Origin of the sequence: Paenibacillus sp. S28, assembly GCF_016624415.1 — a bacterium.
Classification (GTDB): domain Bacteria; phylum Bacillota; class Bacilli; order Paenibacillales; family Paenibacillaceae; genus Paenibacillus_AQ; species Paenibacillus_AQ favisporus.
Genome location: NZ_JACVTM010000006.1, coordinates 230,687 through 435,767 on the forward strand (window position 1 = coordinate 230,687; position 205,081 = coordinate 435,767).

The 205,081-nt window shown below is 54.0% G+C and carries 190 protein-coding genes and 1 riboswitch (1 of these 191 only partly in view); of the genes, 131 read left to right on the forward strand and 59 right to left on the reverse strand.

The genetic code is table 11. From position 1 onward, the window contains the following. On the forward strand, positions 1-43 hold the final stretch of the coding sequence (locus IAE55_RS16795; RefSeq protein WP_076169519.1) for a helix-turn-helix transcriptional regulator. 320 nt of this gene lie to the left of the window's left edge; the window shows 43 of its 363 coding nt (coding positions 321-363); its start codon lies beyond the left edge, outside the window; its stop codon occupies positions 41-43. Between the two features lie 27 nt (positions 44-70). Then, positions 71-1,075, forward strand: a complete 1,005-nt coding sequence (locus tag IAE55_RS16800; protein WP_145156817.1) for a Gfo/Idh/MocA family protein — start codon at positions 71-73, stop codon at positions 1,073-1,075. A 107-nt stretch (positions 1,076-1,182) separates the two neighbouring features. Here IAE55_RS16800 and IAE55_RS16805 read toward each other — a convergent pair whose 3' ends face one another. Together IAE55_RS16805 and IAE55_RS16810 are read right to left on the reverse strand one after the other, a co-directional pair. Further along, entirely contained in the window at positions 1,183-1,752 is a 570-nt protein-coding gene (locus IAE55_RS16805) for a TraR/DksA C4-type zinc finger protein (RefSeq protein ID WP_076167840.1), read from the reverse strand. A 105-nt stretch (positions 1,753-1,857) separates the two neighbouring features. Then, complete coding sequence (locus IAE55_RS16810; protein WP_200633300.1) at positions 1,858-2,832, reverse strand: cation diffusion facilitator family transporter; 975 nt, start codon at positions 2,830-2,832, stop codon at positions 1,858-1,860. 269 nt (positions 2,833-3,101) lie between these two features. Between IAE55_RS16810 and IAE55_RS16815 the strand changes: the two genes are divergently transcribed. The 7 genes from IAE55_RS16815 to IAE55_RS16845 all read left to right on the forward strand — a co-directional run bounded on the left by IAE55_RS16815 (position 3,102) and on the right by IAE55_RS16845 (position 10,479). After that, positions 3,102-3,479, forward strand: a complete 378-nt coding sequence (locus tag IAE55_RS16815) for a DivIVA domain-containing protein (RefSeq protein WP_076167836.1) — start codon at positions 3,102-3,104, stop codon at positions 3,477-3,479. Positions 3,480-3,611: 132 nt separating this feature from the next. Further along, positions 3,612-4,172: an AAA family ATPase gene (locus IAE55_RS16820; protein WP_145156819.1), complete on the forward strand. Its 561-nt coding sequence runs from the start codon at positions 3,612-3,614 to the stop codon at positions 4,170-4,172. A 196-nt stretch (positions 4,173-4,368) separates the two neighbouring features. Continuing rightward, a complete protein-coding gene (locus IAE55_RS16825) occupies positions 4,369-4,770 on the forward strand; it encodes an RDD family protein (RefSeq protein WP_105443556.1) in 402 nt (133 codons plus the stop codon). 273 nt (positions 4,771-5,043) lie between these two features. Further along, positions 5,044-8,223 (forward strand): bifunctional cytochrome P450/NADPH--P450 reductase, encoded by a 3,180-nt coding sequence (locus tag IAE55_RS16830; protein ID WP_200633301.1) that lies wholly within the window; start codon positions 5,044-5,046, stop codon positions 8,221-8,223. Between the two features lie 111 nt (positions 8,224-8,334). Next, complete coding sequence (locus tag IAE55_RS34270; protein ID WP_145156821.1) at positions 8,335-9,153, forward strand: GNAT family N-acetyltransferase; 819 nt, start codon at positions 8,335-8,337, stop codon at positions 9,151-9,153. Between the two features lie 75 nt (positions 9,154-9,228). Continuing rightward, positions 9,229-9,681 carry a GNAT family N-acetyltransferase gene (locus IAE55_RS16840; RefSeq protein WP_145023129.1) on the forward strand — a complete coding sequence of 151 codons (453 nt, stop codon included), beginning with the start codon at positions 9,229-9,231 and terminating at the stop codon, positions 9,679-9,681. An 18-nt stretch (positions 9,682-9,699) separates the two neighbouring features. Next, positions 9,700-10,479 (forward strand): class I SAM-dependent methyltransferase, encoded by a 780-nt coding sequence (locus IAE55_RS16845; protein WP_200633302.1) that lies wholly within the window; start codon positions 9,700-9,702, stop codon positions 10,477-10,479. Between the two features lie 15 nt (positions 10,480-10,494). On the opposite strand, the gene IAE55_RS16850 is transcribed toward IAE55_RS16845, so the two are convergent. From IAE55_RS16850 to IAE55_RS16860, 3 genes are read right to left on the reverse strand one after another with little or no spacing between them, the layout of a single operon-like run. Continuing rightward, positions 10,495-11,580 (reverse strand): GerAB/ArcD/ProY family transporter, encoded by a 1,086-nt coding sequence (locus IAE55_RS16850; protein ID WP_145156823.1) that lies wholly within the window; start codon positions 11,578-11,580, stop codon positions 10,495-10,497. 55 nt (positions 11,581-11,635) lie between these two features. Beyond that, positions 11,636-12,772, reverse strand: a complete 1,137-nt coding sequence (locus IAE55_RS16855) for a Ger(x)C family spore germination protein (protein ID WP_145156824.1) — start codon at positions 12,770-12,772, stop codon at positions 11,636-11,638. A 17-nt stretch (positions 12,773-12,789) separates the two neighbouring features. Continuing rightward, positions 12,790-14,265, reverse strand: a complete 1,476-nt coding sequence (locus IAE55_RS16860; RefSeq protein ID WP_200633303.1) for a spore germination protein — start codon at positions 14,263-14,265, stop codon at positions 12,790-12,792. 153 nt (positions 14,266-14,418) lie between these two features. Here IAE55_RS16860 and IAE55_RS16865 point away from each other — a divergent pair, with 153 nt between their 5' ends. The 3 genes from IAE55_RS16865 to IAE55_RS16875 all read left to right on the forward strand — a co-directional run bounded on the left by IAE55_RS16865 (position 14,419) and on the right by IAE55_RS16875 (position 16,745). Further along, the gene (locus IAE55_RS16865; RefSeq protein WP_234489614.1) at positions 14,419-15,276 is read left to right on the forward strand and encodes a CAP domain-containing protein; all 858 of its coding nucleotides are present in this window, start codon (positions 14,419-14,421) and stop codon (positions 15,274-15,276) included. Positions 15,277-15,447: 171 nt separating this feature from the next. Next, on the forward strand, positions 15,448-16,044 hold the full coding sequence (locus IAE55_RS16870) for an AAA family ATPase (protein WP_200633304.1): 597 nt from the start codon (positions 15,448-15,450) through the stop codon (positions 16,042-16,044). A 14-nt stretch (positions 16,045-16,058) separates the two neighbouring features. Beyond that, positions 16,059-16,745: an HAD family hydrolase gene (locus IAE55_RS16875; protein WP_200633305.1), complete on the forward strand. Its 687-nt coding sequence runs from the start codon at positions 16,059-16,061 to the stop codon at positions 16,743-16,745. A gap of 50 nt (positions 16,746-16,795) precedes the next feature. Here the strand turns inward: IAE55_RS16875 and IAE55_RS16880 are convergent, their stop codons facing one another. Beyond that, positions 16,796-18,241 carry an MFS transporter gene (locus IAE55_RS16880; RefSeq protein WP_325168651.1) on the reverse strand — a complete coding sequence of 482 codons (1,446 nt, stop codon included), beginning with the start codon at positions 18,239-18,241 and terminating at the stop codon, positions 16,796-16,798. On the opposite strand from IAE55_RS16880, the gene IAE55_RS16885 reads away from it, so the two are divergent. From IAE55_RS16885 to IAE55_RS16905, 5 genes are all read left to right on the forward strand, one after another. Beyond that, positions 18,228-18,689 carry a GNAT family N-acetyltransferase gene (locus tag IAE55_RS16885; protein WP_076167814.1) on the forward strand — a complete coding sequence of 154 codons (462 nt, stop codon included), beginning with the start codon at positions 18,228-18,230 and terminating at the stop codon, positions 18,687-18,689. The genes IAE55_RS16880 and IAE55_RS16885 overlap by 14 nt on opposite strands. A 146-nt stretch (positions 18,690-18,835) precedes the next feature. After that, entirely contained in the window at positions 18,836-19,123 is a 288-nt protein-coding gene (locus IAE55_RS16890) for a hypothetical protein (RefSeq protein WP_076167812.1), read from the forward strand. A gap of 204 nt (positions 19,124-19,327) precedes the next feature. Further along, entirely contained in the window at positions 19,328-20,089 is a 762-nt protein-coding gene (locus tag IAE55_RS16895; RefSeq protein WP_145156828.1) for a DUF3891 family protein, read from the forward strand. Positions 20,090-20,189: 100 nt separating this feature from the next. Beyond that, positions 20,190-20,636, forward strand: a complete 447-nt coding sequence (locus IAE55_RS16900) for a GNAT family N-acetyltransferase (RefSeq protein ID WP_145156829.1) — start codon at positions 20,190-20,192, stop codon at positions 20,634-20,636. A gap of 111 nt (positions 20,637-20,747) precedes the next feature. Continuing rightward, positions 20,748-21,074: an antibiotic biosynthesis monooxygenase family protein gene (locus tag IAE55_RS16905; RefSeq protein ID WP_200633306.1), complete on the forward strand. Its 327-nt coding sequence runs from the start codon at positions 20,748-20,750 to the stop codon at positions 21,072-21,074. Positions 21,075-21,123: 49 nt separating this feature from the next. Here the strand turns inward: IAE55_RS16905 and IAE55_RS16910 are convergent, their stop codons facing one another. Next, positions 21,124-21,594 carry a DinB family protein gene (locus IAE55_RS16910; protein ID WP_200633307.1) on the reverse strand — a complete coding sequence of 157 codons (471 nt, stop codon included), beginning with the start codon at positions 21,592-21,594 and terminating at the stop codon, positions 21,124-21,126. 188 nt (positions 21,595-21,782) lie between these two features. Between IAE55_RS16910 and IAE55_RS16915 the strand changes: the two genes are divergently transcribed. The 4 genes from IAE55_RS16915 to IAE55_RS16930 all read left to right on the forward strand — a co-directional run bounded on the left by IAE55_RS16915 (position 21,783) and on the right by IAE55_RS16930 (position 24,486). Further along, on the forward strand, positions 21,783-22,289 hold the full coding sequence (locus tag IAE55_RS16915) for a GNAT family N-acetyltransferase (protein ID WP_200633308.1): 507 nt from the start codon (positions 21,783-21,785) through the stop codon (positions 22,287-22,289). Between the two features lie 43 nt (positions 22,290-22,332). Then, on the forward strand, positions 22,333-23,148 hold the full coding sequence (locus tag IAE55_RS16920) for a class I SAM-dependent methyltransferase (protein ID WP_200633309.1): 816 nt from the start codon (positions 22,333-22,335) through the stop codon (positions 23,146-23,148). 129 nt (positions 23,149-23,277) lie between these two features. After that, positions 23,278-24,036 carry a threonine/serine exporter family protein gene (locus IAE55_RS16925; protein WP_200633310.1) on the forward strand — a complete coding sequence of 253 codons (759 nt, stop codon included), beginning with the start codon at positions 23,278-23,280 and terminating at the stop codon, positions 24,034-24,036. A gap of 12 nt (positions 24,037-24,048) precedes the next feature. After that, positions 24,049-24,486, forward strand: coding sequence for a threonine/serine exporter family protein (locus tag IAE55_RS16930; protein WP_200633311.1), 438 nt, complete (start codon positions 24,049-24,051; stop codon positions 24,484-24,486). Between the two features lie 95 nt (positions 24,487-24,581). Here IAE55_RS16930 and IAE55_RS16935 read toward each other — a convergent pair whose 3' ends face one another. Together IAE55_RS16935 and pepT are read right to left on the reverse strand one after the other, a co-directional pair. Continuing rightward, positions 24,582-25,415, reverse strand: coding sequence for a class I SAM-dependent methyltransferase (locus IAE55_RS16935; RefSeq protein ID WP_200633312.1), 834 nt, complete (start codon positions 25,413-25,415; stop codon positions 24,582-24,584). Continuing rightward, positions 25,412-26,650, reverse strand: a complete 1,239-nt coding sequence (gene pepT, locus IAE55_RS16940) for a peptidase T (RefSeq protein ID WP_105444102.1) — start codon at positions 26,648-26,650, stop codon at positions 25,412-25,414. The genes IAE55_RS16935 and pepT overlap by 4 nt, the downstream gene beginning before the upstream one ends. Before the next feature lie 163 nt (positions 26,651-26,813). On the opposite strand from pepT, the gene IAE55_RS16945 reads away from it, so the two are divergent. The 6 genes from IAE55_RS16945 (at position 26,814) to murI (ending at position 30,096) form a co-directional block, all read left to right on the forward strand. Further along, positions 26,814-27,011: a hypothetical protein gene (locus IAE55_RS16945; protein ID WP_076167781.1), complete on the forward strand. Its 198-nt coding sequence runs from the start codon at positions 26,814-26,816 to the stop codon at positions 27,009-27,011. Continuing rightward, a complete protein-coding gene (locus IAE55_RS16950) occupies positions 27,008-27,643 on the forward strand; it encodes a pyridoxamine 5'-phosphate oxidase family protein (protein ID WP_200633313.1) in 636 nt (211 codons plus the stop codon). Before IAE55_RS16945 ends, IAE55_RS16950 begins: the two co-directional genes overlap by 4 nt. Before the next feature lie 36 nt (positions 27,644-27,679). Continuing rightward, a complete protein-coding gene (locus tag IAE55_RS16955) occupies positions 27,680-28,075 on the forward strand; it encodes a VOC family protein (protein ID WP_200633314.1) in 396 nt (131 codons plus the stop codon). A 113-nt stretch (positions 28,076-28,188) separates the two neighbouring features. Next, a complete protein-coding gene (locus tag IAE55_RS16960; protein ID WP_105443537.1) occupies positions 28,189-28,656 on the forward strand; it encodes a DinB family protein in 468 nt (155 codons plus the stop codon). A gap of 26 nt (positions 28,657-28,682) precedes the next feature. Next, positions 28,683-29,192, forward strand: coding sequence for a GNAT family N-acetyltransferase (locus IAE55_RS16965; RefSeq protein ID WP_200633315.1), 510 nt, complete (start codon positions 28,683-28,685; stop codon positions 29,190-29,192). A 97-nt stretch (positions 29,193-29,289) separates the two neighbouring features. Continuing rightward, positions 29,290-30,096, forward strand: a complete 807-nt coding sequence (murI, locus tag IAE55_RS16970; protein WP_145021631.1) for a glutamate racemase — start codon at positions 29,290-29,292, stop codon at positions 30,094-30,096. Here the strand turns inward: murI and IAE55_RS16975 are convergent. Next, complete coding sequence (locus IAE55_RS16975; RefSeq protein ID WP_200633316.1) at positions 30,093-30,863, reverse strand: MBL fold metallo-hydrolase; 771 nt, start codon at positions 30,861-30,863, stop codon at positions 30,093-30,095. The two genes, murI and IAE55_RS16975, sit on opposite strands and share 4 nt — an antisense overlap. A gap of 196 nt (positions 30,864-31,059) precedes the next feature. Between IAE55_RS16975 and IAE55_RS34275 the strand changes: the two genes are divergently transcribed. Genes IAE55_RS34275 through IAE55_RS16995 form a run of 3 tightly spaced genes read left to right on the forward strand, consistent with a single transcriptional unit; the run spans position 31,060 to position 33,127 of the window. Beyond that, positions 31,060-32,055, forward strand: coding sequence for a tetratricopeptide repeat protein (locus IAE55_RS34275; protein WP_325168652.1), 996 nt, complete (start codon positions 31,060-31,062; stop codon positions 32,053-32,055). Positions 32,056-32,108: 53 nt separating this feature from the next. Next, on the forward strand, positions 32,109-32,546 hold the full coding sequence (fosB, locus tag IAE55_RS16990) for a metallothiol transferase FosB (RefSeq protein WP_145949033.1): 438 nt from the start codon (positions 32,109-32,111) through the stop codon (positions 32,544-32,546). Next, complete coding sequence (locus IAE55_RS16995) at positions 32,543-33,127, forward strand: histidine phosphatase family protein (RefSeq protein WP_145021629.1); 585 nt, start codon at positions 32,543-32,545, stop codon at positions 33,125-33,127. Before fosB ends, IAE55_RS16995 begins: the two co-directional genes overlap by 4 nt. Before the next feature lie 27 nt (positions 33,128-33,154). Here the strand turns inward: IAE55_RS16995 and IAE55_RS17000 are convergent, their stop codons facing one another. After that, positions 33,155-33,487 (reverse strand): DUF3889 domain-containing protein, encoded by a 333-nt coding sequence (locus IAE55_RS17000; protein WP_076167758.1) that lies wholly within the window; start codon positions 33,485-33,487, stop codon positions 33,155-33,157. Between the two features lie 311 nt (positions 33,488-33,798). On the opposite strand from IAE55_RS17000, the gene IAE55_RS17005 reads away from it, so the two are divergent. The 10 genes from IAE55_RS17005 (at position 33,799) to IAE55_RS17050 (ending at position 46,095) form a co-directional block, all read left to right on the forward strand. After that, on the forward strand, positions 33,799-34,731 hold the full coding sequence (locus IAE55_RS17005; protein WP_145949034.1) for a 1-phosphofructokinase family hexose kinase: 933 nt from the start codon (positions 33,799-33,801) through the stop codon (positions 34,729-34,731). Positions 34,732-34,890: 159 nt separating this feature from the next. Then, a complete protein-coding gene (locus tag IAE55_RS17010) occupies positions 34,891-35,550 on the forward strand; it encodes an HAD family hydrolase (protein WP_105443530.1) in 660 nt (219 codons plus the stop codon). 235 nt (positions 35,551-35,785) lie between these two features. Continuing rightward, positions 35,786-36,838: an ABC transporter substrate-binding protein gene (locus IAE55_RS17015; RefSeq protein WP_200633317.1), complete on the forward strand. Its 1,053-nt coding sequence runs from the start codon at positions 35,786-35,788 to the stop codon at positions 36,836-36,838. 63 nt (positions 36,839-36,901) lie between these two features. Next, positions 36,902-37,825, forward strand: coding sequence for an ABC transporter permease (locus IAE55_RS17020; RefSeq protein ID WP_105443529.1), 924 nt, complete (start codon positions 36,902-36,904; stop codon positions 37,823-37,825). Continuing rightward, positions 37,825-38,619 (forward strand): ABC transporter ATP-binding protein, encoded by a 795-nt coding sequence (locus IAE55_RS17025; RefSeq protein WP_145156843.1) that lies wholly within the window; start codon positions 37,825-37,827, stop codon positions 38,617-38,619. Before IAE55_RS17020 ends, IAE55_RS17025 begins: the two co-directional genes overlap by 1 nt. Before the next feature lie 361 nt (positions 38,620-38,980). Further along, complete coding sequence (locus IAE55_RS17030) at positions 38,981-41,755, forward strand: CHASE3 domain-containing protein (protein WP_200633318.1); 2,775 nt, start codon at positions 38,981-38,983, stop codon at positions 41,753-41,755. A 133-nt stretch (positions 41,756-41,888) separates the two neighbouring features. Further along, the gene (locus IAE55_RS17035; RefSeq protein ID WP_145156845.1) at positions 41,889-42,962 is read left to right on the forward strand and encodes a LacI family DNA-binding transcriptional regulator; all 1,074 of its coding nucleotides are present in this window, start codon (positions 41,889-41,891) and stop codon (positions 42,960-42,962) included. 49 nt (positions 42,963-43,011) lie between these two features. Then, positions 43,012-44,175 (forward strand): Gfo/Idh/MocA family protein, encoded by a 1,164-nt coding sequence (locus IAE55_RS17040; protein ID WP_076169501.1) that lies wholly within the window; start codon positions 43,012-43,014, stop codon positions 44,173-44,175. A 76-nt stretch (positions 44,176-44,251) separates the two neighbouring features. Then, positions 44,252-44,974: a ThuA domain-containing protein gene (locus IAE55_RS17045; protein ID WP_145156846.1), complete on the forward strand. Its 723-nt coding sequence runs from the start codon at positions 44,252-44,254 to the stop codon at positions 44,972-44,974. A 14-nt stretch (positions 44,975-44,988) separates the two neighbouring features. Next, a complete protein-coding gene (locus IAE55_RS17050; protein WP_105443524.1) occupies positions 44,989-46,095 on the forward strand; it encodes a Gfo/Idh/MocA family protein in 1,107 nt (368 codons plus the stop codon). 77 nt (positions 46,096-46,172) lie between these two features. Here the strand turns inward: IAE55_RS17050 and IAE55_RS17055 are convergent, their stop codons facing one another. From IAE55_RS17055 to IAE55_RS17065, 3 genes are all read right to left on the reverse strand, one after another. Continuing rightward, positions 46,173-48,326, reverse strand: a complete 2,154-nt coding sequence (locus IAE55_RS17055) for a YhgE/Pip domain-containing protein (protein WP_200633319.1) — start codon at positions 48,324-48,326, stop codon at positions 46,173-46,175. An 82-nt stretch (positions 48,327-48,408) separates the two neighbouring features. Further along, positions 48,409-48,936, reverse strand: a complete 528-nt coding sequence (locus tag IAE55_RS17060) for a YfiT family bacillithiol transferase (RefSeq protein ID WP_200633320.1) — start codon at positions 48,934-48,936, stop codon at positions 48,409-48,411. Positions 48,937-49,058: 122 nt separating this feature from the next. Then, positions 49,059-49,322 (reverse strand): YolD-like family protein, encoded by a 264-nt coding sequence (locus IAE55_RS17065; RefSeq protein WP_200633321.1) that lies wholly within the window; start codon positions 49,320-49,322, stop codon positions 49,059-49,061. A gap of 104 nt (positions 49,323-49,426) precedes the next feature. Here IAE55_RS17065 and IAE55_RS17070 point away from each other — a divergent pair, with 104 nt between their 5' ends. After that, complete coding sequence (locus IAE55_RS17070) at positions 49,427-50,095, forward strand: HD domain-containing protein (protein WP_200633322.1); 669 nt, start codon at positions 49,427-49,429, stop codon at positions 50,093-50,095. A 7-nt stretch (positions 50,096-50,102) separates the two neighbouring features. On the opposite strand, the gene IAE55_RS17075 is transcribed toward IAE55_RS17070, so the two are convergent. Next, positions 50,103-50,840 carry a polysaccharide deacetylase family protein gene (locus IAE55_RS17075; RefSeq protein WP_145021597.1) on the reverse strand — a complete coding sequence of 246 codons (738 nt, stop codon included), beginning with the start codon at positions 50,838-50,840 and terminating at the stop codon, positions 50,103-50,105. Positions 50,841-51,012: 172 nt separating this feature from the next. Between IAE55_RS17075 and IAE55_RS17080 the strand changes: the two genes are divergently transcribed. From IAE55_RS17080 to nagE, 8 genes are all read left to right on the forward strand, one after another. Continuing rightward, positions 51,013-51,849 carry a sensor histidine kinase gene (locus IAE55_RS17080; protein ID WP_200633323.1) on the forward strand — a complete coding sequence of 279 codons (837 nt, stop codon included), beginning with the start codon at positions 51,013-51,015 and terminating at the stop codon, positions 51,847-51,849. Then, a complete protein-coding gene (locus tag IAE55_RS17085; protein ID WP_200633324.1) occupies positions 51,846-52,523 on the forward strand; it encodes a response regulator in 678 nt (225 codons plus the stop codon). The genes IAE55_RS17080 and IAE55_RS17085 overlap by 4 nt, the downstream gene beginning before the upstream one ends. 127 nt (positions 52,524-52,650) lie before the next feature. Then, a complete protein-coding gene (locus IAE55_RS17090) occupies positions 52,651-54,435 on the forward strand; it encodes a spore germination protein (protein ID WP_234489615.1) in 1,785 nt (594 codons plus the stop codon). Between the two features lie 66 nt (positions 54,436-54,501). After that, complete coding sequence (locus IAE55_RS17095; RefSeq protein ID WP_200633325.1) at positions 54,502-55,719, forward strand: Ger(x)C family spore germination protein; 1,218 nt, start codon at positions 54,502-54,504, stop codon at positions 55,717-55,719. Between the two features lie 10 nt (positions 55,720-55,729). After that, a complete protein-coding gene (locus tag IAE55_RS17100) occupies positions 55,730-55,984 on the forward strand; it encodes a hypothetical protein (RefSeq protein ID WP_145021590.1) in 255 nt (84 codons plus the stop codon). Further along, positions 55,977-57,146 (forward strand): GerAB/ArcD/ProY family transporter, encoded by a 1,170-nt coding sequence (locus IAE55_RS17105; protein WP_200633326.1) that lies wholly within the window; start codon positions 55,977-55,979, stop codon positions 57,144-57,146. The genes IAE55_RS17100 and IAE55_RS17105 overlap by 8 nt, the downstream gene beginning before the upstream one ends. Before the next feature lie 407 nt (positions 57,147-57,553). Next, positions 57,554-58,048 (forward strand): PTS sugar transporter subunit IIA, encoded by a 495-nt coding sequence (locus tag IAE55_RS17110; protein ID WP_145021585.1) that lies wholly within the window; start codon positions 57,554-57,556, stop codon positions 58,046-58,048. 32 nt (positions 58,049-58,080) lie between these two features. Continuing rightward, positions 58,081-59,547 carry an N-acetylglucosamine-specific PTS transporter subunit IIBC gene (nagE, locus tag IAE55_RS17115; protein ID WP_145021583.1) on the forward strand — a complete coding sequence of 489 codons (1,467 nt, stop codon included), beginning with the start codon at positions 58,081-58,083 and terminating at the stop codon, positions 59,545-59,547. Between the two features lie 66 nt (positions 59,548-59,613). Here nagE and IAE55_RS17120 read toward each other — a convergent pair whose 3' ends face one another. The 3 genes from IAE55_RS17120 to IAE55_RS17130 are packed head-to-tail and all read right to left on the reverse strand — an operon-like array spanning position 59,614 to position 62,503. Next, the gene (locus IAE55_RS17120) at positions 59,614-60,039 is read right to left on the reverse strand and encodes a cytidine deaminase (RefSeq protein WP_105443516.1); all 426 of its coding nucleotides are present in this window, start codon (positions 60,037-60,039) and stop codon (positions 59,614-59,616) included. A gap of 60 nt (positions 60,040-60,099) precedes the next feature. After that, on the reverse strand, positions 60,100-61,461 hold the full coding sequence (locus tag IAE55_RS17125) for a TrkH family potassium uptake protein (protein WP_200633390.1): 1,362 nt from the start codon (positions 61,459-61,461) through the stop codon (positions 60,100-60,102). 37 nt (positions 61,462-61,498) lie between these two features. Further along, entirely contained in the window at positions 61,499-62,503 is a 1,005-nt protein-coding gene (locus tag IAE55_RS17130) for a LacI family DNA-binding transcriptional regulator (protein ID WP_076167698.1), read from the reverse strand. 367 nt (positions 62,504-62,870) lie between these two features. On the opposite strand from IAE55_RS17130, the gene IAE55_RS17135 reads away from it, so the two are divergent. The 5 genes from IAE55_RS17135 (at position 62,871) to IAE55_RS17155 (ending at position 69,652) form a co-directional block, all read left to right on the forward strand. Further along, a complete protein-coding gene (locus IAE55_RS17135; RefSeq protein WP_145156857.1) occupies positions 62,871-64,661 on the forward strand; it encodes an L-fucose isomerase in 1,791 nt (596 codons plus the stop codon). A 27-nt stretch (positions 64,662-64,688) separates the two neighbouring features. Then, the gene (locus IAE55_RS17140; protein WP_200633327.1) at positions 64,689-66,185 is read left to right on the forward strand and encodes a rhamnulokinase; all 1,497 of its coding nucleotides are present in this window, start codon (positions 64,689-64,691) and stop codon (positions 66,183-66,185) included. A gap of 31 nt (positions 66,186-66,216) precedes the next feature. Continuing rightward, a complete protein-coding gene (locus IAE55_RS17145) occupies positions 66,217-66,885 on the forward strand; it encodes a class II aldolase/adducin family protein (RefSeq protein ID WP_145021565.1) in 669 nt (222 codons plus the stop codon). A gap of 400 nt (positions 66,886-67,285) precedes the next feature. After that, entirely contained in the window at positions 67,286-69,010 is a 1,725-nt protein-coding gene (locus tag IAE55_RS17150) for a proline--tRNA ligase (RefSeq protein WP_200633391.1), read from the forward strand. Positions 69,011-69,088: 78 nt separating this feature from the next. Then, the gene (locus IAE55_RS17155; protein WP_145156859.1) at positions 69,089-69,652 is read left to right on the forward strand and encodes a GNAT family N-acetyltransferase; all 564 of its coding nucleotides are present in this window, start codon (positions 69,089-69,091) and stop codon (positions 69,650-69,652) included. Positions 69,653-69,742: 90 nt separating this feature from the next. Here the strand turns inward: IAE55_RS17155 and IAE55_RS17160 are convergent, their stop codons facing one another. Both IAE55_RS17160 and IAE55_RS17165 read right to left on the reverse strand, forming a co-directional pair. Beyond that, positions 69,743-70,489: a hypothetical protein gene (locus tag IAE55_RS17160; protein ID WP_145156860.1), complete on the reverse strand. Its 747-nt coding sequence runs from the start codon at positions 70,487-70,489 to the stop codon at positions 69,743-69,745. A 311-nt stretch (positions 70,490-70,800) separates the two neighbouring features. Beyond that, a complete protein-coding gene (locus IAE55_RS17165; RefSeq protein ID WP_145156861.1) occupies positions 70,801-71,370 on the reverse strand; it encodes a GNAT family N-acetyltransferase in 570 nt (189 codons plus the stop codon). Positions 71,371-71,657: 287 nt separating this feature from the next. Between IAE55_RS17165 and IAE55_RS17170 the strand changes: the two genes are divergently transcribed. The 16 genes from IAE55_RS17170 to IAE55_RS17245 all read left to right on the forward strand — a co-directional run bounded on the left by IAE55_RS17170 (position 71,658) and on the right by IAE55_RS17245 (position 88,651). Further along, a complete protein-coding gene (locus IAE55_RS17170) occupies positions 71,658-73,259 on the forward strand; it encodes an S-layer homology domain-containing protein (RefSeq protein ID WP_234489617.1) in 1,602 nt (533 codons plus the stop codon). A 196-nt stretch (positions 73,260-73,455) separates the two neighbouring features. Beyond that, positions 73,456-74,508 carry an ArsR/SmtB family transcription factor gene (locus tag IAE55_RS17175; protein ID WP_145156862.1) on the forward strand — a complete coding sequence of 351 codons (1,053 nt, stop codon included), beginning with the start codon at positions 73,456-73,458 and terminating at the stop codon, positions 74,506-74,508. Next, a complete protein-coding gene (locus IAE55_RS17180) occupies positions 74,498-75,781 on the forward strand; it encodes an MFS transporter (RefSeq protein ID WP_200633328.1) in 1,284 nt (427 codons plus the stop codon). Before IAE55_RS17175 ends, IAE55_RS17180 begins: the two co-directional genes overlap by 11 nt. 45 nt (positions 75,782-75,826) lie before the next feature. Further along, on the forward strand, positions 75,827-76,696 hold the full coding sequence (locus IAE55_RS17185) for an MBL fold metallo-hydrolase (RefSeq protein WP_234489618.1): 870 nt from the start codon (positions 75,827-75,829) through the stop codon (positions 76,694-76,696). A 102-nt stretch (positions 76,697-76,798) separates the two neighbouring features. Then, the gene (locus IAE55_RS17190; protein ID WP_186381839.1) at positions 76,799-77,281 is read left to right on the forward strand and encodes a hypothetical protein; all 483 of its coding nucleotides are present in this window, start codon (positions 76,799-76,801) and stop codon (positions 77,279-77,281) included. Positions 77,282-77,361: 80 nt separating this feature from the next. Then, positions 77,362-78,288 (forward strand): DMT family transporter, encoded by a 927-nt coding sequence (locus tag IAE55_RS17195; RefSeq protein ID WP_145156866.1) that lies wholly within the window; start codon positions 77,362-77,364, stop codon positions 78,286-78,288. 386 nt (positions 78,289-78,674) lie between these two features. After that, complete coding sequence (locus IAE55_RS17200; protein WP_145156867.1) at positions 78,675-79,382, forward strand: metal ABC transporter ATP-binding protein; 708 nt, start codon at positions 78,675-78,677, stop codon at positions 79,380-79,382. Further along, positions 79,319-80,221, forward strand: a complete 903-nt coding sequence (locus IAE55_RS17205) for a metal ABC transporter permease (RefSeq protein WP_145156868.1) — start codon at positions 79,319-79,321, stop codon at positions 80,219-80,221. The genes IAE55_RS17200 and IAE55_RS17205 overlap by 64 nt, the downstream gene beginning before the upstream one ends. After that, the gene (locus tag IAE55_RS17210; RefSeq protein WP_145156869.1) at positions 80,218-81,279 is read left to right on the forward strand and encodes a metal ABC transporter substrate-binding protein; all 1,062 of its coding nucleotides are present in this window, start codon (positions 80,218-80,220) and stop codon (positions 81,277-81,279) included. The genes IAE55_RS17205 and IAE55_RS17210 overlap by 4 nt, the downstream gene beginning before the upstream one ends. A 25-nt stretch (positions 81,280-81,304) precedes the next feature. Beyond that, positions 81,305-82,501, forward strand: a complete 1,197-nt coding sequence (locus IAE55_RS17215; protein ID WP_145156870.1) for a GTP-binding protein — start codon at positions 81,305-81,307, stop codon at positions 82,499-82,501. 230 nt (positions 82,502-82,731) lie between these two features. After that, a complete protein-coding gene (locus IAE55_RS17220; RefSeq protein WP_200633329.1) occupies positions 82,732-83,868 on the forward strand; it encodes a zinc-dependent alcohol dehydrogenase in 1,137 nt (378 codons plus the stop codon). A gap of 240 nt (positions 83,869-84,108) precedes the next feature. Next, entirely contained in the window at positions 84,109-84,846 is a 738-nt protein-coding gene (locus IAE55_RS17225; RefSeq protein WP_200633392.1) for an ABC transporter ATP-binding protein, read from the forward strand. Then, positions 84,843-85,688, forward strand: coding sequence for an ABC transporter permease (locus IAE55_RS17230; RefSeq protein ID WP_200633330.1), 846 nt, complete (start codon positions 84,843-84,845; stop codon positions 85,686-85,688). The genes IAE55_RS17225 and IAE55_RS17230 overlap by 4 nt, the downstream gene beginning before the upstream one ends. Positions 85,689-85,700: 12 nt before the next feature. Continuing rightward, positions 85,701-86,471, forward strand: coding sequence for a hypothetical protein (locus IAE55_RS17235; RefSeq protein WP_145021527.1), 771 nt, complete (start codon positions 85,701-85,703; stop codon positions 86,469-86,471). 24 nt (positions 86,472-86,495) lie between these two features. Then, positions 86,496-87,191: a response regulator transcription factor gene (locus IAE55_RS17240; protein ID WP_145156873.1), complete on the forward strand. Its 696-nt coding sequence runs from the start codon at positions 86,496-86,498 to the stop codon at positions 87,189-87,191. Continuing rightward, positions 87,170-88,651, forward strand: a complete 1,482-nt coding sequence (locus IAE55_RS17245) for a sensor histidine kinase (RefSeq protein ID WP_145156874.1) — start codon at positions 87,170-87,172, stop codon at positions 88,649-88,651. The genes IAE55_RS17240 and IAE55_RS17245 overlap by 22 nt, the downstream gene beginning before the upstream one ends. A 112-nt stretch (positions 88,652-88,763) precedes the next feature. On the opposite strand, the gene IAE55_RS17250 is transcribed toward IAE55_RS17245, so the two are convergent. Then, positions 88,764-88,964, reverse strand: coding sequence for a hypothetical protein (locus IAE55_RS17250; protein ID WP_105443499.1), 201 nt, complete (start codon positions 88,962-88,964; stop codon positions 88,764-88,766). Positions 88,965-89,119: 155 nt separating this feature from the next. Between IAE55_RS17250 and IAE55_RS17255 the strand changes: the two genes are divergently transcribed. Further along, on the forward strand, positions 89,120-90,889 hold the full coding sequence (locus IAE55_RS17255; protein ID WP_200633331.1) for an SgrR family transcriptional regulator: 1,770 nt from the start codon (positions 89,120-89,122) through the stop codon (positions 90,887-90,889). 139 nt (positions 90,890-91,028) lie between these two features. Here IAE55_RS17255 and IAE55_RS17260 read toward each other — a convergent pair whose 3' ends face one another. Further along, on the reverse strand, positions 91,029-92,279 hold the full coding sequence (locus IAE55_RS17260) for a methyl-accepting chemotaxis protein (protein WP_145156876.1): 1,251 nt from the start codon (positions 92,277-92,279) through the stop codon (positions 91,029-91,031). Positions 92,280-92,440: 161 nt separating this feature from the next. Here IAE55_RS17260 and IAE55_RS17265 point away from each other — a divergent pair, with 161 nt between their 5' ends. Continuing rightward, the gene (locus tag IAE55_RS17265) at positions 92,441-92,929 is read left to right on the forward strand and encodes a DUF1259 domain-containing protein (RefSeq protein ID WP_200633332.1); all 489 of its coding nucleotides are present in this window, start codon (positions 92,441-92,443) and stop codon (positions 92,927-92,929) included. A gap of 10 nt (positions 92,930-92,939) precedes the next feature. On the opposite strand, the gene IAE55_RS17270 is transcribed toward IAE55_RS17265, so the two are convergent. The 5 genes from IAE55_RS17270 to IAE55_RS17290 form a co-directional block, all read right to left on the reverse strand. Beyond that, positions 92,940-93,839 (reverse strand): hypothetical protein, encoded by a 900-nt coding sequence (locus tag IAE55_RS17270; protein ID WP_200633333.1) that lies wholly within the window; start codon positions 93,837-93,839, stop codon positions 92,940-92,942. A gap of 170 nt (positions 93,840-94,009) precedes the next feature. Then, positions 94,010-94,522 (reverse strand): TetR/AcrR family transcriptional regulator, encoded by a 513-nt coding sequence (locus tag IAE55_RS17275; RefSeq protein WP_105443494.1) that lies wholly within the window; start codon positions 94,520-94,522, stop codon positions 94,010-94,012. A gap of 246 nt (positions 94,523-94,768) precedes the next feature. Then, complete coding sequence (locus IAE55_RS17280; RefSeq protein ID WP_076169481.1) at positions 94,769-96,103, reverse strand: uracil-xanthine permease family protein; 1,335 nt, start codon at positions 96,101-96,103, stop codon at positions 94,769-94,771. Positions 96,104-96,229: 126 nt separating this feature from the next. After that, complete coding sequence (guaD, locus tag IAE55_RS17285) at positions 96,230-97,594, reverse strand: guanine deaminase (RefSeq protein WP_200633334.1); 1,365 nt, start codon at positions 97,592-97,594, stop codon at positions 96,230-96,232. 209 nt (positions 97,595-97,803) lie between these two features. After that, complete coding sequence (locus tag IAE55_RS17290; protein ID WP_244364329.1) at positions 97,804-98,634, reverse strand: protein-glutamine gamma-glutamyltransferase; 831 nt, start codon at positions 98,632-98,634, stop codon at positions 97,804-97,806. Between the two features lie 216 nt (positions 98,635-98,850). On the opposite strand from IAE55_RS17290, the gene IAE55_RS17295 reads away from it, so the two are divergent. From IAE55_RS17295 to IAE55_RS17310, 4 genes are all read left to right on the forward strand, one after another. After that, positions 98,851-99,798: a radical SAM/SPASM domain-containing protein gene (locus tag IAE55_RS17295; RefSeq protein WP_200633335.1), complete on the forward strand. Its 948-nt coding sequence runs from the start codon at positions 98,851-98,853 to the stop codon at positions 99,796-99,798. Then, the gene (locus IAE55_RS17300) at positions 99,795-100,244 is read left to right on the forward strand and encodes an OsmC family protein (RefSeq protein ID WP_105443491.1); all 450 of its coding nucleotides are present in this window, start codon (positions 99,795-99,797) and stop codon (positions 100,242-100,244) included. The genes IAE55_RS17295 and IAE55_RS17300 overlap by 4 nt, the downstream gene beginning before the upstream one ends. A gap of 318 nt (positions 100,245-100,562) precedes the next feature. Next, a complete protein-coding gene (gene pdxR, locus IAE55_RS17305) occupies positions 100,563-102,020 on the forward strand; it encodes a MocR-like pyridoxine biosynthesis transcription factor PdxR (protein ID WP_200633336.1) in 1,458 nt (485 codons plus the stop codon). Next, a complete protein-coding gene (locus IAE55_RS17310; protein WP_145156884.1) occupies positions 102,014-102,940 on the forward strand; it encodes a D-alanine--D-alanine ligase in 927 nt (308 codons plus the stop codon). The genes pdxR and IAE55_RS17310 overlap by 7 nt, the downstream gene beginning before the upstream one ends. 151 nt (positions 102,941-103,091) lie before the next feature. Here IAE55_RS17310 and IAE55_RS17315 read toward each other — a convergent pair whose 3' ends face one another. Together IAE55_RS17315 and IAE55_RS17320 are read right to left on the reverse strand one after the other, a co-directional pair. Further along, a complete protein-coding gene (locus IAE55_RS17315; RefSeq protein WP_200633337.1) occupies positions 103,092-104,018 on the reverse strand; it encodes an aldo/keto reductase in 927 nt (308 codons plus the stop codon). Between the two features lie 266 nt (positions 104,019-104,284). After that, positions 104,285-106,396 carry an acyltransferase family protein gene (locus IAE55_RS17320; protein WP_200633338.1) on the reverse strand — a complete coding sequence of 704 codons (2,112 nt, stop codon included), beginning with the start codon at positions 106,394-106,396 and terminating at the stop codon, positions 104,285-104,287. A 268-nt stretch (positions 106,397-106,664) separates the two neighbouring features. On the opposite strand from IAE55_RS17320, the gene IAE55_RS17325 reads away from it, so the two are divergent. The 9 genes from IAE55_RS17325 (at position 106,665) to IAE55_RS17365 (ending at position 119,506) form a co-directional block, all read left to right on the forward strand. After that, positions 106,665-107,555 carry a GNAT family N-acetyltransferase gene (locus IAE55_RS17325; protein ID WP_200633339.1) on the forward strand — a complete coding sequence of 297 codons (891 nt, stop codon included), beginning with the start codon at positions 106,665-106,667 and terminating at the stop codon, positions 107,553-107,555. A gap of 298 nt (positions 107,556-107,853) precedes the next feature. After that, positions 107,854-109,257 (forward strand): NAD-dependent malic enzyme, encoded by a 1,404-nt coding sequence (locus tag IAE55_RS17330; protein ID WP_076167619.1) that lies wholly within the window; start codon positions 107,854-107,856, stop codon positions 109,255-109,257. 261 nt (positions 109,258-109,518) lie between these two features. Beyond that, entirely contained in the window at positions 109,519-110,538 is a 1,020-nt protein-coding gene (locus tag IAE55_RS17335; protein WP_200633340.1) for a glycosidase, read from the forward strand. A 52-nt stretch (positions 110,539-110,590) separates the two neighbouring features. Continuing rightward, positions 110,591-111,895, forward strand: coding sequence for an extracellular solute-binding protein (locus tag IAE55_RS17340; protein ID WP_200633341.1), 1,305 nt, complete (start codon positions 110,591-110,593; stop codon positions 111,893-111,895). Positions 111,896-112,013: 118 nt separating this feature from the next. Then, entirely contained in the window at positions 112,014-112,889 is an 876-nt protein-coding gene (locus IAE55_RS17345; protein WP_145156891.1) for a carbohydrate ABC transporter permease, read from the forward strand. A 17-nt stretch (positions 112,890-112,906) separates the two neighbouring features. Continuing rightward, positions 112,907-113,737, forward strand: coding sequence for a carbohydrate ABC transporter permease (locus IAE55_RS17350; protein WP_076167609.1), 831 nt, complete (start codon positions 112,907-112,909; stop codon positions 113,735-113,737). A 30-nt stretch (positions 113,738-113,767) separates the two neighbouring features. Next, positions 113,768-115,576 carry a cache domain-containing sensor histidine kinase gene (locus tag IAE55_RS17355; RefSeq protein WP_200633342.1) on the forward strand — a complete coding sequence of 603 codons (1,809 nt, stop codon included), beginning with the start codon at positions 113,768-113,770 and terminating at the stop codon, positions 115,574-115,576. Next, positions 115,566-117,158 (forward strand): response regulator transcription factor, encoded by a 1,593-nt coding sequence (locus IAE55_RS17360; RefSeq protein ID WP_200633343.1) that lies wholly within the window; start codon positions 115,566-115,568, stop codon positions 117,156-117,158. The genes IAE55_RS17355 and IAE55_RS17360 overlap by 11 nt, the downstream gene beginning before the upstream one ends. Positions 117,159-117,187: 29 nt before the next feature. Next, a complete protein-coding gene (locus tag IAE55_RS17365) occupies positions 117,188-119,506 on the forward strand; it encodes a glycoside hydrolase family 3 N-terminal domain-containing protein (protein WP_200633344.1) in 2,319 nt (772 codons plus the stop codon). A gap of 104 nt (positions 119,507-119,610) precedes the next feature. On the opposite strand, the gene IAE55_RS17370 is transcribed toward IAE55_RS17365, so the two are convergent. The 5 genes from IAE55_RS17370 to IAE55_RS17390 all read right to left on the reverse strand — a co-directional run bounded on the left by IAE55_RS17370 (position 119,611) and on the right by IAE55_RS17390 (position 125,001). Further along, entirely contained in the window at positions 119,611-120,447 is an 837-nt protein-coding gene (locus IAE55_RS17370; RefSeq protein WP_200633345.1) for a 1,4-dihydroxy-6-naphthoate synthase, read from the reverse strand. Beyond that, a complete protein-coding gene (locus IAE55_RS17375) occupies positions 120,444-121,112 on the reverse strand; it encodes a futalosine hydrolase (protein ID WP_200633346.1) in 669 nt (222 codons plus the stop codon). Before IAE55_RS17375 ends, IAE55_RS17370 begins: the two co-directional genes overlap by 4 nt. Positions 121,113-121,289: 177 nt before the next feature. Beyond that, on the reverse strand, positions 121,290-122,426 hold the full coding sequence (locus tag IAE55_RS17380) for a Ger(x)C family spore germination protein (protein WP_200633347.1): 1,137 nt from the start codon (positions 122,424-122,426) through the stop codon (positions 121,290-121,292). A gap of 3 nt (positions 122,427-122,429) precedes the next feature. Then, positions 122,430-123,914, reverse strand: a complete 1,485-nt coding sequence (locus IAE55_RS17385) for a spore germination protein (RefSeq protein ID WP_200633348.1) — start codon at positions 123,912-123,914, stop codon at positions 122,430-122,432. Beyond that, entirely contained in the window at positions 123,904-125,001 is a 1,098-nt protein-coding gene (locus IAE55_RS17390) for a GerAB/ArcD/ProY family transporter (protein ID WP_200633349.1), read from the reverse strand. Before IAE55_RS17390 ends, IAE55_RS17385 begins: the two co-directional genes overlap by 11 nt. Positions 125,002-125,217: 216 nt before the next feature. Here IAE55_RS17390 and IAE55_RS17395 point away from each other — a divergent pair, with 216 nt between their 5' ends. Both IAE55_RS17395 and IAE55_RS17400 read left to right on the forward strand, forming a co-directional pair. Then, complete coding sequence (locus IAE55_RS17395; RefSeq protein WP_234489619.1) at positions 125,218-126,240, forward strand: UDP-N-acetylmuramate dehydrogenase; 1,023 nt, start codon at positions 125,218-125,220, stop codon at positions 126,238-126,240. Between the two features lie 196 nt (positions 126,241-126,436). Next, on the forward strand, positions 126,437-127,036 hold the full coding sequence (locus IAE55_RS17400) for a nitroreductase family protein (RefSeq protein WP_076167585.1): 600 nt from the start codon (positions 126,437-126,439) through the stop codon (positions 127,034-127,036). A gap of 77 nt (positions 127,037-127,113) precedes the next feature. Here the strand turns inward: IAE55_RS17400 and IAE55_RS17405 are convergent, their stop codons facing one another. After that, on the reverse strand, positions 127,114-127,551 hold the full coding sequence (locus IAE55_RS17405; protein WP_116231741.1) for a MarR family winged helix-turn-helix transcriptional regulator: 438 nt from the start codon (positions 127,549-127,551) through the stop codon (positions 127,114-127,116). 173 nt (positions 127,552-127,724) lie between these two features. Between IAE55_RS17405 and IAE55_RS17410 the strand changes: the two genes are divergently transcribed. Both IAE55_RS17410 and IAE55_RS17415 read left to right on the forward strand, forming a co-directional pair. Next, positions 127,725-129,269: an MDR family MFS transporter gene (locus tag IAE55_RS17410; RefSeq protein ID WP_200633350.1), complete on the forward strand. Its 1,545-nt coding sequence runs from the start codon at positions 127,725-127,727 to the stop codon at positions 129,267-129,269. Between the two features lie 219 nt (positions 129,270-129,488). Then, positions 129,489-130,925 (forward strand): MDR family MFS transporter, encoded by a 1,437-nt coding sequence (locus tag IAE55_RS17415; protein ID WP_200633351.1) that lies wholly within the window; start codon positions 129,489-129,491, stop codon positions 130,923-130,925. Between the two features lie 385 nt (positions 130,926-131,310). Here IAE55_RS17415 and IAE55_RS17420 read toward each other — a convergent pair whose 3' ends face one another. Further along, a complete protein-coding gene (locus IAE55_RS17420) occupies positions 131,311-132,096 on the reverse strand; it encodes an alpha/beta hydrolase (RefSeq protein WP_200633352.1) in 786 nt (261 codons plus the stop codon). A 237-nt stretch (positions 132,097-132,333) separates the two neighbouring features. Between IAE55_RS17420 and IAE55_RS17425 the strand changes: the two genes are divergently transcribed. The 6 genes from IAE55_RS17425 to map all read left to right on the forward strand — a co-directional run bounded on the left by IAE55_RS17425 (position 132,334) and on the right by map (position 143,744). After that, the gene (locus IAE55_RS17425; protein ID WP_325168653.1) at positions 132,334-133,311 is read left to right on the forward strand and encodes a helix-turn-helix transcriptional regulator; all 978 of its coding nucleotides are present in this window, start codon (positions 132,334-132,336) and stop codon (positions 133,309-133,311) included. A gap of 264 nt (positions 133,312-133,575) precedes the next feature. Further along, positions 133,576-139,041: a HAMP domain-containing protein gene (locus tag IAE55_RS17430; protein ID WP_200633353.1), complete on the forward strand. Its 5,466-nt coding sequence runs from the start codon at positions 133,576-133,578 to the stop codon at positions 139,039-139,041. 255 nt (positions 139,042-139,296) lie between these two features. Then, complete coding sequence (locus IAE55_RS17435; RefSeq protein WP_145156906.1) at positions 139,297-139,635, forward strand: hypothetical protein; 339 nt, start codon at positions 139,297-139,299, stop codon at positions 139,633-139,635. A 122-nt stretch (positions 139,636-139,757) separates the two neighbouring features. Then, positions 139,758-140,339 carry a TetR/AcrR family transcriptional regulator gene (locus IAE55_RS17440; protein WP_089546695.1) on the forward strand — a complete coding sequence of 194 codons (582 nt, stop codon included), beginning with the start codon at positions 139,758-139,760 and terminating at the stop codon, positions 140,337-140,339. Positions 140,340-140,565: 226 nt separating this feature from the next. After that, complete coding sequence (locus IAE55_RS17445; protein ID WP_200633354.1) at positions 140,566-142,830, forward strand: YhgE/Pip domain-containing protein; 2,265 nt, start codon at positions 140,566-140,568, stop codon at positions 142,828-142,830. Positions 142,831-142,997: 167 nt separating this feature from the next. Then, the gene (map, locus tag IAE55_RS17450; protein WP_076169476.1) at positions 142,998-143,744 is read left to right on the forward strand and encodes a type I methionyl aminopeptidase; all 747 of its coding nucleotides are present in this window, start codon (positions 142,998-143,000) and stop codon (positions 143,742-143,744) included. A gap of 126 nt (positions 143,745-143,870) precedes the next feature. Here the strand turns inward: map and IAE55_RS17455 are convergent, their stop codons facing one another. The 5 genes from IAE55_RS17455 to aspA form a co-directional block, all read right to left on the reverse strand. Then, a complete protein-coding gene (locus IAE55_RS17455) occupies positions 143,871-144,071 on the reverse strand; it encodes a hypothetical protein (protein WP_105443470.1) in 201 nt (66 codons plus the stop codon). An 80-nt stretch (positions 144,072-144,151) separates the two neighbouring features. Beyond that, positions 144,152-145,297: a Ger(x)C family spore germination protein gene (locus IAE55_RS17460; protein WP_145156908.1), complete on the reverse strand. Its 1,146-nt coding sequence runs from the start codon at positions 145,295-145,297 to the stop codon at positions 144,152-144,154. Then, the gene (locus tag IAE55_RS17465; RefSeq protein WP_145156909.1) at positions 145,294-147,114 is read right to left on the reverse strand and encodes a spore germination protein; all 1,821 of its coding nucleotides are present in this window, start codon (positions 147,112-147,114) and stop codon (positions 145,294-145,296) included. The genes IAE55_RS17460 and IAE55_RS17465 overlap by 4 nt, the downstream gene beginning before the upstream one ends. Continuing rightward, on the reverse strand, positions 147,111-148,184 hold the full coding sequence (locus tag IAE55_RS17470; RefSeq protein ID WP_234489621.1) for a GerAB/ArcD/ProY family transporter: 1,074 nt from the start codon (positions 148,182-148,184) through the stop codon (positions 147,111-147,113). Before IAE55_RS17470 ends, IAE55_RS17465 begins: the two co-directional genes overlap by 4 nt. A gap of 199 nt (positions 148,185-148,383) precedes the next feature. Beyond that, entirely contained in the window at positions 148,384-149,793 is a 1,410-nt protein-coding gene (gene aspA, locus IAE55_RS17475) for an aspartate ammonia-lyase (RefSeq protein WP_076167538.1), read from the reverse strand. A 286-nt stretch (positions 149,794-150,079) separates the two neighbouring features. Here aspA and IAE55_RS17480 point away from each other — a divergent pair, with 286 nt between their 5' ends. Further along, positions 150,080-150,304: a hypothetical protein gene (locus tag IAE55_RS17480; RefSeq protein WP_200633355.1), complete on the forward strand. Its 225-nt coding sequence runs from the start codon at positions 150,080-150,082 to the stop codon at positions 150,302-150,304. A gap of 119 nt (positions 150,305-150,423) precedes the next feature. On the opposite strand, the gene fabV is transcribed toward IAE55_RS17480, so the two are convergent. Continuing rightward, positions 150,424-151,614, reverse strand: a complete 1,191-nt coding sequence (gene fabV / locus IAE55_RS17485) for an enoyl-ACP reductase FabV (RefSeq protein ID WP_200633356.1) — start codon at positions 151,612-151,614, stop codon at positions 150,424-150,426. Between the two features lie 294 nt (positions 151,615-151,908). Here fabV and IAE55_RS17490 point away from each other — a divergent pair, with 294 nt between their 5' ends. Next, on the forward strand, positions 151,909-152,244 hold the full coding sequence (locus IAE55_RS17490) for an antibiotic biosynthesis monooxygenase (protein WP_076167530.1): 336 nt from the start codon (positions 151,909-151,911) through the stop codon (positions 152,242-152,244). A gap of 56 nt (positions 152,245-152,300) precedes the next feature. On the opposite strand, the gene IAE55_RS17495 is transcribed toward IAE55_RS17490, so the two are convergent. Beyond that, positions 152,301-153,485: an MFS transporter gene (locus tag IAE55_RS17495; protein WP_145021286.1), complete on the reverse strand. Its 1,185-nt coding sequence runs from the start codon at positions 153,483-153,485 to the stop codon at positions 152,301-152,303. Positions 153,486-153,648: 163 nt separating this feature from the next. Between IAE55_RS17495 and IAE55_RS17500 the strand changes: the two genes are divergently transcribed. The 3 genes from IAE55_RS17500 (at position 153,649) to IAE55_RS17510 (ending at position 156,133) form a co-directional block, all read left to right on the forward strand. Beyond that, positions 153,649-154,413 carry an exodeoxyribonuclease III gene (locus IAE55_RS17500; protein ID WP_200633395.1) on the forward strand — a complete coding sequence of 255 codons (765 nt, stop codon included), beginning with the start codon at positions 153,649-153,651 and terminating at the stop codon, positions 154,411-154,413. A 201-nt stretch (positions 154,414-154,614) separates the two neighbouring features. Next, a complete protein-coding gene (locus IAE55_RS17505; RefSeq protein ID WP_105443464.1) occupies positions 154,615-154,893 on the forward strand; it encodes an ArsR/SmtB family transcription factor in 279 nt (92 codons plus the stop codon). Positions 154,894-154,963: 70 nt separating this feature from the next. Beyond that, on the forward strand, positions 154,964-156,133 hold the full coding sequence (locus IAE55_RS17510) for an MFS transporter (RefSeq protein ID WP_200633357.1): 1,170 nt from the start codon (positions 154,964-154,966) through the stop codon (positions 156,131-156,133). A 100-nt stretch (positions 156,134-156,233) separates the two neighbouring features. Here IAE55_RS17510 and IAE55_RS17515 read toward each other — a convergent pair whose 3' ends face one another. Further along, on the reverse strand, positions 156,234-157,463 hold the full coding sequence (locus tag IAE55_RS17515; RefSeq protein ID WP_200633358.1) for an aminopeptidase: 1,230 nt from the start codon (positions 157,461-157,463) through the stop codon (positions 156,234-156,236). A gap of 209 nt (positions 157,464-157,672) precedes the next feature. Between IAE55_RS17515 and IAE55_RS17520 the strand changes: the two genes are divergently transcribed. The 3 genes from IAE55_RS17520 to IAE55_RS17530 are packed head-to-tail and all read left to right on the forward strand — an operon-like array spanning position 157,673 to position 161,174. Beyond that, complete coding sequence (locus IAE55_RS17520; protein WP_200633359.1) at positions 157,673-159,256, forward strand: efflux RND transporter periplasmic adaptor subunit; 1,584 nt, start codon at positions 157,673-157,675, stop codon at positions 159,254-159,256. Next, positions 159,253-159,945, forward strand: coding sequence for an ABC transporter ATP-binding protein (locus IAE55_RS17525; protein ID WP_145021275.1), 693 nt, complete (start codon positions 159,253-159,255; stop codon positions 159,943-159,945). The genes IAE55_RS17520 and IAE55_RS17525 overlap by 4 nt, the downstream gene beginning before the upstream one ends. Then, on the forward strand, positions 159,942-161,174 hold the full coding sequence (locus IAE55_RS17530) for an ABC transporter permease (RefSeq protein WP_145156915.1): 1,233 nt from the start codon (positions 159,942-159,944) through the stop codon (positions 161,172-161,174). Before IAE55_RS17525 ends, IAE55_RS17530 begins: the two co-directional genes overlap by 4 nt. A gap of 212 nt (positions 161,175-161,386) precedes the next feature. Here IAE55_RS17530 and IAE55_RS17535 read toward each other — a convergent pair whose 3' ends face one another. After that, the gene (locus IAE55_RS17535) at positions 161,387-162,232 is read right to left on the reverse strand and encodes a bifunctional 5,10-methylenetetrahydrofolate dehydrogenase/5,10-methenyltetrahydrofolate cyclohydrolase (RefSeq protein WP_200633360.1); all 846 of its coding nucleotides are present in this window, start codon (positions 162,230-162,232) and stop codon (positions 161,387-161,389) included. A 66-nt stretch (positions 162,233-162,298) separates the two neighbouring features. After that, positions 162,299-162,382: riboswitch (ZMP/ZTP riboswitch) on the reverse strand. 61 nt (positions 162,383-162,443) lie between these two features. After that, positions 162,444-163,052, reverse strand: a complete 609-nt coding sequence (locus IAE55_RS17540) for a TetR/AcrR family transcriptional regulator (protein ID WP_200633361.1) — start codon at positions 163,050-163,052, stop codon at positions 162,444-162,446. A gap of 274 nt (positions 163,053-163,326) precedes the next feature. Between IAE55_RS17540 and IAE55_RS17545 the strand changes: the two genes are divergently transcribed. Then, complete coding sequence (locus IAE55_RS17545) at positions 163,327-164,094, forward strand: SDR family NAD(P)-dependent oxidoreductase (protein WP_200633362.1); 768 nt, start codon at positions 163,327-163,329, stop codon at positions 164,092-164,094. A 205-nt stretch (positions 164,095-164,299) separates the two neighbouring features. Continuing rightward, a complete protein-coding gene (locus tag IAE55_RS17550; RefSeq protein ID WP_105443458.1) occupies positions 164,300-165,091 on the forward strand; it encodes a hypothetical protein in 792 nt (263 codons plus the stop codon). Positions 165,092-165,138: 47 nt separating this feature from the next. Here IAE55_RS17550 and IAE55_RS17555 read toward each other — a convergent pair whose 3' ends face one another. Beyond that, positions 165,139-166,254 (reverse strand): VanZ family protein, encoded by a 1,116-nt coding sequence (locus IAE55_RS17555; RefSeq protein ID WP_200633363.1) that lies wholly within the window; start codon positions 166,252-166,254, stop codon positions 165,139-165,141. 249 nt (positions 166,255-166,503) lie between these two features. Between IAE55_RS17555 and IAE55_RS17560 the strand changes: the two genes are divergently transcribed. Beyond that, a complete protein-coding gene (locus IAE55_RS17560) occupies positions 166,504-167,859 on the forward strand; it encodes an amino acid permease (protein WP_145156921.1) in 1,356 nt (451 codons plus the stop codon). A gap of 145 nt (positions 167,860-168,004) precedes the next feature. After that, the gene (locus IAE55_RS17565) at positions 168,005-168,985 is read left to right on the forward strand and encodes a hypothetical protein (RefSeq protein ID WP_200633364.1); all 981 of its coding nucleotides are present in this window, start codon (positions 168,005-168,007) and stop codon (positions 168,983-168,985) included. 83 nt (positions 168,986-169,068) lie between these two features. Here the strand turns inward: IAE55_RS17565 and IAE55_RS17570 are convergent, their stop codons facing one another. Next, entirely contained in the window at positions 169,069-169,734 is a 666-nt protein-coding gene (locus IAE55_RS17570; RefSeq protein WP_200633365.1) for a DUF2306 domain-containing protein, read from the reverse strand. A 234-nt stretch (positions 169,735-169,968) separates the two neighbouring features. On the opposite strand from IAE55_RS17570, the gene IAE55_RS17575 reads away from it, so the two are divergent. The 4 genes from IAE55_RS17575 (at position 169,969) to IAE55_RS17590 (ending at position 173,400) form a co-directional block, all read left to right on the forward strand. Beyond that, on the forward strand, positions 169,969-170,556 hold the full coding sequence (locus IAE55_RS17575; RefSeq protein WP_145156924.1) for a TetR/AcrR family transcriptional regulator: 588 nt from the start codon (positions 169,969-169,971) through the stop codon (positions 170,554-170,556). Between the two features lie 507 nt (positions 170,557-171,063). Next, entirely contained in the window at positions 171,064-172,248 is a 1,185-nt protein-coding gene (locus IAE55_RS17580) for an MFS transporter (protein WP_200633366.1), read from the forward strand. Positions 172,249-172,413: 165 nt separating this feature from the next. Beyond that, entirely contained in the window at positions 172,414-172,626 is a 213-nt protein-coding gene (locus IAE55_RS17585) for a hypothetical protein (protein WP_105443454.1), read from the forward strand. A 225-nt stretch (positions 172,627-172,851) separates the two neighbouring features. Next, positions 172,852-173,400 (forward strand): NADPH-dependent FMN reductase, encoded by a 549-nt coding sequence (locus tag IAE55_RS17590; RefSeq protein ID WP_105443453.1) that lies wholly within the window; start codon positions 172,852-172,854, stop codon positions 173,398-173,400. A gap of 201 nt (positions 173,401-173,601) precedes the next feature. Here IAE55_RS17590 and IAE55_RS17595 read toward each other — a convergent pair whose 3' ends face one another. Continuing rightward, the gene (locus IAE55_RS17595) at positions 173,602-174,477 is read right to left on the reverse strand and encodes a LysR family transcriptional regulator (protein ID WP_145156926.1); all 876 of its coding nucleotides are present in this window, start codon (positions 174,475-174,477) and stop codon (positions 173,602-173,604) included. A 116-nt stretch (positions 174,478-174,593) separates the two neighbouring features. Between IAE55_RS17595 and dapA the strand changes: the two genes are divergently transcribed. Continuing rightward, positions 174,594-175,493, forward strand: coding sequence for a 4-hydroxy-tetrahydrodipicolinate synthase (gene dapA / locus IAE55_RS17600; RefSeq protein ID WP_145156927.1), 900 nt, complete (start codon positions 174,594-174,596; stop codon positions 175,491-175,493). Positions 175,494-175,567: 74 nt separating this feature from the next. Here the strand turns inward: dapA and IAE55_RS17605 are convergent, their stop codons facing one another. Further along, positions 175,568-176,101 (reverse strand): GNAT family N-acetyltransferase, encoded by a 534-nt coding sequence (locus IAE55_RS17605; protein ID WP_234489623.1) that lies wholly within the window; start codon positions 176,099-176,101, stop codon positions 175,568-175,570. 456 nt (positions 176,102-176,557) lie between these two features. On the opposite strand from IAE55_RS17605, the gene IAE55_RS17610 reads away from it, so the two are divergent. The 4 genes from IAE55_RS17610 (at position 176,558) to IAE55_RS17625 (ending at position 180,564) form a co-directional block, all read left to right on the forward strand. Next, positions 176,558-177,517: an AAA family ATPase gene (locus tag IAE55_RS17610; RefSeq protein ID WP_145156928.1), complete on the forward strand. Its 960-nt coding sequence runs from the start codon at positions 176,558-176,560 to the stop codon at positions 177,515-177,517. 12 nt (positions 177,518-177,529) lie between these two features. Next, on the forward strand, positions 177,530-178,162 hold the full coding sequence (locus IAE55_RS17615; RefSeq protein WP_105443449.1) for an RNA ligase family protein: 633 nt from the start codon (positions 177,530-177,532) through the stop codon (positions 178,160-178,162). A gap of 296 nt (positions 178,163-178,458) precedes the next feature. Then, entirely contained in the window at positions 178,459-179,265 is an 807-nt protein-coding gene (locus IAE55_RS17620) for a hypothetical protein (protein ID WP_145156929.1), read from the forward strand. Between the two features lie 48 nt (positions 179,266-179,313). Further along, positions 179,314-180,564, forward strand: a complete 1,251-nt coding sequence (locus IAE55_RS17625) for an MFS transporter (protein ID WP_200633367.1) — start codon at positions 179,314-179,316, stop codon at positions 180,562-180,564. Between the two features lie 209 nt (positions 180,565-180,773). Here IAE55_RS17625 and IAE55_RS17630 read toward each other — a convergent pair whose 3' ends face one another. Continuing rightward, positions 180,774-181,832 (reverse strand): 2,3-butanediol dehydrogenase, encoded by a 1,059-nt coding sequence (locus IAE55_RS17630; RefSeq protein WP_200633368.1) that lies wholly within the window; start codon positions 181,830-181,832, stop codon positions 180,774-180,776. Between the two features lie 322 nt (positions 181,833-182,154). Between IAE55_RS17630 and IAE55_RS17635 the strand changes: the two genes are divergently transcribed. From IAE55_RS17635 to IAE55_RS17660, 6 genes are all read left to right on the forward strand, one after another. Beyond that, entirely contained in the window at positions 182,155-183,180 is a 1,026-nt protein-coding gene (locus IAE55_RS17635; RefSeq protein WP_076167468.1) for a LacI family DNA-binding transcriptional regulator, read from the forward strand. Between the two features lie 42 nt (positions 183,181-183,222). Next, entirely contained in the window at positions 183,223-184,284 is a 1,062-nt protein-coding gene (locus IAE55_RS17640) for a suppressor of fused domain protein (protein ID WP_200633396.1), read from the forward strand. A gap of 64 nt (positions 184,285-184,348) precedes the next feature. Next, on the forward strand, positions 184,349-186,019 hold the full coding sequence (locus tag IAE55_RS17645; RefSeq protein WP_145021210.1) for a DUF6138 family protein: 1,671 nt from the start codon (positions 184,349-184,351) through the stop codon (positions 186,017-186,019). A 34-nt stretch (positions 186,020-186,053) separates the two neighbouring features. Continuing rightward, positions 186,054-186,758: a DUF4274 domain-containing protein gene (locus IAE55_RS17650; protein WP_145021207.1), complete on the forward strand. Its 705-nt coding sequence runs from the start codon at positions 186,054-186,056 to the stop codon at positions 186,756-186,758. A gap of 68 nt (positions 186,759-186,826) precedes the next feature. Beyond that, positions 186,827-187,483: a DUF2625 family protein gene (locus IAE55_RS17655; protein WP_145021204.1), complete on the forward strand. Its 657-nt coding sequence runs from the start codon at positions 186,827-186,829 to the stop codon at positions 187,481-187,483. Positions 187,484-187,516: 33 nt separating this feature from the next. Further along, positions 187,517-188,317: a hypothetical protein gene (locus IAE55_RS17660; protein ID WP_200633369.1), complete on the forward strand. Its 801-nt coding sequence runs from the start codon at positions 187,517-187,519 to the stop codon at positions 188,315-188,317. 53 nt (positions 188,318-188,370) lie between these two features. Here IAE55_RS17660 and IAE55_RS17665 read toward each other — a convergent pair whose 3' ends face one another. From IAE55_RS17665 to IAE55_RS17695, 7 genes are all read right to left on the reverse strand, one after another. Then, positions 188,371-188,910 (reverse strand): hypothetical protein, encoded by a 540-nt coding sequence (locus tag IAE55_RS17665; protein WP_200633370.1) that lies wholly within the window; start codon positions 188,908-188,910, stop codon positions 188,371-188,373. 70 nt (positions 188,911-188,980) lie between these two features. Then, on the reverse strand, positions 188,981-189,712 hold the full coding sequence (locus IAE55_RS17670) for a hypothetical protein (protein ID WP_200633371.1): 732 nt from the start codon (positions 189,710-189,712) through the stop codon (positions 188,981-188,983). A gap of 119 nt (positions 189,713-189,831) precedes the next feature. Next, complete coding sequence (locus IAE55_RS17675; protein WP_234489624.1) at positions 189,832-190,032, reverse strand: hypothetical protein; 201 nt, start codon at positions 190,030-190,032, stop codon at positions 189,832-189,834. A 181-nt stretch (positions 190,033-190,213) separates the two neighbouring features. Then, a complete protein-coding gene (locus IAE55_RS17680; protein ID WP_200633397.1) occupies positions 190,214-190,714 on the reverse strand; it encodes a DinB family protein in 501 nt (166 codons plus the stop codon). Positions 190,715-190,725: 11 nt separating this feature from the next. Then, a complete protein-coding gene (locus IAE55_RS17685; protein WP_200633372.1) occupies positions 190,726-191,499 on the reverse strand; it encodes an RNA polymerase sigma factor in 774 nt (257 codons plus the stop codon). After that, on the reverse strand, positions 191,499-191,921 hold the full coding sequence (locus IAE55_RS17690) for a VOC family protein (protein WP_200633373.1): 423 nt from the start codon (positions 191,919-191,921) through the stop codon (positions 191,499-191,501). Before IAE55_RS17690 ends, IAE55_RS17685 begins: the two co-directional genes overlap by 1 nt. 211 nt (positions 191,922-192,132) lie before the next feature. Beyond that, a complete protein-coding gene (locus IAE55_RS17695) occupies positions 192,133-192,969 on the reverse strand; it encodes a sulfurtransferase (protein WP_200633374.1) in 837 nt (278 codons plus the stop codon). A 514-nt stretch (positions 192,970-193,483) separates the two neighbouring features. Here IAE55_RS17695 and IAE55_RS17700 point away from each other — a divergent pair. The 3 genes from IAE55_RS17700 (at position 193,484) to IAE55_RS17710 (ending at position 196,331) form a co-directional block, all read left to right on the forward strand. Beyond that, positions 193,484-194,290, forward strand: coding sequence for a sulfite exporter TauE/SafE family protein (locus IAE55_RS17700; RefSeq protein ID WP_200633375.1), 807 nt, complete (start codon positions 193,484-193,486; stop codon positions 194,288-194,290). A gap of 42 nt (positions 194,291-194,332) precedes the next feature. Next, the gene (gene nagZ / locus IAE55_RS17705) at positions 194,333-195,775 is read left to right on the forward strand and encodes a beta-N-acetylhexosaminidase (protein ID WP_234489625.1); all 1,443 of its coding nucleotides are present in this window, start codon (positions 194,333-194,335) and stop codon (positions 195,773-195,775) included. A gap of 139 nt (positions 195,776-195,914) precedes the next feature. Beyond that, positions 195,915-196,331: a hypothetical protein gene (locus tag IAE55_RS17710; RefSeq protein ID WP_200633376.1), complete on the forward strand. Its 417-nt coding sequence runs from the start codon at positions 195,915-195,917 to the stop codon at positions 196,329-196,331. A 176-nt stretch (positions 196,332-196,507) separates the two neighbouring features. On the opposite strand, the gene IAE55_RS17715 is transcribed toward IAE55_RS17710, so the two are convergent. Next, positions 196,508-197,407, reverse strand: a complete 900-nt coding sequence (locus IAE55_RS17715; RefSeq protein WP_200633377.1) for a DMT family transporter — start codon at positions 197,405-197,407, stop codon at positions 196,508-196,510. Positions 197,408-197,549: 142 nt separating this feature from the next. On the opposite strand from IAE55_RS17715, the gene IAE55_RS17720 reads away from it, so the two are divergent. The 6 genes from IAE55_RS17720 to IAE55_RS17745 all read left to right on the forward strand — a co-directional run bounded on the left by IAE55_RS17720 (position 197,550) and on the right by IAE55_RS17745 (position 204,999). After that, the gene (locus IAE55_RS17720; RefSeq protein WP_200633399.1) at positions 197,550-198,458 is read left to right on the forward strand and encodes a LysR family transcriptional regulator; all 909 of its coding nucleotides are present in this window, start codon (positions 197,550-197,552) and stop codon (positions 198,456-198,458) included. A gap of 103 nt (positions 198,459-198,561) precedes the next feature. Further along, positions 198,562-200,418 (forward strand): ABC transporter ATP-binding protein, encoded by a 1,857-nt coding sequence (locus tag IAE55_RS17725; protein WP_200633378.1) that lies wholly within the window; start codon positions 198,562-198,564, stop codon positions 200,416-200,418. Between the two features lie 9 nt (positions 200,419-200,427). Beyond that, entirely contained in the window at positions 200,428-201,132 is a 705-nt protein-coding gene (locus tag IAE55_RS17730; protein ID WP_105443436.1) for a response regulator transcription factor, read from the forward strand. Beyond that, on the forward strand, positions 201,129-202,136 hold the full coding sequence (locus IAE55_RS17735; protein ID WP_145156945.1) for a sensor histidine kinase: 1,008 nt from the start codon (positions 201,129-201,131) through the stop codon (positions 202,134-202,136). Before IAE55_RS17730 ends, IAE55_RS17735 begins: the two co-directional genes overlap by 4 nt. Positions 202,137-202,319: 183 nt before the next feature. After that, positions 202,320-203,093, forward strand: coding sequence for an ABC transporter ATP-binding protein (locus IAE55_RS17740; protein ID WP_374954648.1), 774 nt, complete (start codon positions 202,320-202,322; stop codon positions 203,091-203,093). Further along, positions 203,068-204,999 carry an FtsX-like permease family protein gene (locus tag IAE55_RS17745; protein WP_145156946.1) on the forward strand — a complete coding sequence of 644 codons (1,932 nt, stop codon included), beginning with the start codon at positions 203,068-203,070 and terminating at the stop codon, positions 204,997-204,999. The genes IAE55_RS17740 and IAE55_RS17745 overlap by 26 nt, the downstream gene beginning before the upstream one ends. Positions 205,000-205,081 lie beyond the last annotated feature (82 nt).

Consider the following 205,081-nt stretch of genomic DNA (forward strand, 5'->3'; position numbering starts at 1 on the left):
TCTTGGCATTCTGCACAAGGCGGTTAACGACAATTACCAATAAGACCCGGAAGGGAAGGAGGCGTAGGGGATGCAGGAAAAGCTGCGTTTTGGGGTTTTAAGCACGGCCAGCATCGCGAGAAGCGCTTTTATTCCCGGCGTCCAGAACGCCAGACGCGCCGAGATTGCGGCGGTGGCCAGCCGGAATTACGGCAAAGCCAAAGATACAGCGGAACAGTTTGATATACCGAAGGCGTATGGAACCTATGAAGACCTGCTGAAGGATCCCGACATTGATGCGGTCTATATTCCACTTCCCAACCATTTGCATAAAGAGTGGACGATCAAGGCGGCAAAAGCCGGCAAGCACGTGCTGTGCGAGAAGCCGTCTGCGCTCAGCCCCGAAGAAGCTTCCGAAATGGTCGAAGCATGCAGGGAAGCGGGGGTGATTTTCTCCGAAGCATTTATGTACCGGTATCATCCGAAGCATCGCAGGGTCCGGGAAATCATCGAGGAAGGCGAGATCGGCCAGATCCGGGCCATTCACGGGTGCTTCACGTACAACCACATCGAAAATAAGGAGAACGTGCGGTACAAAAAAACGATGGGCGGCGGGGCCATCTATGATGTTGGCGGCTACCCGATTTCGGCGGCTCGCATGATTCTAGGCGAGGAGCCGCTGGCCGTGTCGGTTCAGGCGCTGTTTTCGGAGGAACACGATCATGTGGACGTCATGGCAACCGGGTTGGTGGAGTTTCCGAACGGCGTCGGGCTGACCTTTGACTGCGGCATGTGGGCCGCGCCCCGGTGCTCGCTGGAGATCGTCGGCTCGCAAGGACGGATCGAGCTGCCGGTTGCATTTGGCTGGGAGCAGAGCGAGGAGCCGGCCCAGATTATCGTCCATGTTGGGGATCAGCGGCGGGAGGAACGCTTCGGTGTGCTGAGCCATTTCATGCTGGAGGCCGACGCCTTTGCCGCAGCAGTATTGGACGGAACGCCGCTCCCTTATCCTCCGGAAGATGCGGTACGGAACATGAAGGTTGTGGAAGCGTGCCTGAAGTCAGCCGAGACGAAACAGAAGGTCTTCCTGCAGTAAGTGTTCATCTGCAAGCGCTCAGGGAGGCGAGACACAAGTCACAGGACAATAAAAGCCCCGGGTTCTCTGGTGGAGATCCCCGGGGCTTCGGTTCGTGTGTACAGGCTTTACATGCCTTCATCATAATCGGTGACGTCACGCTTGGCTGCCATGGCCGGCGTGTTAGACGTGCCGTACTCTTCGACGGACTCCCATGCGTCCGCATCATCAAAACGGCCGTCATAGCGCTGCCGGTTCTCCCCTGCGCCGGATGGCGGCGGAGTGATCACCTCTTCTTCGACCGGCCGGTCGCTGCTGACGTCCCGATTCGGCGTATGCTCCACGCAATAAGCGGTGTACGGGATCGCCTGCAGACGCTCGAACGGAATGTCCCGGCCGCATTCAACGCATTGGCCGTACTCCCCGCGGTCCATGCGCCCAAGGGCGCTGTCGACCTGTTCCAGTTCATCCTGCAGCGTGTCGTTGACGGCCAGGTCCCGGCCACGTTCGAACACCTCCGTGCCGACATCGGCGGGGTGATTATCGTAAGAGGACAGCTCGCCTGTGGAATCGGCGAGCGAGTCGCCCAGCAGGGCATTGTCCTCACCATTCGCGTGAAAGTGGTGTTCCAGCTCCTTTTTGCGTTCCAGCAGTGCTGATTTGAGCTCCTGCTGCTGATCATGGGTTAAATGACTCATGGATAAGACTCCCTTCTGACAGTAGAATAAGGTATCTGTACTCTTTCCTTACCCCAAAGGCGTCGGGAGCAATCATGCCGTGTCCGTCAGCTCCAGCTGAACAGTCTAGACGGTATCCGTTCCGTCCAGTGCGCAGGGCAGATCGCCGATCTCGAGCTGTAAGGTGGTATGGCCGATGCCGAATTGCTCGCGCAGCTCGGCGGCTGCCTGCTGCAGAAGTTCATCGCCATTGCAGGGCTCCGTCACCACGAGATGTGCCGTGAGCGCCGTTTCCGTGGTGCTCATGCCCCAGATGTGCAGATCATGCATGCTTTTGACCCAGGGCAGGGAAGTCAAGTAGTTTCGGATGGCCGCAATGTCTGTGCCCGGAGGCACGCTGTCGAGAGCCATGTTAAGCGAATCCTTCAGCAGCCCCCAGGTGCTGATGCCGATCACAAGCACAATCATCAGACTGACGACTGGGTCGACCCACAGCCAGCCCGTTGCGGAAATGACGATCCCTGCGATGACTACGCCGAGCGATACGCCGGCGTCCGCAGCCATATGCAGAAACGCCCCCCGGACGTTCAGATCACCCCGGCGGCCGGAAACGAACAGCAGCGCCGTCAAGGCGTTGATGAGGATGCCGACAGCCGCCACCCAGATGACGTCCACGCCGTCGACCGGCTGCGGGTGGATGAGGCGGCTGATCGCGCCCCAAGCGATGAGGGCGATCGCCGCGAGCAGGAACAGGGCATTGAAGAGGGCGGCGAGGATGGAGGAACGGCGGTAACCGTACGTGCGCAGCTCCGTCGCTTTCTTTCGGACGAGGAGGCTGGCGCCCCAGGCCAGCACGAGTGCGAGGACGTCGCTTAAATTATGTCCGGCATCGGCTACGAGCGAAAGGGAATGGCTGATCAGGCCATAAGCCGCCTCCAAAATGACGAAGGCCGTGTTGAGCACGATGCCGATCAGAAAGGCGCGGTTATAATCTGCCGGTTCGTGTGCATGCGAATGCGAGTGTGAGTGTGAGTGTGAGTGTGAGTGTGAATGTTGGTGAGTGGTTGAGTGGGAATGATGGTGATGATGACCGTGTGCCATAAGCGGCTCCTCCTTTTGAATACAAAGCAAATTGCATCCATGTCTTAATTAACATTAACATATGAGCATCTATTCATATAATAACATATTTCACGCTTGTGTCAATTTGTGCCATCCTTTAGGATGGCCATTTTTCTTTGGAACATTCTCCAAAAAAGCGGGGAACGGTTTTCATCCTTAGCAAGGATGTGATATAAAAAATATAGGGTGTGGGAGTAATACAGGACATCCTCCCTTTGCGGGGCTAGAGATTTGGAGGTATTCGTCAAATGGATGAACATATGCAGCGCCGATTGGATAAACAGAAGAAGCTGTTCAAGCAGCTGGGCATTCATCTGGATGCACTTTCCATCCATGAAAAGGTGTTCAGCAACAAGCTTCGGGGTTACGATCCGGAAGAGGTGGATGCCTACCTGGATGAAGTCATAAGCGATTACGAGCGGTTTTATGCGATCATTTCCGATCTGATGGATAAATGGCAGGAGCAGCAAATCACGCTGCGCGACTTGAAAGCAGGCTCACGGCCGGAACCGGACCGTTTTGCCATCGATCCGAAGGTGATAGAGGATATCGTATTGAAAATGGAGTACAACCTTAGACAGCTCAAAAGCAAAATCAGGCCGGATCCTGACTTTTTCGTCGATTAATCCATTACATACAGACATACTGCGAGAGCCCTACCGAATAACATGGACAGAAATCCTGGTTCGGAGGGCTTTTTATGTTTGCGTTCCTGTTGAATTCATCCAACCACGCGAAATGTAAAGGAGAGGGACCGTATGAAATTCATCCTTATTTTTGGCCCGCAGGCCGTAGGCAAAATGACCGTAGGACAGGAGCTCGAAAAAATAACGGAGCTGAAGCTTTTTCACAACCATATGACGATTGAGCTGGTATCGCCGTTTTTCAGCTACGGTTCGGAAGCCGGGAAACGGCTGGTTGGATTGTTCCGGAGGGAGATCTTTGAAGAGGTTGCCAAGAGCGACCTGGCCGGCCTTATTTTCACGTTTGTTTGGGCGCTGGACATGAAGGCGGATTGGGATTATGTGGAGGAGGTCTGCGGTATATTCGAATCGAGGGGCGCGGAAGTTTTTCTCGTGGAGCTGGAGGCTGATCTAGATGAACGGCTCTCCCGCAATCTTAGTCCAAACCGCCTGCAGCATAAGCCAACGAAACGGAACACGGAGTGGTCCGAAAATGAGCTGAAGACATCGATGGAAAAATACCGGCTAAATTCATATGATGGCGAGATCGAGCGGGAGAACTATTTGAGAATCAACAATACGGATTTGAGCGCAGAAGAAGTGGCGCGCCAGATTAAGCATGAATTCGGGCTATAGTTTTTCACTACGGCCACAAGCTGACGCAATCCAGTAAACTTTTTCTTCTCCGTGACGTTCTTTAAATATAAGCAGCATATTGCTGGAAGGGCGCATGGAAGAAACAATGGTCATGCCGTCGCATAAGTAAAGAATGTACCGCCAAAGCGCCAGAGTACTATGAATAAAACTTGGGGTACGAGAAGGAGGAGGCGGAATGAATCGGAATGCTGGTTTTTGGATCAGGGTTGGGGCATCGCTGGTGGATGGGCTGCTCGTCGGCTTGCCGATCATGATTGTGGTGTGGATGATTACGGGAAAATGGGGAAACGAGGATTGGATTTCCGATACGATCAGCGGTTTGTATTCACTGCTCGTGCCCGTATTCTGGAACGGTTATACAGTGGGCAAAAGGATATGCAACATCCGGATCCGCAAGGTGAGCGATCACCAGCCCCCTGGAATCGGGACCATGCTGCTGCGGAACGTCGTTGCCGGCCTCGTGTATGGTCTTAGCTTAGGCATCTGCGTGATCATCAGTGCTTTTATGGTGGGGCTGCGTGAAGACAAACGGTCGATTCATGACTTTATTGCCGGGACGGAAGTCGTATATGACTGAACAATGTCCTGGCTGAAAAGTAACAGGAAGCACGCCGCATTGCCGGTGAATTCCGGACCTCTGGCTGATGTGCGGGACAATCATATCATGATAGGGTAAAAGGTAGGATAGGACAGCGTTGTCAGGCGTAAGCAGCCGCAGCCGTCAAATCCTCCTTTTTTCTTATGAAATGACCGGATTACTATTTTGGTCAGTCGGTATTCTCGGGACGGTTAACGGTCCGCTGCGCGGGCTGGATTAAAGAGAAAAAACAGGATGATGGAGGGAATAACCATGACGCAAACCATTCAGGTGCCACAACCTAAAACCTACGGACCTTTAGGCAATCTGCCTTTGCTGGATTCCGCCGCACCGGTGCAATCGTTGGTGAAGGTCGCCGCGGAGCTCGGACCGATCTTTCAGTTCCAATATCCCGGCGGCCGCAGGGAGCTGTATGTGTCCGGCCATGAATATGTGAAGGACGCCTGCGACGAAAAGCGTTTTGACAAAAGGATCTGGGCTCCGCTGCAGAACGTGCGCGCATTTGCCGGTGACGGCCTTTTTACGAGCGCAACCCAGGAACCCAATTGGAAAAAAGCCCATAACATTCTGCTGTCCAGCTTCAGCCAGCGGGCCATGCAGGGTTATCATACGAAAATGCTGGATATCGCCATGCAGTTGATTCAAAAATGGGGAAGGCTGAACCCGGACGAAACGGTGGACGTTCCTGCCGATATGACCCGGCTGACGCTCGACACGATCGGGCTGTGCGGGTTTAGTTACCGCTTTAACAGCTTTTACCGGGAAAACAATCACCCTTTTATCGATGCGATGGTACGGGCGCTAGACGAAGGGATGAACCAGCTTCACCGGCTGGGCATCCAGGATATGTTTATGATCCGGAAGAAGCGGCAGTTTCAAGAGGATATCCAGACGATGTTTTCACTCGTCGATGAACTGATCCGGGAACGCAAGGCGCATGGCGGGGATGAGGATGACCTGCTTGCACATATGCTGGACGGTGTTGATGCAAATACGGGGGAGCGGCTGGATCATGAAAATATCCGCTACCAGATGATCACGTTCCTGATCGCTGGGCATGAAACGACCAGCGGTTTGCTCTCCTTTGCGATCTATTTTCTGATGAAAAACCCCGATAAGCTGCGCAAGGCCGTGGAAGAAGTTGACCGTGTTTTGAAAGATCCCGTACCGACGTATCAACAGGTAAGGGATCTGAAATATGTCCGGATGGTTCTTAGCGAATCCCTGCGGTTATGGCCGACAGCACCGGCTTTCTCGCTGTACGCTAAAGAAGATACGATGATTGGGGGAACCTATCCAATCCAACAGGGCAACAGCGTGACGGTGCTCATTCCGGGACTTCACCGAGACGTGCGCGTCTGGGGCGATGACGTGGAGGTATTCAAACCCGAGCGGTTCGAGGATCCTAGCAAGGTTCCGCATGATGCGTATAAGCCGTTCGGCAACGGCCAGCGGGCGTGCATCGGCCAGCAGTTCGCCCTGCAGGAAGCCACGCTGGTGCTGGGGTTGGTGCTGAAGTATTTTGACCTGGCGGACGCCGGCCACTACGAACTCAAGGTTAAAGAGACGCTTACGCTAAAACCGGAAGGATTCCGGATCCGTGTCCGCAGCCGAAAAGGCGCATTGATCCCGGTGGGTTACGGCAGCGCCGAGACCGTAGAAGCCGCTGTCAGCGAATCCAACAAGCCGGCTTCACTGGCTGCAAATGAACATCATACGCCGCTGCTTGTCCTGTACGGCTCCAATTTGGGCACCGCGGAAGGCATCGCCCGGGAGGTGGCTGACCGCGCGAGGTACCAGGGATTCGACAGCCAGGTCGGTCCCCTGGACGACTATGCCGGCGCGCTTCCGAAGGAGGGGGCAGTAATTATCGTAACGGCGTCCTATAACGGCCAGCCCCCTTCCAACGCCAAGTCGTTTATGGAATGGCTGGAAACCGCCGATCCTTCCGCCTTCCGGGACGTCCGCTACGCCGTATTCGGCTGCGGGGATCACAATTGGGCCAGCACGTACCAGCGGATCCCGCGCCTGATTGATGAGCAGCTGGCCGCCAAAGGGGGAAATCGGCTCCTTCCGCGCGGGGAGAGCGATGCCAGCGGCGATTTTGAACGGGAAGTGGACGACTGGACGGAGCGCTTATGGCCGGATTTGATGCCTGCGCTGGGACTCCCGGTCTCGCACGTCCGCGACACCAAGCGGAGCACGCTGTCGCTGCGCTTTGTCCAGGGCGTGGCAGCCGTGCCGCTTGCGGAGACCTACCACGCCGTATCCGGGCGGATCGTGCGCAGCTGCAATCTTCAGCACGCAGACAGCGGAAGGGTCACGCAGCACATCGAAATTGCTCTACCGGAGGGTACGGCTTATCGCGAAGGGGATCATCTGGGCGTGCTCCCGGTCAATTCTGAGCCATTGGTGCGACGGGTGCTCCGCCGATTCCAGCTGGACGGCTCGGCGCACCTGATTCTGACGGCAGACGGAAAACACAGCGCTCACCTGAAGACAGGAGTGCCGATCCGGCTGGACGAACTGCTGGCACGCAGCGTCGAGCTGCAGGAACCGGCCACCCGTGCCCAAATTCGGGAGCTGGCATCGTACACGGTATGTCCGCCGCATGCTAAGGAACTGGAGGCCATGCTTGAGGAAGGCGCGTTCCAAACCAACATTCGGGCGAAGCGGGTTACGATGCTTGACCTGCTTGAGCAGTATGAAGCCTGCGAGCTGCCGTTTGCGCGTTTTCTGGAGCTGCTGCCGGCGCTCAAGCCGAGATATTACTCCATCTCCAGCTCGCCCAAAGTCAGCCCAGGTACAGCCAGCATTACAGTCGGTGTCGTTCGGGGTGAGGCATGGAGCGGTAAGGGAGAGTACTGCGGTATCGCCTCCAACTACCTGGCCGTACAGGACCCTGGGGCCGAAGTGCTGATGTTCGTCCGATCTCCTGAATCCGGCTTTGTGCTGCCGGAGGATCCCGCTACACCGATGATCATGGTAGGGCCGGGCACAGGCGTGGCTCCGTTCAGAGGCTTTATCCAGGCGAGACGGGTCCTGCAAGCGGAAGGAAAGGCGCTGGGCGAGGCTCATCTATACTTTGGCTGCAGACATCCGGAGCATGATTACTTGTACCGCGGGGAGTTTGAGCAGGCGGAAAAGGACGGCGTAGTGACGCTTCATACGGCTTTCTCCAGAGTGGAGGGCACGGATAAATGCTATGTCCAGCATCTGATGAAACAGGACGGCGAGCTGCTGCTGAAGCTGCTCGAGGCTGGGGCTAAGCTGTACATTTGCGGCGACGGCTCCCGGATGGCACTCCAAGTAGAAGAGACGCTGATGGGCTCCTATAGGGACAAACACAGGGCGAGCCCTGAAGAAGCAGCCGGGTGGCTTGCCGGGCTCGAATCGGCAGGAAACTATGTGAAGGACGTATGGGCAGGTTGAACTCCCGGCGGTCGGATTTCGGGGCATGCCTCATTTTACTGATTGCTTCCTTGCTGTCCGCAAATATATGATGAAAGCGAAGGTAAGGACGATCAGGAAGGGGCAAACCAGGTGAATTATGAAATCAGAATCGCGAGCACGGATGAAATAGAGCTCGTTCACCAGACGATGATGCTGGCTTTTGAAGAATATCGGGGCCGGCTCCATCCGCCCTCAGGTGCCTTGTCGGAGAATACCGAAACGATCCTGAACAAAATCAGCGAACATGGGGGCGGGGCCCTTCTTATTTGGTCCGGTGACAAGCCTGTAGGCTCGGCGCAGTATTTCTTCCGAGAATCCTTTTTGTACGTCGGGAGGCTATCTGTCATTCCCGAGGCCCGCGGCCGGGGATTGGGCAAGGCCATCATGAAGCATTTCGAGAAACTCGCTGCACAGCTTCGTTATTCCGAGATCCGGCTGGGGGTCAGGTTGTCGCTTCCAGAAAACCTCCGGTTCTACCGGAAGCTGGGCTATGAAATCGCTGAGGAGCATGAATATCCTGAACGAACGGATGGCTGGTACATCATGAGCAAACAAGTGGGGAGTGAACACGGTATGATCAGCAAAGACAACGCGGAGCATTACGTATGGGGGAACGATTGTGACGGATGGCGGCTGGTTGATGAAGAGACGGTTAGCATCATTCACGAGCGAATGCCGCCGGGGACAAGTGAGCAAAGGCATTATCACGCCAGAGCGGGGCAGTTTTTCTTCGTGTTGTTTGGCACACTCGATATTGAAATCGAAGGTACGGTGCATACGTTATCTGCCCATCAGGGAATGAGGGTGCAGCCGGGAGCGGTGCACCAGGTCATGAACCGATCGGCGGAGCCGGTCGAATTTATGGTCTACTCCCAGCCTAATTCGCGGGGGGACCGCACGCTTGCTTAGGATTACGAATGGATCGGCCATATCACAGACAAGTAATACACGATGAGGAGGAAGCATACGATGTCCCAAAGAAGCATTACGATCCGGGAGGCGGGACTCGAGGACCTGCACGAGCTTGCCGCCATTTTTGACTTATACCGGATATTTTATGGTCAGGAGACGGACGTTGAAGGGGCGGCCGCCTTCTTGTTCGAACGAATGGAGCATAGGGAATCGGTCATCCTGATCGCCGAGGATGTGGAGCAGGGCCGGATCGCCGGGTTTACCCAGCTGTATCCGGCGTTTTCCTCCATCTCCATGAAACGTTCCTATATTTTGAATGACTTGTATGTTCGGGAGGAATACCGCAGGCAGGGAATCGCCCGGCTGCTGCTTGAAGCGGCCAAGGGGTACGCCAAGCTGGCCAGGGCGAAGGGGCTGTCCTTGTCCACGGCGGTTACGAATGTACGTGCCCAGCAGCTGTACGAACAAAGCGGATATGTTCGGGACGAACAGTTTATCCATTATGATTTAACAACCCTGGATTAATTAAGGGAGGGGATATCGATGGAACCGTCTACGCAGGATTTCTATGACGGTATGGCAGAGTCATACCATTTGATTTACGAAGATTGGAAACGTACGGTGACTAATCAAGGGAAATTCTGGGGCCAGTGGGTCCGCTCCCGTTTTCAATCTCTCGGAAATGGCCGAATTCGGCTGCTGGATGCCTCATGCGGCATCGGAACGCAGAGCCTGGGGCTTGCCCAGTATGGATTCGACGTGACGGCGACGGATCTTAGTCCGAATTCTGTGGAGCGGGCCCGTCAGGAAGCGGAAGCCATGGGACTGTCGATCCGATTCGGAACGGCGGACTTCAGGACGCTCGAGCAGGATGTTGCCGGCACCTTTGACGTCGTCTTTACCGCAGACAATGCGGTACCTCATTTACTTACGGACGAGGACCTGCTGAGCGCATGCCGGCAATTTTACAACAAATGCGCTCCGGGCGGGATGGTCATTATCACGATCCGCGACTATGACAGCCTGATCCGGGAACGGCCCCGCGCTACACCCCCTAGAATTTTCGATGATGGAAAGCGAATCGTGTTTCAGGTGTGGGATTGGTCGGATGACGGAACGACATATACGACCCGGCAGTTCATTGTGCAGGATCATCTGGGGACGTGGAAGACGGAAAGCTATACAGCCGTGTACCGGGCAGTTCAGCGAAGCGAGCTGAGCAACTTTTTGCAGCTGGCTGGATTCCAGCGTGTGGAGTGGTTTATGCCCGAGCAGTCCGGTTTTTACCAGCCGATCGTAACTGCGACCAAAATCGAGGCGTGAACGGAGCGAACTGACTCAGTTTTTCGCCATTTTTCTCTTCATGACCGTTATCATCCACAGAAGCAGCGGAATGGCAATCGCGCAGACCGGGATGACAATCCGCTCCCATAGCATCTGGAGCGTGACGATGGTCGCTTCATTCTGAATCAACAGCGCGATGATGAAGATGGCCGGTGCACTAAACCACATAAGTTTTTTCCAATTTTTGATCGGAAGCCACTGAGCCATCTCATAGCTTGTGATAAACAAGTAAAGGGATATTTTGGCGAACACGCCAAAGATCCAAATGAAGATCACGAATACATCAAGATTCTGAATAAAGTTCAGGATGTTAATGGAGCGGACCAGCATAAAATACGAAAACCTCAGCTCTTTTGACACATGAGGTCCAAATACAAGCAGCACCATGATCGTGGCCAACATGACCATGATGGCGGCGAATGCAACGCTGGACAGTGCTTTGGCATAAGCTTTTTTATAGCTGGATATAAACGCTAGGAGGACCAGCAGCATAAATGATTCCCCGAAAAAAGAAGCGGGCGGCAGCGACGCCTTGAAAATCTCCTGCAAGCTTGAATCCCCGACCACCGGCAGGATATGGAGCAGCTTTACGTTGGTGACGTTCAGCAGGAAGCTGATGATTAAAATAACAAACGTCACGGGCCCTGCCATTTCGCAAAATCGGCCGATACCGGTTATCCCGCTGATACCGGTCAGATAAATGGCCAAAGTCAGCATCATGACCATAAGAACCCAGACGGGAGTCCGGTCCAGGATCGTCAGATGGATGAAATCCGCAAAGGCGCGGAGCACATCCCCGGATAACAGAAGCCAGGCAGCGAAATATGGGAGGATGACGATTCTTCCGATCCAGCCGCCAAGCAGTTTCCGGCTGAATTGTGTCAAGGTTTGTCCGGGATGGAGAAGGCTGACATGGGTGACCAGATAAGTGATGGCCAACCCGATACCGCACGCAACGATGATGGATATCCAGGCGTCCTGTTTGGCTGTTTCGATGGCAGGCGACACTCTTAACCAGACGGCCATGACGACTTCCACTGTGCTTAAGGTCCAAAAGATTTGCGATCCGGTCAGCTTCATAGCTTCTCCTCCTTTCTGCGAATGTGACTTCAGCTTTCTTATTGATTCTAATACCCTACAGTGAAGAATTGGTTTGACCCGGATCCCTGTACCGGAGATGAACCGAAACGGTGATCGGCAGCTCGGGGAACGACTCGTGCCAATGCGGTCTGATCGATTTCCATTCCCGAGGGTGCTGCTTGTGTATTTGTTCCCCGATTCCAAAAATATCGAGTTTATATTGGTGCTGCGCCTTATCGACCAGTTTGCGGACCGTATCCTCTGCTTTCTGGCTGAATTTATTCTGTATTTTTATGAGATCTTCGTCCTTCGAAGGATCTAACGAAGAATTGTTTTCGACTATACTTCCGACGCCATGAAGCGAGATATAAATTTGAGGCATGTGCTTAACCATTTTTATCTGCGTTCGGTGCTTTAGGGATTGTAATTCTAAACTGATGGTGTCGTTTCCCTTTCCGATGGAAGTGGTGACCATGAGTTTTTTTTGCTTACCCATCATCCAGTTATCATACATCGATTCTTCCGGATCTAGGTAACCGATGAGCTTGAGTCCATGATCTTTGTCCAGAATAGCCGAGCCGGCGTATACATACCCTCGGGAAGGATCGGCTTTGATGGAAGGCACGATCGGCTGGGTTCCTTCGCTGAGGGCATCGCATAAAAACATCCGATAGTAGTAGGGCTTTATGCCAAGGGAGTACTCCTGGCTGCCAAGTGTCGTACTAATGAAAGGGTCAAACGTAGGCTCGGCACGGATGACTTCTTTTGCCGTTCCATCCTTAACAACGAGTATAACGGAACGAATTTCCGATTTCGGGTTGCGAATGATCATATCGAGATATTTATCCAATCCCTGTTCGGCCATACGATGACCGATTAGAATTGTTTGTCGATGAGCATAAAATAAGGATCGCGACAGCTCAGCCTGCATATGCTGCCCGGCATCCATAAAATTCTTTCCTTTCGCGCTTACGACCGTAAATGTGCTTTTCTTGCCCGCACCCGTAACCTGGCTGCTGCCCAAACCCGCGGGTACAGCGATTTCGGAACTTATCTCCAACTCCTTGTCCTCGGTCATGTCCATTCCGACGCCGATAATAAAAGCACGCTGGTTGGGTTCCTTCAGGTTCCAGCAGCCCGTGGTTGCAGCCACGAGGAACAATAAGCAGAAAATAATCAAGATTTTTTTCATAGGTATCTTCCGCCTTATCAATCAAGTTTACGCTTACTCGTGCGTTTTCTAGGCCAACGTAAAAATACATTTTTCACCCTGCTTATCCTGGTTGGAGCAACGGGCTGAAGATACGGCATCCCTAACGGACTGAGATGGATCAGATGGGACAAGATGGCGATCATGCCAACCGCCGTGCCGAAGAGTCCGAAGATGCCGGATAATACAAGCAGCGGGAAGCGAAGCATCCTCATCGGGTAGCCGAAGCGGTAACGGGGGATCACAAATGACGATATACCGGCAGCCGATACGACGATGACGATCGGCGCCGAGATGATCCCGGCCTGTACCGCAGCCTGTCCGATGACCAAAGCCCCGACGATGCTGACGAGCGGACCGATTTGCTGGGGTAACCGAATCCCTGCTTCCCGCAGTCCTTCAAACATAAATTCCATAATAAATACTTCGATGACGGTTGGAAATGGAGCCTGTTCCCTAAGTCCCGTAATGCTTAGCATCAGCTTGGGGGGGACCATCTCCGGGTGATAGGTGGTCAACGCAATGTACACCGACGGAAACAGGATGGCAAACAGGGCAAACAAATAACGAATCCACCGATTCAATGTGACATACATAAACCGTTCGTAATAATCGTCGGGTGCTTGCAGTCCGTCCCAGAACGTCATCGGCACGATCAGGACGATCGGAGATCCATTAACCAATATAGCCACCCGTCCCTCCATCAGCCCTGCGGAAACGACATCCGGCCGCTCGGTGCTCAGCATTTGCGGAAACGCAGAGAAATGGGTGTCCTCAATGGATTCCTCGATGTACCCAGACTCCAGCACGCTTTGAAGATCGATCTTCTCGACCCTTAAGCGAACCTCGTCCAGCATGGAAGTAGATACAATTCCCTCGATATAGGCAAGTACGACCTCGGTTTGGGTCAGCTTGCCGATTTGAAAGGATTCCATCTTCAGGCTCGGCGTGACGATGATTCTTCGCAGCATCGTTGTGTTCGTCCGCAGCGATTCGGTGAAGCTCTCCCGGGTTCCGCGCAGGGCTGCTTCTGTGGATGGTTCCTCGATGGATCTTGTTTCATACTGTGAGACTTCAGCCAGCAGAACGGAATCCTCACCGTCTGCCAAAATGGCCAAGTTACCTTTTAAAATATCATCTGCCGCATCGCGGAACGTATTGATCTTCTTCGTTTGCAGTACCGCGAACAGCTGTTGATCACACATTTGCGCAATGCTGTCAATGGGGCCGACCCCCTGGGGGATTCCTTCGTATATTAACGGCTTCAGGATGACCGACTGGATGATATCCTTGTCAATCATACCGTCTACGTAAATAAACAGCAGTTTGGTGTCTCCTTGCAGGGTAACGTCCCGGAATATGACGTCCGAGCAGCGCTCGAACATCGTTTTTAGCATGTGCTCATTGTCTACCAGATGACGGCTTAGCGGTAGATTCGGATCGATGTTTGTCGGTTTCTGGTTCGTTGAATTCATGTCAGGTTCTTCTCCGTTGGAATCATCATTATATTTTAGTTACTATACCCATACGCCGGATAAGCATACTTTGCCGGTATAAATCCTCTTTGATTCGGAAAAATTAAGCTGGTATCTTACATTCAACCGTATTAGGGAGGCAGCACTCGTCATATGAAAAAAATCGTTATGATCGCCGTTCTGATATTGATTACAGGCTGCGCGGATCACGGCGCTTCAACGGCGCGCCAGCAGGTGACCACCAAGCAGACGAACCGTACAAGCCATATCAATCAAGCGGCTCCGACCCGAAAAATCGTCACTTCAGCCTCATCAACGTCCACGGACAGAGGCGGCAAGTCTCATTTGACCGTCAAACAAGTAAAACAAAACGATCTGACCTCGGATTTGCTTAATCTGATTCAGCAGCCAGGAGCGGCACCCGGAACTTCGCCGCAGCAGCCTGCGGGAACGCCATCCGGTACGCGGACCGGAGCTCCAACCACCCCAGGGGGAACACCAACGGGAACGCCAACCGGTACACCAACGGGAACGCCGACCGGTACGCCAACGGGAACGCCAGCCAATCAGGTTCCTGCAGGTACCCCCAAAAACCAGGCTCCTTCGGGTACGAACAATCAACAGACCTCTGCAAGTGGTGATGCCTCAGCATATGCTCAACAAGTGCTCGATCTGGTGAATCAGGAACGCTCCAAAGCAGGTTTGGGTGCACTCAGCATGGATTCCAAACTGTCCAACATGGCAATGGCCAAAGCCAAAGACATGTATGACAACAAGTATTTTGACCATAACTCCCCGACTCACGGATCTCCCTTCGACATGATGAAGGAATACGGGATTACGTACAACTCGGCCGGAGAGAATATCGCCAACGGGCAGACATCCCCTCAGCAGGTGATGCAGGATTGGATGAACAGCCCAGGACACAAAGCCAACATCCTGAACAAAAGCTACTCCCATATCGGAATCGCCTTTTATAATAACGAGTGGGTACAGGAATTTACGGGATGAGCAGCGGAAGTGCAGCATAGTACATCATCAGCCTCTTCGGGATTAGCCGGGGAGGCTGCTGCATGTGGAGTGGGAAAAACCGGCGGGGCGCTCCGCCGGTTTTTTTGGTGTATAATGGAACGGATGTGAGAAGCAAATCTCCAAAATATCGTCAAAGTTGAGGGATGATGGATGATCCTATGGATAAACGGCGCGTTTGGCGCAGGAAAAACGCAGACCGCCTTCGAGCTTCACCACCGGATACCGCATTCTTTCGTGTACGATCCAGAGAATGCAGGGTATTTTATCCGCAAAAATATTCCGCCCAGCATCAAGAAGCCCGATTTTCAGGAATATCCGTTATGGCGGGAATTCAACCATGCCATGCTGAAGCACATCGCTTGTGAATACGACGGAGTCATCATCGCTCCAATGACCGTGGTCGATCCGGTATATTTTGAAGAAATCGTCGGCCGGCTGCGCTCGGACGGCATGACCGTGAAGCATTTTGCTTTATGCGCTCCGCGCGAAGTCATCCTGCAGCGCTTGAAAAGCCGGGGGGAACGATCAAACTCATGGGGTGCTCAGCAGGCCGAACGCTGTATTGAAAGTCTATCCCAAGACATCTTCCGGGAGCATATCGATACCGTTGAGCTGTCGGTAAGCCAGGTAGCGGAGCGGATTGCGGACATGGCCCATATTCCCCTGCTGCCCGATCACAGGGGTGCGGTGCGGAAGAAATTCGACCAAATCAAAACCCAGTTGGATCATTTCCGTTTTTTTAACTAGGGGGAGTAGAGGTTATGGAAGCCGTTCTGTTCGACTTGGATAATACGCTGGTAAACCGTAAACAGGCGTTCGAGCAGTTTTCACGAAAATTTATCGACAGGTTTGCCGCCGTGCACAACCCTGAGCATCGCCTGAGGCTGGTGGAACAGCTGCGTGCCGCAGACCGGAATGGCTATCGGGAAAAAAGGGAGCTGTATGAGGAAATGAGGCGGGCACTGCCAATGAGTGAGGAGGCGACGACAGCAGAAGACCTGCTCGCTTATTGGTTCGCTGAGTTTCCCTCCTGCACCGTAGCAATGGACGGAGCGGAACTGGTGCTGCGGGAACTGAAAAGCAGGGGAGTCCGGATCGGGTGCGTCACGAACGGCTCGGCCAGAAACCAGTATGCCAAGCTTGACCAGGTGCAGTTCAGAGGCTATTTCGATGCGGTTATCGTTTCGGAAGAGGCGGGGGTCAAGAAGCCGGACCGGCGAATTTACGAAATGGCGCTGAGCAGGCTGCAGGCCCGTCCGGAGAATTGCTGGTTTGTGGGTGACCATCCCGAAAAGGACGCGCAGGGCGCCGCTGCAGCAGGTCTGCGTCCCGTACTGCTGCTCACTACGCCTGCTGAATCGGGTCCGCTCCTGCCGGAAGGGACGCTGACTATAAACAAACTGCAGGAGCTCCTTCCGCTATGCACCGGCCCATTCTTGCGGTTTTGAGGGGACGGTGATGCAGCTGGAAGGTTCCTGCAGGTAGTGGTGCATGGCATTCAGGCTGGAGCGTTCTGGTTAGCCGCCTGCGGAGAAGCGGATTTCTGCTTGCGCTCGTTAAACATAAAGTAATAGATGGCCGATGCGCTGATATATAGGATGCCGGTCATGCTGAAAGTCAGCGCATAGCCCCAGTACGTCCCAAATGCGGTAAGCAAATGGGACTGGACAGGTCCCATTGTAGCCCAGCCGAGCATGAATGCAGTTTGCGTCATCGAGTTGGCGATCCCTCTGCGGGCATCGGATACCCGGTCAACCGTGATCGAGGACTGGATGGGATTGGCCGCATTCATCAGTGCCTGCCTGAAGAGGAAGCTGAAGCAAGCGACTGCGAACAGGTTGGTGAAACCGGTCAGCAGCAAAAAAGGCAGGGACATCATCTGAAACAGCACCACGGCCTTGACCGGTCCGACGCGGCTTGCCAGCGACGGGCCGATCAGCATCGACACGATCGTCATGATCTGGCCGAGTGAAATCAGGATGCCGACAGCCGTAAGGGATACGGCAAAGCGGTTTGTAAAGTACAGATTGAGATAAGGCACGACCAGTCCCGAGCCAAGGCCGACAATCAGCTGGGCCAGCGTAAATTTGGCGATGGCGCTCCAGTCCTCCCGCGCTGAAGATGGGAGCGGATGGGACAGGGCAGGCCAGAGCGGAACGGCCGAAGCGTCTTTTTGGACAGCCGGCTTCTGCCGGACCAGCAGCAAGGGCACAAAGGCAAGCACGCTGGCGGCTCCCCCTGTGAACAGCACAGCCTGCAGGCTCTGAATTTTGCTCCAGCCGGCGGACTGGAGCACATCGGCCAGGTAACCGCCGCCGCTGCTGCCGATGACCTGGGCGGCCAGCACGAGGGAGAAGTGGTAGCTGAACAGCTTCAGCCGCTGCTTCTTGTCCGAATTCCCGGCCAGAAACGGGACGGCGATCACCTGGAAGAAGGCCGCAAACAGGCCGGCTGCAGCGGACAGGACGATCAGAGCGGATTCACCGCTGGCCAGCGACCTGCCCATGAAGCTCAGACCTGTAAACAATGCGCCGGTCATTAAGAGCAGCTTGTGGCTCGTACGGTCCCCCAGCAGTCCGATCGGTATGAAAATAAGCGCCGTCGCAAACGACTGGACGCTCACCAAGGTGCCGTTCATCGTATCGGGGTAACCCAGCGTTTGCACGTAAAGATTGTAAAGCACCGAGAACATGCCTGTCCCGATCTGATACAGCAAATTGGCAAGAAAAAAAAGCCGGATATTCCGGTTGAGGCGATTCCATTCTGACGAGACCTGATGCAGTAACCGCATGGTTTGATTAATCCTCCGTCCTGATGCATTAGCTTCTCTATTGTAGCAAGCGGCCCCCAGGGTGGAAAGGAAAACTTTACATATGGCATATGCCAACTCAGAAGCTTGGCTCATGAGAATGAAAGAGGTGATTTGCAAGATGGAAATAACCATTCAACCGTGGGGAATCGGCGAGGATATCCCCTATGACCTGCTGCTGCTTGCTGATCCATCCAAAGAGATGGTTGAGGATTACGTCGCCAGGGGCAGGGGGTATGGAGCTTACCTCAACGGCGAATTGGCGGGAGAGTATGTGCTGATCGATACGCATCCGAAAACGGTTGAAATCGTCAATATTGCTGTGCGGGAAGACCTGCAGGGCAAAGGGATCGGCAAAATGCTGATCGAAAACGCGGTCGAAGAAGCCAGGAGGCAGGGAGCGCATGCGGTGGAAATCGGCACAGCCAACTCCAGCTTTCCTCAATTGAAACTCTATCAACGCTGCGGTTTCCGGATCGTGGGCGTGGACCCGGGGTTTTTTATACGACACTACGAGGAAGTATTCTATGAAGACGGAATCCAAGTGCAGGATATGGTCCGGCTCCGTCTGGATTTGATATAAAGAATAGACCTGCAGAAAGCGGTCAGTATCGTCATTGCAGGGCTGGGCGTCTATTAAAATGTGTTTCAATCTAGCGGCAAGTATCGTTGCATTGATAGATTTCAAGCATAGGATAATCTATCAAATGGTAAAGGAGGTCATGTCACATGGCTATTTTGTTACCAGAGCAGTTCTACTCGCTAGCCGCTGGTGTCGGCAAGTCGTTCTATGAGAATCTTGCCGGCGGAATCAATGCTGCCGTCACGGTGAACAACACGTCGGCTTTTCCGGTTGACCTTGTCATCACCCGCGTCAACGCCCCTGTTGTCACTTATACGATCCCGGCGGCAAACAGCTTGACGCTGTCAGTGGAACGTCTGCTTGTCGCCGCTCTGCTGGCTTCAGCTGCCGGTCCGGTGTTCGGTACGATTCAAATCGCTACCTCTGATTTCTAATTGGCAATACCAACATCTGCACCAGCTCTTCCCCTTCCCCATGTGATATTGAGCCTCCAGCCGGAATGTTCCGGTTGGAGGTTTTTTTCTGCTGGTGGTGCAAGGCCGGGGAAGGTTGTCGATCCACAAGTGAATTTTTGCTGGGAAAATGGGCTGAAAAAAGTTAATATTAGTAAAAACATCAACCGATGGAGGGTGAATGTGATGATTGTCCGAGAACAACCGGAAGGCTTCGTCCTGATTCGCCAGCATGATCATGCCAAGTTATCGGGACAGATCGCAGAGCATTTGTTGCCGGAGTGGATGCCGACAGGATCGGATCGTGAAGCTGCGGTGCTGGCCATTACCCAGCACGATCGCGGCTGGAGATATTTGGACGAGAATCCGTTATGGGATTCAGAAAGCAGCAGCCCGTTTTCCTTTATCAACTATCCGCTTGAGCCTAAGCTGTCTTCGTACCGAGCCGGCCTGGATGAGGCGGAAGCGATGGATCCGTATGCAGGTCTGCTCTGCAGCATGCACTATGCGTCGTTCCAGCAGATCCGTTATGCGGAAGAACCGGAAGCCGCCCGGTTTTACAAGGAAGAGCTCCTTCGGCAGGAACGGATTCAAAGTCAGCTCAGCGGATTGGACGCCAGCCGGGTGGAGCGCCATTTTAACCTGCTGAAGCTGTGCGATAGCCTGTCGCTGTACGTATGTCTCAATGAGCCAGGAGTGTCCGGAGATGAGGAGCATCCATGGTACCGTGAAGGGATCGAGACAGAGATCGCCGGGCTCAAGCATTTGCAGGCCCGATGGGTGGACGAAGGCTGCGTGGCGGTCAGCCTGCCCTTATTCCGATCGGAGTTTACCGGGTCGATTACGCTAAAGCGGGTATCGAGACAAGCTATTGAGGAAAAGGGATTGGGTGCAGCCTACGACATGGCCCCGGAAATCACGCAGGATGTTATATTCCGGAATAAATGAGGAAGAGAACATAACCTTTGAAATCCATGATGTGTGGGATCAGGAAAAACAGATCACGATCGCGGAATCCGTCAAGAAGCTGTAGATAGGAGGTGGCTGTATGGATCCTGTCTATTTAAAACCCGTTACCGACGATATCCGCCAGCAGTGCATCGAGCTTCGTCCCAGGGATGACCAGTTGAGATTTGTGGCTTCAAATCTAAATTCATTGCAAAAGGCGGCCGAGGAGAAAACCTGCTATCCCTACGCGATTTATGCAGGTGATTTCATGGTAGGATTCGCGCTGTTCGATGAGGAGCCGTATCCGGAAGACGGCTGCTTCTGGATCGTCAGGTTCATGATCGACCGTAATTATCAAGGCAGAGGTTACGGCAAAGCGGGATTATCCGCCGTCCTTCGCAAGCAAAAAGAGCATCCGGCCTGTACTGTTATCAGAATCTCGCATGTTCCCGACAATACAGCCGCAAACCGACTGTACAAAGGGCTGGGTTTTAAAGAGACCGGTCAATTTATAAATGGAGAGCTTGTGCTTGACCTCGAAGTGTAGGCGCGTCTCAGGACGCGTGATGAAGTTGGCAAAGAGCAGTCTTTATTTGATCCGTTTGGAGCTGACGCAAAACCTCTATTTCAACCATATGATCAGTCAGGAGGAAATGATATGATTTTGGAAGCCGCGATGCTGCAGGTGAAGCCGGGGCAGGGCGAAGCATTTGAGCAAGCCTTCCGGGAGGCTTCGGGTATTATATCTTCCATGAAAGGGTACATCGGTCATGAGCTTCAGCGCTGTATGGAGGTTCCAAACAAATACCTCCTCCTCGTGAAGTGGGAAACCCTTGAGGACCATACGGATGGATTCAGGCAGTCCGAATCTTATGCTCGGTGGAAAGGGCTGCTGCATCACTATTACGACCCTTTCCCGGTCGTTGAACATTTTGAGGAAGTAACCTTACCGGGCACTTCCTCAAGGGACCGTCCTAGAACGTAACGTGAGGAGCCCTATGGTCCAACGCCGCAGCCGAATGAAAAGTTATGTATTACTCAAATAAAGAAACGCGCGGGTCATGTCCCAAATCATGCACGAGCATGGAATGAAGCTGACCCCGGTGATGGTATAAATGCGCCAAAATTTCCAGCAGCCAGCCGAACCGAGTATATGATGCCCCCCAGTAGGAGGAAACCTCTTCCTGAAGCTGGGCTTCCGTCAGCGAGCCGTATTTTTGAACAAGGGATTCATAGTTATCTTGAAAGGCTTGGCGGATGCGCGCGCTCGTCGAATACAATGTCCGGCTGTAAAATGCAGCCATCTCTTCCTGAGTGGCGCCGTCTGAAATGATCGAATCGGCGAGCGGCAGCATGGCGAGATGCTCCAGCAGCTCGCCTACGGAAAATTTGCCGGGGGTCGGCCGCTTCGGCAGATCGCATTCATCCAGACCGTCCATGATCTCGAGAATGGAACGGATTGCCACGTCTATATGATGCAGCGCGCTTTGGCAGCAGGGATTCATGGTTTTATCTCCTCCATTATTACAGGTATGTATGTACATAGCGAAGATCGAAGAATTCCGAACAAGAACATTTGTTCTTGTTTTTTTATTATAATGGCAAGTCAGACGGTGATCAAGTTTTTTCGAGGCTGATCAACGCTAGGAGAATGGATGCATTGGAATGTACTGTGCGAAAGGAGATTTTCCGTATGAGCATCAGACAGGCTGTTTATGATGATTACCCGGTGCTGGCCAAGGTCCACGTGGAAAGCTGGAAAACGACCTACAGAGGCATGATCGCAGACGCCTATCTGGATCAGCTGACGGTGGAGAGCCGGATGGAGCGGTGGAAGCAGCTTCTAAGCCGGGGGGATAAGGACTTGTGGACATTCGTTTCCGAGGATGAAGCCGGACGGGTGTCCGGGTTTATACAAGGGGGAAAATGCCCGGAGGAAGAGGCCGGGTATGATGCGGAAATCTACGCCTTATATTTGCTTCAGGAACATCAGGGAAGCGGACACGGGAGATTGCTGGTGAACACGCTGATCCAAGCCTTCCGGGAGAACGGCTTCGGTTCCATGTACGTATGGGTGCTCAAGGAAAATCCGGCGCGTCAATTTTATATAAAAATGGGTGGAAGTCCCGTCTCTGAAAAAACGCTGGATATCGCCGGCCAGGCGGTTCTGGAAACCGGTTTGGCTTGGGATAAGCTCTGAAATAGGAAGGACGGGAATCCGTCTATGGAAAGGAAGCGGAAAGATGGGCAGCATAATCGATTACTATAATCAGTTTGATGAATGGGGGAGACTGGAACGGGAGCCGGTCGAATTTATGGTCAACCTCCATTTCATTAAACGGTATTTGAAGCCGGGAACACATGTCCTCGACAACGGGGCGGGGCCGGGCAAATATGCGGTTGCGCTGGCGCAGGAAGGCTATGACGTGACCTTGACCGACCTGTCTCCGCGCCTCGTCGGCCTCGCGGCCGGCAAGGTGAAGGAATGCAAGCTGGAGGAACGGTTCCAGGGGATCCACGTGGCCGATGCAAGAGATCTTGGAAGATTTGAAGACGGGCGGTTTGACGCTGTTTTGATGCTTGGGCCGCTGTACCATCTTCAACAGGAGGAAGACCGGAACCAGGTGGCCCGGGAGCTCTTTCGGGTGGTCAAGCCCGGCGGCCATGTATTTGTCGCCTTTATGTCCCGGACGAGGCATTTGATCAATTCGCTGCTGCATCCGCAGTCCTGGAAGCCGAATGATACGATGGACGGCATTGATGAGTTTATGAGAACGGGTGTATTCAACCACAGCGATGATGGCCGGTTTACGGGAGCTTATTATTTTCCGATTGATGAAATTCGTCCCTTCATGGAGCAGCATGGCTTCGACAGCGTGAAGTTAATCGCATCCGGCAGCGTGGTGCAGTCTATGAACGAGGAACAGTGGGCATACTGGCGGGGCCGCGGTCCAGAGCAATATCAGCGGTTTCTGAACCGTGTTATGGAGGCTGCAGAAGACCCGTATATCCTAGGTGCTTCCTCTCATCTGCTGTTTATCGGAGTCAAGCCACAATAACCGAAGGGTACTTCTTACTCCGGAGGATTCCGCTCTATGACGAGGAAGTGACGCTTGTCCGTGTTTTTGTCCGGCAAACCGATTATACTGTAACTAACATAGGGTTTTGCGCATACGGGAGGAAGAGCTTTGGAAGACTTGGTGCAGAGGGAGCACGAAATCATGAAGGTATGCCTGCTGGCCGGGCAAATCATGCTGCAGAGCGGAGCGGAGACGTACCGGGTGGAAGATACCATGGTACGGATTGCCGCTTCTTTTGGCGTGGATAAAACGCATAGCTACATGACCCCTACGGGACTCATTTTTTCTATGGATGATCCGCAGCCGATCACGAGGCTGAACCGGATTTCGGACCGGACGACGAATTTGCATAAAATCGACCGCGTGAACAGCGTATCCCGCCGCATCAGCAAAGGGGAGCTGACCATCGCTGAAGCGCGCCGGGAGCTGGAAAACATCCAGCGGACAGGTGATATTTACCCGCTGTGGCTGCGGTTGCTGATGGCAGCGCTGGCCAGCGGCTGTTTCCTGATCATGTTCCGCGGGATTTGGCCCGATTTCCTGCCCGCGGCTGTGGCCGGAGGTCTCGGATATTACTGCACGCTGATGCTGCAGCGGATGATTCCCGTCAAGTTCTTCGCCGAGTTTTCGGGAGCGCTGGCGATCGGCCTCTGCTCGATCCTGTTCGTCAAATTCGGCTTCGGGCGGGACCTGGACATTATCGTCATCAGCTCGGTCATGCCGCTCGTACCGGGGCTGCTGATTACCAACGCGATCCGCGATTTGATGGCAGGCCACCTGGTTTCCGGCTTGTCGAAGGGGGCGGAGGCGTTCATCACCTCTTTTGCGATCGGGGCGGGCATCGCATTTATGCTGTCATTTCAATGAGGAGGATGCCGTATGTACATTGAACAACTCGTCACGAGCTTCGTCGCATCGGCTGCGTTTGGCATGCTCTTCAACACCCCGAAAAAGGCGCTGCTGCAGTGCGGATTTGCCGGGATGGTCGGCTGGCTGCTGTATATATGGCTTCAGGATATGCACGTGCTGCGGATTACGGCCACCGTGGTCGCCAGTTACTGCGTCACGATGATCAGCCATTTGTTCGCCAAAAGGTACCGCACGCCGATCATCGTGTTCAGCGTATCGGGCATCATTCCGCTGGTCCCCGGCGGAACGGCCTATGACGCGATGCGCAACGCGGTCGAGAACCAATATGACCAGGCCGTCCAGCTGGGAGCTGAAGCCTTTATGATTTCGGGCGCGATCGCCCTTGGCCTGCTATTGTCGGAAGTGACCAATCAGCTCATCCGGAAATGGAAGCCCGCACAACGATAGAAATGCAAAAAAATCAGGCGTCAGCCATTCGATTTGCTTCTCCTTCACTGAGGAGGAATGTCAAACCGCTGCTTGGCCTGATTTTTTTGTCGTCTTCAGGTTTTTCTCACGCCGAGCCTCATCCGGTAGCTGAACAAAACCTGCAGCGTACTATCCTGGAAGAAGTCATCGACGATCTGTTTGAAACGCTTAATGTCTTCATCAAGCTCCTTCGGGTTTAGCCGGAGGACCGTTTGAACTCCGCCCTGGCTCATTGCGATGCCGAAATACCTGTCAGCATCGCAATCCTCCGCATGATGGAACACAATTTCCTTGGCGAAACTGAAATGGCCGCTGTCCTTAATGGCCGCGAGATGCTTTTCCTTATCCCTTTTGACAGCCTGCTTCTCTTGGCTGAGATGTTCGCGGATGATGCTGTCGGCCCGGTTGATCACTTCTTCGTAGGCTTGCTCCACCTGCCAATACAGCGTTGGCGGCCAGTCGCAATCGTAGACGGCGAAGATGCCGCCGGGCTTCAGCACCCGGGCAGCCTCAAGCAGCGTGCTTGCCGGCTCCATCCAGTGAAAAGACTGCGAGCACGTAATAATATCGGCGGTTTCGCAGCCGACGGCAAGCTGGTTGGAGTAACCTGCCATAAAGCGGATGTGGGCTGCATCCGTCATCTGCTCCAGCTTGGACTCCGCGACGCTGCGCATGTCGTCATTCGGCTCGATGCCAATAATCCGGTCTGCGTGCTTTTTCCAGACAAGCGTGGACAGCCCGGTGCCGCAGCCCAGATCGAGCACCAGTTCCGGCTTGCGCTGAAGGTACCCAGTCAGGAGGGACGTCACCAGAGGAGGCGCTGCGGGCCGGTAGCGGTCGTAGGAATCCCCGTATCCGGAGAAACGTTCTATATTGCGCTGGTTGTTTCCCTCCGGAACGACGCTCATACGCCTCTTGCTTCAAAGCGCTTCAGAATTTCGATGATGACCTGTACCGACTTCAGCATATTGTCGACAGAAATGTATTCGAACTTGCCGTGGAAGTTTTCACCGCCCGTAAAAATATTCGGCGTCGGCAGCCCCATATAGGAGAGCTGGGAACCGTCCGTTCCGCCGCGGATCGGCTTGACAATCGGCGTGATGCCCAGGCTTTCCATCGCTTCGTAGGCTACGTCGACGATCTCTTTTACCGGCTCGATTTTTTCCCTCATGTTGTAGTACTGATCGCGCATTTCCAGGATGACGCGCTCCTCGCCGTATTTAGCCTGAAGCTGCTTCACGACCTGGGTCAGATGCTCCTTCTTGGCGGCAAATTCCGTCCGGTCAAAATCGCGGATGATGTACTCCATTTTTGTGCGTTCGGTATCTCCGTTCTGCGAGAGCAGATGATAGAACCCTTCGTAGCCTTCCGTATGCTCGGGCGCCTGCTCCGGAGGAAGCATGGAGTTCAGCTCCATGGCGATTTTGATCGAGTTTACCATCTTGTTCTTCGCCGTGCCCGGATGAACGTTGGTGCCTTGGATCGTGATGCTTGCCTTGGCTGCGTTAAAGCTCTCGTATTCCAGCTCGCCAAGAGGTCCGCCGTCCACGGTATAGGCAAAATCGGCGTTGAAAGCCGCAACATCGAATTTCTCGGGGCCGCGGCCGATTTCCTCGTCGGGGGTAAACGCGACTCTGACCGTCCCGTGCTTGATTTCCGGATGGCCGATCAGGTAAGCCATCGCCGTCATGATTTCGGCTATGCCGGCTTTGTTATCCGCGCCAAGCAGGGTCGTTCCGTCCGTCGTGATCAGCGTGTGCCCTTTGTACTGAGGCAGTTCAGGAAACAGCTTTGGGGAAAGGACGACGCCTAGTCCCGCGTTCAGAACGATATCGCCTCCGTCATAGTTGTCGACGATTTGCGGATTGACACCTTTGCCGGTAAAATCCGTTGCGGTATCCACATGGGCGAGGAAGCCGATCGTCGGCACGCCATCCTTGTCCGTATTGGAAGGAAGCGTGGCCATGACATAGCCGTTTTCATCCATCGTGACGTCCTTCATGCCGATGGAATTCAGCTCTTCCACCAGCATGCGCGCGAGGGTAAGTTGCCCCGGGGTCGAAGGCGTGGTGCTGCTTTCTTCATTCGATTGGGTCTCCACCCTGGCGTAAGAGATTAACCGTTCCGTGAGTTCCTGTTTCAACATCCTTCATCTCCCTTTATGTAAATGGTGTACTACTTGATATGATATCATGGGCAAGGGGCAAAATCACAAGCTTGATCCGAAAAGCCGAAGTGATTAGCGCCCGTCCGGCTGTCTTCCCTGTCCAAAACGATTATAATAGGTTCATGGAGGTGCGTTGGAAGTGTCGGTTAACGTGTTCAGCCTTGTATTTTCGCTTGTCGTGATCGGCTTGATCCTTTTATTTTTCTTCGGCCTGTTCAAATACGTATCCAACGGCAGCAGGCATGTCAGAAATTCCGATGCCGCCTTGAGGAGAGTTGAGGAGAAGCTGGATTACATTATATACAAAATGAATGAGAAACAGGGGGATGAGCGATGACGGCAAGTCCTTTTAAGGCAATCATTCAATCGGAGGAGGAGCTTCGATTACTGAACAGTCCTCCCAGCGAACTGGTCAGGAACAAGGTTATCACGCGTTTGGATTCCCACTGCCGCGAATTTATTTCCAAGTCTCCGCTGCTGTTCCTGTCCACGAGTGACGCGGAGGGCAGCTGCGACGTATCACCCCGCGGCGATGCACCGGGCTTTGTATACATATTGGACGATACGCGGCTGGTCATTCCGGAAAGACCAGGTAACCGGAGGTATGATTCGCTGCTAAATATTTTGCAGAACCCGAGTGCCGGGCTGATCTTTATCATTCCAGGTCTGGAGGAGACGCTCCGGATTAACGGAAAGGCCTGCATTACTGCGGATCCTGAGCTGATGGAGAAACTATCCGCCCAGGGGAAAATCCCGCAAATAGGCATCGGCGTGGAGGTCGAGGAGTGCTATATTCACTGTGCCAAAGCCTTCAAGCGCTCCAAGCTGTGGGATCCGGAACAATGGCCGAAGCGGGAGAACCTGCCAAATCCTGCCGCCATCATTGCGGATCATGTGCGCGGATTAAAGGTTACGGAGGAGCAGGTCGCACGGTCGCTGGCGGAAAGCTACGAAAAGCGATTATATTAATAGAACTGATATGATCTTTAATAGGGGGCGCTGGCTTTGAGTATCATTCCGATGTTGGCCGTTCATGATGCTGCCGCTGCAATTTCTTTTTACCGATCGGTGTTTGGCGCGACGGAAGCGAACCGGATGGTTACGGAAGACGGGAAAACATCGCATGCTGAAATCCGGGTCGGTGATGCGCGGTTCATGGTCGCGGACGAATTTCCGGAGCATAATACCGCAGCGGAAACACTCGGTGGGACGCCGGTGATTTTGTATATCACCGTCGAGGATGCATTGGAAACAGTGAACAACGCTCTTGCGGCTGGAGCGGCCATGCTTAGGGAGGTTGCCGCACAGCCACACGGGGACTTGGTTGGGAAGATCAAGGATCCGTTCGGCCATGTCTGGATGGTTGCCGAGCCCTTGAAGACCGTACCGCAGGAAAAATAATTTAAGGAAATTGAAACTGCCGAACAATTTTCCCGGGGACCCGCCCGGTCGGGGCAAGCGTCGGGTTCATAACATGAACAATGAGCGCAGGAACACTGCGCCAGGAGGAAATGATGAAATCCCTTTTTCTATATAATTGGCAGGTACGCGATGAATGGTTTGATGTCTGCGCACAGTTAAGTCATGAAGAATTACTGAAGGAGCGAACGGGCGGAGTTGGCTCCATCCTGAAAACCTTGTTCCACATCGCTGACGTCGAGTACAGTTGGATGCTGGCTGCCGAAGGCAAGGAGGCTGCAGAACCAAAATTCGAGGATTTCGCGACCCTGAGCAAAGTCAGAGCCTTGTCCGACAGCTACGTGACAGAGCTTCGTCCGCTGATTCTGAGCCGAAGTCCTGAGCGGGACGGGGAAATCGTCAAGGCCGCCTGGCATGCCGAACCCTTGCGTTACGGGGAGGTCGCAAAGCACGTCATCACCCATGAAATTCATCATATGGGCCAGCTGTCCGTTTGGGCCAAAGAGCTTCATGTGCCAAGGGTTTCGGCCAATTTTATCGGCCGTGGACTTGGTGAGCAGTAAAACTTGAAGGAAGGTAACCATTAGGCATGGAAATACAGATTCAACCGATGACCCAGGAAGCTGCCGCCCGGATATCTACATGGCGCTATCCGGCTCCGTATGACTTCTATAGTATGGCAGCAGATGAAGAAGATATATTGGAGCTGATGAACGGGGATTATGCAGCAGCGTCGGACTCCGCCGGAAATTTGGTCGGTTTTTACTGCACAGGCAATTCAGCCCGTGTTGCCGGAGGTTATGGGGCCGGTCTATACGAAGATGATACCTGCGTTGATTACGGATTGGGCATGAATCCCGAGCTGACGGGGCAGGGTGCCGGCCTGGATTTTGTAAAAGCAGGCATGGCTTATGTTTCCGATAAGTTTCCCGGGAAGGGAATCCGCCTAGCGGTGGCCAAATTCAATCAGCGTGCCGCAAAGGTATACAGCAGGGCAGGATTCAGGGAGACCTGCGAGTTCTCCTCGATGGTGGGTGGGCGGAACGTGCTCTTTATCGGCATGGTTTACAGATTTCCCGAAGATGCCCGGACAACATGATATAATAACTCCGGGGCTGACGGCCCCGGATGGAACATCGCCGGGCAGCCATTGATATGCGCCCGGAGCAATTATTAAGAAAAATCAGGTGAACAACATGCGAATTGCGCTTTTTGATTCAGGCCTCGGCGGACTGACCGTGCTGTCTGAAGCCGTAAAGCAGCTGCCCAACGAAGACTTTTTATTTTTTGCAGACACGCTTCACGTTCCTTACGGAACCAAGACAAAGGATCAGGTTCTGGATTATGTCCGCCAGTCCGTGGACATGATTCTGCAGGACGAGATCAAAGCGCTTGTCATTGCCTGCAATACGGCGACAAGCGCCGCGGCGGAGGAGCTTCGCCGGGAATACGACATTCCGATCATCGGGATGGAGCCTGCGGTTAAGCCCGCAGTTGAAATGAACCGGCTGACCGGGAAAAGGGTGCTGGTGGCGGCAACCCCGCTGACCCTGCACCAGTCTAAATACACCCAGCTCGTTTCCAGGGTGGATGACCACAGCATCGTAGACTCCCTGCCGCTCCCCGAGCTGGTCGGATACTGCGAATCGCTGGAGTTCGACCCGGACCGGATGACACGGTATTTTCTGGATAAATTTGCCGATTACCGGCTGGAAGAATACGGAACCCTGGTGCTCGGATGCACGCATTATCCCTTCTACACCCGGATCTTGAGGCAGATTCTGCCGCCGCATATTGAGATCATTGACGGGAGTGCCGGGACGGTACGGAGGCTGGATTATATTCTTAAGAAAACGGCAACGTCCGGAACGCAGCGCGGAGGAGATATCCGCTTTGCCTGTTCCAGCGGGGATCCGGAATATATGGCAAAAATGCATAGAGCTTACGACTACTACAGCACTCAGGTTGCGGGCTGCGAACGGGCCGTTGATCCTTCTTTCTAAAGGGAACGCTGCGTTCCGCTTAGCTCTAGTAGCCGCTGTACAACGGATCCTTCAAGTTTTCCGCCGTGGTAGCAAATAACGAATGATATGTCGTAGGCGGCCAGTTGGGCGATGGACTGCGTCGCAAGCGGCATATCGACGGTCGTGTCGGGATCCGGCCCATGCAGCTCTCCGTCAACGACCCGGAGGGCGTCGGCCGCAATCAGAGTCCGGGTCGGCCGATGGTATAAACTGATATGCCCGGGAGTGTGCCCCGGTGTGCCAATCACGACGATGCCGCCACAGATGGGGAGCTCTTCCCCTTCATGGATGATTGTATCGACAGGCGACCGGGGTGGATTCTCCAGCGTAGAAATAAAGGCATTACGCCATTCTGCAGGTACTTCCGGAGGCAGAGACGCTTTGGCCCGTTCGATCGCCTCCGGGGTTACCTTGATCAAACGCTTTTCACCCTGAATATAGGGCCTTTCTTCTTGACTGGACATGACTTCGACCGGACGAGGGGCGTGCTGGCGTATGGCTGGCAGGCTGCCGATATGATCCAGATCCTGATGCGTAATGATAACATGGGTAATCGAATCGATCGATAGGCCATGGGACTTCATCGCTTCCCGCAAGAGGGGATACTGACCGGGGTAGCCGGTGTCAATCAGGAGCGTATCGTTTCCATCCGTAATGACCGCAGGGTGAACGGTGTTAACGCTGCCCATCATGACGGCGGATACGTCCAGTATGAACACGTTTGCGGCAGTTTGGTTCGTACTCATCCTTCGATTCCTCCCTAATTCCAACTCATGGATTTCAAGACAGAGTCTATATTACGGACAGGAAAGTTGGATGTCAAAGTAAATATTTAATTGTAACACATAACTGTTGGTTTGTCAATATTTATTTTTAGTGCTATATGCAATATGGTAATCCGATGTTTTTTGTTAAAAAATTCAACATGAAGGAGGCCCAGCGATGCGTGATGTACAGTACCCTGTCCTGCATACGGAGAGGCTGAGGTTGAGGCCGCTTGAGCCGGAGGACCGGGAAGACGTCTTACGGCTGTTCTCCAACCCGGTAGTCACCCGGTTCATGGATATCGAGCCTTTGGTGAGCATGGAGGAAGCGGACGAAATTATTGCGCTCACCCGCAGCTCCGGCTGCAGATATGCCATATTAGACCGTGAGAACGATATGTTTATGGGCACCTGCGGATTCCACTGTTGGGTCCGGGACGGGGAAAGGGAAAGGGCGGAAATGGGCTATGATCTGTCTCCGGAGTATTGGGGCAGCGGTTATATGCCTGAGGCGCTCGAAGAATTGATGAAGGTCGGCTTTGAAGTGATGAAGCTGGATGAGATCGAAGCCCATGTGGAGCGGGATCATCCTCGATCACAAAAGGTTCTGAGGAGGCTCGGTTTTCGGGAAAACCACCTGCGGGACGGCCACTTGATCGTTTTCAGGGCCGGAAGTGAGGATTTTGCCGTGCGCCGCACCTTCAGGAACGCCGTAATGCTCCGGCAGTCAGGGAATGCCGAGCAGTCCAGGGAAATATGGCTTTCCCTGCTGGCGGAACAGCCCGAGCATCCGGTGATCTTGTATCAGACTGCATGGACCCACGACGTACTGGGCTTGGAGAAGGAAGCCGTGCCCTATTATGAAAAGGCTATTTCGCTCGGACTGCAGGACGAAGAGCTGGCGGGGGCGATGCTTGGGCTCGGCAGTACATACCGTACGCTGGGACGATATGAGGACGCAAAGTCGCTGTTGAAGCAGGCGATGGAGAAGTTTCCCGAACGCAGGGAGTTTTCTGTTTTTTACGCCATGGCTCTGTACAATTTGGGGGAGCATGCCGCTGCAATGGAGGAGCTTCTCGGACAGCTTGCGGAAACCAGCGCGGACAGCGGGATCCAAGCGTACCGGAAGGCGATTGCCTTTTATGCCGATAAGCTGGATCAGGTGTGGGATTAGCCTTGTTAACGGCCAGCTGTGTGGGTACGAAAAGGCTGAATGCAGGAGGAATCATGAACATACAGGGTGTGAATCATTTTTGTTTTTCCGTTTCGGATATGGATCGGTCCATCGCTTTTTACAGGGACGTTCTGGGCGCCCAGCTGCTCGTGCAGGGCCGGAAGCTGGCTTACTTTGATCTTGCCGGACTCTGGATTGCGCTGAATCAGGAGGATGCGGAGCGGGGGGATACACCATCGACTTATACGCATATCGCCTTTACGGTGAAAGATCAGGATTTCGAAGCCTGGCTGTCCCGGCTACAGCGTTACGGCGTTCGCGTACTAGAGGGCAGGCAGCGGGATGAGCGGGACAAGCTCTCGGTATATTTCCTGGACCCGGACGGGCACCGGTTTGAGCTTCATACCGGCACGCTTGCGGATCGGCTCGCCTATTATCGGGAGACGAAGGGCCATATGAAGTTTTACGACAAGGAGGATGTTGGCAAATGACGACGATCGGATTTGTAAGGCACGGCATCACGGATTGGAACATTGAGCGCAGGGCGCAAGGCCAGACGGATATCCCTTTGAACGAAACCGGGCGGGCCCAGGCAAGAGCCTTGGCTGCACGGCTCAAGAACGAGCGGTGGGACGCCGTCTATGCCAGCGATTTGTCGCGGGCGCGGGAAACCGCCGAAACGATTGCGGCTGCGCTGGGGCTCACCGTCCGGGTCGATCCGCGGCTGCGGGAAATCCACTGCGGGCAGATCGAAGGAACGGTCGAGGAAGACCGGGTGCTTCGATGGGGTTATGATTGGGCTTCGCTGGATCTCGGGATCGAGACCGACGACTCGATGATTGCCAGAGGAATGGAGGCGGTCATGGACATTTGCGCCAGCCATCCTGAAGATCGCGTCCTCGTGGTGAGCCACGGGGCGCTGATCGGCACGCTGCTTCCCGTTCTGATTCCGCACACGGACACGTCCGAGCATCTGCATAACACATCCATCACTGTCATCCGAAAGATCGAGGAAAGCTGGGAATGCGGGCTTTTCAACTGCGTCAAGCATTTGGAGCAGCTGGCGATCTGAACGAGCCTGCCTGTTAAGGATCGGGTTTTAAGGCTGTGTGTCTCTGAACTTAATGGATATCAGTCTTTCGGTCACCGTGTTAAACCGGACGGTAGCCAGCACAGCTGCCGGCATGCCCTGCCGGCTCAGCAGCAGCTTGAACGTTTCTTCCGCTTCCGTCGGCGACAGATTGATGCGTCCGATATGCAGGTAATCCGTAATTTCCGAGTTGTATTTTTTCTGGGCTTCCTTCACGGCGATCAGGCCCCACTTGGCGTAGGGAGGATCAACGGAAGGGTCCGGTTCGGCAACGAGCAGCGAGAGAGACAGCGCGAGGGACAAGGCGACGGATTTGACGAATACGGCGGACATCCACTTCATAGCTCTATAGCCTCCTGAGTATAAATCTGACCGTTCACGTGCAGCGAAGTGCCGGCATACATAGAATTCCCATGTTTTGCAGGTCTATGAGGAATGCAGCCATGGTTTATCCGTAATGAAATCGGCAGGTCGTGCTACATAGAGGAATCGTGCTCGTGGTTTCGGGCTCGTCCGGAAACCTGCATTCGTCACCCCAAAGCTGGGACAAAGCTTTCCAAACATTGCAACATGAAGGCAGATGGCACCACACGGCGGAGATACAGGCATCGGAGCTGCCTTGCGAAATCAAGCCATAGATGGGATGGGATCTTATGATAACGACCGTAACGATGAACGCAGCCATTGACAAAACATACTACTTGCCTGCATTTCCGCACGGGAAGGTATCCCGGGTCAGACAATATCTGGCGGCCCCCGGGGGCAAAGGCATTAATGTGGCGAAAGTCGCCGCACAGCTTGGGGCGGAGGTTACCGCTTCGGGCATCGTCGGCGGGATGAACGGGGAAATCATCAAGAAGCAGCTGGACGGTATGAGCATCGCGCATCAATTTGTCGCTGTGGAAGGGGAGTCGAGACTATGCCTCAACATCATCGATGAGGAGACCGGGTCGTCGACAGAGCTTCTGGAGCCCGGTCCGGTGGTGGATAACCGGGCACTTGACGAGATGGAGCAGACGATGGCTGCCCTGGCACGCACATCGAAAGTCGTCTGCATCAGCGGCAGCCTGCCGGCCGGGGCCCCGGCCGATTATTACATCCGTCTTGTCGGCGCGGCCAAGAAAGAAGGGGCATATGTGATTCTTGACGCCAGCGGTGACGCCCTCCGATTCGGACTGCAGGCGAATCCCGATATGATCAAGCCCAACGAAGAAGAGGTCGCCGCTCTGCTTGGCACGGGCATCCGGGATGAGCAGGAGCTGCTCCGGGCGATGGAAGACTTGCTCCGCGAATACCGGATGGAGCGCGTCTGCGTTTCGCTCGGAGGTGCCGGATCGGTGACCGTCACATCGCAGAGACGTTATCGTGCCGTAACCCCTCCGATTCAGGTGGTCAATACGGTAGGCTGCGGTGATTCCTTTGTGGCGGGCATGGCCGTGTCGCTGCTGAAGCAGCTCCCCGCCGTGGAGGGCATCGCTATGGCCGCTGCTGCGGGGACGGCGAACGCCTTATCGGCCATGGCCGGCAGCGTCGATCCGGACACCTTCCGCCGGCTGCTTGGCCAAGTGGAGATCAGCAGAATTTAAGCTACGAATGACAGCATTATATTTGTGCACAGGCTGCGGTTCCTGAATCGCGGCCTGTTTGACTACATGGTGATATCAGGGAGGAATAGCCCTGCCGCAAGGCGAATCTATTAATGCGGCTTTACAGCCCATTGACAAGATAAAGAAGGGGTGAACGGCTTGATTCAAGCATTGATTTTTGATTTTGACGGTCTCATCGTCGATACCGAAACGCCGGCCTATCACGCTTTCTGCGAGATTTACCGGGAGCATGGCACCGAACTACCGCTGGAGACGTACGCGAAGTGCGTCGGCACCAATTTCGACGTATTTAATCCGTATACGTATTTGTCCGAGTGCCTGGGCAGGGAAGTGGATCCAGCCCTCGTCAAGGAACAGGTCAATGTCATCTACCGGGAGCTGCTTAAGGATGTTGAAGTCAGACCGGGGGTTGAGGACTATTTGGTGGAGGCCAAGCGGCTCGGGCTGAAGATCGCGCTGGCATCAAGCTCTTATTACAACTGGATTGAGCCATATTTCAACAAATTCGAACTGGAATCTTACTTCGACGTTATTTGTACTGCGGACCTCGTGTCCAAGGTCAAACCGGATCCCGAGCTGTACCTGCTGGCATTGCAGAAGCTGGAGGTAACCCCGGATCAGGCGGTGTCTTTTGAGGATTCGCTTAACGGCTTTATTGCAGCCAAAGGAGCAGGCGTACATACGGTGATCGTGCCTAATTCGATGACCCAGACCTTCCCTTTTGAAGGCTATGATATGATGATTTCCAGCATGTCGGAGATGAAGCTGCAGGATCTTGTCCGGGAGCTGGAAGCGTAAGGCCGCAAAAGCCCGGAATAACCTGTACTTTTTTGCAACTTATTGATTGACGTATATTGGCAGTGCCCCTTATGATAATGAATAATCCAGTGGTTATTTAATTCTATGAAAAATATCCGGGCAGGCAGTTCATGTACCTGTGTGCTCCGCTTGATACGGTATTTTTCGCACTTATTTACTTTAATGCTTTCGTATATGACAGCGTTAAAGAAGAGAATCGGAAGGGGTTATGAACATGAAAAAGAGAAATTTGCTATTATCCGTCGTGATGTCCGCGCTCCTCGTAACCATGGCGGCCGGCTGCGGAAACTCGGGCACCAAGTCCAGTGAAGCCGGGTCCGGTGGCGGGACCGATGCAGGAAGCACAGACAAAAAAACCTACACCGTAGCCATTTCGCAATTCGTCGAGCATCCTTCCCTGGATGCCACGCGCGAGGGCTTCATCGCCGCCCTGAAGGACGCGGGGATTACGGAGGGGGATAATTTGAAGCTCGACTACAACAACGCCCAGGGAGACCCGTCAAACAACCTTTCCGTTGCACAGAAGATCTCCTCCGGCAAAAATGACCTCGTGCTCGGCATTTCTACCGGCTCGGCACAGGCGCTCGTTAAGCAAGTGAAGGATACGCCGGTACTGTTCGCAGCGGTTACCGATCCGGTGGATGCCAAGATCGTCTCGAACCTCGATCAACCAGGGGGCAACGTAACCGGCGGCTCGGACACGAATCCGGTAGCGGTTCAACGTCTGATGGACTTCATCGCTGAGAGCTTCCCGAACGTGAAGAACGTCGGTGTTGTCATTAACGAAGGCGAGCCTAACGCGATCGTGATGGCCAAAAATGCCGAGGAAACGCTGAAAAAGCATAACATCAAGCTGGTGCGCGCGGCGGTAACCAACACATCGGAAGTGAAGCAGGCCGCTGAGTCCTTGGTGGGACGGGTGGATGCGCTGTTCATTACGCTGGACAACACCGTCGTTGACGGCGTCGATTCCATTATCCAGCTGGCGAACGAGAAGCACATTCCGTTCTTTTCCAGCGACCGGGATACGGTCGAGAAAGGTGCCTTCGCTACGGTCGGTTTTAAATACTACGACCATGGCTACCAGGTGGGCCAAATGGCGGTCGATATTTTGAAGAACGGCAAGAAGCCGGGCGACATGAAGGTGACGGTGCAGGAGAAGCTGGACCTGATTCTGAACCTGAAGGCGGCTGAAGCGCAAGGAATCACGGTAACTGACGCCATGAAAGACAAAGTAACGGACAAAGAAAACGATATTATTCAGTAATCGAGCGATGGGGAGTGGCCGGAATCTTCGTCCACTCCCTTCGTCATAAGGGAGGCTGACACCATGCTGGATTCACTACTGGGAGCACTTGAGCTCGGGCTGCTGTACTCGCTGATGGCGCTCGGCGTATATATCACGTATCGCATTCTTGATTTTCCGGATTTGACGGTGGATGGCAGCTTCACCACCGGCGGCGGAATCGCCGCCGTGATGATTACCCACGGCTACAATCCGTGGCTGGCAAGCCTGGCGGCGTTCGGCGGCGGGCTTCTCGCGGGAATTTGTACCGGACTTCTCCATACCAAGGGGAAAATCAATGCACTGTTATCCGGTATTATCATGATGATTGCGCTGTATTCGATCAACATGCGGATTATGGGAAAACCCAACACGTCCCTGCTTGGGGAAAGCACCGTTTTTTCATCAGTGAACGCTTTCATTACGATGCCGATCGCGGTGATCCTGATTTTGCTTCTGCTGAATCTGTTCCTGCGGACCGATTTGGGGCTTGCATTACGCGCGACGGGAGATAACGCACGGATGATCCGCAGTTTCGGCGCCAATACAGACACGACGACGGTTCTCGGCGTCAGCCTGGCCAATGGACTGGTCGCCCTCTCCGGCGCACTGGTTGCTCAGGAGTCAGGATTCGCGGATATTTCCATGGGGATCGGCATGATCGTTATCGGGCTGGCTTCCGTCATTATCGGTGAGGCGATATTCGGAGCGACGAATGTGATCCATACGACCATTTCCGTCGTGCTCGGGGCGATCGTGTACCGGATCGTCGTGGCGCTCGCGCTCCGGGTGGAATGGCTCGATACGTCCGACCTGAAGCTCATCACGGCCATCATCGTGATCATCGCTTTGGTGCTTCCAACCGCGAGGCGTGCTCTTCGACAGAAGCAGCTGGCCAAGCGCCGAACCGAAGAGCTGTCCAGCCAACTGGGCAGCAGAACAAGCCGGACGGTCGGAGGTGACTTCTGATGCTGGAACTGAGCAGAGTATCGAAGCTGTTTAATCCGGGCACGCCGGATGAAAAAATTGCGCTGCACGACATTTCGTTGAAGCTGAATCCCGGCGACTTCGTCACGGTGATCGGAAGTAACGGTGCGGGCAAGTCCACGCTGATGAACATCATTTCCGGCGTCATGAAGCCCGACGCAGGGGAGGTGCGGATCGAGGGTGCGGTGATCAGCCAGCTTCCGGAATTCCGCCGGAGCCGCTGGATCGGCCGCGTATTTCAGGATCCGATGGCGGGCACCGCTCCTCACATGACGATCGAGGAAAACCTGGCGATGGCTTATACGAGAGGCAAGCAGAGAGGACTGGGGCTGAGCATCAAGTCCGGCCGGCGGGCGATGTTCAAGGAAGAGCTGTCCAAGCTCGGCATCGGCCTGGAAGGTCGGCTGCGGGCGAAGGTCGGCTTGCTGTCCGGAGGAGAGCGGCAGGCGCTCAGCTTGTTGATGGCCACATTCACCAAGCCGCAAATTTTGCTGCTGGATGAGCATACCGCGGCGCTGGACCCTGCAAGAGCGGAGCTGATCACGCGGCTCACCGACCGGATTGTCCGGGAGCTGAACCTGACGACCCTGATGGTCACGCACAATATGGAGCAGGCGATCCGGCTCGGCAACCGTTTGATCATGATGGACAAAGGCAGAATCATTCTGGACATCAACGAACAGCGAAAAAAGACGCTGACCGTCGAAGAGCTGCTGGCTGAATTCGAGCAAATCAGCGGACATAAGCTGTCCGACGACAGGGTTGTCCTGGGATAATATCTTGAAGAATGAAGGGAAGAGGGCCTTCGCGGTTAAAGCCGCGGAGGCTCTTTTTTGCTGCAGCAACGTGGGGAATCTATCGAACCCGAGCAAGAGAATCATCGATTAGACCAAAATGGACACAGTTGTTTTCCATACGTTTTCCATGCAAATATACAAAGGACTGCTTTGGCGGATCCACTAGAAACTACCTGCAGCGGGCTTTGGCGATGCGTCCCGTCAACGGTTCATTCTGCCTCGAAGATAACTCTAGTTATTGAAATTCGTTCCAACAAGTTCTAAAATACTTAATTGAATGAACTGGTCACTCTATAGTCATTAGAAGAAAGAGAACACCCGTTGGATGGAGGTTTCGATTTTGTTAGGAAAGATGAGGTTCAGCATTCGGTCCAAGATTATTCTTGGATATATTTTTGTGCTCGTGTGCGTTGTGGTGTTCCTGGGAGTGATTTCGAGCCGGGTTGCTTCGCTGCAGCGGGAAACCGATTTTATAAGCCAGCATGACATCGAAGTCCATGACCTGGCCCACAGCATTGAAAAGTCCTTGCTGGACATGGAGACAGGCCAGCGCGGATATATGATCACAGGAGACTCGAGCTATCTGGAGCCGTACACGGCGGCCAGCTCGAAATGGGAGAGCGAGTACAACCTGCTGTATCGTTTGCTGGCGGACAATCCTGAGCAGCAGAAAAATCTAGAGGACATCAAGGCCAATATCGACCGATGGATTGAGATCGCAGGCAAACCGTCCATTGAGATGAAGCGCAGCGGCCAGGATGCTGAAGTTCGGACATTTTTCCAACGTGACCCGGGCAAGCCGGAAATGGACGCCATGCGGGAAAAATTAACGGCGTTTTTGGACACGGAGAAAGGGCTGACGAGCGAGCGGGTGCAGACGCTTGAGGACAATAACCGCAGACTGATCACGATCATCTATCTTCTTTGGATTGTGCTCGCGGCCGTATCCATCTCAGCTGCCGTGCTGATCTCCAGAAATATCGTTACGACAATCAAGGAAGTTACGGGCACAATTCGTGACATCGCCTCCGGCGGCAATTTGAACAAGCGCATCCATACCCGAACCCGCGATGAAATTGCAGAACTCGGCAGTGCAACGAACGACCTGCTTCGGGAAGTGCAGCAGCAGAATGAAATGAAGGAACAGATTGCCGCCACCGCTACACTGCTTCAGAACGAAGCGGGCCTGGCCAGTCTAAGCCGCGTGTTTGTCAATCGGCTCGCTTCCATTTTCCAGGTGCCTTATATCGTATTGTACGAAGCCAAGGAGGAGGAGCTGGTTCGGCTCGCTTCCTATGCAGGAGAACACGAGGGTGAGGCAGGAAAATCGGTCATCGCCTGGGGTCAGGGACTTGTCGGTCAGTGTGCTGCCGATCAGAGCATGATCACGCTGGACAGGGTACCGAACAACTACATACACATATCCTCGGGATTGGGGAGCGCCGTTCCGACCTATATTGCTGTTGCTCCGATCGTGTTCGAGGGCAGGACGCTGGCTGTGATCGAAATTGCCGCACTGGTGACGTTCAGCAAGCACCAATTGGACATGCTCCGGCAGCTCTTGGATACGGTTGGCGTCACGATGCACAGCGTGATCAACCGAGCGCAAATCCAGCGCTTGTATATGGAAGCCCAGACGATGAATGAAGAGCTTCAGGCCCAGTCTGAGGAACTGCAGGTGCAGACGGAGGAACTGCAGGTTCAGTCCGAAGAGCTGCAGATGCAAACCGACGAGCTCCAAAGCTTGAATGACAAACTGGAATATCAGAAGGCGCAGGCGGAGGAAGCGGCGGCCGAGATGGAAAAATATGCGGAACAGGCGAAGCTCAGTTCCAATTATAAATCCGAGTTTTTGGCTAACATGTCGCACGAGTTACGCACTCCGCTGAACAGCATGCTTATTCTGTCCCAGATTTTGTCGGAGAACAAGAACGGAACGCTGCAGGAGGAAGAGGTCAATTACGCCAACGTCATCCATTCCTCCGGTACGGACCTATTGCGGCTGATCAACGATATTTTGGATTTATCCAAGGTGGAATCGGGACAGATCCAGCTGGATATCAGCTCGATCAACGCGAGTGAGCTGCCGGAGATCATGTACCGCTACTTTGCCAAAACGGCCGAGGCCAAGTCGCTGGACTTCAAAGTCGAAATCGCGCCGAACGTTGGCGACGTCTTTTTCAGCGACGAGTTAAGACTCCATCAAATATTGCGGAACCTGTTGTCCAATGCGTTCAAGTTTACCGAACGCGGTGAAGTGTCTTTAAGCATATACAAGCTCGACTCGGTTTCGACCCCGCAGTTTTCCATGCCTTATGAGACATTGGCCTTCGCGGTTCGCGATACTGGAATCGGAATTACCGAGGAGCAGCAGCAGGTGATCTTCGAGGCCTTTAAACAGGCGGATGGAGCAACGGCGCGGAAATATGGCGGCACAGGACTCGGACTGTCCATCTCGCTTCAATTCGCCAAACTGCTGGGAGGAGAGCTGGTCGTGGAGAGCGAACCCGGCAAAGGAAGCACGTTCACCCTTTACCTCCCTTACCAGACCGAGTATGTCGATGAGTCGCCGATGCTTGTGATGCAAGCCGAGGCAGCGGCAGCCTTCTCCGGTCCTTTAAGTACGGCTTCGGCGCAGGCTGCGCGTCCTGTGGGAAGTCGGATTCATGCGGAGGAGCCTGCCGCCGATCCGCCAGCCGCAGAGGATATGTTCCTGGAAGACTCGGCCTTGTTCGATGGGAAGAAAATCCTCGTTGTTGACGACGACATTCGAAACGTATATGCGCTGGCCAATGCCTTAGAGAGATATAATATGCAGGTGCTCACCGCACAGAATGGATACGAGTGCCTGGATTTGCTTCAGGCCGAACCGGATATCGATATGATTCTGATGGACATTATGATGCCGGAAATGGACGGTTACCAGACGATGCGGAATATCCGCCAGACGCTGGAGATGACCGATCTGCCGATTGTTGCGTTGACCGCCAAGGCGATGAAAGAGGATCGGGATAAGTGCTTGGCGGCCGGCGCGTCCGACTATTTGAGCAAGCCGCTGAACATCAATGAAGTGATTGCCAGAATTAAAGTTTGGCTGACGAGATCGGAAATATGATATAGTAATCGATTAAATAAAAAGCGACCCAGCGGGAAGTCTCCGGTTCGGTCGCTTTTTATTTGGTTAAACCGTCGAAATCGGAGCGTTTTTTGAAAAACTTACCTTGACAATAGGATGGTTAGGTGAGAAAATGTACGCGCGTACATCATTCGGAAAAGGGGGAGTTGCCATCGCATCCCGCAAAGAGGTGGCCGAACTAGCCGGGGTATCGGAAGCGACCGTGTCGCGGGTGCTCAACGGAGTCGGCCCCATGAAAGAAGAAACGAGACAACGCGTCATGGAAGCTGCCAAGAAGCTGAATTACGTGCCCAGTGCACTGGCCCGTAATTTTGCGACCAGCCGCAGCGGCAACATTGGTGTCGTTCTTCCATATGTGCCGAAGGTGCATATGTTTTCGAGCTTTTTCTTCTCGGAAATTTTAAGCGGAATCGGCAGCAAAGCCCGAGAGCTGGGTCATGATATCCTGCTGCTGTTTCAGACGCCCGGCGAGTCCATGGATTATGTCCGCTGGTTTCATGCGCATAAAATCGATACATGCATCATCCTGGGCGCGAAGGATGATCCGGAAGAACTGCTGGCACTTCGCCGTCTCGCAGAGGAAGGACTGCCTTTCTGCCTGATCAATCAGCACTTTGAAGGCGAGCCCTTCAGTGAGGTCGATGCAGACCATGTACAGGGCAGCTATATGGCGGTCCGCCATCTGATCGAACAGGGATATCGCCGGATCGCGTTCATGAACGGGCCGCTGACCTACTCCAACAGCCGGGATCGCCTTCAAGGCTGCGAGAAAGCGCTGGCCGAGGCGGGTTTGGTGCTGGAGGAGGAACTGATCTTCCGCGGAAACTTCAGCCGCAGCAGCGGCATCACCGCTGCTGCTGAATTAATGAAGGTCATCGATCAGGTGGATGCCGTCTTTGCCGCAAACGACCGGATGGCCATCGGTTTGATGCAGGGTCTCCGGGATCATGGGCTGTCCGAAGAGCGTTTTCCGGCCATGTTCGGCTACGATAATTCGGATGCTTCACAGGTAACGACGCCTGAGCTGAGCAGCGTAAAGGTTCCTTTCTATGAAATGGGGGAAATTGCGGTCGCTGAAGTGCTGAAGCGGCTGGAGCAGGGAGCATCGGCTCCGGGTCAACCCTTTCGGATCATGCTTCCGACGGAGCTGGTCATTCGGGCATCGTCCCAGAATCTGCGGCTCTGATGAGCCAGAAAGTCCAATATACCAAAGAGATGGAGGAATTCGGATGGAAATGAAAGCGCTGCGAATTGGCATGGTAGGCTACAAATTTATGGGGAAGGCCCACAGCAATGCGTACCGAGCGCTGCCCATGTTTTTCCCGGAGGCGCCGATTCAACCGCAGATGGCGGCAATTTGCGGCCGTGATGCCGATGCGGTTCAGCAGGCGGCCGGGCAGTACGGCTGGGCCGAAACGGAGACGGATTGGCGGAACCTGGTGGCGCGGGATGACATCGACCTGATCGACATCAACGCGCCGAGTGATGCGCATAAGGACATCGCGCTGGCTGCGGCCAAGGCAGGGAAGCATATTTTCTGCGAGAAGCCGCTGGCCCTGACGCTTGCCGACTCGCGTGAAATGCTGAAGGCTGCGGAGGAGGCGGGAGTGAAGCACATGGTCGGCTTTAATTACCGGTTCTCACCTGCGGTCCGGCTGGCCAAAAATCTGATCGAAAGCGGCCGGCTGGGACAGATCTATCATTTCCGCGCCTGGTTTCTGCAGGACTGGATTCTGGACCCTGCCTTCCCGTTAGTATGGCGGCTGCAGAAAGATATCGCGGGTTCGGGCTCTCACGGCGATCTTGGGGCCCATCTGATCGACTTAGCCCACTACCTCGTCGGCGATATCCAGGAAGTCATCGGCATGAGCGAAACGTTTATCAAGGAGAGACCGCTCGCAGAAAATATGACCGGACTCAGCGCTAAAGGCAGTCTGGGCGGACCGATGGGCAAAGTGACCGTCGATGATGCAACCCTGTTTATGGCCCGGTTCACAGGAGGCGCGCTCGGTAGCTTTGAGGCGACCCGGTTTGCGGCGGGACACCGCAGCACGAACTCGTTCGAGATCAATGGCAGCAAAGGCAGTGTCAAGTTTGATTTTGAGCGGATGAACGAGCTGGAAGTGTACTTTACCGACGACCAGGAGGATGTGCAGGGCTTCCGCCGGGTGCTTGCGACCGACGCCGCTCATGCGTATTCGCATGCCTGGTGGCCGGCCGGACACACTATCGGCTTCGAACACACGTTTACGCATGAAATGCTGGAGCTGATGGAAGCGATTCACGAGGACAGACAGCCTTCCCCGAACTTCCACGACGGTGTGAAATGCCAGGCTGTGCTTGAGGCGGTGGAGCGTTCCGTAGAGGAGCGGCGCTGGGTGGAAATTTCGGAAATGTAGGCCAATCAAGCGAAGGTATTGAACAACGAATAGCGAGCATATCAAGCATTTCAAGCATAGACAAGGAGCGTGCCGCATGAAAAAAGCACTGATCGTATGGGGCGGATGGGATGGCCATGAGCCCAAGCAGGTGGCAGAGATTTTCAAAAACGTGCTGGAAGCCGAGCAGTTTGAAGTAGAAGTATCGGATACGCTGGAAGCGTTTGCCGACAAGGAGAAGCTCCTCGGTCTTGATCTGATCGTCCCTTGCTGGACGATGGGAGAAATCCGGAATGAGCTGGTGGGCAACGTGTCGGAGGCCGTGCAGAGCGGTGTGGGCCTTGCCGGCTGCCACGGCGGCATGTGCGACTCCTTCCGGACGCAGGTCGATTGGCAGTTCATGACTGGCGGACAGTGGGTCGCCCACCCGGGGAATGACGGGGTTCGATACATGGTTAACGTGACAGACGAAGAGGAAGGCTCCCTGCTGCAGGGGATCGCGGACTTCGAGGTCGCAAGCGAGCAGTATTACCTGCATGTGGATCCGGCGGTGAAAGTTCACGCCACAACCCGCTTCCCGGTCGTTCATGGCCCGCATTCGGCCAACAAACCGGTTGACATGCCGGTAGTCTGGACGAAGTACTGGGGCGGCGGACGCGTCTTCTACAATTCGCTCGGGCACCATGCGGATATCGTCGACATGCCACAGGTGAAGGAAATGATGAGACGCGGCTTCGTATGGGCCGCCGAAGGCAAAGAAGCCGGCTCCGACTGGACGCCGGAGACAGCATATAACGGCATGGCAGACAGCCAATATTAAGGGGAGGGTTATTCTTGGAGCAGATCAAAGTAGGCATTATCGGCTGCGGGAAAATCAGCAGCATTTATATGGAAAACTGCAAAAAATTCGATGTGCTGGATTTGGTAGCTTGTGCGGACATCGATAAGGAGCGTGCCGCAGAAAAAGCAGCCGAATTCGGCATACCCAGAGTGTATTCCCCTGAAGAGCTGCTCGCGGATCCCGAAATTCAAATCGTGATCAACCTGACGATCCCGGCTGCGCACGCGTCGGTCTGCCTGCAGGCTCTTGAGGCAGGCAAGCATGTATACGTCGAAAAGCCGCTGGCCGTCACACGTGAAGATGGGCAGAAGGTGCTCCAGCTCGCCAAGGAAAAAGGCCTGCGCGTGGGCTGCGCGCCCGAAACATTCTACGGCGCCGGAATTCAGACCTGCCTCAAAGTGATCCAGGATGGGCTGATCGGCCGTCCGGTCGCCGCGACGGCATTCATGCTCGGCGGCGGACACGAGACCTGGCATCCGGATCCCGAATTTTATTATCAGGCCGGCGGAGGACCGATGTTCGACATGGGGCCGTACTACCTGACCGCACTCGTGCAGCTGCTCGGTCCGATCAGAACGATCACGGGTATGACTGGTAAAGCGCTGGAAGAAAGAACGATCACCAGTTCCAAAAAATACGGTCAAAAAATACCGGTGGAAATCCCTACCCACGTCGCCGGGCTGATCCAGTTCGCCGAAGGCGCGATTGGAACGATCATCACCAGCTTTGACGTATTCGGCGGCAGCAATCTGCCGAACATCGAAATTTACGGCACAAAGGGAACGCTGCGCGTACCCGATCCGAACAACTTCGGCGGCAAGGTGCAGTACCGGATTGCCGGCGAAGCCGAGTGGAAGGAACAGCCGCTGTTGTTCGGCTACGCGGAGAATACCCGCGGCATCGCCGCAGCCGACATGGCTTACGCACTGCAGAGTGGTCGTCCTCACCGGGCTTCCGGTGAGCTGGCGTACCATGTGCTGGAAGCGATGTGGGCGTTCCATGATGCTTCGGATGAGAAAAAGCATTACGAGATGCAAAGCACCTGCACGCCTCCTGCGCCGATGCCTACCGGCCTTGCACCTTATACATTGGATCAATAATGAAATAGGCATGAATCGTAAAAGCCTCCCGTCAGCAGTCTGGACTGCTGGGGAGGCTTGTTTGGTTTATACCATGATCAATGGATAAGCTTGCTTTCCTTAGCCTTCTTAACGAGGCCAGCGGCAAGCTGGTTGATGATCCCTTTCAGCGCAAGACCGATCACGAGCGTGATTACGACATACACGCACATGATGAGCAGATCGCTGCGGACGACGCTCCAGATCATGCCTCCCACCGCTTCGCGCATCATGCTGATGCCGTAGGTGAACGGAAGGAACGGATGGATCGCCCGGAAGAACGGCGGTGTCGTCTGGATCGGAAAGGTTCCGCCCGATCCGGCCAGCTGCAGCACCAGCAGAACGATAGCAAGCGCCTTGCCGACATTGCCGAACACGGACACGAGCGTGTAGACGATCAGCATAAAGACAGCGCTATTGACCAATCCGAATAAGATGAACCAGCCTTTGTCCACCACATAGGTTCCCAAGAGGAAGATATCGCCTGCTGTGACGAGGACCGATTGCAGCAGCGCCAGCGTCAGGAAGGTCAGGAACCGGCCGAAATAAATCTGTACGCTGTTATAATCCGTTCCCGCTGCAGGAGAATGTACTTCCGTCGTCACGAGGGATACGAGCAGCGTTGCTCCGACCCAGAGCGCCAGCGTTGAGAAGAAGGGCGACATGGCGGATCCATAATTCGGTATCGGAAACAGCTGATTCTCCTTCAGCACGACAGGCTCGGCGAAAAACTGGCCTTCCTGCTGGAAGTTGTTTTTCAGCAGGTCGATGACTTCCTGCAGGTTGCCCTCCGATTCGAATTTGCGCATCCGGTCCGCCAGCTCCTTGACTTTGGCCTCCACGCCCGGAAGCTCCTTCTGAATGACGGAAATGCCCTGCGTGCCGATCGCCAGCCCCTTGGAAGCGTCGAACAGCACCTTCTTGACGTCCGGCAGGCTCTGTACCGCAGAATCCATCACTTTCTTCGCTTCGGCGGCGGACTTGACCGCCTTTTGCAGCCCGCTTGCGATCGCCGGCTGAATTTCGCTGTCATAACGTCCGAGGATGTCCCCTAATAGATCGGATACGTCGCCGGAGATGGTGTTCAGCTTATTCACCAGATCCATGGCCGGTTTCTCGCCTTTCTTTACCCCGCTGCGGATTTGATTGACAAGCGTCAGCTGAGACTGCATTTTGTCCCGGACCTGCTTCAGCTTGGAGCTGACGAAATCCAGTCGGCCGCCTGCGGTCTGGTTCAGCCGGCCGAACCAGCTGATCAGCGCTTCCTGTACTTCCAGGCCGGTAGTTAACCTGGAGGATATCCGGTCCAGCGCATCAAGCGCAGTCTTCGGATCGACGTCGGGATCCTTCAGCAGCGCGGTCAGCTGCTCCGTAGCCATGGACGTCTGCTGCAGAAGCAGCAGATCCTGCTTTACGTTCGGCGCGATATCCTTGGCAGCCGTGGAAGCCTTGCCCATAAAATCGTCCAGACCAGCCGCCAACTGCTGCCCGTTCTTGGCCAGGTCGGTCACTATGGGCAGCGCCCCTTGAGCTTTGGATACCAGCTCGTTGGTCGTATGGATGTCCTGCGCCGCCGTGTTTACGGCTTGGTTGATTTCCGGGAAATTTTTCTCCAGCTCAAACACCAGCGAGCGGACCTTCTCAATAGTCGGCAGCTGATTTTCCAGCTCGATACCAAGCTCGTTGAAAATTTTGAAAATCGTGCCGTTGGCGGTTTTGACGAAATTTTTGCTGACTTCCTGGATGATGCCGCTGGCTCCGGAAGACGTAATCTTCGGGGATACGGCATTGATCTTTTCGTTCACATAATACAAAATTTCGGCGTGGGTCGGGTTGTCCGACAGCACCGTGGCAATCGAGGCCGAAAAATTGTCCGGGATGATGATGCTCGCATAGTAATCACCGTGCCGAACGCCTCTCATGGCGTCCGCCTCGGAGACGAACCTCCAGCCCAGCTTATGATTGTCCTTCAGCGAGGCGACGATCTCCTTGCCGAGATTCAGCGACTGTCCCTTCATCGTCGTCCCTTTGTCGTTGTTCGCGACGGCAATCGCAATATCGCCGGTATTGCCGTAGGGATCCCAGGATGCCTTGATGTTGAACCAGGCGTACAGGGAAGGAAGCATAACAAGACCGGCGATGATGACGAGCGCGGCCCAGTTCGTGGCAATGTTTTTCACATCTCTGCCGTAGATGGACAAGATTTTACTCATGAGAACACCTGCCTCAATCATACCATTTTGGTTAGTATTTCATTTGAGGAAGGGCGTCATACCGAAGAACCTGAATCCCGCCTTACCAGCCCATTCGTTCTTTGAGGGTCGTGATATGCGCAAGATGGTGGTTGCCATGCCAAGCATAAGTGCATAGATGCTCGTTCAAATTGGTTTCTCCGCTCGCGGGATGGGTGTAAGTTCTGAGCCACTGGTCACCGCTCAAGCTTTCCAGAACAAGCACAAAACGGACATGCAGCGCCTCCAGCAGATCCAGGGAAATCTCCGGATCAGGCAGCGCGGAATCTGCAAGTTCAGCCCATAATTGCTCCTCATAAGGTTTTATCACCGGATTATCCTCGGTTAAAGCAAGTTTAAGCCGAATCAGGCTGTTCATGTGGCTGTCTCCGACATGGTGCACGACTTGACGGACGGTCCAGCCGCCCGGCCGATAAGGCGTGTCCAGCTGCTCCTTGGATAATCCGCTGACAGCTTGCCGCAACTTCGAAGGCAGGCTGCGGATTTCGCCGATCAATGCTGTCCGCTCATCTCCGTTCAGTTCTTTTTTCGTTACGCAAAGTCCGATAGGATATTTCAAATCATCGCTCATAGCTAATTCCTCCGTTTGCTCAGTAATATGTATACGGGAAACCGTTGCATTCCAATATGATATAAGCCGGTTTCCCTTGTAACCTTTTCGCTAAGGGTTCCATTCGTTCCTTCAAGCCGGCTTTATGTATGCGCGGAAGCGATCTCGCTGAATTTGATCCACAGCCATTCGTCTTCAGCTCTAAACTTGATCTCTTCCAGATAGGTGTTAATCACGGTGACGAAGCCCCGGATTTCTTGTTCGGGTCCGGTACCGGCAAGGTGCAGTGTTACTTTCAGGTGACGGCGGAGGGATTCCTCCAGCAAGCGGCTGGTCTGTGTCCAAGCAGCCTCTTTCATGGTAGAATTGAAACTCGCCGACGGTTCACAGGTTCGGTTGATCATCATTTCACCTCATTTATTAAAAGAGCTATGCATTGTATTATAGGCGAATATATGTTCGGTTTCAACCGCGATTGTTCAGAAAAATAAAACTGCTTGGAGGAAAGCATATGGAGACCGACCAAATGATTATGGAAGCAAGGGAATACGTGAAGGATCGTTTAAAGTCTGAGCCGTCCGGCCACGACTGGTGGCATATTTACCGGGTGGCGGAGTGGGCGAAGAGGCTGGCGGAGCAGGAAGGGGCCGACCCGGTCGTCTGCGAGCTGGCGGCCCTTTTTCATGACCTGGCCGACGAGAAAATCGTGTCTTCGAAAGAGGAGGGCATGGCAACAATTTCATCTTGGCTCGCAGACCATGGAGCGGATGCCGCGCTCGTGGATCATGTGCTGGAGATCATCGGGACAATGTCTTATGGCGGCGGAGGCGGCAGGCCCATGTCGACTTTGGAGGGGCGCGTCGTGCAGGACGCAGACCGTCTGGACGCCATCGGAGCGATCGGTATTGCCCGCACGTTTGCCTTTGGCGGATCACGGGGAAGACTCATGTATGACCCTGACGAGCCGCCGCGGACCAGCATGACCCAGGAGGAATACCGCAGCCGGCAGGGGACGACGGTGAACCATTTTTACGAGAAGCTGCTGAAGCTGAAAGATCTGATGAATACGCCGGCGGCCCAGCGGGAGGCTGCTTCCCGCCACGCATTTATGGAGCAGTTTCTTGCGCAATTCCAACGTGAATGGCACGGGGAGGAAGCGCCAAAAAAGGGGCGCGATTAAACGCCCCTCAAGGAATGTTGTACTCTACCAGCTCCGATACGGTAACGAAGCGATATCCGCGCTTCTGCAGTTCAGGCAGGATTTGTTTTAACGCGTCGACCGTTTGGGACTTGCCCTCCACGTGGTCGTGCATCAGGACGATGTCGCCGTTGCGCGCGTTGTTCAGCACCTTGTTCACGATCTTGGCGACGCCAGGCCGGTTCCAGTCCCAGGTGTCCTGATGCCAGGACCACATGACGACGAGATAACCCTCCTTCTTGCAAATTTGGATCATACGGTCGTTATAATATCCTCCGGGAGGGCGAAACAGGTAGGTTTTTTTACCGGTAACCTGGTATATGGCTTCCTGGGTTTCCCGCAGCTCCCGCACGATGACCTCCGGTGAGCTCCGGCGGTTAAAATACATATGGTCGAAGGTGTGGTTGGCAAGCTCATGGCCTTCGGCCACCTGCCGCTTGGCCAGCTCCGGGTGCTCCTGAACCTGTTTGCCGACGACAAAAAACGTTGCCTTTGCGTGATACTGCTTCAGCAGGTCGAGAATCTGCGGCGTATCCTCAGGATCCGGCCCGTCATCGAAGGTCAGTGCTATAATCTTTTCCCGGTTCGGAATCTCCCAGATGACGTCTCCCCTTTGTTCATAGTACTCTCTGCCTTGGTTTACGGGAGAAGCCCCCGCCGCCGGAGCAGCCGTCATCGAAATCGTCAAAAGCAGCATGGATAGCGTTGCATAAAGCCTTGTGCGCATAAGGTCCTCCCGGTTGTTCGTTGTCGATGCTTCCATCCAAACGTCCAAACAAAGACAAGTTCGCTTCGTAGTATGTGACACGAACCGTTCTAACATACGCCGGGCGGGCCGTGATACAATAGAGACAAGTTTGAATATGCCGGGAGTGCCCGGGGAAGGTGCGGATCAAGGCATGTCCTATAAACAAATCAAATCGATGATATTGATTATTCCTACACTGGCCGTAGGGATATGGGAATATGCGAGGCATGCGTTTCTGATGCCTTATATATCGATGAAGGTGGGGAATTTTCTTACGCCGGTGTTTCTGTTCTTTATCAGCATGACCCTGCTCAGCATGCTGTTCCGGAGGCTGGAACAGGTGCAGGAGGAGCTGAACCGGGAGCGGGCGGAAAAAGCAGCCCTGGAAGAACGGGATCTGCTTGCCAGGGAACTGCATGACGGCATCGCGCAGTCCCTGTTTCTGCTGTCGGTCAAGATGGACAGGGCGGAGTCGCGCGGCCGGGGAGCCCGGGAATCGGCGGACTTCCAGGAGCTGCGCAAATCGGTTCATGAGGTGAACCGGTACGTACGGCAGGCGATCGCCAATCTTCGCTATCCAGAATCGCCGGAGAAGCGGGAATATCAGGCTTCGATGCGTTCAAGGATCGAACATACAGCCAAGGAAACGCTGATCCAGCCCTGGATCGAATGGTCCATTCCGGATGCGGCCTTGAGCGCCAAGGAAAAAGTGGAGCTTCTGGCCTGCATCCGGGAAGCGCTGCTGAACATTCACAAGCATGCCCATGCCACCAAGGTGACGATCAAAGGTACGCTGGACGGCCGGGGCTGGACGGTTTTCGTCGATGACAACGGGCGGGGGATTCATACCGATCCATTTCATTTGAAGGACCGGTACGGCCTTCGGATCATGAAGGAGCGCGCCGAGGAGCTTGGCTGGAAAATGCTGATTCTGCCGATGCAGCGGGGAAGCCGGGTGGAGATCAGAAAGGAGGCCCATAACCATTGAATACGTTCAGAGTGCTGGTTGCCGATGACTCCGCTTATGCGCGCGAAGCGGTGACCGAAATCCTGTCAGCTGACCCGGCGTTTGAAGTGGTCGGCATGGCCCACAGCGGCGAGGAAGCCGTAAGTATGACCGAGTTATTGATGCCCGACCTGATCCTGATGGACATCCAAATGCAGGGCATTGGCGGGTTGGAGGCTACAAGGCAGATCAAGCTGCAGTATCCTTACGTCAAAATCGTTATGATCACGGTGTCGGACGATGTGACGCATTTGTTCGAGGCGTTAAAGCAGGGAGCGCAGGGCTATCTGCTCAAAAATTTATCCCCGTCGACATGGCTTGAGTATTTACGGGGCATCATGAGCGACGAAGCGCCGCTCAGCCGGGAACTTGCCACGCAAATTTTAAGGGAATTTCCGCTTGCCCCCAAGAGTCCGGAGCATCATGAGACGTTGACCGCGCGGGAGCGCGAAATTTTAAATTGGGTGGCTTCGGGGCTTACCAACAAGGAAATTGCCGCCGAGCTCAAGATTTCTGACCAGACGGTTAAAAACCACCTGAAAAACATATTGCAGAAGCTTCATTTGGAGAACCGGGTTCAGCTGACGCGTTATGCCTTGGAGAAAGGCTTAGTAAGCCGGCGGCAGGGTCTGTTCCAGAAATTGAAAAAAGAGTAGTTACCGTTTTTAAGCAGCGCAGGGTGTAAACCCTGCGTTTTTTTGTGCTTGCATGGAGACCGACTTGGATGAAATTACCCTGACTTGGAAAGTATAAGCATCATAAATAGACAAGGTGGAGACCCGGATGGTTGGCAAAAAGAAATCCCGCAATGCTTCAACACAACAGCAGCCTTCAAACCGGGCTGGGAAGAACGGCTCACCGTATCAGGAATCCGTGGGGACGGATCCGGCAGAGCTGTACCCGGACAGGCTGTACCGTGATTTGAAAAGTAATCTGGACCGGCTAAACAAGGACATGGGCGGCAGCAGCGACCTGGTCATCCGCGAAATTGTTGCCCGGAATTTAGGCCGGAAAGTCGCCTTTGTTTATATCGGCGGACTCGTAGACACGACATCGGTCTCGGAGTTTGCGATCCAATCCGTCTTAAATGAGATCAAGCAGTTCGCTTCGGAAGCGGAGCTTGAAGAGTCGATGGAACGGGAACAGAATGCCGGGGAAGGAATAGAAGGCGAAGACCCGGAAAAGGGCAGGATTAGAGAAGATATCAATGAGAATGAGCCGGGTGCAGCGCCGGAAGAGGACGAGAGATTTTTGCGTCTGTTCAAGGAGAAGGCGCTAGCCATCGGCGAAATCTACGAAATCTCCGAGTGGAGTAAGCTGTATATTCATCTGATGTCCGGGGATACGATTCTTTTTATTGACCGGATTGGCATTGCGGTTATCGCCAGCACCAAAGGGGGAGAACGGCGGAGCGTCAGCGAGCCGGAGTCCCAGACGGTCATCCGCGGCCCGCGGGAAGGCTTTACGGAATCGATTCGCACCAACACGGCGCTGCTCAGAAGGAAGATCAAAAGTCCGAATCTGTGGCTGGAAGAAATGCAGCTGGGAAGAGTCACGCAGACCGACGTAGGCATTATGTATATTCACGGCATCGTGGACGAAAAAAATGTGGATGAGGTCCGGAAGCGTCTCTCGGTCATTGATATCGACGGTGTCCTGGAGTCAGGGTATATTGAGGAGCTCATCGAAAATACGAACAAGACGATTTTTCCTACCATCTATCACAGTGAACGTCCTGATGTGATCGCCGCCAGCCTTCTGGAAGGCCGCATTGCTATCTTGGTGGATGGAACCCCATTTGTGCTGCTCCTTCCGACTACCTTCAACATGTTTTTCCAGGCCTCTGAGGATTACTACAACCGGTTTGATGTTGGCAGTTTGATCCGGGTCCTGCGCTTCTCCTCGTTCCTTATTGGCCTGCTGCTTCCTTCTTTTTATGTGGCGATCATCGGATTTCACCAGGAAATGATTCCGACCTCTTGGCTGCTGAAGCTGGCGGTACAGCGGGAGGGAGTTCCTTTTCCCGCCTTTGTCGAAGCCTTTATTATGGAAACGGTATTTGAAGTTTTGCGGGAAGCCGGCGTGCGGATGCCCCGGTCGGTCGGGAACACCATTTCGATCGTCGGTGGTCTGGTTCTGGGGCAGGCTGCGGTCGAAGCGGGGATCGTATCCCCTGTCGTCGTCATCGTCGTGTCGCTGACGGCCATTGCGAGTTTCGTGTCCCCGGCTTATAACATCGGAATTGCCGCACGGATTCTCCGTTTTATTATGCTGATCGCGGCATCGCTATTCGGCATTTACGGGATTGCCTGTACGCTGCTTATGATGGTACTGCATTTGTGCAGCCTAAAGTCCCTAAACGTGCCTTATATGACGCCCTATTCGCCGATTATTCTTTCTGAGCTGAAGGATTCAATGATCCGGGCGCCTCTGGATCATATGAAGAAACGGCCAAAGCTGATCAGCAGAAATGATCCGGTCCGGTTCCGGGAAGGCACGATGGGCAATCAACAGGCGGACAGGGACGAGAATGAGCCGCATCAAACGCAGGATCCGAACGAAGTATAACCGGATGTCATGTGAAATTCAAAAAACTGTATTCGAGATTCAGTTATGAAGGGAGAGAGCGATGATATGTTTCAACGAATCTGTCATATCACTTTATGTCTGATGCTCTTGCTGCCCCTGTCAGGCTGCTGGGATATCAAGTTTTTGGACCAGCTCTCCATCGTTTTGGGCATGGGGCTGGACGTAGATCCGGACAATCCGGATAACATTCTCGTGTCTCTGCAGGTTGTGGTGCCAAGCCAGGCTTCGGAGAGCAGTCCGGGAGGCGGAGGGGGCACCAGCGGAATTCCGGTGACGAAATATATCGGAAGGGGCAAGACTATACTGGACGCATTGCAGAATATGGACAATGTCGCGCCGCGCCGCTTTTACTTCGCCCACAACCAAATGATGATTATTGGTGAGGATCTGGCGAAGAAAGGGGTTGATGGCTTATTCGATTTAATTGACCGGGACCCGGAGATCCGGATCGATTTTTCTTTGCTTGTCGCGAAACACGGACCAGCGGCCCAAGTATTGGAAACCTTGACCAATATGGAAAAATTACCGGTCAAGCAGATGTACAAAACGCTAGAAAGCTACAACAAGCGGGCGAGCGCAGCCTATCCCGTTAGTATGAAGGATTTTATTCTTAAATTGAATGACCCCGGGGAAATGGCCGTTACCGGGAGCGTTGAATTCATCGGTGATTCGGAAAAGGCGGGAACTAAGGAAAATGTCGAGAAGATTTCGCCTGACGGCTATTTGCGAATCGGAAATATGGCCGTGTTCAAAAATGGGAAGCTAACGGGTTATTTAAACCCATTCGATTCCAAGGGGCTTGCCATCATCAAAAATAAAGTGCAGCGGCTTGTCGTGCCGATTCCCGTTGAGAAAGGAGAGGTACATATCGCGGTCCTGCACAGTAAGGCTTCGGTGAAAGCCCGGTTCAGCCATGGAAAGCCGGAAGTCGTTGTTCGGATCAAACAAAGGGCGAACGTGTTTGACGTGGACAGCCGCAAAATCAGGGTAGACAAAAAGGAAACGATCAGCTGGCTGGAAAAAGAAGCCGAGCAGCAGGTCATCAAGATGGTGAACGGCACCATTTCGACCCTTCAGCTTGAACTGGACAGCGATGCGCTGGGTTACGGGAACCTGGTATATAAGGCCAGTCCTTCATACTGGAAGGCTCATAAGAAAGAATGGGAAACGCTATTCCCTGAAATCCGAACGGTCGTAAGTAGCGACGTGGAGATCTATTCGACGGGAGTACGCAATCAATCCTATCTGCAAAATATGAAGTGAGGTGTTTTTCGTGGGTCCCGATTATATCATTACTGCAGCAATCTTTGTGGCTGTGATCCTGAATTTTATTGCGCTCCGCCGGCAGGCGTCCAAAAAGGATCTATGGAGTTCGACGACAATCTTGCTGTTCGGAGGGTTTCTGTATATGTTGCTGGTCACAGACATCCCCCTGCCGTCTTTCGTGATCGTGATGAGCCATGTTTTCGGGCCTCTCGCCAAGCCAGTCATGAATTGGGTGACGGAGGGCAGGGTGATCCATGGATAAGGGTAAAATTTCGGCTCAACAGTTTGCTTTGATGATGTATTTGTATATTATCGGCACGGCCGCGCTCGTTCAGCCGCATACGCTTGTGTCCATTGCTGGACAAGACGCCTGGTTCAGCGTCATTATCGTCGGAATCATTCAGCTTGGTCTCATCACGCTCTATATGAAACTTGGCTTTCGGTATCCGCAGCAGACGATTATCCAGTACGGCCGCTTACTGACGGGAAAGTGGTTCGGATCAGCTATAGCCGTTGTATACATGTTCTATTTTTTGATTTTGACTGCATATGTGATACGGAACATCGGTAATTTTATCGGCTCGGTTGTGCTCCCCCAAACGCCATTGATTGTTAATATGGTAGTGATCTTGATCCCCGCGATTTACGGCTGCTTTTTAGGGATTGAAGTTATTGGAAGAACAGGGGAAATTTTGTTTCCGTGGGCGATGTCTGTTTTTATTATTACAGCGCTGCTCTTGATTCCTAAAATGCATCCTGGAGAGTTGTTTCCGATGTTTCCTGAAGGGATAATGCCGTCGATTAAGGCAGGTTACCCACTGCTGGGGTTTCCCTCGCTAGAAATCGTTATCTGTCTCATGCTGATCCCGTTTGTACAAAACCAGCAAAAAATAAAAAAATATTTTTATATCACCAGCGTGGGTACCCTGGTTTCAGGTACACTGCTCAGCTTGATCACGATCATGGTGCTTGGCGTGGACATGACGGCCCGATCCCCTTATGCTGTCTATGACGTGGCACGTGAGATCCGGGTTGAGCGGGTGCTTGAACGTGCAGAGGTCATTGTGGGTATTATTTGGCTGATTACATCGTTCATGAAGCTTCTGATCTGCTTCTACGGTACCGTGATTGCAACCGTGCAGTGCTTTGATGTGATTAGCTACAAGAACTTGGTGATTCCCTTTTCCTTTTTGCTGCTGCCATTGTCCCTTTGGGTTCTTCGCAACACGGCGGAGCTGGAATGGTCTGGAATCGTCTACCCGATGATGGCGGTGTTCCCGGGGTTCGTTATACCCGCAGTGCTGCTGATCGTAGGGAATTTTCGCAGCCGTAATAAGCAAGGTTCGGAGACGCAGCCACAGCCACAGCCGCCTTCGCAGCCGCAGTCACAGCCGCATTTACAACCACAATCACAGCCTGAGTAACATTTCAGAGTAAGAGCTTATCGACCAGGATACAAAATTGAATAGATTGGCTATTGACGTATCGCTGTATCTTGTTTTAATATAGGCACATAAGTGAATACTTGAAATTGGCGTGTTACCTTAACATTGGGCATGAGCCAAGAATCGATTCCTGCGTGGAGTCTATTCTTGGCTTTTTTTGTTGGTCTTTTGGGGAGGAGTGTGTGGCATTGAAGGGAGCTCCCAACGTTTTGAAATCGCTTCCGTTTCAAAGGTTGTGCTCTCAGGCAGCTTCCAACCGCAAGCATATACCAGGTTCCCACATAGTTCATCTGTTCCTGGACATAATGGAAAAGATCCTTTTTTCATAGCCCGGATGATGACAACCGATCGGAGATTCACGCAGATTTCGTCAAGGAGGAATATTCATGTTTTCAAAATGGAAATCCAAAAAACAGCAAACACTAGAGATTACGTCCCCGCTTACAGGTACGGCTGTACCGCTTGATCAGGTCCCGGATGAAGCTTTTGCAGGCGGACATATGGGCAAAGGGCTCGCCATTGAGCCTGCCGACGGCAAGCTGATCGCTCCGTTTGACGGCGTCGTGGCTCACGTGATCAAGTCCAAGCATGCGGTCATTGTAGAGCATGAGAACGGCCTGCAGTTCCTGTTTCATATCGGCATTAACACAGTAGGGCTGAAAGGCAGCGGATTTACAAGCCATGTCAACACGGGAGACAAGGTGAAGGCGGGACAAACGCTGATCGAATTCGACATCGAGGCGATTCGCACGGCAGGTCTGCCGACCGTCACGCCAGTCATTATCACGAACAGCGAAGACAAAGTGGAGCAGATGGAAACGAAGCTGGGGGCCGTAACCGCCGGACAGACCGAAATCCTGAGCGTTACGCTTAAATCCTAAAGCTACTTTCGACGAGAAAGGGATGACAGAACATGCTAGCATTTCTGCAAAAAATCGGGAAGTCGCTGATGCTTCCGGTGGCGACGCTGCCGGCGGCGGCGATTCTGATGCGTTTTGGCAACATCGACTATATTAAGGACTTCCACCTGGGCAACCAGGTGGGATGGTTCCTGAACCACTACATTGCACCGTTTCTGGATGCCGGCGGATCGACGATCTTCGATAACCTGCCGCTCATCTTTGCCGTCGGGGTGGCTATCGGATTGACGGGTGACGCTGTCGCTGCGCTCTCTGCCGTCATCGGCCACATTATTCTCTTAAAGGTGCTGGTTAAAGTACCGCTTGCGTTTACGACCGTTATGGATAAAGGCGCAGAGCTTAACACAGGGGTTCTCGGAGGCATCATCGTCGGTCTGATTTCCGCCTTTTTATACAACCGTTTTCATAAAATCAAGCTGCCGGACTGGCTCGGATTTTTCGGCGGCAAACGCTTTGTGCCGATTATTACGTCCGTCACGATGGTATTCGTCGGCATCGTTCTCGGCCTCATCTGGGGGCCTGTCCAGGACGTGCTGGATACGTTCGGCCGCTGGATCGTCAGCCTCGGAGGAATCGGCAGTGCGGTATATTTGATCGCAAACCGACTGCTCGTTCCGTTCGGCCTGCACCATATTATCAACTCGATCGTCTGGTTCCAGATCGGGGATTATACCGACGCGGCAGGTAAGGTCGTTCACGGCGACCTGTACCGGTTCTTTGCGGGGGATAAATCCGCGGGCATGTTCATGACCGGTTTCTTCCCGATTATGATGTTCGGCCTGCCGGCAGCGGCGCTCGCCATTATCCATACCGCCAAGAAGGAGAAGCGCAAGGCGGTGGCCTCGATCTTTATCGGTGCCGCAGTCGCTTCATTCCTGACAGGGATTACGGAACCGCTTGAATTTGCATTCATGTTCGTCGCTCCTGTACTATATGGTATACATGCAGTGCTGGCGGGGGTGGCCGGTTACGTGATGTATGCGCTGGGCGTGAAGCTCGGCTTCGGATTCTCGGCCGGTTTTATCGACTATGCGCTCAACTATCCGCTGTCCACCAAGCCGCTGCTGCTCATTCCGGTAGGTCTGGTCTTCGCGGTCGTGTACTACGTCCTGTTCCGGGTGCTGATCGTGAAGCTCAACCTGAAAACGCCGGGTCGGGAGGATGATGTTCAGGTGGCGGACGAAGCAATAGAAGGCGGCGCAGCAGATGCGGGCGTTGCGGCATCGGACAGCAAGGCAGCCAGAGTGCTCGCAAATATCGGGGGCACGGACAACATCGAAAGTATCGATGCATGCATTACCCGTCTGCGTCTTGTCGTCAAAGACGAGTCGGTCGTCAACGATCAAGGACTGAAGCAGCTCGGCGCTTCCGGCGTCATGCGGCTCGGCAAAGGCGCCGTCCAGGTGGTGTTCGGACCGCAGTCCGAGGTGCTGAAGGATGAAATCCAGAAGCTGATGTAATGACGTCGGCGGTATGACAAAGAGGCTCCCCATGAAGGGGAGCCTCTTTTGGCATTCGGCAGTGCATCAGGACGTCGTCCATTTTTCTTTCAGATCGTCATAAGCAGTGCTCCAGTGATACGGCTGAATTTCCGCCAACGTTTTGAAGACGAGCTCGCTGCCCGGGATCGTGACGGCGCATTTCACGTCTGGTCCCCAATAAAACAAGCGCTCCTGGCAGATCCCGCAAGGGGAGAGTACTTTGTATGGCGACATCTCGTCATCCCGTGCCAAGCAGATCGAATGCGTTACTTTCTTGTTCAGCTTGTGAGCTTCCAATATAGCCCCCGTCTCCATACATAGATGAGTGGAGTCGTTGATGACTTCGGGAGCCACGCTGGTGAGGATTGTTCCGTCTATAAGCCGGACAGCTGCAGCGCCGCCCCAGCCTGTCGGATACCTTTTCCTAATAAGTTCAATAACTTCATCATACATTTGTTGCTCAATACTCATATCGACAGCCTCATCTCAAAAAAATTGCAATCCCCGCATAAGCTGAGACCCACAACGGGTTTAACCGATAATGATTTTCCCTTCCGGATGATTGTACGGCTCCTTCTTGTTGTCCCGGGTCAGCGCGTACGCAAGGGTAAGCGGACCCAATCGGCCCAGGTACATCAGGCAGATCACCCATACCTTACCGAAGGGGCCGAGCTCGGTGGTCAGTCCCATGGAGATGCCTGTCGTGCCGAAGGCCGAAGCCGATTCAAACAGGATTGACATAAAATCATGGTCTTCCGTCACCGACAGCAGCATGGCAAACAGGATGATCAGCAGAATGGACAGGAGCGTCAGCGTGATGGCTTTGTACACCACGTCCTTGGCGATCCGTTTGCGGAACAGGACGACATCCTCACGGCCGCGGATCATCGCATGCACGGCACCGAGGAGCAGCACAAACGTCGTAATCTTGATGCCGCCGCCGGTCGAGCCGGGCGCCGCGCCGATGAACATCAACAGGATCATGAAGAACTGCGTTGACTGGTGAAGGCCGCCGATATCGACCGTATTGACACCGCCGGAACGGGTCGTCACCGATTGGAACAGCGAAGCCCAAATCTTGCCGCCGGTACTAAGCGGACCCAACGTACGCGGATTGTTGACCTCCATCAGGAAAATGACGAGGCCGCCGACAAAGACAAGCACCGCGGTCGCGCTGAGCACAACCTTGCTGTGCAGTGAGATTTTGCGGACCTTCGGGTATTCCAGCAGGTCTGACAACACGATAAAGCCGATCCCGCCCAGAAAAATAAGTGCCATCAGGACGATATTCATATACGGATCGCTCACGAAGGAGGCCATACCGCTGAACGGTCCCTGCACGCTTCCCATCAAATCGAATCCGGCGTTGTTAAACAGCGAGATGCTGTGATAGACACCGAAATAGACCGCCTTGCCCAGCGGCAAGGAAAGGGAGAAGACATAATGGACCGCAAGCAGCAGTGCCCCTACTACTTCGATCAGCAGGGAATACAGAATAACCTTCTTGACCAGCCGGACTACGCCGTCGATGGTGCCGTGGTTCAGCGCTTCCTGCAAAACCAGCCGCTCTCTCAGCGAAATCCGCTTGTTCAGCACGAGCGCGATCAGCGTCGCCATCGTCATGAAGCCGATGCCGCCGACTTGGACCAATAGCAGAATGACGGTTTGTCCGAACACGGAAAAAGCCGTTCCCGTGTCGACGACCGTAAGGCCGGTCACGCAGGCGGCTGAAGTTGCCGTGAACAGCGCGTTCAGGGGCCCGATCGAGATGCCGGTAGCCGACGCTGCCGGCAGCGACAGAAGCAGGGTTCCGGCAGCGATCATAATCAGAAACCCGAACACCAGAATTTTAGGGGGCGTCAGCAGCCGTTTGGACCAATGCCCCCGGGTCATGCTTTTTTGTAAAATGAAACTCACCTCTTGCTGTGACTTAGATAGGTTTGGCAGACGAGCGGATCACCAGCTCCGACGGCAAAATCACCTTGCGGGACTCTGGAACGGAGCTGCCCCGAATCCGCTCCACCAGCAGCTGGATGCCCATGGCGCCAAACTGGTAAGCCGGCTGTGCCGCCACCGTTAGAAACGGGTCCAGTGCCGACGAGAGATCAAGATCGTCAAAGCAAACGACGGAAATGTCCTCCGGCACCCGGATGCCGCGCTCGCGCAGATCCCGGATGACACCGACCGCCAATACGTTGTTGGCCGCAAAAATCGCGGTCGGAGGAGAAGGCTGCTCGAGCAGCTGCTCCAGATGATCATCCGCATGGTAATCGCGGTAGTTCTGGTGGATGATAAGCGTCTCATCCAACGGGATGCCCTGAAGGGCCAACGCCTCCGCGTATCCCTCATAACGGAGCCGGGCCGTGGAGACGTCCAGGGAACCGTTGACAAGCGCGATGCGGCGATGGCCCAGCCCGATCAGGTAATCGACAAGCTTCCGGGCGCCTTCCTTGCTGTCCCCGCAGATCATATCCGACTCGATTCCGGGCACCGCCCGGTCCATAATGACGAACGGGATGTTGTGAGCCCGCAACTTCTCGAGATTTTTCAGCGACAGGTCCCCGGCCGGAGCAAACAGCACGCCATCGACCCGCGTGGACAGGATCATGTCGACATAATCCTTTTCCTTCGCGTAATCCTCGTCGCTGTTGCCGAACAGAAGGCGGTAGCCGTACTGTTTGGCACCGTCTTCGGCACCGCGGGCCAGGCTCGTATAGAACGGGTTGGTGATGTCCGTGATGAGCAGGGACAGAATTTGGGTCTGCTGCAGGACAAGGCTCCGGGCATTTGAATTCGGTATGTAATTAAGCTCTTCCATCACTTTTTTGACTTTGCGGCGTGTCTCCTCACTGATCCGCCCGGTGTTGTTGATGACCTTGGAGACCGTCATGGCCGAGACGTTGGCCTTTTGCGCTATATCGTAAATCGTTACCAATGTAAACCCCTCTTTGCTGTATATTCTATCAGAACCGCCCGGATAAAAGAAAATACGGATTGACAGTAATCGCTTTCATTGTTATTTTAAAGTTACCGATAACTCATTATACATTTTTTTGAGCATTTGACCCAGCATCAATGCAGCAGATCCAATTCAAGCAATCATGCAAGGCGTTTTGTACCTGGAGCTTAGGACGATCTAAAGAGCGGACGAGGCAGCGGGACCGGCATGTAATGCATGCCGATTGACGTTTTTCATAGGAACGACGGATTGGAAGGCTGTATATTTTTTTATTTTAGGGTTACCGGTAACCCCAATCGTAAGCAATGAAAAATCATAAGAAGAGCTGAGGAGGAAACAAACGATGTCCAACCAGAACGAAAGATGGAAGCACGGGTTCCCCAAGATCGGCATCCGGCCGACGATCGACGGCAGACGGAAGGGGGTTCGGGAGTCCCTGGAGGATATGACCATGAATCTGGCGAAGTCGGTCGCTGCTTTTCTGGGCGAACAGCTTCGTTACCCTGACGGCTCCCCGGTAGAATGTGTCATTGCCGACACCTGCATCGGAGGCGTGGCAGAAGCGGCGGCTTGCGCCGACAAATTTGCCAAAGCCGGCGTAGGCGTATCCATCACCGTGACGCCGTGCTGGTGCTACGGAACGGAAACGATGGACATGGATCCTTCGATTCCGAAGGCGGTATGGGGATTCAACGGTACGGAAAGACCGGGAGCGGTCTATTTGGCCGCCGTATTGTCTGCCCATGCGCAGAAAGGACTTCCAGCGTTCGGCATCTACGGCCGGGACGTGCAGGATCTGAACGATCCATCGATTCCTGCCGACGTGCAGGAGAAGCTGCTGCGTTTTGCCAGAGCCGGTCTGGCCGCTGCAACGATGAAGGGCAAATCCTACCTGGCCATCGGCTCGGTGTCGATGGGCATCGCAGGCTCGATGATCGATCCGGACTTCTTCCAGGAATATTTGGGCATGCGCAACGAGTACGTGGATATGTCGGAAATTACGCGACGGATCGAAGAGGAAATTTACGATCCGGAAGAGTTCACGCTGGCCATGGCTTGGGTGAAGGAGAACTGCAACGAGGGGCCGGACAACAACCCTGAAGCGATCCGGACTTCGCGCGAGAAGAAGGATAAGGACTGGGAGACGGTTGTCAAAATGACGCAGATCGTTCGCGACCTGATGGTGGGCAATCCGCGTCTGGCGGAGCTTGGCTTTGAAGAAGAGGCCATGGGCCATCACGCGATCGTGTCCGGCTTCCAGGGACAGCGGCAGTGGACGGACCACTTCCCGAACGGTGACTTCCATGAAGCGATTCTGAATTCCTCGTTCGACTGGAACGGCATCCGGGCTCCTTATTTGGTGGCCACCGAAAATGACAGCCTGAACGGCGTATCGATGCTGTTCGGCTACCTGCTGACCAATACCGCCCAAATCTTTGCCGACGTCCGTACATACTGGAGTCCCGATGCGGTGAAGCGGGTGACCGGTCATGAGCTCGGCGGAGCCGCGGCGAACGGCCTCTTGCATTTGATTAACTCCGGACCGGCGGCGCTGGATGGTACCGGGGAGCAGATGAAGGACGGCAAGCCTGCCTTGAAGCCGTTCTGGGAAATTACGCAGGAGGACGCGGACAACTGCCTTAAAGCCACGTCCTGGCGCCCGGCGGCAGTGGAATATTTCCGCGGGGGCGGCTTCTCGTCCGACTTCTTGACGCGCGGCGGCATGCCGGTAACGATGTCCAGGCTGAACCTGGTCAAAGGGCTTGGTCCTGTCCTGCAAATTGCCGAAGGATATACGGTCGATCTGCCCGAGGAAGTGCATGACAAGCTGGATCAGCGGACCGACCCGACGTGGCCGACCACCTGGTTTGCCCCGAACCTGACGGGCGAGGGAGCGTTCAAAGACGTGTATTCCGTGATGGATCACTGGGGAGCCAACCACGGTGCGATCAGCTACGGCCATATCGGCGCGGACCTGATCACACTGGCTTCGATCCTGCGCATTCCGGTGAGCATGCACAACGTTTCGGAAGAGCAGGTATTCCGTCCGAGAGCCTGGGGGCTGTTCGGAACAAGCGATCCGGAGGGAGCGGACTTCCGGGCCTGCCAAAACTTCGGACCGCTGTACAAGTAAGCATTTTCTACGGGTGAGGTGAGGCTAATGGGTTCGCAATCCTTACACATGCTGGCGGTGGATTTCGGGGCAAGCAGCGGACGCGCCGTGACGGGTGCATTCAATGGCCGAACGCTGACCGTAAGCGAGGTGCATCGTTTCAATAACGAACCGGTTCGCCTCGGGGACCATTTCCACTGGGATTTTCTGCGGCTGTTCCATGAGCTGAAGCAGGGCATTCACGCTTCCCGGCGGATGGCGGGCGGTGCCCCGGTATCGGTGGCGGTGGACACCTGGGGCGTTGATTACGGCTTGGTGGATGCCAAGGGGAGACTGGCCGGCAACCCTTATCATTATCGGGACCTGCGGACAGAACAGGTCATGCCGGAAGTGTTCTCAGCGATTCCGGAAAAAGAATTGTTCCGGCTGACCGGCATCCGCTCCTCCTCGATCAACACGATTTATCAGCTGTATGCTGAGGAGAAGGTCCGCTCCGGCTATGGAGCGGACGGGCTAAAAATGCTGATGATGCCGGATCTGTTCCATTACTATTTATCTGGCGTCATGGCCAATGAATATACGATCGCGAGCACGAGCGGACTGCTCGATCCGCGCAGCCGTACATGGCATAGCGGCATTTTGAACACGCTGTCCATTCCGGGATCGCTGTTCTCGGAGATCGTGATGCCGGGAACGATGCTGGGACAGCTGCGGCAGGACATCCGCGAGGAGCTGCAGGTGCCGGACATGGCGGTAATCGCCGCGGCGGGTCACGATACGGCGGCCGCGGTGGCGTCCGTTCCGGCCGGGACTGCCCCGTATGCCTTCATCAGCTCCGGGACCTGGTCGCTGATGGGCATCGAGCTCGATCAGCCGGCGCTCAGCGACTACAGTCGGGACAGCCTCTTCAGCAATGAAGGGGGAGCGGGCGGCAAAATCCGGCTGCTCAAGAACATCATGGGGCTGTGGCTGCTGCAGGAGTGCCGGCGCACGTGGGCGCTGGAAGGCACGCCGCTCACGTACGACGAGCTGACTGAGCTGGCGCTGTCAGCGCCGGAGAACGGCAGCTATATCGACGCTGCCGACGCCGTCTTCCTGCCGCTGGGCGGCATGCCGCAGCGGATCCGGGAATACTGCCGGGACAGCGGGCAGAAGGTGCCGGAGTCCCGCGCGGCCATCGTCCGCTGCATTGTCGAAAGCCTGGCGCTTCAATACCGCCAAACGCTGGACGAAATCGAGAAGCTCGCCGGAGAGCGGATGGAGCATATTCATATCGTCGGCGGCGGCATCCAGAACCGGCTGCTGTGCCAACTGACGGCGAACGTCACCGGCCGTCCGGTGATTGCCGGACCGGTGGAAGCCACGGCCATCGGCAATCTGATGATGCAGGCGCTGGCGCACGGCGAAGTGAAAAACCTTGCCGAGATCCGGCAGGTCGTTCTTGAATCCTTTCCGCCGGAAACCTACCTGCCGGAGGATGCGGCGATGTGGGAGGAACGCTATCAGCAGTACGTGAAGCTTTTTAAACGTCAAGAGACGGTATAAGTACAACCTCTATAAAGGAGAGTGGAGAGAAATGACTGTGCAGCTTGAACAGCAAGTCAGGGAAGAGTTGACCCGGTACGCCAGGAAAACGGTAGCCAAAGGGCTGGTAGTGGGACCGGGCGGGAACATCAGCGCGAAAGCGGGTAACATCATGCTGCTGTCTCCGAGCGGGTTTGCACTCGAAGACATTGAGCCGGAGCAGTGGATCCGGGTGGAGATCGACTCCGGCAAAGTGCTGGATCAAGAGGTGCGGCCGTCATCAGAGGTACTGATGCATCTGTTTGCCTACCGGGTCAATCCGGATATCCAGGCGATCGTGCATACCCATCCGGCCCACTGCATCGCATTGACGCTGGTCTCGAAGGAGCTGCCGATGCTGTTCCCGGACCAGGCCGCGCTAGTCGGCGACATCGCCTTTGTGCCCTACGTGCTGCCGACGACCGATCTGCTGGCTAATGCGGTCGCGGAGAAAGTTGGGGATCACAACTCGATTTTGCTCGAAAATCATGGACTCGTGACGACCGGGAAAAATCTGCGCGAAGCGTACTACCGGACCGAAGTGGTGGAGGAAAGCGCGAAGGTATACCTCGCCGCGAAGGCGGTGGGCGAGCCGAAAGTGCTGACCGACGCCGAGTACAAAGAGATCCAGTCGCTCGAAAGCGAAGCCTACCGGGTGCAGCTCCTGCAGAAAATGAAGTGATATCCGGCTCTTGACATCGGTCTTGGTCATCCTGTAAAGTATGGAAAAAACAAACCATGGTTTGTCAAATTTCCAAAGCGATGATCAAGAGCAACAGTTCATGAGAACCGGCGTTTTCCAGAGAAGAAACCCCTGGCTGAAAGGTTTCCGCGCACGGAAATGAGCTTCCCGTCTTGTAGCTGCCGTGATGAAAGAATCTGCAGGTTCGAGTATTCATGGCCGGGTGATCCCGTTATATTGCCAATTAAGGACTGCCGTACATGCGGCGGTTGAATACAGGGTGGTACCACGAACACATTCGTCCCTTCAGGACGGATGTGTTTTTTTTGTTTGAGTTTGTCACGAATATGTGCTGCATTAAAAGATACGAGGAGGCTGATCGGCGATGAGCCGTTATATTATCAAGCAAACGTCCCTGCTGATTCCAACGCTGCGCGAGGCTCCTGCCGAAGCGGAAGCGCGAAGCCACCAGCTGCTGCTCCGGGCGGGCTTTATCCGGCAGCTGGCTGCGGGAATTTACAGCTACCTGCCGCTTGGCTGGCGCGTGCTGCGCCGGATCGAGACAATCGTCCGTGAAGAAATGGACCAGGCCGGGTTCCAGGAGCTGCACCTGCCGGCCATGCAGCCGACCGAGCTGTGGGAGCGCTCTGGACGGTACGGTGCCTATGGGGCGGAGCTGATCCGCCTGCAGGACAGGCATGAGCGCGAGTTTGTGCTCGGACCGACGCATGAGGAGGTCATCACGGCGCTTGCCGCGAGTGAGGTGAATACGTACCGCAAGCTCCCGCTTCGCCTGTACCAAATCCAGACGAAGTTCCGGGATGAGCGGCGTCCGCGTTTCGGATTGCTCCGGGGGCGCGAGTTCCTGATGAAAGATGCGTATTCGTTTGACCGCAGCTGGGAGGAGCTGGACCGGACTTATCAAGCGGTCCGGGATGCTTACCGCCGCATCTTCACCCGCTGCGGCCTGAAGTTCAGCATGGTGGAAGCGGAGGCGGGAGCCATCGGCGGTGAAGGGGAAACGCATGAGTTCATGGCCCCCGCGGAAATCGGCGAGGATACGATCTTCAGCTGCCTGGCCTGCGGGTATGCGGCCAATCTGGAGAAGGCCGCTGCTGCTGCTGAAGAACGTTCGGCGGATGAAGCGGAACGGCAAGCTCCCGCCATCGAAAAAGTCGCCACGCCGAATACAAGGACGATCGAGGAAGTGAGCGCCTTCCTTGGGGTGCCTTCATCACATATTTTGAAGACGATGATTTATAGGGCTGACGATAAGCCAGTCGCTGCCGTCGTACGGGGAGATCATGAAGTCAACGAGAATAAGCTGGCCGCAGCGATTGGGTGCGTGACGCTTGAACTCGCCGACTCGCAGGAGGTGCTGAAGGTGACGGGAGCGCCTCACGGTTATGCTGGGCCTGTCGGCCTTGATATCCCTGTATATTTGGACCGCGATGCCGTGCTGCACGGCGGCGCGGTAGCCGGAGCGGGAGAGGAACATGCGCACGTGCGGAACGTGGTGCCGTTCCGGGATTTTCAGCCGGCGCATATTGGCGATTACCGCAGTGTACAGGAGGGGGACCGCTGTCCGAACTGCGGAGAGACGCTGCATTTTGCCAAAGGCATCGAAGTAGGCCACGTCTTCAAACTGGGCACCAAATACAGCAGCGTCCTCGATGCCGGATATACGGACGAAGCCGGCAAGGAGCAGACGATGATCATGGGCTGTTATGGCATCGGCGTTTCCCGCCTCCTTTCGGCAGTGGCCGAGCAATCGCCCGCGGAACAAGGGATGTGCTGGCCGCTCGGCATTGCCCCGTATTCTGTGCATCTGATTCCCGTCTCCGCCCAGGATCCGGATCAGGCGGCGGTTGTGGAGCAGATTGCCACGGAGCTTGCACGGCAGGGCGTGGAATGCCTCGTCGATGACCGGGAGGAGCGACCGGGCGTGAAGTTCAAGGATGCCGACTTGATCGGCCTGCCGCTTCGCATTGTTGTAGGCAAACGGGCCGGGGAAGGCATCGTCGAGTGGACAGACCGCAGGGCCGGTGGTCGGACTGAGGTAGCGTGGCAGGAGGCTGCGCGGCTGGCTGCGGAAATTTGTTCCGCGTCGTGGGAAACTCTATAATAGAAGGGATTGTGCCTGACACGGGAATGGGATTCCCTGGGCAGACCAACGCAATGTATTGCTATGATGGAGGAAGCTATGACAATCAGACCCGCAAAACGAGAAGACGCGCATCATGCCGCCCGGCTGCTGTACGATGCGCTGCATGATGTTGCGCATCAATTAACCGGAGAGGACAGCGAGGAGGCCGTGCTGGCCGCGCTTGAAGCCTATTTTGCCGCCGAGGAAGGCCGCCTTAGCTACAAGCAGACGCTTGTGAAAGAACTGGATGAACGGCCTGTAGGCCTTGTGGTGGCATACGGAGGCGACCAGGCAGCGGAGCTGGACCGGCCCATCCTTGCAAGGCTGCGATCCATGAAGCAGAACCCGGATTTGCAGCTGGATAAGGAAGCGGACCTCGACGAATATTACATCGACACGCTTTCGGTCTCGCCCGAGTATGGCGGACGGGGGATCGGCACGTCCCTGATTCGTGCAGCCGAGGAACGGGCAAGTGCATACGGACACGCTAAAATCGCCATGGCGGTTGTAACGGATAACACGAAGGCCCATTCGCTGTACCTGAAGCTCGGATACCAGACTGACAAAAATATTATGATTAACGGTCATGTGTATTATCATATGGTCAAGCATTTGGGCTGAAGGCAGCCCGCGAAAAATGAACAGAAAAAGGACAGCCGGCGGGCTGTCCTTTGCTGCATTTATATACTGGCTGCGGTCATTTCTGGCCCATCAAGCCTTCGTTTCCCGGATCGGTTCAAAAATCGCCGCCTGCCGCTTGCCGATCTTGAAATGCTGAAGCCGCTTATAACGGGCGTGCCCCAGCTTTTGGCTTTTGTCCGCGATCATCGCGACGACCGCACTTTCGCTGCTGAGCAGCGGATAGATATGCTCGAATAAAGCGGACACCGGGTCGGCGTCGCCGCTTTCCCAGCTGACGAGATCCCCGTAAGGAAGGTCGGTCAGCACCAGATGAATCGGTTGATCGACGTGATCCAGGTGATGCGGCTCCGTAATATTGTCCTGAAAAACGACGCTTGCGTCCAAAGTCAGGCCCGAGACTGCAGACTCAAGCCGGGCCAAGCTCTCCAGCGCTTCCTTATGCGAAGGTTTGCCGTAGTTTTCGTACAGCTCCCGCAGCTGAAGCTCCCGTTCGCTGAGCCCCTGCTTCGTCAGGAGCGCCAAATTTTTGCCCGCGACGGACAGGGCGTTCGGATCGACATCCGAGGCATACATCCGCCGGACCCTAGATCCGTGAAGAAGACCGGTTATGGTCAGCAGGTAGGCTCCGCCGCAGCAGGGATCGTAAAGGGTATAAGGGCCGGAAATTCCCCGCTCCTCCAGGATGCCGAAGCACCGCTGGACGATTTCGCTTCCGAGCCGCACCGGGAAGGAGGTCACGCCGGGGGCATTATATAATACCCTGCCGCTGGCGTAGTCCTCGTAGCTACCCGCTTTTGTTTCATACAAGTATTCCATATCGTTTACCTTTCAGCCGTTGGTGTGTTTGCGTTTTTTATGAGATCAGAAAGTATAGTAGTTCTTTCTATAGAACTGGTAACATTGTAGCACGGGAAGGGTCTCCGCCCAAACAGCCACACAAAAGAGGCGCGAAAAAGTCTCACGAAAGCCCCCGAGAGCTTCACGAATCCCTCCCGAATGCCTCATGACTGCCTCATGACTGCCTCACAAATACCTTGCGAAACTCTATGGATAACCTTATTCAGAACCTTCCCAAGGACTCAAGTTCGACCGGCAAATCACAAGCCTTCCTTTTAAGATAGCTCTCGCTATTCCGACACCCGTTCGAGGCCCGGCCATTCTTCCGCCGTCACGGCAAGCAGAACATGATCCTCCCACACGCCGTTGATTTGCAAATACCGCTCCGCAAGGCCTTCCCGGCGGAAGCCTGCTTTTTCCAGCACGCGCAGCGACCGCAGGTTCCGCGGCATGACGCCGGCCTGCACCCGGTGCAGCCCGAGGCTTCGAAACGCATGGTCCACGCTCATGCGGACGGCCGCGGTCATATAACCTTTTCCGTTCTGATCCTGGGCCATAAAGTAGCCGATGTTGGCGTTTTGAAATACCCCCCGCGCAAATGCCGTCAAGGCAACCCGGCCGATCAGCCGGTCCGATTCCTTTAAAAAGATGCCTAGTACACAAGCCTGGTCCAGCTCAGCGCCCGTGATGCCGTTCCACACGTCCTTGACCTGTCCTTCCAGCGTCCAGAACGACTCGGGACGAATCGGTTCGAAGGGCTGAAGAAAGTCGCGGTTATTTCGGCGCAGCGTAAAAAGCGCCTCTGCATCCTCTTCCACCAGCTCTCTTAAATAAATGGCCTCATGCTGATCCAGCAGCATTACAACCCCTCCTTAAAAATAATATCGGTCGATGTCATTCCAACTATATTTCCGGCCGCTACATATCGGCAATCTGGATGCCTGCTTACAGTAATATAAGTCTAATTTCCAGGCCTGTCCATGGCAAATGCTGTCGTTTTTTTCCCGTTTTCATCCCGCTTGTTTTGATATTTTTTATACCATATCTACCAATATTTAGCGATCAAATCGTCCGCATCTTTTTGATAGGATAAGAGTAAGCATTCTATGAAAGAAAATCTATTCTATGAAAAGTGAGGCACCCTCCCTTGATTAAACCGCAAAAGTTAGTAACCTTATTTGCAGCATTCATGCTGGCCGCAAGCACTGGACCGGTATATGCCGCATCCGGCAGCTCGAGTCTGCCTTTTCATGACATTTCGGGGAGCTTCGCCCGGGATGAAATCGTCGACCTCGTTCACGAGGGCGTTGTTGAAGGAACGGGAGGGGGAGCGTTTGAACCGCGCAAAACGGTGACGCGTGCCGAGTTTACCGCCATGACGGACCGATTGCTTAAATTGAAGGAAGTGGACGGGGACATCCCGGCTTTTAGTGATGTTCCGCGCACATCCTGGTATTACGGCTGGGTGCAGGCCGGACTGAACCTTGGCATCGTTCAGGGGAAAAGCGCCAGCACCTTTGAGCCGAAGGCGAATATTACCCGTGAGGAAGCCGCAGTCCTGATCGTTCGCGCGCTGAAAAAAGAACCCGCAGCGGTCAGCGCTGGGCAGCTGCCGTATCAGGATGCCGCGAGCATTTCCTCATGGGCGCGCCCTTATATCAAAGCCGCGGCTGCATTAGGCCTGATGGAAGGAGCGGACGGAAAATTCCGCCCCAAAGCCAACATGACCCGCGAAGAAACCGCGGCCGTGCTTGACCGCGTGCTGCAAATTTCGTCATGGGATCAGGCGATCCATTCCACGCCGGCGTCCTCTCTGCAGGTCGGATGGCAGAACGGATTGACCATATCCCAGTTTATCGCCAAGGTGAAGGCATCCAACGTCAACACGATCGTACCCCGATGGTTTTTTCTGGAGGAGGGGACCGGCTCCTTGTCCAACCACGTGGACGCCAGCCTGCTGAACTGGGCGAAGCAGAATCATAAAAAAGTGTGGGCGCTCCTCGGCAATCACTCGGATCCCGAGCTGACGGACGATATTTTGACCGATCCTGCGAAAAAAAGCAGCGTGATCAAGCAGCTGACCGCTTATGTTAAATCGTACGGGCTGAGCGGCGTCAACGTCGATTTTGAAAATGTCAGCCCTCAGGACCGCGAAGCGCTGACGGCGTTCGTGACGGAGCTGGACCAAAGCCTGCGTACCGTGGGCGGCGTCGTATCGATCGACGTGTCGCCGGACCTCGGAACCGACTGGACGGAAGCCTTTGATTACAAGGCGCTGGGACAGGCGGCGGATTATATCATTCTGATGGGTTACGATGAGCATTGGGGCGGCGACCCGATCGCCGGGTCCGTATCTTCTTACGCTTGGGTGGAAAGCGCGCTGGACAAGCTTCTTCGCTCCGTGCCATCGTCCAAGACGATCCTGGCCCTGCCATTCTATACCCGGGACTGGACGCTGAAAGAAGGAGGAGCCACTTCGGAAGAATTGAACCTGGCACAGCAGGGCGTCCGCACGCGTTCCGTGGCCTATAACCGCAGCTGGGACGACAGTCTAGGGCAATACGTTTTCAAATATCAAAAACAGGGATATACCCATAAAATATGGATTGAGGACAGCCGGTCCATCACGAAAAAATATGTCATGGCAGCTGACCGGGGAGTAGCCGGTTACGCTTTCTGGTATATGGGGGCGGAGACGCCTGACGTATGGACGGCGATGTCCAATGCGGAAAGGTATGCTTCCTACTAATCATAAGCAGTAAAATAAGTGGAGTCTGATCTGGGATAGATCAGGCTCTATTTTTATATTTATGTTCAATAAAATTAGAATTTAGTGTTCTATAATTATTGAATCAATGAAGCTGATCGATTAGAATAAAACATATTAGTCCAGATTTTGGAATCCACCGGTATCGATACCATGGAATTTTGGAAGGAGAATAGGGATGAACTTGCTGGATCTTTCCTTTAAAAGAACGAGCTATGAGGCCAAAGTGCAGACCTCCATCTGGTTTGAGTGCGCGCTGGGTGCAGCCGTGCTGACCTATCCGAAGCTTCACGGGTCGCTGGACAAGCCCGGCGAATATTATGCCCAGCTGCGCCAAAGAGCCAGCAGCCGGCTCGAAGCCGAGCTTCAGTTTTGCCAGGAGCATAACACCTGGAAAATGCTGCTCCAGCTGATTCATTCCTTGAGCTGCGAGACGATTGAAAGCTTTGCTCTGAAGGCCCACGCTCTAAGCAGGGAGGAGTTCCGCTATCTTGTGCTCCCGTACCTGGAGACAGCTTTGGAGCCAGCCCGCAGACGGGCGGCGGAAGGAGACGCTGCAGGTGCGGAAGAGATGATGGATGCCTGCCGCGGACACCGTTTTTTTCCACAATTGATTCATGATGTGATGACGATGGATGCCGATACGCTTAGGGACCATCTGATTGCTCTGCTGCAGCTGTGGGACGCGGAGTTTATGGAACGCGAGCGGGAGATAACGGCGGCCGTGCTGAAGCGGGATGCGGAGGAGAAGGAGGCCTGGCTTCGGACGCTCTCACCTGAGGAGGCTGTTCTGAGGGCAACCGGTGTGGAGTATGCCCCCGAGCCGGGGGTTCAGCAGGTGCTGCTTATTCCTCATATCATTTATAGGCCGTTTACGGTCGAGGCTTCGCTGCCGCAAACGAAGGTATTCTATTATCCTGTCAGCGAGACCAGCCTGCCGGGGCTCCGGGATCCTTACGAACCTCCAGCCAGGCTGGTGCAGATCTACAAGGCGCTGGGAGATGACAAAAGGCTCCGCGCCTTGAAGCTGATCGCCGGGAAGGACCGGACGCTGAAGGAGCTGACCGACGCCTTGGGGCTGGGGAAAACGACGGTGCATCATCATCTGGCCGTTCTGCGCGCAGCCGGTCTTATCCGGGTGAAGGGCGGCAGCTATGCATGGAACCCGCAGTCGCTGCACCATCATGAACGGGAGCTGAACGAATTTTTGACCGGCAGCCATGATCAATAGGCAGAGCCCGGAACAAGCGGAGGGTGATTTCGCACAGCCGAAGCGGTGGCCGCAAAATTTCGCATGGCTGTATGCGGACCAGCTGCTGTCCGTGTTCGCCGGCACCTGCGTTACGTTTACCCTCTCCTGGCTGCTGTATGAGGTGACAGGCTCCACAGCGGCGATGGGAGGGCTGTGGCTGATCAGCTTCGCTTCCCAATGGAGCGTTCAACTGGTTGCCGGTCCACTGATCGACCGGTGGAAAAGAACGGCGGTCATGAAGCTGTCGGAAGCCGTCCGGGCTGCGGTGTATCTTGCCGCGGGTCTGATGTGGATAGCCGGGGAAAGACAGTCATATATATTGTATACGGCATCTTGGATCAGTTCGTTTGTCATGTACGACCTTGCTTCCGGTGCCCTGCTTCCGAAGCTGGTAAGGCCGGAAGAACTGACCCGCAAAAATGCATGGATGTCGGGAAGCGTGCAGCTGATGCGGACCTTAGCCTTCCCGCTGGCGGGTCTTGGCGTGCAGGTCCTTCAACCGGGAACCCTCCTTCTGATCCTGTCCTTGCTGTTTGCCGGCTCTTTCCTGTGCATCTGCTGCATTCGGGAGGGGCCACCTGCCTACGCTGCTTCTGCTGGACAAGGCCGATCAGGCGCGGGAGCGGTTTGGTTCGGTCAGATCCGGGCCGGATGGAGGGTATTTTCGGGCAACCGTCTGCTGGTGGCGCTCGCTTTGTTCGTCTCCGTTACCAGCTTTGGCGTAGCGGCTACGCAGGCGATGTATATCCCGTACGTCTCGGAGGTGCTTGGCGGGGGCGCGGCGGAATATGGCTGGTTTACGGCCGCATTTCCCTGCGGGTATGTGCTGGGCAGCTGGGCAGCCGGCAGAATAAGGGGAACCTCCCCGATGCTTGGCACCATGCTCGCCGCTCTCTTGATCGGCGGGGCGACTTACGTTGGGCTGTCGCTCGTTCGCAGCCTGCCTGCTGCCTTGGTGATCGAGCTGGCCGCGGGAATCGCGATGCCGTTCTGGAATGTTTTCAGCAGTAATGTTTTCTACAGGCTGGTCCCCGAGCAGGTCCTTGGGCAGGTCTTATCGATGCGGCTGCTGCTCGTCAAATCTGCCGGGCCGCTTGGTATCCTCTACGGCACTTTTTGCGCCGCGGCGTACGGAATTCCCCGGCTGTTCCTGACGGTCGGACTGCTGATTATGGCTGTGACGGGAACCGGTGTGGCCTGGACGATGATTTTCAGACATAATCCGGCGGGTGATTTGAGAAAATATCCATAGGAAAACAACCGTTTTACATACCACATGAAGGAAAAGAGGTTGACTATGGAGAAAGGTACCGATCAAGAGCTGTCTTACGGATCAGACTATCATTATATTCCCGCCACCTCGGCGGCCAGCGGGGAGGGCGTGGAGGTACGCCCGGACGTATACAGCTACACGGTGCAAATCGTCAATATTGTGCTGGCAGGTAACCCGCAGGCTGGATCGTTCGTATTGATCGATGCAGGAATGCCGGGTTCGGCGGACGACATCATCCGGACGGTGGAAGAGCGCTTCGGGTCCGGCCGCCGTCCGGAAGCGATTATATTGACCCATGCCCATTTTGACCACGTGGGCGCACTGATCGATTTGGTGAAGCACTGGGAAGTCCCGGTGTATGCCCATAAGCTGGAGATGCCATACCTGACGGGACAGGAGAGCTATCCGAAGCCCGACCCGACCGTGGAGGGCGGAATGCTCGCGAAGCTGTCCTTTGCGTTTCCGAACGAACCGGTCAACGTGGGACCATGGGTCAAGCCGCTGCCGGATAACGGAAGCGTACCGGGCATGCCGGATTACCGGTGGATCCCTACGCCGGGACATTCGCCCGGGCATGTATCCCTGTTCCGGGAAAGGGACCGGACTTTGATTGCTGGGGATGCCTTTACGACCGTCCGCCAGGATGAGCTCTACAAAGTGCTGACCCAGAAGGTGGAAATTAGCGGACCGCCGCGGTATTTTACGCCGGATTGGTTTGCGGCCTGGCAGTCGGTCAAACGGCTGGAGGCTCTGCACCCGGATGCAGCCGTCACCGGGCACGGAGAGCCCGTAACCGGCGAGGAGCTGGCGGCGGGATTGAAGAGGCTGGCGGAACAATTCGACAGCCTGGCCATTCCGGATCACGGGACCTACGCGAAACGGTACGAACATTAATCGCAGCTTAGAATGATCAGCCGTACAACGGAGGCCATACTCCTGGAATACGGCTTTTTTTATCAAAATACAACGTTTGAAGAAAGGAAGTGAACCGCACTCTTGTCCGTAAAATCGGTGAAATGGTATGCCGTGCTTGTGCTGCTGTGCGTACTCCTCGTGTATCTCGTCGACCTGACGACCTTTCGGTACAATGGAAGGACGATATCCGGCAACGGCAATCCCGGACTGCTGTTTTTGTTTCCGGCCTGGACGGCCGCGCTGATGCTGATGATCGCGACCTTTATTATGGCCGTCAAATATTTTGACGACCTCAGCGACCACATCGTAAAGAAGGCTTACCGGATCTGGTTACCGCTTTTTTCCCTGCTAGCCCTGCTCCTCTCCGTTTATTTCCAGTACCGCAAAATCATGCAGTGGGTGGATACCTACCGTCAGATGACGGAGAGGCTTGGCTCGCCGCTTTTCCTTGGCACTCTAAATCCGTATAATAATTCACTCTACTACAATGCCCATATTTTGTTATTTTGTATATCGGCGGCCATGCTATGCGGATGGTGGATCGTATCCAGACGTCCGTACTAAACTTTCGGCATGACGGGGCGGATGAGGCGTGCTACAATAACATGTTGTAACGCACCCTATGTCAGTTGAAAGGAACATCCATGAGAAAAGCATCCGCACCCCTACCTACATTCATTCCATTACTGATCGGCATTACGGCGATATCGTTCTCTTCCATTTTCGTAAAATGGTCATCCGCGCCTGCGTCGGTGCAGGGCATGTACCGTCTGTTGTTCACCGCGATTTTGATGCTCCCCTTCCTAAAGCCCCATTGGAAGGAATTACGCGCGCTTTCAATAAAAAATTGGCTGCTCCTCGGGACGTCCGGCTTTTTCCTCGCGCTTCACTTCCTGCTCTGGATGGGGTCACTCAAGCTGACGAGCGTCTCCAGCTCAACGATTATATTAGCGCTGGAGCCGGTTTTTATCGTCATCGGGGCGTTCTTCTTCTATAAGGAAAAAACTTCAGCTGCAGCCATTTCAGGCATGGTGGTCGCCATTGCCGGAGCCGTTCTGATCGGACTCGGCGATATCGGCGTTTCCCGTGACAATCTGCTTGGCGATCTGCTGTCCGTCCTCGGCACGCTCGCGGTGTCTGTGCATATGCTGATCGGGCAAAAAATGGTCGCCCGCGTGCCATCCTTTGTGTACAGCTTTGTCGTGTTTCTTTCGGCAGCGGTCGTGTTTGCCGTATATAACGCGGCAGCTGGGGTGTCTTTTACGGCATATCCGGGACGGGACTGGGGAATTTTCCTGCTGCTGGCCGTCGTCCCGACAGTATTTGGCCATCTGCTGTTTAACTGGCTGCTGCAGTATGTGCCCGCATCGACGATTTCGATGAGCATCCTGGGAGAACCGGTTGGGGCGAGCCTGCTTGCGTTCCTGATCCTTGGTGAAGCGATCACGCTGTTTCAGCTTGCGGGGGGCCTGCTGGCGATTGCCGGCCTGATCGTATTTCTGAACGCCGGAAAGTTCAAAACCCGGCCGAAAAGCGATATTCCTGCCGAGCCGGCCCATCCGTCCCCATGATTTGATCAACAACGAAGCGGCTCCGACCTATGGTTGGAGCGGCTTTTTTTTTGCGATGAAACACGTTATACAGAAAATTTAATAGTAATTATTACGATTTACTTGCCAGCTTGGATGTTTTATGGTTTAATCGTTAAAGCGTAATAATTACGATTAATAGCAAGTATACTGTACCGATTTGAATATTTGCCATCATGTTCCCCGAAAAGATCGGACTGAATGGATGATAAGCAAGATTATAAGCAAGCCACAGGAACGGCAGTCGCCTTGAAACTCCATAAGCTGCAGAAAGGGAAAAAATTTTTGTCTGAAATTAATCGTAATACTTACGAATAAGTCCGAGAGGGAATGATTCATTCCTTGAGGATGAGGAGGGAGAAAACGGGATGAATATCGCAGCAATGAACAACGTTGTATACGGTTATGATGGGGTCCCCGTCATACATAACGTCTCGCTTCGGATTGAATCCGGCGAGTTTATCGCGGTCAGCGGGCCGAATGGTGCAGCCAAGTCGACGCTGCTGAGACTGCTGCTGGGCTTGGTGAAGCCGTGGAGCGGCGAGGTCAGCTACGCACCGGATTTTAACCGGAAGGCCATCGGGTATTTGCCGCAGCAGGCAGCCTCGTTCAACAGCGGATTTCCGAGCAAGGTGATCGAGCTGGTCCGTTCCGGCTGCTATCCGAAGCTTGGATTGTTCCGCCGCTTCGGCGCCGAGCAGCATGCGCTCGTGGAATGGAGCCTCCGGCGGGCGGGAATGTGGGAATACCGCGGCAGAAAAATCGGCGGGTTATCGGGCGGTCAGAAGCAGAAGGCATGTATCGCCCGCGTCATGGCCCAGCAGCCCGACCTGGTCGTCCTGGACGAGCCGGTAACTGGAATGGACGCAGGGAGCAGGGAGCAATTTTACCAATGGATGAGGGACTATGTATCCGCGGATGCCAGACGCACCGTGCTCATGGTGACGCATGGACTGGATGAAGCCCGTCCCTATTTAGACCGGGTCATCCGGCTGGAAGGAAAGGAGGAGGACTGCCAATGCTTCACTTCGAATTCATGCAGCGCGCCTTTTGGGCAGGGGGTCTTATTGCATTAATCGCCCCGATCCTCGGCGTGTTTCTCGTCCTGCGGCGGCAGTCGCTGATGGCGGACACCCTGTCGCATGTATCAATGGCAGGCGTGGCGCTTGGGAGCGTTCTGCATATGAGCCCTGTACTGGCGGGATTCCTGTTTGCGGTGATCGGAGGGATTGCGATTGAACAGCTCAGGAGGTCCTACCGCGCATACAGTGAGGTTCCGGTCGCGATCATTATGACGTCCGGGCTGGCGCTGGCCATGGTGCTGATGAGCATGAAGAGCAACCTGAGCAAAAGCTTCAGCAGCTACCTGTTCGGCTCCATCGTGGCCGTGAATTCACTGCAGCTGATGATCATCGCCGCGGTGACGGCGGGTGGACTGATCTTCTTCGCCGTCCTTCGGCGCCACCTCTATACGCTGACATTCGATGAGGAGACGGCTGCCGTGGGCGGCGTACAGGTCAAGCTGCTGACGTTCGCATTCGCGGTCATGTCGGGACTGATCGTGGCTGCGGCGATGCCCATCGTCGGCGTCCTGCTGGTTTCGGCACTGATCGTGCTGCCTTCTGCATTTGCGCTGCGCTTTGCCGGCGGCTTTCTGCAGGCGTGCATCCTGGCGGTTTGTGCCGGCCTGACCGGCGTGTTCGGCGGCCTGACGGCTTCCTATTACACGGATACTCCGCCAGGCGGCACAATTGCGCTGACGCTGCTGCTGATCCTACTTGCGGGCATTGCCGTCCAGAAGGTCGGCCAGCGCCGCAGACAGCGCCACATGGGAGAAGCGGTCAGGGCCGTTCCGTCCGCATCCCGGCAGGTAATGAGCACATCATATCAAGAAGAGGAGACAAACGTATCATGAATAAAAGAACACCCTTTCTATCTGCACTTATCGTAAGTTCGATGATCCTGGTCCTTGCCGGATGCGGATCGGCAGCGAAGAATGATAGCGCGGAGCCGGCTGCGGCGACCGTGGCCGGCAAGGACAAACTCAAAATCGAAACAAGCTTCTACCCGATGTATGAATTTACCCGCCAGGTTGCCGGCGATTTGGCGGACGTGCATCTGCTCGTTCCTGCAGGCACCGAGCCCCACGACTGGGAACCGACGCCGAAGGATATGGCCGCGATCGAGCAGGCGGACATGCTGGTCTATAACGGAGCCGGCTTGGAAAGCTGGGTGGATCAGGTGATCTCCGACTCGGACAGCAAGGGGATGACGGCGGTAGAAGCGAGCAAGGGCTTGGAGCTGATCCCGGGAACGGAAGAAGAAGACCACGATCATGACCATGACCATGACGCAGCTGGTGGAGACGCGCATGCGACTGAAGCGGAAACCGTGCACGAAGAGGAGCATGCCCATGAGCATGAACACGATCACGAGCACGATCACGGCGCTTTCGACCCCCATGTTTGGCTGTCGCCGAAGCTTGCCATCGGAGAAGTCCGCACGATCGAAGCAGCGCTGTCCGCAAAGGCGCCGGAGCACAAGGCACAGTTTGAAAAAAATGCCGCTGCCTACATAGCCAAGCTGCAGCAGCTGGACGAGCAGTACACGAAAGAGCTGTCGGGCACGAAGCGCAAAGATTTTATTACGCAGCATGCAGCTTTCGGATACCTGGCCCACACGTATGGACTGACGCAGGTACCGATTGCCGGTCTCTCTCCCGAACAGGAACCGTCGGCGCAGGCGATGGCGGAGGTCGTGAAGTTCGCCAAGGCTCATCAGGTGAAGACGATTTTCTTCGAGACGCTGGTATCCTCCAGTGTAGCGGATACGATCGCCAAAGAGGTCGGGGCGAAGTCGGCCGTGCTGAATCCGATCGAGGGGCTGACCGCCGAAGACGAAGCCAATAACCTCGACTATCTCCAGATTATGCAGGCAAACTTAACGGCGCTGGTGAAGGCGCTGAATGAATAATCCCATTACAGGAGGACTTGCTCTTATGAACCCATCATCCGTCATTCCGGTCACCGTCTTGAGCGGTTATCTCGGATCTGGCAAAACGACGGTTTTAAACCATGTGCTGAACAACCGCGAAGGCGTCAAGGTCGCCGTCATCGTGAACGATATGAGCGAAATTAACGTGGACGCGCGGCTCGTTCAATCGGAGACTTCCTTGTCCCGCACAGATGAGAAGCTGGTCGAAATGTCCAACGGCTGCATCTGCTGCACGCTGCGGGACGACCTGCTGCAGGAAGTCCGCAAGCTGGCGGAGGAGCGGAGATTTGACTACATTCTGATCGAATCGACAGGCATATCCGAGCCGATCCCCGTCGCGCAAACGTTTCATTACCAGGACGAGGCATCCGGGATCGACCTGACGAAATACGCCCGGCTGGACTGCATGGTTACCGTGGTCGACGCGTACCGCTTCTGGCATGATTTCGCCTCAGGGGAGACGCTGCTCGACCGGAAGGAAGGCGCCGGGGAGGAGGATGACCGCGATGTGGCCGATCTGCTCATCGATCAGATCGAAACCTGCGACGTGCTGCTCCTGAACAAATGCGACCTGGTGGAAGAAGGGGCGTTAAACCAGCTGGAAGGATTGATCCGAAAGCTGCAGCCGTCAGCCAAAATCATCCGGACCGTGAACGGGGAAGTCGCACCGGGTGAAATCATGAACACGGGCCTGTTCGATTTTGATGCGGCGAGCCAGTCTTCCGGCTGGATTCAGGAGCTGCAGCGCGAAACTCATACGCCCGAAACGGAGGAATACGGCATCGGCTCCTTCGTATACCGCCGGCGGGTCCCGTTTCATCCGGAGCGGCTTGCCGCGCTGCTGTCGGACTGGCCGGAGGAGATCGTCCGCGCCAAGGGATTGGTCTGGCTTGCTGTCCGCGGCGACATGGCGGCGAGCATCAGCCAGGCGGGACCGTCGATCCAATTCGGCCAGGCAGGCTATTGGGTCGCTTCGCTTCCGGAGGCGGAGCAGCGCGAATGGCTGGCACAGGAGCCTGATCTCCGGCGCCGATGGGACGAAACCTGGGGTGACCGGATGAACGAGATTGTGCTGATCGGGATCGGTATGGACCGGGAAGGCATTACCCGCCGCTTTGATGAGTGCCTGCTGACCAGCGTTGAGATGGAAATGAACTGGGCAGAGTTTCGTAATCCGCTGCCTTGGATCGAAATCCAGTAACATACGTTCCGTATAGAGCTTGGCCGTCCGGAAAAGGGTTCATTCGGACGGCTTTTTTTCGTAAATCGCCAAGTTACGCCTTCCGAGGCTCTATGGAGCATCCCATGCCCGTCCCGCTTTTGAATTTGCCGGATTACGTGTAAAGGATAAGGGATTTCAACCGCAACCTTGCGTGAAAACGCAGGTTCGGGGAGACACTACGGTCAAATCCAAGGAGGGACGATGATGGCATGAAAGCTGTAACCTATCAGGGCAAAAAGAAGGTGGAAGTGAAGGAGGTCGGCGACGCGAAGCTTGTCAAGCGGGATGACATTCTCGTCCGGGTGACGAGCACCGCGATCTGCGGTTCGGATCTTCACATTTACCACGGGCTGATTCCGGGGATGTACGACGATTATGTCATCGGTCATGAGCCGATGGGGATCGTCGAAGAGGCCGGACCGGACGTTACCCGCGTCAAAAAAGGCGACAGGGTCATCATTCCGTTCAATGTAGCGTGCGGAGAGTGCTTTTTCTGCCAAAACCAGATGGAAAGCCAATGCGACAACGCCAATGACGCCAAGGATACGGGCGGTTATTTCGGCTACTCGGAGACGTACGGCGGTTACATGGGCGGGCAGGCGGAGCTGCTCCGGGTGCCGTTCGGCAATTTTGTACCGTTCAGGGTACCGGAGGATGCGGAGGTGGAGGACGAGAAAATCCTGTTCCTCTCCGATATTCTTCCGACCGCCTATTGGGGCGTGGACAATGCCGGCGTGAAGCCCGGCGACACGGTCATTATTCTCGGCTGCGGCCCGGTCGGTCTGCTGGCGCAGAAATTCGCCTGGCAAAAAGGGGCTAAGCGCGTCATCGCGGTCGACCATGTGGATTATCGGCTGGAGCATGCCAAAAGAACAAACAACGTGGAGACGTACAACTTCGAGAAGACTCATGACATCGACCAAACGCTGCTGGAGGCGACAAAGGGCGGAGCAGACGTTGTCATCGACTGCGTGGGGCTGGATGCCAAACGGACTGCTATGGAGAAGGTCGAGACAGCCCTGATGCTGCAGGGAGGATCGCTTGGTGCCTTTAATACAGCCGCCAATGTCGTCCGCAAGTTCGGAACGATTCAGGTGATCGGGGTGTACGGCCTGAAATACAACATGTTTCCATTCGGTCATCTGTTCGAGCGCAATGTGCAGGTGAAAATGGGACAGGCCCCCGTCATTCATTACATGCCCGAGCTGTTCCGGCAGATCCAAACTGGGAAAATCGACCCGACCGACATCATTACGCATCGGCTGCATATTAGCGATGCGCCGCGGGCTTACGAAATTTTCGACAACAAGGATGAGAGCTGCATCAAGGTCGTGCTGAAGCCCTAGGAAGATATCAAGCGGGTTCAGAAGCACATGCCGCGATATAAGCGAATCACTGAATCACAAATCCAAAAAGGAGCGGTGTGCAGGAATGATCCTGCCGCCCTCCTTTTTTTCGTATACCTGTACAGCTTCTGACTCTTGCAGTGAGGAAACGCCATTGCTTTCAAGGTTTTTTTGCCGACGTTATAAATTCTTTAGAATTGCCTCCTATACTTCTTGGCAGGAGGAGATCATATGAACGAAATGAACGAGAATAACGTACTGGAAGTATTGAACGTATCGAAAAAAGCGGGGGCGCGTACCTTGGTGGACCACGTGTCCTTTTCCATACAGGCGGGGGATGTATGCGGTTTTGTCGGTCCGAACGGAGCCGGGAAAACGACGCTGATCCGGATGATGACAGGACTGATCAAGCCGGGGGGCGGGAGCATCCGTATTGACGGAACCGATGTGGGGCGCGAGCGGGTCAAGGCGCTGTCCCGGGTCGGGGCGATTGTGGAATCGCCGATCTTTTTTCCTTATATGTCAGGCAGGGACAACCTGCTGAACCTGGCAAGGCTGCATCCGAATGTGCCGGGGACAGAGAGGAAAGCACGTGTGGAGGAGGCTCTGTCGATTGTTGGGCTGAGCGAACGGGGCTCGGACAAAGTAAAAACCTACTCGCTCGGTATGAAGCAGCGGCTCGGCATCGCCCAGGCTTTGCTTGGGGATCCGCGGCTGATCATTCTGGACGAACCGGCGAACGGCCTTGACCCGATGGGCATCCGCGAGCTGCGCCAGCTGATCCAGCGGCTGAACCAGGAGCGGGGAATTACGTTTCTGGTTTCGAGCCACCTGCTGGATGAGCTGCAGCGGATTTGCAGCCGCTTTGTCATCATCAAGGAAGGCAAGCTGGTCTGGGAGGGCACAAGCCGCGAGTGGCAGGAAGCGGCCGGGGCGAAGGGGATCGAAGAGCACTTTGTGGAGATGATGACCTCATGAACAAATCCTTATTTCTAAGCGAGTGGGAACGGATGTGGAAGCGGAAAATCACCTGGCTGTTCCTGATCGCCATGCCTGCCGTCGTCGCGGCTACCGCCAAATATTATGCCAGCCACAATCAGGGAATTTCACCCGCGAGTGCGGAGTATACCTGGGCGGGAAATTTTCCGGTGATGGCCCTGATCGAGCAGCTGATCGTTGTGTTCAATGTGATGTCTCTGATCCTGCTCACGCTTTCCGTCACGGAGGAATACCGCAGCGGGCAGATCCGGATGGTCATGCTCCGTTCATTCACGGCAGGGCAGCTGCTGCGCGCCAAATGGCTGGCCCATATGGCGGTTATGGCACTGTATTTTACCGTATACCTGCTGTTGTCGGTGGCAGCCGGCCTGCTGTTCTTCGAGCCTCATGAACACATTCAGCTGTTTTACCATGACCATACCGTTCCCTTAGAAGGGATGATCGGCTACACCTTGTTGTATTATGGACTTGCGTTTCTGAGCGTGCTGGCGATCGGGAGCGTCTTCATGGCGGCGGCCGTCATTTCGCGAACGACGACGGGCGCCGTCGGTTTGGGGCTCGGATTTCTGCTGTGCTCACTCGGGTTTCCACTGATTTATGAGCTGGCCAACCGGGTTGGCGGCCTGGGTCTGCCGGGGATGCTCAAGTATTTGTCGTTGACCGAAATCCAGTACAGCGGAATCGCGGTTATGCTGGGTCAGGCCCAGGCGGTGAGTTCGGAAGCCGCAGCCCTGACCGCGCTGCTTGTGGGCTTAGGATATGCCGCGGTTTTCGGCGTGGGATCGCTGCTTGTATTTTCAAAATCGGACCGGTGGATGTAAGGGGGATAAGTGATGCTTGCTATGATGTTAAGCGACTGGGAACGGATGTGGAAACGGAAAAAGACGTTCGTCAGTCTGCTGATCTTTGTTTTCATCGTGGGATTTGACTGCTTGTTTTTGAACCTGCAGAAGTTGGGGGCGTTCGATAACGTATCGACCGTTCCGCTTGTGTCGGAAAATTTCGCTTTGTTTTTGTTGAAAGAGGTGTCGTTCTTCCTCGTGCTCATTATCGGACCAATGCTGATCATCGACAGCATGAACGGGGAGTACACATCAGGACAGCTGCGGATGGTGCTGATTCGCCCGGTATCCTTCGCCAAGCTGTTCCTGGCTAAATGGATGAACCTGGCGGGAATGCTGCTGCTGTTCACGGCTGTAACGTTTGCCGTCGGCGAAGCCTTCGGCTATGCTTTTCTGCCCGGCGCGGATACCGTGGTGTTTTTGAATCCGGAACAGCAATACGGCCCGGCCGGGGCGTTCATCTACTGCTTGAAGTCTTATGGCCTTTTTTATCTGATCCTGCTGGCGCAGCTGAGTCTGACCAGCCTGATCTGCACGCTGCTGCCGGGCGTTGTGCTCAGTTATTTGGGGTGGATTGCCGTCGCAGCCGGGTCCTTGTACGTCTCTGATTCACTCGGGTTTCTTCTGATGGGAATGAGTACGATCTTTAAATTGACGGCGGGATTATATCATCATCCTTTTTATTTGCCGCTTCTGGTGTGTCTTGGATTCGGTTTTGCCGTTACAATGGGATTATGGCAGCGGAGAGGCTGGACCAAATAGAGAGAGAAGAAAGAGGTACATGGAATGAGCGACAAAATACTGATCGTGGATGACGAAGCCGAAATTGCCGCCCTGCTGGAGCAGGCGCTGACGATGGAGGGTTACGAAGTGATTACCGCCGGAGACGGGCGTGAGGCGCTGGAACGGATCCACGACCGGCCGGATTTGATTATTCTGGACGTCATGATGCCGCACGTCAACGGCTTTGAGCTGTGCCAAATGATCCGCGAGGAAGTAGGCTGCCCGATATTGTTCGTAAGCGCGAGGCAGGCCGAAGCAGACCGGATCCAGGGGCTGTCCATCGGCGGCGATGACTATATTACGAAGCCGTTTAGCATTCGGGAGCTGAAGGCCCGCGTCGCGGCCCATCTCCGGGGGAGCCGGCGGGCTGCCGGCCAGCAGGCGGAAAGGTCCACCTTGCGGTACGGGCTGCTCCACATCGATCTGAAGGGGCGGAGCGTCGCCTACAAGCAGACCGAGATTCCGCTGACTGCGAAGGAATTCGACATTATCGAGCTGCTGGCGCTGCATCCCGGCCAGGTTTTTTCCAAGGAGCAGATCTATGACAAAGTGTGGGGGCTTGAGGCGATGGGCGATGCCAGCACGGTAACGGAGCATGTGAAGAAAATCCGTGCGAAGCTGACCGGTACGGATCCGGATACCCCCTACATCTCGACGGTTTGGGGGGTCGGCTATAAATGGGAAAAATCGGCTTTATAGAGCGGCTTTCCATTAAAAAGCAGCTGATCTCTACGTTCATCCTGATCATGCTGCTCAGTCTGGTGCTGACGGCGGTAACCTATATTCTTGGCTTCTGGTGGCTCACGAGCAGCAGCTGGTTCAATCCGGCCAATCACTACGAACAGAAGATTCCGGCGATTGCCGCATACTCTCGCAGCTTGGGAGAAGCGGTGCTGGATCCGGCCAGCCGGCCGAAACTGGAGGAGAAGATTCCCGGAGAAGGGATCAAGTATCAAGTGATGGACGCCGGGGGCAAGGCGTTATACGGAACGCTGACCGGACCGGTTTTTAAGCAAAAAGGGGATTTGGTCCAACGCTTAAATACCTCTTTTTCGCGGCAGCCCAGCATCGGGTTCGGCGGCGTCATTACGAAGATCGTCCCGGTGACGTCTTCCTCAGGAGAGCTGCGCGGCGCCATCGCGCTGGAGTACAAGCTTGAAGTGACTTCCAACGGCGGCCGAGGGTCAGCGGATATTCTGAAGTTCGCCCTGAATATTTGTTTTCTTGCGGCGCCTTTTATTTACATTGCGCTTTTTACTTATATATTTGCAGCCCGGTTCGGAAGGCGGATCAGCCGTCCCGTTCACGAACTCATCGATGCATCCGAGCGGATCCGCAGGCAGGACCTTGATTTTACGATCACTTACAAGGCGGCCAATGAGCTGGGGCTGCTCACCGATTCTTTTGAAAAGATGCGGGCTGCTCTAAAAGACTCCCTCCTCCGGGAATGGAAGCTTGAGCAGGAGCGCCGGGATATGATGGATGCCATCGCCCACGACCTCCGGACACCAATGACGATTATTCAGGGCAACGTAGAAATGCTGACGGATACCGCGGGAGTGATTCCGCGTGACAAGCTGGAAGAACGCCTGCGCGTGGTGGAGGGCAACATTCAACGGGTCAACCGGCTGATTCAGGATATTCAGGTGGCTTCCGAGAAGGATATGGAATATTTTCCGCTGTATGTGAAGGAAACGGATGTCGCGGAGTTTGCGGGCGCCAAAGAACGGGAGATCCGCTATCTGTGTGCGGGCAAGCAGATCCGGCTGGAATATACGGTGACCGATGAGCGGCCGGAGCCGTATCCCGTCTATATGGACGTTCAGCGCGTCGGGCAGGTTCTGGATAACGTCATCACGAACAGCCTCCGATATGTTCTGGAGAAGGGGAGCCTTATCGTATCCCTCACCATTCGCGAGAAGGACATCCGGTACGAAATCTGTGATACGGGGCCCGGGTTCAATGAAGCGGACATTCCGAATCTGTTCCGAAAATTTTACAAAGGCGACAAGGGACAAACCGGGCTTGGCCTATATACAGCCCGCGTCATTTGCGATAAGCATGGGGGAGGCATTCAGGCTTTCAACCGGCCGGAGGGCGGGGCCTGCATTACGTTTACGGTTCGGACGGACATGCATAACCGTGAATCGGGGCAATGAACGGAATGCGTCCATAAGGCACCGGCAAAGACAGGATGCGTTCATCCTGTCTTTTGTTTTGTTGGCGGCGGGTCTCACAACGAAACGGTGAATGAGATCCCCTAACCGATGTTTATGCGAAAGGATGCTTCCCTTTTTTTCGTCTTAACAGGCTTGAAGTGATGGCGAGCATCCAACGCGTGTTTTTTTGGGATTTGACGGATTTATAACGATCGGCCGATTCCGTAGTTTCTGATACGCCGGCATGTTTGCGGTGATGCTCAGCTTGGCGGTATTCCATCAACTTTTCTTGTACATAATGATGTTCCAGCATGTGTTCTCCTCCTCGAATAAATGTTCCGGTATTGGATGAATCTGTATTTTCTCTGTCTAATGCCATTATGATCTATTCAAAAGGGGATAAAAAGTGTATACTTGCGCAAAAGGATTTCCTCTTTTATTTGGGACGTCAAGCAAGGGGGGCTGAGTATGCTGTTGGATGAAAGGTATTTGCTGCTGCATGAGCGCTTTGGCGGCGGCACGGAGCTGGGGATACCTATCGAAGTAACGCTTGATGAGCTGGCCGATGCGCTGTATTGCACCAGCCGTAACGCCAAGTTGATTTTAAGAAAACTTGAAAGCGAGCATTTGATCGAGTGGCTGCCCGGGCTGGGCCGGGGGAACCGGTCGAGGATCGTGTTCAAAGCCGACAAGGAAGCCTATTTGATCGAGTATTCCCAGCATCTCGTGGAGAACGGCGATTACAAACGCGCCTTCGACCTGGTCGGGGGATTTGGAAACGGAACGTACGCCAAGCCGAAATTTCTCGAATGGCTGGATAACCACTTCGGCTACAAAAAAGGGGAAGAAGGCGGCCCCGATGATACGCTGATCTTTCCCGTGCTGAAATCTCCGCATACGCTGGATCCCGCCGATTTGCTGTACTCGTTCGATTCGCATTTGATCCGGCAAATTTTTGACCGGCTGCTGAGGTTTGATGAACAGACCGGCACGATTGCGCCGATGATCGCTCATACCTGGTCATCGAACGACAGCGCCACGGAATGGACGTTTTATTTGCGCAAGGGGGTTCGCTTCCATAACGGGCAGGAGCTGACCTCACGCGATGTGCAGTTCACGCTCGAACGCCTTAAGGACGGGACGGCCAACGGATGGCTGATGCGAGGCGTGGAGCGTGTTGAGACGATCGGACCCCGGGTTCTGCGGGTCAAGCTGAACCGGCCTAACCGGATGTTTGACCGGTTCATGTGCTCGGCGGCGGCTTCGATTCTGCCCTTCGGCTTCGCAGGCATGGAAGAGGACAGCTATTGGAGCCATCCGCTCGGAACGGGACCGTTCCGTCTGGTCACCTGGACCAGCGGCCGGATCGAGATGGCGGCGTTTGACGCCTATTTTCAGGGGAGGCCGTATCTGGACGGCGTCGACATCGTGATCATGCCGGAAGACTGCAGCACGGAAATGGACGGAATCGCCAAGGTTCACCACAGCCTGGATACGATGCGTATGGACCGGAGTACTCCGGAGGATACCTGGCAGGAGATCGAGAAACTGTGCCAGGGCTGCACGCTGCTTACCTGGAACGTGTCACGTGAAGGTGTGCAGCAGTCGGAGGCGTTCCGGCGGGCCGTGCGGATGATCCTGCATCCCGGTGATATGGTGGCGGAGCTGGGCGGCGAACGGGCGCTGCCGGCTTTTGGATTCCGCCCAGACGCGAGCCGTTCCCACGCGGTGGAACCGACGCGTCCCGATCGCGTCCGGAGGGCGCTGGAAGAATCGGGTTATAACGGAGAGGTCCTCCGCTTTGCATGCCACCAAAAATATGGGGAAGACGGCATGTGGGTCGTAAACCGGCTGGCTGCCTGGGGAATCCAAATTGAGACCCTGGATTATGACCAGTGGCCGGAATCGGATTTCGTCATCTCCGGCCTGGTATTTCCCGAAGACGAGGTATGCGAAATTGAAGCTTATGAACACCGGGATTGCGTCATGCAGGCTTATTTTGACCATGAACGGAAGGAGTGGATTACCGGCCGGATCGATGCGGCTGTGGCGGCCGAATCCACGGACCAGCGGCGGATGTTCCTGAAGGAGATCGAGGAACATCTCCGCGATGAGGCGACGGTCATTTTTCTACACCACCGGAGGCTGAGTACCTTTTTACATCCCTCGGTACGCGGTGTCAGCCTGAATCCCCTCGGGTGGATCGACTTTAAGGATGTATGGCTGGAACAGGCATGACGAAAGACTGCAAAAGCGAAGCTCGTGCTCAAGCATGAAACGTTTGTGATGCGTAGGACATAATCTGTTTCAAAATAATAAAAGCAGGCATGCCGCGGGATGAACCCCGCTGTATGCCTGCTTTATTCATTTATACCGATTAGAATTTAAAAATCTGGATCGTCTTCTGCAACTGGAACACGGCCTGTCTCATTGCTTCGGTCTCATCGACGACCGCTTCGATCGATTTCATCTGCTCGTTCATGGCGGCGGACACCTGCTCTGTACCGGCAGAGGACTGCTCGGTGATGGCCGAAATATTCTGGATGGCCGCCGATATTTTACGGGCACTGTCCAGCATCAGGTCACTTTCATTTGAGAATGAAGTGATTTGCTCGGTTATGTATTGTACGCTTTCGACGATGTGGGCAAAGATCTGCTCGGCCTCGCGGATCCTTTCATTTTGCTGCTGCACCACATCCTCGTTGATCTTGATGTTGTCAATCGCCTGGTGAATGCTCTGCTCAATGCTTTTCACGAGGCTGAATACTTCCTGCGTAGACGCAGTTGATTCCTCCGCAAGCTTGCGGACTTCCTGGGCAACCACGGCAAAGCCAAGTCCATGCTCGCCTGCCCGCGCCGCCTCGATCGAAGCGTTTAAGGACAAGAGGTTGGTCTGTTCGGCAAGTTCGGAAATCGTCTTGGTGATCTTCGTGATGCCTTGGGCATTTTTGGACAGCGTGTCAATGGTCTTGGCCACATTCTCCGTTGCTTCGACGTTCTGTCGCATCCCTTCCGCCTGCTTCTCCACGGACTGGCGTCCTTTCTCTACGAGGCTGAAAGTAATTTCGGACTGCTGCTTCATTTCCTTGGTAGAGGCCGCATAGTTGCCGACTTTGAGCTCGATGGCCTGGATGGATTCGGTCATGCCGGCGACGTCCGAGGAAATTTCGTTTGCGCCGACGGCCAGCTCGTTGGCCGAAGTGGCGACTGTCGCCATGACGGTTTTAAGCTCCTGATTTTTATCCGCGATACCACGGCTCGAATCCATCACCTGGCGGGTGATGCTTGACGCGTCATTCAAAATTTTCTTCAGCTTGTCCACCATGCTGTTAAACGATCGGCTGACGTCGCCCATGGAACCCGATTCATCGACACGGCTCGTAAAATCGCCTTTGGCAATGCTGGCGGTGGCGGTAGCGATGCTGTCAAACGAAGATGTAAGCGTTTTCTCGATGTAGCGGGCTAAAGGGTAAGTCAGTGCGGCAAAGATGATGACGAACGCCGCGCCGATCAGGATTTCCCCGATCAGAATGAAAATAATCAGGGCAGGGAGTGCGAACAATGCGGCCACCAAGTAACATCCGGCCATGACCCGCTGGGACAGAGGAAGATTCTTCAGCCAAGACATAGGAAAATAGACCTCCTTCAATTGAGCAAATTTTACCATATTATAACATCGATATGAGCAAAAGGTCTATATATGAATATTTTTGTCGATTCACTACATGAAAGTGGTTCCATGAAGCCATAATAAACCAAAAAAGTGATTTGTCAGGAGGTTGTTACCCGATGCGTATAGTGTTGATGATTTGGATGATGGTTCTGGCGGCAGCGGCTGCTCCGGCAGGAGCTGTATCAGCAAAGCCAGCCGATGTTTGCAAAATCGAGAAGAGTCTGTTTAAATCAAACGTCCAGCTGGAAGGAAACGTCTGCAATGTTCATATCAAACGAAGCGACCTGAACGTATCCCTTATGGGCCGTCACCTGTCGCCGGAGCTGATGGATCTTGCCCTGGGTGCCACTTTCGAGCACACGGACCCCCAAGGGGCAAAGGGAGCGGTGACCGGTGAATTCGCGCTGCTGGAGGACGAAGTCAATCCGGTCATTGATGCGCTCCGCAAAGGCAAGATCAACATCTCGGCTGTGCATAACCATTGGATGCAGCAGGAGCCGGAGGTGCTGTACCTTCATTTTCAGGCGGAAGGAGACCTCGCCTCCCTCAGTCATACGGTACACCATGCCATGGAAGCGGTGAAACACCAAGGCACGGTCCATTAAAACTGTTTATTTACCGCTCCAGATCAGTGAAGGACGGAACAGCAGGGGCGAAGCGCGGCTTTAACAACTCGGTGCCCGCCGCGGCTGCAATGGACGCCAGGCAAAGAAGCAATCCGGCGGCCGCCACGACGGGCAGCGCTGACCACTCGAAAATGGTGCGGCCCGCAGCGGTCTGAATAGCGACTGCGGCAACGGATATGATCCAAGCGGCGCTGCCTGTATGCAGAAGCAGCTGTGCGCGCCGGGCTTCGGCTCGTGAGCGCTCCAACAACCAGCCGAGCAGCGGCAGAACCTGCAGCGCATGAAAACCAAGGCCGTGCAGGACGATGATATTGCCGCCTGCTCCTGTAAGGCGCCCGTTCAGGGCGATCATCCACAAACCGGCCGCAAAGCTAAGCGTCACCGACACAAATGAATAGCGGATGCCGAGGATCAGCAGTGGCCGTGCGGCCAAGAGCTTGCGGCGGAAAAAGGCAACGGCAACAACGGTCGTCACGATAATAAGGATGAAGGACGCAAGGCCAAACGCAGTTCCAGCGGTCGTATCGATGATTGAACCGGATTGCGAGAACCGCGGGTTCACGCCCCGAAAATGCTGGATCGTCTCTACGGTGTAGGCATAGACGACGATCGGAACAAACACCCGGCGGATGGCCGTCCGCGCCCTTGCCTTTAAGCCGGACAGCGGCAGCAGCATGGCAATCGACAGCATAAATACGCCGATCGCCGCATTGAACGAAAAGGCACTGGCGACATTGCCCTCCGGCGGTACAACCGGGCCGAACATGCCGAAATAGGCAGCGATGCCCGCGGCAAGGACAAACCCCGCAACACCGAGCCAAGCGAGCAGCTTCTCCTCTGCAAAGAGGCGTCCGGCGCCCCGCAAAGCCAAACGAATATAGTTTTCCATCAATCCTCAAACCTCCTGTTTTTTTATTTATTGATAAATAAATATATAGGCTACAAAAAAGGCAGTCTGTAACTGCCTTTTTGTATTCTCTGTTTTGCTCCAGACCGGCTGGAATTTGAACCATCTAGAATCGTTTAGCGTTTAGTCTCCATGCTCAAATAAGCACCACTCTAACAGTCCTTGAAGCAAAGCATCTGCGGTAAATCCAGCACTTCAGCCACAGTGATCAGATACCCCATGCCCATAAACTGGCTTGCCGCGGCTTCAGGCTCCGGCAAACCGGCGGCGGTAAATTTCTCCAGAACTGAGCTGAATATATTGGAAAAAAGCCCGCGCACATGCTCGCGAATCGCCGGTTCCGGGATCGTATGTGCCTGCATGACGAGCAGCGTTTCTGCCCGGTAGCTGCTCATAACGTCATCAAATACTTGCCCCATCGTTTCCATCAGCTGATCGGCGGGCGCTTCGACCCGTGAAAAGGCATCGGCGATCCGCCCGATAGCCCGGTCGATGACGGCGATAAACAGTTCTTCCTTGTTGCTGAAAAAATGAAACACATACGGCTGCGTAACGCCAGCTTCCTTGGCTACCCGCGCCGTTGTTGCTTTGTAATACCCGAGTTCGGCAAATACGTCGACTGCTTTGGCTAAAATTTGTTCTTTGCGATCCTGCCGGATGACCATCTTCGTTGCTCCCTTATTTATTGATAAATAAATAATAGCTTCACCATCGTCCGCTGTCAACATTTTCTATTTCGGCTTGTCCTTGACGAGTCCGGCCGCTTATAAGTACGCAGGTCAGGGCGCAGCATGTTCAGCAGCATCCGGTAAAGAAACAGGGCTGACATGGAAGTACGCAAATAGCGTGCCTTCCAGTCAGCCCTGTCACGGATTCCTTGCATTATGTATTGCAGCCCGCATCTACTTACTTTATTTTCTGCCGGGCAGCACCTTATTTAATACGATCGCCGCAATCGATGCAGCCAAAATCGGCGACCCCAGCAAATATTGTACGAACGTAGGCAGCGAGTGCAGGAAATCCTGCGGGATCATGACTAATGCCAAAGTCAGGATCATCGGGATTGCGATGATGTACATTTCTTTTTCGGCGATGCTGACGTTTTTCATCACCTGCACGCCGTTAATGGCGATGATACCGCAGACGATGGTGAAGACGCCGCCGATGACAGCGGTGGGGATGGAAGAGATCAACGCGGCCAGTTTACCCGAGCAGCCGAAGATGACAAACCATACACCTACGGCAAGGAAGACGCGGCGGCTCGCGATGCCCGTGATGGAAATGATGCCTGCATTGGTGGAATAACCCGTAACCGGCGTCGAACCGAGTAAAGAAGCGATAAGACAGCTGATGCCTTCCCCGATGACACCCCGGTTTAAGTTTTTATCGGTTAACGGTTTATCGATGACGTTGCTGACGGCAAACCATGTGCCTGTCGTTTCGGCCAACAGGACGAAATAAATAATGACCATGGTAATGATCGCCGAAATGTTGAACGAAAAGCCGAAATCGGCAAATGGGAGCTGTGGCATACTGAACCATTTGGCATCGTTCACCGCAGAGAAATGAAGCACACCCATAAAATTCGCCGAAATACACCCGACGACCAACGCGACCATGACCGAAATGATGCGGAAGATGGAGCCTTTACCGCGGAACAAGGAACCCAGGATGACAAAAATGATGAGTACAGCGCCCGATATGAGGGCAAGCAGCACGTTTTGGTTGATGGTCGCATCTGTCGCACCGTAGATATTATCCCGGATGGCCACAGGCAGTAAAGAAAGACCGACGATGAAAATGATCGTGCCGCCAACGATCGGCGGAATAAACGATTTTACGATTTTATTGAAAATGCCGGTAAAGCCCAAAACAATGACCAAAACCGCGCCAATCAAGCCCGCACCTAAAACGGAGTTCCAGCCTAACTGCCCACCGCCGCTGGCGGCATAAATGCTGACGATGGCGCCAAGCGGAACGTAGGAAGGGCCTTGGGCGACAGGCAGCTTCATGCAAAAATACGTTTGTACGATCGTAGCCAGACCGGCCGCAATAAAGGTCGCTTGAATCAAAGCGCTGGACTGGCCGGATGATAAGCCGATCAGCATCGCGATCAGAAATGGCACGACATAGACGTCCATGGCGACGACGTGCTGTAAGCCCAGAATGATCGATTTGTAGACCGGAATTTTATCGTCAGGTGAAACAGTCAATTGTGGAGCTTGTTCTTGAATCTCGGAATGCATAGCTGTTTGTGCCGCTGTTTGTGTGTTCACTCAGGAGTACACCTCGAATTTTTTGGATTTTTTCTAGGAATAGCGAATTGTTTAAAGTAGATAAAGAATGCCATTCATGGCACTGGGCTTTTACTTTTAACGCGAATGGACTTTTTCGCCCTGTACCCAAACTTCGCGGATGTTTTCGGGCCGGGTCAGGTACAACATTTTTTGGAACACGTCGTTCAAATCTTCATTTGGATCAAAGATCGGCAGTTTGGCGGATGGCAGCTTCGTATCGATGATCTGCACATCCCAGGCATAGTTTTCCTGGATCCGGCCGACCGGCAAGCTTAAGCTTTCGCCTCCCCCGGCTGTAGCGAGGTAAAACGCCTCGTTGACCGTAATACGCGATCCCGGCACACCGCGATCTTTGGCAGGTAGGGCGGGGTTCACGCCATCCTCCAGCATTCTGGAGGACATGACGGCTTGTCTGATATTATCGAACAGGCTTGGAGAAAAACCTCCCGAAATGTCGGTCCCGAGGCCGATCTCTACTCCTTTATCGTGGAGATGGGCGACGGGGATAACGCTGTTGGCAAAATAGGCGTTAGATATCGGGCAGTGGGCGACAGCCGTTCCGGTTTCGGCAAATAAGTTCGCGTCATCGTCGCTCAGGAAATTGCAGTGGGCCATGACGGACTTGTCGCACAGCAGCCCAAAATCATGCAGGGCATAGGCATCGTTTTTCCGGAACCGGTCCCGAACATAACCATGAGCCCAGTCGCTTTCGCTGCAATGCGATTGCACGTACGCGTCGTATTTTTCGGCCAGCTCTCCCAGGCCTTGCAGCGCCTCATCCGTGCAGCTTGGAATGAACCTTGGCGTCACGACAGGAAATACGCCTTGTTTTACTGTTTTGGACAATGCTTTGACGGCGAGAATAAACTCTTCTGTGTCTGCAAGTGCCGCCTGGGTGTCCGCGTCGCGGTAATGTTCCGGATTTTGCTCCGGGTCATCCATGACGACTTTTCCGACGAGTCCGCGCTGGCCTCTTTCGGCGCAAATCCGTGCTAACAATAAACTAGATTCTTTATGTATGGTGGCAAAATAAAGGGCCGTCGTCGTGCCGTTGGCGAGCAGGGTGCGGACCAAATCGTCGTAGACCTCATAGGCAAAATCGAGATCCGAGAACTTGGATTCCAGCGGGAAAGTATAGGTGTTGAGCCAATCATAGAGCGGAATGTCCAGTGCCGTTCCGGATTGGGCCCATTGCGGAGCGTGAACATGCAAATCGATGAATCCAGGCAGAATGTACTGGCCTTCGGCTAACGAATAAAAGTTGTCTTTTCCTTGATAAGCGTCCAGCAGAACCTGATAATCGGCTTCCTCAGGAGCCACGATTTTTTCGATTTTCCCGTCATCATGGATACAAAAGAGATGGTCTTTTAGGATCTCAATTTCTTTGGATGATTTACTGGAAAATGCCGTTCCTCGGAATAATTGCTTATATTTACTCATAGATACCGCCTTAATGTTCGTTATTTGATGACACTTTTGTAATTATATGCGCTGAAAAATGATTAGTCTATACTAAAAAGCGAATGATTGTGAAAGTGAAAAAACCGCCTTCTACGGAAGGCGGTTACCCATACTAACCTTAAATCATCATGTACATGTCTATACTTGATTCTGCCACAGTATAATCCAAGATCCGTTGCGCTGCAGACTTAATAGCGAAGATAGACCCGGCTGCCGATCCGGGAAGCGGTGATGCCGTTCTCCCTGTAGGGCTGCTGCTGCCAGTTGGTGGGGGCCGGTGGCCCGCCGGCGGCGAATCCCGACAAATACAGAAAATCCGGATGGATGATCTGGTCGGTCAAATAGGCGGAACGGCTGCTGCCCGGAATCCGGTACCGGTTGAGCGTACTGATGATTTCGCCTGAAGTGACAATACCGACTCCATGACCGTAGTACAGGTCGTCGTCCATTTGGATCGTATTTTCACCCTGCCACTCGATCCGGTGGGGATTGACATCCGGATTTTTAAAATACCGGACGTCGCCCGGATAGGAATCCCGGGAACCCGTTTTTTCAATCAATCCCAGGTCGCTGTCGTAATGCCAGTCGTACAGGAGCAGATTCGCGAACAGACGGTTGAAGTCGTCTTCCCGAATACAATCGAGCACACCCTTGTACAACACGATCACGATCCCCGTCGCACATTCGAAGCCATACGCCCAGCCGTTCACGAAGATGTCCTGGATTCCCTGGGCAGGTGTAACATGGGGCTTGAGCTCGAAGCCGCCGCGCCGGTTCAAATACCAGTACGCTTCGTTGCAGTGGGAATTTTTGAAGGTTTCAAACTGCACTCCGCTCCGGTTTAAGTCGGCTGCCGCTCTGACGATCGCTTCACGAAGCCTAAGCTCAAAGACCAGATGGGCCGGCGATTCGTAATGATATGCGGTCGTGCTCCTCATCTTCCTGTCGTAAATTTGTCTCCACAAATCCGGCCATCCTGACGGGTTCACCGTTTCCCCGCCGCTTCCAATCGTAATCACCCCGTTCATCCCTCCTTACCGTTTATTAAAGATCGAAAAAGCCCGCGGCATATATCAGCATATGAGCGGGCCGGGCCCGGAAATAACCCCGATTGTCAGATCCAAGCGATTCAGGCTGTCCTTTGTCAAAAATACGGTTTACGTTTGCTTCGGAAGGATGTTCTAATATAATAGGTTGAGAAGGTAACTTTTAAGGATCAGACTGGAGCTTCCATCATGAAAAAATTCAAAAAGTTTTACGTCGAACTGACGAGCAAATGCAATCTGGCCTGTACGTTTTGTCCGCCGACGCACCGGGCGACCAATTATATTACGACAGAGCAATTTACGCATGTTCTGGATGAGATCAAACCCCACACGGAATATATTTATTTTCACGTCAAAGGCGAACCGCTGCTTCATCCGCATATCGATCAGCTGCTGGATATCGCCCATGAGAAGGGTTTTAAAGTGAACATCACGTCCAACGGCACGCTGCTGCATAAGGCAGGACGGAAGCTGCTCAACAAGCCGGCGCTGCGGCAGATGAATTTTTCCCTGCACAGCTTTGACGGGCATGTCGGTTCCCAGGACAAGAACGGCTATATCTCCAAAGTGCTCTCCTTTGTCAAAGAGGCGGTGTCCCAATCGGGCATGATCGTATCGCTGCGGCTGTGGAATCTCGACCCGGACAACACAACGAACTTGGAGCGGAGCCGCAATCGGGAAATGCTGGAGTACATTGAGAAGGAGTTTAACCTGGATTACAAAATCGAGGAAAAAATCGTTCCCGGCAAAGGCATCAAAATTGCGGACCGGATCTACATCAATATGGACCATGAATTTAAATGGCCGGACCTGACTGAGGAGGAGGATCTCAGCCGGGGCTTCTGCCATGGGCTTCGCAATCAGGCGGGCGTCCTGGTGGATGGAACGGTGATCCCCTGCTGCCTTGACGGGGAAGGTGTCATTAATCTCGGCAACATCCACAAGACCCCATTTTCTGAAATTATTGAAAGCGAGCGGGCAAACCGGATCGTCGACGGTTTTTCCCGGCGCGAGGTCGTAGAGGAGCTGTGCAGAAAATGCGGCTACCGCCAGCGCTTTAACTATAAAGCGAACGGCATCGCTTCTGACGAACCGCAGCCTGCCCGCTCTGAATTACAGGAGGCGACTGGACTGTGAAGCATTCATTTGTGTTAAAGGCCGGCTGGAACGGCGGACGGAACAGCGATGGACAGATCGAAGCAGGCAATCTCCGTACGCAAATTTCCATCCCGAAAGAGATGGGAGGCCCGGGCGTCGGGACGAATCCCGACGAAATGCTGCTCGGCGCCGCCGCTACCTGCTACTTAATCACACTGGCGGCCATGATGGAGCGTTCGCATCTTCCGGTTCAAGAGCTTTCGCTGGAGTCCGAAGGCATCGTGGACGTGACGGACAACATTTTTACGTATGTCAGCATTACGCACAAGCCGCATATCGTGCTGGCCCGTGATGCAACAGCCAAAGACGTGGAGACGGCGGACAGGCTGGCGCATAAAGCGGAAGGCTCCTGCATGATTTCTCGGGCGGTATCCGGGAATGTGGCCCTCGTGACCGAGCCGAAGATCGAAACCGTTACGGAATAGCGGCTCGTTACAGCCTTGGTGAGAGGCGAGCGCCAAACCGCTGAATGTATGAACAGACCGCTTGGGCAGGCTGCCCGGCGGTCTTTCTGTTTGCTTGGACAAACTCAGGAAAGCGCCCAGATCACAAATGAATGAAGGCGGGTGAGTCGGCCTCCGGCTTTCGGGCATCCTGAGAAGGAGGACAGCCGAAGCGGTTCGGCGAGAGCCGGTATCATGGTCTATGGACAAACTAAACCACGCCGGGCCGGAAAACGCCGTCCGGTGGATCTTTTATCAGGCAGCGGTTTGTGTGAAGATAGGTACGGGGGGAATAACGTCATGTTTACGGATTTTAAAATTACAGAAGGCCGGCCGCTTACGGTGCAGGTCAAAGAATACTTGAAGCAGTGGATCACCAAGGGCAAGGGAAGGGTGGACCAGAAGCTGCCGTCGACGCGGGAGCTCAGCACGATGCTGAATATCAGCCGCAACACGCTGGTGGCGGTGTACACCGAGCTCGAGGAGGAAGGGTACATTTATACCGTCCGCTCCAAAGGAACTTTCGTCTCCAAAGTGGGCATCGCTTCGGTACCTTCCTGGCATGTGGATTGGCAGCAGCGTTTGAGCACGGTGGCACAAGCGGCCACGGATCTGGATTTGATGAAGCGCGACCTGCGCGGGGAGAAGGGGATGATTAACTTCGCGAGCATCGCCCCCGACGAGAAGCTCTTCGACCTGGCCAACGTGAAGCGCGCTTTTCTGGACCGGATGGCGATCGAAGGGGAGATTTTGCTCAACTACGGCTACGCCAAAGGATACAAACCGTTGATCGAGTATTTGACGGGTTATATGGAAACGAAAGGCGTCGACATGGACGGTAAAGATATTCTGATCACCAACGGGTTCACGGAAGCTTATGATATCATCCTGTCCTCGCTGAACGTGAAAGAAAAGCACATCTTGTGCGAAAACCCGACTCATCATACAGCCATCAAAATTTCGAAGCTTCAAGGATATGACATCACCGGGATCGGCATGGAGCAGGACGGGATCGATATCGGCGAGATGGAGAGGGCGCTGACCGAAAACTCCTTCGGTCTGGCGTTCCTCACCCCGTCGTATCACAATCCAACCGGGATCGTAATGTCGGCCGAGAAGCGGGTCGAAGTGCTGCGCCTGCTGGCAAAGCACCAGATTCCATTGATCGAGGACGGTTTCAATGAGGAGCTGCGATATTCGGGCTCGCACATGGCTCCTCTGGCGGCCTTCGGCGGGGATGGAAACAGCGTCATTTACCTCGGGAGCTTTTCCAAAATATTGTTCCCGGGCATCCGCATCGGCTGGATCGCGGCGGACAGGGAGCTGATCGATGCGCTGGTCAGCGTCAAGCGGGCGAGAAACATTCACACCTCCACGCTGGATCAGGCGGTGCTGTATCAATATTTTCATAACGGCAATTTTGAAAAGTATTTAAAGCGGGCGAAATCTGAATATAAGCATAAGCACGAGCTGGCGGTAGAGTGCTGCCGCAAGTATATACCGCACAAAAGGTTAACCGGAACCGGCGGGCTCCATCTGTTCCTGGAGCTGCAGGACGGCATCCGCTCAAGGGATATTCTGCGGGATTGTTACGAACAAGGCGTGGTGTTTACCGCAGGAGATGTGTTCTATACGGACGATCAGGGCGAGGGAACGCTGCGGATCGGTTTTTCACGGGTGAGCGATGAAGACCTTGTGCACGGCATTCAGGTGATCGGAAAGGCGGTCCAAAGACGAATGGAGGAGAACGGATGTTAAGAGTAGGCGTAATTATGGGCGGAGATTCCTCCGAACGGGAGGTGTCGCTGATGACGGGCAGGGAGATCATTTCGCATTTGGATCCCGCCAAATACGAAGTCCGGCCAATCGAAATTACGAGGAAACGGGATTTGCCGCAGCAGCTGGCCGGTATAGACATGGCCGTGATCGCCCTGCACGGCAAATATGGGGAAGACGGAACGATCCAGGGTACGCTCGAGACGCTCGGTGTTCCATACACCGGCAGCGGCGTTTTGGCGAGCAGCCTGTGCATGGACAAAAATACGGCAAAGAAGCTGCTCCGTTACGAGGGTGTAGAGACACCCGACTGGACGCTGCTGACGAGTCCGGATGAGCTGGAGAACGTGCTCGCCTCGGAACCGCTCTATCCGCTTGTCGTCAAGCCGAACAGCGGCGGTTCCAGCGTCGGCGTTACGCTGGCGCGGGATGAGCAGAGCTTGCGGGAAGCGGTGGAGCGCGCTTTCCACTGGGACGATGAAGTGATCCTCGAGCAGTACATTGAAGGTGAGGAAATCACGTGCAGCCTGCTGAACGGCGAGTACCTTCCGGTTCTGGCGATCAAGCCGAACGGGGAGTTTTTCGATTACACTTCCAAATACGAGGAAGGGGAGTGCGAAGAAGTCGTCGCGAGCCTGGATCCGGATACCGCCGAACGGGTCCGCCGGGCCGCCGAGCTCAGCTGCCGCGTGCTCAAATGCAGCGTATACGCGAGGGTGGATGTCATGCTCCACCAGGGCATTCCTTACGTGATGGAGGTCAACACGCTGCCTGGTATGACCCGGACAAGTCTGCTGCCCAAGAGCGCGCAGGCCGCTGGGCTGTCCTTCTCTGCCCTGCTGGACCGGATCATCGAGGGTTCATTGGCTGAACGGCGGCGGGAATACGGGCTCGTTGTGTAATCGGTGGGTGACAGCAAAGGAGCTGCTTTTAGGGCGGATCGCCCTGAAAGCAGCTCCTTTTGTTGAAGAGATCAAAAAATATAAACATCCGAAGCCAGATAAGCCGCGTCTTTCTCGCAGTACCGACTCATCCGCCGACGGTCCCCGCGGATTATTTAAAGATACCGCTGATCTCTTCGACTTCAGCATCCGTTAATTGAACGTCCAGCGTCTTCAGGTTTTCCTTCACCTGCTCCGGTTTTTTCGCTCCCGGAATCAATGCGTCAATGGCCGGCTGTTTCAGGTACCAGGCCAGCACCACATGGGCCACTTCGACGTTCTTTTGCGAAGCGATCGGCCGCAGTCGATCCACCTTGTCCAGGTTCCGGGCGAAAGCTTCGCCTTGAAAGCGCGGATTGTTCGCGCGGAAATCGCTGAACGTGGTGTCCTTCGTATATTTGCCGCCAAGCAGGCCGGAAGCCAACGGGAAATAAGGGACAAATGAGATGCCGTTCGCTTCGCAGTATGGAAGCAGCTCCTTTTCCGCGTCCCGGGCAAAAAGGTTGTATTCCGATTGGAGCACATCCACATAGCCGTTCACGTTTGCCTCTTTCAGCTGGTCGATGCTGAAATTCGATACGCCGATGGCCCGGATTTTGCCCTGTTCCTTCAGCCTCTGCAGCGCTCCGACGGCTTCAGCCTTCGGCGTCTGCTCGTCGGGAAAATGGATGTAGAACAGGTCGATGTAATCCGTCAGCAGGCGTCTTAGACTGTCTTCGACCGACTGCTGCAAAAAGGCGGGCGAATTGTCCATCACGACTTTGCCATCCACAAACTTGTGCGCGCCTTTGGTCGCGAGGACGGCTTTCGCTCTGCCTTTCTCCTTCAGCACCTCGCCGATCAGCTCTTCGGAGCGGCCGGGACCGTAGATGAACGCGGTATCCAGGAAATTCACCCCGAGGTCGAGGGCAGTCCGGACCACGTCCCTGCCTGTCTCTTCATTCAGATTCGGATACAGATTATGCCCGCCGACAGCGTTGGCTCCAAGCCCAATCGGATTAATGTGCAGATCGCTTTTGCCTAAACGAATCGTAGCCATGGTGATCTCTCCTTCTCTACATTCATTGATGGTAATCCTTAATTATCATATCAAATTGCGAACTGTTTATACAATATGTACAGTTAAGCGAGGGACGTGAGAGAGACGGCTCCACTGAAAATGAATCGAAAAAAACCGGGCACGGATAATTTCCGTGCCCGGCTATGCGGCAGTGCCTGCCGAACCACTAAAAGTAACAGTCATGTATGAGTTCCAACACGTGTATATCTCAAAGGCTCTTAACACAAATGTTTTTATGAGCCCGGTCATTTCTTGGTTCCGACGGCATTCGTGATCAGCGATGCCAGCAGTTTGGCTCCATCCTTCTTGAGATGGACCCCGTCGGGTGTAAAGAAGGACTTTCCGCTGCTCGCTTCGTACCAATCGAGCAGCGTCGCATTGTCATGGGCATCGGCTGCCTTCCGGAGCGCCGTATTGACCGTGCTTTCCCAGTTTCTCGGCACCCGGGTGTTCACGAGCACGACCTGCCGGACGTCCTTCAGCGAGTCGAGAAGCCTGGAAAGCTGCTTGGAGTTGAAGGCGCCGTTGGTTCCGAGCTCGATCACCACGTAGTTGCCGAGCTTGCCTTCCGCCCGGAGCCGCTCCACGATGTCAGGCGCTTCCGACATTTGCCGGCCGATCTCGGCATCGACGATGATGCCGGGAAGGTACTGCTGCAAATATGGAGCGGCGTCCAGCAGGATGGAATCGCCGATGGCGCTCACCGCCAGATTCCGCTTGACCGGTGGAGGGGCGTTCGTTCCCGCTGCGCCGGCCCCTTGCCCGGACGCCTTGCCCGAACTCCCTCCAGGCTCGTCGGCTTTGGCGGGAGGCGTGCCGGCCACGCCTACGGGATCCGCGGACGATGTTGCTTTGCCGCCGGCGGAAGGCGGGTCTTCGGCCTGGCCTGTAGTGCCCGAAGCTGCATCATTCGCAGCCTGCTGGCCCTGGGCTGCAGGAGGCGTTTGCGCCTCGGCTGGACTGCCGGCGGAGGTCTTCGCCGGGCCGGCGTCGTGATGATCGCCGCCTTTTGCGGTTTGCTGGCCGGAAGCATCGGCATCCGCATTTCCTGTGCCGTCCCCGGCAGCGGAAACCTCCTGTGACACCGGGCTGGAGCCGTCAGCTCCGGAAGCGGCCGGGCCGAGCGCCTGGACGGTGGATGCCACCGCCGGTGTCCGGGCGATGCCTGTGCAGGAGATAATGACCAGCAGCAGTAAGGTAGCCCCGGTAATCCAGCCCTTCAGCGGAATCTGATCTACGCCCAGTTTGCCGGAGCGCAGCTTCTTCCACCCTTTTCCCAATAACCCTTTGCGGATCGGTTCTTCGATCAATGTATACGACAGCGCAGCCAGCGTAATGCTGGCAGCCACCTGAAATACGGCTTTCAGGACGCTCACGTCTCCGGCTCCGTTTGTTGTGGATAAAATGATTACTGGATAATGCCATATGTATATGCCGTAGGAGCGAACGCCGAGCCATCGCAGCGGCTTGCAGCCAATCCATCGGCCGATCCGGCTTGCCGGGTGGGCGAGCACGGCCACGGCGGCGGCTGCGGCCAGCGACAGGAGGACCAAGCCGCCGGGATACAGGAATGCGTCGTATTCGTTGGTGGTCCAGATCATGACCAGAATCGCTGCTAAGCTGAGTATGCCGATGCCATCCAGCAATCGCCTGGAGGACCGGTCGATCCGGGGAGACAGCTTGCGGCTGGGCCAAATAATGCTGAGCGCGGCACCGATCAGGAGCGAAAACGCCCGTGTATCCGTCCCATAATAAACCCGGCTGGGATCCGTCCCCGGATCGTAGATGACCAGCATCGCCAGGGCGGACACCGCCGCGGCTGAGAGCATGAACAGAAACATTTTTCCCCGCCGCGGGGCGAGCTTCAGACCGATCAGCATAAGCAGCGGCCACAGCACGTAAAACTGCTCCTCAACCGATAACGACCACAGATGTCCGAGCGGCGAGACGGGCCCGAATTTTTCAAAGTACGAAACCTGGTGGTAGATCAGATACCAATTGTTGACATAAAAGAGTGACGAGATCGCGTCGCCCTTTAAAACCGGCATCGTAGACGGCCGCGCCAATGTCACCCAGGCGGTCACGGCAGCGAGCATGACGATCATGGCGGGAAGCAGCCTCCGGCACCGTCTGATCCAAAACTGCTTCAGATCCAGTGTTCCGCTCCTTCGCCACTCGGCGGTAAGAAGATCGGTGATCAAATATCCGGACAGGACGAAAAATATGCTGACGCCAAGCAGTCCCCCCGGCGCCCAGCCGACGTTCAGGTGGTATAAAATGACAGCGAAAACAGCCAGGGTCCGGAGTCCGTCCAGTCCCGGCATATATCTTTTTTCATTCGGCGAGAGATGAATCATAGCGGCGTACCCGACTTTCCAGGCAGGTGAGCGGCGCTGTTGTCAACGGTTATGTATAAGCTTCTCGGGATGTATGTGCGCATTCTTTAGCTGCCTCCAGACATTGATGATCGGTGAAACATAAGTTTACCATGTCATACTTTATCATAGGGCACCGGAGGGAAAGTTACAAAATGATTGCGTTCATTTCACATTTTATTCATTATGTATATAGATTGAACTAAAGCTTTGATGAACTTCCGTTAGATCTGCTGAAAGTGGGGAATGAATGAAAATGAATGTAATCATGAGAAGGATGAGTGAATTTTCGCCTGCCGAGCTTACGGACCTTTGGAACGAAGGGTTTAAGGGGTATTCGGTCCCCATCACGATGAGCATGGACATGCTCCTCAAGAGAAGTGCAGATCAAGGATTGTCGCTTGCCCAGTCGATCGTCGGCTGTGTGGGCGGTATTCCCGTCGGTTTTGTCATGAACGGTCTGCGGAATAACGGCGGCGTGAAGACAGCATGGAACGGGGGAACGGGGATCATCCCGGCGTATCGGGGCAAAGGCATCGGCAAGCTGCTGATCAAGGCCAGCCTTGAGCTGTACAAAGCGGAGGGTGCGGATGTCGCCCTGCTCGAAGCGCTGAGCGATAACAAGCCGGCGATATCGCTGTACGAGCGGATGGGATATGAGGTCATTGACGATCTTTTCTTCTATGAATGCAAAAGCCTGAAAGATGAAGCGCTGACGAGCGGCGGTTCCGGGAAGTACGAATTCCGCAGGGGCATTCCGCAGGATATCCAAAGGCTGCACGTGCCGGTCAGTAACCAGCCTTGGCAGACGCAATGGGAGAGCGTTGTGAACGGAGAATCGCTGATCGCGTTCGATCCGGAAGACCAGCCTGCCGGTTACGCATTGTATAAAAGGGGCTTCGATGATCAGGGGACGCATAGTTCCACGTCGCTGTTTCAATGCAAGGTTCTGGGCGGGCAAAGCGAAGACGCTTTGGCGCTAATGAAGGGCCTCCTAAGCGAAGTGTTTGGGCCGTCCAGCCTTGGACTGACCCTGCGTACCGTCAATATTCCCGGGTCCGAAACGATGCTGACGGGTGTGCTGAAGGAAACCGGTTTTGGCATATCGGTCAGCCAGGTACATATGAAACGCGGCGTGTAACGGCTCAAGCGTTTATAAACTATACACTGGCGGAAGCTGCCGGTGGGAACGCTGAGTTACTCCCGATCCTCATGGATACGACTGACGCTTGTGCAGTTTCGCGGTTATTGTTAAGATATGTTGCGGGCGGTTTCGATCCGAAAAGTCAAAACCGGACGAGCTTTTGGCCTGAATATGGATCAGCTTATGATAGAATTGCAATCGGTTACAAAGCCGGGTCGTCAGATTTCGGACAAATGACAAATGGCTATAACAGCACGGGTGACTATTTTTAAACCTTGAATCAGGAGGATGCATCATGGCGAATACGAGTATTATTCTTAGGGTTGAGCTGGATCACGGGAAGGTAACTTTTGGAGATGTCGCAGCCGCGATCAGTAAATCGGGAGGGGACATCACCTCCATCGACGTCATCCGCCCCGGGAAGGATTCTTCTGTGCGGGATATTACGGTTGAGGTGGCCGACACGCAGGAGGACCGCGTCGTTGAATCGCTGAAGCGGCATGACGGCATCAAGCTGATCAACGTGTCCGACCGGACCTTTCTCGTTCACTTGGGCGGCAAAATCAAGGTTCAGCCGACGCTGCCGATCAAAAACCGGGACGACTTGTCGCGTGTGTATACGCCGGGCGTGGCCAAGGTGTGCACTGCGATCCACGAAGACCAGGATAAGGCTTATTCGCTCACGATTAAACGCAATACGGTAGCGGTCATTACCGACGGTACAGCCGTTCTCGGACTTGGGGATATCGGTCCGCATGCGGCGGCTCCCGTGATGGAAGGCAAGGCGATGCTGTTCAAGCAGCTTGCCGGCGTCGATGCGTTTCCGATCTGCCTGGACACAACGGACACGGAGGAAATTATCCGGACGATCAAGGCGATCAGCCCGATTTTCGGCGGCATCAACCTGGAGGACATCAGCTCTCCGCGCTGCTTCGAAATCGAGACGCGGCTGGCCCAGGAGCTGGATATGCCGATATTCCATGATGACCAGCATGGTACGGCCGTGGTCGTCATCGCTGGTCTCTTGAACGCCCTGAAGGTGGTCAACAAACGGATGGAGAATATCCGGGTCGTCGTGAACGGCATCGGTGCGGCGGGCGTATCCATTTGTAAAATGCTCCTCAGCGCCGGCGTAACGAAGCTGGTTCCGGTTGACCGGGAAGGCGCAATCGTCAGGGGAGGTACATACAGCCATCCGATGTGGCAGTGGCTGGCAGACCAGCCACAGGTAGAAGCCAACGAAGGCTCGCTTAAAGAGGTTATCAAAGGGGCCGACGTATTCATCGGCGTATCGCGCGGCAATCTGCTGAACGGGGAGGATATCCGCAGCATGGGGCCGGATCCGATCGTCTTTGCGATGGCGAATCCAGAGCCGGAGGTGTCGCCGGAAGAGGCGATTCCGCATTCCCGGGTCTACGCGACCGGGCGCAGCGATTATCCGAACCAGATCAACAACGTGCTCGTCTTTCCAGGCCTGTTCCGCGGAGCGCTTGACTGCCGGGCCCGCTGCATCAACGAACCGATGAAGCTGGCGGCGGCGCGGGCGATCGCTTCGGTCGTCTCGGGCGGGGAGCTGAACGAGCTGTACATCATCCCGAGTATTTTTAACGAGCAGGTGGTGATCGAAATCCGCAAAGCGGTGGTCCAGGCGGCGATCCTGACCGGGGTGGCGCGCAGAATTCCGAAGGACTTCAGATAAAACGCGGAGTTTCCCGGATTAGAGCAGCTGACTTGTTCTCGTGCATACAACAATAGCAAAACCGTCCCTTGTAAAGCGATGTCACCCGGACATCGAAGCAAGGGGCGGTTTTTGTTTGCTCTTCGTGATTTATAACTGACATAAGTAAAACGATCTGCATTATTCGGATGTTTTCGAAAGTTTATGGGATATTTTGTGTTTTGGCCGGGAGCTATAATAACCGTGACGAGAAAATAAAGGGCTTACAAGGAGGCTTTCCCCATGAAGATCACAAGACATCCGGAAAATCCGATCGTCGTTCCGGGCATATATAATTGGAGAAAAGTAACCGTATTCAATCCGGCGGTAATTATGGATAACGGCAAATTCTACATGATAGAACGGACGGCGGAATCACTGACTCCGTGCAAAAACGTGCTGGGGCTTCTCGAAAGTGAGGACGGCGTCCATTTCACCCATGTCAAGGATGAACCGATTATCACACCGGACATGCTCGGTTTTCCTTACGGAAGTGTTCAGGACCCGCGGATTGTCAAGATTGAGGGCACGTACTATTTGAATTACGCGTTGCGCCCATGCGCGATGAGCTACTATCCGACCGGTTCGGGTGTACCTGAGCGTTCCATACCTTCTTATCCGGACGGGTGGGGCGAAGAAGAGGGACACTGGCTAACCCGTTCCTCTATACTCAAGTCGGACAATCTCTTGGACTGGGAGTTTGTATCGGACACGACGCCGCTGGATATCAATGATCGCGACAATATTCTGTTCCCCGAAAAAATAAACGGGAAATACTACCTTCTTCGGCGTCCTGAAGAATATGTCGGGGAAGCTTACGGTACAGAGAAAGCCGCGATGTGGATCACAAGCTCGGAGGACCTTATCCACTGGGACGAGCCTGTGCTCCTCGCCAAAGCCGAAAATCCGGATTGGGAATCTAAAAAAATCGGCGGTTCCACCCCTCCGGTACGTACGGATCACGGCTGGCTGGTCCTTTACCATGGGGTGGACGAGGACACGGTGTACCGCGTTGGAGCGATGCTTCTGGATTTGGAACAACCGGAGAAAGTCATCGCCCGGACGAAAAATTATATTATGGAGCCGGAAACTTATTACGAGAAATTTGGCTATCAAATACCGAATGTCATTTTCCCGACGGGCAACGTGGTAAAAGACGGACTTCTCTATATTTATTACGGCGTGACGGATACGGCGATTGCGCTGGCTACCGTTCCGCTGGATGACCTGGTGCAGCATATTTTGAGCGAATCTTTGGTATAGGACAGCTCCGGTATTCGAGAATACTACTTTATATGAAAAGAAGGGGAAAGGTATGAAAAAATCACAGAATCGATTGAAATGGCTGATGACAGGATTGGTTGCCGTCATGATGGTGATTACTGCCGCATGCGGCAATAATCAGGCGGACGGAGGAGCAGATGCCAAGAACGGGAAAGTGACGCTGACCATGATGCATCCTTGGACATCGCCAAACGTGGACAATGATGTGTATAAGAAACGAATCGAAGAGTTCGAAAAACAGCATCCCGATATCATCATTAAGCAGGACGGCGTGCCTTCTGCCCAATACAAGACCAAGCTGCGTACCCTCGCTGCAGGCAACAATTTGGCCGACATCGACGTGTTATGGCCGGGAGCGGATCTGGCCCCGCTTGTAGACGGTAAACTGCTTGCACCAATTAATGACATGATGGACCAGTGGAACAGCATTCTTCCAGAAAGCGCGCTGGCCGGCTTTAAAGTCGGCGACGAGCAATACGCCATCCCTACCAAGCAGACATTCGTGGATATTATCTACTATAACAAAGAGATGTTGGCCAAAGTGGGCTACGACCAATTCCCGGATACCTATGAGAAATTCATCGATGCGGTGAAAAAGCTGAAAGACGCGGGAATGACGCCGATTTCTTTAGGAAATAAAGAGCAGTGGCCGCTGCAATCCTCCTACCTGTCCATCATTGGTGACCGGTTTACGGGCAGCGACTTCTTGACGAAAGTGATGAACAAGGAAGCCAAATTTACCGACCCGGATTTCGTCAAGGCGATCTCCGTCATTGATGAGCTCAGCAAACTGAAAGCGTTTAATACCGACGCTAACAATATGGATACGGTGCAGGCCCAGGATTACTTTATCCAGGGAAAAGCGGCAATGCATATTTCCTCTTCGACCGTTGACGGCCGCATTCGTATCCAAAACGATGAAGGGGACAAGTTCGGAATCGCGCTGTTCCCGAAAGTGGATGGCGGAAAAGGTGATCCTGCCAAGAGCGCCGGAGTCGTACAATACGGCATCGGGATTAAGAGCGGACTGGACGAGAAAAAGCAGCAGGCTGCCGAGGAGTTTCTGAAGTTTTTTGTGAACGAGGATTTGTATAAACAACTGATTAGCAGCGGGGTCGTTGTTCCTGCAAAGGTGGACATTCCCGCAGATGCAAGCAAGTATTTGAAAGAAATGATGGAACTCACCAGTAAGGGAACCGCTCCGGTATTCGATAGCGTGATTCCGACACAGGTGGTTGACGTCATGCAAAACGGCCTGCAGGCGCTAACTGTTGGCCATGGGACTCCGGAGCAGGTAGCCAAGGATGTTCAGGAAGCTTTCGATAACATGAAATAGAATGGCACTGCGAGCCTGTTCGTGTCTGAAATGAAAAACGTGAAGGAAACCTGGGCTACCGGGTTTTCTTCCTTTTATCAGATCACATGAGTGGGTTGAAGAAAAGGAGGGACCACATATGCACACCTTAAAAGGGACGAAGCTAGCCATCTTTCTTGGCTTGTTTCCTGCGCTTCTCATCTACTTGGGAATCGCCATCGTTCCGATCGGACTGTCGCTGTACTACTCGCTAATGGATTGGAACGGCATCGGCTCCATGAGCTTTGTCGGCTTGGATAACTACTTGGATATTTTGAAGGACGACATTTTTTGGCTGTCGGTCAAAAACAATCTCATCATTATGGTAACAGGGCTGGCAGGCCAGATCCCGCTCGGGCTTGTGCTCGCCCTTTTGCTTAACCGCAAGATGAAAGGATCCGGATTCTTCCGGACAATAGGTTTCATGCCCGTCGTCATTTCTTCGGTCATGGTGTCCATGATCTGGGGTATGGTGTACAACACGGAATATGGAATGCTGAACAATGTACTCGGTTTATTCGGCGCAGAGAGCTGGAAGCAGAATTGGCTGGGCGATTCCAAATGGTCTATGCTGTCCATCAGCATCGCCTACATTTGGCAAAACTGCGGACTCTATATGGTTATCTTTCTGGCTGCATTGCAGAACATTCCGGACGAGGTTAACGAAGCGGCCGCACTGGACGGGGCGACCGGTCTAAAGCGTACGCTGCGCATAACGATTCCGATGATCCGCGGGACGATTATGGTGGGCGTTGTATACAGCATAAGCAACTCTTTCCGTGTATTTGATCTTATTCAGATCATGACCGGAGGCGGTCCTGCCCATCAGACCGAGGTCATGACGATTTACATGTACAATAGCGCCTTTATGAATATGCGCTACGGATATGGGAGTGCCGTTTCGATACTGATTCTACTGTTCAGTTTGATTGTCATAAGTCTGTTAAACCGACTCGGAAGAGAAAAGAACGCTTAGAGGAAGGAGGTTATCCCTTGGTCAGAAAGTCCAAACTGTTCCATATAATTGCATACACTTTTTTGAGCCTGTTCGCTATTATAAATATAGTTCCGTTATTTTGGATGGTCGTCAATTCGTTTAAGGAAGAGCAGGAATATTCCAGAAGTCCGTTTTCGCTCCCGTCGCATTTACAGTTTTCCAACTATGCCGGTGCCTGGAAAGTTGCCAATATGAACACGTACTTTTTGAACAGCATCATCATTACCTTCGTGTCGTTGGCCGTCACGGTACTGCTCGGTTCGCTCGCCGCCTATTTTTTGTCGCGGTTTACGTTTAAGCTGCGGGGTACCGTGTATGGGTTGTTTCTGTTAGGCATGCTGGTGCCTATTCACGCGACACTCATTCCGATCTTCCTGATCATGCAAAAGGTACATTTGCTGGATACGCGGTTAGCATTGATTCTGCCCTATACGGCGTTCCATCTTTCCTTGACCGTGTTTATCCTGGAAGGCTTCATGCGGGGATTTCCGAAGGATCTGGAAGAATCGGGGGTCATGGACGGTGCAGGAATTTATCGTATTTTCTGGTCGATCCTTCTTCCGATCACAAGACCAGCCCTGGCTACGGTCGTGATACTAAATTTCATTTATAACTGGAATGAATATTTGTTCGCCCTTGTACTCATTACCTCGGGTTCCCTAAAGACGCTGCCTCTGGGCCTTTCTAACTTTGCCGGCATCGAAACGGCCAGTATGACACTGCAGATGGCCGCGCTTACGATTGCCCTGATCCCGATTATTATCTTCTATCTGCTGCTGCAGAAGCAGCTGGTAAGCGGTATGACGGCAGGGGCGGTCAAAGGGTGATGCGCAGGGCAGCCTGAAGGAGAAGATCGTATGAAGACAAGCTTCAGAAGGCATCTAGGCAATTTCAGCTTGAAAAAGAAGGCGCTTGTCATATTTTTGCTGTTCGTCCTTTTGCCGACTCTCGGCGTTGGCGTCGTCGTTCAGCATAAATTTAATCAGATCCTGGAAGAGCGCTTTATCAACTCGACCAAACGCAATTTGGACAATGTAACGAATCAGCTTGAAGAACAGACCGCGATGGTGAAGGACATTGCCAATTATTTGATCCTCAGCCCGGATATGAGGACTTTTTTAAGAAGCAGCCCTCCGCTCACGAGCGATCAAAAGACGGATCTCAAGCGGAAGATCGAAGACTTTCTGACGTTCCAGCTGATGTCGAAGAGCTACATCCGTTCGATTGAAATTTCGGGACTGAACGGAAGTTTTATCGGGATGGGAGAACCGTTTTACGGGGACGAGTCGCGGTGGATGGAGCAGGCGAGGCAGCGGAAGGGAGGGATCGTCTGGACGGAAGGGTATGAGCTGAACAGCGGATGGAACGGACGTGTCCGCGTGCTGTCCTTGTTTCGTTTGCTTAATTCGTACAGCGAAATTACTAAACCTCTGGGCAGCTTGATCATTCGTCTGGATGAGGCGAGCATCGTGGAGCTTCTGGAAAAAGGGATTATCGAGGAGGGCAGCGGGAGCGTGTTCATCGTTGGGGATCAGGGGCAGATGATTATGGAATCGAAGCATCATTTGCCGAAGGCATATGTGCCGGACGATGCACTGATGAATGAGCTTGAGAACAGCAAAGATGGCTTTATTACGGCGAAAATAGAGGACAAGCGGTATCTGACGCTTTATAACCGGATCGAAAATACGGATTGGACGATCATCTCGATGATTCCGGAAGTGAAGGTTAATCAGGAATTCCGGAGCGTCAAAATATTGATGATCTTCATTATCGCCGTGATACAGCTTCTCGGACTCACGGCGCTCATCGGGTTCCATTATACGATTATCCGCCCGATTCTCCGGCTGAAAAAGGAGACGAACCGCGTGACCTACGGCGATTATAACGCTCGGGTTCCGGTCAATTCCCATGACGAAATTGCCGAGCTCAACCGTAAATTCAATGAAATGGTGGTCACGATTAAGGAATTGATTGAGCATAAATATAAGCTCGAGCTTCGTCAGCGGGAATCGGAGCTAAAGCTTATGCAGAACCAGATGGACCCCCATTTTTTGTATAATACGCTTGATATGATCCGCTGGACGGCTAGGCTGGAAAAAGCGTCGAAATCGAGTCAGCTGATTGAGATGCTCTCGAAGTTTTTCCGCAGCAGCATCGACAACGGGAACTACGAGACGTCTCTCTACAAAGAAATGGAGTTCGTGCGGTCGTATTTGTTTTTGCAGCAGAATCGCCTTGGTGACAAGCTTCAGTATGCGCTGTTCATGGAGGCTGGGATCGAGCAAGTGCCGATTCTGAAAGCGACCATTCAGCCCTTGGTGGAGAACTTTATCAAACACGGTTTGGACAAAAATAAGCCGCGGTATATCGTACATGTGAAATGCTACAAAAACACCGGCGAAATCTGGATCGATGTGGTTGACAATGGGTCGGGAATGGAGCCGGAGCGTAAAGAAGAAGTTCAGGCCGCGCTGGAACATGCGGGGGCGGACGTCAACAGGGAGGGCGCCATGATGAACATACACGATAGACTTTCGATCTATTTCGGTGAAGGGTTCGGGCTGCAAATCGTTCAGACTTCTACGGACGGGACTTGGGTGCGGCTGCGGATTCCCGATGCTGACATACAGCTTAGCCTGGCGGTGGATGAAAATGACGGTTAACCCGGAACAGTCCAGAAAAATCAGGATGCTCATCGTCGATGATGAAGCCGTGATCCGCGAAGGACTTCATCATACGATCGATTGGGCAGATTATGGCGTCGAAGTTGTCGGAGAAGCGGAAGATGGCAGAGAGGCGCTGCAGCGAATCGCCGAATGCGGCGGCGTAGATCTCGTTCTCTCAGATATCCGCATGGACGGCATGGATGGGCTTCAGCTTGCTGAGCGGTTGAAGGTCCTCTTTCCGGAGGTGTGCATGATTCTGGTCAGCGGCTATGAGGATTTTGATTACGCGCGCCAAGCAATGCGGCTTGGTGTGACGGATTACTTGCTTAAGCCGGTGGACGTCGATGAACTGACAGCCGTTGTGAAGGGAGTTGTCAGCCGGGTCGACCGACAGGAGCATATGGGACTGCAGGAAGCGAGACATTGGTTTGCAGGCCTTGTCAGAAGCGGTTTTGCATCCGGCAAAGTTCCCGCCTGCCTGCTGGGGACGGAGTATCGTATTGTGGCTTCGCAGATCGCCGAATATCATACCCGGTTTGGCGGAACGGCGTCAGATGAATTGGAAGCGCTCCAAAATCGATGGAGTAAGGCGATTAACCATCTGTTTAACGACAATCATAGCCTGGAATCGGTATCCGTCCTGAAGAACAAAAATCTGATGATTTCGCTGATCGTGGTGAAAACCCCCCAGGAGCGTCCGGTCTGGGATGAACTGCTAAGCGGAATGATAGCAGCATGCATTGAAGAAATAGGTACCGTTTACCTCGGCGTCTCGGCACCTTTCAATACGCTTGAGCTTGCTGCGTCCGCATGCATGGAAGCGGTCAGCCTGCTGCCGTATTATGTTCTGGAAGGACAGCAGCTGCTGCTTCCTGAATACCGGGAAGCGATGGAGATGCAGAGGGTGATTCCAAACTATGACACGGTGACGGCTGTTCGGGAGCTGGTCAGCAGGCTTTTTAAACAGGATCCTGAAGAACTGGGTGCATTTATCGCCGATATGTTTGCCGTTTTTCGGGAAAATGGACTTTTGCTGGGGGATATCCTTCATATTTATGAAGAATTATGGGTACTGCTGCGCCAGCAGCTGCGCCGAAGCGGGATGCCAGATATGGATGCCGGGTTCAAGGCGGCTGCCGACTTGAGCATTTACAATTCATATCATTCCCTTCAAAAGCTAGCGCTGGACGAGATGCTGGAACTGCAGCACCAAGTCAACGTAAGCGGGCTTGATAAGTCTTACTGGATTATCGAGAAAGCAAAGAGGTACATGGATGATCAATTCAGGATGGATTTAAAGGCTTCTGAGGTTGCCTCCTGGCTGAAAATCACGCCAAGTCATTTCAGTTATATATTTAAGCAGAGTACGGGCAAGGGCTTCACCGAATATATGAACGAGAAACGGATTAACCATGCGAAAAAGCTCCTTGCGACGACCCATGATAAAGTATTCGAGATTGCAGACCAGGCGGGGTACAAGGAGTATAAATATTTTGTGTCGGTTTTCAAGACGTATACGGGAATGACTCCGAAGGAATACCGCGGGTTGATGGCCGGTAAAAAGGCTGAGGGAGAGTAGCGAAGGAGATATCGGAAGGGGACTTAAGGATGGAGAAATATAGGCAGCCCGGTTATTCAATCGAGGAAAGGGTCCAAGATTTGATCGAGCGGATGACGCTGCAGGAAAAAGTAGGTCAGCTGAATCAGCGGATGTATGGATGGGACGCTTATGTCCGGACAGGCGAAGAGATCACGCTGACCGATGCCTTTAAAGAGGAGGTCGCCCGCGGCGGAGGAATGGGTGCGCTGTACGGATTGTTCCGCAGCGATCCTTGGTCCGGCGTTCATTATGGGAACGGAATTCCGACAGAGAAAAGCGCGGAAGCTGCCAATAAGGTTCAGCGTTATGTCGTCGAAAATACGCGCCTCGGGATACCGGTACTGCTGACAGAGGAGTGCCCTCATGGGCACCAGGCGTTGGACGGAACGCTGTTTCCAGTCAACCTGGGCGTAGGCGCCACCTGGAATCCGGATCTGATGCAGCGCGCCAGTTCATACATCGCGTCGGAGATCCGGAGCAGGGGAGCCCACATTGGACTTGTATCGGCTCTTGATATATTGCATGACCCGCGCTGGGGGCGTTCCGAAGAATGCTTCAGTGAGGATCCTTATTTGGCTGCGCGGTTTACGGAAGCGGCCGTACGGGGAATGCAGGGCACTACGCCCGAGATGCTGGCGGGTTCAGACAAAGTGGCTGTTGTGCTCAAACATCTCTGTGCCCAAGGGGCCGCGCAAGGGGGGCGGAACGCAGGGCCTGCGGCGATCGGCGAACGGGAGTTGAGAGAGATTCATCTGCCTGGCGCCAATGCTGGGGCAAAGGCGGGAGCAGCGGGCTTTATGGCTGCCTATAATGAAATTGATGGGATTCCCTGTCATGCCAACCATGCCCTGTTAACAGGCATCCTCCGAGAGGAATGGGGATTCGAAGGGATCGTCATGGCCGACGGCGTCGCCGTGGACAGGCTTGTAGCGCTGACGGGGAGCCATGAGTCCGCTGCCGCCCTCGCATTGTCTGCAGGCGTTGATCTGAGCTTATGGGACACTGCGTTTTCCACTCTGGAAAAGGCGGTGAGCCAGGGGTTGGTCTCCGAACAAACCATCGATCGTGCAGTTAGCCGGGTACTTCGCCTCAAGTTCCGGCTCGGACTATTTGACCGCCCATATGCAGATGAGACCCGGGCCATTTCGGCTGTAGGCGCGCCGGGAGCGCGGGAAACCAATCTTCAGCTGGCACGGGAGTCCATCGTCCTGCTTAAAAATACGAATCAGCTGCTGCCGCTGGACATTCCGAAAGGGGAGAAGCGGAAAATCGCAGTCATCGGTCCAAACGCCGATCGCTTGTACAACCAATTGGGTGATTATACGAGCGTGCAGCGGGAAGGGAAAGGGACGACCGTTCTACAAGGCATTCGAACGTGCGCACCGGAAGGGACCGAAGTGGTCTTTGCGCTTGGCTGTGGAATCCGGGACGGATCAACAGCAGGCTTTAAGGAAGCTATCGCTGCCGCCCAGGAGGCGGATGTTGCCGTGTTGGTGCTCGGTGGAAGCAGCGCCCGTCAGTTTAACGGGGCCTTTGACAGCAATGGTGAAGCCATCGTGGGAGAAGGAAGTCCCTCCGAAATGGACTGCGGAGAAGGCGTAGATTTGGCCAGTCTATCTCTTGGTGGTGTTCAGGAACAGTTGGTTGAGCGAATCGCTGCCACGGGCGTACCGATCGTTGCCGTCATGATTCAAGGCCGCCCTCATGCTTTAACCGGCATTGAGGCGCACTGCGATGCGATATTATGCGGGTGGTATCCTGGAACGGAAGGGGGACAGGCTATTGCGGAGATTCTGTTCGGGAAGGTGAATCCAAGCGGGAAACTGCCGGTTTCGATGCCCCGTTCCGCGGCTCAGCTGCCCGTATACTATAATCAGAAGGATCCAGGGCGACCGCGTCATTACGTTGATATGCCTTCTTCTCCTCTATATCCTTTCGGTTATGGGCTTAGCTACACGACATTTGAATACGGGAATGTTTCCCTTTCCACTGATCGGATCAAGGTGAGCGAGTTGGAAGCTGGAGAACACGTAAGCGTAACAGTCGGGATTGTTAATGCCGGGCCGCGCAGCGGCGCTGAAACGGTCCAATTATATATTCAAGTGCGGGAATCTGGAATTAGCCGGAGGATCGCCGAACTCAAGGGATTTCGGAAGATCGAATTGGCGTCAGGGGAACAGCAGAGCGTTGTCTTCAAACTTGGTCATGAGGAGCTGGCTTTTTGGAATCAGGACATGCTGTTTAACGCACAGTCCTGCCGGGTGCGGATCATGGTCGGAGGAAGTTCCGTGGATACAGCCGGAACGGAATTATTGATCGTTCCTTAAAAAACCAATTCGTTGTTTTCAAAATGACTGACATAGATAAAACCCGCCTTCCAGGAGGCGGGTTTTATGCTGTATTGATTGGATACGTACCATCTCAGATCCGCTTATTTACGCAGCGCTTCCGGATCGATCGGTGGGACGAGGCCTTCGCCGGCCGCCCGGGTCAGCAGCGAAGTGATCGCGGCGTATCCGTCGTCCCCGAGGTTACGCGTAAAGTCGTTGACATACAGGTCAATATGCTGCTGTGCAACGTCAGGATCCAGCTCCTGGGCATGGCTCAGCACGTATTCGCGGGAAGCTTCGGGATGGGCCCAGGCGTATTCGACGGACTGACGGATCCAGTCTTCGATCGCGTCCAAGTCGAGGGACCGCTTGGCAATGATCGCGCCGAGCGGAATCGGCAGGCCGGTATCGCTTTCCCACCAGCTGCCAAGATCTGTCATCAAGGATAATCCGTAGGACGGATACGTGAATCTGGCTTCGTGAATGACCAGTCCTGCGTCAATCAAGCCGTCGCGGACGGCAGGCATGATTTGGTCGAACGGCATGACCACGATTTCGCCAATCCCGCCGGGTACGTTCTGGGCGGCCCACAGGCGGAAGAGCAGGTAGGCCGTCGATTTTTCGCTCGGGACGGCAACCCGGCGTCCGCTAAGTTCCGAAGGGTCGGCTTGGCCGCCTTTGGTCAGTACAAGCGGTCCGCAGCCGCGGCCCAAGGCTCCGCCGCATGGAATGAGGGCGTATTCGTCCAGAACCCATGGCAGGGCGGCATAAGAAATTTTAAGCACGTCCAGGTCGCTGCCCGGGTTCGATGCCAGGTTATTCGTAATATCAATATCCGCATAGGTGACATCCAGCTCCGGCGCGCCGGGAATGAGGCCGTGCGCCGCAGCATGGAAGACAAAAGTGTCGTTGGGACAAGGGGAAAATGCAATTTTCATCGTTTCAATACCTCCACTAAGATTGAGCTTGCTGCTTCAAGGGCTTCGAAAGCTTCTTTCATCCGCCAGGCGGAACGGTCCCGGGGACCGATGGCATTCGATATCGTACGGATTTCCAGGCAGGGGAGTCCGAACAGCCGGGCGGCTTCAGCCACGCCGAAGCCTTCCATCGCTTCCGCGGCAGCGTCCTCGTACCGCTGCCTTAACGCTGCGGCGGTTTGCGCCGAGCCGGTCCCGGTCGTGACCGTCAGGACGGCACCGCTGCGAACCGCCAGTCCGGCGGAAGCCATAGCTTCCTCGAGGCGGCGGACGAGCGGAAGATCCGGCTCGAGGCGGGAAGAGCCGAACCCAAGCTCGTCCACGCTGAGAAAGCCGTCCGGCGTCTCCGCGCCAAGATCAGCCGCGATCAGCTGATCGGCAATGACGATCGAGCCGATGCCGGCCCGATCCGTAAACCCGCCGCCGATGCCGGCGCTGATGACCAGGCCGTATTCGTTACCGGCCAGAACGCGAGCCGTACGGGCGGCGGCGGAGGCCGGTCCGACGCCGGCCAGCTCGACGTCGATAAAATCCGGGCTGCCGAGTCCGCGAAGAACCGCCTCCCGCTCGCCCTCGACGGCCGTCATGATCAGCACCCGGGAGTGATTGGTTGTTGATGAATTCATGTGCGTACCTTCTTATCGTGTAGTTTAAAGGCCGTATATGCAGCTTCAATATATAACCTTATCCTGATCGGAGCCGTGTGTAAAGTGCAGGCGGTCGTGAAGACGGATCTCCGTGTGTTGATAACGAAGAATACCCCTGGGCCAATTTTGGCCGCAGGGGTATGATATACCATTTTTTCATTCGATGTTATAGGTGTTGGCATGCTTAATGCTGACTTTAACCTTCACATCATCAATCTTTATTCTGGACAGGACCGGACCCCGGGAGACGGTTTGTTTCCAAAGGTCATGGTGATGACGGTATAACCATTCCTCGAACCCGAACAAGTCGATATGATTACTCTTTGCGTCGTTAAATTCCTTCATGATGTCCTTTTTCAGGATCGACTGGGCCTGTTGTTCCATCATATGATCCGTCGCGTCGGTATGCGTCTCTAATACCGTGGCATAAACCGTAAGGTTGATATTCAAGTTTATGCTGTCTGACGTATCAGGATTTAACGAGATTTTCGTAGTTGGCGACGTCAAATTCAACGTGTTGTTCCGGCCATTCTTCTCAGGCAGGCTGAGTGGATACCTCGGCATATAGCTGTACTGGATCAGTCTGGCGCCCATCATGTCCTCCTCCGCGACCCATCCCTCGTTCACTCCTTTGTTGATGACGTACACGCCGGTGAGCTCCATCATGGATGGGGTTTTGTCCTTTTGGTTGGCCACCCATTTCCGGTCCGTTACGGACAGCACGGGCAGCAGCACGCTGGTTGCGGGCTCCCGGATGCTGTTGACTAATTTTTGCAACTGAATCGGCATTACCGAAGATCGCTGCTTATAGGTCTCCTTCGGCTCGAACATTTCCAGCAGCAGGGGGGACTGATTCAGCGTCGTATCCGCCATGAATATCGACGTGATCGGTTTTTCGGTTCCGTACACCCAGGATGTATACCGCAGCTCTCTGGAACGCAGCAGGCTATCGAAAATATCTTCCAGCTTCCCTAGCGCGGATTTTGTGATGACGATCGCTTTAACGTGCGTCCATAGCGTATGATGCTGGGCGGACCTGTAGATATCGTTGATGGCCAATAACACGGTGGGACCTTTGCCGATCCCGATCCAGGTGGATGCAGGCTTGGATTCCCCGCTGCCTTCCTTGGTACCAACGGCGGAGAAATCGGTCAGCTTGACGTATACGACATAATGGTCCTTCTCGTAATCGATGCCGAGCGCCGTAACGATATTCATATCCTGAACCGCCTTCAGGTCCCAGCAGCCGGTCAACAGCAGGGAGCAGAGCAGAACAATGATGATGGCTTTCATCCGTTAATCTCCCTTGCGGGTATTGTCCTGAGTCCGCAGCGCCCGCGGACGGTATTTGAACAGCTTGACCGGCTTTCGGAACAGCCCTTCCCAGAAATCCCTGGCGATATAGGGGGAAGCGGGAGCCAGATAGGAGACCCCGTAGCTTTCCAGCGTGGCCAGGTGAAGCAGGACGGAGAACATCGCGATAAAAAACCCGAACATGCCGAGGGAAGAAGATAGGAGAAGCACGTACAGCCTAATAATTGCCGTCGTTCCCGATAGAATTTGATTGACCAGCGTATAGGTGGCGATAATCGTCACGGCCACCGACACAACCATCGTGGGAGACGTAATTCCTGCCCGGATCGCGGCATCACCGACAATGAGTCCTCCGACAACTGTAACGGTCTGGCCGACTGGCTTGGGGAGGCGAGTGCCCGCTTCATGAAATACCTGGAACAGGAACAGGATCAGAAAGGCTTCCAGCGGAATCGAGAACGGAAGTCCGATTCGGGAATTCATAATGGTTGCCAGCAGTGGAGTCGGAACCTGCTCGAGGTTGAAGGTGGTCAGCGCCACGTAAAACCCAGGCAGGAACAGAGCGATGAAGAGGCCCGAAATCCGCAAAAACCTTTGCACCGAGACGATGTGAAAGGGCATGTTGGAGTCTTCCGGCGATTTGATCAGGCTGAAGAGTGTGATGGGTGCGATAATTCCCATCGGGGACCCGTCGAACATAATCACGAACCGGCCGGCCAGGAGGCTGGAAGCGACATAATCGGGCCGGCCGACATAATCGGTAAGCGGAAATATGCTTTTAAGAGGCCCTTGAACGAGGTCTTCGATTTGTGTGGTGCCTATGATCGCGTCCCCGTTGAAATTTTGGATCTTCTTCTTGATTTCGTCAACGATTTCCGGGTTAATGATATCCCGGATGTACATCAGCGCGATTTGGGTGTGGCCCCGCTCGGAGAGCACGAATTTTTCCACGCAAAACGACTGCGTCCGAAGCCGATTGCGAACGAGCGCCAGGTTCATGCTTAAGTTCTCGGTAAATCCGTCCTGGGGCCCCTTGATGGAAGACTCCGTGGATGACTCCTCCGGTGACCGCGATGGCTTGCTGCTGACATTCAACTGGTAAAAGGCGTTCATGTGCTGGAAGTACAGGATCAGCATTCCCTGAAACACCTGGGTATCGAGCTCGTACAGTATATTTTGGGTTTTCATTTCCTGTAGAGGCAGCGTTTGATAAGCTTGGATGGCGTCTTTGCCAACGAATCCCGTTTCTTTGTACATCTGTTCCAGCCTTGGAAGGACAAACTGGTTGATTTGCATCGCGTCCGTCATTCCTTCACAATAAATCAGGAGAATGGACTGCTTCAAATCCCCTTCCCCCACCACAAAGGGATGAAGGACGACGTCGCCGCATTGTTCGTAATACTTTTGAAGGAACGGGATATCGATGTCTTCCCGTCTGGCCTGAGGCTGCTCTGTGCTAGATGTCATGGTGTTCTCGTCCTTTCTTTCGGGAGGATATGAGAGCCAAACCAAACAAGACGAGGGCCAAGGCTCCCAAAAAGACGGCAGAAATCGGGAAATACAAGTTTTTTAGAAATCTTATGAAATTAATATCGTTTGGCCCGAATAGGCAGATGAGCAGAATCAGGCCAGAAGCCGCAACGTAGGATACAATTCGCGGTATCTTTTGTTTAATATTCCAAATATCAACCATAAAATACAGGGCGAGAGCAATCCGAATAAACGCCCCCGACAGCCATTGATATATGGAGAAGAAGTCCGTTTGAGCGATATATCTGCCGATCGTGGCCACGCGCCACTCCTCATACGCCGGATACATTTGCCTGGACGCCTCATACGGATCAAAGATCGTGATGGCTCCGATCAGCGGTCCCATGGTTAGTCCGATCAGGGCCAGGGCCAGGACGTATAGCTGCCAGGCCTTTGCAGGCTTCGCCAACTTGGGCTGGATGAACAGGTACATGATGATTTCAAAGGGGCCCGCACATGAATTGGGCAAACCGTGAAATACGGGCTCCCAGCCATGGGACAGCATAGGCAGAAGCTGGCTGTAATCCTTGGTTTGAAAATTGACCGTCATGATAAAAAATCCCAGAAGAACGACGAACGGCAGGAGAAGGCCGGCGGAAACGGCAATGGGCTTAAATCCCTTGATCGCCGCATACAGGCATAGAAGCAGCAGGACAATGGTGGTTACGGATACCGGCGTTTCGGTCAAAAAGGTGATTTTGGCCCAAGTGGTCGTATCAAACAACGTGTAGAAGCAAAGCATGTATAAAAATAAGGTCATAACGATGCGCAGAAGAACGGCGGAACCCAGGCCATACTCTTGGGTCAGCCATTCGTGAATGGAGCGGTCCCCCATTCGCTTGGCCACAAAATAAGTCATTCCAGTCACCGCTAACAGCGGCAGAGTGGACAAGGCGACCGAAATCCACGCATCCCTGCCTGAGCTCTGCAAAAGGAACGGTATGATAAACACATGGTTCATCATCCCGATGGACAGCAGGATCATCATGAAGCCTTGGGACAAACGAGCCTTTAATATTTTCATGCAGTCACCTCCGGTTTCTGGCTTCATTCTAGAACCATTATTAACCGGGTTTTTCCCGCCAATACTTTCTTTCGTAAAATGACACGTGGCGCGAAGGGTGACGATATATTAGAATAGATAGGTCTGTATTTTTAAAGAAGGCTTCTATTGAGGCACTTCATTTCACGATGTACTGGGAACGTGCGAAGACAAGAAAGTTGAAAGTGAGAATTTGCCATGATGATTAATAACCGGATGACATTTGAAAACTTATGCTTGCGGAATGAACCGCTTGCGAACCACTCGTCCTACCAAATCGGCGGGGAAGCGAATTTCTTCGCCATGCCCGAAACGGCCGAAGAGCTGATCACGCTGCTGCAGGGATGCAGAACCCACGGGCTGGACTATTTTTTCTGCGGGATGGGATCCAATCTTCTGTTTCCCGACAATCCGCGCAAGGATACGCTGTACATTTCCCTGAAAAGATTCGTTTATTGGGACATCACGCCAACCAAATGGTTTATTTCCTCGGGGACGCCGATGTCCATGCTGTCGATCGCAGGCTTGATGTATAACATCCCGGGTTACGAGTTTACCTACTTGCTGCCGGGCGGCCTAGGGGCCGGCATTTACATGAACGCCAAGTACAACCACCGGCAGATCAGCGACATTATCAAAACGGTGTATTATGTGGACTTGGAGGATCCATCCCTGTCCGTTCAATCGATTGATGTCAGCCAGTGCAAATATGGCTATAAGCAGTCTATATTCCAGATGAATCCGTGGCTCATTTTGGGTGCGGATATGCTGGCCGTACCAGAGCAATTGGATCCGCAGCAGGCAAACCGCCTGCTGAGCCGCTGGAAGGACAAAGAGGGGATGTCGTCCCTGTCTTCGTTCTATTCGTATATGGCTGAAGAGGCGAAGGCGCTCCAAAGCCGGGGAATCCATCTGCCCGCCCCGATGACCCAGATTGAGGAATACCGGAACGGCAAGCGCCATTTCGAGTATCCTTCCTGCGGATCCGTCTTTAAAAACAATTACGATTACGGCGTTCCCGTCGGTGCTTTGGTCGACCGGCTTGAATTGAAAGGGAAGGCATACGGCGGCGCCATGATTTCCCCTTTCCACGGGAACATGATCATCAACACGGACCATGCGACCGCCGAGCACATTAAATATTTGATGAATGTGATTATGGAGGGTGTCGACAAGGCGTTCGGCTTCGTTCCTGAACCTGAGGTCGTCGTCGTCGAGTAGTCTGTATCAAATCCGAATATGTGAGCATTGTGTGACCGTAACCCGCCTTCACCCGCGATTGGCGGGTTATTTGTGTCACGTTCGTGACCGGGGTGACAATCAAGTTAAAAATCTTTAAATTAAGGTATTGTAATTGGACGAGCGTGTATGTATACTAAAAAAGTAAGTAAGTAACAAAAAGGAGGAAGGTATAAAAATGTCTAAACAGTTTATTGATGCACTCAAGAACAGACGTTCCATATATGGAATCAGCAAGGAGCAGGTGATCTCCGACGAGAAAATTCAGGAGATCGTCAACGACGCGGTGAAATACACGCCGTCTTCTTTCAACTCACAAAGCACACGCGTTGTCGTTCTGCTTGGCGAGCAGCATGACAAGCTCTGGAATGTAACGGAAAACGTGCTGAAAGCCGTTGTTCCGGCTGACAGCTTTGCACCGACTGCTGAGAAAATGGCTGCTTTCCGCGCCGGATACGGCACGATCCTGTTCTTCGAAGATTATGAAGTCATTGAAGGACTGCAAGCAAGCTTCCCTTCTTATGCAGACAACTTCCCAGTATGGTCCCACCATACTTCAGCGATGCACCAATTGGTCATCTGGACCGCGCTTGAAGCCGAAGGTCTTGGCGCCAGCCTGCAGCACTACAACCCGCTGATCGACCAAAAGGTTGCCGCAGAGTGGAACATTCCTGCGAGCTGGAAACTGATCGCCCAAATGCCTTTCGGCAAACCGACAGTTCAGCCAGGCGAGAAAGAATTCAAGCCGCTTGAAGACCGCGTTAAAGTATTCAAATAAGCAGTACGGAATTTTTATACTTAATCAAAGAGAAGCACCTCACGTATTATGCGCGGGGTGCTTTTTTGCGTGCCATTCTATTCTGCAGCCGATTTGGAGCGTCCGCCGCCAAGCGTGCGAATCTGCTCCTCCATGATGCCGCTGACCTTGGCTGCAAAGTCAATGAGCAGCTCGATCTGCTCCGCCGTATAGGACGAGCCGAGCCGGACCACGGAATCGTGCAGCGGCTTGAAGGTCTCGCGAACTTCGTCCCTGGCAAAATAGTCGGGGACGATCATGACCCGGCGTCTGTCGGACGGGTCATGCTCTCTCCGCACGTAACCCGCTTTCTCCAGACGGTCGATCAGGGCGGTGACGGTGCCGGTGGAGAGACCGGTAATTTTGGAGAGCTCTCCGGCCGTAATCGGACCGGTTTCCCACAATATATCTACGGATTTCAAATCGGTGTTGGATAAACCGAGGGAACTGGCTACATGCTGTTGGTACAGGACGGTCCTGGTTCCCAGCTTTCTCATTTGCGAAGCCAATCGTTCTTCAGGTGATGTGTTGCCCTCAGCATTTTGACTTGACAAAAGCAAGACCTCCTCTTAGAATCTGAATATCTTGATGATCAAGATACTTGAATTCCGAGATAATGACTTGGTTTCATTTTATCGGAAGGGACAATACATTGTAAAGGAGCTAACCAATGGAAGCGACGAAAAGCAACATTAAAATGGTCGTAGCAGGGCTTCTGCTGGCCATTTTTATGTCCGCCATTGACAATACCATTGTCGCCACGGCCATGGGAACGATCGTATCCGATCTTGGGGGACTGGACAAATTCGTCTGGGTCACCTCGGCCTACATGGTGACGACGATGGCCGGCATGCCGATCTTCGGCAAACTGTCGGACATGTACGGGAGGAAGCGTTTTTTCATTTTCGGCTTAACTGTGTTTTTGCTGGGGTCCGCGCTGTGCGGTCTGGCTCAGACGATTGAACAGCTGAGCTTGTACCGGGCAATTCAGGGGATCGGGGGAGGAGCGCTCCTGCCGATTGCGTTTACGATTATTTTCGATATTTTTCCGCCGGAGAACCGGGGCAAAATGACCGGTCTGCTCGGAGCGGTGTTCGGATCGGCCAGCGTGGTGGGACCGCTGCTCGGCGCGTATATCACCGAATATGCCGGCTGGGAGTGGGTATTCTACATCAACGTGCCAATCGGCATCGTGTCTCTGATTTTCATTTTGCGCAGTTACAAAGAGTCCCCATCCCATAACAAGCAAAAAATCGACTGGTGGGGCGCATCGACGCTCGTTATCGCCGTCATCAGCCTGATGTTCGCACTGGAGCTGGGCGGCAAGGAGTACGCGTGGGACTCCGCACCGATTATTGCTCTGTTTGCCAGCTTTGCGGTATTCTTCATCATCTTCTTCTTCGTGGAGCTGAAAGCGAAGGAGCCGATATTGCCGTTCTTCCTGTTTAAACGTCGGCTGTTTGCGACATCGCAGCTGCTCGCGTTTTTGTACGGCGGAACCTTTATCATCATGACGGTATACATCCCGATCTTCGTGCAGGCGGTGTATGGCGGTTCGGCTACAAACGCCGGATTGATCCTGACGCCGATGATGCTGGGATCGGTGGCCGGGAGCGCCATCGGCGGGATTTTCTCCACCAAGACAAGCTACCGGAACCTTATGATCATGTCGGTCATTTTCTATTTGGGCGGCATGTATCTGCTCAGCACGCTGACCCCCGATACTGCCCGGATTTATCTGACGATCTTCATGATCATCGTCGGCTTCGGCATGGGCTTCTCGTTCTCGCTGCTGCCGACGGCATCCCAGCATAACCTGGAGCCTCGCTTCCGCGGTACCGCAAACTCGACCAACCAGTTTTTGCGGTCGCTCGGCATGACGATGGGGATCACGATTTTCGGCACCATCCAGAACAATTTGTTCACGAACCGGCTTGCCGAAAATTTCAAGGGTATGGGCGCCGGGGCCAATTCGGCCATGGCCAACGTTGGCAGTCCGCAGGAAATTTTCCAATCGGCCAACCGCGCCAAAATTCCGGCGGAAGTGCTCAACAACATCGTGGACGCCATGTCTCATTCCATTTCCCGTGTATTTCTGTTTGCGCTGATTCCGATCGCCATCGCCGCGGTCGTGGTGGCCAGCATGGGAAATGCCAGAGTTACCGTCGGCAAGGAACAGAAGGCCGCTTCGGCAAAACAGCAGAAAACGGTATAAACCGGTTGAAAAATGCAGGGGCTGCCCGTTCCCACGGGCAGCCCTTTTCAGATTACTCGCAAAAAAAGTGCAATTTATGGGTATTTTACGTTGACGTTAACGTTATATCGGGGTATGCTTTCCATAACGAATTTCGGCCCCGGTCTTGTTGTACGCCGAGGGTCTTTTTGACCGCTCGGCAGCAGCCTTCCAGAGGGATACGATATATGGAGGGAAACTATGGATAGCAGCACGCCCCGAACCGCCACTTCCTTTTGGTCGGTTATCTTTGCCATTTTTTTCGGGAACTTTTTGGCCTCACTAAGTACGACCACAATCAATATTGCGCTGCCGGATTTTATGCAGGAGTTCAGCTCCCAGCTCCAAACCGTGCAGTGGATGGTCACCGGCTTCATGCTGGCGACCGGCATTATCGCCCCGGTGCTTGGATTTCTGGGAGACCAGCTTAGTTATAAGAGGGTCTACCTGATCTCGCTGAGTGGATTTACGATTTGTTCCGCTCTGTGCCTGGCGGCCTGGAACATCGAAAGCCTGATTTTCTTCCGCGTCATGCAGGGACTGTTCAGCGGGCTCATCATGCCGGCAACGATGACGATCATTTACCAGGTCATCGGCAAAGAGAAGCAGGCCTTTGCGCTCAGCCTGTGGAGCGTAGCGGCGATGCTCGGCCCGGCCATCGGTCCGACGCTGGGCGGGCTGCTTGTGCAGTATTTTAACTGGCATGCGCTGTTTCTCATCAACCTGCCGATCGGCGTCATCGCCATTCTGGTCGCTGTGCGGCGGATCCCTTATTACAAGCTGAGCAAGAAGCAGTCGTTCGATGTCGTCGGTTTCGTCACGGTCATCGGCTGCAGCACCTCACTGCTTGTCGCATTCAGTGAAGGCAGCACCTGGGGATGGGGTTCCATGAAGACCGTAACACTGCTGATCGTGGGCTCCCTCATGCTGGCGCTGTTCATCGGCTGGGAGCTGAAGGTCAAGGAACCGCTGCTTCACCTGCGCGTGTTTCGAATCCGGCGCTTTACGTACAGCATCGTCCTGCAGGCGATCATATCCATCTCCCTATACTCCGGTACCTTTCTGGTTCCGATTTTTCTGCAGACCGTGCTTGGGGTATCGCCGATGCAGGCGGGGCTGGTCATGCTCCCAGGCTCGCTGATGATGGTGATCTGCGCCCCGATATCCGGCAGACTGTACACGCGGATCGGGCCGGTATGGCTGTGCATGGTCGGCGTGATCCTGATGTTCGTCGCCACGCTGATGCTGAGCAACCTGACAGTATCCACCACGCGCTATTATATCGCTTTCTGGATGGCGTTCCGGTACGTGGGCATCGCCTTTGCCAACCTGACCGTGACTAACTCGGGGATGAGCGCCGTGCCGACGGAGGAGACGGGTCATGCATCATCGATTAACAATTGGATCAAGCAGGGAATGGGTTCATTCGCGATCGGCATTTTCAGCTCCATTTTGGCCAGCCGGACCGCTGCCCACTTGCAGGCCGCCGGTAAAGTAACCGCGATGGTGAAGGAGAAGGCATTCACGTGGGGCATAGACGACGTGTTTGTCGTTGCGACCGTCATCGTCGCCGTGGCGATACCGATGTCCTTTTTGCTCCGGAGGAAGAAGACCGCTACTGCAGCTTCTGCCGCGTAGCGCAGGATAAGTGCTGAATGATCCAATCAAAGAAGGGCACGGCACGTACACAATAGGATACGCAATTGGATATTCCGTTTTACTTTCAGACCGCTGACAAGCGGTCTATTTTTATTGGCTAACAACCAACATGTGAGCCCAGCTCTTCCAAATATATTCAATTGATGAAGGAACTGTTTATGTCGTTGAGCGAGGCCTGGAACAAGGGGGATGGAATATAGCGGCAATCCAAAACAGCCGGATCCAGTCGATGCCAGGCATGAATCAAGCAGGCTTACCTATACCGCCTGTGATAGGGCAAACAAAAAAAATGCAATAACGAAAAAAATGCTCTCCTTATCGTATAAGGGAGCATTTTTATTAGCGAATCTTTAAACAATTGTATTCAACATCTGAGATGCTGTGTGATGAACAGTGCAGCACGGTCCAGGGCTTGATCGGCTTCATCAAGAATACCTGTGAACGCTTGGAACACATGCGGGACGTCGGCGGTAACGTCAAGGATGACATCAACGTCTGCTGCATGTGCACGATCGGCTAACTGCGTGGAATCGTCAAGAAGCAGCTCGTTGGTTCCGACCTGCAGCAGGATCGGTGGGAATCCGGTAAGATCGGCGAACCTGGCGGGGCTTACGAGTTCATGATTCGGATCCTGTCCTGCGAGATACATCTCGTCCGTCCATGTAAAGCCCTCACGGGTGAAGAACGGATCGAGCCCCATTTTGCTATCCATACTTGCTCCGGAATGCGTCTTATCGAGCCCCGGCGAGAACGTCACTACCGCTGCTGGCATCGGCAGGCCTGCGTCCCGTGCCATCAGGCAAGTCGAGACAGCAATACCGCCGCCGGCGGAGTCGCCGGCAAACGCAATAGACGACGCCTGGGCTCCATTGTCCAGAAGCTCATGATAGGCTGCGAGAGCATCCTCAAGAGCCGCAGGGAACGGATGCTCCGGGGCGAGGCGATAATCGAGTGAGACGGACCGGATACCGGTCTTGTCGACCAGGTTCGCGGTAAGGGACATAGCCGTGTAGGGGGAACCCATAATAAACGAGCCGCCATGAAAATAAAGAATGATTCCTGGGCGGGTATCCTGTGCAGGGTCAACGATCACACCGGGTCGATTACCAATGGTCGTCGGCGTGGTCCGCACACCCGCAGGTACTAACATAGTTGCCATCATGGCAGCGAAGTTCGCGCGCATCTCCTCGACGGTTTGCGGTTTGGCGGGCTTAGGACGCCGCAGCATTTCATCCAATTTCTTACGTTGTTCTCTAGACATATGAATAATCTCCTTCTCTTTTTTTATATCGCTTTCTACCGTAAATCTCTCCCAACGATCCGGCGTATTCATAGTGTATAATATGAATGTGACAGAACTTGTCACTATAATCTTTTGGGGGTGAATATGATGGGGAAGTCGAGGCGCCTGATTGAATTGATGATGGCGGTAAATCGAATGCGGAAATTCACCGTCAAAGAGCTTGCCGAAGAATTTGGTGTGTCTACCCGAACCATGCTGCGCGATTTGCAGGAGCTGAGTGGTATGGGAGTGCCTTTATACTCTCAAGTTGGTGCAGGAGGCGGATACCATGTTCTGACAGAGCGAAGCCTTCCACCGATCTCATTTACGGAAAATGAGGCATTCTCCATGTTTTTTGCTTCCCATGCCCTTCGACACTTCAGCTCGCTGCCTTTCGAGGCATCTGCAAAATCCGCACTTCGAAAATTTTACAGGTATTTACCGGAAGATGTGAAAAGTCAGATCGACGAGATGCGAAACCGAATTGACTTCTTTACGCATACACGCCCGGAACGAGCTGGCTACCTTGAGTTATTGCTCCAAGCGTCCATTAGAAGGTTGCCCGTAACAATCAATTATGGAATTCGAAAGAATGTTACCAATGAAAGAACGATTCAACCCATCGGTATATATGCCCATGAGGGATATTGGTTTTGCCCAGCTTACTGCTATTTGCGAAAAGCTTTCCGATTATTCCGGGTAGATCGGATAGGGTCAGCCGTCTTGGCGGATGCCGAAGCGTCAACGCCTACAGTGGATGTTTCAGAGGTGGATTTAACGAACTGGGGGCCTCATTTCTACAGCACACTGGAAAGCGTAGATGTTAAAGTGAAACTAACGGCAAAAGGGATTGAGTTATTCCGAGAAAAGAGCTGGATTTTCCCTTGGGGAGAAGTACATCGTTCCAATGACGGCACAGGCACACTGGAAATGGGTATCTTCCCGTCCGAAATACCATTCTTTGCTGATTATTTTTTCTCGTTCGGTGCTGAAGCGGTCGTGCTCCAACCGGAAGAGCTAAGAGAAGCTGTCAGAACAAAGCTGGTCCGTGCTCTCGAAGAATACAACGTTCCACAATCCTAGTCTCCCGATTTCAATTTTATTGGGGTGGATGTAGATTTCTTTCTCGAGTTAGTTGCAGAGAACAAGTGTCCTATGCAAAAGTAACTTGATACCTTCACGGCCGTCCAGCTATTCGGACGGTTTTTTGCGCTTTCGCTAAAGTGTAATTTTTAACTTTTAACTGGCAGAAAAATGACAGATTTTAATCGGCATAGTAGAATAATAGAGAAATCATGTTTACCAGCAATGAACGGTGTAAAATTATGTCGAGAGAGGGATTTGACTATGTCGGATCAGCATTTGAAACCGGATTCGCAAGAGAGCCAGGTTCAGTCCAAGGAACTGCTCGATGCGCTGATGGCTTTTAAAAAGGGAGATTTTACATACCGCATGCCATACGATCAGACGGGCATCGCTGGAAAAATCGCAGACACCTTTAATGAGATCATGGAAATGGAGGAGAGCCTTGTGTCCGAAATCGATACCGTTGCCAGGGTTGTCGGTAAAGAGGGCAAGCTGTCGCGCAGGTTTTCCCATAAAAATACCGGCGGGTCTTGGGAGGCGGCCGTAGAATCGTTAAACGGTCTTGTCAGTGACCTGATCCAGCCGACCAGCGAGATGGTGCGCGTGATCAACGCGGTTGCCCAGGGCGATTTGCGGCAAAAGGTGGATCTGGAGTTTGAAGGGCGGCCGCTGACCGGCGAGTTCAAAAAATCCGCGAACAACATCAACAAGATGGTCAACCAGCTGAGCAAGTTTGCTTCCGAAGTGACCCGCGTAGCCAAAGAGGTGGGGACCGAAGGCATTTTGGGCGGTCAAGCCGATGTTGAAGGCGTCTCGGGGACATGGAAGGATCTGACCGACAGCGTGAACGGCATGGCGGCTAATCTGACGAGCCAGGTCCGCAGCATCGCCGAAGTGACGACGGCAGTGGCCAAGGGCGATCTCACCAAGCAGATCACGGTCAATGCCAGCGGCGAAATTTTGGAATTGAAAAATACGATTAATACGATGGTGGAACAGCTGTCGACCTTTGCGTCCGAGGTCACCCGTATGGCCCGCGAGGTCGGCACGGAAGGAAAGCTCGGCGGGCAGGCGAACGTCAAGGGCGTGTCCGGCACGTGGAGAGATTTGACGGAGAGCGTCAACGACATGGCCACGAATTTGACGGATCAGGTCCGCAATATTGCGGTCGTTACGACGGCTGTTGCCAACGGTGATTTATCGAAAAAAATTACGGCCAACGTTCAGGGTGAAATCCTGGAACTTAAAAATACGATCAACACGATGGTGGACCAGCTGTCCATGTTCGCTTCCGAAGTGACGAAGATCGCCCGCGAGGTCGGCACCGAGGGCATACTGGGCGGACAGGCGGAGGTAAGCGGCGTAGCGGGAACATGGCGTGACTTGACCGAAAGCGTCAACTCCATGGCCAGCAATCTGACCAACCAGGTCCGCAACATCGCAGAAGTGACGACAGCGGTGGCAAAGGGCGACCTGTCCAAGCACATCACGGTTAACGCCAAGGGTGAAATTCTCGAGCTGAAAAATACGATCAACACGATGGTGGATCAGCTCAGCACGTTTGCGTCCGAAGTTACCCGCGTGGCCCGCGAGGTCGGAACGCTCGGCATGCTCGGCGGTCAGGCGCAGGTGAAGGGCGTGGCCGGCACGTGGCGCGATTTGACCGAGAACGTCAACTACATGGCCTCGAACCTGACGAATCAGGTGCGCAATATCGCCGTCGTGACGACGGCGGTGGCGAACGGGGACCTGTCGAAGAAGATCACCGCGGACGTGCAGGGCGAAATCCTTGAGCTGAAAAACACGATCAACACAATGGTGGATCAGCTCAGCACGTTTGCATCCGAGGTTACCCGCGTCGCCCGCGAGGTCGGCACCGAAGGGAAGCTCGGCGGACAGGCCGAGGTCCGGGGCGTCGGCGGCACGTGGAAGGATTTGACCGAAGGCGTCAACAACATGGCCCGCAACCTGACGAATCAGGTGCGGAACATCGCCGAAGTGACGACGGCGGTAGCGAAGGGCGACTTGTCCAAGAAGATTACGGTCGACGTCAAGGGCGAACTGCTCGAGCTGAAAAACACGATGAACACGATGGTGGACCAGCTCAGCAATTTCGCGTCGGAAGTAACGCGGGTGGCCAGCGAGGTCGGAACCGAGGGCAAGCTCGGCGCCCAGGCGAACGTCAAGGATGTGTCGGGTACCTGGAAGGACCTGACCGATACGGTGAACAACATGACCCGCAACCTGACGATCCAGATGCGGAACATTGCCGGTGTGACCACAGCGGTCGCCAACGGAGATCTGTCCAAAAAAATTACGGTCGACGTCAGCGGCGAGCTGCTGGAGCTGAAAAATACAGTCAATACGATGGTGGACCAGCTGAACTCGTTTGCCTCCGAGGTCACGCGCGTCGCCCGTGAAGTCGGAACGGACGGCAAGCTGGGCGGACAGGCACAGGTGAGCGGGGTCGGCGGCATCTGGAAGGATTTGACCGACAACGTTAATATTATGGCGAACAATCTGACGGATCAGGTCCGCGGCATCGCCAAGGTCGTGACTGCCGTGGCGAACGGGAATCTGAAGCAGAAGCTGAACGTGGACGCGAAGGGCGAAATTGCCGAATTGGCCGATACGATCAACAATATGACCGAGACGCTGGATACGTTCGCCGATCAGGTCATTACCGTCGCCCGTGAGGTCGGCGCAGAAGGAAAGCTGGGCGGTCAGGCAAGCGTTCCGGGAGCCGCCGGCACCTGGCGGGATTTGACCGACAATGTCAACTATATGGCGAGCACATTAACCACGCAGGTCCGTGCAATCACCAATGTGGCTACGGCAGTAGCCAAAGGGGATCTGTCGCGGACGATCGATGTCGCTGCGGCCGGCGAGGTTGCCGCGCTGAAGGACAATGTGAACGAAATGATCCGGAACTTGAAAGAGACGACCCGCATCAATACCGAGCAGGACTGGCTGAAGACCAATCTCGCCAAGTTTTCGAGATTGCTGCAGGGACAGCGCGACCTGTATGCCATCAGCCGCATGATCCTGTCGGAGCTGGCGCCGCTCGTGTCGATGCAGCACGGCGTCTTCTATATCAACGAGCCGGAGAACGACGAACCGGTGCTGACGCTTTTTGCCAGCTACGCCTACCAGAACCGGAAGCATCTGTCGAACCGCTTCCATGCCGGCGAAGGGCTGGTCGGCCAGTGCCTCGTGGAGAAGCAGCGTATCCTGCTGACGAATGTGCCGCATGATTATGTCATGATATCTTCGGGTCTCGGCGAAGCCGTGCCGCTCAATATCGTGCTGCTGCCGATTATATTCGAGGAGCATGTGCTTGGCGTGCTGGAGCTGGCGTCCTTCCGGGCGTTTACCGAGATCGATCTGGCTTTCCTGGATCAGCTGACCGAATCGATCGGCATCGTCGTGAACACGATGCAGGCCAACCGCCGGACGGAGGAGCTGCTCATGCAGTCGCAGTCCCTGACGGAGGAGCTGCAGAAGCAGCAGATGGAGCTTCAGCATACGAATGAGGAGCTGGAGGACAAGGCGAAGCTGCTCGTCCTGCAAAAGGCCGAGGTCGAGAGCAAAAACCAGGAGGTCGAGGTTGCGAAGCAGTTCCTGGAGGAGAAGGCGGAGCAGCTTGCGCTGACCTCACGCTACAAATCGGAGTTTTTGGCCAATATGTCGCATGAATTAAGAACGCCGCTCAATTCCCTCCTCCTTCTTGCAGAACAGCTTGCGGATAACCCGGATGAGAACTTGAGCGAACATCAGGTCAAATTCGCCAAAACGATCCAGGATTCAGGTCTGGAATTGCTGAACCTGATCAATGAAATTTTGGATCTGTCCAAAATTGAATCAGGCACCGTAACGCCGGACTTCAGCGAAGTGTCCCTCAAAGCGCTGACGGACAGCCTCGACCGGTCGTTCCGCCCGATGGTGGATAACAGCCTGCTTGAGTTCAGCATCAAGGTGGATCCGGACGTGCCGGATACGGTGGTTACCGATCAGAAGCGGCTGCAGCAGGTGCTCAAAAACCTCCTGTCGAACGCCTTTAAGTTCACGGAGAAGGGCCAGGTTACTTTGGCCCTGCGGCGAGCCAGCGAAGGATGGAGCAAGGATAACGAATCGCTGAACCAAGCGCCGAACGTGCTGTGCTTCTCGGTCAGCGACACCGGAATCGGCATTCCGGAGGACAAGCAGCAGATCATTTTCGAGGCGTTCCAGCAGGCGGACGGCAGCACGAACCGGGTGTATGGTGGCACAGGGCTCGGATTGGCCATTTCCCGTGAGATCGCCCAATTGCTAGGCGGGGAACTGACGCTCTACAGCGTCGTCGGCAAAGGCAGCATTTTCAACCTCTACCTGCCGGTCGACACGGAAATGGGGCCGCAGGAGGAGACGCCGAAATACGTGCCGGAAGTCATCGATGTCACGCCGCCGGAGCAGAAGCGTACCTTCAGCCGCAAGGCAGATGATGTGAACGACGACCGGGAGCGGATTGAGCCGGGAGATCGCGTCTTTCTCATCATTGAAGACGACGTGAAGTTTAACGAAATCCTGCTGGAGCTGCTGCACCGGAAGAATATCAAGGCCGTCATCACGACAAAAGGATCCGGCGCACTCGAGCTGGCGAGAAAATACCAGCCTGAGGCGATTACGCTCGATCTTCGCCTTGGCGACATGGACGGCTGGATGGTCATTGAGCACTTGAAGAACGACTTGGCAACCCGGCATATTCCGGTCTGCGTCATCACCGTCGAAGAGGATGAAGTTGAACTGCTCCGCAAGGGAGTCTATGAGTATGTCTGCAAGCCGGTCACCAACGAAGACCTCGAGAAGGCGCTGGATCAGCTGAGCCGGTTTGCCGCTGAACATAGCCGCAGCCTGCTGCTGGCCGCAACGGAAGAAGAGCGCTGCCAGGAATGGGCGGATCTTCTGGGCAGCGAGGATGTGCGGATCGTCATGGCGCAGACCGCCCGGGAAGCGCTCGAGACCTTGAAGAATGAGCATTTTGACTGCGTGCTCGCGGATAACGATTTGGAGGATATGAACGTTCTGCAGTTCGTCCGGGAAATGCAGAAAAATCCAAAGAACAAGCACACGCCATTGGTCTTGAACCGGAGCGTCAAATGGAACCATGACCAAGAGGAGGAACTGGAAGAGCTGACCAAATCCGCGGTCATCAAAGAGGTCAAGACGCCGGCCCAGATGATCGACGAGACGAGCCTGTTCCTGCACCGCAAGCCGGATGACCTGACAGAACAGGCGGGAGAGCTTGTGCGCAAGCTGTATCAATCCGACGAGATGATTCAGTATAAAAAGGTTCTGGTAGTGGACGACGACATCCGCAACATTTTTGCCTTGACTACCATCCTGGAGCGTCATCAGATGATGGTCGTTCCTGCCGAAAACGGTCACGAGGCCATTCAAATCCTGGAGCAGACGCCGGATATCGAGATCGTGCTGATGGACATCATGATGCCGGTTATGGACGGCTACGAAACGACGCGGGCGATCCGCAGCAAGCCGCAGTTCAAAGATCTCCCGATCATTGCTCTGACCGCCAAGGCGATGAAAGGCGACCGGGAGGAATGCCTGGAAGCCGGAGCATCCGACTACATTACCAAGCCGGTGAACAGCGCGCAGCTGTTGTCGATGATCCGCAGCTGGCTTGGAACGACGGCACCTGAGGAAGATGCCGGGCCGGACCAGGAGGAGTAGAAGGAACGGACATTTAAGAGATGTTTCCCGCTGTTTATGGTGGGAGGCATCTCTTTTTCTATTCTCGGAAATGTCCATATCACAATAAGCCCCTGTTCTTTGATCCTGTTTGGCGGGGAGATCGTGATTTCCAGGGATGTTTTGCCTTTCGGCGGAATGGTTAGACTCTTTATAGACGGGCTGCGGCCGCTTCATCGGCATCAACAGCACCCGGAGATGAAGACAATGACTACTACGCAGAAAGAAGGGCTTTCAATGAACGAATCTCTCAAATCCGTAACCGACTGGCTGAACGCGCATAAACAGCAGACCGTTATGATCCGCAAACAGGAGCTCGAGGACACCGACCAGACACGAATCACGCTGGAGGATGTGGAATACAAGCCGAGCACACCGACGATTGACGAATATACCGAAGGGGATTCGCTGATCCTGCACGGCAGCGGAGCTGTGGTGAACGAGCAGGGAGATATCCCGCTTCCGCAGAGCACATACCAAATTTACGTTGACGGATTGAAGTACGCGGATGTGCAGGAGCAGCAGCTTTCCATGGAAACGGAACGGGCAAAATATGAAATTTTCATACAATCTTGAAAAATTTCAATAAGTATCTTTGCATATTCCAATAAATGTGGTAAAGTAAAAACTGACCTTATGACTGGAATTGAAAATTGGTCAGTTTTTGCTGATACGCGTTTAGATGGGAGGAGAACATCATAGGATCGGTCGACCGGAAGAAACAGGTGCTGGGCGCGGCTGCCCAGTCCTTTTCCTTGTTCGGGTACAAGGCGACGACGATGGAGCAGGTAGCGAAGATCGCTAATGTGGGAAAAGGAACGATTTATACGTTTTTCGATACGAAGGAACAGCTGTTTGACGAAATTCTGCACGGCGTCATCTCCGAAATGAAGACGATCATTGAGCGGGAAGTGGATCACCGGAAGCCGTTTTTCGACAACCTGTTCCGGGTTCTGGATTCCCTTCTGGAATTCCGGGGGGAGCATGAGCTGTTGATCAAGCTCTCACAGGAGGTCAGAGACTTCGGGACGCCACAGTCCCAAGAGGCGATGAGCCGGGTGGAGGGTGTCATCCTCGGCTATATGGAGAAGGAAGTCCGGTTCGCGGTGGAGCAGCACGAAATCCGTGAATGCGATCCGTCCGTCGTCGCTTTCCTCATGCTGAAAATGTATGTCGCCTTGACGTCCGAATGGAACAAACAGCATCAAAAAACGTTAACCAAGGCGGAAATCAGGCAGCACTTCCGGCTGTTTCTGGAAGAAGGGCTGTCTGTGAAATAACCGGGCATGCGTTATATCCCTTTATAAGAGCAGGGACCGCTGCGGCCTTTATCAGGCGCCACGGCGAAGTACCCGAGTACGTCTCGGAGCAATGGCCCCACGTTGTGGGGTCCTTTTGTCCGGAGTATTTCCGTATGCGCAAAACTGACCAATTGAAGAAATCAGTCAATGATACTCGGGAGTGTCTGAGTCATACTAAATAACGTAAAGGGGGAAGCCTGGAAACATGAAATCAATAGCCGTGTTTTTTAAAGATTTGGCGGCGGCCGCAAAAAATCCGAAAGTGCTCATTCCGGTCATTGCCGTCATGTTTATTCCGATTTTGTACAGCGGCGTATATCTGGCGGCCTTTTGGGACCCCTACGGTCATCTGGACCAGCTGCCGGTAGCGGTGGTCAACAAGGATAAGGGCGCCGAATTCAAAGGTAAGCAGCTCCACATTGGAGACGATTTGGTGGACGAACTGAAGAAAGGCAAGGACTTTGACTGGGAATTCGTCAGTGAAAAAGAAGCTGAGCAGGGAATCAAGGATAACCGCTTTTATATGAAAATTACGATCCCTGAGGATTTTTCCAGCAAAGCGACGACGCTGATGGATGAAAATCCGCAGCCGGCCAGCATCGAATATGAGCCGAACGGAGACTACAACTTTGTGGCCTCCCAGATCGGCAATACGGCCGTAAAGGATATCAAGTCCAAAGTATCCGCGAAGGTAACGGAATCGTATACCGACAGCCTGCTGGACAATTTTACGGAGGTATCGGACGGTTTGGCTGAAGCCGGTGAAGGCGCGGGCAAGCTGCACAACGGTACCAATGATCTGGATGAAGGAGCCGTCAAGCTGAAGGAAAACCTCGGCAAGCTGGCGGCAGGCACACTGGAAGCGAAGGACGGCATGGGTCCGCTGGCCAAAGGGGCCAGCGACCTGACCAAAGGTGTTGGCGACCTGGAAGGCGGCGCCAAGCAGCTTGCCGGCGGGCTCAGCCAGCTGAGCAGCGCGCAGGGTCAGCTGACCGCAGGGGCCGTGTCGGCCCAGAAGGGCGGCGAGCAGCTGTATCAAGGGCTGCAGTCCTCGCTCAAGGGCGCCCAAGACCTGAATGCCGGTCTGAAGAGCGCCGATGAGGGCGCAGCCGGACTGGAATCCGGTCTGAAGGCGTCAGAGAAGGGAAGCGCCGATCTGGCGAGCGGCCTTGAATCTTCCGCAGGCAGCGCTCAGAAGGTCGCCGACGGCGCCAAAGGCGTGGCCGACGGCCTGCAGCAGCTGGCCAAAGCGAGCCCTGAGCTCGCGGCAAACCCTGAGCTGCAGAAGCTGATCGCAGCCAGCCAGGCGGTAGCCGACGGCAGCGCCCAGCTCGCGCAGGGTCAGCAGCAGCTGCTCAGCGGGGCGAACTCGCTGCATGACGGCCAGAAGAAGCTGGCCGGCGGCGCGGCCCAGCTGCATGCGGGCACGCAGCAGCTCACCGCAGGCAGCGGACAGCTCGTACAAGGCCAGCAGCAGCTCGTGGCCGGCGCATCCAAGCTGAATGCCGGCCAGCAGCAGCTTACGGCCGGCTTGCAAACGTTCGGCCAGAAGCTGTCCGAAGCGGCCGGCGGCAGCCAGAGCCTGGTGGGCGGCGCCCAGCAGCTTCTGGCAGGATCCAGCCAGCTGCAGGGCGGCGTGAACAAGCTGGCCAGCGGGCTCGGAACACTTGCCGACGGTTCGCAGCAGCTGAACAACGGCGCAGGTGACCTGAAGAGCGGCATCAGCAAGCTGGAGGACGGTTCGAAGGAGCTGCAGACGAAGCTGACAGACGCGGCGGATAAAACCTCCGAGCTCAAGAAGACCGATGCGCTTGTGGAAATGTTCGCTTCCCCGGTTGATACGAAGGAAATCGATGACCGCAAGGTGCCGAACTACGGCACAGGCCTGACGCCATACTTCATGTCGCTCGGCCTGTTCGTCGGAGCGCTCATTTCGACGCTGGTCATTTCGCTCAAAGGAACGACGGTTCCTGGCGCTTCCGGCTTCAGCCGGTTTGTCAGCCGCTCGCTGTCCTTCGCGGGCATGAGCTTGTTCCAGTCCGTGGTCGCGGCAGCGATCATTTTGTACGGACTGGGGCTGGAGGTTCGAAGTGTACCACTCTTCTTCCTCTTCTCCTTTATTACGAGCTTGACGTTTATGTTTATCGTGCAGGCGTTCGTCACCTGGCTGGATATGCCGGGACGCTTCCTGATCATCATCCTGCTGATTCTGCAGCTGGCAACCAGCGCCGGAACGTTCCCGCTGGAGCTGATTCCGGATTGGCTGAAGCCGCTGAATCCTTGGCTTCCGATGTCCCACAGCGTGCTCGGATACAAGGCGATTATCGCCAGCGGAGATTTCGATCTGGTGTGGAAGCAGGCAGGCATCCTGGGTATCGACGCCGTGATCTTCCTTGCTTTGACCCTTGTCTACTTCCTGATCAAGGGCCGCAAGGCGAAGGAAGTTCCTGCAGAGCCGCAAACGGCTTAATTGCACTCGCGATAACAATCCATTCACAGGAGTTCCGGTTCTTCCCATCGAAGGACCGGAGCTCCTTTTTCGCCTTATCACGCATAAGATGATACGAGTAGATTTCGGACATTGACGATATTGGGTATAATAAGAAGATACAGACAGGAATGAGGGTAGATAAAAAGATGATAATTCTGAAGACGAAAGACCAGATCAAGTACATGAAAGAAGCGGGCGAAATTTTGGCTGCCTGCCACCGTGAGATCCGCAAGATGATTGCTCCCGGCATCACCACTATAGAGATTGACCGTTTCGCAGAACAATTCATCCGCAAGCATGGGGCTACACCCGAGCAGAAAGGATACAACGGTTTTCCTTATGCGACCTGCACTTCGGTAAACGACGTGATCTGCCACGGCTTTCCGGGCAAAACGGTGCTGAAGGACGGGGATATCATTACCGTGGATATGGTGGTCAACCTGAAAGGCTGGCTGGCCGACTCTGCATGGTCCTATCCGGTCGGGAATATTTCCGAGCAGGCGCAGCGCCTGCTGGACGTGACGCATGAATCCCTGTACAAAGGAATCGAGAAGGCGGTTATCGGCAACCGGATCGGCGACATTTCACATGCAATCCAGGTTTATGCCGAAGGTGAAGGCTTCTCGGTCGTACGCGATTTCATCGGCCACGGCATCGGGGAGGAAATGCACGAAGCACCGCAGGTTCCTCACTACGGGCCGGCGAATGTAGGTCCACGGCTGAAGGAAGGCATGGTGATTACGATCGAGCCGATGCTGAATACCGGCACTTACCGGAGCAAGATGGACAGCGACGGCTGGACCGCCAGAACGCTGGACGGCGGACTGTCGGCCCAGTACGAGCACACCCTCGCGATTACGGCGAACGGTCCGGAAATTTTGACAGCCCAATAAGCCGGCAAGGATGACGGAAAACCGGAAGTCCGGGCGGTGTCATTTCTTCGGAGTTCATAAGCGTAAAACACAAAAAGAGAAGCATCGGGAGGATGCTTCTCTTTTTGTATGGATTAACGCCGAAAGCTACCTGAAATAAATGGCGACGCAGATGATGATGGCCAGGACCACGGTCACCACGTACATGGAAGTCAGCTTGGACAGATTCTTCTTCGTACGATGCTCGTACTCCGGATTGCGTTTTTTATTTTCGGCAGAAAAACCGACCCAGAACGTCCCGACAGCAGCCAGCAGGGCGATCCCGATCACGACGATGTAAATCCACATATTTAATCACCTTTCTTGATCCCTGGCTGTTGGCATGACAGGAACGCATTCTTTGCTTCATCATACCACGCGCCGAAGGATCAGTGAACCCTTTGCTTGTACTTACCGGAGTTCACCATCGTAATGGTGACATCTACGTTCCTCAGCATCTCATCGGTTAGAATAAAATCAGACTTCTTGCTGAGTTCCCGCCATTTGTCGGGGTATTTCCGGTACAGCTTGTCTTCCAGCATCAGCACGTCGGATTTCAGGGTGACGCCTTTTTTGTAGCTGTCGATGACTTCCTTCTTTACTAGTTGGGCGGCCATTTTCTCCAGCGTCGACTCCGGCAGATCCTTGATCATCAGATCCACGTAGGATTTAAGTCCGATGCGAATGTCGAAATGAATCTTGTCGTTTTCCAGCTTTGGATCTACGATAAAATGCGGCTTCATCAGGATCAGGGTGGCTACGGGGGTCTGACCGACAGGAATATTGACGGGTGACCGTTCAAGCTGCCGCTGAATCCAGCGGGTTCCCTTCAGATCATCCTCCGAGAGCCATCCGCGAAGCTCTCGGTTGTCAAAAAAATAAGCGCCGGATACCCGAAGCATCGGGTGGTCCTTTTTATCCTCATACCAGTCCTTATAGTCAATCGTCAACGAAGGAAGAATTGCCGTCCCGCTCGGTTCTTTCAACTGGGCCAAAATTTTAAACTCATAAATGGGCAGGATGAACGAACGCTGCGTATAAACCTGCTGCGGAGATTCCAACACGCTTTCCAGCGGAGAAAAGTTCAGGATGGACTTCTCCGTCAGAATGTCCTGAATCGGATCTTTCGTCCCATACAGCAGCACGTTATAACGGATTTCCCGGTACCGGTTCAGCATGTCAAACACCTGGTCCATGCCATGCTTGAGCAGCCGCTCGGAACAAACGACCACTTTCATATGGCCCCAAAATACGCGGCGCTGTGCCGTCGAGTAGATGGATGTCAATGATTCGGTCACGGTCATCCCTTCCCCCGTGCCAATCCAGATCGGCACGACTTTGCCGACCTGGGCATTTTGGGATTGAGCGATATTGGAGAAGTTCAGCACCTGAACGTAGCTTTTATATTTTCCGTCCTCATAATCAAGCCCGATCGCCGTCACATAGGCCATATTCTGAATATCCTTGGAGTTCCAGCAGCCCGGCAGGAGAAGCGTTAACGCACAGCATACAAGGAATAGCGCCAATCGTTTCATGTCGGGGACTCCCCTTGATGATCCGGATCCTGCGGATTCAGGAAGGAGGTGCGGCTCTTGACTTTATCCCACGGCAGCCGGATGACCGAGTTGATAAAATCCTTGAACCGGAATGGTGAAACCGGCGCAAGATAGGACTCTCCGAACGTCCGGAGCCGGGATACATAGATCAGCAGCAGAATCAGGCCGAGAATGAGGCCGTACATACCCAGAAACGAGGCGATCAGGAACAATGTGAACCGGATAACGCTAATGACCGAGGTTAAGCTTTGATTCACCAAGGTCGCGCCAGTGACGGTCGTAATAGCGCCCACGACGACGGATGACGGCGAGACCAGCCCGGCACGGATGGCGGCGTCGCCGATGATAAGACCGCCGATAACGGTCAAGGTCTGGCCGATCGTGGTGGGCAGCCGGATGCCGGCCTCGCGGAAGATCTCAAACAGGAGAAGCAGCAGAAACAGCTCCATCTGGGCGGAAAAGGGCAGGCCCAGACGGGTCACCGAAATCGTCGCCATCATCCGGTACGGAAGCTGGTCCTGGTGAAACGCGGTCAAGGCCACCCAGAATCCCGGCAGAGCCACGGACAAGACGAGACTGAGCACGCGGATCAGCCGGACAAAGGAGATGTAAATGTAATTAAAGTGGATGTCCTCCGGCGATTTCATAAGCAGGGACAGCGAGCCAGGACCAGTAAGCACCATCGGATTGCCGTCTACGATGATGACGAATCTCCCGTTGATCAACGAGCTGACCGCGTAATCCGGACGGCCCGTAAAATCGATCAGCGGCAGCAGGGAGTATTTCGAGTCGGACAGCAGTTCCTCGAGCTGGCTGGCCGTATACAATCCGTCCATGTCGATTTTAGACATCCGCTTTTTAACCTCCTCCAGAAGCTTAGGCGAGATGATGTCTTCAATGTAAAGGAGAGATACCCGTGTCCGTGTGCGTCTGCCCATCACAAACGTTTCGTTGCAGAGCGTGGTGCTGCGGATCCGCTTGCGGATCAGTGCGACATTGGTGCTGATATCTTCGGTAAAACCGTCTTTCGGGCCTTTGACGGAAATTTCGGTCGTAGACTCCTCCGGTGTCCGTTTAGGCATGTTGCTGATGTCCATAGTATACAGCTCGTTGGTATGCGGGAGGAACAGGACGACACTCCCCTGAAAGACGGCTTCCTCTATCGCACTGCTGGGAGCGTTCGTCTTTAGCAGGCTTAACGGCAGCTTGCCGGCAAGCAGTTCGCCTTTTTTGGATGGGAGGCCGTCTTTCTCATACATGTCGTAGAGCTCCGGCAGAATGACTTTGCCGAGCAGCGATGACTCGCATAGACCATCGGCAAAGACCAGGACGATCTCAGAATAAGGATTGGACTTGCTGAGCCGGTGCATTTGGACCTTGATATCGGCGCTTTTGGCAAATAAATCGTTCAGCCTACTAAAATTCCAAAGCCTCGGTTCATCCGAGGAGTCGTCATCGGAGCTGCCTTTCTGAGGATTGTTATCATCCGAATTGGTGCTCTCTGATGTTTTGTCATCGGTATCCCCATTTTTTCGCTGATTATTCCCCTGCTCGGAATCGCTAACGTTCCGGTTGTCCTCTGGATTGTCGGAAAGCGGCTCGCCATTCTCCTCGCCTGTTTCTTCTGGAGCCTGGTCCGGTGAATTGCCGCTGCGTTTACCTTGATCCCTGTTTTTTCGGCGCTCTTGGCTTTGCTTTCCACTATTACCGTTGTGCGCATGACTTTCTTCTTTGCGATCATCCGATGGATCGTGATCCCCTTGGGGCAAGTAATTTTTATTTTCAGTATCCGTCATGTCGTACGCTCCCTTCTTTTATTCGGAATGAAGGAGATGCCAACGCATATCAGGGAGTACGAGATTCCCAATATCAAGGAAGCCGGAAAATAATACCGGTACATCATGTTGTAAAAGTCCTGCTGGCTGTACGGAAACATACATAACACGATGTAACTGAACGTTAGGGCGATGATAAATCGGCCCCGCATCGTTTGGTTGGAGAAGGGCATGATGTCCGCAAGCAGAAACAAAGACAGGCTAATTCGAATCGATGAACCGGCAAGCCATTGGTACACCGAGAAAAAGTCCACATGCTCTACATAATCACCGATTTTGACCAGCCGCCACTGTTCATAAGGAGAAGTGGCCTGCTTGGCTGCTTCGACTGGCCCAAACTCGGTGATGGCTCCTATGACGGGTCCGAGCGTAATCCATACCATCAGCAGTGTGAACACGATCATGTGCCACGGCTTCGTGTTCGACCGGATCCGGTGCTGCATCGTCAAGATGACGATCAGTTCGATAAACGCCCCTCCCGCATACAGCATGCCATGAACAGGCGGTACCCACCCGTGCTCCATTAGGGGTAACAACATCTTATAATTTTTATGAGCGCTGTTGGACACCGAGACGAAAATCCCCAGAACGACGACGATCGGCAGCAGGACGCCCGCTCCGATTGCCATGGAGCGCAGACCTGTTTTGGCCCCGTACAGGCAGACCAGCGCCAGGGCGGTTACGAGCACCAGCTTTGGGGTGGCCGGCAGGTAATTGGTGATGGTCCAGGTGGAGGTGTGAAGCAGCGTGAGGCCTCCTATGGTGTACAAATACAGGCACATCGGAACCATGAGAACCCAGGAAATCCATGGTTTTGTCCGTTCGGCAAGCCAGGGCTGCAGCTTGCGGTTACCGGATCTCTTCATGAACCAGACGAGCAGCAGCGACCAGGGCACGTAAATGAGCGCAGCCATGAGGACGGAAACCCAGGCATCCCGGCCTGATGCATCCAAAATCATGGGATTGACGATGACATGACTGGTTAGCCCATTCGTCAGCATGAGGATCATACAGATATGGGAGAAATTCATTCGATTGACAGAACCCATTATGCTTATCACTCTATTCCGGGTAGCTTTAATTTAGATAAAGGGTAGTATGGTAAAGAACGGTGGATTTTATGTATTTACATCGATATTTTCAAAAAATCGGGGTGAAATCGGAGGGATAGTGCGGACATTCTTCTAAAAAAAGACCGTGCCAATACCGGCACGGCCTGTTCCAATTATTTTATTCCTTCCGCAGCAGAGCTTCGCCTGCAATGCCCGGATTGGTCATTTGGTAAGGATCAAGGATGATGTTCAGCTCTTCTTCCGTCAGCACGTTGTACAGCAGGCACAGCTCCCGAACCGACTTGCCGGTCGTGATCGCCTCGCGCGCAATGCGGGATACGACTTCGTAGCCGAGGTGCGGATTCAGTGCCGTAATGATACCTACGCTGTTCTCGACATATTCCCTGCACCGCTCCACATTAGCCTGAATGCCCTCGACGCAGTGCTCGCGGAACACCCGGAAGCCTTGATTCATAATTTCCAGCGATTGCAGCAGGTTGTAGACGAGAACCGGCTCCATGACGTTCAGCTCCAGCTGGCCGGCTTCGGATGCCAGGCAGATCGTATGGTCGTTACCGATCACCTGGAACGCGATTTGGTTGATAACCTCGCACATAACCGGATTGACCTTCCCCGGCATAATGGAGGAACCCGGCTGGCGTGAAGGGAGAGAAAGTTCCCCAAGTCCTGCCCGTGGGCCGGAAGCCATCAGCCGGATATCGTTGGCGACTTTGGACATGTTCATCATGCAAATTTTTAAGGCGGCGGACACCTCGGTGTAGGCGTCGGTATTCTGGGTGGCATCGACAAGATGATCCGCTGCTTGCACCGGAAAACCGCTGAGCTCTGCCAGAATTTCGGCCACGCGCTTGATGTAGGTCAAATCGGCATTGAGGCCTGTACCGACCGCCGTTGCGCCCATGTTAATATGCAGCAGGTTGTTCTTGGTGGCTTTGACCCGCTCAATGTCACGGCCCAGCACGCGGGCGTATGCCTGGAATTCCTGCCCGAGACGGATCGGAACGGCGTCCTGCAGATGGGTTCGGCCCATCTTGATCACCGCATCAAACTCGTTGGCTTTATCGACGAAGGCCTGGTGCAGATCGGTCATGGTCGCCACGAGCTTGTCAATCATTGTCAATGTCGCCAGATGGACGGCGGTCGGGAACGAATCGTTGGTCGATTGCGCCATGTTGACATGGTTGTTCGGGCTGATATCGGCGTAGCTGCCTTTTTCCTTGCCCATCAATTCCAGAGCCCGGTTCGCAATCACTTCGTTCGTATTCATATTTATCGATGTACCGGCGCCGCCCTGGATCGGATCCACGATAAATTGGTCGAGCCACTCACCGCCAATGATCTCATCTGCGGCTTGTACAATGGCCTCACCCTTGGCTGGAAGCAGCCGTTTGATTTCCATATTAGCCAATGCTGCAGCCTTTTTGACCATGGCCATCGACCGGATCAGTTCAGGATGCAGACGCTGTCCGGTAATCGGAAAGTTCTCCTTTGCGCGCAGGGTTTGAATGCCGTAGTATGCATGGTTGGGAACTTCTTTGGTGCCTAGAAAATCTTTTTCCAATCTCATGAAAATCAATCCTCCGGGTATCTGTACTGGATAAGTCATAGAGCCGCATGTAAACGCTGTGATTTGTCGGACTCGCTACCATTATACGCTGGTTGTCTTGAAATTTGCTAGTTTATTGTCAACGAGGAGTGTAAAGATCATTCATTTGTCCACTGAAAACGGACGATACGGACCTGGGGGACGGTTGAATGACGTACTTCTACACACATACGTTTGAGCTTTGTATTGGTGGCAAGGCTTACATAGAAGGAGCCGCACAGCTTGGCACAAAAAGAGGAGGCGTATCATGTTCATAGTCTGGCAATCGGCGGTTGTAGCGCTGGCAGGTATCCTGCTGCTTCGCGATCAGCGGCCGCAAGTCGATTTCTCAGATGACGGTTGGGGACTGGAAAAGATTTTGAAGGCCAATTTCCCGCAGATGCTTGTTCCCGAGTCTTCGGAGGAGAGGTACATGTTCAGAGAAGTCATTGACAATGCCGACCAACCGATCGTTCAGGACCGTCTTCATTAACATACCCGGAGGATGGCCGTTTATGATTAGCCACATCGAAGAATTGGCGAACAAGCAAAAAAAAAGCCTGGATATGCGAGAAAGCATAACCAGGCTTCTCTATTTAAGCGCTGAATCGGTTAAACGGAATGCGGAACCTTCACGTCAGGATTTACGTCGGCTTCATAATCGACACCATCCGTCTCAAAGCCGAACAGCTGGAAGAATTCGCGGCGGTACCCATGAAGATCGGTCAGATCATAGATGTTGTCCGATGTGATGCTGTTCCAGATGTCGGCGACTTCAGCTTGCACATCTTCGCGGAGCTCCCAGTCGTCGATGCGGATTCTGCCGACTTCATCAACAGGCGTTTCGCCGCCGGTATACAGCCGGTCGGTGAACAGGCGGTAGGTCTGCTCGATGCATCCTTCATGGATGCCTTTTTCTTTCATGACCTTGTACAATGCGGAGATATACAGCGGCACGACCGGGATCGCCGAACTGGATTGGGTCACCAGCCCTTTGCTGACAACGACATAAGCTCGTCCGTTTTTGGCCGCCAGCTGGTCGTTCAGCTTCAGCGCAGTGGCTTCCAGGTGATCCTTGGCTTTGCCGATGGAACCTTCCCGGTACACGGCCTGGGTGATGTCCGAACCGATGTAGGAGAAGGAAATGGTGGCGGCTCCGTCGGCCAGCACGCCGCCCTGCTCCAGCGCATCGATCCACAGCTGCCAGTCGTCCCCGCCCATGACCGCAACCGTACCGCGGACTTCTTCTTCCGTAGCGGGCTCAATGGTCACTTCGCTGATTTCGCCGGTGTGGAAGTTGACGGTTTTATTCGTATAGGGCTTACCCAGCGGTTTAAGGGTGGAATTGTACACTTCGCCGGTGACCGGATCGGTTCTCCGGGCGGATGCCACACTGTACACCACCAGGTCGACCTGACCGAGTTCGGAACGGATCAATTCCACCGTTTTCTCCTTCGTTTCAGTCGAGAAGGCGTCCCCTGTCACGCTGAAAGATTTTAGCCCGGCTGCTTCAGCTGCTTGTTCGAACGCGGCGGAATTGTACCATCCGGCGGAGGCTGTCCGTTTCTCGGAACCGCTGCTTGGGCGGTATACGCCTACGGTATTCGCTCCTGCCCCGAATGCAGCTGTGATGCGTGCCGCCAAGCCATAGCCGGTCGACGCGCCGATCACGAGCACGTTTTTCGGCCCTTGGACGGCCGGCTTGGATTTGACGTAATCGATTTGGGTCTGGACCTGCGCAGCGCATCCTACAGGATGTGCCGTCGTGCAGATAAAGCCCCGGGTTCTTGGTTTGATGATCATGTGAATGATTATCCTCTCTTTTTAAAGTAAAGTATCGTTTGTTTGGAGTCAGGTTTATGTATCCCATACGGGCAGCCATGAGGAAACTCCTTTAATGATATTACATCTAAAAACCGAAAAACAAGGGTTTAAGCGGTGAATGGTAGAAGCGAAGAGATTTCGGGATGTCCAGCCATTTGACAATGAGAATCATTATCGATTAAGATGGATACAGTCCGGAAATCACGGAGCCGACATAAGGCGATGATTCCGCAGGAATACAGCAATCATATCCATGGACGGGAGGAACCACCTATGTTTATTCAATTGAGAACGATGGCTGTGCAAAAAGGGTACAGCGAACAGGTTGCCGCCAGATTCACCAAGGATGGCCCGATGGACGAGATGAACGGATTGATTGACAGAACGGTCATGGTCAATACCCGTGGAAGAGAGCAGGACGAAGTCGTCGTCATGATCCGCTGGGAGTCCCAGGAAGATTGGAAAAATTGGGAGAAAAGCGACGCGCATCTTCAAGGTCATCGCGACAAGAAGGGGCAGGAGCCGCCAGCCTATATGATCAGCACAACCGTAAAAATGTATGAAGTGCAGGCTGTGAAGCCGGGCAAGGCTTCTTCCAGCACCAATTAACATCGGGAAACATGAAATAACCGCCTCTAAGGGCGGTTTATTTGTGGCCTTCACGATTATTCTGGGGCGTCTTCTCCGGCCGGCTCTGCAGTTGCTGCACGGTTTCTGCGCCCGTAAATTCGGTACAGTACAATCCCGAACAGCGTTCCCGCCAGCGACATGCCGGAAATCGTCAGAAACAGTGTCCTCCCGCCGAATGCCTCATACAGCGCACCGCCTGCAAAGGAAGCGATAATGCCGGAAACCCCGAAGAACAGCAGCGCCAGCACCGTCTGCCCGGTTGCCCGCCATTCGACCGGAACGATGCGGTACAGGTACTGAATGGCGGCGGAATAAAACACCGGAAAGGTGAGCAGCTGCAGTAACTGCAAATAGGCGAGGAGATGCGGATCTTCAATCCAGGCCGATGCGAAAAAGCGTATAAAATAAAAAAATCCCGAAAAGGCGATCAGCATCAGCTCGCTGCCTTTGCGAAGCCACCAGAAGCTCAAGGCGAACACGACGATTTCGCTTCCCGCTGCCAGAAACCAGGCTTGTCCCACAAGGCTGGCCGTCCCGCCCAACTCCTTGATGTATACCCCTAAATAAGTATCGTTCATCCGCGCGGGGATCGAACTGATAAAGACCAGGATGAGAAAGAGCAGAGTTTCTTTACTGCTGAGAAAATGCTTCAGGCTGGAAAGGGTGACCGGTTTGCCCGACACCGGAGCGTCCGGCATGAACAGCGTAATGACAAAGCTGACCAGACCAATGGCCACAAACAAATACGCCAGGCTGTGTGCGCCGTATGAAGTCATGAAATAACCTGCGAATAATGACATCACTGCATAGCCAAGCGCCCCGTAGGTTCGAAGCGAGCCGTAGCTGATCCCCGCCGATTCGGCGACGCGGAAGTTCAAGCTCTCCGTCAGCGGATCGACCGGCATTAGAAAAAAGTAGGTGAGCATGGCAAACAGGATGATCAGGCTGTACGTGCCGGTATGGTACAGGACAAAGCCGGTCATGATGGCGCAAACAAGAAGGAGCAGCAGCACTTTCCGGATCGTTTTGGTCCGGTCGCTGATCATCCCCCACAGCGGCTGGGCCACAATCGTGATAAATCCTCCCGTACCGACGATGAAGCCGATCTGGGAAGGCGATAGTCCCTGCTCATCAAAATATACGGGAAGAAACGGAATGAAAATGGCCAGCAGGGCGAAAAACAGAAAATTAAACGCTTTAACAGAAGCGGAAGTTCTCATTGGTACAATAGATCCCTCACGTCATTTTGGAAATAGGTTGAATCGCGTTAGGACATTGTATCATGAATCTATCATTTTCTAAATCACCGATTTGTCACGGAAGGGGTGGACGTAGTATGGTAGACTAGAGTTACAGACTTCAACAACAGCGGGGGAAATAATGATTAAATTGGTATCTTGGAACGTGAACGGGCTCAGGGCCTGTGTCAATAAAGGTTTTATAGAATATGTAAAGCAAGTGGACGCGGACATCTTCTGCGTGCAGGAGACGAAGCTCCAGGAAGGGCAAATCTGCCTGGACGGCATGGACGAGTATTACCAATACTGGAACTACGCCGAGAAGAAGGGCTATTCCGGTACCGCCGTCTTTACCAAGCAGAAGCCGTTGTCCGTGTACTCCGGACTGGAAGAGGACGGGGAGCTGGAAGGGAGAATCCTTACGCTCGAGTACGAAGGGTTTTACTTGGTCAACGTGTATACGCCCAACGCGCGCCGCGATCTGTCGAGACTGGACCTCCGGCTGGAATGGGAGGACCGGTTCAGAAGCTACATTCAGCAGCTGGATGCGCGGAAGCCTGTCATCATTTGCGGGGATCTAAACGTCGCCCATCAGGAAATCGACCTGAAGAATCCGAAGTCGAACCGTGAAAACTCGGGTTTTACTCCTCAGGAACGCGGCAAAATGACAGAACTGCTGAATACGGGGCTGATCGATACGTTCAGACATTTTTACCCGGAGCAGGAAGGCGCGTATACCTGGTGGTCCTACATGCCCAAAATCCGTGAGCGGAACGTGGGCTGGCGGATCGACTATTTTCTCGTATCGGAACGGCTTGCCCCGTCCCTGATTGACGCCCAGATCGATCATCTGATCCTGGGGAGCGATCATTGTCCGGTCAAGCTGCTGATGGACGAAACGAAGCTGTAAACGGTGGATCTTGTCCTTGTAATCCGTCATCCCTTGGCTCACTGCGGCAATAAACATCATCAGACATTGCAGCGGTGAGTGAGGGGCATGATCCCATTTTTTAATACCACCCACAAAGATGGGGTGTTGACAATCCGGTAAACCGTATGCTACTTTATTTCTATAAATTTAGAAATACGAAATCAGGAAGGAGGAGCAGATATGAACGAAGATGTGGAGTCCAAGCAAGCCGTAAAAATATACAAGGCACTGGGCGAACCGACACGTTTGAAAGTGGCAATGATCCTTTCCCGGGAAGGTGAAGCCTGCTGTTCCACGCTTGGGAGCAAGCTGGAATCCGTAGCGGACTCCACGCTGTCCCATCATCTGAAGCAGTTGGCAGAGAGCGGTCTGCTGGATTCCCGTAAGGAAGGCACCTTTATTTTCTACTGCCTGAACCGTGAGGTAGCGCAGAAATATGCGCCATTTCTGTTGAACTAATTTTTTTTGTCCTTTATTTCTATGATTGTAGAAATACGAAAATATTATTCAAAGGAGTTTGATTGCATTTATGACCAGCACCTGGAAGATTTACATTTTGGCCATTATCAGCTTTTTGGTGGGTACCTCGGAATACATCGTTTCCGGTATTTTGGATAAAATTGCGGATTCGATGGGCATTACAGTCGTTGCCGCGGGCCAGCTGATTACCGTGTTCTCACTGACATACGCGATCGCTACGCCTGTTCTCATGGCCCTGACGGCGAAGTGGGACCGCCGCAGGCTGATGATCACGGCCCTTGGCATTTTCGTTGCAGCCAACATCTTGTCGTTTGTGTTGCCCGGATATGAACTGCTGCTGGCGTCACGCGTGCTGATGGCGCTTGGAGCGGGAATGGTCGTCGTTACGGCGCTTAGCATCGCCGCCAAAATTGCGCCTGAAGGCAAACAGGCTGGCTCTTTGGCCACCGTCATCATGGGCTTTACAGCCTCGCTCATCATCGGCGTCCCGCTCGGAAGAATGGTCGCGGCTGCTTTTGGCTGGAAAGCGGTATTTATCGGGATTGCTCTGCTCGGTCTTGTCGCGATGCTCATCATTTCGGTGACCATCCCGCGGATTCAGGGAGACGCGCATGTGCCCCTTCGGCAGCAGTTTTCCCTTCTGAAAAATCCGAAAGTTGCGCTGGGCCTGTCTATCAGTTTCTTTTGGCTGGGCGGCTACTCGGTGGCTTACACGTATTTGTCCCCTTATTTGCTTCAAATATCCGGATTGCAGGAGAGCCTGCTGAGCACGGCGTTGTTAGCTTTTGGCATCGCCAGCCTGGTCGGCTCAAAGCTGGGGGGGTTCAGTGCCGATAAGAAAGGGGTGACCTTCACCCTTCTGAGCGGGATGACCCTTCACGTGATCGCCCTTATTTTGCTCAGTTTGGCTGGCCACTCGGCGTTCGCTGTGTTCGCCATCCTAATCTTGTGGTCATTCGCCGCATGGTCGACAGGACCGGCACAGCAGTACAATCTAGTCACGATCAAGCCGGAATCCTCCGGTGTCATGCTGGGGCTCAACCAATCGATGATGCAGCTGTCCATGGCGGCCGGCGCCGGCATCGGCGGCGTAGTCGTCTCGGGCGTCTCGCTGTCGGCGGTTACATGGATCGGGGCCGTGGGCGTTGTGATCGCGATGCTGGCGCTGCTCGGCTTGAATCAGCTGTCCGCACGGCGAAAGGTTGCGTCGGCGGAATAAAGGAACGGTTCTTACACTCGCTATGGAGAAGAGAAACTACGTTTATACCTAAAAAAGAAAGCGGCCAGTCCTCTTTAGGGACTGACCGCTTTTGTTATTTTTAAACCCATTTACCCGCGCGGAACACCGGCTCGACGGTGCCGTCCGGCAGTTCACCGTCGATGTCCAATTGGTCCGAACCGATCATGAAATCGACGTGCGTCAGGCTGACGTTGCCGCCTTTGGCGAGCAGCTCCTCTTTGCTCAGCTTGGTTCCGCCCTCGATATTGACCGGATAGCAGCTTCCAAGCGCGAAATGGCAGGAAGCATTTTCGTCTACGCCCGTATTGTAGAAGACACGGTTCATGAGCGAAATCGGGGAGTCATGCGGCACCAGCGCCATCTCGCCGAGGTAGGACGCGCCTTCATCCGTTTCCAGCAGCGATGTCAGGTGCTCGCGGCCCGAAACGGCGTCGTATTCCGTCACTTTTCCGTCTTTGAAGGTTAACTTGATGCCTTCTACCAGCCGTCCGTTCAGGTTAAGCGGAAGCGTGCTGGACACCGTGCCGTTGACTCCGGTCCGCAGCGGCATCGTGTAGATTTCCTCCGTCGGCATGTTCGCCACAAAATACACGCCGTCCTCTTTCAGATCCCCGCCGCCGAGCCACAAATGCCCCTCAGGCATCTCGACCCGCAGGTCGGTGCCTGGCGCACGGTAGTGCAGGCTCTTATACCGCTTGTCGTTCATGTACTGCTGCCGTTTTTTCAGCTCGGCGATATGTTCCCGCCAGGCCTCGACCGGATCCCCGCTGTCGACGCGGTTCATGCGGAATACGGCTTCCCACATAGCCGGGACGCGTTCTTCCTCCGGCAAATCGGCATAAACCTTGTTCGCCCAGGCACGGGTCGGCGCCTTGATCAGCGACCAGCTGACCTTGTTGCTGCGCACGTAGGCCTGATACTTCTCGCGGGCCACCGCCGCCGCTTTCACGGCCGTCGATACTTTGACGGAATCGATGCCGCGGAACAGCTCAGGGTCGGGCACCTTGATGTGCAGTACCGCGCCGCCGCCTTCGGCGAGCTGCTCCATCATGTCGGCCTGCCACTTCGGATAATAAGCGAACGAATCGTCAGGCGCTTGTTCATACCGGATGCGGGTCACCTTCTCGTCGTCCCAATCGACCTGAACGTATTTGGCGCCCGCCTCATAGGCTTTGGACACGATCTGCCGCGTGAAGTCTACGGTTTCCAGCGGGGATTGCACGAGCAGCACCTGACCGGGCTGAATGTTCACCCCGACCTTGATTACCAGTTCGGCGTATCTCTCCAGCATTTGTTCAAAATGATCCATGATTCAAGTTCCTCCATCGTATGTGAAATGGCATTCCTGCCGAGAAAAGAATGTCTGTCTACCAGTGTATCTCTATCCATTTCATTGATGCAAGCTTATCGGGGCTTCCCGTCTTTTCCGAAAAACTTTTTTGCATGCCTACCCGAGTTTAGGTTTTTTTAAGTTTCGGCTGATATCGTGTTTGTCATATGAAGGAAGGGAGAATGGACATGAACAAAGCGGTAAAAAGCGTGCTGATCATTTGCGGATGCGTCATTGTGATCGGCGCGGGGGGGACTTATTTTTATCAAAAAAACGCCAGCGCGACGAAAACGGAAACGGCGACCATTACATATGCCGTCGAGAGGGGTGACTTGTCCAAAACGGTAACGTCCTCCGGCAATGTGGAAGCACCCGAATCGGTGAACCTGAGCTTCAGCGGAAACTCCAAAGTGACCAATGTCAACGTAAGCGTCGGGGAAGCGGTGAAAAAGGGGCAGCTGCTTGCAGCGATGGATGCAACGGCGCTGCAAAACGAGCTGCTGTCAGCCCAGGCGAAGTATGACAGTGCAGTGGCGAAGCTGGACAGCATCCAGGCTGGGACGGACTCGGCTACCCTAAGCGAACAAAAAGCCCAGGTGTCCAAGGCGCAGTCCGACCTGGAAAACGCCAAGACGGCGCTTACGAACGCGAAAAAGGCGGCCAATGCATCGTACCTGCAGGCACAGGTGGACAAGGCCAAGGCTGCCGTCATCAGCACGCAGGCCAAGCTGGACGAAGCGAAGAAGGGGACGGACCCGTCCCAGATTTTATTCGCTCAAGTCGCGGCGGATAATGCCCAGAACGCTTATAAACAAGCGGTATCGCAGCAGAGTAATCTGGATCAGCTAAAAGAAGCGGTTACCAATGCCGAATCACAGGTGGATAGCGTGTCCCGCGCCTATGATCAGGCGGTTTCGCAGCTGGCCAAGCTGCAGGAAGGGCCGGCTGAAAGCGACGTGGCCAGTGCCAAAGCCGACGTGGCCATGGCACTCGCTGCCTTGAACGACGCCAAGGCCAACGCTGCCGGGGCCAAAATTTATGCGCCGTATGACGGGATCATTTCCGCCGTGAACGCCAAGGTTGGGGAGACGGTTGCCGGCGACGCTGCTTCGGCCATCTCCATGTACTCAACCGGCGGAAGCTTCCGGATTTCGGCCTCCATCGACGATACCGATATCACCGATGTGAAGGTCGGCCAGGACGTAAATATAACATTTGACGCGCTCACGGGCGTAACGCTGAAAGGCAAAGTCGTGTCCAAGGCGGTGCTCGGGGAAGCGCAGACCAGCGGCGTCGTGACGTTCCCGGTCGGCATTGAAATCACGGCGGGCCAAGATAACGCAGACAAGCTGATTCCGGGTATCAGCGCGACGATTGCCATTATTACCGACGGTAAGAAGGATGTATTGAAAGTTCCTGATGCGGCGATCAAGTCGTTTGGCGGACGGAAAATCGTCATGGTCGACAAAGGCGGCAAAGAGGAGCAGGTGGAAATTACGACCGGCCTTGATGACGGGGCGAATTCCGAAGTGCTGACCGGATTGTCCGAGGGCGACAAGGTAACTATTACGATGACGACGACAAAGACGAGCACCGGAACGAGCCAGGGAACCATGGGCGGCTTTGGCGGCATGGGCGGTATGGGCGGCTTCGGAGGCATGAACGGAGGCGGCGAGATGCGGCAGTTCAACCGTAGCGGCAGGACCGGAAGTACTGGAGGAACCGGCGAGGGCGGTGCACGCAGCGGCGGAATGGGAGGTGGCGGACAGTGATCACCTTTGATCAAGTAAAGAAGGTCTATGCTTCGGGCGAGAATGAGGTCCAGGCGCTGAAGGGCGTCACCCTTCAAATCGATGAGCGCGAGTTTGTCTCCATTATGGGACCGTCTGGTTCAGGAAAATCGACCATGATGAATGTGATCGGCTGTCTGGATAAACCGACTTCCGGCAAGTACATGCTGGATGGCATCGACATCGGCTCAGCATCGGCCAAGCAGCTGTCGGAGGTGCGCAACCGCAAGATCGGTTTTGTCTTTCAAAACTTTAACCTGCTCAAGCGAACCTCTGCCATTGAAAACGTCGAGCTTCCGATGCTGTATGCGGGCAAAAACAAAAAGGAGCGGCGGGAGAAGGCCGAGTACTGCCTTGAGCTGGTCGGCCTGAAAACCCGGATGCACCACAAGCCGAATGAGCTCTCCGGGGGACAGCAGCAGCGGGTGGCTATTGCTCGCGCCTTGAGCAACGACCCCGCCATTATTTTGGCGGACGAGCCGACGGGCAACCTGGATACGGCATCATCCGAGGAAATCATGGGCATATTCCGGAGACTGAACGAAAAGGGGCATACGATCGTCATCGTCACCCACGAACCGGACATCGCCGCCCATACGAAACGGGTTATTTGGTTTCGCGATGGCCTGATCGAGACGGACCGGCTGAATACGGAGCGTGAGCGGGTATGAATGTGGGGGAACTGCTGCGCATATCAATCCGAAGCTTACGGTCCAACATGCTGCGCTCCTTCCTGACGATGCTTGGAATCATCATCGGCGTGGCGACCGTCATTGCCATGATTTCCATCGGTCAGGGAACGAGCAAGCAGGTGACGAGCCAAATCCAGAGCCTGGGTTCCAATCTGATCACGGTTACCGCAGGCTCGGGGTCGTCAACCGGCACAGCGGAAGGAGGCAACCAAGGCGGAAGCACGGGCACGCTGAACATTTCGGACGCTGACCCGATCTCCAAAATCGATACCGTGAAGTACGTCGCGCCGGTCTCGCAGGTGAGCGCGCGGCTGCTGAACGGATCGAACACGGCCTCCGCCACGATCATCGGCTCGACGCCGGGCTATGCCGACATCAAATCGTGGGAGACGGACATCGGTCGTTTCTTTACGGAGGATGAAGTCAATGACCGGGCCAAGGTCGTGGTCCTTGGCGCAACGACGGCGGAAACGCTATTTGGTGAAGCGGGCTTCGATGCGGTCGGCAGCATGATCAAAATCAACAACATCCCGTTTCGGGTCATCGGTGTGCTCAAAGCGAAGGGTTCTTCGGGTACGGTTGACCAGGACGACACCGTCATCGCGCCGATCACGACGATTCAGTCCCGGTTTCAGACCGGGAGCTCCCGGAGCAGTGTCCGGCAAATTTTGGTCGAAGCCAAATCTACCGACGTGATCAACAGCACCATGGCGCTGATCCAGTATACGATGCGTCAAAGCCATAAACTTGGCGGGGCCGACGATGATTTCAGGGTTCAAAGCCAGGAGGATGTCATGTCCTCCGCCGAAAGTGTCACCAAAACGCTGACCCTGTTTCTTGGCGGCGTGGCGGCGATATCCTTGCTGGTCGGCGGAATCGGCATCATGAACATCATGCTGGTGTCCGTTACGGAACGAACGCGGGAGATCGGTATCCGGAAGGCGATCGGGGCCAAGGAAGGGACGATTCTATCGCAGTTTCTGTTTGAATCGGTCACCTTGGCTATCCTGGGCGGTGTGATCGGCGTCATCCTTGGCTTCGGCGGCTCCAAGTTCGTCGGCAAGCTGATGGACGTGACCACCGCGGTGTCGATGAACTCCGTGCTGCTTGCAGTCGGGTTCTCGGCCTGCATCGGCATCGTATTCGGCGTATTCCCGGCACGACAGGCCGCGAAGCTGGATCCGATCGAGGCGCTGCGGTACGAATAGGCCGCCATTTGTGACGGACGGATTTATGTGAATCGGTTACCAGCCGACTCAAGAACATTACATCTTGGGCAGAAAAAAAGGGCATTTCACCGAATGATGTTCGGCGGAATGCCCTCTTACCATTTATGAAGCCGTTACCCGGCGTATTTGTGCTGCCGATACACGGCTTCTTTAAGTGACCTCAGGAAAACCTGGCCATACCGATGGCTGGTTTATCTCAGTTGTTTTTCCGCCGCATCCACCGTGTGCTTCAGCAGCATGGCGATGGTTACCGGTCCGACGCCCGCAGGGACGGGTGTAATGGCGCTCGCTTTTTCCAGACATGCCTCATAATCAACGTCCCCGACATTGCCTTCATTGTAGCCTGCGTCTAGAATGACGGCGCCGTCCTGAATCCAGTCTCCCTGAATGAATTTCGGTTTCCCTACTGCGGCAACAACGATTTCTGCCTGGGACACGATATCACCAAGGCCTTTCGTTCTCGAATGGCAGATCGTGACCGTGGCATTGCGGTTCAGCAGCATCAGCGAGACGGGCTTGCCGAGAATCGGGCTGCGGCCGACAACAACAGCGTGCTTGCCTTCTACAGGAATCCGGTAGTAATCCAGGATAGCGATGATGGCCGCCGGGGTACAGGAAGGATATGCGGCAAAGCCGAAAGCATTCTGCGCAAATCCCAGCGTGGTGACGCCGTCGACGTCTTTTTCAATGGCGATCGCGTCGAATGCGGCTCTTTCATCAATCTGATGGGGAACCGGATGCTGCAGCAGAATTCCGTGAACGTTCGGGTCGGCGTTAAGCTTTTGGATTTCCCGGATAAGCTCCTCGGTCGTCGTCCCCGCATCCAGTGTGATTTTTAACGATTCCATCCCGAGCCGTCTGCAGGCATTGCCTTTCATGCGCACGTATGTGGCCGATGCCGGGTCGTCGCCTACCAAAATGGTCGCCAGGCAGGGGGTAATCCCCTGCTCGGACAGCCTTTTCACCCTGCTAGCCAAGCCGTCCTTAATGTCCTGCGCCACGCGCGCTCCGTCCAAAATCAGCGTTTGTTCTGTCATTGTCTACATCTCCTTTAAATCATGGTAAGGTCCAGAAAACATAAAGAGGCAAGGGGAAATTCCCCTTACCTCTGCCCAGGCGTACGGCTGTTTATATCCATGTGCTCCCTCATGGTTCATCCCATGTTTCCGCCAGTCGCACACAGTCCATCTATGTAGAATGATACCTTATTGTGCTTACGGGCACAATGGGGAGTTTTGAGAATGATGCTTATGTGCCGCCGTTTCTTTTAAACACGATGTAATCCATTTTTGTCTCAACCAGCACCATCAGCTGCTGCGCCATATAAGACGCCGTGTATTTAAAATCAACCTCTGCCCAGTGCATAATGACCCCCACCGTGGCCGACATCCGGTAGCTCAGCATGATTTCGTAGTCGATCGGCGGCTCGGTCGGTTCCATTTCGATATGCATGTCCTTCCGCATCGACTCCCTGAGCCTGTCGTACATGTCCATCGCCAGCTTTCCGCGTTCGACTCGCGATAAGGCCAGGAACACATCTTTATGCTGTTCGATATGCTCAAACAAGCGCAGTCCCGAGGGGTAGGTCATCGAGGCTTCAATTCGCTCAAGGCCCTCATACGGCTTGACGAGCAGTTCGGCGATGCCCTGCAGAAACTCGTCGTGGATTTCCTTGAGCAGGTCTTCCTTGCTGACGAAATGCTTGTAAAAGGTGCCCCGGTTATAGTCTGCGCGGGCTGCGATGTCCATAATAGTCACCGAATCGAAGCCTTTATCGAGAATTAAGGAAACGAGTGCGGATTTGAGCGCCTGCCGGGTTCTTCTGGCTCTGCGGTCAAGAACTTGTTCGTCTGTCAAATGCAATCTGCCTCCAGCTTGTCGTTTCTCCTATTATAACGCAAGTTGGGCTGCCGCCAAAACGAAGATAATCATCAACAAAAAGAAGGTAAATGTTCAAGATTGTCATGGTTCTGTGACATACGGCGGCAATCTGTTGGATAGATGACGTTATTTTGAAATATGATTATTGTGTGAACAATTAATAAGGGTGTAACCTATACATGTAGCAGACATGAGCTATAAAGCCCATAAATCATTTTATAAACTTTGTTGAAAAGGAAGCGATTCAGTCATGAGTCAGACACAAACGAAAACTGCAGTCATTACCGGCGCGGCCGGCGGAATCGGGAAAGAGCTGGCACGGCGTTTGGCCGAGCGCAAGCTGAACCTCGTTCTGGTCGATTTGAAGGAAGATGCGGTCAAGAGCGTCGTTGAGGAGCTTGGCCTGAACGATACCAATTCACTGGCGGTCGCTGCCGACGTATCCAAAGAGCAGGACGTGCAGAACTATGTGAACCGTGCTGTTGAAAAATTCGGCACCATCGATTACTTTGCGAACAATGCAGGGATTGAGGGTCCTACCGGGCTGATCGAAGAGCAATCCGTGGAAGCGCTTGATCTGGTGTATAACGTCAACGTCCGCGGGGTGTTCCTGGGATTGCATTATGTTATTCCAGTTATGAAAAAGCAGAATTCCGGCGCAATCTTGAACACATCTTCGCTTGCAGGCCTGATGGGTGCGCCAGGAGTGGCCCCATACATTATGTCCAAGCATGCCGTGATCGGCTTGACGCGCGTTGCTGCCAACGAGCTGGCTTCGCTGGGCATCCGGGTTAACGCGGTTCTGCCTGGAACGATTAACACCCGGATGATGCGGCAGATCGAAGCGAACTCCGGCAATGCGGAAGCGTACAAAGCCGCCAATGAATCGGCAACACCGATGGGCCGTTACGGCGAGCCGCAGGAAGTAGCGGCGGTAATGAACTTCCTCCTCTCCGATGAAGCTTCATTCGTTACGGGTTCCCTGTACACTGTAGACGGCGGGATGGTCGGTCAGTAATCACGGCAACCGTATTCGTCCCAAAAAAAGAGGAACGAATGTTCTGGGAATTTATTGACAATCGAGAGAAATAACGATATATTGAGTTCAACATAGTTAATGGAAGCGGGAGAAGCACCCTGCAGGAAAGGCGTCATGCCTTACTTGCGGGGTGCTTTTTTTGTCCATTCATTATGAATTTTGATGATTTGGGGGAGAGATGAAGATGACGTATGTAAAAGTTTTATGGAAAAACAGCTTGGTGACGGTTTTATGCTGTACGGTCGCGTTGTTCATGCTGGGTCCGGCTAAGGCGGACGCGGCATCGGACAGTGCTTGGGACGCCGCTTTGCAGAGTATTGGTGTGCTTCATGACAGCTATAAGGCGCTGGAAGAGGCCAACAAGCTGAAGAAGCAGCAGATTCAAGTGCTCCGGAAACAGAATGATGACCGGTTAAAGTCTGTCAATGCGAAGGTGCAGGGGATCGACAAAGCTAAGATCGACAAGCTGAAATCCGAAGCCGATCAGGCCCAGAAGAAATATCAGCCGCTGCTTAATGAATATACAGACCTTGGGAAGAAGGCGGCGGATGCGAGAAAACGTAAGGACCAGAAGGCCGCGCTTCAGTACGATCTGAAGCGCAACCAGATCAAGGCCTCGGCCAGTGCTGCCCGTGCTGAAATCAAGAGCCGTAAGGATGCGCTCGCTGCCGCCAAGAAGGAAGCTTCGGCCAAAGCCAAGGCGGTGAAGGATACGTTGGCGCAGGTCCAAACGTTAAAGAAGCAGGTGACTGCCGAGAATAAGAAGATTACGGCAGCGAACAGCACCCGGAGCGCGTCGGACAAGCGGTATAAAGCGGCAGTCAAGCTCGGGAACGCGATCACAGCCACGGCTGAGCTGACCGTGATGTATAAGGAGCTTGGTAAAATCAGCGCCTCCCTCAATCAAATTTACCAATGGGAGAAGCAGATCGATTCCGTCATCCGGACAGCGGAAACGAAACTCCCCAAGTCTTGAAGGACAAGCGTGATATGTTCTTGAGAAGTACGTTTTTCTAAGGGGAACTACTCCTTTTTCTCCGGTTCGGGTGCTGCGGCCGGCTGCCATAGGATAACATGCCGGGTTTTGCTCCATTTTTCATAGAACAGCTGCGGCTCCTTCTTGAATACGCAGATGACGACATGAATAAAGAAGATGGTATTCATGGCAAACACAATAAGTCCCAGGATCATGCGAAGGATCGGCGGAACGGTGTCAAGGGAGCCGGCCAGAACCCGGTTGGCTCCAAAAAACAGCCAGTAGAGAATTCCATATCGAACCACAAGCGATTTAAGGGAGATTCGCTCCCCTCCATCGGCAAGACGGATACGGACAAGCCATTTGCCGGGAGTCAGACCTCCAGTCAGCCAAGGTACCAGCATGAAATACAGTCCTGTCGCAACCCAGAAGGAAGCCGGTACATGCAGGATATGCAGAATGCCAAGCAGGATCGCCCAGACGATCCCGTCCGCCATAAAGGCGATTCCCCGCCGCGTATAGGTTACCCGTTTGGCGGCCCGGTCGATATTGGCATCCAAATGCTCAATGCGGGGAAGAAGGCCGGATAACCATTCGGCTGCCAAGAATCCAAGCAAACCGCCGAGCGTGTTAGTGATCAGGTCATCTACGTCGAATACCCGGTACGGGTGATCGTACAGCCCGAATATTCCGCTGAGCTGGGTCGTCTCAAACAACAGCGACAGCAAAAACGACAGCAGAATGGAAAGTTTCCATCCCGTCCGGAAATAATAACGGAGGATCATACCGAACGGAACGGTAAGAAACACGTTGAATACCACTTGAAGGAAGGCGCGTTCCGTAAGCAGCCGCAGGTACGTCGAGGGCTGCGAGGACACGACGGACGTTTCTTTCAGGATGTCGTGAATGAAATTCAGCGGCACCAGCTGAAGCGCCCCTCCGGCCATGGCCGGATTGTGCCGGGAAGCCGGCAGCGGAAGGATGATCAGAAACAGCGCGTTGAGCAGGTACAGCAGGAACAGGTACAGCACAAACGCCCTGATTTTATGGATATAACCGTGTCTGCGGTACTGCACGACCAAGAAGGGAAGGGTAAAAAATAGCGCCGCAAAGGGAAAAGACAGAAATGCATATGAGATTGGAAATACATACGAATGAAACACGACTAAACTGCACCGCCTTAATTTCTTTATGTTTTCTTTTTGGCCTTGCCATCGGCTGAATGTACATCATAGCACAAGTATGATCGGTTTCTGGTTAAATTTTGTTTAAAAATTATAAAGAAACGTGAAGCAAATGCAGAAAATTCGGCTAAATTTCTATCAGGTTGCTTAAGCAAAATGTTATACTTGAACTTATGGTTTTTGTACTAATACAACCTAATACAACAAGATTCAGCAGGAGGATATTTGATGTCACAACCAGATGGGGTTTCATTGCAGAAAAAATTAAAACCAAGGCACATCAGCTTGATGGCCATGGGCGGAGTCATCGGCACCGGTATCTTCAAAGGCAGTGCCGAAACGATCGGTCTTGCCGGACCGGGCGTCATTATCTCTTACGTCTTCGCCGGGCTGCTGCTGCTCGTCGTCATGGGAGCCATGGCGGAAATGGCTACGGTTTACCCGGGTAAAAATATGAAGGACTTCGTCCGAGAGGCCTTTGGCGAGAGAGTGTCCTTTATTATGGGGTGGATGTACTGCTTCCTGTGGCTATCCGTGTGCGTCATTGAAATTATAGCGGCCGGCAGCTTTTTGCAGTATTGGTTTCCCGGGGTACCGTTATGGTTGCTTAGTCTAGCCAGCGCGGCCTTCATTATTCTGATTAATCTGATGAGCGTGGGAAGCTTCGGCGAGTTCGAATTTTGGCTGGCGGGGATCAAAATCGCCATGATTATCGTCTTTATCGTTTTAGGGGCATGCTTGATCTTCGGGATCATTCCGAGCAGCAATACGCCGTATCTGCATAACTACTCGGCGGCCGGAGGATTTCTGCCCAACGGATGGACGTCCATTTTTTCCGCTTTGCTTGTGGTCATGTTTTCCTACGGGGGTTCGGAACTGATCGGTTTGACATTGACGGAAACGGAAAACAGCGAAAAGGTGCTGCCCAAAGTGGTACGCAATTTTATTTTGCGGATCATATTATTTTTCACGCTGCCGATCCTCGTGATATGCGGGCTGATTCCCTGGAACCAGCTCGGCCCCGAGTCGAGTCCGTTTGTCCAGGTACTGACTGCGACCGGCTTGTCCGGGGCGGCGGATCTCATGAATTTTATTCTGGTTACGGCGGTGCTGTCCGCAGCCAACTCGGGAATTTATGGAGCTTCACGCATGCTCCACTCCATGGCTGCTGCCGGTGAAGCATCGCCGGCTCTTGCCCGCACGAACCGGAGGGGTATCCCGGTAAATACGCTGTTATTGTGTGCTGTGATCTTGATATTGGGATCCATGCTGGGCATGTTTGCACAGGATCAGTTGTTCCGCGTGTTAATGGCTGTTCCGGGATTTTGCGTCCTGCTGGTCTGGATTTGCATCTCCCTGGCACAAATCAAGCTGCGGAAGTCGTATCCGGTAGAGCCATCCTTTAAGGTTTGGGGGTACCCTTATGTTACGTCTGCCGTCGTGGCCTGCTTGGCGGTAATCGCGGCCATGTTCTTATTCGATGCGCAGAACCGGCTTAGTATCGGCTTATGCATCGCCGTACTTATCGTGCTGATCATCTGGTCTATGATCCGGTTTTCCAGGACTGGAGGAAGAAGCAAGTAAGCGAAAAAAAGCGAATGATGTGCTTATGAAGCAGTTGGGTTCTGTCTCGTATGACCAGTCCAATTTGATATTTTTATCAAGACTATCGAATTTATTGAAACCTGAAGCCGCCTCCGTCCGTCTAAGATGGTAACGGAGGTGCAGCATGAAGAATACGATTAAAATCAGTTCGATTCTGCTGGCGCTGGCTATAGCTGTTGCGGTAACCGCATGCAGTGACAAACAGGAAACGGCGCCGGGTACGCCGCCAGACCACATGGATGAGCAGAACAATCCGTCAACCCAGCCTGGGAATGCTGAACAGGTACCGTCCGTGAAGGAAGGAACCGGAACGTATACCGGCCAGGCTGATCCGCATACGGTGGAGATTGTGGTTGACGGCAAGCCTACCGCTTTTCAGCTGGGTGACGGGCTGGATCAAACGGTAGCCGATTTGCAGGAGCAGGACCACGTCCAATTCAAATACGAGGAAAAGGCTATTGAAGGCGAGGATACGCTAAAGCAGCTCGTACTGACCGAAATTAAAAAATCGGACAGCGTGCAAGGAGCAGGCCAAGGTGGCGAAGGCGATACATCCGGCAAGGATTCATCTTCCAGTTCTTCGGCCGGCGGCCAATCTGATTCAGGGGACTCTAAATCATCCGCAAACAGCGGTAATGTAAGTAAGCGCCCTGCCGAGGGCAAGCTGGAGGTCACCTTGGAAGGCAACGACGAAGTGCGGCCCGCCAAGCTTGTTCAGGCTGAAGGGTACTCGCTGTATATTCCCGAACAGTTTTCTTTTGATGCGGGCAAGCATCTGCTGTATATGAACGTTGATCACGAGTACTCGGTCCGTATCGAGAAGCTGCCTGCAGATTTCAACTTGGACCAACTGGAACTGCAAGGGAAGAAAGAGCTTAAGCCGTATGGCGAAATCAAGAAGCTTGGGGCTGCAGACCTTACCGGTCCGATGAAGGACGCGCTTATCTTTTTGACGGCATTCGATTCCTCGGGAACCCATGAATATATCGTGAAGGAGCTTGACGGCAGTGGATTTGTTTTTCATGTCACACAGCCGCAGAGGGAAGCTTCTGAAGGTTTTGGACCACTGGCGTTTGCAGCGCTGAATTCGATCGAGAACGAATAGCTTTGAAACTGAAATTACCGTTGTTTGCACGGGGATTTGCAGGAATAAGAAGAAAAAAACCGCCATCTGGCGGTTTTTTTCGCTTACGGTTTATTGTTGTCGGCAGGACGCCGGGGACCGGCTGGCCCAGGCCACGCAGTGCGAAAAACAAGCTCTGCGATGAAAAGCAGCAAAGGAATCGAGATAAACACGCTGATCCGGTAGCTGACCGGGTAAGGACTTCCGGCAAGCGTGCGGATCGTCCACGTGAGGACGTGGACAACCAGGTTTGTAAAGCAGAAAGCATAGCTGCGAACCATCCACTTCCGGTGGCTGGCCATTTGCTTTTTCCGGATCTGAATTAGAGCGATCACCGTGAATGCCGGCCATAGCATCGTTAACAGGTTAAAGGCAATGCTGACCGATCTTCCTCCCGTGGCGACCGGTGCCATATAACCTGAGGTGAGGCCAACCAGCATAACGCAAATGACATATAAATATCCGTTGAACCGGTGGAATTTTACATGTCTGATCCGGATCCGTGCTGCGAAGTTGACGGCTCCGCAGATCATGGCCAAGCAGGCCAATCCGGCATGAATCCTCATGACGATCAGCCACAGCTTAGGGTTCAGGGGATGGTTCAGGTCCGTTTTGAAGCCGAGAAATGCCGAGGCCTGGGGATCCTGAATGATCTGCACATAGGCGACGTATAAAATAAAGGCGATCACAACGATTAGCATCAGGGCATAATAGCGCTTGCTTTTTGACATGGAAAAATACTCCGCTCTGTTTGGCGATAATGTTCGAATCACGGCTGTGCCAGTAGTCGAACTGCGTTCGGAAATTTATGCTATAGGAAAACGCCTTGGCTTGCAACGCATGTTTGGTGTCGTTTTTGTGACGGAATGGATATTATTGGAAAAATAATATTTGACAGAACAGTACAGAATTAAGTATGCTAAGAATCAATCCAATCATCAAACCTATGAAAGGGATGCCTAAACATGAGTAAAAGCGGTAGACCCCGTGAGTTCAAAGACACAGCCGTTATCGACGCCGCTGTGGAGGTGTTTTGGTCACAGGGATACGGGGCCTGCTCAACAGACGATTTATGCAAGGAAACCGGTCTCGGCAGAGGAAGCCTGTATAATGCCTTCGGGAGCAAGCATGAGCTGTATGAGCAGGCGCTGATCCGGTACCATCAGGTGGGGATTGAGGCGCAATTGGAAATCCTGAACACCGACGCTCCGGTAAAGGAGCGGCTGCAAGAGCTGTTGGAATGGGAAATCCGGGAGGGCTCGACAGCCAAGGACCGTGGATGTTTGCTTATTAACGCGTCGGTAGAGCGTGGAAAGACTGACCCGACTGTTGAGCGGATCTTCAAACAGCATGTGGCGCTGCTGGAGCAGGCTCTCGAGAAAACGATTCGCGAAGGGCAGTCCGCCGGCGAAATTTCCCGTGAACGGGATACATCGGAGCTGACGGCTTTGTTCCTCAGCTGCTGTTATGGCCTGCGTGTGATTTATCCGGGGACCATGAACCGTGCGTTGGCCCGACAGATTATTGACGGCACGCTTGCGGCCATTTTTTAGCAGAATCCCTGGGAGTCAGAGATTTATTTAATCTATCATATAGTCTATCTAAATCATTAGTTGCTGTTGTGTTCGTATTCGAGCTGCCGCTTTGCGCTGAACGATGTTCACGCACTGGACGCGGCTGTGTTTTTTGAATAATTTTGTACTGGTTGTTACAAAAGTGGGGCGTAAAATGAGCCGCAAAGTTATAACCGATTGAAAAATGGAGGTGAGGCATAAGTGAAGACGGGAGCAAGGTGGAGATATAGAGAATACACAGAGGAAATACAGTGAGGATAAAGATGAGATTCCGAGGAGCTTTCGAATAGATTCCGAGGAGTTGTAGAGGAGATGCAGAGAAAATACAAAGAAAATATAAAGAAAATACAGAGAAAATACAGAGAAAATACAGAGAAAATACAGAGAAAATACAGAGGATGATTCCTAGGTGAGATGCCTAGAGAGATACCTGCGTCTAATTTTGTACTGAATGTTACAAAATAATATATAAAGGAGCTGTTTGCATTGCCGCTTGCGATTTATGTATTGGGACTGATGATATTCTCCATGACGACTTCCGAATTTATGGTGGCGGGAATCATGCCTTCGCTATCAGAGGAGTTTGGCGTATCTGTCGCCGCCATCGGATATCTCATATCCGCTTATGCTGCGGGGATGATTATCGGCGGGCCACTATTGACAGTCGGATTGTTAAAAGTGCCGCGCAAAAAAGCCTTCCTGGCATTGTCCACCGTGTTTCTGATTGGGCAGACGCTGGGAGCGCTCGCGCCGAACTATGAACTTATGATGGCTGCCCGGATTATTACCGGGGTTGCCTCGTCGGCCTGCTTCGGCGTGTCCATCGCGATTGCACTCACCTTGGTCCGCCCGGAAGCAAGCGGTCGTGCCGCCTCGATCGTCCTTGGCGGATTGATGGTCGCGACCGCTGTGGGGCTCCCCGCCGCCATGCTGTTTGACCAGTATCTCGGCTGGCGGGCGAGCTTCTGGGCCGTCGTCTTCCTTGTGCTGATTTCGGGAATAATGGGTCTCCTGCTGATCCCGAAATCACCCAAGGAAGAGGCAGAATCGCTCAGTCTCCGCGGCGAACTCGCTGCATTCAAGAACCGGCATTTATGGGCGGCCTTCGCAACCAGCATGCTGATCATCGGGGCGACGTTTGCGGCATTCAGTTACTTTTCACCGATACTTACCGATGTAGCGGGCTTCAGCGCATCCATGGTGCCGCTTCTGCTCGGGGTTTACGGGGTGGCAACGGTCATCGGCAACACCATCACCGGCAGACTGGCCGACCGGTACATGATGCCGATTATGACCATCGGCCTAGTCGTGCTTACGGGCGCGCTGCTCATGTTCGGCCTATTTGCCGCACACTCGGTCGTTGCGGTTATCGCCGTCATCGTGATCGGCCTGGTCGGGGTCTCCATGAATCCTCCCATGGTGACCCGAGTGGCGAGAGCTTCGAACGGTGGCTCGCTCGTCAATACGTTCCACGTCTCGGTCGTCAATTTCGGCATTGTCGTCGGTTCCACCATTGGCGGGCTCACGATCGATCATGGCTACGGCCTGGCATCACCGTTGTGGGTTGGTGCGGTTCTGGCCGTGCTTGGCCTGCTGTCGCTGGTTCCATATTTGAAAAAGACCCCGGCTCCCGCTGGTACCGCAGCGGTTCCGGAAAAAACCTGTGCGTAAGCGTGAAGAACTGGTCCGGTTACGTTGTCTGAGCCTGCAGGTTCCTGCTTCCATCGTTCCTAACGGCTTCAGCCATTTCCATTTATGTCATGAACGGCTACAATAAAGGAAGAGCGAGCAACCGTGATCGTATCTAATTCATATCCAAAGGAGAACCCGTAATTCATGGCAACGATTCGAGAGCTTCTGACGGAAGCGGAACTGCAGGAGGCCGAGCGCAGGAAGCTTCCCATACGCGTGTTTAAAGATGACCATTTGATCGATTCAGATACGCGGATCATCCGGTTCACCGACTCCACGGTGATTACCCAGTCCGGTGTGAGTGATGTTACTTACCACTCGCGTAAAGAATGCCAATTTTATGAGATCCGCAAATAGATCCGATTACACTGCCCGATAAACGCTTAGGCAGAGCCACCAGTGCTCTGCTCAGGCGTTTGTTTTTTTTGGCATCAACCACCCATAGACCGAAATATATATAGCCATGCCGGAATTGATATTATCTTTCGTCTTCAAGCCGCTATAAGATAAAAGTACCGGTCCGGGTTTACAGGCAGGTTACAGGACCTGCGGAAATTTATGAATATGGGGAGAGATCTAGCAATGGAACAATCACACTTGAATATTGGAATCATCCTTGGCAGCACTAGGGAAGGGCGGGTCAGCCCACAGGTCGGAGCATGGCTCAAGGAGCTGGCTGACGGGCGTGGAGATGCGGAGTACCACCTGATCGATTTGGCGGATTATCCGCTGCCGTTCCTCGGACATCCTGGCGGAGAGGACGCCATCCAAAACTGGGCCGCGGTCATCGGCCGCATGGACGGATTCGTGTTCGTCACCGCGGAGTATAATCACAGCATTTCCGGTGTGTTGAAAAATGCGATCGACCTGCTGCGGGATGAGTGGGGGAATAAAGCGGCAGGCATCGTGAGCTACGGGTCCACTGGAGGCGCCCGGGCGGCCGAGCATCTGCGCGGCATTCTTGGGGAGCTGAACGTGGCGGACGTCCGCATTCACCCTACGCTGTCGCTCTTTACCGATTTCGAAAGCTTTAGAACCTTCAAGCCGGCCGAGCTGCATCATAAAAATGTCAACGGCATGCTGGATCAGGTGATTGCCTGGTCCACGGCTTTAAAGACGATTCGGGCATAAATTCGATTGGATATGTTGAAAAACGCACAGAGGAAGCGATTAGACGCTGCCTGAGTGCGTTTTTTTGCTGTATCCCCGAGGGTTAAAGGAATTCGCCGCGCTCAGGTGGTCATGGAGTATTGGGTGCTGGGAACATGGAGATCGACTTGCTGCGGACGGTTTACAGCTGATTCTGGGGAATCACGAACAGCCAAGCTGAACTTACGGCGACTTCCTGACCAACTCGATAAAATCGCCGAGTGCCCGGGAGATCCACTTCCTCGGATGGGTTATCAGCTGCAGGCTGAGCCGCAGATCGGGATGACTGAACGGAAGTGGGGCGAGCAGCCCTCTGCGGATTTCATCGTCTGCCGCCATGCGGGGCAAGAGGGAGATTCCTGATCCCGCCATGACGCAGCGTTTGATCGCTTCGGGGTTTCCCAGCTCCAAGCCAAGCCGGCATGGGATTCCATGCTGCTTCAGAAGCTTCTCCAGCATCATCCGGTAATTACAGGTTTCTTCCGGCAGAATCCACTCGGCATCGTACAGATCTTGAAGACGGATTAGCTCTCGATTTGCTAGTGGATGTCCTGGCCCTGCAATGAGAACGAGCGGTTCCTCGCGGACCGTCTGCCAGTGAAGCGCCGGATCCTCCGGTTCGTTATCGAGAATCAGGCCGATGTCCAAATCTCCCTCTTTGACCCTCTGGACGAGAAGGTCCTCCCGGTCCGTCCATAATCGGATGGACAATCCTTCGTACTGCTTGCGCAGCTGCTGGATCAGCGGGGGGAGAAAGTAAGCGGCGAGGGAATCCATCGTTCCGACGGAGATCGTGCCGCCTCCCTCGCTCCGAAGCTTCTCCTTCGATTCATCGAACAAATCAAGCATTTGTACCGTAAGCTTAAGCAGCTCTTCCCCGGAGGAGGTCAGCCGAACCCCCTTGCCGTAACGCTCGAACAGCTGTGTATCGTATGCTTTCTCCAGCTTCTGTATTTGCGCCGTTACACTCGACTGCGCATATCCCAGCTCTTCGGCCGCCCGGGTAAAGCTTTTGCGGTGCGCGACCTCGCGAAAGGTATGAAAGTACGTTAGGTCCATGCTATTCATCTCCATGATATCAATATTATCGATGATGCTCATCAACTATTATAGATAACACTGATAATAATTCCTATGCTAAATTAGAGGCACAACCTATAGAGGAGGTCATCGAAATGATCGGAAGAGATGAACTGCATGGCGTTTTGGTTCCTGTGGTCACACCATTTTTGCCAAGCGGAGAGCTTGATTTGGCATCATACACCCGTTACGTGGAAAAGCTGGCTGAGCATCATATCAACGGCTTGATCATAAACGGGACGACTGGAGAGGCCCCGACGGTACGCTGGGACGAAGTTGTACAGCTCACCCGGGTCACGCAGCAGATTTTGAAAGAAAAGCAGCGAAGCACCCCGGTGATCATCGGAACGGGAACCAACGACACGTTGACGACCGTGCAGCGGACGGAGCAGGCTGCCGCCTTGGGGGCGGATGCCGTCCTCGTTGTGGTTCCCTATTACAGTAAACCGTCGCAAGAAGGGATCATCGAGCATTTTCGCCGGGTGACGGAAGTCGGGGTACCGGTTATAGCTTATGAGATCCCTGCCCGTACCGGGGTCCGCTTAACGATGCATACGGCCAAAACCATTATGGAGATGGAAGGTGTGATCGGAATGAAAGACAGCTCCGACGGCCTGGAACTGGTTACGGAGTTGACTCGTCAAGATGCGGGGGCGGTATTATGCGGTGACGACCTGTACTACCATGCCAAGCTCAGCCAAGGGGCGAGCGGGGGAATTCTGGCTTCGGCCAACTTGTACACAGATATCTTTATTGAGGTCCATGACCTGGTGCAAAACAGGATGGTCATGGAAGGCAAACGATCTTTTGACCGTGTTGTCCCGCTCATTCGCAAACTGTTCCAGGAACCGAATCCCGCTCCGATAAAATGGGTGCTGGCTAATCAGGGTGTGATTGCTTCAGATCACCTTCGGCTGCCGATGACACGTATATCCCAGCCGCTCCAGAATGAACTGGCCCAACTGCTGACAGGAATCGAAGCAGCGCATAACTAATACAACGGACGTTAGCAAGAAGGCGGCCTCCATCCTTCAAAGGAAGGGCGATGGCCGCTTTCATGCTGCCCGTATCAGACGCCCGATTCCAGATCCAAGCGCCAGTCATTGCAGTGCATAAAGCTGCCTTTCGGGTATTCAAAATCACATTCACCCATGAAAGCGAAGCTAAGCTTCCGGCAAATCGCATTGGAACCCGGGTTATCCATGGATGGAAAAGCGTGCATATATCGGTGCTTCTTCTGCTGTTTCGCCTGCTCGATCACGGCTGCTGTCGCGGCCGATGCTATGCCCCGCTGCTGAAAGGAAGGCAGGACGCCCCAGCCGATCTCATAGATGGTAGATCCCTGCCAACCACTCTCCCAAAATCCCGCATTGCCTATTGGCACCGGATGATCTGCCAGCCATATGCTATACATGCAGCCGTTCCCGAGGGACTGAACCTCAACATATCGCTTATGGCGCTTCTCAACCTGCTCGTCACTTTCCGGGCCGCCCAGATGTTCCAGCATCTCTGGAACATTCAAACGATAGAGCAGCTCCAAATGCAAATGGTCTCCCGACCAGGGCCTGATCTGTACTTGTGAACCCGCCATATGATTTCCCATGGATGGTTATCCCCCTCAAATATAATCATGGATGAAACTCGGAATAAGAACCTATGTTCCTACTATATATCAAATAAATGGAAGTGTCATGTTTTTTTATGCAAGCTTTACGTTTTGGCCGCTTGTTGGCCCTGGGCGATCAAATCTCAGCCGGCATCCCCGCGAGATCGAATACCCAGTGCCGGGCATAAAGACCTGTTATCCGGATGCGTCCAAGGTCCCGTGTGCTTTGAAGACAGGATCCCATATAATTGAAGAGAGCGCCTCCTTCATCAGGAACCCGGCTGGTTTTCGGGGAAGGGCTTTTTTTGTTGCATTCATGGTCCACGGTCCATCGGGTAAAAGTCAACAAGCACGCTTCATACGGGATCAAAGGGATGTCCGGCGTTGAATGGAAGGTGACTATCAAGATGATGGTGAAGGAAATCAACCATTTATGGAAGGGAGGTGATAACGATGAGTACGATTCACATGCTGGTCGGCATTCCAGGAAGCGGAAAAAGCTTCTATGCCAAAAATTTGTGCAAGCGTGAGCGGGCTGTGGCGGTTTCGACCGACTCCATCCGGGAGCGGCTGTTCGGCAGCGAGTCCAGGCAAAAAAATTCGTATCTGGTGTTTGACGAGGCTTTTGCCGAAATAGACCGTCTGCTTGGGGAGGGTCGCAGTGTCGTATTTGACGCAACCAACGTGAGCCGCGACCGCCGCGTAAAGTTTCTGAAGAAATTCAAGGATGTGCCTGTCGAAGGCCATGTGTGCGATACGCCGTATGCGACGGCCAGGCAGCGGGCGGGGACGCGCAAACGCCGGATCGACGACGCAGTGCTGACGAAATTTGCCAAAAACTTTGAGTTTCCGGTCATGGCCGAAGGGTTCCAAGCGCTGCATATCGTGCACAGCTCAGAGGATGTGAAGCTGGACAGAATCCAATTGGAAAAACTGCTCGCAGAACGTCCAGATCACGATGAGCTTTTTGCCTATTTAAGCGCCTCCCCGCATTTTTCCGTCATGCTTGGGTACGACCAGGAGAATCCCTATCACTCCAAAACCCTGTCTGAGCACACCTACGCCGTGCTTGCCTATATCAATGCGCAGTACGAAGGGGATGACCTGCTGGCGATGCGGTATGCGGCGCTGTTTCACGATGTGGGCAAACCGTTCTGTAAGGTATGGAAGGAAACCCGCGGCTATTACTCCTATTTCGGCCACGAGCATGTCTCTGCGGCCATTGCCTGTCATGTACTAAAGGAGCTCGGATATGATGAGGCATTTGTGTTGAAGGTTGTGCATATGGTCAGCTTTCATATGGAAATTCTTCACGGGGGAGACGCAGGAGCGTCAAACATTTATCATTTGCTTGGCGGGGATCTGCTGGCCCGGTTGTATTTTTTCGCGGAAGCGGACACGAACGGCAAATAAAGAGGTGGTTTCATGAAAATCAAATATCCGAAAACGATGCATCTTCCCTGGTCACGAGGATACACCGATGATGACAAAATTTTGCGCAGCACGGACCATTTCGTGGGAAAAGAAGTGGTGATCACCGAGAAAATGGACGGCGAGAACACCACGATGTACCCGGATTTCATTCACGCGAGATCGCTGGACAGCAAGGATCATCCGTCCCGGCATTACGTCAAGACGCTGCACGGCGGCATCAGATACTTGATTCCGGAAGGGTATCGTCTCTGCGGGGAAAATGTGTACGCCAAGCATTCGCTCGCTTACGATGCGCTGCCTGGATACTTTATGCTGTTCTCGGTTTGGAATGAGCAGAACCTGTGCCTTTCCTGGGATGAGACGGAAATCTGGGCAGATCGGCTTGGAATACCTACGGTGCCGCTGCTGTACAGAGGCATTTGGGATGAAGAAGCAGCCAAACGGTGCTACACGAAAAAGTCCTGCTGCGGCGGGGAACAGGAAGGGTATGTGGTGAGGCTGGCATCGTCATTCCCTTACGAGCAGTTCAGGCAAAGCCTGGCCAAATTCGTGCGGAACAATCATGTCCAAACGGATGAGCACTGGCTCAGCAGACCGGTCGAGCCGAACGGACTCCAACCGTGAAGCTGCTGAAGCAGGGGAGTCCGACAATGTAAGCTGAGGAGCTTTATGTACAGAGTCTAAGCAAGATCTAGATTACTTGAGCGGATTGCAGTTTAGGAGCTATATTTGTTGTTCATAGAAAGATGAAATGGTATGGAAGGTGGTGTTGGTCATGTAATTCTAAAGCAGAAGTACCCACATCGGAGGAGATTGACGAGGTTGAAACTATATTTTTTTAAGCTTTAGCTTTGAATACATAATAGCTTTACAGATGAGTAAAAAATGCGATAACGAACATTAATCTTGGAGGGAACGGTATGCCGGGATGCGCAGGAGTTGCACTGTATCATACGGAACGGATTGGGGCGATGCAGGCTTTTGCCGCCGGGGAGGCTTTTTTTGAGAAGTTCGACACGGCTGTAACAGGGACGAGTTACTATGAGCTTTTGGAGCACGGAGATCATGAAGGCGATCACGATCTGGTGGAAACCTCCCCGGAGCAATTACGGGCGAAAATCGGCACTGGAGAGGCTGAAGCCTTCTGGATGTACAGCCAGCAGCACGGAACTTTGCCATGGGACGCCGCTTTTACTTATCATACGAGCGGATACGGCAGTTTCCCGCATATCGCCGCTTTTTGCGACAGCCCTCCGGAAGACACATATTCCGTTCTTAAAGAATGGCTGAGCCATATGGCAGAACAGTTCACCTTTCCTTATGCAATTTTATACGGGACGAGAAAAATGACGGATGCGATGAGCTACGCCGCAGGGGACAACGGAAAAACCGCATTCCCTTATGAAAAAGCGTTTGCTTTCAACAAGGAGACCCCCGGCTTATACGGCGGACAAGCCCGCTATACCGGCAGCAAGCTGAGAATGGTTTACCCTGCCAATGTACTGAACGGCGAGCATCTCAACATCGGGATTGCGGGGACGAATCTGGAAAACTGGATACAGAGCAGCCATGATCATGGTATACTTTACCGGGTGGGCGAAGAACGGTGGATGTGGGAAGTCGACCCCGCGAAACTTGAACAGGTGAATCAAATCTGTGGGGAGGCGGGTGTCTTGATCGCCTGGCAGCCCCGGGAGTCGAAGAAACCGCGGCGCAAGCTGCCTTAATCGCATCGATCGTACTCATTTACATTTCATCAGGACCCGGAGGATGGTATGTCACGACCTTTATTCCCGCGCTTAAAAGGAAACAGCAGGGGCTGTCTCGCCTTTGAGCCTTTTTTTCTTATTCCGTACAGTATGGTAAGCACCTATGCGACGCTGTATATGTACGAGCTTGGCATCGCCGAAACCAGCATCGGCTGGATCACTACGATCGGCCTGATCGTTCAGGTGTTTTCATCGTTTATCAGCGGTTATTTGACCGACCGGATGGGCCGCAAATCGGCCATCCTGTATTTTGATCTGTTCAGCTGGAGTCTGGCCACCATCCTGTGGGCGGTTTCGCACAATGTTTGGTTCTTCCTCACGGCGGCGCTCGTCAACGGGTTTCAGCGCGTGCCGCATACCGCGTTTTACTGCTTGATCGTCGAGGATACGAAGCCCGCCGACCGGACTTACGTCTTTACGCTGCTGCAGATTATCAGCGTGATCGGGGGGCTGTTCGCTCCGCTCGGCGGACTGCTGGTGGATCATTACGGCCTTGTGTCCGGCACACGCATCATGTATGTACTTGCGTTCCTGATGATGACGTTTCAGTTCGTGGGGCGGCATCTGTCGACGCGCGAAACCGAAATCGGCCAGAGAAAGATGCGGGAAACCCGCGATCTCGGGCTGAAGGAAAGCCTGATCGATTATGGCGGGGCGATTCGCGACATTATAACGAGCAAGTCGCTCATGCTGATCTTTAGCGTATACATTTTGTTCAACTTCCAGGCCACGATGAAAACGACGTATCTGTCGCTGTACATGGCGGATTACCTGCACGTCGGCAGCGGGCTGATTTCCCTGTTCCCGGCGGTGTCCTCTGTCATTATGCTGCTGACGCTGTGGCTGCTGATGCCAAAAATTCCGGAGCACGCGGCGAACCGCTCGATGATGGCCGGTTTCATTCTATCGGTCGGTTCAAACGTCATGCTGGTGCTGTGGCCGACGTCCAACCTGGTCTGGATCGGGCTAAGCACGATTTTGGCTGCCGTAGGGCTGATGATCAGCTCGCCCTATTTGGAAGCAGCCGTGCAGAACGCGATCGACGATGACAAACGGGCGAAAGTGTTCTCCATGCTGTCCGTGCTGATCCTGCTGCTTACGTCTCCGGCAGGCATTATCGGCGGTTGGGCGTACAAGCTCGATCCGCGGATTCCCGTGTGGCTTGTGGCCGCTGCGTTCGCCGGCGCCGTTCTTCTGATGATGCTGCATCATCGGCGGGAGAAGAGCCAAGAGATACAGGCTGCGCTCCGGCAATAAGGCTAACATAACAAAGATCCCCTGCCGTATGTTCGGCAAAGGGATCTTTTTTGAAGAGATCAGAAAGTATAAGTTTCGGAAGCTCCACTTCCTGATCTCGCAAGAAAAACTTCCTTTAGACGCGGTCTGTCTTCTTTGAAGGTACTTCGATAGACGTTTTTCTTATTCGTTATGAAAAGCACCTAAGGTGCGGTAATATTCGCAGTCGGTTATTTGGACGGTTGTGGCGATACCAAAATTTTGACTTGGCTTTTCTCTTTCAGCAGCGCCTCAAAACCCTGTTCGACGATCTCGCTTAAAGCAATGCGCTTCGTAACGAGCTTATCGGCCGCGAAATAGCCCTGCTGCATCAGGCTGATTACAGCCGGGAACACGTCCCGGTAACCGATGATGCCGGCGATATTGCGTTCCTGCATGACGATCTGGTTCGGATGGATCGGGGCTTCCCGTTCGAAAATGCTGACAATCATAATTTGACCGCTGATTTTCGTCGATTGAATCGCTTGGTTCAGGACAGCCGGAACGCCTGTAACTTCATAGGCAACGTCCGCGCCGCCTTGTGTGAGGCGATGGATTTCTTGGACGACGTCCACGTCTGCAGGGTTGAGCGCGATGGCCCCCAGCTCCTGCGCTTTGCCCCGCCGCTCAGGCGATAGTTCCACGGCGTAGATTTCCGCAGCACCCGACGCTTTCAGCGCTTCGATGACAAGCAGGCCGATCGGCCCCGCCCCGAATACGACCGCGCGGTCGCCCACCTTGAAGCGGCTGGAACGCACGGCGTACAGCGCAACTGCCGACGGCTCGACCAAAGCGCCCTGCTCGTAGGAGACGCTGTCCGGAATATGATGAACCATATGCTCATCGGCCGCCACGTATTCGGAGAAGCCGCCCCCGCCGCCAGCGAGTCCCAGGAAACCCATTTTTTCGCAAAGGTTATATTTCCCCTGCTTGCAGGCGGCACAGTGTCCGCAGGCGAACACAGGCTCCACGACGACCCGATCGCCGGCTTTGAAGCGGGTCACGCCTTCGCCGACTTCCACGACCTGGCCGGAAAATTCATGTCCCATCACGACCGGGGCTTTTTCACTGGTTAATGGATGTGGCGCACCCTCCGGAATGAATATCGGCCCGGCGGCGTATTCGTGCAGGTCGCTTCCGCAGATGCCGCACCATTCCACCTTGATTTTGACCTTACCTTGGAGGGCCGAAGGCTCCTCAATCGTTTCCACGCGCAAATCTTTCACGCCATGCCATCTCAATGCTTGCATGAATCCGTCATCTCCCTATCAGGCAGTAAATAATATGGTGAGCGATATATCGAAAATAGGAAACGTTTCCGATCCATATGATGTCACATTCTATTCTGCGTGTCAAATCATTTTTTAGGGCTAAAGCGGGCGTTTTTAACCTTAGTGCGAATGGAAGATTTACATGTCTATGTATAGAAATAAGCTGTGATTGTGCAGTGATTGCAGCGTCTGGCGGCTAAGCTGAGGCATCGGTATGGCGGGGTATGCTATAATATATACTGAAAAAGAAAAAATGTCTTCCGGTTAGGAAACGATTCCGAAGTGAGAGGGATTAATTCGCATGTCCAACAAGAAAAAGGTGACCATTGAGGACGTCGCCAAGCAGGCAGGCGTCGGCATCGCCACCGTCTCCAGGGCGCTTAACAACAGCGGGGGAATCAGCGAAAAGACGAAGGCGAGGATCATGCAGGTGATCGATGAAATGGGCTTTGTCCCCAACACGTCGGCCCAAAGTCTCAAAATCCGCCAAACCCACCAGATCGCACTTGCCGTGCCGGATATCCGCAACGCGATCATTCCGGATATCGCCTGGTCGGTAGAGCAAGCCGCCAAGCAGCATGGATACCGGGTGGTGCAGATTAATACGCTTGGCAACGCCCGTCTGGAGCTGGAGACGCTGCGGGAGATCAAGAAGCTTCATGTGGACGGCCTCGTCCTGATGCCGCTGGCGTATCCCAAGCAGCTGGAAAGCCTGATTAACCAGGCCAGCATCCCGGTATCCGTCATCAATTACGGCAAGAAGCTCAGCCCGGATTTAAAGGCGGATATCGTGGGGCTCGCCCGCCAGGAAGGAAGGCTGGTCATGGAGCATCTGCTCCAGATCGGACGGGCACGGATTGCTTACGCAGGCGCTCCCAAGGATAAAATTGAAGAACGGTACCTGGCATACGAACAGTCGCTTAGGCATGTCGATGCTTCGCTGGTCTATTTCGGGGAAGATTTTTCGTTTGAGACCGGACGCCAGGCGGCCGATTATTTTTACAGCCTGAAACATATGCCGGACGCGATTTACGCCGTCAACGACATGGTGGCGATCGGGATCGTTAACCGCTTCAAGGAGCTTGGTATCCGGGTACCGCAGGATGTGGCGGTGGTCGGCATCGACAACAACTTGTGGGCGACCGTAACCACTCCGCAAATCAGCTCGGTGTCCATCATGGGCAGCGAAGTCGGCCGGCTGGCGGCAGAGCTGCTGCTGAAGCGGATCCAGTCGCACAATCCGCCGGATTACGAGCGGGTGGAGTTTGAGCCGCGTCTCATCGTAAGGGAATCCAGCGTTTCAATGACGCAGTATTCGAATAAATAACATAAGGAAATGCTTCGGCACACATGGGAAGGGGACAGGATGATGAACGAAGAAATCGGCGCACCGGGTTGGGACGCCATCGACCAGGAGCTTGAAAGATTATACGGCAGTCAGGAGCCAAAGCATTACGGAACGCTCATTTCGTATGCGCTCGGCGGCCAGGATCCACTCGACGGAATCAGCGCCTACAAAGCGGAATCGCCGATTCCGCATTGGCATTTCGTCACGTACGGCTTCTCGGAATTGTATGAAAAAGAGTCGGAGGACCAGGAGGTCAGCGGGTTCGGCTTTGAGCTGACATTCCGGCTGCAGCGGGATGCCGATGAGGAGGAGCCGCCGGCGTGGGCATTGAACCTGCTGCAAAATATGGGCAGATACGTGTTCGGCAGCGGGAACGTGTTCCGTTCGGGCGATTATCTGGATGCCAACGGGCCGATCTGCCTCGGAGCCGACACGCAGCTGACGGCCTTGGCTTTTACTGAAGATCCTGAGCTGCCCGCGATCCAGACGCCGAATGGACAGGTCGAGTTTTTGGAGATGACCGGCATTACGGGAGATGAGCTCGAAGCGATGCAAACCTGGAATACGCTCGGCGTTCTCGGGGCTGCCGAGGAGCATATTCCCTATTACATAACGGATTTAACCCGCGGCTCCCTGCTGCGCATTCCACCCGTGGCGGAGAAAATCCGGCAGGGCGCGGAAGCGGAAGGATCCAGCACCGGATTTTTGTTTGTAGATCAGCTGGCCTGGGAACCGGGAAAGAGCGGTTGGTTCAATAAGCAGCCTTCCGTCGTGAAAATGGGAGCCAAGCAGGCTGGAATTATTGCCAAGCTGCTGCTTGGCCGGATTTTAAAGGGCCGCTCGCTCACGCTTGTCGGACCGGACACCCGCGTCGTCTTTGAGCCCGGGCAGAAGCCGGAGCTGAAAGCTGAAGGAGGCGAGGTGCGAATTGCCCTGGACGATCAAGCCGCTTCTGAGCTGAGCCGTTCGCTGGAACCGAAGGAAAGCGTCGTTCCGCTGCCTTCTGTAAAGGGGGCCGCTATCCAGATCGTGAAAACGCAGATCAAGGACAGCGATGGCAATGTAGTCAAAGTCATCGGTTAAGCAGGACCCCGCCCGCGCGGGGCTTGTTTGTGGCATGGCTTAAGAAATTCGGGAGGGGAAACGATTGAACGCGAGCGTACAGCAGTTTTTGGATGAGGTATGGACCCTGATCAGCGGGATGTATGAGAAAGAAAGCAAGCGCATCCGTGAGATCAAGGAAGTCAGCAGGCTCCAGGCGGGCATCAAGGATTATCTTGGCGTGGTTTGGAGCACCCGCAAAGCCGGCGACGGATACGGCGTAATCAGCATCGACTTGGACCGGCCCTTTGATTGGACCGACTCCTCGTACCGGCTGAATGCCGGGCCTTACATATGCGATATCACCGACGACCTGATTACCGGCGAGTGGCTTCCCGCATTGCGGACACGGCTTTCGGAAGCGATGAGCGCCGGGACTTACGGCCCCAGGTTTTTCGATTACCGCTTCGAGATTGTGCTCGAAATGGAGCGTGAAGAGGGATTAAGAACGTTCACCGAAGTTTTGATCGATGAGGACAAGCTCGCGGGTCAGAGGCGGGAGCTCGATGCCTTTATCCAGTCCAAAGTTTTGCGGGATCTGCCGGTACGTCCCAAGGAGTTGGATGAGTTCTTCTTTGCCCGTCATCTGCTCAATCCCGATCTGTTTGAACAGCGAGAGGCACAATTAGAGCCGCTGATTGGGCGGCTGGAGGAGAAGCACCGTTCGAACCCGGACCGGCTGCTTGGGTGGGTCTCTCAATATACTTCAGCCTTTCGGGAATGGGCGGAGGAGCGTTATTTGGTCCGTTATTTTGAGCGGAGCGGGAGCTTCGGCCAAGACTGGAAGCGCAAAGATGCAGCGGACGGGGTGGTTGTGAATGCGGACGAGCTCGACTTTTTCGTCTATGCCGCGCTGAAGGTCGGCCGCCGGGAGCCCGAGCTCCGGGCGCGCTATCTGGAATTAGCCGTCCAGTTGGGTTCGGAGAAGGCGGCCGGCTATATAAAAAACGGCAGCGGGCGCTTCCAGCACAGGTTCGAAGGCACAGCGATCCAGGCAGCGGCCAATGACGTTACGGAAACGATCGACATCCGCCTGCATGCGGAGGAAGAGGCCGCATACCGGGAAGCGCTGACGTATATAACGGGCCTGATCTCAGAAGGGTTTCCCAAAGAGTACAAACTAAACCTGAGGAGCCCATCAAAGGACAAGCACCATCTGCCGCTGAATAAGCTGGCTAAATCGCAGCTGCACCGTTTTTTTGCCAGCGCGCTGCGGTATCGCGGGCTGCATCCGCTGATTGCTGAGTACGCCGAGACAGCCATGGAGGAATTTGCTTGGTATAAGGATGTGGAACCCGGGGAGAAGTCGGTCATGCCGGGAACCTATGCCGTTCTGGGATTAGGCCTCGTGAGCACGGAATATTTTCCGCTGCTGTGCCGGTACATGGAAATAGTTGATACGGAGCACCAATCCGCTCAGGACGGGTATGCCGAAGCTTTTATCGAAGCCCACGGGCTGACCCCCGATCGGATGCCGGTGCTTGTGGCGATTCTGCTTGGAGGAAACGATTCAGCCAAGCCGGTGAAATCCTTCGTTATCGATACACCGGATCTGGCGGACGCTCTGCTGAGTGAGCTGGAGTCCAAAGAGGATTATGAGCGTGAAACGGTGCTGTACCGGATTTTCGGAACACGCGCCAAGCTGGCGCAGTCCGCGAGAAAAGAGACTCCTCCGATGAAAGAAAAGCTGGAGCGGTTGCTGGCATGGTATCCGTGAGTCCAGTCAATACCTTAGAAAGGGGGACGATCATTTGGAATGGACGGAGGCCAGCAAGAGCAAGGAGCTGGAGATGGTCCGGGCGGCGGTGGATCAGCTTGACCCGAACGAGCGGGACGCCCGCGGAAGAACGCCGCTGATGCTTTTTATCACTAACCGGATGCCTGTGGACGGCATTAAGCTGCTGCTCGAGAAAAACGTCGACCTGGAAGCGGAAGACAAGCTGGGCGATACGGCGCTCAAAAAAGCGGTGAAGTTCAAGCAGCCGGAGACGGTCAAGCTGCTGATCGCGAATGGCGCTCAGTTGAATTCCCCGCACGGCATCCTGGGGACGGCCTGGCAGGCGGCAAGAAGGGACAAGGTCATGGCCGATTTGCTTGCTGATACGGACGGGGCGGTCCGCCTCACGTTGAACGATGAGGAGCAGAGGATCATCGACGGTATTTTGTATGAGGAGTCGCTGGATGAGGTCACCTGCCGGATCCGCGGGTTGTCCTCGCCGGTGCTGCTTCATGCCGTGGTGGATGGCTACAACTGGGACGATGGGCCCGATCCGATGATCGCTGCCCTGGAAAATCCGGAGTGCGCCGAGATCACAATGCTGGATATGTATGAGCTGCTGGATGCCGATTACTGGCTTGGCATGGATGAAGCCGATGCGGCAGCATCGGAAGAAGGACGGAAATGGCGCTGGCTTGCCGAAAGCCTGAAAAGGAAAGTAGGCGCGAAGCTGATTTGATTTTTGGGGTGGGACCCAGGCTTGAAGAGATTTCGCTGGCACAGAAGGCTAACGATAGGAGGAGAATGATGGACAAGGTATCGGTTCAGGAGCTGGCCGGTTCCGCACGGGACGCTTGGGACGAAGTTCAGCAGCTGTTGGCTGACGGCTGTAATGAATACAGCATCGTATCCCGCGACCCGGGAGCGGCGGATGACACGCTGTACCGTTTACAGGTCAGCACCCGGTCATATTTGGGTACCGTCGCGTATCGGACCGGAGGCATCCTGTTTGACCACGGTTGGATCAGGCTGCTCGGCTCGGGAGGTGCCGGGATCTACGGCAGCCTGACGGATTGGAACGGGCACAAGGACGGCAGCGACCGGACCGCTCTTGAAGGAATGCTCGTTGTCGCATACGATGCAGCAGGAGGCTTTTTTGCGCTGGACACGGGGCGCTTCGGGCAAACTGGACATGTATATTATTTTGCGCCCGATACACTGGAGTGGGAATCTACTGAGCTTGCCTATTCCGGTTTTTTGAACTGGCTGGCCGAAGGCGATTTGGGGCTGTTCTATCAGTCGTTCCGCTGGGAAGGCTGGCAAGAAGAAATGAGCCGGCTGGGAGACGGCAAGGTTTTCGCTTATTACCCGCCGCTCTGGGTGCATGAAGGCAGTGGCGAATCGAGCAGCAAGGCACCAGTGCCTGTAACGGAGGCCTGGCAGGCTGCGAGGAGTTCGGGCTGAATTTGTTACTGAACAGGAGGGGTATCCGCCCGCATGGATGCGAAAGCAAAAAAAATATTAACGAATACGTACTGGCAATCGGGAGGCTGGAGACGCGGAAGTTTTATGTTATCGGCTGAGGATTTTGAGTACGCCAAAAGCAACGGGCTGATGTTCGATCCGCTCACCGTGTCGCATGATGAGCTGATCCGGCGGATCATTCATCTGCATGAGCATAACGTGACGAAGGAGCGGGTGACTGCTGCGTTTTTGCACAGCCTTTCCACCCGGAAAGTTCATCTGCGCAGCGCTTTATCAAGCTGGACGTTGACCCGCCATTTACCCTCTCATACATTCCGTATGCGTGCTTCTGATATCCCCCGGTACAGTGAGTGCTTTTTCTGCGATGACGGCATGCTGATGTCCCAAGAGGAATATGCCGGTGAGGATCTGAACGTGCTTAATTTCGAACGGATCAAATGGGGAGGCGTCCGCCACAATTGGCTCGTTTACTGCTGGCTGGATCTGTTATGCCTGAGCCGTGAGGAGGATCCGTTCCCGGTGCGGGAAGCAGACGTGGATATGCTGAAGGGGATGATCCACGGGATTGAGGCCTGTGGTGACAAGGATGCCGCCCGGCAGCTCGAGAAAAGGTGGAAGGACGTGTTCCCCTCCAATTCGCATGAACGGGATCAGGTCATGGAGATTTGGGGTTACGCAGGCATTTTGGAAACCAAAGATTTTTACCGCAAAGAGCGGGGACGGGGCACCGATTTCAATGCCGTTGCCTGCTGGCGCGGGGAAGACGGGTATTCCCGGGAGAAACTGGAGTACTTCTTCGGTCCTTATTTATAGCTGTTTTTTACAGTGTTTATACCTTATAAAAAGGAGAGCCGCGGGCCCTCCTTTTAGTTTGGTGATTTTTCTGGATTTCGATCGGTTATCCGTTCCAGAACGGAAGCCTGATCAAGCTCAATCCACTGGTTAACTTCGTCATATCCCTTCACAACGGCTTGAACGATGTGTTGCGGGTACATCCATTGCGGCTTTCCGGACAACTTCAGCTCCCCTGTGTCAGCTAATCCTACTGCTCCGGTGTTCGCAAGCGTAATGAGCGTTCCCTGCGGGAAAAAGGCTTCGATGGCGCCCTCGACCCTTTGTCCTACGGGGTGCATTGTTTTCTGGCGCTGCCACAGCTTGCCCGTAGACTTAAGGGAAGCGGACCAAACCTCCTCGAATTCTTCCTGGGTGATAAAGATCAACCCAGCTTCAGATGTATCGATCGGCTGCTCGGCCAGCATAAAATGATAGTCTCCGTCTTTCCGGTTCGAAGCGATCCACTCGCCGTCATCCTCGATGACGAGCTGGCGGTAAGCAACACCCTGCTGGTCAATCTCGAAATACCAGGTGCCCATGCCGGGTTCGGGACAATCTTTAATATATTTCATATACCTCTCCTTATCGAATCCATGCCTGGTCATGCAGATTTGAACCGCAATGACGTTTATTTGGTCATTCTTATATCAGGGGGACCTGCCCGGCCAACCGCTCGAATTGCTCCAGATGCGGGTTCAGCTTTGGCTGAATACTTTGCAAATATTTGAGGCTAGCCTCGTTTATACGCTGTTCTGCCGCCGTATCCGCAGGGAAGACCGAGTAGCTCTTGTGGATCGTGCCGCTGCGGTACTCCGCGCTGAACAGGCTGCCGCTTTTCAACGACGCTTTGAGATGGTCAGCGCTTCCCATGATGACGAGCTGTTCCTGCGGCGATTTGTACGCGAAGTAGAAGTCCGGATCGGCCAGGGCATGAATGACATCATATCCGCTCGACTGCACGCCGCCGCTGAAAGCACCCGTTTGGATTTCATTCGAGCGGACCGCACCATCTTCCTGGATGACTTTGTGGGTCAGCGTGCCGGTGCCGTTCATCCGGTCCAGCTTCCACTCCCCGTTATATACGACTTTGTGGCTTTCGCCGTCGGCGGCGTATTCGTTGATGTACTTCCCTTTGCCTTCGCGCTGGCCGTTCACGAACTCCCCGGAATATTGTTTGCTGTCGCCCCATTTCATGGTTCCCCTGCCGTTAGGCTTGCCACCGCTGACTTCACCGTAATAGGTGGTTGTATCCGAGATTTGCAGCCATTCTTTGGCCGGCGCTGCTTGTACCGAAGGAGAGATGGGCCAGATAGCCGCAGCCGACAGTGCAGCGCTCAGGACAAGAGATACGGAAAGATTTTTTAGTTTGATCAACTCAATACATCCTTTCAACAAGCTATTCTATGATTGCTTATGGTTTATTGGCAATGCTTGGACAACGTTACGTGAGAAACGTTTTATTAGATGTTAGCCCTTAAGGTTCTTCGCATGGATTAGACTGCATATTTAAACGTGCAGGCATCGCGCACATAAAATTCGTTACCGATTTTCACGATGTAATCGGTGATTTGAACGATCTTCCCGCTGCCGATCATCTCCTGGCCCAAAAAAACGGCAACAGGCGTTTGCTCAATCATCGCGGTATGGAAGTGAATCGGGGAAGTCAGGGGCTGCATAAATCTTCTGCTTTTCATTGCATTTCACCTCTTCCTGTCATTTTACCAAATTTCAGCAAGGAATGGTGTATTCAAAACAGTTTCAACCGCCTGAAATGGATGATGATCTGGTCGCGAACAAACCAAAACGAAGAAACTAAACGACCGTTCCCCGATGAATACCGAAAAACGGTCGCAGCTTTGTATCCGATTTGTCGAATCAGGTGAAAAGTCCGCCTAAGCGGTCATCGGCTGGAGGCGGGCAGCCCAGTTGTCTTGCCATGGATACGATTTGGCCTTTGTGATGAAATTCGTGAGTCTCCGTATGAGTTAACAGCAGTAAAGGAGTAGGAGTCTTCGGGTAACCCCGCCAGCTCTCGTCCTGCTTAATCGGTTCATACCAGCGATCTCGATATTCATGGATGAACCGCTGAACGAGTTCATCCGCTTCCGTAAATCGTTCACGGACGTACTTCACATCGGCGCGTTCAATTTCGTTAGTGGAAATATCCTTATGCTTGTTTCTCTTCATAAACGCGAAAGATCCCAACCACCACCGATAGCAGTCAACGACATGAAGATGGGTTCGAATGATCGTTTCACGCCCAAATTCGGGAACGGGTTGATGCAAGATTTGAGGAGGCAGCTCTTCCAAGAACGCAAACATGTTTTGTCTAACGGATCGGATCCAATCGTATTGTTGCTGAAGCATTTCGAGCAACGCAATCACCTCTAGGATTTCGAATGATACTTTTCGTCTTGCCATTTCAATTTCTCAGTGATCGTCAATACGTTGCCGTCGGGGTCGATGATCGTAAAATAGAGCGTATTGCCGCACAGTTCGATCCGGTCCACCACCGCGCCATCGTCTGTCAACGTCTGGTACGAGCGGAATATCGCATAGGGGTCCGCACGGCGAAAACCTTCGACCAGCGCTTCGAACACCTCGATACTGAGTCCGCCGCGCGGAGCTGCGAGCATGGAATCATCCCAATATTCGGGATGGCTTTCAACGGTCTTTTTCAGCCTCGTCCTCGCCCGCCTTAGAGCCGCCTTCACCGAACCCTCGGATTGTCCGAACAGCCTTCCCGTTTCCTTCGCGGTAAAGTGAAATACGTCGATCAGCAAAATCAGAACGACCTGTTTGGGTTCGAGCCGATCGGACAGCAGTTCGAGCGCCTCACGGACATCCCACTTACTCCATTCATCATAGGAACCGATTAAATGCTCTTCGAGTGGTCCGACCTGCGGCTCCCATTTGCGGCTGCGGCATATATCCACCCAAGCGTTGGCAGCAATTCGAAACAAAAATGGCTTCGTTATTTCTCTATTCGGAAACCGAGTATACCAACGATAAGCTTTAATAAGCGACTCTTGGAGCAAATCGTCCGCATCCCACGCCGAACTGGCCTTAGCCAGACAAAATCGTTTCAGATCGCTTTGCAGCGGAAGCGTCATCATCGCAAACGTCTCATAACCTGCGTCCGAATGATCCTCCTGCGGCACTAGCGTTGCTTCCTAAATTTATTCTTGTGAGTAAAATACGGCGTTGGCCCCGTTTCTTCCACAATATCCACGGGATTTCCGTCCAGATCGAATGCTTTGAAAAACCTGTACCCATCCTCTTCGTGGATTTCGCTTAATTCCGCTCCTTTCGCCTTAAGCTGGCTATACGAATGGTTAATATCGTACGATGTGAAATTGAAGTACGGCATCATATCTTTGCCGGTATCAAATTGGACAGGCTGCGGTTTTTCCACTTTCCATAACATAACCAAGGTTTGGCCGTCAGGAAACGCGAGTCCGACTCGATCATCGGTCTTTTCAATCGTCTTCAGACCGAACATTCGAACGTACCATTCCTCCGAACGTACAATGTCGGTCACCGGAATGAAAATGCTAGATACATAAGCGATGATTTTTTCCATAGATGAGCACTCTCCTTTAAGCTGATTTTCAATCTATTAACGATAAAAATCCATAAAAAGATACGGGTAAGCCATGAGGTTTTCAATAATTTAGATCGGCTTATTGTTTGCAACCTGTTGCCAGAGAATGCCAAAATGGGCTGCAACAGGTCGCTCGCCAGCAACTTGTTACAGCCCACAATTCAGCGCTAGATGCGGTCTCCCGGAAAATTTACTCTTCCCCTGTAGCAATCGGATTTTCGCTGTACGAAATCCAGTCGCTCCAGCTGCCGGCGTACAGCCGGACATACGGGTATCCGAGCTCGGTCAAGGCAAGGACATTCGGGCAGGCCGACACGCCTGAACCGCAGTAGACGATAATTTCATGGTCCTTCGGCACGTCCTTATAGTACTCTTTGAGCTCGTCGAGGGATTTCCATTCCCCGTTGTCCTGCAGGACGCCCTTCCAAAACTTGTTCTTGGCGCCGGGAATATGGCCCGCGGTATGGTCGATAGTCTCGTTCAGACCCAGGTACCGGGAAGATTCACGCGAATCCAGAATGACGATCGAAGGATCCTTCATCGCCTGGCGGACGTCTTCCAGGTTGACGAGCATTTCGGGATGCACTTCAGGCGTAAAGATCGATGGGACCCGGATTGGCTGTTCCTTGCTAATGGGGTAGCCTGCATCCTTCCATGCGCTGAAGCCTTCGTTCATGACGAACACCGTCTCATGACCCATGTAGCTCAGCAGCCACCACAGACGCGAAGCGTACAACCCGCCTTGATCGTCATAAGCGATGACCCGGGTTTCCCGGTTGATGCCGACTTTCCCCAGCTTTGCGGCAAGCTGGCCGGTATCGGGCAGGGGATGCCGCCCGCCATGCTCACTGACTGAGGAAGACAAATCTTTCTCCAGGTCAAGGAATACCGCTCCCGGGATATGGCTCTCCTCATAGGAAATCCTTCCGGCATCGGGCTGTCCCAACATGAACCGGCAGTCGACGATCGTCACGTCGGGCTCGTACATCCGGGCAAGCACCCAAGCTTTGTTCACTAGTACGCTCAATAAAAACACCGCCTTAATTCAATGATAATATCTTGAATGGAATATTGTTCTATTATACCAGCGGGGCGGGGGGTTGTCTCTCCAATCGGTTTCTTCGGCAAGGTCAAGTGTGTTATGATAAACGCGCTGCGGACAAGCCGCCGTAAAATAAAAAAACGGCCGGGTCACCCCGCATGGGGGAGATATCCAGCCGTCATCATTAGAGCCAAATGTAGGCAATTCTTCATTTATGGTAAACGATTCTCACATGGAGATGGGTGTAAATCTCTTCCGTATAATGGTCATTCGGACAGCTCTTGATGACGCGCAGGTGATCCTTGCTCGAAACCAAAGGCACAGAGCATGAAGGGCAGCGGTCTACAAACAAGCTTTTTAATTTCGCAAACAAGCTTATTCACCATCCTATTCCCATTGATTTACTTGGGTTTATTATAAACGCTAATGTTTCATTCGTATAGTGTTAATTTTGAGTTTTTTGCTGCGAACTATTCAGTCATCCAGAGGTGTGTAGTAGATGGATTTAGCAGGACATATCGTTATGTTTATCATCGGGCTGGCAGGTTCCTTTTTTTCAGGTCTGCTGGGCATCGGCGGAGCCATTATCAATTACCCGCTGCTGCTCTATGTGCCGGGACTCTTTGGCGTGGAGACGTTCAGCCCGCGGCAGGTTTCCTCGATCAGCATGATCCAGGTATTTTTCTCTTCCCTGGCAGGCATGCTGGCTTTTCTCAGACAGAGCAAAAAGGAAAAGCCGCTGATGCACAAAGGGCTGATCATGAATATGGGGGCGAGTATTCTGATCGGCAGCTTGGCAGGCAGCCTGGGCTCGGCTTATCTGCCCAGCGCAAGCATCAATATTATTTACGGGGTGCTGGCCGTAATTGCAGCCATCTTGATGATGATCCCCGGCCGTGGCACCCAGGAGGAAGTGCAGCTGGCATCGGTGCAGTATAACCCGTGGATCTCCGCGGTTTCCGCCTTGATGGTGGGCGTTGTCTCCGGGATTGTCGGTGCCGGAGGTTCCTTTATTCTGATTCCGATCATGCTGACCATGCTGCGGATTCCGGTCCGGGTGACGGTGGCTTCCTCGCTGGCGATCGTGTTTATCTCGGCCATCGGCGGCGTATCCGGGAAAATAGCAGGCGGGCATATCCCGCTGTGGCCCACCTTGTTTACTGTGCTAGGGAGCATCCTCGGCGCACCGGTGGGGACGATGGTCAGCCGCCACCTCAACGTCAAATCGTTGAGAATCGCCCTCGCCGTCCTGATCGCAGCCACCGCCGTAAAAATTTGGTGGGGCATTATTACAACAGGCATATAAGGTGAATCCTAAGCATGTATATTTCTGTGCCCGAGGTCAAAGATGAACAAACAGGAAGAGCATACCGAGAAAAAGAAGGGTGTGAAGGCTTTGCATAGACTGCTTCGAATCAGCTTGGCATGCGTGATGTCCATCATGCTCGCATCCGGCTGTTCCTTAAATCACGGAGGAAATAACGCATCTGGACAAACGGGTGCAAACGGACAACATGACGCAACAGGGCAAGAGGGTACCGCCGGAGGGAACGGTGAGCCGAATTCTTCTGCGAATCAAGGCGGAGATTCGTCCAATCCCTCAGAGGGCACGTCAAATGGAGACGGAGGCAGCGGCCAGGATACGGGTCCAGACGGATCGAATCCGGGTGGCACAAATACAACAGCGGACGATCCGGTCCTTAAGCAGCTAAACCAGCTGACGACCGAAGAGAAGATCGGTCAGCTCGTGCTGGTGGGTATGGACGGAACCGCCACAAGTGCAGAGACCCGCGAGCTCGTGCAGAAGTATTATGTCGGCGGATTTATTTTCTACAAAAATAATATCGACAGCACGAAGCAGGCGCTGAGCCTGTTCAACGGCCTCAAAAAAGACAACCAGGACAATCCCGTGCCGCTGTGGATGAGCGTGGACGAGGAAGGCGGACGGGTGTCCCGGATGCCGGATGAATTCGTCGACATGCCGACAAACCTCGCCATTGGAAGGAAGAACAGCACAGAGTTATCCCATGGCATCGGGCAGATCCTCGGCCGGGAGCTGGCCGAATTCGGGCTGAACATGGATTTTGCGCCGGTGCTGGACGTCAACAGCAATCCGGACAATCCCGTGATTGGGGACCGCTCCTTCGGCAATGACGCCGAACGGGTTGCCCGGCTAGGCAAAGCCACGATGGAGGGAATCCGTGAGGGGCATGTGGTGCCGGTCGTGAAGCATTTCCCGGGGCATGGCGATACATCCGTGGACTCCCACATCGGTCTGCCTGTCGTGAACCATGACCTGGCGAGGTTACGGAAGCTCGAACTCGTGCCGTTTCAGGCTGCGGTGAAAGACCAGGCGGATGTCGTCATGATCGCGCATCTGCTGATGCCTAAGCTGGATCCGGACCACCCGGCCTCCTTCTCCAAAGCCGTCATTACGGACCTGCTCCGCAAAGAGCTTGGGTTCAAAGGGGTCGTCATCTCGGACGACATGACGATGGGGGCGATCGATAAAAATTACAGCATCGGCAAGGCATCGGTCGGGGCCATCCTTGCGGGCGGAAACATCATTCTCATCGGGCATGATTACGCCAAGGAGAAGGAGGCCATCCAGGCACTGACGGACGCGGTAAAAAACGCGACGATATCAGAAGAAGTGCTCAATGACCGGGTATACGCCGTTCTTAAGCTGAAGATGGCTTATGGACTTACCGACGAACCGGCAAATGGGCCGGACGTGGACCGGATCAACAAGGACGCCCGCAGCCTGTTGGGCAAATACGGTTTGAAATAGAGTCAATCATCGCATGCTAGGAAAAGAAGAGGCTTGAACAGCTGTGTCACAGGTGGAAGAATTGTTGAGTCAATAGCACGGGGCTTCAATAACAAGCTTGGCATATATTATTCTATCTTCAGGGAAAGGAATGAGAGATATGCCAACATTTGATACCATGCAGGTGACGGGGAATGCAACGATTGAGCAGGACATGCAGGTTAACGGAAATGCCACCATCGGAACGAATATGCAGGTGAACGGTAACGAAACGGTCATGCAAAATTTTAACGTGATGGGGAACGAGACGATAGCTGGCTCCTTGCAGGTGAACGGCAGCCAAACGGTATCCGGCAATATCGGTGCCGGCAGTACGGTTAGCGCGTTGTTTCGTATGGTCACGCAGTCCCAATCGACCGTGCCGGCAGGAGGTTTTACCTCGCAGCAGGTCCGTTTCTATCCGGCGATCTTGCCGGGCCAGCCAGGGCTTGTGCTCAAGGGCACGGACGGTAATAACTACGTGCTGTTCGTTGACGTTTCGAGCGGAACGCCTACGCTTGCGCTCATGCGTGCGTAAAACTGGTGTATAAGCTGCCGGTGTGGATTGGGACCGGGTTCACATGTAAATGAATAAAAGGCGCCGCCTCTGATGAGAGGGGCGCCTTTTTTTAATATCAGAAAGTACAAACACCGGAGCCAAGGCTTCCTGATATTGCAAGAAAAATCACCTTTGCTAAAGTATGTACGGACATTTCATCCGGCAGCCTCGCGGCGCGGCTGCTTCTTCCGGCCCAGCAGCCTGCTGACATTGAGCTCGGACAGGGCTACGCCGAGCAGAACGAGTCCGGCGCCTGCATATCCTTGGACGGACAGCGTTTCGTTCATGAACAGCAGGCCGATGATGGCGGCCACGACCGGCTCCAGCGCAAAAATGAGGCCTGCTTGGGTTGCGGTCGTATACTGCTGGGCCATGGTCTGCAGGATAAAGCCAAGCGCGCTGCACACGAGGCTGAGCGCCAGCACCGCCACCCAGCCGGAGATGCTGCCGGGCAGGCGCGGGGTCTCCCACAGCACCGTGAAGACGAGCCCGAACGCGCCGGCAAAACCGAGCTGCCAAATGCCGATGCAGAGCGGATCCGGCGATGTTTTGGCTGCACGGCCCGTCAGCATCATGTGGACGGCGAACAGCAGGGCCCCAAGGATGCACCACAGGTCTCCGAAGCCGATGCCGGACTGGGGCCGCAGCGTGAGCAGACCGATCCCGGTCATGGCCAGCAGGACGCCCAGGACGAGCCGCTTGCTCGGCATGCTTTTGCCGAATACGGCCGAGAGAACCGGCACGAAGATGACCGTCAGGCTCATCAAAAAGCCCGCATTGGATGTGGACGTTCCTTGAAGCCCAAGCATAATGGAGGCAAACACGCCGAACAGGATGAAGCCTAAAAGCGCGGCATGTTTCAATACGGTGACGTCTGTATTGCGGCGAAGCCGGCCTGCGAAGAGGCCGCCAGCGGCGATGAACGCCAGCCCGAACCGGAGGGCGATCAGGTTGAAGGGCTGAACCGAATCCAGCCCCATTTTCATAAACAGATAGGAAGAGCCCCAAAAAAGGGTGACGATCATAATCATGACATTTGCTTTAAAAGGTTTCATGGAATGGGAGACCCTGCCTTTGTAGTATCAAACTTGAACAACAGCTTTCGCCTGATCCAGTATACGTGGTATTTTTAAATAAGAAAATTGAATGTTTTGAATGTAAAGCATGAATGAATTTAATGAAAAAAGGGTGGCGAAGGTGAGCCTGTTTAAGTATGAGGTGTTTCATAAAGTGGTAGAGCTTGGCAGCCTGACAAGAGCTTCCGAGGCGCTGGGTTTGACCCAGTCCGGCGTCAGTCATGCCGTTCACAGTCTGGAAACGGAGTTCGGTTTCACGATCCTGACACGTAACCGTTCCGGCGTCCGTCTGACCGATAACGGGGAACGCGTGCTTGCATTCGTACGAGAGATGCTGCAGGTGCAGGAGCGGCTGAAGCAGGAAGTGGCTGCCATTAACGGGCTGGAAACCGGTAAGATCCGGATCGGAACCTTTACCAGCATTTCGGTGCAGTGGCTCCCGGGGATTATCCGCGATTTCCTGGCCAGCCATCCCCGGATCGAAGTGAACTTGTATGAAGGGGACTACCATGAGATCGAGGAATGGCTGCTCAGCGGCGAAATTGACTTCGGGTTTGTGTCGATGCCCACCCTCGATTCGTTTGAGGTCATCCCGTTAAAGCTGGACCGGATGCTGTGCATCCTTCCCCCGGGCCATCGCCTGGAAAAAGAGCCCTGCATACGGTACGTCGACATTGCCAACGAGCCCTTCATTATGCCGAAGGAAGGCAGCGATTACGATGTTCGGCGTGTATTGCGCAAAGGCAGGGTCAAACCGCCGGTCAAGTTCCGGGCGGCCGACGATTATGCGATCGTGGCCATGGTGGAGAACGGACTTGGCATCAGCATTTTACCGGAAATGATCCTGCGGGGAAGACGCAACGAGGTGGTAGCACTGGAGCTGGAGGACGGGAGCTGCCGGTCGCTGGGGATCGCCCTGAACGCCACGAGGAACGTCTCTCCGGCGACGCGGAAAATGATCGATTGCGCCCGAAGCTGGCTCGCCGATGAAGCGCGGGCGGGAGGAGCGAAACCCGCAAGGGGGGAGTAACGTATACACGGGTGGACGAGCCTGAATTTGACAAGAACGATCTGGGCGGTATAACTATAGAAAATGGATCTGGACCATATCATGTAAAGGAAGCGGTGTTACGATGACGGAACATCAATCTGCAATCGGCGGAGCTTCGAAAGAAGCGGCCGCCCCCAAAGGAGACTGGAAGGCGTTCATCCGCCTCGTCATGCAGACGAGGCCGTCGAAATGGCTGCTCGCCGTGGCTTCGGTGCTGAGTGTCATTTCCACGCTGGTCAGCCTGATCGTCCCGTATTTTACGAAAAATCTGGTGGACAGCTTCTCTGTGGAGTCGATCCGTCCGGAGCAGATCGTGCTGCTGGTCGTGACGTTTGTCCTGCAGGCGATTGCCGGCGGCGTATCGATCTATCTGCTAAACCGGCTGGGGCAGGAGGTGGTGGCCAAGCTCCGCGACAGGCTGTGGAAGAAGCTGCTGACGCTCACCATCCCCTACTATGACAATAACCGGACCGGGGATACCGTGAGCCGGATGACCAATGATACTGCGGTGCTGAAATCGCTCGTATCCGAGCATGTGACCGGTTTTTTTAACGGCATCATCTCTATGATTGGTTCGATCATCATCCTGCTGCTGATGGACTGGCAGATGACGCTGATCATGCTCGCCGCCATCCCGGTGGCTTCGGCGGTGCTGGTGCCGCTCGGCCGGACAATGCTGAACATTTCACGGAAAATGCAGGATGAGACCGCCTCGTTCACAGCGGTGCTGAACCAGGTGCTGTCCGAGATCAGGCTGGTCAAAGCCTCGAACGCCGAAGACCGCGAAGAGCGGGTCGGGCGGAGTTCCATTGAGAGCCTGCTGTCGCTCGGCATCCGCGAGGGCAAAGTGCAGGCGTTCATCGGCCCGGTCATTTCGCTGGTCATGATGGGCCTGCTGGTCGTCATTATCGGATACGGCGGCATGCGCGTATCCAGCGGGGCGCTGACCGCCGGGGAGCTCGTGGCATTTATTCTGTACCTGTTTCAGATTGTCATGCCGGTGAACCAGATAACGGCTTTTTTTACGCAGCTGCAAAAATCCGTGGGGGCAACCGAACGCATCGTCTCCATTTTGGAGGACGAGCAGGAGGACGTGCTGCAGGGCCGCACGCTGACCGATGCGGCTCAGGCCATCGAAGCGGAAAACTTAACGTTTGCCTACAGCGGTGATGGGGAGGGCGTGCTGCACGGACTTAACTTCACGCTTGAACCCGGCAAGGTGACGGCCGTGGTCGGACCGAGCGGGGGCGGGAAAACGACGCTGTTCTCCCTGATCGAGCGTTTCTACAAGCCGACCGGAGGCACCATCCGTATCGGCGGGGAAAATATCGAAACCTTCTCGCTGCATTCTTGGCGCAGCCGGATCGGATATGTACCGCAGGAGAGCCCGATCATTTCCGGCACGATCCGCGACAATATTTGTTACGGGCTGGACCGGAAAGTGACGGACGAGGAAGTGGAACGGGCGGCGCATATGGCGTATGCCGATATTTTTATTCATGAACTGCCGGAAGGATATGACACGGAAGTCGGCGAACGCGGGGTGAAGCTGTCCGGCGGCCAGCGCCAGCGGATTTCGATCGCCCGGGCGCTGCTGCGGGACCCGCAAATTTTGATGATGGACGAGGCGACTTCGAGTCTCGACAGCAAGTCGGAGGTGTTCGTCCAGAAGGCGCTCGACAACTTGATGAAGGGCCGGACGACGCTGGTTATCGCCCACCGGCTGTCGACCGTCGTTGATGCGGATCAGATCCTGTTCATCGAGAAGGGCCGCATTACAGGAAGCGGGACGCACCAGGAGCTGTTCGAATCGCACGCCATGTACCGCGAGTTTGCCATGCAGCAGCTGCGCATTGGCGAAGACGCGCAGGCAGGGGAACTGCCTGAGCCGGCATCCGAGCCCGCCCTGAATCTTCCGCCGTCGGCGGAAATGAAATGAGGTATTGTTTTGTTTCGTATATTCATTATCGAAGATGACGCCAAAATCTCCTCTATGCTGAAGGCGCATGTGGAGAAATACGGGTATGAGGCGGCGTTGCTGGAGGATTTCGACCGGGTGATGGAACGGTTCGAATCTTTCCAGCCGCATCTCGTTCTGCTGGACGTCAATCTTCCGAAGTTTGACGGCTTTTATTGGTGCCGGCAGATCCGGCATGTGTCCACATGCCCGGTGCTGTTCATTTCGGCGCGCGACAGTGAAATGGACCAGGTGATGGCGCTGGAGAACGGGGCTGACGATTATATAACGAAGCCTTTTGCTTATGAAGTAGTGATGGCCAAAATCCGCAGCAGCCTTCGCCGTGCCTACGGCTCTTACTCCGGCAGGCAGGAGGAGCGCAAAGTAGAGGAGCCGGGCGGACTGACGCTTTATCCGGAACGATTTATTCTGTCATCGGCCGGCGCCAGTGTAGAGCTGACGCAGAAGGAATCGATGCTGATTGAAGCGCTGATGAACCGGGCCGGCCGCGTCGTCAGCCGCAACCGCCTGCTGGATCTGCTGTGGGAAGATCATCACTTTGTCGATGACAACACGCTGAACGTCTATATGACCCGGCTGCGCAAGAAACTGAAGGAGCTGGACATGGAGGAGCGGATCGAAACGGTACGTGGAGCCGGCTATGTGCTCCGTACTACAGGAGAGGAGACGCCGTGAGGCTGTTTTTGAAAGAGCACATCCCGCTTCTGATCGTATACCTCGTGCAGATCATCCTGGTCGGAACGCTGTTTTGGCTGGGATCGGATACGCATTCCGTCTCCATCTCCCTGTACAGCGCCGTCCTGATTACGGTTCTACTATCCGTTTATTTAACCTACAGGTATTTGAGCCACCGCCGCTTATACCAGCGGTTGTCGGAGCCGGCCGGGACGCTGGACCAGTCCCAGAACGAAATCGGGGAGACCCCGCTCGCCGATGCACTGCATGAGCTGCTGGAGAATCAATTTCAGCTGTATCAGAATGAGCTCTATGATACGAGGCAGCGGCTTGCGCTTCACACCGCTTTTATCAACCGGTGGGTGCACCAAATGAAGACGCCGCTCTCGGTCATCCAGCTGACGCTGGAGGATATGGATTTGGACGACGAGGTGGAGGGCAGCCTTCAGGAGGAGCTGGACAAGCTGCGCAAGGGATTGGAGATGGCACTGTATACATCCCGGCTTGACCGGTTTGAGCATGACTTTCGGGTGGACGCCATTCCGCTCCGGGCCGCCGTTCAGGAGGCTGTGGCCGACAACCGGCGGTGGTTTATCCGCAACCGTCTTGTACCGGACATCCGGATCGATGAGGAGCTGGCCGTCTACTCGGACGCCAAGTGGCTTCATTTCATGCTGGGTCAAGTGATCACGAATGCTGTCATGTATTCGGCCGGCCGCGGTGAGCGAGTAGTGTTTGCGGCCAGCCGCCGCGAAGCCGAAACGGTGCTGGAAATCACGGATCAAGGCGTGGGCATCCGGCCCGAGGATTTGGGGCGGGTATTTGAGCCTTATTACACGGGAAGTACGGGCCGGAACTACCACGAATCGACGGGAATGGGTCTGTACCTGGTCCGCGAGGTGTGCAGCCGGCTCGGTCACCGCGTAGAAATCGATTCAGCTCCCGAACAGGGGACGACGGTAAGGTTCGTTTTTGATGCGCGGCCGTTACGGCAATCTGTCTAACAATCGCAGAGGGAGAGAGGGCGCTTTGATGAAATGTCATGGCGTCCTTTTTTTGCGGTGAGGGACCCCGAACATAACCTTACGAAGGTTTAAGATTGGCGTAAGACGAATCCATAGTTTCGGCTGCGGGTTATGCTTTACAGTAGAGGTATCACAGAAGACAGACAAGAAAGGAGCATTCCTGTGACGGATATTTTGAAAGTGACCGGCTTGAGCAAAGTCTATCCGGGCAAAGTAACCACCCGCGCATTAACGAATATTCAGCTGACGATCAAGCAAGGCGAATTTGTCGGCATTATGGGGCCCTCGGGAAGCGGCAAAACGACACTGCTGAACATGGTCTCCACGATCGATGCGCCAAGCTCCGGGGAGGTGCTGATCAACGGGCAGAATCCCCACAAGCTGAAGAAGAAGGAACTGGCGGGGTTCCGCCGGCGCCAGCTGGGCTTTGTTTTTCAGGACTTCAACCTGCTGGATACCCTTACCGTGGCCGAAAACATCGTGCTTCCGCTGACGCTGGACCGGGTGAAGCTGCCGGATATAGAAGCGCGGCTAACGCGGATTGCAGACAAGCTTGGCATTACCGATATTTTAAACAAACGCACTTATGAGATTTCCGGTGGACAGCGGCAGCGTGCCGCCATCGCGCGGGCGATCATCCCTTCGCCGTCCCTGCTGCTCGCCGATGAGCCGACCGGGGCGCTGGATTCCGCATCCTCCCGCAACGTGATGGAGACGATGGAGAAGCTGAACGTCGCCGACCGCGTGACGATGATGCTGGTAACGCATGACCCCCAGGCCGCAAGCTACTGCCACCGGGTGGTTTTCATCAAGGACGGCGAGCTGTCGGGAGAAATTCACCGGGGAGAGAGCCGGCAGGCCTTTTTCCAAAAGATCATCGAGATGCTGTCTTTCCTGGGAGGTAACGCACATGAGCTTTCCTCAATTCGCGTTTAACAACGTCAAGCGCAACGCCAGGGCTTATTTCGCTTACTACCTCAGCAGCAGCTTTATGGTGATGGTGTTTTTTACGTATGCCTTGTTTATTTTCCATCCGGACATCAACAAGACAGAGCTTGGACACACGACGATGCTGGTCATGCTGATTATGGAGTACATCATTTACATTTTTTCATTTCTGTTTGTGCTCTACTCGATCGGGGCTTTCCTGAAGGCAAGAAACAAGGAGTTCGGCATCCTGACGATTCTGGGGGCGGAGCAGGGCCAGATCAGCCGCCTGGTCTTCATCGAAAATATGATCATCGGCGCATCGTCCATCGTGACCGGGATCGGCAGCGGCCTCATTCTGTCCAAGCTGTTTCTGCTGCTGAGCGCAAAGGTAGTGGGCATGGAGAAGCTGGGGCTGTACCTTCCGGTCAAAGCGGTGCTGCTGACGGTAGCCGCGTTCGCCCTGCTGTTCATCGCTATTTCGGCGTTTACGCTGATCCTGATCCGCCGCAATCACGTCCTGCATCTGCTGCAGGGGTCGAATCGTCCGAAAACCGAGCCGAAGGCGTCCATCCTGATTTCCTTATTCGGGATCGCCCTTCTGGCCGCCGGCTATATGTCTCTCCGGGTGAATCTCGTTCTCGCGGCTGTGACCGGGATTGCGGGGACGTATTTCTTTTTCACGCAAATTACCGTGCTCGTCATGCGACTCTTGAAGCGCAGTCGCAGGTGGGTGTGGAAGGGGACGAACCTGATCTGGATTTCGGAAATGGCCTATAAAATGAAAGACAATGCGAGAGTGCTGTTCATGGTGACGGTCGTCACAGCTATTTCCTGTATGAGTGTCGCGTTCGTGATGTCCATCAACGAGACGAATAAAGATAATTACAGGTCGAATCCGTATGCTATCCGGCTTTCGGTTTATGACGACAAAAGCGAAAAGGGTGATTTGGCGCTGATCGAGCAATCGCTGAGCCGTCAAGGCATTACCTATCAGACGATTCGTACGGAGCAATATTTTAGCGTGGTGGAAAATAGAACCTCTTCAGTCTCGGTTATGCCGCAGTCCATGTACAATCAACTGGCAGAAGCCGTCGGTGCACCGAAGGTTGGCAAGCTGGATTACCATCAGGCGGTGCATGTCATCCCTGCCACGGAGGTATCAAGGGAGCGTCCGGATTGGTACGACCTCAGGAAGATTACGCTACGGGATACGAAAGCCGAGCTGGACATCACCGATACGATCAAGCCTGCCGTGAACGTGTCGCCTACACTCTCGGATATTCTGGTCATTTCGGATGATGAATATCAGGCGAACAAGAAGCTTCTGTCCTCTGAGCCAAAATCTAACCGGATCCAGGGCAGTGTCGTGTATTTGATTCCCGAATGGTCGACAGGCACCGTTCCTGCGGAGGGAGATCCAGAAATCACGATTGGCATGAAGCTGAAGCAGGAGGGGATCGACAGGGAATTGAGCGGCCAATCCGAAAACATCATCAGCGCCCGGGGCGGGGATTACTACTCGCTGAGGCAGTCCTTTGCGATGATGAGTTTTGCCGGTATTTTCATTACGGCGGTTCTGTCCATTTCCTCCGCGAGCTTCCTGTATTTCAAACTCCACCATGAGCTGACGCAGGATCAGCGGATGTATCAGTCGATGTCCAAAATCGGCCTGAAAATCCAGGAAATGAGCCGCGCCGCAACGCTGCAGATCGCCGCGCTGTTCTTCGTTCCGATCGTGGTGTCGGTCATACAGACGCTCGTCGTGCTAAATGCCGTCCGTAAGGACTTCGGGGTCGGTGAAGTGAATTCATCGGTTCTGCTCGCTTCGATCGCTTTTGTTATCGTCCAGATGGTATACTTCCTGATCGTACGCTCGCGTTACGTTCACAAGCTCAAGCGTGTGATGGTGTAAAATTAGGAAAACCGTCTCCGTTCCGGTACATTGAACTGTGACCCGGATTGTGGACGGTTTAAAAGAAACAGCCCTAAGCCTA

What these genes read in the sequence shown, in the direction of transcription:
- IAE55_RS17340 (WP_200633341.1), top strand. Translation starts at nt 110,591, where the DNA reads ATGAAAAAATCACAGAATCGATTGAAATGGCTGATGACAGGATTGGTT.
- IAE55_RS16895 (WP_145156828.1), top strand. Translation starts at nt 19,328, where the DNA reads ATGATTGTCCGAGAACAACCGGAAGGCTTCGTCCTGATTCGCCAGCAT.
- IAE55_RS17595 (WP_145156926.1), bottom strand. Translation starts at nt 174,477, where the DNA reads ATGGACCTAACGTACTTTCATACCTTTCGCGAGGTCGCGCACCGCAAA.
- IAE55_RS17620 (WP_145156929.1), top strand. Translation starts at nt 178,459, where the DNA reads ATGCCGGGATGCGCAGGAGTTGCACTGTATCATACGGAACGGATTGGG.
- IAE55_RS16820 (WP_145156819.1), top strand. Translation starts at nt 3,612, where the DNA reads ATGAAATTCATCCTTATTTTTGGCCCGCAGGCCGTAGGCAAAATGACC.
- IAE55_RS17195 (WP_145156866.1), top strand. Translation starts at nt 77,362, where the DNA reads ATGAGAAAAGCATCCGCACCCCTACCTACATTCATTCCATTACTGATC.
- IAE55_RS17505 (WP_105443464.1), top strand. Translation starts at nt 154,615, where the DNA reads ATGAACGAAGATGTGGAGTCCAAGCAAGCCGTAAAAATATACAAGGCA.
- IAE55_RS17690 (WP_200633373.1), bottom strand. Translation starts at nt 191,921, where the DNA reads ATGGAAAAAATCATCGCTTATGTATCTAGCATTTTCATTCCGGTGACC.
- IAE55_RS17465 (WP_145156909.1), bottom strand. Translation starts at nt 147,114, where the DNA reads ATGACGGATACTGAAAATAAAAATTACTTGCCCCAAGGGGATCACGAT.
- IAE55_RS17610 (WP_145156928.1), top strand. Translation starts at nt 176,558, where the DNA reads ATGAGTACGATTCACATGCTGGTCGGCATTCCAGGAAGCGGAAAAAGC.
- IAE55_RS17565 (WP_200633364.1), top strand. Translation starts at nt 168,005, where the DNA reads ATGAAGAATACGATTAAAATCAGTTCGATTCTGCTGGCGCTGGCTATA.
- IAE55_RS17165 (WP_145156861.1), bottom strand. Translation starts at nt 71,370, where the DNA reads ATGCTGCTGGATCAGCATGAGGCCATTTATTTAAGAGAGCTGGTGGAA.
- IAE55_RS17635 (WP_076167468.1), top strand. Translation starts at nt 182,155, where the DNA reads ATGTCCAACAAGAAAAAGGTGACCATTGAGGACGTCGCCAAGCAGGCA.
- IAE55_RS17585 (WP_105443454.1), top strand. Translation starts at nt 172,414, where the DNA reads ATGGCAACGATTCGAGAGCTTCTGACGGAAGCGGAACTGCAGGAGGCC.
- IAE55_RS16965 (WP_200633315.1), top strand. Translation starts at nt 28,683, where the DNA reads ATGGAAATACAGATTCAACCGATGACCCAGGAAGCTGCCGCCCGGATA.
- IAE55_RS16905 (WP_200633306.1), top strand. Translation starts at nt 20,748, where the DNA reads ATGATTTTGGAAGCCGCGATGCTGCAGGTGAAGCCGGGGCAGGGCGAA.
- IAE55_RS16845 (WP_200633302.1), top strand. Translation starts at nt 9,700, where the DNA reads ATGGAACCGTCTACGCAGGATTTCTATGACGGTATGGCAGAGTCATAC.
- IAE55_RS17405 (WP_116231741.1), bottom strand. Translation starts at nt 127,551, where the DNA reads ATGAGAAAGCTGGGAACCAGGACCGTCCTGTACCAACAGCATGTAGCC.
- IAE55_RS17725 (WP_200633378.1), top strand. Translation starts at nt 198,562, where the DNA reads ATGACGGAACATCAATCTGCAATCGGCGGAGCTTCGAAAGAAGCGGCC.
- IAE55_RS17310 (WP_145156884.1), top strand. Translation starts at nt 102,014, where the DNA reads ATGTTAAGAGTAGGCGTAATTATGGGCGGAGATTCCTCCGAACGGGAG.
- IAE55_RS17080 (WP_200633323.1), top strand. Translation starts at nt 51,013, where the DNA reads ATGTCCTATAAACAAATCAAATCGATGATATTGATTATTCCTACACTG.
- IAE55_RS17120 (WP_105443516.1), bottom strand. Translation starts at nt 60,039, where the DNA reads ATGAGTATTGAGCAACAAATGTATGATGAAGTTATTGAACTTATTAGG.
- IAE55_RS17625 (WP_200633367.1), top strand. Translation starts at nt 179,314, where the DNA reads ATGTCACGACCTTTATTCCCGCGCTTAAAAGGAAACAGCAGGGGCTGT.
- IAE55_RS16870 (WP_200633304.1), top strand. Translation starts at nt 15,448, where the DNA reads ATGATCCTATGGATAAACGGCGCGTTTGGCGCAGGAAAAACGCAGACC.
- IAE55_RS17005 (WP_145949034.1), top strand. Translation starts at nt 33,799, where the DNA reads ATGATAACGACCGTAACGATGAACGCAGCCATTGACAAAACATACTAC.
- IAE55_RS17235 (WP_145021527.1), top strand. Translation starts at nt 85,701, where the DNA reads ATGCTTGCTATGATGTTAAGCGACTGGGAACGGATGTGGAAACGGAAA.
- guaD (WP_200633334.1), bottom strand. Translation starts at nt 97,594, where the DNA reads ATGAGTAAATATAAGCAATTATTCCGAGGAACGGCATTTTCCAGTAAA.
- IAE55_RS16855 (WP_145156824.1), bottom strand. Translation starts at nt 12,772, where the DNA reads ATGAAAAAAATCTTGATTATTTTCTGCTTATTGTTCCTCGTGGCTGCA.
- IAE55_RS17445 (WP_200633354.1), top strand. Translation starts at nt 140,566, where the DNA reads ATGAAATCAATAGCCGTGTTTTTTAAAGATTTGGCGGCGGCCGCAAAA.
- IAE55_RS16930 (WP_200633311.1), top strand. Translation starts at nt 24,049, where the DNA reads ATGTACATTGAACAACTCGTCACGAGCTTCGTCGCATCGGCTGCGTTT.
- IAE55_RS16860 (WP_200633303.1), bottom strand. Translation starts at nt 14,265, where the DNA reads ATGAATTCAACGAACCAGAAACCGACAAACATCGATCCGAATCTACCG.
- IAE55_RS16995 (WP_145021629.1), top strand. Translation starts at nt 32,543, where the DNA reads ATGACGACGATCGGATTTGTAAGGCACGGCATCACGGATTGGAACATT.
- IAE55_RS17090 (WP_234489615.1), top strand. Translation starts at nt 52,651, where the DNA reads ATGGTTGGCAAAAAGAAATCCCGCAATGCTTCAACACAACAGCAGCCT.
- IAE55_RS16810 (WP_200633300.1), bottom strand. Translation starts at nt 2,832, where the DNA reads ATGGCACACGGTCATCATCACCATCATTCCCACTCAACCACTCACCAA.
- dapA (WP_145156927.1), top strand. Translation starts at nt 174,594, where the DNA reads ATGATCGGAAGAGATGAACTGCATGGCGTTTTGGTTCCTGTGGTCACA.
- IAE55_RS17605 (WP_234489623.1), bottom strand. Translation starts at nt 176,101, where the DNA reads ATGGGAAATCATATGGCGGGTTCACAAGTACAGATCAGGCCCTGGTCG.
- IAE55_RS16900 (WP_145156829.1), top strand. Translation starts at nt 20,190, where the DNA reads ATGGATCCTGTCTATTTAAAACCCGTTACCGACGATATCCGCCAGCAG.
- IAE55_RS17245 (WP_145156874.1), top strand. Translation starts at nt 87,170, where the DNA reads ATGGGAAAAATCGGCTTTATAGAGCGGCTTTCCATTAAAAAGCAGCTG.
- IAE55_RS17200 (WP_145156867.1), top strand. Translation starts at nt 78,675, where the DNA reads ATGAATATCGCAGCAATGAACAACGTTGTATACGGTTATGATGGGGTC.
- IAE55_RS17510 (WP_200633357.1), top strand. Translation starts at nt 154,964, where the DNA reads ATGACCAGCACCTGGAAGATTTACATTTTGGCCATTATCAGCTTTTTG.
- IAE55_RS16865 (WP_234489614.1), top strand. Translation starts at nt 14,419, where the DNA reads ATGAAAAAAATCGTTATGATCGCCGTTCTGATATTGATTACAGGCTGC.
- IAE55_RS17225 (WP_200633392.1), top strand. Translation starts at nt 84,109, where the DNA reads ATGAACGAGAATAACGTACTGGAAGTATTGAACGTATCGAAAAAAGCG.
- IAE55_RS17265 (WP_200633332.1), top strand. Translation starts at nt 92,441, where the DNA reads ATGCGTATAGTGTTGATGATTTGGATGATGGTTCTGGCGGCAGCGGCT.
- IAE55_RS16805 (WP_076167840.1), bottom strand. Translation starts at nt 1,752, where the DNA reads ATGAGTCATTTAACCCATGATCAGCAGCAGGAGCTCAAATCAGCACTG.
- aspA (WP_076167538.1), bottom strand. Translation starts at nt 149,793, where the DNA reads ATGAGATTGGAAAAAGATTTTCTAGGCACCAAAGAAGTTCCCAACCAT.
- IAE55_RS17040 (WP_076169501.1), top strand. Translation starts at nt 43,012, where the DNA reads ATGAAAGCGCTGCGAATTGGCATGGTAGGCTACAAATTTATGGGGAAG.
- IAE55_RS17075 (WP_145021597.1), bottom strand. Translation starts at nt 50,840, where the DNA reads ATGCGCACAAGGCTTTATGCAACGCTATCCATGCTGCTTTTGACGATT.
- IAE55_RS17320 (WP_200633338.1), bottom strand. Translation starts at nt 106,396, where the DNA reads ATGATTCATCTCTCGCCGAATGAAAAAAGATATATGCCGGGACTGGAC.
- IAE55_RS17035 (WP_145156845.1), top strand. Translation starts at nt 41,889, where the DNA reads ATGTACGCGCGTACATCATTCGGAAAAGGGGGAGTTGCCATCGCATCC.
- IAE55_RS17355 (WP_200633342.1), top strand. Translation starts at nt 113,768, where the DNA reads ATGAAGACAAGCTTCAGAAGGCATCTAGGCAATTTCAGCTTGAAAAAG.
- IAE55_RS17330 (WP_076167619.1), top strand. Translation starts at nt 107,854, where the DNA reads ATGGCGAATACGAGTATTATTCTTAGGGTTGAGCTGGATCACGGGAAG.
- IAE55_RS17275 (WP_105443494.1), bottom strand. Translation starts at nt 94,522, where the DNA reads ATGGTCATCCGGCAGGATCGCAAAGAACAAATTTTAGCCAAAGCAGTC.
- IAE55_RS17210 (WP_145156869.1), top strand. Translation starts at nt 80,218, where the DNA reads ATGAATAAAAGAACACCCTTTCTATCTGCACTTATCGTAAGTTCGATG.
- IAE55_RS16885 (WP_076167814.1), top strand. Translation starts at nt 18,228, where the DNA reads ATGGAAATAACCATTCAACCGTGGGGAATCGGCGAGGATATCCCCTAT.
- map (WP_076169476.1), top strand. Translation starts at nt 142,998, where the DNA reads ATGATAATTCTGAAGACGAAAGACCAGATCAAGTACATGAAAGAAGCG.
- IAE55_RS17430 (WP_200633353.1), top strand. Translation starts at nt 133,576, where the DNA reads ATGTCGGATCAGCATTTGAAACCGGATTCGCAAGAGAGCCAGGTTCAG.
- IAE55_RS17155 (WP_145156859.1), top strand. Translation starts at nt 69,089, where the DNA reads ATGACAATCAGACCCGCAAAACGAGAAGACGCGCATCATGCCGCCCGG.
- IAE55_RS17365 (WP_200633344.1), top strand. Translation starts at nt 117,188, where the DNA reads ATGGAGAAATATAGGCAGCCCGGTTATTCAATCGAGGAAAGGGTCCAA.
- IAE55_RS16950 (WP_200633313.1), top strand. Translation starts at nt 27,008, where the DNA reads ATGACGGCAAGTCCTTTTAAGGCAATCATTCAATCGGAGGAGGAGCTT.
- IAE55_RS17570 (WP_200633365.1), bottom strand. Translation starts at nt 169,734, where the DNA reads ATGTCAAAAAGCAAGCGCTATTATGCCCTGATGCTAATCGTTGTGATC.
- IAE55_RS17270 (WP_200633333.1), bottom strand. Translation starts at nt 93,839, where the DNA reads ATGGAAAACTATATTCGTTTGGCTTTGCGGGGCGCCGGACGCCTCTTT.
- IAE55_RS17390 (WP_200633349.1), bottom strand. Translation starts at nt 125,001, where the DNA reads ATGAAAATATTAAAGGCTCGTTTGTCCCAAGGCTTCATGATGATCCTG.
- fosB (WP_145949033.1), top strand. Translation starts at nt 32,109, where the DNA reads ATGAACATACAGGGTGTGAATCATTTTTGTTTTTCCGTTTCGGATATG.
- IAE55_RS17255 (WP_200633331.1), top strand. Translation starts at nt 89,120, where the DNA reads ATGCTGTTGGATGAAAGGTATTTGCTGCTGCATGAGCGCTTTGGCGGC.
- IAE55_RS17630 (WP_200633368.1), bottom strand. Translation starts at nt 181,832, where the DNA reads ATGCAAGCATTGAGATGGCATGGCGTGAAAGATTTGCGCGTGGAAACG.
- IAE55_RS17530 (WP_145156915.1), top strand. Translation starts at nt 159,942, where the DNA reads ATGAATGTGGGGGAACTGCTGCGCATATCAATCCGAAGCTTACGGTCC.
- IAE55_RS17575 (WP_145156924.1), top strand. Translation starts at nt 169,969, where the DNA reads ATGAGTAAAAGCGGTAGACCCCGTGAGTTCAAAGACACAGCCGTTATC.
- IAE55_RS16830 (WP_200633301.1), top strand. Translation starts at nt 5,044, where the DNA reads ATGACGCAAACCATTCAGGTGCCACAACCTAAAACCTACGGACCTTTA.
- IAE55_RS17490 (WP_076167530.1), top strand. Translation starts at nt 151,909, where the DNA reads ATGTTTATTCAATTGAGAACGATGGCTGTGCAAAAAGGGTACAGCGAA.
- IAE55_RS17420 (WP_200633352.1), bottom strand. Translation starts at nt 132,096, where the DNA reads ATGTTAGTACCTGCGGGTGTGCGGACCACGCCGACGACCATTGGTAAT.
- IAE55_RS17000 (WP_076167758.1), bottom strand. Translation starts at nt 33,487, where the DNA reads ATGAAGTGGATGTCCGCCGTATTCGTCAAATCCGTCGCCTTGTCCCTC.
- IAE55_RS17495 (WP_145021286.1), bottom strand. Translation starts at nt 153,485, where the DNA reads ATGAGAACTTCCGCTTCTGTTAAAGCGTTTAATTTTCTGTTTTTCGCC.
- IAE55_RS17615 (WP_105443449.1), top strand. Translation starts at nt 177,530, where the DNA reads ATGAAAATCAAATATCCGAAAACGATGCATCTTCCCTGGTCACGAGGA.
- IAE55_RS17515 (WP_200633358.1), bottom strand. Translation starts at nt 157,463, where the DNA reads ATGGATCATTTTGAACAAATGCTGGAGAGATACGCCGAACTGGTAATC.
- IAE55_RS17185 (WP_234489618.1), top strand. Translation starts at nt 75,827, where the DNA reads ATGGAGAAAGGTACCGATCAAGAGCTGTCTTACGGATCAGACTATCAT.
- IAE55_RS17375 (WP_200633346.1), bottom strand. Translation starts at nt 121,112, where the DNA reads ATGAATTCATCAACAACCAATCACTCCCGGGTGCTGATCATGACGGCC.
- IAE55_RS16920 (WP_200633309.1), top strand. Translation starts at nt 22,333, where the DNA reads ATGGGCAGCATAATCGATTACTATAATCAGTTTGATGAATGGGGGAGA.
- IAE55_RS16910 (WP_200633307.1), bottom strand. Translation starts at nt 21,594, where the DNA reads ATGAATCCCTGCTGCCAAAGCGCGCTGCATCATATAGACGTGGCAATC.
- IAE55_RS17060 (WP_200633320.1), bottom strand. Translation starts at nt 48,936, where the DNA reads ATGAGCGATGATTTGAAATATCCTATCGGACTTTGCGTAACGAAAAAA.
- IAE55_RS34275 (WP_325168652.1), top strand. Translation starts at nt 31,060, where the DNA reads ATGCGTGATGTACAGTACCCTGTCCTGCATACGGAGAGGCTGAGGTTG.
- IAE55_RS17240 (WP_145156873.1), top strand. Translation starts at nt 86,496, where the DNA reads ATGAGCGACAAAATACTGATCGTGGATGACGAAGCCGAAATTGCCGCC.
- IAE55_RS17460 (WP_145156908.1), bottom strand. Translation starts at nt 145,297, where the DNA reads ATGAAACGATTGGCGCTATTCCTTGTATGCTGTGCGTTAACGCTTCTC.
- IAE55_RS17140 (WP_200633327.1), top strand. Translation starts at nt 64,689, where the DNA reads ATGGGTTCGCAATCCTTACACATGCTGGCGGTGGATTTCGGGGCAAGC.
- IAE55_RS17710 (WP_200633376.1), top strand. Translation starts at nt 195,915, where the DNA reads ATGCCAACATTTGATACCATGCAGGTGACGGGGAATGCAACGATTGAG.
- IAE55_RS17480 (WP_200633355.1), top strand. Translation starts at nt 150,080, where the DNA reads ATGTTCATAGTCTGGCAATCGGCGGTTGTAGCGCTGGCAGGTATCCTG.
- IAE55_RS17660 (WP_200633369.1), top strand. Translation starts at nt 187,517, where the DNA reads ATGGATGCGAAAGCAAAAAAAATATTAACGAATACGTACTGGCAATCG.
- IAE55_RS17410 (WP_200633350.1), top strand. Translation starts at nt 127,725, where the DNA reads ATGGAAGCGACGAAAAGCAACATTAAAATGGTCGTAGCAGGGCTTCTG.
- IAE55_RS17360 (WP_200633343.1), top strand. Translation starts at nt 115,566, where the DNA reads ATGACGGTTAACCCGGAACAGTCCAGAAAAATCAGGATGCTCATCGTC.
- IAE55_RS16935 (WP_200633312.1), bottom strand. Translation starts at nt 25,415, where the DNA reads ATGAGCGTCGTTCCGGAGGGAAACAACCAGCGCAATATAGAACGTTTC.
- IAE55_RS17135 (WP_145156857.1), top strand. Translation starts at nt 62,871, where the DNA reads ATGTCCAACCAGAACGAAAGATGGAAGCACGGGTTCCCCAAGATCGGC.
- IAE55_RS17345 (WP_145156891.1), top strand. Translation starts at nt 112,014, where the DNA reads ATGCACACCTTAAAAGGGACGAAGCTAGCCATCTTTCTTGGCTTGTTT.
- nagE (WP_145021583.1), top strand. Translation starts at nt 58,081, where the DNA reads ATGCTAGCATTTCTGCAAAAAATCGGGAAGTCGCTGATGCTTCCGGTG.
- IAE55_RS17455 (WP_105443470.1), bottom strand. Translation starts at nt 144,071, where the DNA reads ATGTGGATTTACATCGTCGTGATCGGGATCGCCCTGCTGGCTGCTGTC.
- IAE55_RS17545 (WP_200633362.1), top strand. Translation starts at nt 163,327, where the DNA reads ATGAGTCAGACACAAACGAAAACTGCAGTCATTACCGGCGCGGCCGGC.
- IAE55_RS16880 (WP_325168651.1), bottom strand. Translation starts at nt 18,241, where the DNA reads ATGGTTATTTCCATCTTGCAAATCACCTCTTTCATTCTCATGAGCCAA.
- pdxR (WP_200633336.1), top strand. Translation starts at nt 100,563, where the DNA reads ATGTTTACGGATTTTAAAATTACAGAAGGCCGGCCGCTTACGGTGCAG.
- IAE55_RS17385 (WP_200633348.1), bottom strand. Translation starts at nt 123,914, where the DNA reads ATGACATCTAGCACAGAGCAGCCTCAGGCCAGACGGGAAGACATCGAT.
- IAE55_RS17655 (WP_145021204.1), top strand. Translation starts at nt 186,827, where the DNA reads ATGGACAAGGTATCGGTTCAGGAGCTGGCCGGTTCCGCACGGGACGCT.
- IAE55_RS17295 (WP_200633335.1), top strand. Translation starts at nt 98,851, where the DNA reads ATGAAAAAATTCAAAAAGTTTTACGTCGAACTGACGAGCAAATGCAAT.
- IAE55_RS17535 (WP_200633360.1), bottom strand. Translation starts at nt 162,232, where the DNA reads ATGACAGAACAAACGCTGATTTTGGACGGAGCGCGCGTGGCGCAGGAC.
- IAE55_RS17055 (WP_200633319.1), bottom strand. Translation starts at nt 48,326, where the DNA reads ATGAGTAAAATCTTGTCCATCTACGGCAGAGATGTGAAAAACATTGCC.
- IAE55_RS17325 (WP_200633339.1), top strand. Translation starts at nt 106,665, where the DNA reads ATGAAAATGAATGTAATCATGAGAAGGATGAGTGAATTTTCGCCTGCC.
- IAE55_RS17520 (WP_200633359.1), top strand. Translation starts at nt 157,673, where the DNA reads ATGAACAAAGCGGTAAAAAGCGTGCTGATCATTTGCGGATGCGTCATT.
- IAE55_RS16800 (WP_145156817.1), top strand. Translation starts at nt 71, where the DNA reads ATGCAGGAAAAGCTGCGTTTTGGGGTTTTAAGCACGGCCAGCATCGCG.
- IAE55_RS17145 (WP_145021565.1), top strand. Translation starts at nt 66,217, where the DNA reads ATGACTGTGCAGCTTGAACAGCAAGTCAGGGAAGAGTTGACCCGGTAC.
- IAE55_RS17220 (WP_200633329.1), top strand. Translation starts at nt 82,732, where the DNA reads ATGAAAGCTGTAACCTATCAGGGCAAAAAGAAGGTGGAAGTGAAGGAG.
- IAE55_RS17215 (WP_145156870.1), top strand. Translation starts at nt 81,305, where the DNA reads ATGAACCCATCATCCGTCATTCCGGTCACCGTCTTGAGCGGTTATCTC.
- IAE55_RS17105 (WP_200633326.1), top strand. Translation starts at nt 55,977, where the DNA reads ATGGATAAGGGTAAAATTTCGGCTCAACAGTTTGCTTTGATGATGTAT.
- IAE55_RS17125 (WP_200633390.1), bottom strand. Translation starts at nt 61,461, where the DNA reads ATGACCCGGGGGCATTGGTCCAAACGGCTGCTGACGCCCCCTAAAATT.
- IAE55_RS17425 (WP_325168653.1), top strand. Translation starts at nt 132,334, where the DNA reads ATGATGGGGAAGTCGAGGCGCCTGATTGAATTGATGATGGCGGTAAAT.
- IAE55_RS17400 (WP_076167585.1), top strand. Translation starts at nt 126,437, where the DNA reads ATGTCTAAACAGTTTATTGATGCACTCAAGAACAGACGTTCCATATAT.
- murI (WP_145021631.1), top strand. Translation starts at nt 29,290, where the DNA reads ATGCGAATTGCGCTTTTTGATTCAGGCCTCGGCGGACTGACCGTGCTG.
- IAE55_RS17335 (WP_200633340.1), top strand. Translation starts at nt 109,519, where the DNA reads ATGAAGATCACAAGACATCCGGAAAATCCGATCGTCGTTCCGGGCATA.
- IAE55_RS17380 (WP_200633347.1), bottom strand. Translation starts at nt 122,426, where the DNA reads ATGAAAGCCATCATCATTGTTCTGCTCTGCTCCCTGCTGTTGACCGGC.
- IAE55_RS17550 (WP_105443458.1), top strand. Translation starts at nt 164,300, where the DNA reads ATGACGTATGTAAAAGTTTTATGGAAAAACAGCTTGGTGACGGTTTTA.
- IAE55_RS17020 (WP_105443529.1), top strand. Translation starts at nt 36,902, where the DNA reads ATGCTGGATTCACTACTGGGAGCACTTGAGCTCGGGCTGCTGTACTCG.
- IAE55_RS16960 (WP_105443537.1), top strand. Translation starts at nt 28,189, where the DNA reads ATGAAATCCCTTTTTCTATATAATTGGCAGGTACGCGATGAATGGTTT.
- IAE55_RS16850 (WP_145156823.1), bottom strand. Translation starts at nt 11,580, where the DNA reads ATGAAGCTGACCGGATCGCAAATCTTTTGGACCTTAAGCACAGTGGAA.
- IAE55_RS17110 (WP_145021585.1), top strand. Translation starts at nt 57,554, where the DNA reads ATGTTTTCAAAATGGAAATCCAAAAAACAGCAAACACTAGAGATTACG.
- IAE55_RS17665 (WP_200633370.1), bottom strand. Translation starts at nt 188,910, where the DNA reads ATGAAATATATTAAAGATTGTCCCGAACCCGGCATGGGCACCTGGTAT.
- IAE55_RS16915 (WP_200633308.1), top strand. Translation starts at nt 21,783, where the DNA reads ATGAGCATCAGACAGGCTGTTTATGATGATTACCCGGTGCTGGCCAAG.
- IAE55_RS17590 (WP_105443453.1), top strand. Translation starts at nt 172,852, where the DNA reads ATGGAACAATCACACTTGAATATTGGAATCATCCTTGGCAGCACTAGG.
- IAE55_RS17280 (WP_076169481.1), bottom strand. Translation starts at nt 96,103, where the DNA reads ATGCATTCCGAGATTCAAGAACAAGCTCCACAATTGACTGTTTCACCT.
- IAE55_RS17415 (WP_200633351.1), top strand. Translation starts at nt 129,489, where the DNA reads ATGGATAGCAGCACGCCCCGAACCGCCACTTCCTTTTGGTCGGTTATC.
- IAE55_RS17395 (WP_234489619.1), top strand. Translation starts at nt 125,218, where the DNA reads ATGATGATTAATAACCGGATGACATTTGAAAACTTATGCTTGCGGAAT.
- IAE55_RS17230 (WP_200633330.1), top strand. Translation starts at nt 84,843, where the DNA reads ATGAACAAATCCTTATTTCTAAGCGAGTGGGAACGGATGTGGAAGCGG.
- fabV (WP_200633356.1), bottom strand. Translation starts at nt 151,614, where the DNA reads ATGATCATCAAACCAAGAACCCGGGGCTTTATCTGCACGACGGCACAT.
- IAE55_RS17435 (WP_145156906.1), top strand. Translation starts at nt 139,297, where the DNA reads ATGAACGAATCTCTCAAATCCGTAACCGACTGGCTGAACGCGCATAAA.
- IAE55_RS17180 (WP_200633328.1), top strand. Translation starts at nt 74,498, where the DNA reads ATGATCAATAGGCAGAGCCCGGAACAAGCGGAGGGTGATTTCGCACAG.
- IAE55_RS17675 (WP_234489624.1), bottom strand. Translation starts at nt 190,032, where the DNA reads ATGAAAAGCAGAAGATTTATGCAGCCCCTGACTTCCCCGATTCACTTC.
- IAE55_RS16975 (WP_200633316.1), bottom strand. Translation starts at nt 30,863, where the DNA reads ATGAGTACGAACCAAACTGCCGCAAACGTGTTCATACTGGACGTATCC.
- IAE55_RS17260 (WP_145156876.1), bottom strand. Translation starts at nt 92,279, where the DNA reads ATGTCTTGGCTGAAGAATCTTCCTCTGTCCCAGCGGGTCATGGCCGGA.
- IAE55_RS17160 (WP_145156860.1), bottom strand. Translation starts at nt 70,489, where the DNA reads ATGGAATACTTGTATGAAACAAAAGCGGGTAGCTACGAGGACTACGCC.
- IAE55_RS17250 (WP_105443499.1), bottom strand. Translation starts at nt 88,964, where the DNA reads ATGCTGGAACATCATTATGTACAAGAAAAGTTGATGGAATACCGCCAA.
- IAE55_RS16825 (WP_105443556.1), top strand. Translation starts at nt 4,369, where the DNA reads ATGAATCGGAATGCTGGTTTTTGGATCAGGGTTGGGGCATCGCTGGTG.
- IAE55_RS17715 (WP_200633377.1), bottom strand. Translation starts at nt 197,407, where the DNA reads ATGAAACCTTTTAAAGCAAATGTCATGATTATGATCGTCACCCTTTTT.
- IAE55_RS17745 (WP_145156946.1), top strand. Translation starts at nt 203,068, where the DNA reads ATGAGCTTTCCTCAATTCGCGTTTAACAACGTCAAGCGCAACGCCAGG.
- IAE55_RS17045 (WP_145156846.1), top strand. Translation starts at nt 44,252, where the DNA reads ATGAAAAAAGCACTGATCGTATGGGGCGGATGGGATGGCCATGAGCCC.
- IAE55_RS17470 (WP_234489621.1), bottom strand. Translation starts at nt 148,184, where the DNA reads ATGAATTTCTCCCATATCTGTATGATCCTCATGCTGACGAATGGGCTA.
- IAE55_RS16815 (WP_076167836.1), top strand. Translation starts at nt 3,102, where the DNA reads ATGGATGAACATATGCAGCGCCGATTGGATAAACAGAAGAAGCTGTTC.
- IAE55_RS17175 (WP_145156862.1), top strand. Translation starts at nt 73,456, where the DNA reads ATGAACTTGCTGGATCTTTCCTTTAAAAGAACGAGCTATGAGGCCAAA.
- IAE55_RS16890 (WP_076167812.1), top strand. Translation starts at nt 18,836, where the DNA reads ATGGCTATTTTGTTACCAGAGCAGTTCTACTCGCTAGCCGCTGGTGTC.
- IAE55_RS17015 (WP_200633317.1), top strand. Translation starts at nt 35,786, where the DNA reads ATGAAAAAGAGAAATTTGCTATTATCCGTCGTGATGTCCGCGCTCCTC.
- IAE55_RS16875 (WP_200633305.1), top strand. Translation starts at nt 16,059, where the DNA reads ATGGAAGCCGTTCTGTTCGACTTGGATAATACGCTGGTAAACCGTAAA.
- IAE55_RS17070 (WP_200633322.1), top strand. Translation starts at nt 49,427, where the DNA reads ATGGAGACCGACCAAATGATTATGGAAGCAAGGGAATACGTGAAGGAT.
- IAE55_RS17640 (WP_200633396.1), top strand. Translation starts at nt 183,223, where the DNA reads ATGAACGAAGAAATCGGCGCACCGGGTTGGGACGCCATCGACCAGGAG.
- IAE55_RS17025 (WP_145156843.1), top strand. Translation starts at nt 37,825, where the DNA reads ATGCTGGAACTGAGCAGAGTATCGAAGCTGTTTAATCCGGGCACGCCG.
- IAE55_RS17560 (WP_145156921.1), top strand. Translation starts at nt 166,504, where the DNA reads ATGTCACAACCAGATGGGGTTTCATTGCAGAAAAAATTAAAACCAAGG.
- IAE55_RS17315 (WP_200633337.1), bottom strand. Translation starts at nt 104,018, where the DNA reads ATGGCTACGATTCGTTTAGGCAAAAGCGATCTGCACATTAATCCGATT.
- IAE55_RS17095 (WP_200633325.1), top strand. Translation starts at nt 54,502, where the DNA reads ATGTTTCAACGAATCTGTCATATCACTTTATGTCTGATGCTCTTGCTG.
- nagZ (WP_234489625.1), top strand. Translation starts at nt 194,333, where the DNA reads ATGAACAAACAGGAAGAGCATACCGAGAAAAAGAAGGGTGTGAAGGCT.
- IAE55_RS17700 (WP_200633375.1), top strand. Translation starts at nt 193,484, where the DNA reads ATGGATTTAGCAGGACATATCGTTATGTTTATCATCGGGCTGGCAGGT.
- IAE55_RS17065 (WP_200633321.1), bottom strand. Translation starts at nt 49,322, where the DNA reads ATGATGATCAACCGAACCTGTGAACCGTCGGCGAGTTTCAATTCTACC.
- IAE55_RS17370 (WP_200633345.1), bottom strand. Translation starts at nt 120,447, where the DNA reads ATGAAAATTGCATTTTCCCCTTGTCCCAACGACACTTTTGTCTTCCAT.